This window comes from Tropicibacter sp. S64 (assembly GCF_049803835.1).
Lineage (GTDB): Bacteria > Pseudomonadota > Alphaproteobacteria > Rhodobacterales > Rhodobacteraceae > Pacificoceanicola.
Genome location: NZ_JBNAGK010000003.1, coordinates 167,924 through 380,140 on the forward strand (window position 1 = coordinate 167,924; position 212,217 = coordinate 380,140).

Annotated in this window: 199 protein-coding genes, 4 tRNA genes, 2 pseudogenes and 1 riboswitch; of the genes and pseudogenes, 107 read left to right on the forward strand and 98 right to left on the reverse strand. The window is 65.5% G+C overall.

Annotated elements, in window-relative coordinates:
• Positions 1–132: 132 nt before the first annotated feature.
• The gene (gene hisA, locus ACP159_RS06490) at positions 133–855 is read right to left on the reverse strand and encodes a 1-(5-phosphoribosyl)-5-[(5-phosphoribosylamino)methylideneamino]imidazole-4-carboxamide isomerase (RefSeq protein WP_425098841.1); all 723 of its coding nucleotides are present in this window, start codon (positions 853–855) and stop codon (positions 133–135) included.
• A 174-nt stretch (positions 856–1,029) separates the two neighbouring features.
• Here hisA and ACP159_RS06495 point away from each other — a divergent pair, with 174 nt between their 5' ends.
• Positions 1,030–1,413 (forward strand): DUF2147 domain-containing protein, encoded by a 384-nt coding sequence (locus ACP159_RS06495; protein WP_425098842.1) that lies wholly within the window; start codon positions 1,030–1,032, stop codon positions 1,411–1,413.
• Positions 1,414–1,453: 40 nt separating this feature from the next.
• Here the strand turns inward: ACP159_RS06495 and hisH are convergent, their stop codons facing one another.
• From hisH to ACP159_RS06525, 6 genes are all read right to left on the reverse strand, one after another.
• Complete coding sequence (gene hisH, locus ACP159_RS06500) at positions 1,454–2,089, reverse strand: imidazole glycerol phosphate synthase subunit HisH (RefSeq protein ID WP_425098843.1); 636 nt, start codon at positions 2,087–2,089, stop codon at positions 1,454–1,456.
• Between the two features lie 80 nt (positions 2,090–2,169).
• On the reverse strand, positions 2,170–2,757 hold the full coding sequence (hisB, locus tag ACP159_RS06505) for an imidazoleglycerol-phosphate dehydratase HisB (protein WP_425098844.1): 588 nt from the start codon (positions 2,755–2,757) through the stop codon (positions 2,170–2,172).
• A gap of 113 nt (positions 2,758–2,870) precedes the next feature.
• A tRNA-Gly gene (locus tag ACP159_RS06510) sits at positions 2,871–2,945 on the reverse strand.
• A 69-nt stretch (positions 2,946–3,014) separates the two neighbouring features.
• Positions 3,015–3,089 (reverse strand) — tRNA-Gly (locus ACP159_RS06515).
• Between the two features lie 390 nt (positions 3,090–3,479).
• On the reverse strand, positions 3,480–3,929 hold the full coding sequence (locus ACP159_RS06520) for a phasin, PhaP (protein WP_425098845.1): 450 nt from the start codon (positions 3,927–3,929) through the stop codon (positions 3,480–3,482).
• 131 nt (positions 3,930–4,060) lie between these two features.
• A complete protein-coding gene (locus tag ACP159_RS06525) occupies positions 4,061–5,863 on the reverse strand; it encodes a PHA/PHB synthase family protein (RefSeq protein WP_425098846.1) in 1,803 nt (600 codons plus the stop codon).
• A gap of 121 nt (positions 5,864–5,984) precedes the next feature.
• Here ACP159_RS06525 and phaZ point away from each other — a divergent pair, with 121 nt between their 5' ends.
• Positions 5,985–7,253: a polyhydroxyalkanoate depolymerase gene (phaZ, locus tag ACP159_RS06530; RefSeq protein ID WP_425098847.1), complete on the forward strand. Its 1,269-nt coding sequence runs from the start codon at positions 5,985–5,987 to the stop codon at positions 7,251–7,253.
• Between the two features lie 384 nt (positions 7,254–7,637).
• Here the strand turns inward: phaZ and ACP159_RS06535 are convergent, their stop codons facing one another.
• Together ACP159_RS06535 and ACP159_RS06540 are read right to left on the reverse strand one after the other, a co-directional pair.
• Complete coding sequence (locus ACP159_RS06535; RefSeq protein WP_425098848.1) at positions 7,638–8,225, reverse strand: VPLPA-CTERM sorting domain-containing protein; 588 nt, start codon at positions 8,223–8,225, stop codon at positions 7,638–7,640.
• Positions 8,226–8,489: 264 nt separating this feature from the next.
• A complete protein-coding gene (locus tag ACP159_RS06540; RefSeq protein WP_425098850.1) occupies positions 8,490–11,933 on the reverse strand; it encodes a pyruvate carboxylase in 3,444 nt (1,147 codons plus the stop codon).
• Between the two features lie 220 nt (positions 11,934–12,153).
• On the opposite strand from ACP159_RS06540, the gene ACP159_RS06545 reads away from it, so the two are divergent.
• The gene (locus ACP159_RS06545) at positions 12,154–12,672 is read left to right on the forward strand and encodes a BLUF domain-containing protein (RefSeq protein ID WP_425098851.1); all 519 of its coding nucleotides are present in this window, start codon (positions 12,154–12,156) and stop codon (positions 12,670–12,672) included.
• On the opposite strand, the gene ACP159_RS06550 is transcribed toward ACP159_RS06545, so the two are convergent.
• Complete coding sequence (locus ACP159_RS06550) at positions 12,637–13,779, reverse strand: alpha-hydroxy acid oxidase (RefSeq protein WP_425098852.1); 1,143 nt, start codon at positions 13,777–13,779, stop codon at positions 12,637–12,639. The genes ACP159_RS06545 and ACP159_RS06550 overlap by 36 nt on opposite strands.
• 122 nt (positions 13,780–13,901) lie before the next feature.
• Here ACP159_RS06550 and ACP159_RS06555 point away from each other — a divergent pair, with 122 nt between their 5' ends.
• The 3 genes from ACP159_RS06555 to ACP159_RS06565 all read left to right on the forward strand — a co-directional run bounded on the left by ACP159_RS06555 (position 13,902) and on the right by ACP159_RS06565 (position 17,720).
• Positions 13,902–14,504 carry a PEP-CTERM sorting domain-containing protein gene (locus tag ACP159_RS06555; RefSeq protein ID WP_425098853.1) on the forward strand — a complete coding sequence of 201 codons (603 nt, stop codon included), beginning with the start codon at positions 13,902–13,904 and terminating at the stop codon, positions 14,502–14,504.
• Between the two features lie 28 nt (positions 14,505–14,532).
• Positions 14,533–15,120: a YdeI/OmpD-associated family protein gene (locus ACP159_RS06560; protein ID WP_425098854.1), complete on the forward strand. Its 588-nt coding sequence runs from the start codon at positions 14,533–14,535 to the stop codon at positions 15,118–15,120.
• 182 nt (positions 15,121–15,302) lie between these two features.
• Positions 15,303–17,720: an ATP-dependent helicase gene (locus tag ACP159_RS06565; protein WP_425098855.1), complete on the forward strand. Its 2,418-nt coding sequence runs from the start codon at positions 15,303–15,305 to the stop codon at positions 17,718–17,720.
• Positions 17,721–17,807: 87 nt separating this feature from the next.
• On the opposite strand, the gene ACP159_RS06570 is transcribed toward ACP159_RS06565, so the two are convergent.
• The 20 genes from ACP159_RS06570 to ACP159_RS06665 all read right to left on the reverse strand — a co-directional run bounded on the left by ACP159_RS06570 (position 17,808) and on the right by ACP159_RS06665 (position 36,772).
• Positions 17,808–19,013, reverse strand: a complete 1,206-nt coding sequence (locus ACP159_RS06570) for a DegT/DnrJ/EryC1/StrS family aminotransferase (protein ID WP_425098856.1) — start codon at positions 19,011–19,013, stop codon at positions 17,808–17,810.
• Between the two features lie 129 nt (positions 19,014–19,142).
• Positions 19,143–20,444: an NAD(P)/FAD-dependent oxidoreductase gene (locus tag ACP159_RS06575; protein WP_425098857.1), complete on the reverse strand. Its 1,302-nt coding sequence runs from the start codon at positions 20,442–20,444 to the stop codon at positions 19,143–19,145.
• Between the two features lie 92 nt (positions 20,445–20,536).
• Positions 20,537–21,901: a glutamine synthetase family protein gene (locus tag ACP159_RS06580; RefSeq protein ID WP_425098858.1), complete on the reverse strand. Its 1,365-nt coding sequence runs from the start codon at positions 21,899–21,901 to the stop codon at positions 20,537–20,539.
• Positions 21,898–22,581 (reverse strand): type 1 glutamine amidotransferase, encoded by a 684-nt coding sequence (locus ACP159_RS06585; protein WP_425098859.1) that lies wholly within the window; start codon positions 22,579–22,581, stop codon positions 21,898–21,900. The genes ACP159_RS06580 and ACP159_RS06585 overlap by 4 nt, the downstream gene beginning before the upstream one ends.
• Positions 22,582–22,618: 37 nt before the next feature.
• Positions 22,619–23,962 (reverse strand): glutamine synthetase family protein, encoded by a 1,344-nt coding sequence (locus tag ACP159_RS06590; RefSeq protein ID WP_425098860.1) that lies wholly within the window; start codon positions 23,960–23,962, stop codon positions 22,619–22,621.
• A 300-nt stretch (positions 23,963–24,262) separates the two neighbouring features.
• Positions 24,263–24,832 carry a VPLPA-CTERM sorting domain-containing protein gene (locus ACP159_RS06595; protein WP_425098861.1) on the reverse strand — a complete coding sequence of 190 codons (570 nt, stop codon included), beginning with the start codon at positions 24,830–24,832 and terminating at the stop codon, positions 24,263–24,265.
• A gap of 101 nt (positions 24,833–24,933) precedes the next feature.
• Positions 24,934–25,740: an ABC transporter permease gene (locus tag ACP159_RS06600; protein ID WP_425099045.1), complete on the reverse strand. Its 807-nt coding sequence runs from the start codon at positions 25,738–25,740 to the stop codon at positions 24,934–24,936.
• 129 nt (positions 25,741–25,869) lie between these two features.
• Positions 25,870–26,751, reverse strand: coding sequence for an ABC transporter permease (locus tag ACP159_RS06605; protein WP_425098862.1), 882 nt, complete (start codon positions 26,749–26,751; stop codon positions 25,870–25,872).
• An 86-nt stretch (positions 26,752–26,837) separates the two neighbouring features.
• A complete protein-coding gene (locus tag ACP159_RS06610) occupies positions 26,838–27,497 on the reverse strand; it encodes a VPLPA-CTERM sorting domain-containing protein (protein WP_425098863.1) in 660 nt (219 codons plus the stop codon).
• Between the two features lie 120 nt (positions 27,498–27,617).
• Positions 27,618–28,343: a transporter substrate-binding domain-containing protein gene (locus ACP159_RS06615; RefSeq protein ID WP_425098864.1), complete on the reverse strand. Its 726-nt coding sequence runs from the start codon at positions 28,341–28,343 to the stop codon at positions 27,618–27,620.
• Between the two features lie 125 nt (positions 28,344–28,468).
• On the reverse strand, positions 28,469–29,242 hold the full coding sequence (locus ACP159_RS06620) for an ABC transporter ATP-binding protein (protein WP_425098865.1): 774 nt from the start codon (positions 29,240–29,242) through the stop codon (positions 28,469–28,471).
• Positions 29,243–29,333: 91 nt separating this feature from the next.
• The gene (locus ACP159_RS06625) at positions 29,334–30,059 is read right to left on the reverse strand and encodes a phosphate/phosphite/phosphonate ABC transporter substrate-binding protein (RefSeq protein WP_425098866.1); all 726 of its coding nucleotides are present in this window, start codon (positions 30,057–30,059) and stop codon (positions 29,334–29,336) included.
• 14 nt (positions 30,060–30,073) lie between these two features.
• Positions 30,074–30,511 (reverse strand): TerB family tellurite resistance protein, encoded by a 438-nt coding sequence (locus ACP159_RS06630; protein WP_425098867.1) that lies wholly within the window; start codon positions 30,509–30,511, stop codon positions 30,074–30,076.
• Positions 30,512–30,587: 76 nt separating this feature from the next.
• A complete protein-coding gene (locus ACP159_RS06635; RefSeq protein ID WP_425098868.1) occupies positions 30,588–31,037 on the reverse strand; it encodes a TerB family tellurite resistance protein in 450 nt (149 codons plus the stop codon).
• A 13-nt stretch (positions 31,038–31,050) separates the two neighbouring features.
• Positions 31,051–31,830: a 23S rRNA (adenine(2030)-N(6))-methyltransferase RlmJ gene (locus ACP159_RS06640; RefSeq protein WP_425098869.1), complete on the reverse strand. Its 780-nt coding sequence runs from the start codon at positions 31,828–31,830 to the stop codon at positions 31,051–31,053.
• Positions 31,831–32,123: 293 nt separating this feature from the next.
• A complete protein-coding gene (locus ACP159_RS06645) occupies positions 32,124–33,179 on the reverse strand; it encodes a hypothetical protein (protein ID WP_425098870.1) in 1,056 nt (351 codons plus the stop codon).
• 12 nt (positions 33,180–33,191) lie between these two features.
• Positions 33,192–34,835, reverse strand: coding sequence for a CTP synthase (locus ACP159_RS06650; RefSeq protein ID WP_425098871.1), 1,644 nt, complete (start codon positions 34,833–34,835; stop codon positions 33,192–33,194).
• Between the two features lie 210 nt (positions 34,836–35,045).
• A complete protein-coding gene (gene secG, locus ACP159_RS06655) occupies positions 35,046–35,429 on the reverse strand; it encodes a preprotein translocase subunit SecG (protein ID WP_425098872.1) in 384 nt (127 codons plus the stop codon).
• Positions 35,430–35,867: 438 nt separating this feature from the next.
• Complete coding sequence (locus tag ACP159_RS06660) at positions 35,868–36,266, reverse strand: DUF6524 family protein (RefSeq protein ID WP_425098873.1); 399 nt, start codon at positions 36,264–36,266, stop codon at positions 35,868–35,870.
• The gene (locus tag ACP159_RS06665) at positions 36,263–36,772 is read right to left on the reverse strand and encodes a GNAT family N-acetyltransferase (protein WP_425098874.1); all 510 of its coding nucleotides are present in this window, start codon (positions 36,770–36,772) and stop codon (positions 36,263–36,265) included. Before ACP159_RS06665 ends, ACP159_RS06660 begins: the two co-directional genes overlap by 4 nt.
• Positions 36,773–36,878: 106 nt before the next feature.
• Here ACP159_RS06665 and ACP159_RS06670 point away from each other — a divergent pair, with 106 nt between their 5' ends.
• Complete coding sequence (locus ACP159_RS06670) at positions 36,879–38,174, forward strand: adenylosuccinate synthase (RefSeq protein ID WP_425098875.1); 1,296 nt, start codon at positions 36,879–36,881, stop codon at positions 38,172–38,174.
• A gap of 79 nt (positions 38,175–38,253) precedes the next feature.
• Entirely contained in the window at positions 38,254–38,496 is a 243-nt protein-coding gene (locus ACP159_RS06675) for a DUF2842 domain-containing protein (RefSeq protein ID WP_425098876.1), read from the forward strand.
• 115 nt (positions 38,497–38,611) lie between these two features.
• Here ACP159_RS06675 and ACP159_RS06680 read toward each other — a convergent pair whose 3' ends face one another.
• Both ACP159_RS06680 and ACP159_RS06685 read right to left on the reverse strand, forming a co-directional pair.
• Positions 38,612–39,229 carry a hypothetical protein gene (locus ACP159_RS06680; protein WP_425098877.1) on the reverse strand — a complete coding sequence of 206 codons (618 nt, stop codon included), beginning with the start codon at positions 39,227–39,229 and terminating at the stop codon, positions 38,612–38,614.
• A 160-nt stretch (positions 39,230–39,389) separates the two neighbouring features.
• On the reverse strand, positions 39,390–42,230 hold the full coding sequence (locus ACP159_RS06685) for a hypothetical protein (RefSeq protein WP_425098878.1): 2,841 nt from the start codon (positions 42,228–42,230) through the stop codon (positions 39,390–39,392).
• Positions 42,231–42,357: 127 nt separating this feature from the next.
• On the opposite strand from ACP159_RS06685, the gene ACP159_RS06690 reads away from it, so the two are divergent.
• A complete protein-coding gene (locus ACP159_RS06690; protein WP_425098879.1) occupies positions 42,358–43,044 on the forward strand; it encodes a thiamine diphosphokinase in 687 nt (228 codons plus the stop codon).
• Here ACP159_RS06690 and ACP159_RS06695 read toward each other — a convergent pair.
• The 6 genes from ACP159_RS06695 to ACP159_RS06720 form a co-directional block, all read right to left on the reverse strand.
• The gene (locus tag ACP159_RS06695) at positions 42,965–43,894 is read right to left on the reverse strand and encodes a DMT family transporter (RefSeq protein WP_425098880.1); all 930 of its coding nucleotides are present in this window, start codon (positions 43,892–43,894) and stop codon (positions 42,965–42,967) included. The genes ACP159_RS06690 and ACP159_RS06695 overlap by 80 nt on opposite strands.
• Before the next feature lie 96 nt (positions 43,895–43,990).
• Complete coding sequence (locus ACP159_RS06700) at positions 43,991–44,920, reverse strand: DMT family transporter (protein WP_425098881.1); 930 nt, start codon at positions 44,918–44,920, stop codon at positions 43,991–43,993.
• Between the two features lie 254 nt (positions 44,921–45,174).
• Positions 45,175–46,110, reverse strand: coding sequence for an AEC family transporter (locus ACP159_RS06705; RefSeq protein WP_425098882.1), 936 nt, complete (start codon positions 46,108–46,110; stop codon positions 45,175–45,177).
• A gap of 123 nt (positions 46,111–46,233) precedes the next feature.
• Positions 46,234–47,031 (reverse strand): MBL fold metallo-hydrolase, encoded by a 798-nt coding sequence (locus ACP159_RS06710; RefSeq protein ID WP_425098883.1) that lies wholly within the window; start codon positions 47,029–47,031, stop codon positions 46,234–46,236.
• The gene (locus ACP159_RS06715; protein ID WP_425098884.1) at positions 47,028–47,834 is read right to left on the reverse strand and encodes a TatD family hydrolase; all 807 of its coding nucleotides are present in this window, start codon (positions 47,832–47,834) and stop codon (positions 47,028–47,030) included. Before ACP159_RS06715 ends, ACP159_RS06710 begins: the two co-directional genes overlap by 4 nt.
• Positions 47,835–48,034: 200 nt before the next feature.
• A tRNA-Tyr gene (locus ACP159_RS06720) sits at positions 48,035–48,118 on the reverse strand.
• Between the two features lie 129 nt (positions 48,119–48,247).
• Here ACP159_RS06720 and rlmB point away from each other — a divergent pair.
• The 6 genes from rlmB (at position 48,248) to nusB (ending at position 51,952) form a co-directional block, all read left to right on the forward strand.
• On the forward strand, positions 48,248–49,027 hold the full coding sequence (gene rlmB, locus ACP159_RS06725; protein WP_425098885.1) for a 23S rRNA (guanosine(2251)-2'-O)-methyltransferase RlmB: 780 nt from the start codon (positions 48,248–48,250) through the stop codon (positions 49,025–49,027).
• 56 nt (positions 49,028–49,083) lie between these two features.
• A complete protein-coding gene (locus tag ACP159_RS06730; RefSeq protein WP_425098886.1) occupies positions 49,084–49,389 on the forward strand; it encodes a hypothetical protein in 306 nt (101 codons plus the stop codon).
• 42 nt (positions 49,390–49,431) lie between these two features.
• Complete coding sequence (locus ACP159_RS06735; RefSeq protein ID WP_425098887.1) at positions 49,432–49,713, forward strand: hypothetical protein; 282 nt, start codon at positions 49,432–49,434, stop codon at positions 49,711–49,713.
• A gap of 96 nt (positions 49,714–49,809) precedes the next feature.
• Entirely contained in the window at positions 49,810–50,937 is a 1,128-nt protein-coding gene (gene ribB, locus ACP159_RS06740) for a 3,4-dihydroxy-2-butanone-4-phosphate synthase (protein ID WP_425098888.1), read from the forward strand.
• Positions 50,937–51,485: a 6,7-dimethyl-8-ribityllumazine synthase gene (locus ACP159_RS06745; protein ID WP_425098889.1), complete on the forward strand. Its 549-nt coding sequence runs from the start codon at positions 50,937–50,939 to the stop codon at positions 51,483–51,485. The genes ribB and ACP159_RS06745 overlap by 1 nt, the downstream gene beginning before the upstream one ends.
• A 26-nt stretch (positions 51,486–51,511) precedes the next feature.
• Positions 51,512–51,952, forward strand: coding sequence for a transcription antitermination factor NusB (gene nusB / locus ACP159_RS06750; protein ID WP_425098890.1), 441 nt, complete (start codon positions 51,512–51,514; stop codon positions 51,950–51,952).
• Between the two features lie 258 nt (positions 51,953–52,210).
• Here the strand turns inward: nusB and ACP159_RS06755 are convergent, their stop codons facing one another.
• Positions 52,211–53,701, reverse strand: coding sequence for a tetratricopeptide repeat protein (locus ACP159_RS06755; RefSeq protein ID WP_425099046.1), 1,491 nt, complete (start codon positions 53,699–53,701; stop codon positions 52,211–52,213).
• A gap of 39 nt (positions 53,702–53,740) precedes the next feature.
• Positions 53,741–53,950, reverse strand: a pseudogene (locus ACP159_RS06760) (helix-turn-helix domain-containing protein); the annotation flags it as partial.
• Positions 53,951–54,205: 255 nt separating this feature from the next.
• Here ACP159_RS06760 and ACP159_RS06765 point away from each other — a divergent pair.
• Positions 54,206–54,526 carry a hypothetical protein gene (locus ACP159_RS06765; RefSeq protein WP_425098891.1) on the forward strand — a complete coding sequence of 107 codons (321 nt, stop codon included), beginning with the start codon at positions 54,206–54,208 and terminating at the stop codon, positions 54,524–54,526.
• A gap of 351 nt (positions 54,527–54,877) precedes the next feature.
• On the opposite strand, the gene ACP159_RS06770 is transcribed toward ACP159_RS06765, so the two are convergent.
• Together ACP159_RS06770 and ACP159_RS06775 are read right to left on the reverse strand one after the other, a co-directional pair.
• A complete protein-coding gene (locus tag ACP159_RS06770; protein WP_425098892.1) occupies positions 54,878–55,624 on the reverse strand; it encodes a hypothetical protein in 747 nt (248 codons plus the stop codon).
• Positions 55,621–56,964 carry a hypothetical protein gene (locus tag ACP159_RS06775; protein ID WP_425098893.1) on the reverse strand — a complete coding sequence of 448 codons (1,344 nt, stop codon included), beginning with the start codon at positions 56,962–56,964 and terminating at the stop codon, positions 55,621–55,623. Before ACP159_RS06775 ends, ACP159_RS06770 begins: the two co-directional genes overlap by 4 nt.
• Before the next feature lie 126 nt (positions 56,965–57,090).
• On the opposite strand from ACP159_RS06775, the gene ACP159_RS06780 reads away from it, so the two are divergent.
• The 5 genes from ACP159_RS06780 (at position 57,091) to ACP159_RS06800 (ending at position 62,247) form a co-directional block, all read left to right on the forward strand.
• Positions 57,091–57,540 carry an MmcB family DNA repair protein gene (locus tag ACP159_RS06780; protein ID WP_425098894.1) on the forward strand — a complete coding sequence of 150 codons (450 nt, stop codon included), beginning with the start codon at positions 57,091–57,093 and terminating at the stop codon, positions 57,538–57,540.
• Between the two features lie 440 nt (positions 57,541–57,980).
• Positions 57,981–59,015, forward strand: a complete 1,035-nt coding sequence (locus ACP159_RS06785) for a fatty acid desaturase (protein ID WP_425098895.1) — start codon at positions 57,981–57,983, stop codon at positions 59,013–59,015.
• 273 nt (positions 59,016–59,288) lie between these two features.
• Positions 59,289–60,296, forward strand: coding sequence for a TRAP transporter substrate-binding protein DctP (gene dctP / locus ACP159_RS06790; RefSeq protein WP_425098896.1), 1,008 nt, complete (start codon positions 59,289–59,291; stop codon positions 60,294–60,296).
• A gap of 86 nt (positions 60,297–60,382) precedes the next feature.
• Positions 60,383–60,955 (forward strand): TRAP transporter small permease, encoded by a 573-nt coding sequence (locus ACP159_RS06795; protein WP_425098897.1) that lies wholly within the window; start codon positions 60,383–60,385, stop codon positions 60,953–60,955.
• Positions 60,952–62,247 carry a TRAP transporter large permease gene (locus tag ACP159_RS06800; protein WP_425098898.1) on the forward strand — a complete coding sequence of 432 codons (1,296 nt, stop codon included), beginning with the start codon at positions 60,952–60,954 and terminating at the stop codon, positions 62,245–62,247. Before ACP159_RS06795 ends, ACP159_RS06800 begins: the two co-directional genes overlap by 4 nt.
• Positions 62,248–62,337: 90 nt before the next feature.
• Here ACP159_RS06800 and ACP159_RS06805 read toward each other — a convergent pair whose 3' ends face one another.
• Positions 62,338–62,652, reverse strand: a complete 315-nt coding sequence (locus ACP159_RS06805) for a DUF6476 family protein (protein WP_425098899.1) — start codon at positions 62,650–62,652, stop codon at positions 62,338–62,340.
• Between ACP159_RS06805 and ACP159_RS06810 the strand changes: the two genes are divergently transcribed.
• Positions 62,651–63,676 carry a pseudouridine synthase gene (locus ACP159_RS06810; protein WP_425098900.1) on the forward strand — a complete coding sequence of 342 codons (1,026 nt, stop codon included), beginning with the start codon at positions 62,651–62,653 and terminating at the stop codon, positions 63,674–63,676. The two genes, ACP159_RS06805 and ACP159_RS06810, sit on opposite strands and share 2 nt — an antisense overlap.
• Here the strand turns inward: ACP159_RS06810 and ACP159_RS06815 are convergent.
• On the reverse strand, positions 63,663–64,316 hold the full coding sequence (locus ACP159_RS06815; protein WP_425098901.1) for a DUF4386 domain-containing protein: 654 nt from the start codon (positions 64,314–64,316) through the stop codon (positions 63,663–63,665). The genes ACP159_RS06810 and ACP159_RS06815 overlap by 14 nt on opposite strands.
• 375 nt (positions 64,317–64,691) lie before the next feature.
• Between ACP159_RS06815 and rpoH the strand changes: the two genes are divergently transcribed.
• Both rpoH and ACP159_RS06825 read left to right on the forward strand, forming a co-directional pair.
• Complete coding sequence (gene rpoH / locus ACP159_RS06820; protein WP_425098902.1) at positions 64,692–65,588, forward strand: RNA polymerase sigma factor RpoH; 897 nt, start codon at positions 64,692–64,694, stop codon at positions 65,586–65,588.
• Positions 65,589–65,731: 143 nt separating this feature from the next.
• Positions 65,732–66,715, forward strand: a complete 984-nt coding sequence (locus tag ACP159_RS06825) for a Gfo/Idh/MocA family protein (RefSeq protein WP_425098903.1) — start codon at positions 65,732–65,734, stop codon at positions 66,713–66,715.
• Between the two features lie 73 nt (positions 66,716–66,788).
• On the opposite strand, the gene ACP159_RS06830 is transcribed toward ACP159_RS06825, so the two are convergent.
• Positions 66,789–67,748, reverse strand: a complete 960-nt coding sequence (locus ACP159_RS06830; protein WP_425098904.1) for an NADPH:quinone oxidoreductase family protein — start codon at positions 67,746–67,748, stop codon at positions 66,789–66,791.
• Positions 67,749–68,030: 282 nt separating this feature from the next.
• Between ACP159_RS06830 and ACP159_RS06835 the strand changes: the two genes are divergently transcribed.
• The 4 genes from ACP159_RS06835 (at position 68,031) to ACP159_RS06850 (ending at position 71,124) form a co-directional block, all read left to right on the forward strand.
• Positions 68,031–68,402: a helix-turn-helix domain-containing protein gene (locus ACP159_RS06835; protein WP_425098905.1), complete on the forward strand. Its 372-nt coding sequence runs from the start codon at positions 68,031–68,033 to the stop codon at positions 68,400–68,402.
• 53 nt (positions 68,403–68,455) lie between these two features.
• Positions 68,456–69,262 carry a histidinol-phosphatase gene (gene hisN / locus ACP159_RS06840; RefSeq protein ID WP_425098906.1) on the forward strand — a complete coding sequence of 269 codons (807 nt, stop codon included), beginning with the start codon at positions 68,456–68,458 and terminating at the stop codon, positions 69,260–69,262.
• A gap of 80 nt (positions 69,263–69,342) precedes the next feature.
• Entirely contained in the window at positions 69,343–70,683 is a 1,341-nt protein-coding gene (locus tag ACP159_RS06845; protein ID WP_425098907.1) for an 8-oxoguanine deaminase, read from the forward strand.
• Between the two features lie 9 nt (positions 70,684–70,692).
• The gene (locus ACP159_RS06850) at positions 70,693–71,124 is read left to right on the forward strand and encodes a CAP domain-containing protein (protein WP_425098908.1); all 432 of its coding nucleotides are present in this window, start codon (positions 70,693–70,695) and stop codon (positions 71,122–71,124) included.
• 73 nt (positions 71,125–71,197) lie between these two features.
• On the opposite strand, the gene guaD is transcribed toward ACP159_RS06850, so the two are convergent.
• Positions 71,198–72,496: a guanine deaminase gene (guaD, locus tag ACP159_RS06855; RefSeq protein ID WP_425098909.1), complete on the reverse strand. Its 1,299-nt coding sequence runs from the start codon at positions 72,494–72,496 to the stop codon at positions 71,198–71,200.
• Positions 72,497–72,656: 160 nt separating this feature from the next.
• Between guaD and mgtE the strand changes: the two genes are divergently transcribed.
• Entirely contained in the window at positions 72,657–74,054 is a 1,398-nt protein-coding gene (gene mgtE, locus ACP159_RS06860; RefSeq protein WP_425098910.1) for a magnesium transporter, read from the forward strand.
• Between the two features lie 11 nt (positions 74,055–74,065).
• Positions 74,066–74,620, forward strand: coding sequence for a 5-formyltetrahydrofolate cyclo-ligase (locus tag ACP159_RS06865; RefSeq protein WP_425098911.1), 555 nt, complete (start codon positions 74,066–74,068; stop codon positions 74,618–74,620).
• A gap of 4 nt (positions 74,621–74,624) precedes the next feature.
• Here ACP159_RS06865 and ACP159_RS06870 read toward each other — a convergent pair whose 3' ends face one another.
• The gene (locus tag ACP159_RS06870; RefSeq protein WP_425098912.1) at positions 74,625–75,518 is read right to left on the reverse strand and encodes a bestrophin family protein; all 894 of its coding nucleotides are present in this window, start codon (positions 75,516–75,518) and stop codon (positions 74,625–74,627) included.
• A gap of 333 nt (positions 75,519–75,851) precedes the next feature.
• Here ACP159_RS06870 and ACP159_RS06875 point away from each other — a divergent pair, with 333 nt between their 5' ends.
• Positions 75,852–76,289, forward strand: coding sequence for a hypothetical protein (locus ACP159_RS06875; protein WP_425098913.1), 438 nt, complete (start codon positions 75,852–75,854; stop codon positions 76,287–76,289).
• Positions 76,290–76,345: 56 nt separating this feature from the next.
• Here the strand turns inward: ACP159_RS06875 and purD are convergent, their stop codons facing one another.
• A complete protein-coding gene (purD, locus tag ACP159_RS06880) occupies positions 76,346–77,611 on the reverse strand; it encodes a phosphoribosylamine--glycine ligase (protein WP_425098914.1) in 1,266 nt (421 codons plus the stop codon).
• Between the two features lie 155 nt (positions 77,612–77,766).
• Between purD and xseA the strand changes: the two genes are divergently transcribed.
• Both xseA and phaR read left to right on the forward strand, forming a co-directional pair.
• The gene (gene xseA / locus ACP159_RS06885; RefSeq protein ID WP_425098915.1) at positions 77,767–79,329 is read left to right on the forward strand and encodes an exodeoxyribonuclease VII large subunit; all 1,563 of its coding nucleotides are present in this window, start codon (positions 77,767–77,769) and stop codon (positions 79,327–79,329) included.
• 100 nt (positions 79,330–79,429) lie between these two features.
• The gene (gene phaR, locus ACP159_RS06890) at positions 79,430–79,981 is read left to right on the forward strand and encodes a polyhydroxyalkanoate synthesis repressor PhaR (RefSeq protein ID WP_425098916.1); all 552 of its coding nucleotides are present in this window, start codon (positions 79,430–79,432) and stop codon (positions 79,979–79,981) included.
• A gap of 77 nt (positions 79,982–80,058) precedes the next feature.
• Here the strand turns inward: phaR and ACP159_RS06895 are convergent, their stop codons facing one another.
• Complete coding sequence (locus tag ACP159_RS06895) at positions 80,059–80,535, reverse strand: Lrp/AsnC family transcriptional regulator (protein WP_425098917.1); 477 nt, start codon at positions 80,533–80,535, stop codon at positions 80,059–80,061.
• A gap of 116 nt (positions 80,536–80,651) precedes the next feature.
• Between ACP159_RS06895 and hppD the strand changes: the two genes are divergently transcribed.
• The 5 genes from hppD (at position 80,652) to ACP159_RS06920 (ending at position 84,774) form a co-directional block, all read left to right on the forward strand.
• Entirely contained in the window at positions 80,652–81,749 is a 1,098-nt protein-coding gene (gene hppD / locus ACP159_RS06900) for a 4-hydroxyphenylpyruvate dioxygenase (protein ID WP_425098918.1), read from the forward strand.
• A gap of 190 nt (positions 81,750–81,939) precedes the next feature.
• Complete coding sequence (locus ACP159_RS06905; protein ID WP_425099047.1) at positions 81,940–82,551, forward strand: VOC family protein; 612 nt, start codon at positions 81,940–81,942, stop codon at positions 82,549–82,551.
• Positions 82,548–83,033, forward strand: a complete 486-nt coding sequence (locus tag ACP159_RS06910; RefSeq protein ID WP_425098919.1) for an N-acetyltransferase family protein — start codon at positions 82,548–82,550, stop codon at positions 83,031–83,033. Before ACP159_RS06905 ends, ACP159_RS06910 begins: the two co-directional genes overlap by 4 nt.
• 43 nt (positions 83,034–83,076) lie before the next feature.
• Positions 83,077–83,760: a TerB family tellurite resistance protein gene (locus ACP159_RS06915; RefSeq protein WP_425098920.1), complete on the forward strand. Its 684-nt coding sequence runs from the start codon at positions 83,077–83,079 to the stop codon at positions 83,758–83,760.
• Between the two features lie 6 nt (positions 83,761–83,766).
• Positions 83,767–84,774 carry an endonuclease/exonuclease/phosphatase family protein gene (locus tag ACP159_RS06920; RefSeq protein WP_425098921.1) on the forward strand — a complete coding sequence of 336 codons (1,008 nt, stop codon included), beginning with the start codon at positions 83,767–83,769 and terminating at the stop codon, positions 84,772–84,774.
• Positions 84,775–84,837: 63 nt separating this feature from the next.
• On the opposite strand, the gene ACP159_RS06925 is transcribed toward ACP159_RS06920, so the two are convergent.
• The 4 genes from ACP159_RS06925 to ACP159_RS06940 all read right to left on the reverse strand — a co-directional run bounded on the left by ACP159_RS06925 (position 84,838) and on the right by ACP159_RS06940 (position 90,370).
• Positions 84,838–86,136 carry a flagellin gene (locus ACP159_RS06925; RefSeq protein WP_425098922.1) on the reverse strand — a complete coding sequence of 433 codons (1,299 nt, stop codon included), beginning with the start codon at positions 86,134–86,136 and terminating at the stop codon, positions 84,838–84,840.
• Positions 86,137–86,386: 250 nt separating this feature from the next.
• On the reverse strand, positions 86,387–88,561 hold the full coding sequence (locus ACP159_RS06930) for an RNA degradosome polyphosphate kinase (RefSeq protein ID WP_425098923.1): 2,175 nt from the start codon (positions 88,559–88,561) through the stop codon (positions 86,387–86,389).
• Between the two features lie 31 nt (positions 88,562–88,592).
• Complete coding sequence (locus ACP159_RS06935) at positions 88,593–89,306, reverse strand: chromosomal replication initiator DnaA (protein WP_425098924.1); 714 nt, start codon at positions 89,304–89,306, stop codon at positions 88,593–88,595.
• On the reverse strand, positions 89,303–90,370 hold the full coding sequence (locus ACP159_RS06940; protein ID WP_425098925.1) for an AI-2E family transporter: 1,068 nt from the start codon (positions 90,368–90,370) through the stop codon (positions 89,303–89,305). The genes ACP159_RS06935 and ACP159_RS06940 overlap by 4 nt, the downstream gene beginning before the upstream one ends.
• Before the next feature lie 214 nt (positions 90,371–90,584).
• On the opposite strand from ACP159_RS06940, the gene ACP159_RS06945 reads away from it, so the two are divergent.
• Complete coding sequence (locus ACP159_RS06945) at positions 90,585–91,961, forward strand: mechanosensitive ion channel domain-containing protein (protein WP_425098926.1); 1,377 nt, start codon at positions 90,585–90,587, stop codon at positions 91,959–91,961.
• A 69-nt stretch (positions 91,962–92,030) separates the two neighbouring features.
• On the opposite strand, the gene ACP159_RS06950 is transcribed toward ACP159_RS06945, so the two are convergent.
• The 3 genes from ACP159_RS06950 to ACP159_RS06960 form a co-directional block, all read right to left on the reverse strand.
• Positions 92,031–93,221: a UbiH/UbiF family hydroxylase gene (locus tag ACP159_RS06950; RefSeq protein WP_425098927.1), complete on the reverse strand. Its 1,191-nt coding sequence runs from the start codon at positions 93,219–93,221 to the stop codon at positions 92,031–92,033.
• A gap of 63 nt (positions 93,222–93,284) precedes the next feature.
• Positions 93,285–93,500 carry a hypothetical protein gene (locus ACP159_RS06955; protein WP_425098928.1) on the reverse strand — a complete coding sequence of 72 codons (216 nt, stop codon included), beginning with the start codon at positions 93,498–93,500 and terminating at the stop codon, positions 93,285–93,287.
• Positions 93,501–93,629: 129 nt separating this feature from the next.
• Entirely contained in the window at positions 93,630–94,280 is a 651-nt protein-coding gene (locus ACP159_RS06960; RefSeq protein ID WP_425098930.1) for a pyrimidine 5'-nucleotidase, read from the reverse strand.
• 102 nt (positions 94,281–94,382) lie between these two features.
• Here ACP159_RS06960 and ACP159_RS06965 point away from each other — a divergent pair, with 102 nt between their 5' ends.
• Positions 94,383–95,027 carry a GntR family transcriptional regulator gene (locus ACP159_RS06965; RefSeq protein ID WP_425098931.1) on the forward strand — a complete coding sequence of 215 codons (645 nt, stop codon included), beginning with the start codon at positions 94,383–94,385 and terminating at the stop codon, positions 95,025–95,027.
• A gap of 2 nt (positions 95,028–95,029) precedes the next feature.
• Here ACP159_RS06965 and ACP159_RS06970 read toward each other — a convergent pair whose 3' ends face one another.
• Both ACP159_RS06970 and carA read right to left on the reverse strand, forming a co-directional pair.
• Positions 95,030–96,916: a glycosyltransferase family 2 protein gene (locus tag ACP159_RS06970; protein ID WP_425098932.1), complete on the reverse strand. Its 1,887-nt coding sequence runs from the start codon at positions 96,914–96,916 to the stop codon at positions 95,030–95,032.
• Positions 96,917–96,982: 66 nt separating this feature from the next.
• Positions 96,983–98,131 (reverse strand): glutamine-hydrolyzing carbamoyl-phosphate synthase small subunit, encoded by a 1,149-nt coding sequence (carA, locus tag ACP159_RS06975; RefSeq protein ID WP_425098933.1) that lies wholly within the window; start codon positions 98,129–98,131, stop codon positions 96,983–96,985.
• A gap of 188 nt (positions 98,132–98,319) precedes the next feature.
• Between carA and ACP159_RS06980 the strand changes: the two genes are divergently transcribed.
• On the forward strand, positions 98,320–98,781 hold the full coding sequence (locus ACP159_RS06980) for a GatB/YqeY domain-containing protein (RefSeq protein ID WP_425098934.1): 462 nt from the start codon (positions 98,320–98,322) through the stop codon (positions 98,779–98,781).
• A gap of 246 nt (positions 98,782–99,027) precedes the next feature.
• Here the strand turns inward: ACP159_RS06980 and ACP159_RS06985 are convergent, their stop codons facing one another.
• The 3 genes from ACP159_RS06985 to ctaD are packed head-to-tail and all read right to left on the reverse strand — an operon-like array spanning position 99,028 to position 102,218.
• A complete protein-coding gene (locus ACP159_RS06985; RefSeq protein ID WP_425098935.1) occupies positions 99,028–99,930 on the reverse strand; it encodes a hypothetical protein in 903 nt (300 codons plus the stop codon).
• 26 nt (positions 99,931–99,956) lie between these two features.
• On the reverse strand, positions 99,957–100,487 hold the full coding sequence (locus ACP159_RS06990; RefSeq protein WP_425098937.1) for a DUF2244 domain-containing protein: 531 nt from the start codon (positions 100,485–100,487) through the stop codon (positions 99,957–99,959).
• A gap of 57 nt (positions 100,488–100,544) precedes the next feature.
• Positions 100,545–102,218, reverse strand: coding sequence for a cytochrome c oxidase subunit I (gene ctaD / locus ACP159_RS06995; protein WP_425098938.1), 1,674 nt, complete (start codon positions 102,216–102,218; stop codon positions 100,545–100,547).
• Between the two features lie 321 nt (positions 102,219–102,539).
• On the opposite strand from ctaD, the gene ACP159_RS07000 reads away from it, so the two are divergent.
• Positions 102,540–102,749, forward strand: coding sequence for a hypothetical protein (locus ACP159_RS07000; protein ID WP_425098939.1), 210 nt, complete (start codon positions 102,540–102,542; stop codon positions 102,747–102,749).
• 62 nt (positions 102,750–102,811) lie between these two features.
• Positions 102,812–102,984: riboswitch (cobalamin riboswitch) on the forward strand.
• A 145-nt stretch (positions 102,985–103,129) separates the two neighbouring features.
• Positions 103,130–103,432, forward strand: coding sequence for a hypothetical protein (locus ACP159_RS07005; RefSeq protein ID WP_425098940.1), 303 nt, complete (start codon positions 103,130–103,132; stop codon positions 103,430–103,432).
• A 118-nt stretch (positions 103,433–103,550) separates the two neighbouring features.
• On the opposite strand, the gene lipB is transcribed toward ACP159_RS07005, so the two are convergent.
• Positions 103,551–104,228, reverse strand: a complete 678-nt coding sequence (lipB, locus tag ACP159_RS07010) for a lipoyl(octanoyl) transferase LipB (RefSeq protein ID WP_425098941.1) — start codon at positions 104,226–104,228, stop codon at positions 103,551–103,553.
• 4 nt (positions 104,229–104,232) lie between these two features.
• Positions 104,233–105,003 (reverse strand): LytTR family DNA-binding domain-containing protein, encoded by a 771-nt coding sequence (locus ACP159_RS07015; RefSeq protein WP_425098942.1) that lies wholly within the window; start codon positions 105,001–105,003, stop codon positions 104,233–104,235.
• Between the two features lie 93 nt (positions 105,004–105,096).
• Here ACP159_RS07015 and ACP159_RS07020 point away from each other — a divergent pair, with 93 nt between their 5' ends.
• Both ACP159_RS07020 and ACP159_RS07025 read left to right on the forward strand, forming a co-directional pair.
• The gene (locus ACP159_RS07020) at positions 105,097–105,666 is read left to right on the forward strand and encodes a DUF2306 domain-containing protein (protein ID WP_425098943.1); all 570 of its coding nucleotides are present in this window, start codon (positions 105,097–105,099) and stop codon (positions 105,664–105,666) included.
• 25 nt (positions 105,667–105,691) lie between these two features.
• Positions 105,692–105,778, forward strand: a tRNA-Leu gene (locus ACP159_RS07025).
• Positions 105,779–106,075: 297 nt separating this feature from the next.
• Here ACP159_RS07025 and ACP159_RS07030 read toward each other — a convergent pair.
• The 8 genes from ACP159_RS07030 to ACP159_RS07065 form a co-directional block, all read right to left on the reverse strand.
• Positions 106,076–107,599, reverse strand: coding sequence for a UxaA family hydrolase (locus ACP159_RS07030; RefSeq protein WP_425098944.1), 1,524 nt, complete (start codon positions 107,597–107,599; stop codon positions 106,076–106,078).
• Entirely contained in the window at positions 107,596–109,233 is a 1,638-nt protein-coding gene (locus ACP159_RS07035) for a tannase/feruloyl esterase family alpha/beta hydrolase (protein WP_425098946.1), read from the reverse strand. Before ACP159_RS07035 ends, ACP159_RS07030 begins: the two co-directional genes overlap by 4 nt.
• Positions 109,234–109,274: 41 nt before the next feature.
• Positions 109,275–109,994: a ribonuclease activity regulator RraA gene (locus ACP159_RS07040; protein ID WP_425098947.1), complete on the reverse strand. Its 720-nt coding sequence runs from the start codon at positions 109,992–109,994 to the stop codon at positions 109,275–109,277.
• A 123-nt stretch (positions 109,995–110,117) separates the two neighbouring features.
• Positions 110,118–111,014, reverse strand: coding sequence for a dihydrodipicolinate synthase family protein (locus ACP159_RS07045; protein ID WP_425098949.1), 897 nt, complete (start codon positions 111,012–111,014; stop codon positions 110,118–110,120).
• Positions 111,014–112,747 (reverse strand): L-arabinonate dehydratase, encoded by a 1,734-nt coding sequence (araD, locus tag ACP159_RS07050; protein WP_425098950.1) that lies wholly within the window; start codon positions 112,745–112,747, stop codon positions 111,014–111,016. Before araD ends, ACP159_RS07045 begins: the two co-directional genes overlap by 1 nt.
• Before the next feature lie 10 nt (positions 112,748–112,757).
• Positions 112,758–112,880: a dihydroxy-acid dehydratase gene (locus ACP159_RS07055; protein WP_425098951.1), complete on the reverse strand. Its 123-nt coding sequence runs from the start codon at positions 112,878–112,880 to the stop codon at positions 112,758–112,760.
• A gap of 12 nt (positions 112,881–112,892) precedes the next feature.
• Positions 112,893–114,968 carry a TRAP transporter large permease subunit gene (locus ACP159_RS07060; protein ID WP_425098952.1) on the reverse strand — a complete coding sequence of 692 codons (2,076 nt, stop codon included), beginning with the start codon at positions 114,966–114,968 and terminating at the stop codon, positions 112,893–112,895.
• 155 nt (positions 114,969–115,123) lie between these two features.
• Entirely contained in the window at positions 115,124–116,167 is a 1,044-nt protein-coding gene (locus ACP159_RS07065) for a TRAP transporter substrate-binding protein (RefSeq protein WP_425098953.1), read from the reverse strand.
• A 200-nt stretch (positions 116,168–116,367) separates the two neighbouring features.
• Here ACP159_RS07065 and ACP159_RS07070 point away from each other — a divergent pair, with 200 nt between their 5' ends.
• From ACP159_RS07070 to ACP159_RS07135, 14 genes are all read left to right on the forward strand, one after another.
• Positions 116,368–117,096 carry a GntR family transcriptional regulator gene (locus ACP159_RS07070; protein WP_425098954.1) on the forward strand — a complete coding sequence of 243 codons (729 nt, stop codon included), beginning with the start codon at positions 116,368–116,370 and terminating at the stop codon, positions 117,094–117,096.
• 60 nt (positions 117,097–117,156) lie between these two features.
• Entirely contained in the window at positions 117,157–118,431 is a 1,275-nt protein-coding gene (locus ACP159_RS07075; RefSeq protein ID WP_425098955.1) for an NAD(P)/FAD-dependent oxidoreductase, read from the forward strand.
• Between the two features lie 243 nt (positions 118,432–118,674).
• Positions 118,675–119,247 carry a helix-turn-helix domain-containing protein gene (locus ACP159_RS07080; RefSeq protein ID WP_425098956.1) on the forward strand — a complete coding sequence of 191 codons (573 nt, stop codon included), beginning with the start codon at positions 118,675–118,677 and terminating at the stop codon, positions 119,245–119,247.
• Between the two features lie 145 nt (positions 119,248–119,392).
• A complete protein-coding gene (gene ftsW, locus ACP159_RS07085) occupies positions 119,393–120,559 on the forward strand; it encodes a putative lipid II flippase FtsW (protein WP_425098957.1) in 1,167 nt (388 codons plus the stop codon).
• Between the two features lie 157 nt (positions 120,560–120,716).
• Positions 120,717–121,850: a UDP-N-acetylglucosamine--N-acetylmuramyl-(pentapeptide) pyrophosphoryl-undecaprenol N-acetylglucosamine transferase gene (locus tag ACP159_RS07090; RefSeq protein WP_425098958.1), complete on the forward strand. Its 1,134-nt coding sequence runs from the start codon at positions 120,717–120,719 to the stop codon at positions 121,848–121,850.
• 13 nt (positions 121,851–121,863) lie between these two features.
• A complete protein-coding gene (gene murC / locus ACP159_RS07095; protein WP_425099048.1) occupies positions 121,864–123,261 on the forward strand; it encodes a UDP-N-acetylmuramate--L-alanine ligase in 1,398 nt (465 codons plus the stop codon).
• A 460-nt stretch (positions 123,262–123,721) separates the two neighbouring features.
• Positions 123,722–124,588, forward strand: a complete 867-nt coding sequence (locus tag ACP159_RS07100; RefSeq protein WP_425098959.1) for a hypothetical protein — start codon at positions 123,722–123,724, stop codon at positions 124,586–124,588.
• Positions 124,589–124,777: 189 nt separating this feature from the next.
• The gene (locus ACP159_RS07105; protein WP_425098960.1) at positions 124,778–125,029 is read left to right on the forward strand and encodes a DUF2484 family protein; all 252 of its coding nucleotides are present in this window, start codon (positions 124,778–124,780) and stop codon (positions 125,027–125,029) included.
• Positions 125,030–125,104: 75 nt separating this feature from the next.
• Positions 125,105–125,374, forward strand: a complete 270-nt coding sequence (locus tag ACP159_RS07110) for a hypothetical protein (protein ID WP_425098961.1) — start codon at positions 125,105–125,107, stop codon at positions 125,372–125,374.
• A gap of 41 nt (positions 125,375–125,415) precedes the next feature.
• Entirely contained in the window at positions 125,416–126,366 is a 951-nt protein-coding gene (gene murB / locus ACP159_RS07115) for a UDP-N-acetylmuramate dehydrogenase (RefSeq protein ID WP_425098962.1), read from the forward strand.
• Positions 126,367–126,523: 157 nt separating this feature from the next.
• Positions 126,524–127,438, forward strand: a complete 915-nt coding sequence (locus ACP159_RS07120; protein ID WP_425098963.1) for a D-alanine--D-alanine ligase — start codon at positions 126,524–126,526, stop codon at positions 127,436–127,438.
• Positions 127,426–128,337 carry a cell division protein FtsQ/DivIB gene (locus ACP159_RS07125; protein ID WP_425098964.1) on the forward strand — a complete coding sequence of 304 codons (912 nt, stop codon included), beginning with the start codon at positions 127,426–127,428 and terminating at the stop codon, positions 128,335–128,337. Before ACP159_RS07120 ends, ACP159_RS07125 begins: the two co-directional genes overlap by 13 nt.
• On the forward strand, positions 128,334–129,662 hold the full coding sequence (gene ftsA / locus ACP159_RS07130) for a cell division protein FtsA (RefSeq protein WP_425098965.1): 1,329 nt from the start codon (positions 128,334–128,336) through the stop codon (positions 129,660–129,662). Before ACP159_RS07125 ends, ftsA begins: the two co-directional genes overlap by 4 nt.
• A 134-nt stretch (positions 129,663–129,796) precedes the next feature.
• On the forward strand, positions 129,797–130,525 hold the full coding sequence (locus tag ACP159_RS07135) for a VPLPA-CTERM sorting domain-containing protein (RefSeq protein WP_425098966.1): 729 nt from the start codon (positions 129,797–129,799) through the stop codon (positions 130,523–130,525).
• A gap of 134 nt (positions 130,526–130,659) precedes the next feature.
• Here the strand turns inward: ACP159_RS07135 and ACP159_RS07140 are convergent, their stop codons facing one another.
• Complete coding sequence (locus tag ACP159_RS07140) at positions 130,660–130,971, reverse strand: hypothetical protein (protein WP_425098967.1); 312 nt, start codon at positions 130,969–130,971, stop codon at positions 130,660–130,662.
• Positions 130,972–131,256: 285 nt separating this feature from the next.
• Between ACP159_RS07140 and ACP159_RS07145 the strand changes: the two are divergent.
• From ACP159_RS07145 to recN, 6 genes and pseudogenes are all read left to right on the forward strand, one after another.
• Positions 131,257–131,415 (forward strand): annotated as a pseudogene (locus ACP159_RS07145) (helix-turn-helix domain-containing protein); the annotation flags it as partial.
• A gap of 27 nt (positions 131,416–131,442) precedes the next feature.
• Entirely contained in the window at positions 131,443–132,018 is a 576-nt protein-coding gene (locus tag ACP159_RS07150; RefSeq protein WP_425099049.1) for an XRE family transcriptional regulator, read from the forward strand.
• 425 nt (positions 132,019–132,443) lie between these two features.
• A complete protein-coding gene (gene ftsZ, locus ACP159_RS07155) occupies positions 132,444–134,075 on the forward strand; it encodes a cell division protein FtsZ (protein ID WP_425098968.1) in 1,632 nt (543 codons plus the stop codon).
• Between the two features lie 277 nt (positions 134,076–134,352).
• Positions 134,353–135,279, forward strand: a complete 927-nt coding sequence (gene lpxC, locus ACP159_RS07160) for a UDP-3-O-acyl-N-acetylglucosamine deacetylase (protein ID WP_425098969.1) — start codon at positions 134,353–134,355, stop codon at positions 135,277–135,279.
• A gap of 218 nt (positions 135,280–135,497) precedes the next feature.
• Positions 135,498–136,352, forward strand: a complete 855-nt coding sequence (locus ACP159_RS07165; RefSeq protein ID WP_425098970.1) for an outer membrane protein assembly factor BamD — start codon at positions 135,498–135,500, stop codon at positions 136,350–136,352.
• A gap of 38 nt (positions 136,353–136,390) precedes the next feature.
• On the forward strand, positions 136,391–138,043 hold the full coding sequence (gene recN / locus ACP159_RS07170) for a DNA repair protein RecN (RefSeq protein ID WP_425098971.1): 1,653 nt from the start codon (positions 136,391–136,393) through the stop codon (positions 138,041–138,043).
• Positions 138,044–138,259: 216 nt separating this feature from the next.
• Here recN and ACP159_RS07175 read toward each other — a convergent pair whose 3' ends face one another.
• Entirely contained in the window at positions 138,260–139,633 is a 1,374-nt protein-coding gene (locus ACP159_RS07175; RefSeq protein ID WP_425098972.1) for an FAD-binding oxidoreductase, read from the reverse strand.
• Positions 139,634–139,705: 72 nt separating this feature from the next.
• Here ACP159_RS07175 and ACP159_RS07180 point away from each other — a divergent pair, with 72 nt between their 5' ends.
• Positions 139,706–141,385 (forward strand): chloride channel protein, encoded by a 1,680-nt coding sequence (locus tag ACP159_RS07180; RefSeq protein WP_425098973.1) that lies wholly within the window; start codon positions 139,706–139,708, stop codon positions 141,383–141,385.
• Between the two features lie 161 nt (positions 141,386–141,546).
• Positions 141,547–141,894 (forward strand): hypothetical protein, encoded by a 348-nt coding sequence (locus ACP159_RS07185; RefSeq protein WP_425098974.1) that lies wholly within the window; start codon positions 141,547–141,549, stop codon positions 141,892–141,894.
• A 57-nt stretch (positions 141,895–141,951) separates the two neighbouring features.
• On the opposite strand, the gene ACP159_RS07190 is transcribed toward ACP159_RS07185, so the two are convergent.
• Positions 141,952–143,007 carry an ETX/MTX2 family pore-forming toxin gene (locus tag ACP159_RS07190; RefSeq protein WP_425098975.1) on the reverse strand — a complete coding sequence of 352 codons (1,056 nt, stop codon included), beginning with the start codon at positions 143,005–143,007 and terminating at the stop codon, positions 141,952–141,954.
• 302 nt (positions 143,008–143,309) lie between these two features.
• On the opposite strand from ACP159_RS07190, the gene ACP159_RS07195 reads away from it, so the two are divergent.
• The gene (locus ACP159_RS07195) at positions 143,310–143,813 is read left to right on the forward strand and encodes a CHAP domain-containing protein (RefSeq protein ID WP_425098976.1); all 504 of its coding nucleotides are present in this window, start codon (positions 143,310–143,312) and stop codon (positions 143,811–143,813) included.
• 9 nt (positions 143,814–143,822) lie between these two features.
• The gene (locus tag ACP159_RS07200) at positions 143,823–144,416 is read left to right on the forward strand and encodes a hypothetical protein (RefSeq protein ID WP_425098977.1); all 594 of its coding nucleotides are present in this window, start codon (positions 143,823–143,825) and stop codon (positions 144,414–144,416) included.
• On the opposite strand, the gene ACP159_RS07205 is transcribed toward ACP159_RS07200, so the two are convergent.
• Positions 144,413–145,663, reverse strand: a complete 1,251-nt coding sequence (locus ACP159_RS07205; RefSeq protein WP_425098978.1) for an MFS transporter — start codon at positions 145,661–145,663, stop codon at positions 144,413–144,415. The two genes, ACP159_RS07200 and ACP159_RS07205, sit on opposite strands and share 4 nt — an antisense overlap.
• Positions 145,664–145,765: 102 nt before the next feature.
• Here ACP159_RS07205 and ACP159_RS07210 point away from each other — a divergent pair, with 102 nt between their 5' ends.
• Genes ACP159_RS07210 through ACP159_RS07225 form a run of 4 tightly spaced genes read left to right on the forward strand, consistent with a single transcriptional unit; the run spans position 145,766 to position 148,181 of the window.
• The gene (locus ACP159_RS07210) at positions 145,766–146,461 is read left to right on the forward strand and encodes a precorrin-6A/cobalt-precorrin-6A reductase (protein ID WP_425098979.1); all 696 of its coding nucleotides are present in this window, start codon (positions 145,766–145,768) and stop codon (positions 146,459–146,461) included.
• Positions 146,443–147,087, forward strand: a complete 645-nt coding sequence (locus tag ACP159_RS07215; RefSeq protein WP_425098980.1) for a DNA-3-methyladenine glycosylase family protein — start codon at positions 146,443–146,445, stop codon at positions 147,085–147,087. Before ACP159_RS07210 ends, ACP159_RS07215 begins: the two co-directional genes overlap by 19 nt.
• Positions 147,084–147,512 carry a hypothetical protein gene (locus tag ACP159_RS07220; RefSeq protein ID WP_425098981.1) on the forward strand — a complete coding sequence of 143 codons (429 nt, stop codon included), beginning with the start codon at positions 147,084–147,086 and terminating at the stop codon, positions 147,510–147,512. The genes ACP159_RS07215 and ACP159_RS07220 overlap by 4 nt, the downstream gene beginning before the upstream one ends.
• Before the next feature lie 3 nt (positions 147,513–147,515).
• A complete protein-coding gene (locus tag ACP159_RS07225) occupies positions 147,516–148,181 on the forward strand; it encodes an alpha/beta hydrolase (RefSeq protein WP_425098982.1) in 666 nt (221 codons plus the stop codon).
• Between the two features lie 93 nt (positions 148,182–148,274).
• Here ACP159_RS07225 and ACP159_RS07230 read toward each other — a convergent pair whose 3' ends face one another.
• The 5 genes from ACP159_RS07230 to ACP159_RS07250 form a co-directional block, all read right to left on the reverse strand.
• On the reverse strand, positions 148,275–149,123 hold the full coding sequence (locus ACP159_RS07230) for a DUF1963 domain-containing protein (RefSeq protein ID WP_425098983.1): 849 nt from the start codon (positions 149,121–149,123) through the stop codon (positions 148,275–148,277).
• A 74-nt stretch (positions 149,124–149,197) separates the two neighbouring features.
• Positions 149,198–149,707 carry a bactofilin family protein gene (locus ACP159_RS07235; protein ID WP_425098984.1) on the reverse strand — a complete coding sequence of 170 codons (510 nt, stop codon included), beginning with the start codon at positions 149,705–149,707 and terminating at the stop codon, positions 149,198–149,200.
• The gene (locus tag ACP159_RS07240) at positions 149,697–151,010 is read right to left on the reverse strand and encodes a DUF5930 domain-containing protein (RefSeq protein WP_425098985.1); all 1,314 of its coding nucleotides are present in this window, start codon (positions 151,008–151,010) and stop codon (positions 149,697–149,699) included. The genes ACP159_RS07235 and ACP159_RS07240 overlap by 11 nt, the downstream gene beginning before the upstream one ends.
• 201 nt (positions 151,011–151,211) lie before the next feature.
• On the reverse strand, positions 151,212–152,024 hold the full coding sequence (locus tag ACP159_RS07245; RefSeq protein ID WP_425098986.1) for a ferritin-like domain-containing protein: 813 nt from the start codon (positions 152,022–152,024) through the stop codon (positions 151,212–151,214).
• A gap of 148 nt (positions 152,025–152,172) precedes the next feature.
• Positions 152,173–152,622, reverse strand: coding sequence for a peroxiredoxin (locus tag ACP159_RS07250; RefSeq protein WP_425098987.1), 450 nt, complete (start codon positions 152,620–152,622; stop codon positions 152,173–152,175).
• A gap of 82 nt (positions 152,623–152,704) precedes the next feature.
• On the opposite strand from ACP159_RS07250, the gene ACP159_RS07255 reads away from it, so the two are divergent.
• The 5 genes from ACP159_RS07255 (at position 152,705) to lpdA (ending at position 160,745) form a co-directional block, all read left to right on the forward strand.
• Positions 152,705–155,977, forward strand: a complete 3,273-nt coding sequence (locus ACP159_RS07255; protein ID WP_425098988.1) for an AsmA-like C-terminal region-containing protein — start codon at positions 152,705–152,707, stop codon at positions 155,975–155,977.
• A 46-nt stretch (positions 155,978–156,023) separates the two neighbouring features.
• On the forward strand, positions 156,024–157,070 hold the full coding sequence (gene queA, locus ACP159_RS07260; protein WP_425098989.1) for a tRNA preQ1(34) S-adenosylmethionine ribosyltransferase-isomerase QueA: 1,047 nt from the start codon (positions 156,024–156,026) through the stop codon (positions 157,068–157,070).
• 198 nt (positions 157,071–157,268) lie between these two features.
• Positions 157,269–158,537: an MFS transporter gene (locus tag ACP159_RS07265; protein WP_425098990.1), complete on the forward strand. Its 1,269-nt coding sequence runs from the start codon at positions 157,269–157,271 to the stop codon at positions 158,535–158,537.
• A gap of 116 nt (positions 158,538–158,653) precedes the next feature.
• Positions 158,654–159,232, forward strand: a complete 579-nt coding sequence (locus ACP159_RS07270) for a DUF924 family protein (protein WP_425098991.1) — start codon at positions 158,654–158,656, stop codon at positions 159,230–159,232.
• A 118-nt stretch (positions 159,233–159,350) separates the two neighbouring features.
• Positions 159,351–160,745, forward strand: a complete 1,395-nt coding sequence (gene lpdA / locus ACP159_RS07275) for a dihydrolipoyl dehydrogenase (RefSeq protein ID WP_425098992.1) — start codon at positions 159,351–159,353, stop codon at positions 160,743–160,745.
• A gap of 58 nt (positions 160,746–160,803) precedes the next feature.
• Here lpdA and ACP159_RS07280 read toward each other — a convergent pair whose 3' ends face one another.
• From ACP159_RS07280 to ACP159_RS07290, 3 genes are all read right to left on the reverse strand, one after another.
• Entirely contained in the window at positions 160,804–161,433 is a 630-nt protein-coding gene (locus ACP159_RS07280) for a VPLPA-CTERM sorting domain-containing protein (protein WP_425098993.1), read from the reverse strand.
• Positions 161,434–161,654: 221 nt separating this feature from the next.
• Positions 161,655–161,891 carry a hypothetical protein gene (locus tag ACP159_RS07285; RefSeq protein WP_425098994.1) on the reverse strand — a complete coding sequence of 79 codons (237 nt, stop codon included), beginning with the start codon at positions 161,889–161,891 and terminating at the stop codon, positions 161,655–161,657.
• Positions 161,892–162,076: 185 nt separating this feature from the next.
• Complete coding sequence (locus ACP159_RS07290; protein ID WP_425098995.1) at positions 162,077–162,673, reverse strand: HD domain-containing protein; 597 nt, start codon at positions 162,671–162,673, stop codon at positions 162,077–162,079.
• 84 nt (positions 162,674–162,757) lie between these two features.
• Here ACP159_RS07290 and ACP159_RS07295 point away from each other — a divergent pair, with 84 nt between their 5' ends.
• Positions 162,758–163,213 carry a DUF1801 domain-containing protein gene (locus ACP159_RS07295; RefSeq protein WP_425098996.1) on the forward strand — a complete coding sequence of 152 codons (456 nt, stop codon included), beginning with the start codon at positions 162,758–162,760 and terminating at the stop codon, positions 163,211–163,213.
• Between the two features lie 20 nt (positions 163,214–163,233).
• Here the strand turns inward: ACP159_RS07295 and glpK are convergent, their stop codons facing one another.
• Positions 163,234–164,724, reverse strand: a complete 1,491-nt coding sequence (glpK, locus tag ACP159_RS07300) for a glycerol kinase GlpK (RefSeq protein ID WP_425098997.1) — start codon at positions 164,722–164,724, stop codon at positions 163,234–163,236.
• Between the two features lie 214 nt (positions 164,725–164,938).
• Between glpK and ACP159_RS07305 the strand changes: the two genes are divergently transcribed.
• Both ACP159_RS07305 and preA read left to right on the forward strand, forming a co-directional pair.
• The gene (locus ACP159_RS07305; protein WP_425098998.1) at positions 164,939–166,279 is read left to right on the forward strand and encodes an NAD(P)-dependent oxidoreductase; all 1,341 of its coding nucleotides are present in this window, start codon (positions 164,939–164,941) and stop codon (positions 166,277–166,279) included.
• Positions 166,280–166,306: 27 nt separating this feature from the next.
• Positions 166,307–167,611, forward strand: coding sequence for an NAD-dependent dihydropyrimidine dehydrogenase subunit PreA (preA, locus tag ACP159_RS07310; RefSeq protein ID WP_425098999.1), 1,305 nt, complete (start codon positions 166,307–166,309; stop codon positions 167,609–167,611).
• 74 nt (positions 167,612–167,685) lie between these two features.
• Here preA and ACP159_RS07315 read toward each other — a convergent pair whose 3' ends face one another.
• Together ACP159_RS07315 and ACP159_RS07320 are read right to left on the reverse strand one after the other, a co-directional pair.
• Positions 167,686–169,587, reverse strand: a complete 1,902-nt coding sequence (locus ACP159_RS07315; protein ID WP_425099000.1) for a tetratricopeptide repeat protein — start codon at positions 169,585–169,587, stop codon at positions 167,686–167,688.
• A 60-nt stretch (positions 169,588–169,647) separates the two neighbouring features.
• Positions 169,648–170,280 (reverse strand): TetR family transcriptional regulator C-terminal domain-containing protein, encoded by a 633-nt coding sequence (locus ACP159_RS07320; RefSeq protein WP_425099001.1) that lies wholly within the window; start codon positions 170,278–170,280, stop codon positions 169,648–169,650.
• A 207-nt stretch (positions 170,281–170,487) separates the two neighbouring features.
• Between ACP159_RS07320 and ACP159_RS07325 the strand changes: the two genes are divergently transcribed.
• The 4 genes from ACP159_RS07325 (at position 170,488) to hydA (ending at position 174,172) form a co-directional block, all read left to right on the forward strand.
• The gene (locus tag ACP159_RS07325; RefSeq protein ID WP_425099002.1) at positions 170,488–171,735 is read left to right on the forward strand and encodes a Zn-dependent hydrolase; all 1,248 of its coding nucleotides are present in this window, start codon (positions 170,488–170,490) and stop codon (positions 171,733–171,735) included.
• A gap of 102 nt (positions 171,736–171,837) precedes the next feature.
• The gene (locus ACP159_RS07330; RefSeq protein ID WP_425099003.1) at positions 171,838–172,119 is read left to right on the forward strand and encodes a GIY-YIG nuclease family protein; all 282 of its coding nucleotides are present in this window, start codon (positions 171,838–171,840) and stop codon (positions 172,117–172,119) included.
• A 174-nt stretch (positions 172,120–172,293) separates the two neighbouring features.
• Complete coding sequence (locus ACP159_RS07335) at positions 172,294–172,599, forward strand: hypothetical protein (RefSeq protein ID WP_425099004.1); 306 nt, start codon at positions 172,294–172,296, stop codon at positions 172,597–172,599.
• A gap of 118 nt (positions 172,600–172,717) precedes the next feature.
• A complete protein-coding gene (hydA, locus tag ACP159_RS07340; protein WP_425099005.1) occupies positions 172,718–174,172 on the forward strand; it encodes a dihydropyrimidinase in 1,455 nt (484 codons plus the stop codon).
• A gap of 290 nt (positions 174,173–174,462) precedes the next feature.
• Here hydA and ACP159_RS07345 read toward each other — a convergent pair whose 3' ends face one another.
• Positions 174,463–174,858 carry a cupin domain-containing protein gene (locus tag ACP159_RS07345; RefSeq protein WP_425099006.1) on the reverse strand — a complete coding sequence of 132 codons (396 nt, stop codon included), beginning with the start codon at positions 174,856–174,858 and terminating at the stop codon, positions 174,463–174,465.
• A 71-nt stretch (positions 174,859–174,929) separates the two neighbouring features.
• Here ACP159_RS07345 and ACP159_RS07350 point away from each other — a divergent pair, with 71 nt between their 5' ends.
• From ACP159_RS07350 to ACP159_RS07370, 5 genes are all read left to right on the forward strand, one after another.
• A complete protein-coding gene (locus ACP159_RS07350; RefSeq protein WP_425099007.1) occupies positions 174,930–175,346 on the forward strand; it encodes a VOC family protein in 417 nt (138 codons plus the stop codon).
• On the forward strand, positions 175,343–176,119 hold the full coding sequence (locus ACP159_RS07355) for an ABC transporter ATP-binding protein (protein WP_425099008.1): 777 nt from the start codon (positions 175,343–175,345) through the stop codon (positions 176,117–176,119). Before ACP159_RS07350 ends, ACP159_RS07355 begins: the two co-directional genes overlap by 4 nt.
• A gap of 69 nt (positions 176,120–176,188) precedes the next feature.
• The gene (locus ACP159_RS07360; RefSeq protein ID WP_425099009.1) at positions 176,189–177,052 is read left to right on the forward strand and encodes an ABC transporter permease; all 864 of its coding nucleotides are present in this window, start codon (positions 176,189–176,191) and stop codon (positions 177,050–177,052) included.
• Positions 177,049–177,885, forward strand: a complete 837-nt coding sequence (locus ACP159_RS07365; RefSeq protein ID WP_425099010.1) for an ABC transporter permease — start codon at positions 177,049–177,051, stop codon at positions 177,883–177,885. Before ACP159_RS07360 ends, ACP159_RS07365 begins: the two co-directional genes overlap by 4 nt.
• A gap of 28 nt (positions 177,886–177,913) precedes the next feature.
• Complete coding sequence (locus ACP159_RS07370; RefSeq protein ID WP_425099011.1) at positions 177,914–178,903, forward strand: ABC transporter substrate-binding protein; 990 nt, start codon at positions 177,914–177,916, stop codon at positions 178,901–178,903.
• A 329-nt stretch (positions 178,904–179,232) separates the two neighbouring features.
• Here ACP159_RS07370 and ACP159_RS07375 read toward each other — a convergent pair whose 3' ends face one another.
• Genes ACP159_RS07375 through ACP159_RS07390 form a run of 4 tightly spaced genes read right to left on the reverse strand, consistent with a single transcriptional unit; the run spans position 179,233 to position 183,172 of the window.
• A complete protein-coding gene (locus ACP159_RS07375; RefSeq protein ID WP_425099012.1) occupies positions 179,233–179,973 on the reverse strand; it encodes a peptidase in 741 nt (246 codons plus the stop codon).
• A gap of 18 nt (positions 179,974–179,991) precedes the next feature.
• On the reverse strand, positions 179,992–180,789 hold the full coding sequence (locus tag ACP159_RS07380) for a transglutaminase family protein (protein WP_425099013.1): 798 nt from the start codon (positions 180,787–180,789) through the stop codon (positions 179,992–179,994).
• A 10-nt stretch (positions 180,790–180,799) separates the two neighbouring features.
• Positions 180,800–181,741, reverse strand: a complete 942-nt coding sequence (locus ACP159_RS07385) for an alpha-E domain-containing protein (protein WP_425099014.1) — start codon at positions 181,739–181,741, stop codon at positions 180,800–180,802.
• A 6-nt stretch (positions 181,742–181,747) separates the two neighbouring features.
• Positions 181,748–183,172 carry a circularly permuted type 2 ATP-grasp protein gene (locus ACP159_RS07390; RefSeq protein ID WP_425099015.1) on the reverse strand — a complete coding sequence of 475 codons (1,425 nt, stop codon included), beginning with the start codon at positions 183,170–183,172 and terminating at the stop codon, positions 181,748–181,750.
• A gap of 438 nt (positions 183,173–183,610) precedes the next feature.
• Here ACP159_RS07390 and ACP159_RS07395 point away from each other — a divergent pair, with 438 nt between their 5' ends.
• The 17 genes from ACP159_RS07395 to ACP159_RS07475 all read left to right on the forward strand — a co-directional run bounded on the left by ACP159_RS07395 (position 183,611) and on the right by ACP159_RS07475 (position 203,588).
• Entirely contained in the window at positions 183,611–184,777 is a 1,167-nt protein-coding gene (locus tag ACP159_RS07395) for an amidohydrolase (RefSeq protein WP_425099016.1), read from the forward strand.
• 181 nt (positions 184,778–184,958) lie between these two features.
• On the forward strand, positions 184,959–185,999 hold the full coding sequence (locus tag ACP159_RS07400) for a TRAP transporter substrate-binding protein (protein ID WP_425099017.1): 1,041 nt from the start codon (positions 184,959–184,961) through the stop codon (positions 185,997–185,999).
• A gap of 37 nt (positions 186,000–186,036) precedes the next feature.
• On the forward strand, positions 186,037–187,095 hold the full coding sequence (locus ACP159_RS07405) for a TRAP transporter substrate-binding protein (RefSeq protein WP_425099018.1): 1,059 nt from the start codon (positions 186,037–186,039) through the stop codon (positions 187,093–187,095).
• A gap of 64 nt (positions 187,096–187,159) precedes the next feature.
• The gene (locus ACP159_RS07410; protein WP_425099019.1) at positions 187,160–187,753 is read left to right on the forward strand and encodes a TRAP transporter small permease; all 594 of its coding nucleotides are present in this window, start codon (positions 187,160–187,162) and stop codon (positions 187,751–187,753) included.
• Complete coding sequence (locus ACP159_RS07415) at positions 187,750–189,063, forward strand: TRAP transporter large permease (RefSeq protein ID WP_425099020.1); 1,314 nt, start codon at positions 187,750–187,752, stop codon at positions 189,061–189,063. The genes ACP159_RS07410 and ACP159_RS07415 overlap by 4 nt, the downstream gene beginning before the upstream one ends.
• A gap of 164 nt (positions 189,064–189,227) precedes the next feature.
• A complete protein-coding gene (locus ACP159_RS07420; RefSeq protein ID WP_425099021.1) occupies positions 189,228–189,989 on the forward strand; it encodes an SDR family NAD(P)-dependent oxidoreductase in 762 nt (253 codons plus the stop codon).
• A gap of 21 nt (positions 189,990–190,010) precedes the next feature.
• Positions 190,011–191,816, forward strand: coding sequence for a feruloyl-CoA synthase (locus ACP159_RS07425; protein ID WP_425099022.1), 1,806 nt, complete (start codon positions 190,011–190,013; stop codon positions 191,814–191,816).
• A gap of 352 nt (positions 191,817–192,168) precedes the next feature.
• The gene (locus ACP159_RS07430) at positions 192,169–193,716 is read left to right on the forward strand and encodes a benzoate-CoA ligase family protein (protein ID WP_425099023.1); all 1,548 of its coding nucleotides are present in this window, start codon (positions 192,169–192,171) and stop codon (positions 193,714–193,716) included.
• On the forward strand, positions 193,716–194,537 hold the full coding sequence (locus tag ACP159_RS07435; RefSeq protein WP_425099024.1) for an alpha/beta fold hydrolase: 822 nt from the start codon (positions 193,716–193,718) through the stop codon (positions 194,535–194,537). The genes ACP159_RS07430 and ACP159_RS07435 overlap by 1 nt, the downstream gene beginning before the upstream one ends.
• Positions 194,538–194,957, forward strand: coding sequence for a DUF309 domain-containing protein (locus ACP159_RS07440; RefSeq protein WP_425099025.1), 420 nt, complete (start codon positions 194,538–194,540; stop codon positions 194,955–194,957).
• 143 nt (positions 194,958–195,100) lie between these two features.
• Complete coding sequence (gene boxC / locus ACP159_RS07445; protein ID WP_425099026.1) at positions 195,101–196,762, forward strand: 2,3-epoxybenzoyl-CoA dihydrolase; 1,662 nt, start codon at positions 195,101–195,103, stop codon at positions 196,760–196,762.
• A 111-nt stretch (positions 196,763–196,873) separates the two neighbouring features.
• Positions 196,874–198,325: a benzoyl-CoA 2,3-epoxidase subunit BoxB gene (gene boxB, locus ACP159_RS07450; protein WP_425099027.1), complete on the forward strand. Its 1,452-nt coding sequence runs from the start codon at positions 196,874–196,876 to the stop codon at positions 198,323–198,325.
• 151 nt (positions 198,326–198,476) lie between these two features.
• A complete protein-coding gene (locus ACP159_RS07455; RefSeq protein ID WP_425099028.1) occupies positions 198,477–198,644 on the forward strand; it encodes a hypothetical protein in 168 nt (55 codons plus the stop codon).
• A 76-nt stretch (positions 198,645–198,720) separates the two neighbouring features.
• The gene (boxA, locus tag ACP159_RS07460; RefSeq protein ID WP_425099029.1) at positions 198,721–199,902 is read left to right on the forward strand and encodes a benzoyl-CoA 2,3-epoxidase subunit BoxA; all 1,182 of its coding nucleotides are present in this window, start codon (positions 198,721–198,723) and stop codon (positions 199,900–199,902) included.
• A 159-nt stretch (positions 199,903–200,061) separates the two neighbouring features.
• The gene (locus tag ACP159_RS07465) at positions 200,062–200,493 is read left to right on the forward strand and encodes an acyl-CoA thioesterase (protein WP_425099030.1); all 432 of its coding nucleotides are present in this window, start codon (positions 200,062–200,064) and stop codon (positions 200,491–200,493) included.
• An 85-nt stretch (positions 200,494–200,578) separates the two neighbouring features.
• On the forward strand, positions 200,579–201,496 hold the full coding sequence (locus ACP159_RS07470; RefSeq protein WP_425099031.1) for a helix-turn-helix transcriptional regulator: 918 nt from the start codon (positions 200,579–200,581) through the stop codon (positions 201,494–201,496).
• Between the two features lie 16 nt (positions 201,497–201,512).
• On the forward strand, positions 201,513–203,588 hold the full coding sequence (locus ACP159_RS07475) for a 3-hydroxyacyl-CoA dehydrogenase NAD-binding domain-containing protein (RefSeq protein ID WP_425099033.1): 2,076 nt from the start codon (positions 201,513–201,515) through the stop codon (positions 203,586–203,588).
• Positions 203,589–203,675: 87 nt separating this feature from the next.
• On the opposite strand, the gene ACP159_RS07480 is transcribed toward ACP159_RS07475, so the two are convergent.
• The 7 genes from ACP159_RS07480 to acs all read right to left on the reverse strand — a co-directional run.
• Positions 203,676–205,070 carry a 3'-5' exonuclease gene (locus ACP159_RS07480; protein WP_425099034.1) on the reverse strand — a complete coding sequence of 465 codons (1,395 nt, stop codon included), beginning with the start codon at positions 205,068–205,070 and terminating at the stop codon, positions 203,676–203,678.
• A 3-nt stretch (positions 205,071–205,073) separates the two neighbouring features.
• Complete coding sequence (locus tag ACP159_RS07485) at positions 205,074–205,565, reverse strand: hypothetical protein (RefSeq protein ID WP_425099035.1); 492 nt, start codon at positions 205,563–205,565, stop codon at positions 205,074–205,076.
• A 27-nt stretch (positions 205,566–205,592) separates the two neighbouring features.
• A complete protein-coding gene (locus ACP159_RS07490) occupies positions 205,593–207,416 on the reverse strand; it encodes a putative nucleotidyltransferase substrate binding domain-containing protein (RefSeq protein WP_425099036.1) in 1,824 nt (607 codons plus the stop codon).
• A gap of 96 nt (positions 207,417–207,512) precedes the next feature.
• Entirely contained in the window at positions 207,513–209,261 is a 1,749-nt protein-coding gene (locus ACP159_RS07495; RefSeq protein WP_425099037.1) for a sodium:solute symporter family protein, read from the reverse strand.
• A gap of 5 nt (positions 209,262–209,266) precedes the next feature.
• Entirely contained in the window at positions 209,267–209,551 is a 285-nt protein-coding gene (locus tag ACP159_RS07500) for a DUF4212 domain-containing protein (protein WP_425099038.1), read from the reverse strand.
• 66 nt (positions 209,552–209,617) lie between these two features.
• Positions 209,618–210,304, reverse strand: a complete 687-nt coding sequence (locus tag ACP159_RS07505; protein ID WP_425099039.1) for an adenylate kinase — start codon at positions 210,302–210,304, stop codon at positions 209,618–209,620.
• A gap of 5 nt (positions 210,305–210,309) precedes the next feature.
• Positions 210,310–212,217, reverse strand: a 1,908-nt coding sequence (gene acs / locus ACP159_RS07510; protein ID WP_425099040.1) for an acetate--CoA ligase, incomplete at its 5' end; no start/stop codon positions are given.

A 212,217-nucleotide genomic window follows, 5' to 3' on the forward strand; every position in this document is an offset into this window, starting at 1 on the left:
GGGGGGTGTGGGGGCGGGGGTGGGGGGGGGGGGGGGGGGGGCGCGCCCGGCCCCCCCCCCCCCCCCCCCCCCCCCCCCCCCCCCCCCCCGGGCGACGGGCCGAAGGCCCGGCGCAATGCCTGCCGGATCTTGTCAGCCGCGCAGCAGCTTGACCGCCTCTTTCAGGTCCAGCGCCCCGTCATAGAGCGCGCGCCCCGAAATCGCGCCGTTGAGCGAGGCGCCGCAATCGCGCAGCGCCTTGAGATCCTTCAGCGACGACACCCCGCCGGAGGCGATCACCGGGATCGTCACAGCCCGCGCCAGCGCCGCCGTTGCCTCGACATTCGGGCCCTGCATTGCGCCATCGCGGTTGATGTCGGTGTAGATGATCGCGGCAACGCCCGCATCCTCGTAGCTCTTGGCAAGCTCCACCGCGTCCACGTCCGTGACCTCGGCCCAGCCCTTGGTCGCGACACGTCCGCCCTTCGCGTCGATGCCCACGGCGATCTGCCCCGGGAAGGCCGCTGCCGCCTCGCGCACCAGTGCCGGGTTCTCTACTGCCACGGTGCCCAGGATCACACGGGCGAGTCCCTTTTCCAGCCACGCCTCGATGGTCTTCATGTCACGGATGCCGCCGCCGAGTTGCGCCGGGGTGTTGGTCTGTGCCAGGATCGCCTCGACCGCCGCGCCGTTCACCGGCTCGCCCGCGAAAGCCCCGTTCAGGTCGACGAGGTGCAACCATTCGCAGCCCGCCGCCACGAACTCCAGCGCCTGCGCGGCGGGGTCGTCGTTGAATACGGTGGCCTTGTCCATGTCGCCGCGCAGCAGGCGCACGGCCTTGCCATCCTTGAGGTCGATCGCGGGATAAAGGATCATGTCTCTTGTCCTTTTTACGGGGCTTTTCCTGCCCCTTATTCTGACGTTGCGGCAGGTGCAACCTCGGATGCTGCGCTGCGTCGTCACGTCATGACGCACCCCGTCGTTACGTCAGGCTTGATTGCGCCCGCGCCGCCGCGTCAAGCTGCCGCAACAGTCGAGGAGGAGAGACTCATGACACGTGTACTGATGGCCGCAGCGCTGGCCCTGCTGGCAGGCGCCGCCGCCGCCGATCCGGCGGAAGGCGTCTGGAAGACCGAAGTGGATGACGGCAGCTATGCCCACATCACCATTGCCCCCTGCGGTCCCAATTTCTGCGGCGTGATCAGCCGCACCTTCAACGCCTCCGGCGAATACGCCTCGCCGAACAAGGGCAAGCAGCTGGTGCGCGACATGGCTCCGCAGGGCGGCGGCGCCTACGCGGGCAGCGTCTGGCGTCCGTCGAACAACAAGGTCTACATCGGCAAGATGCAGGTCAACGGCAATTCGTTGAAGCTCAAGGGCTGCGTGGCCGGCGGGTTGCTCTGCTCCAGCCAGACCTGGACTCGCGTGCAGTGATCGCGTCGGTCGGCCGGGCAGGGCGCCCGGCCTTCCGCGTTCAGGGCCGCCACTGCAGGAAGTTGGCGATCATCCGCAGGCCGGTGGCCGCGCTTTTCTCCGGGTGAAACTGCAGGCCGATGACATTGTCCCGCCCGACGATGCCGGTGACGTCGCCGCCGTAATCCACGAAGGCGATGCGCTGCGACAGATCGGCCATGCGCATCTGGTAGGAATGCACGAAATAGGCGTGATCGCCGGTCTCCAGACCGGCGAGAACCGGGTGCGGACGCACGATCTGCAGATCGTTCCAGCCCATGTGCGGCACCTTCAACGCCGGATCGTTCGGGGTGATGTGCATCACCTCGCCGTCGATCCACCCGAGCCCCTCGGTCTCCTCGTACTCGTGCCCCTTGCGGGCCATCAGCTGCATGCCGACGCAGATCCCGAGAAAGGGCCGCCCGCGGCCCTCCACGGCCTCGACCATGGCGTCGAAACAGCCCGATGCCCGCAGCGCTTTCGCGCAGGCCGGGAAAGCCCCGTCTCCGGGCAGCACGATGTGATCGGCTTTGGAGACCACATCGGGGTCGGTGGTCACCACGACCTCCGAGCCGCCGCCCTCGCGGGCCATCTTCTGGAACGCCTTCTCGGCGGAATGCAGGTTGCCGCTCTCATAGTCGATGATCGCCGTCAGCATGGCACGACCGCTCCGTTTCCAATTGCTTCAAATATCCCGGGGAGTCCGAGGGGCGGCGCCCCTCGGTCCCGCAGGATGTCTCAGAGCGCGCCCTTGGTGGAGGGCAGCTTGTCCGCCACACGCGGATCCGGCTCCACCGCCATGCGCAGCGCCCGGGCGACGGCCTTGAACGCCGCTTCGGCGATGTGGTGGCTGTTGATGCCATGCAGGCGGTCGATGTGCAGCGTGATGCCGCCGTGGGTGCTCAGCGCCTGGAAAAACTCGCGCACCAGTTCGGTGTCGAAGGTGCCGATCTTCTGGGTCGGGAAATCGACAGCCCAGACCAGGAACGGCCGGTTCGACAGGTCGAGCGCGGCGCGGACCTGCGTGTCATCCATCGGCAGGTGGCATTCGCCGTAGCGGCGGATGCCGGTCTTGTCGCCAAGCGCCTTGACCAGGGCCTGCCCGATGGCGATGCCGGTATCTTCCACCGTGTGGTGATCGTCGATGTGCAGATCGCCCTGCGCCCGGATCGTCATGTCGATGAGCGAGTGGCGCGAGAGCTGGTCGAGCATATGATCGAAGAACCCGACGCCGGTCTTGTTGTCATAGACCCCGGTGCCGTCGAGATCGAGGGTCACCTCGATGGACGTCTCGGTGGTCTTGCGGCTGACGGTGGCGGTGCGCATCGGCGATCTCCCTGGCTTTCGCGGGCCTTATAGGCGCGCAGGACCAGGGGGGGAAGAGGGCGCGAACCGGAGTGTCGCGTCCTGTTGCCGTGTCGTCGTGGGTGGGAGGAAAATGGAGCGGGCGAGGCGATTCGAACGCCCGACCCTAACCTTGGCAAGGTTATGCTCTACCCCTGAGCTACGCCCGCAAACCATTTTCATCGGATCGTTTCGGCGTTTCCGCTGGGTGGCGGCGCATCCCGAAACCGATCCCTAACTGGAGCGGGCGAGGCGATTCGAACGCCCGACCCTAACCTTGGCAAGGTTATGCTCTACCCCTGAGCTACGCCCGCGTACCAGTTGGTGACGGCGGATTTAGCCTTGGGGACGGATGGGTGCAAGAGGGAATTTCGGGTTTTGGCGGAAATTTTCCGGGCCGGGCGGGCGCCGAAGTCCTTGAAGGACTTCGGTCCGATTTCCTGCGAGGAAATCGGGGTTGCGCCAGGGGGAGGGGTATTGCAAACGCCGCGGGCTTCAGGGGCAAGAGCCCCACGGGGACGGGCGTCGACAGTTTTGCGGGCGAAATTGTGACTCCGCTCTGTGTTCGAAAAAGTCGGGGCTTTTTCGACGGAAAAAAGGGCGGATACCTTGCGGTACCCGCCCTAGGATATTGCGCCAAAAATGGGAGGAGAAGGCGCAAATCCTGGTATCGCTCCCGGGGAGGAGAGGGAGCGATGTCTTGTTTACTTCGCTGCTGCGGTGGCCTTCTTGGCGGTCGCGGTCAGCTCGTCGGTGGCTTTCTTGACAGCGGCGGTGGCGTCTTCGGAGAAGTCCTTGCCTGCGGCCATCATCAGCTCGACGGTGTCCATCTGGACCTTCTTCGCAATCTCGGCGAAGGCGGCCATGTTCTCGGCGGCCACTTCAGCCTGTGCGGAGGCGAAGTCGGTCATCGACTTGGCGTAGTCTGCCGGCTCTGCCTTGGCTTTGGACATCTCGGCCATCTTGGCGAGGGTGTCCTTGGTCCACTTGGCGGAAATCTCGGTCGACTTCTCGGCGGCTTCCAGAGCCACGGCGGAGAGCTTCTCGCTCATCGTCGCGGTGGTCTTGAAGGCGTCTTCCATCGCTTTGGTGTCAACCGGGAAGGAGCCCATCATGTCCTTGAACATGCCGGTGAAATCTTGTGCTTTGGCCATTGTATTCATCCTCTAGTCTACAGCGAGGGCCCACCCCTCTGTTCTGCTGTTGAAGAGAATATGCATTCTGCGGTGCGGCATTTCAAGGGTTTTTTGCTGCACCGCAGAAAAATCTGCCAAGCACTTGATATTCAGCGGTTTTGGTCGCGCGCCTTGATCGCCACATAGGTGCCGGGTGCCGGGCACAGGCTCTTATAAGGCGAATCGCCGGGGGTTCGGGCGGGCACTTTCTTGCCCGAGCGCTTGCGCAGCCAGCCCTCCCAATGCGGCCACCAGGAGCCTTCGTGCTTGTCCGCCCCGGCCTTCCAGTCGTCGAAGGACAGCGACAGGTCGTCGTTCAGGTAATGGCCGTATTTCACCCGCGACGGCGGGTTCACGATGCCCGCAATATGACCCGACTCGCCGAGCACGAAGGCTTTCGACTTCGAGCCCATCATCTGCACGCCCCGATAGACATCGCGAGCGGCGGCGATGTGGTCGGTCTCGGTCGCGATGGACATCAGCGGCACGTCGACATCCTTGACCGACAGGGTTTCGCCGAACAGCGAGAAGGTGCCTTCCGCGAACTCGTTGCGCTGGCACAGGCCGCGCAGGTACTGCTTGAACATCTTGCCCGGCAAGTTGGCGCCGTCGCCGTTCCAGTACAGCAGGTCGAAGGCCGGCGGGGTCTCGCCCATCATGTAATGCCGGATCGCCGGCCCGTAGATCAGGTCGTTAGAGCGCAGGTACGAAAAGGTGCGGGCCATGATGAAGGACGGCAGGATGCCTTCCTGGTCGATCTCCTGTTCGATCCCGGCGGCGAAGTCCTCCTGCAGAAAGGGCGTGAACTCGCCCTGATCGGAGAAGTCGGTCAGGGCAGTGAAGAATGTGGCGGATTTCACCGACTTGTCGCCGCGCTTCTTCAGCAGCGACAGCACGAGCGACAGGGTCGTGCCGGCGATGCAGTAGCCCACGGCGTTGATCCGGTCGGTCTCGCAGACGTCCTTTACCACCTCCATCGCCTTGAGGTAGCCTTCCTCGATGTATTCCTCGAGCCCGATGTCGGCGTAGGTCGCATCGGGGTTGATCCAGCTGACAACGAAAAGGGTGTACCCCTGATCGACGACCCAGCGGATCAGGCTGTTCTGTGGTTTCAGGTCGAGGATATAGAACTTGTTGATCCAGGGCGGGAAGAGCACCACCGGGGTCTCGTGCACCTGATCCGTGGTGGGGCTGTACTGGATCAACTCCATCATGCGGTTGCGGTAGATCACCTCGCCCTGCGCCGTGGCGATGTTCTCGCCGACGGAAAAGGCGCTCTCGTCCGCAAGCCGCACCAGCATCTCGCCATTGTTGGCTTCCAGATCGGCGACAAGGTTCTCCAGCCCGCGCACCAGGCTCTCGCCCTCGGTCTCCACCGCCTTCATCAGGGCGTCCGGGTTGGTGGCCAGGAAATTCGTGGGGGCGAACATGTCGGTGATCTGCTGCGCGAAATAGGCCAGGCGGCGCTTCTCCTTCGGGTCCATGCCGTCAAGGTCGGCAATGCCCTCGCGGATCGCCTCGGCATTGATCAGGTACTGCTGCTTGACGAAGTTGAAGTAGGGGTGGCTGTCCCACAGCGGATTCTTGAAACGGTTGTCCTTCGGGCCGGGATCGTCGGGCGCCTTGAGCTGCCCCTTGGCCAGCGTCTGTTGCGCTTCGACAAAATGCGTGAGCGTCTTGCCCCAATACTGCACCTGGTTCTCCAGAACCTTCGCCGGGTTCTGCAGCCACTCCTGCCAATAGGCCTGCGCAGCCTTGGCATACAGCTCGTTTTCCGGTCCGTTCAGCGCCTGGGGAGTCGGCTTCCGGCGGGAGATCGCGGCCAGGAGGCGCTGCTGCAGCTCCTCGACCCGGGCGAGATTGGCCTCGAGCCGCTCACGATTTTCGCCTGCGACTTCTGTGTTCGTTGCCATGTTAACGATTCCCCCCTATGGTCCGGGTTCAGGATAACGTCGCCTTTGACGGGAGGCAAAGCGGCGAAATGGCCCTATGCGACAGTGCGTTGCCAAAGGTCGGACAAACAGGAGTACCTCCATGCGTTACATGGCCGCCTACGACATGATGGAAACCTTCCGCAACACCAGCCAATGGCTCGGTGCAACGGCCAAGACCATGGCCTCCTACCCCGCCTTCGCCGCGGTACCGAATCCGGGCCTGGCCTGGATGGCGGCCTGGGGCCAGGTGGCGGAGCGCGCCTTCGAGCGGATGGTGGTCAAGCCGGACTGGGGCATCCATTCCTTCACCTGCGACGACGGCAAGGACCACCTGGTCAGCGTCGAAACGGTTGTGGAGAAGCCTTTCGGCAACCTGATCCACTTCAACGTGACCGGCCGCGAGGAGCAGCCGCGCAAGATCCTGCTGGTCGCGCCGATGTCCGGTCACTACGCCACGCTGCTGCGCTCGACGGTGAAATCGCTGATCACCAATTGCGAGGTTTACATCACCGACTGGCACAACGCGCGCGACATCCCGGTGTCGGCGGGCAAGTTCGACATCGAGGATTACACCCTCTACCTCGTCGACTTCATGCGCCACCTGGGCCCGGACACCAACGTGGTTGCCGTCTGCCAGCCCGCGCCGCTGACGCTTGCCGCCACGGCCTATCTCGCGGAGATGGACGCGGATGCGCAGCCGCGCACGCTGACGCTGATCGGCGGACCGATCAACCCGGACGCGGTGCCGACCGATGTGACCGACTTCGGCGCGCGCGTGACCATGGGCCAGCTCGAGGAAACGATGATCCAGCGCGTCGGCTTCAAGTTCAAGGGCGTCGGGCGGCTGGTCTACCCGGGCCTGCTGCAGCTCACCTCCTTCATGAGCATGAACGCCGACCGCCATTCCAAGGCCTTCCAGGACCAGATCCTGCGGGTCATCCGCGGTGAGGCCTCCGACCATGACGCGCACAACCGCTTCTACGACGAATACCTCGCCGTGATGGACATGCCGGCGGAGTTCTACCTCTCCACGGTCGAGCGCATCTTCAAGAAGTGCGAGATCGCAAAGAACGAATTCGTCGTGGACGGCCACAAGGTCGACATGGGCAAGATCACCAATGTCGCGGTAAAGACCGTCGAGGGCGACAAGGACGACATCACCGCGCCGGGTCAGTGCATCGCCGCGCTGGATCTCTGCACCGGCCTGCCCGCCTCGAAGAAGGCGAGCCATGTGGAGCCCGGTGCCGGCCACTATGGCATCTTCGCCGGCAAGAGCTGGCGGGACAATATCCGCCCGCTGGTGCTCGACTTCATCGACTCCAACGCCGCAAAGCCCGGCGAGAAGGCCGCGAACATCAACGCCGCCTGACGCGGCCAACGGCCCCGGCCGGACATCGAGACAACCGCCCCGGATGAAACAGGCCGAGGCGGTTTTTCTCTGCGCGGACCGCTTTGATGCCGGATGTCCCACGCCCGAGGTCCCGCGCGCCGCTGTCTTCTTTGGTCCGAAAATACCTCGGGGGTCCGGGGGCAGGGCCCCCGCATGCGCCGAAGGCGCATTGGTCGCCCTGCGTCAAAGCGTTTCCGGTCATTGATGGATCACCAATACTTTGCCGCGCTTCGCGCTTTCACGACATTGGTGATGCTCTTTGTGCCAGTTTAGACTGCAAACGCTCTAGCATGGCGAAACCCCGGCAAGGAAAAAGGCCGGAGGGGGTCCCTCCGGCCTTTCGAATTCAACGGGATCGGAGACTCAGGCGTCCGATTTGGCCTTGCGGCGACGCACCAGCGCCAGGCCACCCAGCGCACCGACCAGCAGCGGCAGCCCGGCGGGCAGCGGCACTTCCGGGGTGAAGTTTTCCGGCGGCGTCTGAATGAAGATGCTGTAGCCGATGCCATCGACGTTAGTGCCGGCCAGCGAGAAGCTCGCAGTGCTGGAGACCAGCGGACCGGTGGACGCAACATTGAGGTAACCGGCGAGATTCCAGCCGGGCGCCGTGGTGCCCGCGTTTGTGTTGATCGAGGCAACGACGGTGTCGGTCACCGTGAACGTAAGGGTATTGATGCCATTGCCAGCGGTGATCGTTTGGCCGTTGTTCACCGTGCCGGTACCGAAGATCAGGCTGTCGAGACCGGAGAAGGTATAGCCTGCGTACTCACCGCTCGTGCCGCCCATCAGGAAGGACCCGGAGAAGTTCAGGGTCGAGCCAGCCTGCACCTGCGTCGAATCGGCACGATTGCCCGTCGCATCCATGACACCGTTAACGGTGGATGCTTCGGCGGTGAAGGATGTCGCTGCAAAGGACACCGCAAGGGTCGCAGAAAGAACGAAATGTTTCATAAACTCGGAGTTCCCAAGGGTTGCCTGTTAATCCTTCATTTACCGGCTCTTTTGCTGCGTCGCAACGAAAAGCTGGCAGAAAGACGACGATTTATGGCCCTGGATGTGACGCTCGTCACTTTTTTGAGCCCCTGTGCAACCCATGCGTGTGAGCGTTGGTTTGCAAGAGTTTAAGGGTTGTTCACGTCTTCCGTATCGGCATGCGAAGGCCCGCGCCGGACTGGCGCGGGCCTTCGGGTTTGCCGGAATGCGCCTTGCGCCGGCTCACTCCAGTTCGATCAGCAGGTCCTTGGCGTCGATCTGCCCGCCGGGCAGGACATGCACGGCCTTCACCGTGGCATCGCGCTCGGCGTGCAGGCCGGTCTCCATCTTCATCGCCTCGATGGTCAGCAGCAGGTCGCCGGTCTTGACCGCCACGCCGGGCTGTACCGCGACGGAGGCCACGACCCCGGGCATCGGCGCCCCGATGTGGTTCGGGTTTCCCAGTTCCGCCTTGGGCCGCGCGGCGCTGCTCGCCGCGGCCTTGCGGTTGGGCACGCGGATGGTGCGCGGCTGGCCGTTGAGTTCGAAGAACACCTTCACATTGCCGTCTTCCTGGGTATCGCCGACCGCTTGCAGCAGGATTTCAAGCGTCTTGCCCGGGTCGATTTCGGCGCTGATCTCCTCGCCCGGCTCCATGCCGTAGAAGAAGGTCCGCGTCGGCAGGGTGCGCACCGGGCCGTACATCTCGTGCCGGGCGCGGTAATCGGTGAAGACCTTGGGATACATGAGATATCCGTTCAGATCCTCATCGTCGATCTCTGCCCCGTCGAGCTGCTCCGAGAGCGTCTTGCGGGTTTCCTCGATGTCCACCGGCGCGGCCTTGAGGCCGGGACGCTCGGTGAAGGGTTTCTCGTCCTTGAGGATCTTCTTCTGGATCGCCTTCGGCCAGCCGCCCGGGGGCTGCCCGAGGCTGCCCTTCATCATGTCGATGACCGAATCCGGGAAGGACAGCTCGACCTTCGGGTCCTCGACCTGCGCCCGCGTCAGGCCTTGGCTCACCATCATCAGCGCCATGTCCCCGACGACCTTCGACGAGGGGGTGACCTTCACGATGTCACCGAACATCTGGTTCACGTCGGCATAGGTTTGCGCCACCTCATGCCAGCGCTCTTCGAGGCCCATGGAGCGGGCCTGGGCCTTGAGGTTGGTGAACTGGCCGCCGGGCATCTCATGCAGGTAGACCTCGGAGGCGGGGGCCTGAAGCGAGGATTCAAACGCCGCGTATTGTCCGCGGACCGCCTCGAAATAATTGGAGATTTCCCGGATCGCGGCGATGTCGAGCCCGGTGTCGCGTTCGGTGAAGCGCAGGGCCTCGACGACCGATCCGAGGGTCGGCTGAGAGGTGTTGCCGGAGAAGCTGTCCATGGCTGCGTCCACCGCGTCCACGCCCGCCGCCTGTGCCGCCATGATCGTCGAGATCGCCGCGCCGGAGGTGTCGTGGGTGTGGAAGTGGATCGGCAGGCCGACCTCTTCCTTGAGCGCCTTGACCAGCGTCCCTGCGGCGGAGGCCTTGAGCAGGCCGGCCATGTCCTTGAGGCCCAGCACATGGGCGCCCGCGTCGCGCAGTTCCTTGCCCATGGCGACGTAGTATTTCAGGTCATACTTCGCGCGGTCGGGATCGAGGATGTCGCCGGTGTAGCAGATCGTGCCTTCGAGAACCTTGCCGGTATCGAGCACCGCATCCATGGCGACGCGCATGTTCTCCACCCAGTTCAGCGAGTCGAAGACGCGGAAAACGTCGACGCCGGTCTCCGCCGCCTGTTTGACGAAGAACTGCACCACGTTGTCGGGGTAGTTGGTGTAGCCGACGCCATTCGCCCCGCGCAGGAGCATCTGCGTCATGATGTTGGGCATGCGGGCGCGCAGATCGCGCAGGCGCTGCCAGGGGCATTCCTGCAAGAAGCGATAGGCCACGTCAAAGGTCGCGCCGCCCCAGCATTCGACGGAGAAGAGCTGCGGCAGGTTGTGGGCATAGGCCGGGGCCGCGCCGATCATGTCGATGGAGCGCATCCGGGTCGCCAGCAAGGACTGGTGCCCGTCGCGCATTGTCGTGTCGGTGATCAGCAGCTGCTTCTGCGCGAGCATCCAGTCCGCCACGGCCTGCGGGCCCTTTTCCTCCAGCAGGGTCTTTGTCCCGGGGGCGGGGGTTTCCGTGCGCAGTTGTGGCGCACGGGCGGGCTTGAGGTCGGCGGCGGGCTTGGGGCGTCCGGCGGTCTCCGGATGGCCGTTGACCGTGATGTCGGCAATATAGGTCAGGACCTTGGTGCCACGGTCGCGGCGTTGTTTGAAATCAAACAGTTCCGGCGTCGTGTCGATGAACTTCGTGGTGTACTGGTTCGACAGGAACGTGGGGTGTTTCAAGAGGTTGATGACGAAATCGATGTTGGTCGTCACCCCCCGGATGCGGAATTCGCGCAGAGCGCGGTCCATGCGGCGGATCGCCTGTTCCGGCGTCGGGGCCTTCGCCGTGACCTTGACCAGCAGAGAGTCGTAATAGCGCGTGATGACGCCGCCCGCGTAGGCCGTGCCGCCGTCGAGGCGAATGCCCATGCCGGTGGCGGAGCGATAGGCGGTCAGGCGGCCATAGTCGGGGATGAAATTGTTGGTCGGGTCCTCGGTGGTGATCCGCGTCTGCAGCGCATGGCCGGTCAGGCGGACGTCATACTGGGAGGCCTTGCCGGTGGCTTCTGCGAGCGATTTGCCCTCGGCGATGAGGATCTGCGCCTGCACGATGTCGATGCCGGTGACTTCCTCGGTGACGGTGTGCTCCACCTGCACGCGCGGGTTCACCTCGATGAAGTAGAAGGCGCCGGTGTCCATATCCATCAGGAATTCGACGGTCCCGGCGCATTCGTAATTCACATGGGCGCAGATCTTGCGGCCCAGCTCGCAGATTTCCTCGCGCTGCGCCTCGGATAGATACGGGGCAGGGGCGCGCTCCACGACCTTCTGGTTCCGGCGCTGAACAGAGCAGTCGCGTTCGTAGAGGTGATAGATGTTGCCCTCGCTGTCGCCGAGGATCTGCACCTCCACGTGGCGGGCGCGGAGGATCATCTTTTCGAGATACCCCTCGCCGTTGCCAAAGGCGGCCTCCGCCTCACGGCGGCCTTCCAGCACCTTTTCCTTCAACTCCTTGGCGTTGTTGATCGGGCGCATGCCGCGCCCGCCACCGCCCCAGGAGGCCTTGAGCATGAGCGGAAAGCCGATCTCCTCGGCCTCCTTCGTGATCGCGTCGAAATCGTCGCCCAGAACCTCCGTCGCCGGGATCACCGGCACGCCCGCCGCAATCGCCACCTTGCGGGCAGAGGCCTTGTCGCCTAGCGCGCGCATCGTCTCCGCCTTCGGACCGATGAAGGTGATGCCGGCCTTCACGCAGGCATCGACGAAATCGGGGTTTTCCGACAGCAGGCCATAGCCGGGATGGATCGCATCCGCGCCGCTCTCCTTCGCCACGCGGATGATTTCCGGGATCGACAGGTAGGCCGCGACGGGCCCGAGGCCCTCACCGATCCGGTAGGCTTCATCTGCCTTGAAACGGTGCAGCCCCAGCTTGTCCTCTTCGGCATAGACCGCGACGGTCTTTTTTCCCATCTCGTTTGCGGCGCGCATGATGCGGATGGCAATCTCGCCGCGGTTGGCAATGAGGATCTTCTTGAAGCTGGTCATTCGGGGGGTCCCTTGATCTGGCCGTTTCAGTGTCGCATAGGGCGTCTTTTCCCCGAGCGTAAGTTAGGGAAATTGGGTAGTCTATGCCGCATTGCGGCATGTTAGCGATAACAAGCGGACATGCAAGCCGCGTGTCGGGCGCATCGTGACCGCTTGGCGCTTAAGTCGACTGAAAGGTTTTCGGGTTACGACAATACGCGATTTTGCGATGGAGGCCCCGATGTCCGGGCAGACCCTGGTCAGGAAGATCTACATCAGCCATGCGCGGGCGCCCATGTCCGTTCCGGCCATCGACGTGCTGCTGGCGGCCGCGCGGGAGAACAATGCGCGGATCGGGGTGACGGGATTCCTCGCCTATCATCAACGCAGTTTCTTCCAGGTGATCGAGGGGGAGGCGGGTGCTGTCGCCGGGCTTTTCGCTGCGATCGAACGCGACCCACGCCACGACGGGATCATCGAGCTCGGGACGACGGTGGTGCAGGAGCGTCTGTTCGGCGACTGGACCATGGGGTATGCCGATCCCGCCCAGCTTGGGCCGGAGAACATGGCCATCGTCAGCGACCTGCGCCAGCTGGCGCATGAAAACGGTGCCCTGGGCCTTGGTGACCGCCGAGTCTCGGTTCTGCTCAACACCTTCCTCGCCAGCTTTCGCGACCTCGCCTTTTCCGCATGGCGTGTGCCGTCGGGGCGGGACGTGGACGCCTCAGTCCCGGATCAATCGGCGGGGCAGGTCGCCTAGGGCGTGGGTGCCCATCTGCGCCATGTTCAGCTTCATGTCATCCGTCAGGATATGGGTCAGATGCGCCGGGCCCTGTCTGCCAAGCGCCGCAACCGCGTAATGCCAGGCGCGGCCCAGCATGACGAAATTCGCGCCGAGCGCCAGCGCCCGCAGCACGTCCATGCCGGAGGCCACGCCGCTGTCGAAGATCAGCGGATAGTCCGGCCCTACGGCGGCGCGCACCTTCGGCAGTTCCGTGATGCTGGCCGGGCCCGGCTCGAACTGGCGGGCCGAATGGTTCGAGACCCAGATCGCGTCCACGCCTTCCGTCACCAGCCGCGTCGCTGCGTCCGGGCACATGACGCCCTTGACGATCAGATCGCCCGTCCACTCCTCGCGCAGCGCCCTCAGCGTGTCCCAGTCCGGCGTGCCGCGAATGATGTGCCCTGCGTGCGCGAGGCTGGACCGCGGATCGTCCGAATCCACGTAACTCTCTGGCAGCACTATGCGAGGCGCGCCGGTCTTCAGCGTCTTCAGCGACCACTCCGGATGCGTCAGCACCTCCCAGACCACCCGCGGCGTGATCTTCGGCGGCATGGTCAGCTTGGCCCGACGCTGCCTCTCCCGCCGCGAATCGTCCGGCACGTCGACGGTCAGGATGAGCTTCTGAAACCCGCTTTCCTTCGCCCTCCGCAGCATGTCGCGGCGGATGTCGGGATCGGCCGGACAATACATCTGATACCAGCCCATATCCCCGGCAATCGGCCCGATCTCCTCCGGCAGACGGGTGGCGACGGTTGACAGCCCGTAGGGGATCCGCTGCGCCCGGGCGTGCCCCGCCAGCATCCGCTCCGCCCCGGGCCACATCAGCCCCGACATGCCCACCGGCGCGATGCCGAAGGGACGGCTGTAGTCGGTGCCCATAAAGCGGGTGGTGAAATCGGGGTCGACCTTTCCGGGCAGGATGTCCGGCATGAAAAGCACCGCATCGAGCGCATCGCGATTGCGTCTGAACTGCAATTCCGCCCCGGTCGAACTGTCGAGATACTCGAAGGCAAAATGCGGAATGCGCCTGCGGGCCTTGCGGCGGAGGTCGGAGACGGCGGGATAGGAGAGGTCGAGATCCATGGCGGCATTTGGCTGTGATGCAACGGTTTTGTCCAGTGGCTTGCCGGGGGAAACCGTGTGATTGGCAGGATGGCACTATCTGGTATGCTGACCTCAATGGGACAACAACCAATGGGACAGGCATGACACTCAAGGCAACTCTCGCGGCGGCGACACTCTGCGCCGCCTGTGCATCGGCCTCTTCGGCGGCGGTGCTGGTCAACATCTGGGAGGACGGCACCGATGTGCTCGCCTATGCCGCGGGATCGCTCGATCTGACCGGCGCCGCGTCGCAGTACCTGGCCGGCGGCGCGCCTTTTATCAGCCCGGACAGCTTTCTCCTCGGCGAGGATGGCGTCGGCCCGTCGATGGACGCCTATCAGTTCACCGGAAGCGGCAACCCGACGAGCTTCGGCACCGGCAGCACCATGACCTCCGCCACTTCCGGCACAGTAACCGAGTTCGGCATGACGTTCGGTACGGCGGCCGGTGGCAATACCGTGGTGTACATCGAGCAGGGCTATACCTTCGGAACGATCTTCACCAGCAACGCGTTCTTCCAGAACCGCACATTGACCGACATGGACCTGATCGCGGGAAGCTATGTCTTCTCGCTGCCGTTCGATACGATCACCGTGGAAGTCGGGACCGCACCGCCCGCCGGTGTGCCGCTTCCCGCCACGGCGCTTCTTAGCCTTCTCGGGCTCGGGGCTCTGGGCTGGGCCGGACGGCGGCGCAAAGGCTGACGGGGCGCTGAAAGCGAAGGGGGCATGCATGACCGACATCAAGGCGAAACTGGATGCCCATTTCGAGAAACCCGGACCCTGGCAGGCGGAACGCCGCGCCCTCCGTGCGATCATGGAAAGCTGCCCGGTCCGCGAAGAGATGAAGTGGCATCAGCCGGTCTACACGGCCCACGGCGGCAACGTCGCGATCATCGGCGCGTTCAAGGATTTCTGCACGCTGTCCTTCTTCAAGGGCGCTCTGCTGGAGGACCCGGAGGGCATTCTCGAACCCCCGGGCGCCAACAGCCGAGCCGCCCGCCTCTTCAAGGTCACCGACCTCGCGCAGGTCAGGGCACGGGCCGGCGTGCTCAAAGGTTACGTGTTGGAAGCCGTCGAACTCGAACGAACCGGCGCGAAGGTCGACTTGCCGCCGGATGATTTCGACCTGCCCGAGGAACTGGGCGAGGCCCTGGAAGCCGATCCGGCGCTGGCAGAGGCGTGGGATTCCCTCACACCGGGGCGCCGCCGCAGCTGGGCGCTGCGGATCGGCGAGGCGAAGAAAACCGAAACGCGTGCGGCGCGGGTGGAAAAGGCTACACCGTTGATCCTGCAAGGCAAGGGAATCCACGACCGCTGACGCAATGGCGCGGGTCCATCTTTCTTCTCTTTCCAAATACCTCCGGGGAGTCGCCGAAGGCGGCGGGGCAGCGCCCCGGACAAAATTTTGCACCGACAAAATTTTCCCTGCACCCGGGAAACCGGCGGAACAATCTGTGAACGTCTCTTCCCCTCATCCCGCCGCCACGCTAGTATCGCACCATGAGCAGTTACGATGATTTCGACGCCTTCGAGGGTGCCACCCTCTCGCAACGGGCCATGGCCGTGCGGCCCGCGCCCTATCTCGATGGACTCAATCCGGCGCAGCGGGAGGCGGTGGAGGCCATGGATGGCCCGGTCCTGATGCTGGCCGGGGCAGGGACGGGCAAGACCAAGGCGCTGACCGCCCGCATCGTGCATCTATTGAGCACCGGCCGTGCCCGGCCGAACGAGATCCTCGCCGTGACCTTCACGAACAAGGCCGCGCGTGAGATGAAGAACCGGGTTTCGGGTATGCTCGGGCAGGTGGTCGAGGGTATGCCCTGGCTCGGCACCTTCCACTCCATCTGCGTCAAGCTGCTGCGGCGGCACGCGGAACTGGTGGGCCTGAAGTCGAATTTCACCATTCTCGACACCGACGACCAGCTGCGCCTGCTCAAGCAGTTGGTGCAGGCGGCGGGCATCGACGACAAGCGCTGGCCCGCCCGGCAGCTGGCGGGGGTGATCGACGACTGGAAAAACCGCGCCCTGACGCCGGACCGGGTTCCGGCAGCGGATGCCAATGCCTACAACCAGAAGGGGCCGGCACTCTACGCGCAGTATCAGGAGCGCCTGCGCGAGCTGAACGCGGTCGATTTCGGCGACCTGCTGTTGCACATGGTCACGATCTTCCAGCAGCACGGTGACGTGCTCGACCAGTACCAGCGCTGGTTCCGCTACATCCTCGTCGACGAGTATCAGGACACCAACGTCGCCCAGTACCTCTGGCTGCGGCTGCTGGCGCAGGGGCACCGGAACATCTGCTGCGTCGGGGATGACGACCAGTCGATCTACGGCTGGCGCGGCGCGGAGGTCGGCAACATCCTGCGCTTCGAAAAGGATTTTCCCGGCGCCCATGTGGTCCGGCTCGAACAGAACTACCGCTCGACCCCGCATATCCTCGCCGCCGCCTCCTCCGTCATTCGCGGCAATGCCAACCGTCTGGGCAAGGAACTCTGGACCGAAGCCGAGGACGGCGAGAAAGTCCGGCTGATCGGCCATTGGGATGGCGACGAGGAGGCCCGCTGGGTCGGCGAGGAGATCGAGGCGATGCAGCGCGGCACGCGCGGCTTGCGTCCTTTCAGCCTCGATGACATGGCGATTCTCGTCCGCGCATCGCACCAGATGCGGGCATTTGAAGATCGGTTTCTGACGATTGGTCTGCCTTACCGGGTGATCGGCGGCCCGCGCTTCTACGAGCGGATGGAGATCCGTGACGCCATGGCCTACTTCCGGCTGGTGGTCTCGCCCGCCGATGATCTGGCCTTCGAGCGGGTGGTCAACACGCCCAAACGCGGTCTTGGCGACAAGGCGCAACAGGCGATCCAGCAGCTGGCCCGGCAGAACGGCGTGTCGCTGCTCGATGGCGCTGCGATGGCGGTGGAACAGGGAATCATCAAGGGCAAGGGCGCCAAGGCGCTCTCGGAGTTTGTCGTCGGCATCGCCCGCTGGGGCCGCCTGATGCGCGCCACCGTGGCTGCGGGCGGCGAGGACGACGTGATCGAGGAGCTTGGACCCGAGCGGCGCGAGGCGGAGGTCTCCCACGTCGAACTGGCGCAGATCATCCTCGACGAGAGCGGCTACACCGCGATGTGGCAGAACGACAAGACGCCGGAGGCGCCGGGGCGGCTGGAGAACCTCAAGGAACTGGTCAAGGCGCTGGAATCCTTCGAGAATATTCAGGGCTTCCTTGAGCACGTCAGCCTGGTCATGGACAATGACAGCGACGATGGCGGGGCCAAGGTCTCGATCATGACGCTGCACGCGGCCAAGGGTCTGGAATTTCCCGCGGTCTTCCTGCCGGGCTGGGAGGACGGACTGTTTCCGTCGCAGCGGTCGATGGACGAAAGCGGCCTCAAGGGATTGGAAGAAGAGCGGCGTCTGGCCTATGTCGGCATCACCCGGGCGGAGGAAGTCTGCACGATTTCCTTCGCGGGCAACCGCCGCGTCTTCGGTCAGTGGCAGTCGCAAATGCCGTCGCGTTTCGTCGATGAACTACCCGAAGAGCATGTGGAGGTTCTGACCCCGCCGGGTCTCTACGGCGGCGGCTACGGCGCGGCGGCCTCCAGCGGCATGGGCATGTCTTCGGGCATGGAGAGTCGCGTCGCCTCGGCGGATGTCTACAATTCGCCCGGCTGGAAGCGGTTGCAATCCCGGCAAGGTGAGCGCCCGGTCAGCCAGCCGAAGGAGAGCCGCAACACGGTGATCGACCTGACGGCGGTGAGCGCTTACACGGTCGGAGAACGGGTGTTTCACCAGAAGTTCGGCTACGGGTCCATCGTCGGCATCGAGGGGGACAAGCTCGAAGTGGGTTTCGACAAGGCAGGCACGAAGAAGGTGGTCTCGCGCTACGTCTGCGCGGCGGACGACGTGCCCTTTTAGGAAATTCGGACTGAGTGTCCGGCAGTGCCGATTTCTTGAAAAGAAATCGGTCCGGACTCTTTCAAAGAGTCCGGATCCCGCCCGCCGTCACGTCCCGTAGGCCCTGAGCGGTCCCATCACCGTCTCCGCAGCCTCGACCAGAACCGCCGAGACCCAGTCGCAGTCGGCCTCGGTCAGCCGTGCGGGCAGACGCGTGTCACAGGCCCGCATCAGCATCGCCCTTGTGCGCGGCAACTCCGGCATCTCCGGCATGAATTGCCAGTTCCAGAAGGCCCGCGCGTTGTCGGTGTTCATCCCGAACACCTGCACCTTGACGCCATTCTCCCCGGCCAGGCGGGCGAAGGCGCGGGCCTCGTCGTCGCTCATGCCTTCGAGGTTGAACTGCAGCGAATCCGGTGCGCGCTCCTCCGGGTCGAGCTTGGGCGGGACGCACAGCCATGGGCTGCGGTCCAGCGCCGCCGCCACGCGGTCGTGATTGCGCCGCCCGTCCCGCACCCGGCGCGGGATCTCGGCGATCTGCGGACGGATCACGGCGGCGGAGAGGTTGCCAAGGCGAAGGTTGTACAGTGGCAGCTTGTTCTGCCAGCGTGCCAGGGCCTCTTCAAGCGCCGCCGAGTTGTCGCCATGGGTCAGGTGCTTCTGCCACATGTGCTCGTAGGCCCCGGACATGATGACAGCACGGGCGACCAGGTCCGCGTCATCGGTAATCAGGATGCCGCCTTCGCCCGCGTTCAGCAGCTTGTAGCTCTGGAAGCTGAAGCACCCGATTTTCCCGATGGTCCCGATCTTGCGCCCGTCCCAGAGCGTGCCGAGCGAATGCGCCGCGTCCTCGATTACCGGGATGCCCCGCGCGTCGCAGAGCGCCATGATGGCGTCCATGTCGGAGGTATGGCCGCGCATGTGGCTGACGATCACCGCCTGAACGCTGTCAAGTTTGTCCTCGAAGTCGCTGATATCAATGCGGTAATTTTCGCCGACCTCGCAGAGAACCGGCACGCAGTCCGCATGCACCACCGCCGAAGGGACCGCGGCGAAGGTGAACCCGGGGATGAGGACGCGGGCTCCGCGGGGCAGATCCAGTGCCTTGAGCGAGAGGAACAGCGCGGCGGAGCAGCTGCTGACCGCCAGCGCGTATTTCACGCCCATCTCCGCCGCGAACTCCCGCTCCAGCAGGGCGACCGGCGCGTCCTGCGGAGCGGTGTAGCGAAACAGGTCGCCGGAAGCGAGAAGCCGGTCGATCTCGGCGCGGGCGGCCTCGGGGATGCTCTCGGCATCATGCATGTTCGGCGTCATGATTTTCAATTTCCCGAATAGTCGTTTTCGAAAATGTAAAATACCCGCAGGCGCAGGCCAAGTGTTTTCGCGCACCGGACGAGGCGTCACGAGGCCGCGTGGCGAATGGGAAACGCTTTTACCAGACCGTTACAGGCCGAGCCGGTCGCGCAGCGCGAACCAGCTCATGGCAAGGGCGAGCAGCGGCGTACGGAAGCCCGGTCCACCGGGAAAGCGCGGGCAGGGCAGGGCGGAGAAGGCGTCGAACCCGGCGCTCTGGCCCTTGACCGCCTCGGCCATCAGTTTGCCGGCCTGCACGGCGTTGCCGACGCCGTGCCCGGAATAGCCGGAGGCGGTCAGCACGTTGGGCGCGAGCCGTGCGAGATGCGGCAGGCGCTTCATGGTGATGGCCAGCGTGCCGCCCCAGGCATAATCGAGCCTGACGTCCGCCAGCTGCGGAAAGATCTGCAGAAGCGGCTTGCGGACAACCGCCCGGATGTCCTTCGGGAACTTGTAGCCGTAACTTTCGCCGCCACCGAACAGCAGCCGCCCGTCGTGGCTGAGACGGAAGTAGTTCACCACGAAGAGATCGTCCGCAACGGCCACATCGCGGGTCAGCACCTCGCTGGCCCGCGCCCCGAGGGGCTCGGTGGCGACGACGAAATTGTTGATCGGCATGACACGGGAGGCCACCCGTGGCGCGAGTCCCCCGAGATAGCCGTTGCAGGCGAGGATCAGGTGGTCGGCTTGAACATGGCCGCCGTTTGTCGCGATCCGGACGGGGGTGCCGTGCTGGATGTCATGCACTTCGGAGCGCTCGTGGATACGCACCCCGGCAGCCCGCGCGGCCTTGGCGAGGCCGAGCGCAAGGGCCAGCGGATGCAGGTGCGCCGCGCCCATGTCCAGGATGCCGCCCTTGTAGGCGGGCGAGGGGCACAGCGCGTGGAACGCCTCTGCGTCCAGTACCTCCATGTCGTAGCCGTACTGGCGGGCCATGTGATCCGCGTAGCCATGCAGGTCACGGACCGAGGCTGCCGACGTGCCGGACCAGGCGACGCCATCCTTCAGGTGACAGTCGATCTCGTGGCGTGCCACGAGTGCCTTGACGAGGGCCTTGGCCTCCTCGCCGAGATCCCAGAATTGCCGGGCCCGGTCCCGGCCCACGAGTGTTTCCAGCTTCTGCTGATCCAGCCGCTGCCCGGACCCAAGCTGCCCGCCGTTGCGCCCCGACGCGCCGAACCCCACGCGCTGCGCTTCCAGCAACACCACGTCCAGCCCGGCTTCGGCCAGGTGCAAGGCCGCCGACAGCCCGGTATAGCCGCCACCGACCACGCAGACATCTGCCCGCGCCGCACCTTTGAGCGGCGCGAACCGCTCCGGCGCCGGTGCGGTCTCGGCGTACCAGCTTGCGGGGTACGCGCCCCTGACATCATTGGCATGGAGCAGGTTCACTACGGATGTCCCCCGTCTTTCGTCTCTATGCAAGCACTCCCCGGGGAGGCGCCCCGGGCACCCGTTGGCGGAGCCCCGATGGAGAGCATGGGTCACACGTTCAGCAGCAGATGCTCGCGCTCCCAGGGGCTGATCACCTGGAGGAACTCGTCGTATTCGGAATGCTTCACCCCGATGTAGACCTGCGCGAATTCCTTGCCGAGGACCTCGTGCAGCGCCGTCGCTTCTTCGAACTGCTCCAGCGCCTGTCCCAGCACCCGCGGGATATCGCCCTCGCCTTCATAAGCATCGCCCTTGAGCTGCTTGGACGGCCAGCGCTCCTCCATCAGCCCGAGATAGCCGCAGGCCAGCGAGGCCGCGATGCCGAGATAGGGGTTGCAGTCCATCCCCGCCAGCCGGTTCTCCACCCGCCGCGATTTCGGGTCGGAAATCGGGATGCGGATGCCCGTGGTGCGGTTGTCCCGCCCCCACTCGAGGTTGATCGGCGCGGCGTGGTCTTTCACATACCGACGATACGAATTCACATAAGGCGCGAGCACCGCGATCGCGGAGGGCAGATGCGTCTGCAGCCCGCCGATGAAGTGGAAGAACGCATCCGTCTCGCCCCCTTGCGGGCCGGCGAAGATATTCTCCCCGGTTTTCTTGTCGAGGATCGAGTGGTGGATGTGCATGGCACTGCCCGGTTCGTCCGCGATGGGTTTGGCCATGAAGGTGGCAAAGCAATCGTGCCGCAGCGCCGCCTCGCGGATCAGCCGCTTGAAGTAGAAGATCTCGTCTGCCAGCCGGACGGGATCGCCATGGATCAGGTTGATCTCCAGCTGACCCGCGCCGCCTTCCTGCGTGATGCCGTCGATCTCGAAGCCCTGCGCCTCGGCAAAATCGTAGATGTCGTCGATCACCGGGCCGAACTCGTCCACGGCGGTCATGGAATAAGCCTGCCGCGCCGCCGCCGGGCGCCCGGACCGGCCCATCATCGGCAGGATTTCCTTGGCCGGGTCGAGGTTGCGGGCGACGAGGTAGAATTCCATCTCCGGCGCCACGATGGGCGTCCAGCCCTGCGCCTCGTACAGCCCGACCACCCGCCGCAGCACGTTGCGCGGGCTGAACGGCACCGGCTTTCCCTTGCGGTCAAAGGCGTCGTGGATCACCTGCAGCGTCCAGTCGCCGGTCCAGGGCGCGGCGGTGGCCGTGCTCATGTCGGGCCGCAGGATCATGTCCCGTTCGAGAAACCCGACATCCTCCGCCGCCTCTTCGGACCAGTCGCCGGTGATGGTCTGGAAGAAGATCGAGTCGGGCAGGTGAAAGTGCTTCTGCCGCGCGAATTTCGTCGCGGGCACGGCCTTTCCCCGGGCGATTCCGGGGAAGTCGGAGATCACGCATTCCACCTCGTCGAGCCGCCGCCCTTCGAGATAGGCGCGGGCGGCCTCGGGGAGTTGGTCGAGAAAGTCGTCGCTCATGAGAGGCTCCTTGTCTGGAAGAACCGCGCGAACTGGTCGGCGAGGGCACCGCGGTCGAGCGGCGTGCCCATCCGGGCGCGGGCCTGCGCCAGCAGCGGGTCGGGGACAACACCCTTGCCGCGAGTCTCGATGAGACCTTCGATGAAACCGTCGCCGTATTCGGGGTGGGGCTGCACGGTGTAGGCCTTGCCGGGGTAGAGCAGGGCGGCGTGTTTGCAGAAGTCGGACGAGGCCACGGTCTCGGCCCCCTCCGGCGCCACCGTCACCTGGTCCTGATGCCAGGCCTGGATGGTCTTCGGTCCGTCCGGGAAGGCATAGGTCGTCGGCCCGACAGACCAGCCGCCCTTGAACTTCTCCACCGTGCCGCCAAGCGCCTGCGCGATGATCTGATGTCCGAAACACACACCGACAAGCGGCTTGTCCGCCGCCACGATGGCGCGGATCAGGTCCTCCAATGGCGGTATCCAGGGATGGTCCTCATAGGCGCCGTGCCGTGAGCCGGTGATCAGCCAGCCGTCCGCGTCGTCCGGACCGGCGGGGAAGTCGCCCTCCACCACCGACCAGTTCTGGAAGTCAAAGCCGCGCCCGGCCAGCAGGGTTTCGAACATGCCGGGGTAGCTGCCGAAGTCCTTCTTGAGGTCTTCGGGCGGCAGGCCGGTCTGCAAGATGCCGATTTTCATGGTTCACCCAAGGTTCGGGATTGTTGCCGGGGGCAGGTCACACCGTATCGAGGTAGATTTCAACCTGCTCCGCGCCAGTCAGTTCCGCCATATAATGGAGTTCCTGCTTCTTCGTCAAAAGCAGGTTGCGGATGAGGTTCTCCGGAAAGATGCGCGGCATGATCTGCGACGCTTCGAAGGCCTCGATCGCGGTGCCCCAGTCGGACGGAATATGCGGCAGATCCTGCGCATAGGAATTGCCGGTGATCGGTTGCGGCGGTTCCGCCTCGTCGTCCATGCCGTTCATCGCCGCGCCAAGGATGGCCGCGAGCGCCAGATATGGGTTCACGTCGCCGCCCGCCACCCGATGTTCGATCCGCCGTGCGGCGGGCGCGCCGGAGGGGATGCGGATGGCCGCAGTGCGGTTTTCATAGGCCCAGCAGATGCCGGACGGCGCATGCGCCTCGGGCACGAGCCGGTCATAGCTGTTCTGGTGCGGTGCAAAGATCAGCGTGCTGTCGTACAGCGCATCGACGCAGCCCGCCACCGCATGCCGGAGCCTGTCGGTGCCTTTCTCCGTGCCGTCATCGAAGATGTTCCTGCCCTGGGCGTCCAGCACGGAGAAATGCGCATGCATGCCGCTGCCCGCGTAATCCTCGTAGGGCTTGGCCATGAAGGATGCGGCAAAGCCATGCCGGCGCGCCAACCCCTTGACCAGCATCTTGAACAGCCAGGCATCGTCAGCGGCGGCGAGCGCGTCGGACTGGTGCATCAGGTTGATCTCGAACTGACCGAGACCGGCCTCCGAGATCGCGGTATCGGCCGGGATGTCCATGGCCTCACAGGCCTCGTAGAGGTCGGTGAAGAAGGCGTCGAAGGCGTCAAGCGCCCGGATCGACAGGATTTCCGCCGCCTTGCGCCGCTTGCCCGTACGCGGCGAGGCCGGCACCTGCAGGTTACGGGTGCTGTCGTCGATCAGGAAGAATTCGAGCTCGACCGCCGCCACCGGGGTCAGCCCTTTGTCCTTGTATCGCTTGACGACGCGGGCCAGCGCATGGCGCGGATCGCCGTCGAACGGTCGGCCGTCCTCGTGGAACATCCAGATCGGCAGCAAGGCGGAGGGCGAGTCGAGCCAGGGCATGGGCACGAAGCCCCGTTCCGTCGGCCAGAGCACCCCGTCGCGGTCGCCGGTTTCGAACACCAGCGGGCTGTCGTCGATGTCCTCGCCCCAGATATCGAGGTTCAGCGCCGACATCGGAAACCGTGTGCCCCCCTGGACTGCCTTGTCCGCGAACCGTGCGGGAATGCGCTTGCCGCGCGGCACGCCGTTGAGATCACAGGCGGCAACACGGATGGTGCGCACCGAGGGATTCTTGCGCAGCCAGTCTGAGGGGGCAGTCATGGGAACCTTCTTTCAAGGGAGCGGATAATTTGATCAAATTTGTAGCGCCCGCTTTTGCGGCTGGCAAGGGCGGTGTTCAAGGCACTCGGACAAAACCCGTCGCGGCGCATTCCGGCGTTGAAAATTGCAGCGAGCGCGCTTTGTAGATCGGTCCCGCAGTTGCCGTGAGGCCGTCGCGAAGGGACGGAAGAAAAGCTCTCGGGCAAGACATTGCAGTTGCGAAAACTTGTTGCGCCCAAAAAGATGTCCCGCGACAGCCAAGGCGCGGGACCGATGCTGCTGAAGACAGCTTTCCGGATATCAGGCCCGGCGCCGCCTCAGCGCCGTGAGGAAGCCGAGCCCGGCGACCATCAGCCAACCGGCTGCGGGCAGCGGCACGGTGGAGGTCTCCTCCACCGCTTGGGCAAAGGTCAGATTGGCGTTGGTGTAGGCGTTCGGAGAGGTGTTGCTCGGCACGTCGGCAAAGATGCTGGACGCCGGCCTGCCGTAAGGGGTGTTGTCGTTTGTCATGGCGAGCCCGTAAGCCGGGCTGACGGACGGGGTCGCGTCGGTCTGGTTCGAGATGAACCGGGCCGTCAGCACGGTGCCGAGGGCGTCCAGTGTCCAGTAGTTCATCCGGACCGCGCCGGGCAGGACGTACTCACCAAGCCCGAAGGCGCTCGGTGTGCCGGACACGTCATAGCCGGTGATCTGCACGCTGCTTGCCTGGACGCCGGTGACGCCGAGCGTCAGGCCACGCGCAATGCCGGTCACTTGCGCTTCGCCGCTAAGACCGGGGCGGTTGGCAAAACTGAAGGTTACGCTGTAGGTGGCCGCCTCTGCGGCAGCGGAAAAGCCGATGAGTGCACCGATCGCGAGCAGAGTCTTCATGAAATTTGGCCCTTTAAATCAGTGTCGTAGGTGCGACTTTAAGAAAAGGGCCGAGGGTCGGCAACCATCTTGCGCTGGTGACCCAACGTAACCTTCGGATGTCAGCGCAGCAGGTTGGGACGCAGCTTCAGCTTGCGCCGCACATCCTGCGGCAGATGCCGGTTCAGACGCCGGTTCACGAGGCCGAAACTGCCGATGACCGTCAGGGTCAAAAGGATGAAGAATCCGGCCAGGATCGGGTAAGGGATGAACGGGTTGAAAGTCTTGTCGGCAAAGTAGTTGGCATAATAGAGCGCATCGCCGCGTTGCTGGAATGCCGGGAAGCCGGAGAAATAGACGAGCGTCGTGGCATGGAACAGGAAGATCGCCTCGTTGGTATAGGCAGGCCATGCGAGCCGCAGCATCGTCGGCCAGGTGATCCGCCGGAACTTGGTCCAGCCGCTGAAACCATAGGCGTCGGCGGCTTCGAGGTCGCCCCGGGGAATCGACAGCAGCGCCCCGTGGAAGATCTCGGCGCTGTAGGCCGCGGTGTTCAGGAACAGGACGATCAGCGCCCCGAGCCAGGCCGAAGTGAACGGATCGAAAAAGGACGAAACGCCCTTCAGGCTGAGGAACAGGAAGTAGGCAAAGAAAAACTGGATGAACAGCGGGCTGCCGCGGAAGACGAAGATGAACCATTCCGCGGGTTTGCGCAGAGCCGGGTTGGCGGAGGCCTTGCCGAGCGCCGCCGCCGTGGCGAGGAAGAAGCCGGAGACCAGCGCCAGCAGACCGAAGTAGATGTTCCAGATCATCCCGGAGCCGATCAGCGTGATCTGCTGGCAGAGCGTATAGCCCTCGCGCGGCAGAAGCCTCTCGCCGATCCCCAGCGAGCGCAGGCCATAGTCGGCGATGGTCTCAAGGCAACTCACGTCAGCCATGTTCACGCAGCCCCCCGTGTTTCTTCTCTTCCCAAATACCTCCAGGGGAGTCCGCAGGACGGGGGCAGAGCCCCCAACCAAAATTTTGTCCCGGCAAAATTTTCACGCGCTCGGACAACGTCATGCCGCCTTCCTCTGCGCTTCGCCGCCCGCCGTCGCCTGCCCGTGCGTCAGGCGTTTCATGATCCGGCCCAGCACGACCTCGGAGACCCGCGTGAAGGCGAGGTAGAAAATCAGCAGCGCAAGGAAATACCACATTCGCCAATCGCCGTGTGGATAGTCCGTGAACCGCGCCGTCTTTGACCCGCCCAACTCCCGCGCCCAATAGACGATGTCTTCAACCCCCAGCAGGAATAGCAGCGGTGTCGCCTTGATCAGCACCATCCACAGGTTCGAGAGTCCCGGCAGGGCATAGACCCACATCTGCGGCACCATGATCCGCCAGAACGCCTGCCGGTGGCTCATGCCATAGGCCTCCGCCGTCTCCATTTGCGCCCGGGGCACCGCCTTCATCGCGCCGAACAGCACGTTGGCGGCGAAGGCTCCGAAGACGATGGCGAAGGTCAGCACGGCCAGCAGGAAGCCGTAGGTCTCATGCACCGATTGCGCCGCATTGCCCAGCGGCAGCTTGGCCTCCGGGCAGACGACAAAATCGTTGCCCTGCCGGATTGGCATGTCCCAGTCGGGGCATTTCACCTTGTGCCGTATCCATTCGAAGAACTGGTCGAGGGCGATGACGAAGAACAGGAAGAACGCGATGTCCGGCACGCCGCGCACCACCGCGATATAGGCCTTGCCGAGCCAGCGCAGCGGGGCGATATGCGAGCGCGCGGCCGCGGCCCCGCCGAAGCCGAAAAGCAGCGCCACCGGGGCAGTGATGGCGAGCAGAAGCAGCACCGTACCCACGGACCAGTAGATCGACAGGTGCTTGCCCGTGGTCAGGTAGCACGACAGCCAGGCAAGTCCGTCAAGGCTGGCGGGATCGGTGCAATGGGAGAACAAGGGGTGTCCGGCTTCGCTCTTGTGTCTGGATCAGGCGACTGTGCGCGAAAAATCGCCTTTCACGCAAGACCCTTGCCGGATTTTCCTCACGTCCTGCGCCGCCGTGCCAGGCCCGCGCCGCCCAGTGCCGCGAGAAGCAGCAAGCCGGATGCGGGCAACGGGACCGGGGAGAGCGCCGTCGCGCCCGCGATTGCCGTATCCGAGATCAGCACCTCCGCAAGCCCGGTGTAAGGGGTAAACGGGTTTTGCGTCTCCACCACCGTAAACGTCACAAACCTGACGCCGGAGATCGGGGTGGTCAGTGAGAAAGCCTGGCTGAGGTTGGTGTCTGGTGCCAGGCTCAGACCGCTCCAGCTGGCCAGTGTCGTGGTGTCGTCCGAAACCGACAGATCGAAGGTGATCGGCTCGTAACCGCCGTTGTCTGCAAGCCCTGGAAAGGTGGACTGATGGTTCCAGATATAGAGGCCGCCGAAGTCGACGAGGCTGGAAAACCCCCACCGGATCCAGGCGCTGGCCACATCGCCGTTGGCGGTGGTCCAATGATTGCCATTTGTGGTGCTGGAATAGGGCGCGTGCGTCGCGGCCGGATCGCCGACCGTAGACAGGCCGGAACCGTTGATGGTGTTGGCTCCGCGGTAGGTGAAGCTGAAATTGGTGCTGGTGGTGGCGGTTGTCGGGGTCACGATGGCGGCGGAAGCCGGGACCGCGAAGGCCGCAAAAAGGGCGGCAGCGACGAAACGTAACATGGCTATTCCTTTCGGTTGAAAACGAATGACGACAGCGTGCCAATCCATGTGACACAACGTCAATGAAAAAGCTGCGCAGCACCGCCGCGCAGCTTTTCCTGGTTCACAGGCGAGCAAGCCTCAGAAGGTCTCGCCGATCTCCCATTTGGTGATCATCGCGTTCAGCGTGCCGTCGTCCTTCATGGACTGGATGGCCGCGTCGAACTTGTCCTTCAACTCGGTGTCGGACTTGCGCAGGCCCATGCCCACGCCGCCGCCGATCAGAACGTTCTCACCCGTGAACTCGAGGTCGTCGTTCTCCGCCGCGATCGGATCGAGGTAGGCCTTGTCCGCCAGCACCGCGTCGGCTTCGCCGTTGCGTACCGCCGCGATGGTTTCGTCCGGCGTGGCGAATTCGAGCAGCGTCGCGCCGCTCTCCGCCACGTAGGACGCCTGGATCGTGCCGGTCTGCGCCGCGATCACGCCGCCCATGAGGTCAGGCGAGCCGCCGGCCAGCGCGAGGAAGGCGGAGGGGTCCGGCTGGGTGTAGTTCTGGGTGAAGTCGATCTGCTCCTTGCGCTCGTCGGTGATCGACATGCCTGCGATGATGGTGTCGTAGTTGCCCGACACGAGGTTCGGGATGATCGAGTCCCAATCGTTGGTGACCCACTCGCAGGTCAGGCTGGCACGGGCGCAAAGCTCGTCGCCGAGTTCGCGTTCGAAGCCGTCGACCTCGCCCTTGTCATTGATGAAGTTATACGGAGGGTAGGCGCCTTCGGTGCCCATGCGGACGACGGAATGGCTTTCGGCAAAGGCCGCACCGGCACCGAGCGCCAGAACGGCGGTGCAAAGCAGAAGGTTCTTCATCGGTAGTCTCCCTGTTGGATCCATCCGCGCGTTACCCGGCGGATTTGATGCCGGCAGGGTTATGCGAAAAAGCGTCGAATACAAGAGGGGCGTCGGGTCACGCTGCTGGACAAACAGGCGTTTGATCAAATGTGCGACGTTGCCGAGAGAAAGCCCTTGAGCCGTTCGGACTGCGGATTGCCGAAAAGCCGATCCGGCGGGCCTTCCTCCTCGATCAGCCCCTGGTGCAGGAAGACGACGTGATCGGAGACGTCGGCGGCCATCTTCATGTCGTGGGTCACGATCAGCATGGTTCGCCCTTCCTCGGCCAGCGACTGGATGACCCGGATGACTTCCTGTTCCAGTTCCGGGTCCAGCGCACTGGTCGGCTCGTCGAAGAGCAGCGCTTCCGGCTCCATGCACAGGCCCCGCGCGATGGCGGCACGCTGCTGCTGCCCGCCGGACAGCTGCGCCGGGTAGTTGTCGCACTTGTCGCCAATGCCGACCTTGTCGAGATACTTGCGCGCGGCGGCCTCCACCTCGGCCCGATCCCGTCCCAGCACCGTGACTGGCGCCTCCATGACATTCTGCAGGATCGTCATGTGCGCCCAAAGATTGAACTGCTGGAACACCATGGACAAATTCGTCCGGATACGGAGAACCTGCTTGGGATCGGCAGGGCGGCGGCCATGCCCGGACCCGTGCCAGAGCACCGGCTCGCCCTTGAACAGGATGTCGCCCTGCTGGCTGTCCTCGAGCAGGTTGCAGCACCGAAGTAACGTCGACTTGCCGGACCCGGACGAGCCGATCAGCGAGACCACGTCGCCTTTTCTTGCTGTGATATCAACGCCTTTGAGGACTTCCAGACTGCCGTAGGCCTTGTGCAGATTGCGGATCTCGATGACGGGGCTGTCGGTCACGGGCGGGCCTTTCGCGGTGCTGGGTTGCCCGGCAGCTTGGCGCAAAGCAGGCCCGCGATGCAATCGGGAAATCGGCTTTTCCGACGCTGCGTCAGGCGGTTGCCATCAGATGCGGCGGATGCGGCAGGGCCATCATCTCCGACACGGGCCGCTGCACCACGCCCTTCAGATTCAGCGCAATGCGATGGACGAGGGGCAGCGCGGCGATGGCATGGGCCAGGGCTTCGCGGATACGGACCGGATCGTGGCTCAGGCTACAGATGTAAGGCGTCGCCGGCGTCGGGCGTGTGCGGACGATCTCGCGCAGCGTGCTGCTGTGCGGGTCGTAGCGACGGATTACCCTCCACGTGTGTGCGTCGATGGCGGCAATGTCGCCATCCCCGTCGGCGATCATCCGGACGGAGGCGACGTGCCCGCCGCTTTCCGCAGTTATGTTGGGCTTTATTCCGAGAGGGTCCGCATGATCCCAAAGGCTCAGGTGGCCGGATTGGCTGTGATCCTGGTTGATGACCACCCGGGCACGCAACAGCTCTTCGAGCGATCGGGGATCGTCCTGCCGTGCAATCAGAACGGAATTGTAGGTGCCCGGCGGACAATGCGGCAGGTCGAAATCCGGATGGCCGACGACATGGACTTTGCCGTGCAGACGCGTGCGGTACGGCAGGTTGCAGGTCTGTCCAAGCACCAGATCGGGATGCTCCCAGCCTTCCCAGAGGCCGATCTCGCGGTCAAGCGTCTCGGGACCGAAGCCAAGGTGCTCCCGAACCAGCGACCAAAGCGCGTCATTGGCGGGTTGCAATTCCGCGCGGTCATACATGGGAAGCGAAGATATCATCTCTTTTCAACCCTTTGCCGTGCGAGAGCGCTGTCGAGATCGGGAATGCCCAGCAGGTTCGAGACCAGCCGCAGCAGCGCGTCCTCCTCCGCCTCGCGATGGCCGTCGGCGAGGACGACCTGCCAGAGCGCTTCGATCACGGCAATACGTTCGTCGTAGGGCACGGCGTCCTTGATGGCGCGGGTGAAGCGGACGGTGTCGGGGGCCTCTGCCTCAAGGCTTTCTGAACGGGTCCTCAGATCGGCCGTCTCGAACGGCGACAGGTCGTAGCGGGCCGCTATGATACGGTCTATTTTGTCTTTCTCCTCAGCATCATAGCTGCCATCGGAGCGGGCCACGCGGACAAGGAGCGCTGTCAGGGCGAGCCGGGCGTCGGCCCGATCGAGCGGGGCGGGGTCCGGTGTCGTGAGACGTCTGAGAAAATCGGCAAACATGTGCCTGCGTTACACATAAATCCCGATTTTTCCAACGTGTTTTCGCAGGCTTGCCGGGTTTCGGCAAGTTTCGGCCTTACGGGATGCTGGCCTCGGCGCGGGCGGCCTCGCTGTCGGAGCGGTCGATGCCGAGCGTGTCTTCAATCAGCTCCACAAGTGCTTGTTCCCGCTCATCATTTACGCCGTCGGCCATGACCACGGACCAAAGCGCGGCCACCTTGGTGAGGCGATGTTCGTAGTCTACGGCGGCGCGGACACGTTCAGCCATGGCGCGGTCGTCCTTGATATGCAGGGCGAGTTGTTCACAGGTCGCGCGCATCTTCGCGGCTTCAAGCGGCTTCAAACCGTAAGCCTGACTGAGGATCAGGTCTATTTCCTCAACCTCTTCAAAGAGATAAGCGCCGTCCGCCATGGCGACGCGCACGAGAAGCGTGCCGAGGGCGAGGCGGGCGTCCGGCTCGGGCAGCGGTTTCTTCGGCGGGGTCTTGGCCGAGAAGAAGGTTTTGAGGTGCTCGAACATGGTCATTATTTCCCTTTTTTTACAGGGATTTGAAGCGTTTCGTCAGGGCTTGCGCGTGGTCGGCGAGCCCCCAGGGAGGGTTGAGCACAACCATTCCGGAACCGACCATGCGGTGGCCTTTCCGTGCCGGCGGGAAGGTCACTTCATGGATCAGGGCCTCGCTTTGGCTCTGCCGTATCGCCGCAATCATCGGCTTATGTTGGGGTTCGGTCAAGATGGGATACCAGATCATGACGATTCCGACGTTCCACTTCTTCGCAAGCGTGTCCACGAATCGCGGCATCCTGGCGTAGTCTTCCTTCAGCTCCCAACTGGGGTCGATGAGAATCAGTCCGCGGCGCGGGTCGGGGGGGCAGAGGCTTTGGGCAAGGGCAAAGCCATCTTGTTGATAAACCTTGGCATTTCCTGCCGCGCTCATGGTGAACTCAAGCGCGGCGTGCTCCTGCGGGTGCAACTCCGCCAGATGCAGGCGGTCGCTCTCGCGCAAAAGCGTTTGCGCAATGAGCGGGGAGCCGGGGTAGGCGTTCGGGCCACGCTTTTCGCGGATCGCGTGCAGCGCCCGCGTGTAGGGGTGATCCTTGCCAAACCATTGGCTCACAAATGAAATCCCCTGCGCCGCCTCGCCGGTCTTCTGCGCCTCCGCGCTGGTCAGATCATAAAGCCCGCGCCCGGCGTGGGTCTCCAGATAGGTCAGCGGCTTGTTCTTTTGGGTGAGATAATCCAGCGCCTGCGCCAAGAGCGCATGCTTGTGGACATCGGCCAGGTTCCCGGCGTGGTAGGCGTGTTGATAAGAAAGCATGAAGGCTGCGTAAGGGGGGGCGCAACGGCTTGCAAGAGCGTGTTTTGCTCGGAGTTTGGTACAAAAGATACCGATTTTCGTACAGATTACCCCCCTTTGGATTTGGGCCTTCCGGGGGCGCTTTGGGGGTTTGGTACAAAAAGGGTCGAGTTTCGTACGGATTTGGGGGGAGGGGAGGTGGCCGGTTCGGGTGCGGTTCGGAAAAATGCAGGGTTCGGGGAAAATTTTGTTAGGGGTTTGATAACCCGGGGCTTCCGTTACTGGGTAAGGCGGGCGCTTGGCGCCCGAAAAGTTCAATCATCAATTTGGCTAATATTGCCAAGAAGCCGGATTTCCTCTCGAAGTTCCCTCAACTCAGCTATCTCGGAGTTTAGATCGCTAATTTCGATAGGTACGCTTGCACTATCTGATGCCTGAGCATCCGTGTCCGAGAAATTTGAGATCAACTCAACTTCGCCACCGGCGGTATAAAAGGCTGAAAATTTTGTGACAGCCTTTTTCAAGACGGCTTCTTGTTCCGGTTTCAACTGGTCGCCTAGAAGCTTCTTCGCTTCTTCGAACACGTTCGAAACGCCTTCTTTCTCAATTTTCTCGCGCTGTTTATCCAAGTCATCTCGGATTGTTTGAGTCAGCAAGCGTTGCCTGTCGAGACTATCTCTAGCCAGTTGCACCTGGATAATTTCCTTGGCGATCGAGGCCAAGTGTTTTGTCATTCGCGCCAGAAGGCTGGTCGCCAACACCCCCATTGAAAGGTACAGAATTATCGAACCGTTCTGTGCACCTTCAACGCGGATATCCTCCGGCCTGTCGCCCGAGCAGACTGCTAAGCCTCTGCCAATCTCGTACCAGTCGTTCGCCCATTTTTTGAAGTCGGCTATGTTGGAGATTGATGCTTGGTCCTTGAAGACCACAAGGGCAAAGCCCTTGCCGACTTGAGACGTAACGGATTGAAAATCAAGATCGATCTCCTTAAGCGCAGACGCCGCTTGTCTTAACTTGTTCTCCACTTCTCGCAAAGCTTGCTCGTCTGCTTGAGAATCTGAAGCGGCGGACGCAGGATCAAAGTCGCTGGACGTGAGGACGCTTTTGACGTGACGTGCTCCCGACGCTCCGAGAAGGTGAAGCGCGTCAAGCTGTTCCAATAGTCGTGTTTGGTTGATCGTCAGTTCAGCCATTGGCAAGTCTGTAAGACTTTCCACCAGTGCATTTAGTGGTTCTCGAACCGGTTGTTTGTTGGCTTGCTGGGAGTTGTGTTGAAGCACCGTATTCAGAGCATTGTAGTGCTTCAATGCTGGAACGACGTTAGTTCTAAACCAGTCGCTTAAAGCAACAATTTCGCGAGCATCCAAGGCAATCCCTTTCTAAACCAACCGCGACACCTCTTTCGCCGCCCTTACAAAATCCCTGAAAAGCGGGTGCGGGTCAAAGGGTTTCGATTTCAGTTCCGGGTGGAATTGTACGCCGATGAACCACGGGTGGTCCGGCCATTCGACGATTTCCGGCAGGGAGCCGTCCGGGGACATGCCGGAGAAACGCATGCCGGCCTCTTCGAGTTGGTCGCGGTACTTGATGTCGACCTCGTAGCGGTGACGGTGGCGCTCGTCGATGGCGCAGGAGCCGTAGACCTCGGCGACCTTCGAGCCTTCCTTGAGCACCGCGTCATAGGCGCCGAGGCGCATGGTGCCACCCTTCGCGTCCGTGACCTTACGCGAGACCTTCTGGTTGCCCTGCACCCATTCCTTGAGGTGATAGACCACCGGCTCGAAGCGCTTTTCGCCGGCCTCGTGGTCGAACTCCTCGGAGCCGGCACGGGCGACGCCGGCGACGTTGCGCGCGGCCTCGATGACGGCCATCTGCATGCCGAGGCAGATGCCGAGATAGGGAATCTTGTGCTCGCGGGCGTATTGCGCCGCCTTGATCTTGCCTTCCGTGCCGCGCTCGCCGAAGCCGCCGGGGACGAGGATGGCGTCGAACTTCTCGAGATGCGGCGCCGGGTCCTCGCGCTCGAAGATCTCGGCGTCGACCCACTCGACGTTGACCTTGACGCGGTTCGCCATGCCGCCGTGGGTCAGGGCCTCTGCGATGGACTTGTAGGCGTCTTCGAGCTGGACGTACTTGCCGACGATGGCGACGGTGATCTCGCCCTCGGGGTTGTGGATGCGGTCGGAGACGTCCTCCCACTTCGACAGGTTCGGCTTGGGTGCCGGGGTGATGCCGAAGGCGTCGAGCACGGCCTGGTCCATGCCCTCGCGGTGGTAGGCGAGGGGGGCGTCGTAGATCGTGCTCAGGTCCTGCGCGGCGATGACCGCGTCGGGGCGGACGTTGCAGAAGAGGGCGAGCTTCTCGCGCTCCTTGGCGGGAATCGGCCCTTCGGAGCGGCAGACGAGGATGTCCGGGGCGAGACCGATGGAGCGCAGCTCCTTGACGGAGTGCTGCGTCGGCTTGGTCTTCAGCTCGCCGGAGGCCTTGATGTAGGGCAGCAGCGTCAGGTGCATGAAGATGCACTGGCCGCGGGGCTTGTCCTGGGAGAACTGGCGGATGGCCTCGAAGAAGGGCAGGCCCTCGATGTCGCCGACGGTGCCGCCGATCTCGCAGAGCATGAAGTCGACCTCATCCTCGCCGATGCGAATGAAGTCCTTTATCTCGTTGGTGACGTGCGGAATGACCTGAATGGTCTTGCCGAGGTAGTCGCCGCGGCGCTCCTTCTCCAGCACGTTGGTGTAGATGCGGCCCGAGGAGATGGAATCGGTCATGCGCGCGGGCACGCCGGTGAAACGCTCGTAATGGCCGAGGTCGAGGTCGGTCTCGGCGCCGTCATCGGTGACGAAGACCTCACCATGTTCGAAGGGCGACATGGTGCCGGGATCGACGTTCAGATAGGGATCGAGCTTGCGCAGGCGCACGGAGAAGCCCCGCGCCTGGAGAAGTGCACCGAGCGCGGCCGAGGCGAGGCCCTTGCCAAGCGAAGAAACCACACCGCCGGTGATGAAAATGAAACGTGCCATGCGCGGAGCCCCGTGAGTTTTTTGTCGTGTCGTGCGTCTGGTGAGTCCGAAGAAACGCCAAATTCTGGACATCTGCGGAGCCTTGCGGCGCGCAGTATCACGGGATTTGACCTTTACAGGATTCGAACGGATTTGTCCAGCGGACCGCAAGATGCTGTTGCGGTCCGAAGGGTGTGTTCAAGGTGTTGTTGCGGCCCCGTCGGGACGGGGTCAGTCTGCGCGCGGCGTCAGCGGCGCGGTCTCGTCTGTGCCGGCATCGCCCGCGGAGGGCGGCGGCAACAGTTCGTTGGTGTCGACCGGCGCGGACGTCCCATCGGTTGTCTCCGCGCTGGCGGGCGCGTTGCCGAGGCGATCGAGGATCGAGCTCCCGGCGGCGTTCTGGGCAGAGAAGATCGTCAGCGTCAGCGAGGTGACAATGAAACCGGCCGCCAGAATCCACGTCAGCTTGCCCATGGCCGTTGCTGCTGACCGTTGGCTCATGGCACCGCCACCGCCACCCATGCCAAGGCCGCCGCCTTCGGAGCGCTGGAGCAGCACGACGCCGATGAGGCCGAGTGCAAGAAGCAGGTGGACGATCAGAATGACGTTTTCCATGGGGCGCGTGCCTTCGGTTCGAGGATTGGCGGGTATGTAGGGGAAGCCGCGAGAGGGCGCAACCCGGCAATGGCGGCGGGACGCCTGTTCGGCGCTCTTTGCGCCTCAGGCGGCAAAATCGCCCCGCCCGCCGTCCCACCGGCGTCGGTTTTCAAGCTTTGACCGCGGGTGCGATTGAAGCCTTGCATTGGAGTATTTGAGAAGAGAAGAAACGGGGGACGCGGCTTCTGACAAACGCAGGTCGCGCCACCCCGGTCGCCCGTGTGAGCTATGGAGCGCCACGTCGTCCCTTTCTTCTCTTCTCAAATACTCAAAAAATGACGCATGTCGCCAACGGGCGCGATGCTTGAGAGGGGGCACGGCGGGCGCGGCCGTCAGGACGCGCCCGCCTCCGGGCGACGCGCACAGCGCGGCGCAATCCCTCCGGTCCGTGCAGCCTCAGTTGTCCTCGACATCGTCCATGTCGACCTGGCCGGACAAGGCCCTGCGGATGATCGACCACGACAGCCCGACGCCGAGCACAAGCGAGAGCGCCAGGATGCCGATCCAGGTCACCAGTTTCGGGTCGGACAGGTCGAAGAGACCATAGTCGAACAACACCCACAGTAGTGCGCCCACCAGCGCCAAGACCAATGCCACGCCAAAGGCGCCGATGGAGCGCAGGGTGGCGCGCAGGTAGATCACGTAGCCGACGAACAGCACCAGTCCCAGCAGCACCGCGAGCGGCATCTGGTCCTGCCCATGGCGGGAGGCCCAGCGGACATAGTTCCACGGAGTCGGGTTGTAGGTGGCGGTCAGCAAAAGCAGGGCGAACAGCCAGCGCAGAAAGAAGCTCATGTGTGTTCCGGACGTTGGGCCTCGGCCTGGGGCAGCAGGGCAGCGGGGAGCGGACCAAGGGTCTTGCGCATGTGGGCCCGGCTCAGGGACTGGCCATCGCGCGAGACCGTCTCGTGCCGGATGACCTCGAATCCCATCGACAGGAACGGTCCTTGCGCGGCGAGGCTGGCATGGGTGGTGAGTTCCGGCATCTTCTGGCGCCGCGCGTCCTCGATCAGCATGGTCATCAGCCTGCGGAAATGGCCCTGATTGCGCAACTGCGGCGCGAGGAAGATCATGTCCACGTAGCCGTCCGCGCGCAGCGTTGCGAACCCCTGTGGACGGCCTGTGTCCAGTACAGCAACCCGCTGCGCCGCGAGCCGGGCGGCCCAGCGGCTTCCGGCATGGGCTTCCGACAGCCAGGCGCGGCGTTGGGCGGGGGTGTACGGGCTCGGGGTGGCGTGGATGGCATCGAACATCAGACGGCCGAGCACGTCATAGTCTCCGGTTTTGGCCCATCTCAGCATGCAACCCCGCGCGGCCTTTCTGCCGTGACATTTTTTCGGTTTCGATCCGTTTCGACCACCTATATAGGGAGCCGGGTTTGAGGTCATCACCTGAAAGGCTTGAAAAATGGCAAATGTGGTTGTCGTGGGCGCCCAGTGGGGCGACGAGGGCAAGGGCAAGATCGTGGACTGGCTGTCGAGCCGTGCCGATGTGATCTGCCGCTTCCAGGGCGGCCACAACGCGGGCCATACGCTGGTGGTGGATGGCACCGTGTACAAGCTGCATGCGCTGCCGTCGGGTGTCGTGCGTCCGGGCAAGCTGTCGGTGATCGGCAACGGTGTGGTCCTCGACCCCTGGCACCTGGTGAAGGAGATCGAGACGATCCGTGCGCAGGGTGTCGAGATCAGCCCGGAGACGCTGATGATCGCGGAAAACACGCCGCTGATCCTTCCTATTCACGGCGAACTGGACCGCGCCCGCGAGGAAGCCGCCTCCAAGGACACGAAGATCGGCACCACCGGCCGCGGGATCGGGCCGTGTTACGAGGACAAGGTCGGGCGGCGGGCCATCCGGGTGGCGGATCTCGCTGACGCCGCGACGCTGGAGGCACGCGTGGACCGGGCGCTGCAGCACCACGACCCGTTGCGCAAGGGACTCGGGATCGCGCCGGTGGACCGGGCGGCGTTGATGGCGGCGCTCAAGGAAATCGCGCCCAAGGTGCTGGAATACGCCGCGCCGGTCTGGAAGGTGCTGAGCGAGAAGCGCAAGGCGGGCACGCGCATCCTGTTCGAGGGCGCGCAGGGGGCCTTGCTGGACATCGACTTCGGCACCTATCCCTTCGTGACGTCCTCGAATGTGATCGCCGGGCAGGCGGCGGCGGGCACCGGTATGGGGCCGGGAGCGATCGACTACGTGCTCGGCATCGTGAAGGCCTATACCACGCGGGTGGGCGAGGGGCCGTTCCCGTCGGAGCTCTTCGATGCGGATGGCGACCGGCTGGGCGAGCGCGGCCATGAGTTTGGCACCACCACGGGCCGCAAGCGGCGCTGCGGCTGGTTCGATGCGGCGCTGGTGCGCCAGACCTGCGCGACCTCCGGGGTGCACGGAATCTCGCTGACCAAGCTCGACGTGCTCGACGGGTTCGAGACGCTGAAGATCTGCGTCGGTTATGAACTCGACGGCAAGCGGCTGGATTACCTGCCGTTCGCCTCGGAGCAGCAGGCGCGCTGTGTGCCGGTCTACGAGGAGCTGGAGGGCTGGAGCGAGTCGACGGAAGGCGCGCGCAGCTGGGCGGACCTGCCCGGCGCGGCGGTCAAATACGTGCGGCGGATCGAGGAGTTGATCGGCTGCCCGGTGGCGCTGCTCTCGACCTCGCCGGAACGCGACGATACGATCCTGGTGACCGATCCGTTTGCGGACTGATGGCCTGGTGTCCGCCCTTACGTCGGGGCGGAGCCTGATGTAGGCCGGGGCTGTGCCCCGGCACCCTGCGGAGGACGTGATGGCACTGAGTTACAAGGCACGCAAGCGCTGGTCGTTGGTGATCCTGCTGATCGGACTGCCGCTCTACATCATCGTGGCGGTGACGGTTGCGGACTGGCTGCGGCGGATCACCGGCGGGCCGCCGATGGTGGTGGAACTGGTCACCTTCGTGGTGCTGGGCTTTTTGTGGATGCTGCCGTTTCGGTCGGTGTTCCTTGGCGTCGGCCAGCCCGATCCGGAGGAAGACGACAAGACCCGCTGACGGCCTGCGCCGCTGTTCCGGGCCTTGCCCGGAAGGCGCCCCGCCCGCCGTCCCGTCGTTTGCGCAACAAAACGGCGTCCCGCTCCGGGGCGCCGTTTCGCGTTTTGGTCCATCGTCAGACGCGTTTGCGGCGCAGTCCGCTCAGGGCCGCTGCGGCACCAAGCAGCAGGAGGCCGGTCGCGGGCAGAGGCACCTGGGAGGCGGGAATGGCGCTATAGGTGTAGTTGTCCGCCAGGACTCGGGTAAAGGCGAGGCCGAACTCCTGCACGTTGACGGTGAGGGAGGTGAACGGCGTGTCCGAGAGGATGCCGAAGAAGGACTTGCTGAAGCTCGGGATGGCGGAGAAGATCTGGTCGCCGATCTCCAGGGTCATCTCGTAGGGTGAATTGTTGCCGAAATCCATGCCGAAGCCGGTGATCGCGCTGGCGAATGTAAAGGTGTGGGCCGTGTATTGCCACAGGTACCCCGGATACTCGAAGCCGATGCCGCCCGATCCGGCGCTGTTGTCACCGCAATCGGACACTGTCACGCAGCGGTAGAAATCGCCGGTGAGCGTGTAGTCGGTCCGGGACAGGGACGTGCCCGGACCGGAGGTCAGGTCCCCGAGCGTGTCAATCGTGTAGGCCCCGAGGGCGGCCTCAAAACCGGGACGGCTGGTGTAGCCGGTGGTCGCGGACTGGGCCGCGCTGGCGGCGAGAAGGGCGGCGGTGCCGAGAAGAACAGCGGAACGCATCAACGGGTCCTTTCGAAATAGGGTCCTGAACCGTTCCAAGTTTTCATCCGCAGGTCAAGAAAAAGGCGGTTTGCCCAGAATTTGCGTCAAAGACCGTCTTGAAACCTGAAAGGGCGGCCGTTGCGGGCCGCCCTTTCGCTTTTGCTCTGATGAAAGCGGATCAGCCCGCGACGCGCTTCGGCTTGAAGCTGATGCGGTCGGAGGCGGTGAAGCGCCCGCCGGAAGTCTTCTCGATCTTGCCCTCGCGCAGCAGCTGGCCGAAGCTGCGCAGGCGATCCTCGCGGCTGCTCTCGGTGTCCTCGGCCAGGCGCACGGTGGACATCAGCTGCGGGCGCGAGAACTGGTCTCGGCCTTCGACGAAGGACATGTAGGCCGCCGCCGCCTCGAGCAGCTCCGACAGGTCCCGCGCGCCGACCTGGTCGGCATAGGCGGCGAAGTCGCTGTCTGAAACCGGGGCTTCCGGCGTGTGGGTCACCGTCTGGCGCGAGGTCTGCGACACCGGGCGGTCCTCCGCACTGATGCGGCGCGGCCGGACCGGCGCGGCGGGGACGTCTTCGACCCGCTGTTCGGCCACCAGCTTGAGCGGCGCGGGGCGCTGCGTGGCCGGGGCCTCTGCGTTCTTCGGACGCTCCGAACGGATCGCGGTCGATTGCGGACGGCGCGGGCGCACGGCATTGGCGAGATCGTCGCGGTAGTTTTCCATCTCCTCCTCGGCCTGCTGCGCGGGCTTGCGGCCCAGCAGCTTGTCGGCCTTCGTGGCGGCGACGGCGGCGCGCAGGTGGGCAATCGCGCTGCGGCGGCGGTTGCCTTCCGGCTCCTCCAGTTCCTCGTTGGTCTGGTCGAGGATGCGCGAGGTGTCGTTGTCCTCCACGGCCTTCTCGGTCAGCATCACGCGGCCCGGGCTCGACATCTTGACGGCCTTGCGCACGTCCTCGATGGCGGAGCGGATGTTGCTGCCCATGGTCGCTTCGTCCGGCAGGTTCGCCGAGGTCCCGCCCAGCGGGTTGTCGAGGCGCAGCGGGGCGGGGCTGGTGGCGGCGGTCTTCGGCGCGTCCCAGTCGTCCTCGTCATCCCAGTCATCCTCGTCGTCCCAGCTGTCGGCGGCAGGCGGCGGAGGCGGGGTCATGGACGCGGCGGGGCGCAGCGGGGCGGGTGCCTCGGCTTCGTCATCCGTGTCGTCCCAGTCGAGATCGTCGTCCTCGTCGTCCCAATCGTCGGCGGCCTGCGGTTTGGTGGCGGCGGCGGCGGCCGGGGCGATTTCTTCCTCGTCTTCGTCGTCGCCTGCGTAGGCCGCGGGACGGGTGTCTTCGATTGCGTGGTCGTCCTCGTCGCCCCAGTCGTCCTCGTCGAAGTCTCCGGCAAGTTCGGCCTTCACGGCGGCGAGTTCGCGGGCGAGTTCATCCTCCTCGTCCTGGCTCAGCGTGCTTGTCGAGGCCATCGGCAGCGGCGCGGGGGCCTCCGCGTCGTCCTCGTCGGTGACCTCCTCCAGCCGGCCGGCGGAAACGGCCTTTTCGAACGCGGCGCGCTTCACCTTGACGACTCGCGCACGCAGCGGTGCGGGACGGGTTGCGGCGGGCGGCGGAGGCGGCGGAGCAATGGCCTCGGGGGCGGAGAAATCCTCGTCGTCCTCGTCGTCCTCGTCGTCCTCCTGGGCGGCGTTGGCGATTGCGATGGCCTCGTCCTCATCCGCATCGTCCCAATCCCAGTCGTCCGCCTTGGCGCTGTCGCTGCCGGCGTCCTCGTCCCAGGCGTCGACGGTGCTGCCTTTCGGGGCGCTCCCGGTCGGCGCGGACTGCGTTGGTGTGACCAGCGCGGCAAGCGGGTCTTCGTCCTCGTCGTCCTCCTGTCCGGCCATCAGCGCGGAGAGGTCGAAATCGTCTTCGTCGTCGCCTTCCTCGGCCAGATCGGAGAGGTCGAAATCGTCGGAATCGGTCTCCGCCCCGGCCACCAGGTCGAGGTCGTCCTCTTCGTCCTGCTGCACTTCGGCGGTCAGTGCGGAGAGGTCGAATTCTGCGTCCGTGGCGGTGTCACGGTCGGTACGGGCTTCCGGGAAGGCCGCGTCTTCGTGATCGGCGGTATCGAGGTCGAGCGCGCCAAGGATGTCGTCGAGCGCGGCATCGCCGGTTTCACCGTCGGTGGCCGCGATGTCCTCATACTCGTCTTCGTCGACGTCGTCGCTGGTGTCCTGCGGCAGGTCGGCGACCACGGCGCGGATGCGGTCCAGCTTCGCGGCGATGCTGCCCGGGTCCGAGAACCGGCGGGCGGGCATGACCGGCGTGGCGGCGCTGTCCGGCATGAAGCCGTTGAAGGCAAAGGTGCCATGTCCGCTGGCCGGCTCCACCTCGGCGGTGTCCTCGGCGATGGCGGCGATGCTGTCAGCGGCCATTCCGGCGAGGAAGGCGGTGTCGATGTCGGGGGCCGCAGCGGGGGCAGCCTCGTCATATTCGGTGCTGTCCGTCCCGGCGATGACGTCGACATTGTCCGCGGCAACGGGCGCGTCCGCCTCGGCCAGATCGTCGGCCTGCATGATCCGGTCGGTCTCGGCCTCTGTTTCGGGCTGGCTCCCGGTATCGTCGTGCGCGTCGAGAGCTTCGGCCTGCGCCTCGGTCTCGGCGGCATAGCGCGCTTCCATTTCGGCGGCTGCGGCTTCGATGGTGTCATCGTCGGGCAGCTGTGGCTCGGCGGCCTGTGCCCGGGCGGGGCCAGCGCTCAGTGCGGCGGCCATGGCCCCGGAGGAGGCGGCGGTCAGCGCCGGGCGAAGCAGCAGCTTGCCGTCCTTCTCCTCGGCGGCGATCTGGGCCCGCATCAGCTCGGTGGCCAGTTCGGCGTCGAATTGCGGTGGCTCGGCGCCAAAGAACCGGTCCTCGCCCACGACGCCGCGGAAGAAATGCGTGGTTTCCTTCACGACGGCCAATGGATCCTCGAATCCTTCTGCCGTACAGGAGAAGGTGCCGTAGGAGACCGTCAGAATCTTGCTCGAACTCACCATTGTGCTGCTCACTTTCATTCGTTCTGCAACAGAGTGTTTACCACGCTGTAAAGGACGAAAGCTGACCGAATCTGTGCCCTGCAGGGTATCATTTCATGACCGGATTGTGGTCTGTTTCGCAAACTGCCATTAATTTGACATGAATTCCGAAATTGTTCACGCATCCGGCCCTGTGCTGCTCGTTGGCGGCGGCGAGGCGAAACAAAGCGCGCTGGCCGCGGCGATTGGTGACGTCTGCGCCGTCGTGGCGGCGGACGGCGGGGCGGCGGCGCTGCTGGACATGGGCATCATGCCCGACGCGGTGATTGGCGACATGGATTCCCTGTCGCCGGACCGCCAGGCGGGGCTGCCCCCGGGAGTCTTGCACAGGATCGCAGAGCAGGACAGCACCGATTTCGATAAGGCTTTACGCAACATTTCGGCGCCCCTGGTGCTGGCGCACGGGTTCCTGGGCGGGCGGCTGGACCACCAGATGGCGGTTCTGACGGTGCTCTGCCGCCATCCGGAGCGGCGCTGCGTGCTGGTCGGGGCGGAGGATGTGGTCACGCTGGTGCCGCCTTGTCTGACGGTCGCGGTGCCCGAGGGCGAGCGGGTGTCGCTCTATCCGATGGGGCCGGTGACAGGGCGGTCTGAGGGGCTGCGCTGGCCGATCGACGGGATCGCGATGACGCCCGCGGGGCGTGTCGGCACGTCGAACGAGGCGGTCGGCCCCGTCCGGCTGTGGGTCGATGCGCCGCGCATGCTGCTCATGCTGCCGGTGGCGTGCCTCGGGGTGCTGGTGGACGGGCTGGCGCACGCGGATGGATGGCCCGCTCGCGCAGGATGACGTAGAGGCCCGCGCCGATGGTGATGGCGATGCCCAGCGTCGCCAGCGGCCCCGGCAGATCGCCGAAGATCGCCCAGCCGATTGCGGTGGCGATGGGGATTTCCAGGTATTGCATCGGGGCGAGGGTGGCGGAGGGCGCGTAGCGCAGCGCCCAGGTCATCAGCAGATGCGCGAAAGTCCCGGCGAGGCCCATGGCGAGGACCAGTCCCCAGCCGCGTGCGCTGGGCGGCGTCCAGGTCAGCGCGGTCGTGTCGGACAGGAGCATGGCCGGGCCGATCAGGGCAATGGCCATGAGCGCGGAGACTGCCTGCATGCCGATGGGATCGGTGCGCGGCGCGATCTGGCGGGTGACCAGCATGAAGGCGGCAAAGGTGAAGGCCACGCCGAGCGGCAGCAGCGCGGGCCAGCCGACCTCGGCAAAGGCGGGCTGGATGACGAGGAGCGTTCCGGCGAAGCCGACGGTGCAGGCGAGGAGCCGTCGCAGGCCGACCTCTTCATGCAGGATGTAATGGCCCATGAGGAGCGAGAGGAACGGCATGACGTAGGCGATGGCGATGGCATCGGCGAGCGGCAGGTAGAGCAGCGAGGTGAAGACAAGGGCGATGCCGGCAATGTGCAGGAGCGTGCGGACGAGGACGAGCAAGGCGGTCCGTCGGTCCATGCGCAGGGGGCGTCGGGTGAGCGTGGCGAGCGGCAGCAGGATAAGCGCCTGAAGCGCGAAGCGCAGGAGCACGAGCTGACCGACGGCCATCTCCGGACCGAGCAGCTTTGCGAGCGCGTCGCCGAACGGGGCCAGAGCGCAGAAACCGAGCATGAGGCCGAGGCCGAGGAGGGGGCGGTCGATGTGCATGGGCGTGACGGTAGCGTGCGGGCGTGCGGGGTGAAACCCCGCCCTACGATCTGGCGCTATGGCGGGTAGGGCGGGGCTGCGTTCCGCGTGCGCTGCTCAGACCGGGGGCAGGGGGCGGCGGGCGGCGCGCTCCAGCGCCCGCTCGCGGTGGATGATGTAGAGACCCGAGGCGACGATGATGCCGATGCCGACGAAGGTCAGCGGTGTGGGGAAATCCCCGAAGGCGAAGTAACCGATGACGGCGGCCCCGACGATCTCCAGATATTGCAGCGGCGCGACCAGACCGGCGGGGGCAAGACGCAGCGCCTTGGTCAGCATCAGGTGCGACAGCGTCGCGACGATACCAAGGCCGGCGAGCGTCCAGACCGCCTTGCCCTCGGGCCAGACCGGGTCCATCAGCGCCACCCCGCTGCCATCCATGATCCAGAGCGGCGGAACAATCATGATCGACGCCGCGAGGGCGGTGTGGGCCTGCAGGACGATGGGATTGAGACGCTGGCTCATGGCGCGGGTCAGCAGCATGTAGATGGCGAAGAGGAAGGCGGTGCCGAGCGGCAGGAAGGCGACGGCGCCCAGATCGGAGAAGCTCGGCCGGATCACCAGCAGCGCACCGGAGAAACCGACAGCCGAGGCGGCCACCCGGCGCCAGCCCACCGGCTCGCCGAGGAACAGCGCGCCGAGAAGTGTCAGGATGAACGGCTCGACGAAGAAGATCGCAATGGCATCGGCGATGGGCATGGCCCGGATGGCCGTGAAGAAGCAGGCGGTGGAGGCCAGCAGCGCCGCTGCCCGGGCCAGGTGCAGCCCGCTGTCCCGGAGTGTCACGCCCATGGCGAGCCCGGCAATGAGCGCCACGGGATAGAGCAGGACCACCTGGATTGTGAAGCGCGCGGCGAGGATCTGCGAGACAGGCACCTCGTGCGGCGTTGCCTTGGCAAAGGAATCCATCATCGGCGCAAGAATGCAGAAGGCCAGCATGAACAGAATGCCGAGCGTGGTCTGGGCGGGCGCCTGGCTTTGCGTCATCGGGAGGTCTCCTGCGGTGCGGGACAGCAGTACGGGCATGCGCCGGAAGAGGAAACCCCTCTTGTGCGGGGCGCGGGGCAAAGCCCCGCCCTACGAGACCGCGGGGCCGCTGGGCGAGGATGCGCCCCGGATCGGCAAAGCGCGTCCCCGATTCTTCTCTTTCCAAATACTCGCCTGGACCGACCTTTACCCGATCCGGGCGCCGACGGACAAACGCTAGGGATCGTAGGGCGGGGTTCCGCCCCGCACCCCGCTCAGGGCAGGATCGACAGCCAGACCCAGACTGTCAGCACCGACAGCGCTGTCGCGATCAGCACGCTGGACGCCGCGACGCGCTGGGCGCGGCCATACATGCTGGCAAAGACATAGGTATTGATCCCCGGCGCCATCGCCGCAGTGATCACGGCAGAGCGGAAAGCCGACGTCGACAGGCCCGTCAGCGTTCCCAGCGTCCAGGTGATCGCCGGGTGCAGCACCAGCGAGACGGCGCAGATGAATCCGATCACCCGGAAGTCGCCCTGCGGCTTGTAGCGGCAGAGGACCCCGCCCATGCCGAACAGGGCGGCGGGCAGGGCGGCGCGGATCACGAGGTCGAGTGCGCCGGTGACCGGCGTGGGCAGGCTCAGGTCCGTGAGATTGGCGATCACCCCGAGGCCGATGCCGATGACCAGCGCATTGCGGAACATTGCCGTCAACACGGTGCGCGGCAGGGTCCGGGCCGGCGAGCCGCTGGCGCGTGCGCGGGCGATCTCCATCGCGGTGATGCCGATGGCGTAGCAAAAGGGCGAATGCACCGCGACGATGACGTAATTGGCCTCGAGCGCCCCGGCACCATAGGCGCGCTCGGTCACCGCGAGGCCGATCATCAGGGAGTTGGCGAAGAGGCAGCAAAACCCGATGGCGATGCTGTCTTCCCAGTCCCGCTTGAAGACATGCCGCGCGCCCAGCAGGCCGGTGACAAAGCCGGTGAGCGAGCCGGTATAGAAGGAGACCAGCAGCCAGGGGTTGAAATCCGGCCCGAGGTCGAGCGTCCAGATGGCGCGGAAGAGCAGGCACGGGAAGGCGAAGCTCTGGGTGAATTTCATCAGCCCGTCGACGCCGCTGTCCGAAAAGCCGCCTTTCCAGACCGCGAGATACCCCGCGCCGATAACCAGGAAGACGGGAAGGACAACGTCGAGCAGGGCTTGCATGGGCTTGGCTTTCGCATGGCGCCCGTGTCCGGAGCGGCGGCGCCTTGGGCAGAGGTCCGATGCCTCCGGCGGGGATATTTGTCGGCAAGAGGAAACAGGGGCGGTGTCGATGGCCCCGGGCGGTCAGAGGCGGTGGGTCAGGATCATCCCGTCATAGGCGGGCTCGATATGGGTGGGGGTCTCGGCGCGGACGGTGTCGTAATCGAGGTCGATGTGCATGTTGGTGAGCACCGCGGTTTTCGGCCTGGCCCGGTCGATCCATTCCAGCGCCAGGGCAAGGTGGGCATGGGTCGGGTGCGGTGTGCGGCGCAGGGCGTCCACGATCCAGCAGTCGAGATCTTCCAGCACGGGCCAGACCGCGTCGGGGATGTGGATCACGTCCGGCAGGTAGGCGAGGCGGCCGATGCGGAAGCCGAGGGCGTCGATGCTGCCGTGGTTCACGCGGAAAGGGATCAGCGGGATCGGGCCGCCGGGGCCGTCGATCTGGAAGGGGCCCTCAATCGTGTGCAGGTTCAAGATCGGCGGGTAGGGCGAGCCTTCGGGTTGCACAAAGGCATAGCCGAAGCGGGAGATCAGCTCGTTCTGTGTGTCGCCGTCGGCCCAGACGTTCAGCCGCCCGCGCATGTTGAAGACCACCTGCCGCAGGTCGTCGAGGCCGTGCAGATGGTCGGCGTGGCTGTGGGTCCAGGCGACCCCGTCAAGGGTGCCTACGCCCGCTGAGAGCAGCTGGTCGCGCATGTCGGGACCGGTGTCGATCAGCAGGCGCGTGGTGCCATCGGGACTTTCCCGTTCCACCAGCAGGGAGCAGCGCCGGCGGCGGTTCTTCGGATTGTTCGGGTCGCAGTCGCCCCAATGGCCGCCGAGGCGCGGCACGCCACCGGATGATCCGCAACCGAGGATAGTGAAGCGCAGGTCGGTCATCCGGCGACGCTCGCGGCGGACCAGGCGGCGGCCTTGGCGAAGAGGCGGTCGAAGTTGGCTTCGGTGGCTTTCGCGAAGTCCTCGTAGGACAGGCCGAACACCTGCGCACCGACCTTTGCCGTATGCACGACATAGGACGGCTCGTTGTCGCGGCCCCGGTGCGGCGGCGGCGCGAGATAGGGGCTGTCGGTTTCCACAAGAATACGGTCGAGCGGTGCGGCGGCGAAGATGTCGCGCAGGTCTTGCGATTTGGGGAAGGCGGCGATGCCGGACATGGAGAGATAGAAGTTCAGGTCCAGCGCGGCCCGGGCCAGTTCGGCGGAGGAGGAGAAGCAGTGCATGACGCAGCTGTAGGGCTTTGCGCGATAGCCCTCCGTCAGGATGCGGGCCATGTCTTCGTCCGCGGCGCGGGCGTGGATGATCAGCGGCAGGCCGGTTTCCTGCGCCGCCTCGATGTGGATGCGCAGGGAGGTCTTTTGCAACGCGGCGCTGTCGGCGGTGTAGTGGTAATCGAGGCCGGTCTCACCGATGCCGACCATCTTGGGATGGCGGGACACCTCGACAAGGTGCTCGACCGAGACCAGCGGCTGTTTCGTCACGCTCATCGGATGGATGCCGTAGGCGTAGAAGATCGGATCGTGCTGTTCGGCAATTGCCCGCACGGTCGGTTCGCTCGGCGGTTTGGTGCAGATCGTCACCATGCGGTGGACGCCGGCGTCGAGCGCCCTCTGGATGACCGCCTCGCGGTTTTCGTCGAAGGCGGGAAAATCGAGGTGGCAGTGGCTGTCGGTGATCGTCGTCATGGCACGTCCTTTGATGCCATCGGGGTATCGGCGGGCGCGGGGAGGGTCAAGACAGGGCGGCGCGAATGGCGGCCCGGCAGGGAGGGTGAGAAGATTTTTAGGCTAAAAATCTGCTCACCGTCCGGCACGACGCGGCGAGACACGCCGCCTTCTGGCGGCGCGCGTGCGCGTCGTCTCTACGGTCAGTCTGAGAGAAAGAATGGTGGGCGACCCTGGAATCGAACCAGGCGTGAGTCGCCTCGAGGGAGTTACAGTCCCCTGCCACACCTTGCGGCCTGTCGCCCACCGGGCACCGGATCGCTCCGGCGTGAGGGGGCGTTTAATGGCCTCGCCAACCGCCGTCAACAGGAAAAATCCTTGCCCCTGCGCCGCGCTCCGTGCGAACAGGCGCGGACAGGAAAAGGGTGCGCATCATGGCGAAGAAACCGAAGTGGGTGGTGGAGAAAGAGCAGGCAAAGAAGGCCAGCGCGGCCGAGACGGTCTGGCTTTTCGGCCTGCACGCGGTGCGCGATGCGCTGCTGAACCCGCGGCGCGAAAAGCTGAGGCTGATTCTGACGCCGAACGCGGCAGCGAAGCTGGAGGATGCCGTCAAGGAGGCGGGGGTCGAGCCCGAAATCCATGACCCCCGCGCCTTCAAGGCGCCGATCGACCCGCAGTCCGTGCATCAGGGCGCGGCGCTGGAGGTGAAGCCCTTGCACTGGGGAACTCTGGAGGATGTGGCGCTGGGCGAGGGGCCGGCGCGGATGATTCTCCTCGACCGGGTGAGCGATCCGCATAACGTCGGCGCGATCCTGCGCTCGGCGGAGGTGTTCGGCGCGCGGGCCGTGGTCGGCATGCGCCATCACGCGGCGCCGGAGACGGGGGCCCTGGCCAAGACGGCGTCCGGGGCGCTGGAGCGGCAGCCCTACCTGCGGGAGAAGAACCTCGCGGACAGCATCGTGGCCCTGCAGAAGATGGGTTACCTCGTGCTCGGCCTCGATGGCGAGGCGGAGGAGACCATCGACCAGGCGGTGGAGGGTTTGCGGGACCGGGCGATTGCGCTTGTGCTCGGAGCCGAGGGGCCGGGATTGCGCGAGAAGACCCGGGAGACCGTCGACAAGCTGGTGCGGATCGAGGCGGCCGGGGCCTTCGGCTCGCTGAACGTGTCGAACGCGGCGGCGGTGGCGCTTTATGCGGTGCGCGAGACGGTCTGACCCTTTTCTTGCCATGATCACCTGCTAGCGGGGGCATGACCGTGGCAGGGGAAACGATGAACAGGCGAAGAGCGGTTTGCAATGGTTGCGGCGGGCGGCTCGCCTTCGGCGAGATCGGCACCGGGCGGAAGGCGCTGACCTGCCTTGCCTGCGGTGCCATCGCGGCGGACATGATCGCGGAGCCGAGGCCGGATCTGCGCCCGCGCAAGGTGCGCAAACCTTGGCACGAGACGTGGTATCGCAAGAGCCGGGTGCTGACCTTCCTGATCGAGGAGGTCCTTCCGGCTTTCGAGCGATCCGATGAGCTGGACCTGCCTTGGTACAGGCGAAGCAACCGGCGGGATTGGGGTGAGTGGGATTGACTGCGGGTTGAAAACGTTGCCCGGGCTGCCCAAGTCCCTCGCATGACCGTGAAAATCGCCACTTGCAGCTACTGCGGCACCCGCGCCGCGCTTGTCCTCGATCGTGAGCGCCATGAACTGGCCTGTTCGAGTTGCGGTGCCCCGTTGCACGAGATGAAGGCCCTGAAGACGGACACGCCGAAGCCGGTGCATCCGGCGCGGCCCGGACAGGCGCCCTGGGGGGCTGTGCCCAAAAAGGCAAGGAAGCCGCGCAAGAAGAAAAAGAGCCTCGGGCGGTCGCTGTTCGAGGAGGCCTTCGACCTGATCGAGGACATCTTCGACTGACGCATGTCGCCTGTGCGCCATGGCAGGGCGCATCCGCTCTGGCCTTTGCACGGGCCTTGGCGTATCTGGCAGGCAGACTTGGATGTTGGAGGTCCCATGGCGGATTACGAGACCCCGGGCGCGGTGGAGGATTCCCTGCGCGACGCGATTTCTTCCATCGAGGAGATCATCGAGGATGCCCGCAACGGGCGGATGTTCATCCTCGTCGACCATGAGGACCGCGAGAACGAGGGCGATCTCGTCATTCCCGCGCAATGGGCGACGCCGGATGTCATCAACTTCATGGCGCTGTACGGCCGGGGACTGATCTGCCTGTCGATGACCTCGAAGCGGATCGACGAGCTTGGTTTGCAGCTCATGTCCACCAACAATTCCTCGCGGCATGAGACCGCTTTCACCACCTCCATCGAGGCGCGGGAAGGGGTCTCCACCGGCATTTCCGCGGCGGACCGTGCGTTGACCATTTCCGTGGCCGTCGATGCCTCAAAGGGCGCGGCAGATATCGCGACGCCGGGGCATGTCTTCCCGCTGCGTGCGCGGGACGGCGGGGTGCTTGTGCGGGCTGGACACACGGAAGCGGCGGTCGATGTCTCGCGTCTGGCAGGGCTGAACCCGGCGGGGGTGATCTGCGAGATCATGAACGACGACGGCAGCATGGCCCGTCTGCCGGAGCTCGTCGCCTTCGCTCAGAAACACGGGCTGAAGATCGGCACGATCTCCGACCTCATCAAGTACCGCCGCCGCCATGACAACCTCGTGCGCGTGCGCAAGGAAGAGACCATCACCAGCGAGTTCGGCGGTGAGTGGGCGATGAAGATCTATGTTGATGAAACCCATGGCGACGAACATATCGCCTTGATCAAGGGCGATATTTCGACGTCGGAGCCGGTGCTGGTGCGGATGCACGCGCTGGACCCGATGCTCGACGTGGTCGGCACCGGACAAAAGGGCCGCGCGGCGGAGTTTTCCCATGCCATGCGGGCGATTGCGGAGGAGGGGCGCGGCGTGGTCGTGCTCTTGCGTGACACTGCGATGAAGCTCGATGCCCATGACGACGTCTCGCCGAAGACACTGCGGCAATACGGGCTTGGGGCGCAGATTCTGTCCTCGCTGGGGCTGTCGAAGCTGGTGTTGCTGACCAATTCGCAGAAGCCAAAGATCGTCGGCCTTGAGGCCTACGGGCTGGAAATCGTCGATACGCGCAAGATTTCGGAGCTTGGATGATGGCGGCAAACGTAACCCACCACACGCTCGAGCGGCCGAAATTCGACAAGCCTGTCAAGGTGTTGATCGTCGTCTCCCCGTATTACAAGGAAATCGCAGACCAGCTTCTCCAAGGGGCGATTGCCGAGATCGAGGCGGCGGGGGGCTTCCATGAAACCGTGGAAGTGCCGGGCGCGCTGGAGATCCCGACGGCGATCGGGATTGCGGAGCGGATGAGCAACTTTGACGGCTATGTCGCGCTGGGCTGTGTGGTGCGGGGCGAGACGACGCATTACGAGACCGTCTGCAATGATTCGTCGCGTGGCCTGACGCTACTCGGACTGCAGGGGCTGTGCATCGGCAACGGCATCTTGACCGTTGAAAACATTGAACAAGCTGTCGTCCGCGCCGAGGCCGCGGGGCAGAACAAAGGCGGGGGGGCGGCGGCGGCGGCCTTGCATCTGATTGCGCTTGGCCGTAGGTGGGGCGCTTCGCGGAAGGGCGTAGGATTCGTGCCGCACCGCGAGGAGTACCAGGTGGCAGGCGGCAAGGGGTCCGACATCGCATGAAGCCCTCCGGCAATGACAAACGCAGGATGAAGAGCGCCTCGCGCCTCTACGCCGTGCAGGCGCTGTTCCAGATGGAGCAGGGCGACGCGGGCCTCGACCGGGTGCGGGACGAGTTCCTCGACCACCGCTTCGGCGTCGAGCAGATCGAGGGCGAGGAAATGCTCGAGGGCGATGTTTCCTTGTTTTCCAAGGTCTTGGAAGAGGCTGTCAGCTATCAGGCGAAGATCGACCAGATGACCGACCGGGCCCTCGTGGCCAAATGGCCCATCGCCCGGATCGACCCGGTTCTGCGGGCCTTGTTCCGCGCGGCGGGGGCCGAGATGGTCGCGCTGGAGACGCCGCCGAAGGTGGTGATCGTGGAATATCTCGACGTGGCGCAGGCGTTTTTCCCGGACGGGAAAGAGGCGAAATTCGTCAACGCGGTGCTCGACCACATGGCCCGCGAAGCCCGTCCCGAGGCGTTTTAACGGACCGTCCGCTGGGGGTTGACGGGGCGCCCGGTGCCCCGTTGCATCCGGGATTTGCACAAAGTCGGTGCAAAACGCCGGTTTTTTCGTACAGATTAGGGTGCGCGATCGGGGCCTCTGCGGGGGCCTTTTTTGCTGTTTGGTACAAAAAGAGCCGAGTTTCGTACGGATTGCCCTCCGGGACCGCCCCGGCGGAGGCCGAAAACGGAAATCTGCGGATTATTTGGTTAATTTTGGGGGATGAGATGGAAACCCACCCTACTCGGCTCCGGCCATCGCAGCCTTCATGTTGGCCAGGCTTTCCCGGGTTTGTTGAAGGTCGGGATGCGCGGCAGGAAGAGCGGCCTCGCGAATGCGCAACGCCTCCTCAATAAGCGGGATCGCCGCATCGAAACGCGCCATGTTGGCATAAAGCACCGCGAGGTTGTTCAGGTCGGTGGCGTAGTCCGGATGGCTCTCGCCCAGCGTGGCCTTGTCGATGGCGATGGCTTGGCGGCAGAGCGGCTCCGCCTCGTCATAGCGGCCCATGTCGCGGAGCAGGTCCGCGAGGTTGTTCAGGTCTCTGGCATAGTCCGGATGGCTCTCGCCCAGCGTGGCCTTGTCGATGGCGATGGCTTGGCGGCAGAGCGGCTCCGCCTCGTCATAGCGGCCCATGGCGCGGAGCAGGTCCGCGAGGTTGTTCAGGTCTCTGGCATAGTCCGGATGGCTCTCGCCCAGCGTGGCCTTGTCGATGGCGATGGCTTGGCGGCAGAGCGGCTCCGCCTCGTCATAGCGGCCCATGGCGCGGAGCAGGTCCGCGAGGTTGTTCAGGTCTCTGGCATAGTCCGGATGGCTCTCGCCCAGCGTGGCCTTGTCGATGGCGATGGCTTGGCGGCAGAGCGGCTCCGCCTCGTCATAGCGGCCCATGGCGCGGAGCAGGTCCGCGAGGTTGTTCAGGTCTCTGGCATAGTCCGGATGGCTCTCGCCCAGCGTGGCCTTGTCGATGGCGATGGCTTGGCGGCAGAGCGGCTCCGCCTCGTCATAGCGGCCCATGTCGCGGAGCAGACCCGCGAGGTTGTTCAGGTCTCTGGCATAGTCCGGATGGCTCTCGCCCAGCGTGGCCTTGTCGATGGCGATGGCTTGGCGGCAGAGCGGCTCCGCCTCGTCATAGCGGCCCATGGACGCTAGCAAGTTGGCGTGATCGTTGAGGGCGGATGCAAAGTGTTCCTTCGTATCCGTTTGGGCTCGCTTCAGAGCGAGTTCTGAAAACGGCAAGGCAAGTGCGTATTCGCCAGCATGCCATGTGAACTCAACAGCTTTGGCAAGCGTCTCAAAGCTTGTATCCAGCTCCGCCGCGCGGCGGTAATGCTCTGCGGCTTTGGCCCAGTCGACGCGGGCTTCGGCGATCTCTCCAAGGCCAAATTCGGCGCGCGCGGCAGCTTGGATAGCGATCCCTGCGTCGGCGCTGACCTGCGCGAAAAGCTCTTCGGCCTTGGAATAGTCGAGGTCCGCAAGGGCGGCTCTGGCCTCTTCGATGCGCTCCGGGTCGAAGCGGTAGGCTTCGCGGGAAAGGCGGTCCTGCAGGTCTTTAATGCGTATGTTGGCGGCAATGAGGGCCTTTTGCGGCTCGGCGAGGCGGGCGTTGACTTCGTCAAGCTGGGCTTGGAGTTTGGCCCGGTCCTCGGCGTGGGCCTGTTCGAGTTGGGCGGTGATCTCGTCGCGGAGGTCGCGTTGTTTGGCCTCGAATTGGGCGAGGGTGAGCGTGAGCAACGGCTCAGTGCTTGCTTCAAGTGTAACTGTTGGCGAAATTTCGAAAGCTTTGGCGTATGCGATACGTGTTTCCCTAGTCGGGTTTTCGACTTTGGAATTTTCAATGCGAGAAACCATCTCCTTTCGAGATTTGTTGCCGTACACGCGATCAGCGAGGTCACTCAGAGTCCAGCCGCGTTCGCGGCGCAATTTCCTGACTAGTTGGCCAAAGGAAAGGCCAGCAGTTTGTTCAGAACTCAGTTCTGTCAAGTTTTATAGCCATCCGTAGAAGTAAAGAAGCGCCAGTGCGCTAGCAATAAACACTGCGCCAGAGCCAATCAAGTTCATCCATAGTATCACCGTCATTTTAGGAATCTCTCCGAGAAGGGGCGTTGACTCAACTTTCTCATGATGCACTGGTTGAGTCAACAAAGTTGAGTCAACTAGCCTGCGGCAACAGGCGGTCTTGCTTTCCTGCTGCGGTGGATTATTATTCGAGTATCGGAATGTGTTGGAGGCACTGCCATGCCGGAACTGATCAAGCTGTATATTCGTCAGGTGATTGCCGGCTTCGGGCTGTCGGCGCTTTTCGTGGGCGCGCTGCTCTGGCTCGATGTGGCGGGGTTGTGGCATCTGGTGACGCATAGCCCGGGCGGAATGGTCGCGGTTGTGATGCTCTGGGTGTTCAACGGGATCGTCTTTGCGGGTGTGCAGTTCGGCATTGCGGTGATGCGCATGGGTGAGGGCGAGCCGCCCGCCGGGGGAAGGCGCGATGTGGTGCGGCAGGCGGTGCCCGTGGCGGTGCCGGCCCGGCCGAAGCGGGATGTGTTGCGGCGGAAGGGGTGAGGAGATTTTTGGACCAAAAGTCTGCTCACGGTCAGGGCGCGGTTTCCGGGAGGGAGCCGCGTTTTTTGTTGGGCTGGCGGGTGATGTAAGCGATATGGCGGCGTGTGGAAAGGGATGCACGCGCACGGTCAGACTTTGCCTGCGCAAACTCTGACGGGAACCACCGCAAACGTGGAGATCGTGCATTCCCGAGGACCTGTATATACAGGTGGGCGCCAGGTAACGAGACCACGGTCTCGCCAGAGCCAGCTCCCTCGGATTTGCTTAAGGCCACCGGAATGGATCGGTTCACAGGAAGGGCAGAACCCGCCAGTGCCAGAGGTAGGCGCGGGGCGCGGCTCTGGCAAGGGGTTACTGCGTGGAATTTTGCGTGAAGCCGTAGCGGGTGAGTTCCTCGGGCAGCAGGATGTAGATCTCGTCGGCGGGCGTGGCGAGGGCGTGGCGCATGACGCGGGGGTCGATGCCCATGGCGTCGAGGTAGTCCATGACCTCCGCCTGCCCGCGCTGGATGTCCTCGACGGCGAGGAAGGCGGGCAGGAGGGTGTTTTCGCCGAAGGAATGTTGGTGGACGCCGACGGCGGCGTCGTCGGGGATGTCGCGGGTGATGCCCCCCGCCAGCAGGTAGGGGCAGGCGGAGAAGCAGTACTCGCCGGGAAGCATGCGCGTGGCGATGCCGGCGCTGCGCAGGTGGCGACCGATGTCGAGCGCGTCGCGGACCGAGCCACCTGGGGATTGCACGACGAGGGTGTCGACGGGCGGATCGGCTTTCTCCAGCTGTGCGATGATGCGGGGGGCGTCGTCCGGCGCGATGCCGCCTTCGAGGCGGTATGCGCGGTTCTCGAAGGTGAGGGTCAGGCGCTCCGGCAACTCGCCCGGATCGCGCGCGGGGCGGACGGCCGGGCGGTCGCGGCCCGGGTTGAAGCGGCGGGTCTGGTCGCCGGGGCGCACGGGTTCGGTGAGGCGCGGGGCGGTCGGACTGGTGAGGCCGGGGAGGCGGAAGCCGCCGGATTGCATGTCCGAAATCACCAGGAAGGCCCCGATGCCAAGCTGAAAGACCAGCACGGCGGAAAGGGTGCGGGCGACGGTGGAAGCCTTCATGTCGGCGTGCTCTTGAGCGGTGAGACGTTGTCCTTCGGGTCCTTCGGCGCGGTCTCGGGACGGGGCGTGGCGACGGTCTCGGGGGCCGGTGGCTCCGGGAGGTGGGCCTCGGGCCGCTCGTCCAGCGCCCCTTCGACATCGCGCAGCGCGGTGACGGCGGCGCGCAGTTCGGCAAGGGTCAGGGTGTCCTCGATCGCGGCGCCCTCACGGCCTTCGCGGATGGCACCATGGGTGATGGCGAGGATCAGGACGAGGACGCCGGGCAAGAGGTCGATGGCAATGGCCCCGGCCCAGGAGGGAACGAAGTTGCGGGCGTAGAGGATGACCGCGTCGGCAGAGGAGATAGGCGTGTAGGTGACTTCCGCCGGGGGCGTCAGGGAGCCGACCGCCTGCGCCGCCTGGGCAAGGGTCGTGGCGCGGGCGGCGAGCACGTCGAGGACGGAGTTGATGGTGGAGGTCTGATCGGCGCGGTTCGCGTCGGTGCGGCCGTCGAGTTCCGGCAGGACAACGGAGGCGGAGAGGTCCTGCGCGGCGCGTTCGACCAGCTGCGCGACGGAGAGTTGGCGGAGCTGGGTGATGAGGCCCTGCAGGCGCACGGCGGCTTCGGAGAATTCGACGGAGCGGGCCTCGACCGGGCCTTGTTCGACGGTGAGGGCGCGCATGCGGCTGAGGATGGTGTTGCCTTCGGTAAAGGCGCTTTCGACGAGCGGGGTCTGGGCGGCGATCTGGGTTTCGAGCGCGGAAAGCTCGGCGGATTTCTGGCGCAGGACCCGGAACACCGCGCCACGCCCGGCAAGACCGGAAAGGCTGCCCGCGGCCTCCTGCTCGGAGAGATCCTCGAAGGATTGGCGCACGCGGGCGACGTCGCGTTCGAGCGCCTGCCCGGAGAGGGCGATCTCATGGGCGCGTTCGAGCGAGGCCTGGTAGTCCTGCACGGTCTCGGCGAGGTGCTGCTCGACGGCGGCGGAGCCGGCGAGGGCGGCGGCGTTGAGCCAGCTCGACATGGCGATGATGGCGAGGGAGCCGAGGCCCATGGCGCCGAGAAGGCCCATGCGGGAGCGGGTGGTGCGCACGGCGGGGAAGAGCCGCATGAGGTAGGACCAGAAGACGAAGATGCCGACGGAGACAGCGACCGAATAGGCGATGGCGGCAAAGACCGACATGGCCCCGTTCTGGTCGAGCAGCGAGGAGACGCCGAGGTAGGTGTAGATGCCCGAGGCGACGGAGAGCACGCCGAGCGCGGTGCCGGAGAAGCTGTCGAGCCAGGTCAGATGGCCTTCGAGTTCGCGGGCATGGCGCACGCCGCGCGCCTCGCTGCGGGTCAGATGGGGTTTGGCCATGGGGTCCTCTTCGCTGTCTGCGGGGGAAGGTAAGGGAAATTCAGGGGTTTGAAAGGTGCTTGCGCGCAGGGCTTGCGTTTGTTCACGGAATGTTCATAAGATTTGGGCATGGTTTCGCCTGTGTCCATGCCCCCGTCCCTGATGCCCGGCCAGCTTCTGGCGCGGGGTGTGTGCCGTCATCTTGCCAGTCTCGGCTTTGCGGTGATCGAGGAGTTCGTTCCGGAGCGCGGTCTCCGGGTTGACGTCATGGCGCTTGGCCCGAAGGGAGAATTGTGGGTCGTCGAGTGCAAATCGTGCCGGGCCGATTACATGGGCGACGGCAAGTGGCAGGGATATCTGCCCTATTGCGACCGCTTTTTCTGGGCGGTGGATGGCGATTTTCCGGTGGAGCTCTTGCCGGAGGAGACCGGGTTGATCCTTGCGGACGGATACGGCGCGGAAGTGGTGCGGATGGCACCGGAGGCGAAGCTGGCGGCGGCGCGACGCACGAAGATGGTGCGCAAGTTCGCGCATCACGCGGCGCGTCGGCTGCACGGGCTGCGCGATCCCGATGGCGCGGGTGGCTGGGGCGCGTGAGGCGGGGCAAGGCGCGGGATCGAGGTGTTTCGCCCTGCTGGCGCAGGGCGACCAGCGCGGGCCTGCGGCCCGCGGAACGGGCCAGGAGGCCCGTTATTTTTGAGTATTTTCAAAGAGAAGAAAGCGGGGTGCGGGATCGTGTTCGGGCCGGAAGCTCCACCTGCGGCGGTGTATCGGAGCGGCCAGCAGAGGCTTCGGACGGGTTTTCGGAGGCTCGGGACCGGGTCGCACGGAGCTGGGATCGCGCGGGTTTCCGGCGGAGGGAAAGGCATCCTTAAAGGTTTTGCTCCAGACTCGGCGGCGAGCCGGTGCGGCGCCGGAGCGGGCACCTGCGGCATATCCGCCGATTGGACATTTCGTTTGCGCTTATCCAAATGGATCGTTTGCGGAACGGGGTTCCTGGGCTATGAGGACCGCTGACAACGACTAAAAGCAGGCAGATGCTCGATACAACTGAGACAACGCGCCCGGTGCCGCAGCTCCGCTCGGCAAAGGACTGGGTCAAGATCCTCGCGGCCTATCGCGATCCGAAACCGGGCCGGAGCGCCTTCGAACTGGCGGTGACGCTCGTGCCGTTCCTCGGACTCTGGGCGCTCGCCTGGGCCGCTCTGGCGGTGAGTCCGGTGCTCAGCGTCCTGCTTTCGGTGCCGATTTCGGGATTCCTGCTGCGGTTGTTCATCATTCAGCACGATTGCGGACACGGCGCGTTCTTCAGCAGCCGGGCGCTTGGCGACTGGCTCGGGCGGGTGCTCGGCGTGGTGACGCTGACGCCCTACGATGTCTGGCGGCGGTCGCATTCGATCCACCACAGCGGCGCGGGCAACCTCGGGCGGCGCGGGCTCGGCGACATTCACACGCTGACCGTGGCGGAATACCGGGCGCTCTCGCCGATGGCGCGGCTGATGTACCGGGTCTACCGCAGCCCGCTGGTGCTGTTCTGCCTGGGGCCGGGTTACATCTTTTTCGTGCAGAACCGGGTGCCCTACGGGCTGATGGACGGGCGGCGGTACTGGATCAGCGCGATGCTGACCAACGCGGCGCTGCTGACCTTGCTGGCGGCGATCTGGTGGGTCGGCGGCTGGGCTCCGATCCTGTACATCTTCGTGCCCTCGACGCTGCTCGCGGCGACGGTCGGGGTCTGGCTGTTCTACGTGCAGCACCAGTTCGAGACGACGCATTGGGAGCAGGAGCACGACTGGCAATTGCACGAAGCGGCGCTGGAAGGATCGTCCCATTACGTCCTGCCGAAGGCGCTGCAGTGGCTGAGCGGCAATATCGGCATTCACCATGTACACCACCTGTACAGCCGGATTCCGTTCTATCGGCTGACCGAGGTGCTGCGGGACCACAAGGTGCTGGAAGACAGCAACCGGATGACGGTCGCCGAGAGTTTCGCCAATGCGCGGCTGCACCTGTGGGACGAAGAGAGCCGGCGGCTGTTGTCGTTCCGGCAGGCCCGGGCGCTGCTGGGCTGAGTCTGCGCCTGCCTGCGGGGGATTTGACGGGAAAACATCGGCAAGCCTACGGGCCGCGGCGTCCGCGCGGGTTGCCAAGACGCGGGTCGACGCATAATGGTATACCAGATTTCGCACGGCCCGTGGCGCGACGCTGACCGGGGAGGCCGGGTTGGCGGGCAGACGCTCCCGAGCGCCGTTGCGTCCCTGGATTTCGCTTGCTAGCCTGCGGGTCGGCATACCCAAACCGCCGACGACAAGATCGGCAAAACCTGCTCTCTGGGAGGAGACATCATGACGACCATCACCCGCCGCCTCGCGCTGGCCTCGCTCAGCGCGCTCGCGCTCTCCGCTTCGCTGACGGGCGGCGCCTTTGCGCAGGAGAAGATCACCCTGCGCATGTCCACCCCGGCCTCCGAGACCGACCAGCGTTCCGTCGCGCTCGCCGAGGTCTTCGGCCCCGCCGTGGCCGAGTTCGCCACCTACGAGCCGCATTACAACGGATCGCTGATCGCGCAGGGTTCCGAGCTGGAGGCGATTGCCTCCGGGGACCTCGAAATGTCCATCGCCTCGGCGCAGGAACTGGCGACGTTCTTCCCGGAGTTCTCCATCTTCGCAACGGGTTATGTGCATCAGGACGCGGCGCACCAGGTCCGTGTGTTCAATGATCCGCTGATGGACCCGTTCAAGCAGAAGGTCGAGGACGAGCTGGGCGTGAAGCTGCTGTCGGTGATGTACCTCGGCCGCCGTCACGTGAACCTGCGCCAGTCCAAGGAGGAGCTGACGGTGATGACCCCGGCGGATCTGGCCGGTGTGAACCTGCGGATGCCGGGTTCGGATGCGTGGCAGTTCCTCGGCAAGGCGCTTGGCGCGAACCCGACGCCGATGTCCTTCACCGAGGTCTACACGGCGCTGTCGACGGGCTCCGTCGATGGTCAGGACAACCCGCTGCCGACGGTGGTGGACGCGAAGTTCTACGAGGTGACCAAGCAGATCGCGTTGACCTCGCACCTCGTCGACCTGAACTACATCGCCTTCTCGAAGGAGGTCTGGGACAAGCTGACCGCCGAGCAGCAGGCCGCGGTGCAGAAGGCTGCGGATGATGCCGCGCAGTCCGGGCGGGAGAAGCAGCTGGCCAAGGAAGAAGATCTGGTCTCCTTCCTCAAGGAGCAGGGTCTGGAGATCTACGAGCCGGACCTGAAGGCGTTCCGCGAGCATGTGCAGAACGAATATGTCGGTTCCGAATTCGCGGCCAGCTGGCCTGAAGGTGTGCTCGAGAAGATCAACGCGCTCGGCAACTGACGGAACGCTGTCCCGGGCCTGACCCGGGACCTCATCGACCGCTGAAGGCCCCGGTCCCGGGGCCTTCTTCGCAATCGGAGGCGGGCATGCAAAAGGCGATACACGGGGCAAAGGCGGTGGCCGAAGGGTTCGCCGCGCTGATGATGGCGCTGATGTTCGGCACGTTCATCCTCCAGGTGGCGGTGCGCTATACCGCGCGGCTGGAGTGGATCGCGGAGGCGGTGCCGCTGTTCGATCCCTCGCGCTATGGCTGGACGCTGGAATTCTGCCTCTTGCTTTGGGTCTGGATCGTGTTCTGGGGCAATGCGACCATCGTGCGCGAGCGCGATCACGTGACCTTCGATCTGCTTTACCTGTCGGTGAATCCAGCCCTGCGCAAGGGGTTCGCGGTGGTGGCCGGGGTGCTGATCTGCGCCGGGCTGCTGTGGTCGCTGGGGCCGACCTGGGAGAAGTTCTACGTGCTGCGGCTAAAGAAGACGGCCACGCTCTCGGCGGTTTTCGGAGACTGGATCCGGATGCGCGACATCTATTCGGTCTACGCCTTCTTCCTCGTCGCGGTGTCGCTGCGCTATGCGTATCGCGCCTTTCATGCGGCGCGGTTCGGTGCCGAAACTGACCTGCACGATTTCGACCAGCCGGGCGAGGGGACGGAGAAATGAGCCTCGAATTCACCCTCTGCCTGATCGCGCTGGTCGGCCTTGCGGCCATCGGCACGCCGATCGCCTATTCGATCCTGCTGTCGTCCTTCGTCTACCTGTTCATGGCGGGCCAGAGCATCGGCCTCGCGGGCAAGGTGCTGATGGACGGGCTCTACCAGAGCTTCATCCTGCTCGCCGTGCCGCTGTTCATCGTCGCGGCGAATATCATGAACGCCGGGACGATTTCCGACCGGCTCTTGCGCTTCTGCATCGGTCTGGTGGGCCGGTTCAAGGGCGGGCTGGGCCACGTCAACGTGGTCGCCTCGCTGATCTTCTCGGGGATGAGTGGTTCGGCGGTGGCGGATGCGGCGGGCATCGGCAAGATCATCATCGAGATGATGGTCAAGTCCGGCCATTACACGCGCGGCTATGCCGCCGCGATCACCGCCGCCTCCGCGACCATCGGCCCGATCATCCCGCCGTCGATCCCGATGGTGCTTTATGCCCTCGTGTCCAACACCTCCATCGGCTACCTCTTCCTCGGTGGCATCATGCCGGGGCTGTTCATGGGCGTGGTGCTCATGGGGATGAACTGGTGGCTCTCGCATATCCGGCAATTCGGCACCGAGGACCCGGTGCCGCTGACGGAACTGCCGCAGCTCACTGTCCGCGCCTTCCCGGCGCTGCTCATGCCGGCGATCCTGCTCTACGGCATCTATGGCGGCGTCACGACCCCAACCGAAGCCGCCGCCGTCGCCGCCTTCTATGCGCTGCTGCTGGCGGCTTTCTTCTACCGCGCTCTCTCGCTCCGGGCTTTCTACGAAATTCTGGTTGAGAGCGCCCGCTCCTCGGCGGCGGTCGGCCTCGTCATCGGCGGCGCGCTGATCCTCAATTACATCGTGGCGTCGGAGAACATCCCGAACCTGATGGCGGGCTATCTCGTTGGCCTCGACGTCTCGCCGCTGATGTTCCTGCTGGCGGTCAACCTGCTGCTGCTGCTGCTTGGCTGCGTGCTCGATGCGACAACGATCATCCTCGTCATCATCCCGCTGTTCCTGCCCGCCTGCCGCGAGCTTGGCATCGACCTGGTGCATTTCGGCGTCGTGGCGGTGGTCAACTGCATGATCGGCCTGATCACGCCGCCCTACGGCATCCTGCTCTTCGTCATCAACGCCGTGACCCGGATCCCGCTGGCCGAGATCATCCGCGAAGTCCTGCCCTTTCTCGCGGTCCTGCTCTTCGCCCTTCTGGCGCTGATCCTCGTGCCGGACATCGTCCTCTGGCTGCCCAGACAATTCGGCTACATCGGATAAAGGCGCAGCGCCCAGACTTCTTTGGTCCAAAAATACCTGGGGGTTCCGGGGGCAAAGCCCCCGTAGCAAAATTTTGCCCCGACAAAATTTTCACTCCGCCGGAGCAATCTCCAAAGTCTGCCTGAGTTTCCCCGTGGCCCTGTCGAAGATCAGGATCTGATTGCCTTCCGTCACGACCGCGTACCAGTCCGACCCTTGCGTATAGGCCGTGGCCACGGCGCCGGACGGCAGGGTGATCACCTCTGGCAGCGGGGCGCGGGCGTTGCTATAGCGGGACCAGATCAGGACAAGGATCAGCACGATCCCGGCGATCATCACCGCCGTGAGCACCGTCACGAGCAGCCGCAGGAAGCGCAGCTGCGGCGGTTCCGGCAAGGTGTCCTCGGGGTCGACAGGAGCAGGCATGGCACAGATTTCCGTCACGATCGCGGCCAACCCGCCGCCGCGTCTTGATAAGGCGCTTGCCCGGGATGTGCCAGAGGAAGCGTCGCTGTCGCGCACCCGGCTGGCCCGGCTGATCGCCGAGGGGGCGGTGACGCGCGACGGCGTGGTGCTGGACAACCCCAAGGCCGCCGTGGCGGAGGGCGATGTGATCGACATCGACGTGCCTCAGGCGCAGGAGTATGACGTCACGCCGCAGGCGATCCCGCTCGACATCGTCCATGATGATGATGCGCTGATCGTGGTGAACAAGCCGGCGGGCATGGTGGTGCATCCCGCGCCGGGCACGCCCGACGGCACGTTGGTCAATGCTTTGCTGCACCATTTCGATGGTGATCTATCCGGCGTCGGTGGGGAGAAGCGTCCGGGCATCGTGCACCGGATCGACAAGGACACCAGCGGGCTGCTGGTGGTGGCGAAGTCGGACAAGGCGCATCACGGTCTGGCGAAACAGTTCGAGAAACACACCGCGCAGCGGGCCTATCTGGCGCTGGTGCATGGGGTGCCAGACCGGGGCGATCCGCGTCTGCTCGGGACGCGCGGCGTCTCGGCGGGGGCGGGTGGCGAGATCACCATCACAAGCGGCCTCGCCCGGCACAAGACCGACCGGCAGAAGCAGGCGGTGTATTTCGACGGGCAGGGGCGGCATGCGATCACCCATGCCCGGGTGCTGGAGGTCTTCGGCACCCCGCCGACGCTCAGCCTCGTCGAATGCCGTCTGGAGACTGGCCGGACGCATCAGATCCGCGTGCACATGGCCCATGCCGGGCACGGTCTGATCGGCGATCCGGTCTACGGCGGGCGGCGCAAGCTCTCGGCGAAGGCCCTGAGCGAGGCGGCCATGGCGGCGGCGAGCGGCTTCGACCGGCAGGCGCTGCACGCGGCGGAACTGGGTTTCGTGCATCCGGTGAGCGGCGAGGCGATGCTGTTCCAGGCGCCTCTGCCGGAGGATATGGCCGACCTTCTGGCCGTGCTCAGGGGCGCGTGATCCGTCCGGCGATCAGCAGCCAGAGTGCGAGCGCGCTCTCTGACAGCATCGGGATGACATAGGCGATCTGCATCGGTTCGGTGAGCGCCGGTGCGGCGAGGCGGGTCAGGCCGCCCGCGATGTAGACGAGGCCCGAAAGGCCGATCCCGGCGAGGATGACCTGCGGCACGCCCGCCGCCTTGCACAAAAGCCAGGCCATGATGAGGCTGTTCAGCCCGAAGAAGATCAGGCCGATGTCATAGCCGATCCCGTGCATCCGGGTGAGGAGCATGGCGGTGTCCGGCTGTGTCTCCAGCGCCAGAGGCACCCCGGCCAGCAGCACGAGGCCCATGGCGATCAGCGCCGCCTGCATCAGGCGCAGCACCATCGCGGCACGGGCGAGGGGTTCGGAGACAGGCCGGAGCAGGGTGAAGAAGATCAGCGCCAACGCAACGTCGGCAAGGATCATCGCGAGGTCGGCGAGCAGCGACAGGCGGAAGGTCGGCAGATGCGCGGCGAGGGTCTCGGCGGAGCCGAGGATCGGACCGCGCAGCAGCAGTTCGGCACTCAGCCCGCACAGGATGATGAGGACATAGAGTGCCCCGGCGGTGCGGGGCAGGGCGAAAGCGGGACTGTGCGGCAGGGCGGTGGTCGTGTGCATCTTTGAGACCTTTCGGCGGCTGTGTCGGTATGGTTGACTTTAGGTCATGCGAGGATGTATGGTAATTGGCCAATTTGGCATGGTGCGCATACGGGTATGCATGGATTTCAAGGATGCAAAGCTCCGTGAAAACGATGAAACATGGGATCAATCGACGGAGTTTTCGCGTAACCCCGTTGTAACGACTGCGCAGGTAGGGAAACGTCACCGTTTTTCGGCCCGGATCGGGCACCAGCGCAGAGGACTTGCCCCGGCCGATACGGGCCGGCGTGACAAATGTTAACGGAAACACCGGGAAGGGTTGAAACCCCGCACCGGGCTTCCCATCTGGATGTTAAGCGCCGTAACATTCGGCGGCCCATGAGGGAGAGTAACATGAGCAACTATGCCAATCTGCCGGCCCCGTCGCCGGAAGCGGGTCTGAGCCGGTACTTGCAGGAAATCCGCAAGTTCCCGCTGCTCGAACCGGAAGAGGAATACATGCTGGCCAAGCGCTGGGTCGAGAACGAGGACACCGAGGCGGCGCACCGGATGGTCACGTCGCACCTGCGGCTCGCGGCGAAGATCGCCATGGGCTATCGTGGCTACGGCCTGCCGCAGGCGGAGGTGATCTCGGAGGCGAACGTCGGCCTGATGCAGGCGGTCAAGCGCTTCGACCCGGAAAAGGGTTTCCGGCTGGCCACTTATGCCATGTGGTGGATCCGGGCGTCGATCCAGGAATATATCCTGCGATCGTGGTCCCTGGTGAAGCTCGGCACGACCTCGGCGCAGAAGAAGCTGTTCTTCAACCTGCGCAAGGCGAAGGCGCGGATCGGTGCGCTGGAGGAGGGTGACCTTCGTCCGGAACACGTCGCGCGCATCGCCACCGACCTCGGCGTGACCGAGGACGAGGTCATCAGCATGAACCGCCGCATGTCCGGCGGCGACGCCTCGCTCAATGCCACCGTCGGCAGCGAGGGCGAGGGCACCATGCAATGGCAGGACTGGCTGGAAGACGAGGATGCCGACCAGGCGGGCGATTATGCCGAGCGCGACGAGCTGGACGCGCGGCGGGCGCTGCTGGTGCAAGCGATGGAAGTGCTGAACGAGCGAGAGAAGGACATCCTGACCCAGCGCCGTCTGGCGGATCAGCCGGTGACGTTGGAGGACCTGTCGAGCGTCTACGACGTGAGCCGCGAGCGTATCCGGCAGATCGAGGTCCGAGCCTTCGAGAAGTTGCAGAACCGGATGCGCGAGCTTGCCTCCAAGCAGGGCCTGTTGACCGAAGCGTGACGGGCGCTGCCTCGAACTGGTAACGAGTTTTCCCTCCCGACCCCCGGGCCAGCGATGGCGCGGGGGTTTTTCGTGTCTCGGGGCTTGCAGGCCCCGGCCCGGGGCGGCAGGGTGCGAGCGGTAACATCCGGGGAGGCAAGGCAATGGCAGATCACGTGCGTTGGGGCATCATGGGGGCGGCGAAGTTCGCCCGCGAGCACATGGGTCCGGCGATCCACATGGCGCGGCGCGGGGAACTGGTGGCGCTGGCGACGTCCAGTGCGGAGAAGGCGGCGCCCTTCGTCGAGCGGGTGCCGGGGCTGCGGGTGCTGCCCTCCGACGACGACTACGCGGCGCTGATCTCCGATCCGGACGTGGATGCGATCTACATCCCGCTGCCCAATCACCTGCATGTGCCGTTTGCGCTGAAGGCGGTGGCGGCGGGCAAGCACGTGTTGGTGGAGAAGCCGCTGGCGATGACGGCGGAAGGCTTCGATCCGCTGATCGCGGCCCGCGATGCACAGCGCGTGCTGGCCGCCGAGGCCTACATGATCGTGCACCATCCCCAGTGGCACAAGGCGCGGGAGCTGGTGCAGGGCGGCGAGATCGGCAAGCTGGTGCGGGTGTCGGGAGCGTTCTCCTATGACAACAGGGCGGAAACCGGCAACATCCGCAACAGGCCGGAGACCGGCGGCGGCGCGATCCCGGACATCGGGGTGTATATCTACGGCGCGACCCGCTTTGTCACGGGCGAGGAACCGGAAGCGATCCTGAGTACGCAGATCGAGCGCGAGAACGGCGTGGACGTGTGGAGCCACATCACCGCGCGGTTCCCGTCGTTCCATTACACCGGCGTGGTGTCGATGCGGATGATGCCCTGGCAGGATGTGACCTTCCACGGCGAGAAGGGGCTGATCCGGCTCACCGCGCCATTCAATGCGCAGGTCTACGGCGAGGCGCGGATCGAGCTGTACCGGATGGGTTTCGAGACTGTCGAATGGCGCTTCCCGGCGGACAATCACTATGTCCACCAGGTCGAGGCGTTCAACGCGAGCGTTCTGGACGGCGTGGACTATCCCTGTCCGCTGGAGTTCTCGCGCGGCACGCAGGCGATGATCGACATGGTCTGGGCGAAGGACAAGGCGTAGGACCGGGCCAGGACCCGTCGGCGGGTCTCGCAATGTCCTTCGAAGGACACTGCGCCCGGCCTCACGGGTGCGTTCAGAGGGTGATGACGATCTTGCCGGTGGACTTGCGGCTGCGCATCAACTCCATGCCGTCGAGTGCCTGATCGAGCGGCAGGACGTGGCTGACGTGCGGATGCAGGCGGCCCTCGGCATGCCATTTGAGCAATTGCGCGAGGGAGTCCGTCAGGACCTTGGGTTTGAAGGCGAGGTAGCCGCCCCAGTAGAGGCCCATGACCGAGAGGTTCTTCACCAGCAGGTGGTTCGCCTTGATCTGCGGCACCTCGCCAGAGGCGAAGCCGATGGTCAGGATGCGACCCTCGGGTTTGCAGGAGCGGAAGGCTGCGGTGAACTGCTCGCCGCCGACAGCGTCATAGACCACGTCACAGCCGCCGAGCGCCTTCATCTCCGCACGGATGTCCTGTGTGGCGGCGTCGATCAGGTGGTCGGCGCCGGCTTGGCGGGCGACCTGGAGCTTGTCGGCGCCACGGGCACAGGCGACGACCCGCGCCCTCATCAGCTTGCCGATCTCCACCGCCGTCAGGCCGACACCGCCGGCAGCGCCAAGCACCAGAAGGGTCTCCCCGGGTTGCAGGCGGGCCCGGTGGTCAAGCGCAAGGTGACTCGTGCCATAGGCGATCTGAAATGCCGCTGCGGTTGTGAAATCCATCGAGTCCGGCAGGTGAACCGCCCGGTCCGCGGAAAAACAACCTGTTTCCGCAAGGCCCCCTTGACCGCCATAGACGGCAACCCGGTCACCGGGGGCGAATCCGCTCACGCCGTCCCCCAGCGCATCGACCGTCCCGGCGACCTCCATGCCCATGATGAAGGGCAGCGGCGGCGTGTCCTGGTAGGTGCCCTTCAGCATCAATAAATCCGCAAAATTCAAACCACATGAAGCGATTCTCAGGCGGATCTCGCCACGCCCCGGAACGGGTTCCGGACGCTCCGTCAGGGTGGGGGGGGAATCGTGTGACGTGAGGTAAAGTGCGCGCATGAGGTCTCCGTTTCTTTCGGGGGAGTTTCCGCATACAGGGCATATATTCAAGTGGGTATACCTGTTTTCAAAAGGTATATATGACGGCGGTTCATGCAACTTAACAGCGAATTGAGCGCAAGTTTACCATCATCGCAGGTTCTTCCTTCTTGATTTGTTATAGTTGTATGATGTACTGAAATGCGGATAATTCCGTGTAAGGCGCGATTGGACCAGCCCTCGGGCTAACTGTCTTGCCGTGCCGGTGGGTTGGTCGGGCGAAAATAGAATAGGACTTGAAAAATGGCGCATCCGGTAGACGTTCATGTGGGCAAGCGCATCCGCCACCGTCGGTGGCTGGTCGGTATGACACAGCAACAGCTCGCTGAACATGTTGGGATCAAGTTCCAGCAAATCCAGAAGTACGAAACCGGGGCGAACCGCGTCAGCGCATCCCGCCTTTGGGACATCGCCGATGCCCTCGTGGTGCCGGTCAGCTTCTTCTTCGAGGGGATCGAGGCGGAAGAGGGCGAAGCCGCCAAGTCCGAGAGCGTCCCGGCGGACATCCTCGGCGACAAGGAAGCTCTGGACCTTGTGCGCTCCTACTACGCGATCCCCGAGAACCAGCGCCGCCGCCTGTTCGAACTGGCGCGTGTCCTGTCCGACGTGGCTTGAGCCGCGTCGCCCCCTGCGGTAGCTCTGGGTGAAATCCGAGCACCGGAGGGAGCATGATGGCCCTGAACGAGATCTTGGCGCGTGAGTTGGTAGAAACCGCTCATGCACTTGCCGATGCGGCCGGGATGGAAATCCTGCCGCATTTTCGCATTCCGGGTCTGACATCCGAAAACAAGCTCGAAGGCGGGTTCGATCCCGTGACCGTAGCCGATCGCGCCGCCGAGGAGGCGATGCGCGCGGTGCTGTCCGAACGCCGTCCGATGGACGCGATCCTCGGCGAGGAATTCGGCTTTTCCGATGGGGCCTCCGGGCTGACCTGGGTGCTCGACCCCATCGACGGCACGCGCGGCTTTATCTCCGGCACGCCGACATGGGGTGTGCTGATCGCCGTCTCCGACGCCCATGGCCCGGTTCTTGGCGTGATCGACCAGCCCTACACCGGCGAGCGGTTCACCGGCGGGCTGGGCCAAGCGGTCTGGACCGGGCCGCGAGGCACCGGACCCTTGCGGGCGCGCCAGACGCAAGCCATTGAAGATGCAATCCTTTTCACCACCTTCCCGGAGGTCGGTACGGCGGAGGACGCCGCCGCGTTCCGGCGCGTGTCGGCGCGCGCAAAGCTGACGCGCTATGGCATGGACTGCTACGCCTACGCGCTGCTCGCGGCCGGGCAGATTGATCTCGTGATCGAGGCCGGGTTGAACGCCTACGACATCCAGGCCCCCATCGCGGTGATCGAGGCGGCGGGCGGTCTCGTGACCGACTGGCAGGGCGGTCCGGCGCATGGCGGCGGGCGGGCCCTGGCGGCGGCGAATCCGGCGGTGCATGCCGCGGCGCTGGAATTGCTGAACGCATCGGGATAAACTGGCCCCGGGGTGCGTACTTCCCTTTTCCGGCGCCCCGGAGGTCTCTCTCTCTCGAAAAGGGTCAGGAGAGAGATTATATGTCTGAAATCCTTGTCAAGAACGCACAGACTGTGCTGACCATGAACGACGCGGGACAGGAGTTGTCCGGCGTCGATATCCGGGTGAAGGACGGCAAGATCGCCGAAATCGGACGCGGGCTCGAAAGCAGCGGCGCGGTGATCGAAGCCTCCGAATGCGTTGTCACGCCGGGCCTCGTGAACACCCATCACCATCTCTACCAGACCCTGACGCGCGCTGTCCCGGGGGGGCAGGACGCGCTGCTGTTCGGCTGGCTGAAGACGCTTTATCCGATCTGGGCGCGGTTTGGCCCGGAAGAGATGTATGTCTCGGCACAGATAGGGCTGGCGGAACTGGCGCTGTCGGGCTGCTCCATGAGTTCCGATCATTTGTATCTTTACCCGGGGGGCGCGAGTCTCGATGACACGATCCATGCCGCTCACGAGGTCGGTCTGCGCTTCCATCCGACGCGCGGCGCGATGAGCATCGGGGAGTCGGACGGGGGCCTGCCGCCGGATTCTTTGGTGGAAAAGGAGGCGGCGATCCTCGAGGACTGTATCCGCGTGATCGACCGCTTCCACGATGCGCGGGAGGGCGCGATGGTGCGGGTCGGCGTCGCCCCCTGTTCGCCGTTTTCGGTCAGCCGGGAGTTGATGCGGGACGCGGCTTTGCTGGCGCGGGACAAGGGCGTGATGCTGCACACGCACCTTGCCGAGAATGACGAGGACATCGCCTATTCGGAGGCGCAGTTCGGCTGCCGCCCGGGGCAATACGCCGAGGACCTGGGCTGGACCGGGGACGATGTCTGGCACGCCCATTGCGTGAAACTCGACGCGCAAGAGATTGATCTGTTTTCGAAAAGCGGAACCGGCGTGGCGCACTGCCCCTGCTCCAACTGCCGGCTTGGCAGCGGCATAGCGCCGGTGCGGCAGATGCGTGATGCGGGGGTCAAGGTGGGCCTCGGCGTCGACGGATCGGCCTCCAACGACGCCGGTTTGCTGATCGACGAGGCCCGGCAGGCGATGCTGCTGCAAAGGGTGTCGCGCGGGGCCGATGCCATGAGTGCGCGCGAGGCGCTTTGGATCGCGACGCGGGGCGGCGCCGAGGTGCTTGGGCGGCCCGATTGCGGGCAGATCACAGTGGGGAAACGTGCGGATCTCGCGCTCTGGGATGTCAGCGGCATCGAGGCCGCCGGAAGCTGGGACAAGGCCGCGATTCTGCTTGCCGGCCCGCGCCGCGTGCGGCACCTTCTGGTTGAGGGGCGTCCGGTGGTTCGCGATTTTCAGATCGCGACGTTCGACCTTTCTGAGGCAATTGTTAAGCAGAATCGCCTAGCCTTGCGGCTGGCCGAGACGATCTAGAGGACAAGAATGCGCGCAGGACCTGCATTGACGCTGTGCCTGATGCTGGTGTTGCTGCCATTGGACGTGGCGGCTCAGCAGGTGCGGCAGTTGCTGAACGGTATCCGGTCGGAAAACGGGCTGGGTCCGGTTGTTCCGTCCACGGCATTGGAACAGGCGGCCATGGCGCATGCGGTGGACATGGCGCAGCAGGGCTTCCTTGGCCATGTCGGCAGCGACGGGTCCGAAACCATGGCCCGCGTCAGGCGCGAGGGTTACGAGGCTTGCCATGTTGCGGAAAACATCGCGCAGGGCGGGACAAGCGTGACGGAAGTGCTCGGCGGCTGGGCGCGTTCCCCGGGCGAGCGTGAAAACCTGCTCTCACCGGAGGTTCAGGAGTACGGGCTCGTCCGTGCAACCGGGGATATCTGGGTGCTGCTGCTGGGCCGGTCGAACTGCTGAACCGCCAGGCCAGCCCCGCGTGCGCCGCAGACGTGCACTCCCCGTCGGGGCGCACCAGCGCCCCCGAAACTCCTCAGCCCTGAACCATTCGCCCCGCGACGACGGTTGCCGCAATGGCGCGGTCGTCGCCCATCATGATCGTCGGAAAGAGCGCTTCCCACAGGTCCTGCGCCACGGCGCTGCGTTGGGCGATGGCGGGGGTGGAGGCGAGGTCGAGCACGGTCAGGTCGGCTTCCATGCCGACAGCGAGGTCGCCGATCCGGTCGGCCGCGTGCAAGGCCTGCGCCGAGCCTTGTGTCGCCAGCCAGATCAGCTGCGACGGGTGCAGGGGCGTGCCCCGGAGTTGCCCGATCTCGTAGGCTGCTGCCATGGTGCGCAGCATGGAGAAGGACGAGCCTCCCCCGGTGTCCGTGGCGAGGCCGACGCTCAGGCCCGTGGCTTTCAGGCCGGCCATGTCAAACAGGCCCGAGCCGATGAAGGTGTTGGACGTTGGACAGTGGATCAGTGCCGCGCCCACCTCGCGCAGCCGGTCCTTTTCGCGCGGCTCGAGGTGGATGGCGTGGCCGTAGAGGCCGCGCTCGCCCAGCAGCCCATAAACCTCGTAGGTGTCGAGATAATCCCGCGCCTGCGGGTAGAGCGACTTGACCCATGCGATTTCGTCGGTCTGCTCCGACAGGTGCGTTTGCATCAGGCAGTCCGGGTGTTCGGCCCAGAGTGCTCCCAGCACTTCCAGTTGCTCCGGGGTCGAGGTGGGGGAGAAGCGCGGTGTGATCACATAAGACGCCCGCCCGCGCCGGTGCCAGCGCGTCAGCAGCGTCTTGCTGTCGTCATAGGCCGACTGCGCCGTGTCGCGCAGACCGTCCGGAGTGGTCCCGGGGCGGTCCATGCAGGTCTTGCCCGCGAAGACCCGCATGCCCCGCGCTTCGGCGGCGGTAAACAGTGCCTCGACGGAGCCAGGATGGATGGTGCAGTAGGAACAGACGGAGGTGGTGCCGTTCGCCAGCAGGATGTCGAGGTATCGCCCCGAAATTTCAGCGGCATAGGCCGGATCGGCAAAACGCATTTCCTCCGGAAAGGTGTAGCTGTTCAGCCAGTCGATCAGCCGTTTGCCCCAGCTCGCAATCATCGCGGTCTGCGGGTAATGCGCGTGCGCGTCGATGAAGCCGGGCAGGATCAGCCCCGCGCCATGGTCCACCCGCGCCGCCTGCGGGTGGCGCGCAGTCAGCGCCTCGGCGGTGCCGACATCGGCGATCCGCCCGTCCGCAACCAGAACCGCTCCTCTTTGCTCGTGCACCGCCGCCTCGGGTCCGAGAACGAAGGGATCGCCTTCGAAACGCAGGGTCTGGCCAAGGTGCAGGGTGGGCGATGACATGAGCGGCCTCCGGTTTGGGCGACGGGCAGAGTAGGGCTGGAAAACCCAAAGGTAAATTGCCGCTTTGCCCTGTTTCTCCCCGAAACCTTGCCCTAGTTTAGAGCCAAATCACCGGGCGGGCCGTCGCCGGTCCCAAGAACAAGATCAACAGGAGGCCGGGATGCTGGACGAGACCGAAGCCCACACCCCTGAAGCCGAAACCGATGACGACGATGCTTATGCGCTGGACCGCAAGGCCGTCGCGCAGATCCTCTATGCCGTCGACATAGACGACCGCGACAAGCTGGTCGAACTGCTCGAACCGCTGCATCAGGCCGACATCGCCGACATGCTCGAGCAGATCAACGCCTTCGACCGGATGCGGCTGATCAAGCTCTACGGCAAGGAATTCGACGGCGAGATCCTGACCGAACTCGACGAATCGATCCGCGAGGAAGTCATTCGCATCCTCAATCCCGAGGTTCTGGCGGACGCGGTCCGGGAGCTGGATTCCGACGATGTGGTCGACCTGCTGGAGGATCTGGACGATCCGCAGAAGGAAGCGATCCTCGAGGTTCTGGAGGACAGCGACCGGGTAGCGGTGCAGCAATCGCTGACCTACCCGGAGTTCTCCGCCGGTCGCCTGATGCAGCGCGAGGTGGTGATGGCCCCCGAGCACTGGAACGTGGGCGAAGCCATTGATTACATGCGCAACTCCGACGACCTGCCGGAGCAGTTCTACCACATCATCCTGGTCGATCCAAAGCTGCGCCCGGTGGGCAATGTCGCGCTTGGCAAAGTCATGGCGGCGCGGCGCGAGGTGATGCTGCAATCGCTGATCTCGGAGACCTTCCATGTCATTCCGGTGACCCGTTACGAGGGTGAGGTCGCCTATGCCTTCAACCAGTATCACCTGATTTCCGCCCCGGTGGTGGACGAGAACGAGCGGCTGGTGGGGGTCATCACCATCGACGACGCGATGGCGGTGCTCGACGAGGAGCACGAGGAGGACATCCTGCGCCTCGCCGGTGTGGGCGAGGAAAGCTCACTCTCCGACAACTTCATCGACACCACCAAGCGGCGCTTTCCCTGGCTGGCGGTGAACCTCGTGACGGCGGTGCTCGCCAGCGGCGTGATCGCGCAGTTCGAGGCAGCCATCGCGCAGGTGGTGGCGCTGGCGGTGCTGATGCCGATCGTCGCCTCCATGGGCGGCAACGCCGGGACGCAGTCCCTGACGGTGGCGGTGCGGGCGCTGGCGACGAAGGACCTCACGACGTCGAACCTCTGGCGGGTGATCCGGCGGGAGGTCATGGTGGGCCTCGTCAACGGGGTGATTTTCGCGGTGGTCATGGGGATCGTCGGGATCGTCTGGTTCGCCTCTCCGGCGCTTGGCGGGGTTATCGCTGCCGCAATGGTGATCAATCTGGTCGTGGCCGGGCTCGCGGGGATCGTGATTCCCGTGGTTCTTGAAAAGGCCGGGGTGGACCCGGCGCTGGCCTCGGGGGCCTTCGTGACGACGGTGACCGACGTGGTGGGCTTCTTCGCCTTCCTTGGCCTCGCGGTTGTCGTGCTGCTTTAAGGAACGGACGGATGGCGTTGGAAGAGCAGAAGAAAGCGGCGCGGGCCGCGGCCTTTGCGCGGCGCAAGCAGGCATTCCTGACGGCGCGGCCCGGGCAGGCGGGCAAGCTGAGCGAAGTGCTGGCCGGGTATCGCGGCGTGCCGCTCTCGGGCTACATGGCGATCCGCACGGAGATCGACCCGAAGGCGGCGATGGAGGAAGCGGCGGCGCACGGCCCGGTGGGCGTGCCGGTGATCCTCGGCGCGGGTCAGCCGCTCAAGTTCGCCCGCTGGGAGCCGGATTGCGAGCTGGTGGACGGCGTGTTCGGAGCCCGGGTGCCGGCAACGCCGGAGTATTTAGAACCAGAGGTGCTGATCGTACCGCTGGTGGCGTTTTCGCGCGGCGGCGGGCGTCTGGGGTATGGCGGCGGCTTCTATGACCGGACGCTGGAGATGCTGCGGGCGAAGCGCCCGACGCTGGCCATCGGCTTTGCCTTCGCGGCGCAGGAGGCAGTCGACCTGCCGCTTGAGCCCACGGACCAGCCGCTCGACCTGATCGTGACCGAGGACGCGGTGATCCAGCCCTAAGCCGTCAGGACAGGTAGCTGTCGACCGGCTGCAACGGGTCCGGCGCGGGCAGGCCGAGCTTCGGCATCAGGCCGATTTCCACCACCCGGCAGAGCGCGTCGAGGGGCAGGCCGTTGACGGTCTGGCCGAAGGGGTTCTCCAACTCCTCCGTGACCTCCGACAGACCGAAGAAGATATAGGCGATGATGCCGACGATCAGCGGTGTCAGCCAGCCGGAGGCCTCGACCAGCCCGAGCGGCACCAGCAGGCAGTAGAGCACCGAGGTGCGGTAGACGAGCAGCGAGTAAACGAAGGGCAGCGGCGTCGTGGCGATGCGCTCACACCCGGCCTGCGCGAGGGCGAGGGAGGAGAGGCGCTCGTCCAGTGCCTTGGCCCCGAAACCGTCGAGCCGATCGGCCTGCCGCTCGGTCCGCAGGACCTCTGCCATGGCGTCGAGCGCCGCGCAGGGCGGGTGCGCCGAGGTGGGCAGCGCGTCGGTGATCCAAGGGCGGGCGGCATCGTCGGGCGGCAGCTTGCGCAGGTTCAGCCGGTGCAGGTGCAGGAAGGCGAGGGTGTGTCGCAGGACCTGCTGCCGGGCGTCCGGATCGTCCAGGAACAGCGCCGACTCCCGGGCCAGCGACCGGCTGTCGGCGACCAGCTGGCCCCAGAGCCGCCGCGCCTCCCACCAGCGTTCGTAGGCGGCGTTGTTGCGAAAGCCGAGGAACAGCGAGAGCGCCACGCCGAAGACGGCGAAGGTGCCGGTGGCGGTGTGCTGCAGCCCGCCGAGGTGCAGGTCGATGGCGACAAGCAGCGCGGCGAAGGCCATCACCACGAGGATACGCGGATAGATGTGCGGCAACACGGAGCCGCGCAGGGAAAAGAGCAGGGCGAAGGTGCTCTTGCGTTTGCCGACGATCATGGCGGGCCTTTCCGGCTAGGACTGCCCCAGCTTTAGCGTCCCGGGGCGGGCAGGGAAGGCGGCAAGCGACCGATTGCGGCGCCCCGGCGAAATCCGGCGGGCAACGTGGGAACGCGGTGGTGCGTATCGGCACGGATGCCTCCGATCGGCGGCACCCGGGGGCACGGCGGGAAACGCGGCAAAAGGGCCACATCGAAGGGAAAGACGGACCGCGATCTTGCGACTCCATCCGCGCTCGGCGAGGGTCCAGCGCAGGTATAACGCATTGGAATTTCGGTGTGTTGTTTGGTCTGGTTCGGGGCGCGGTCCCGGGTGATCGGGAAAGGGTGACAGATGACAGGAAACGGAAACCGCCGGATTGGCATGGGGCTGGCGATGCTTTCCCTGGTGGCGGGATGCGCCAGCGTGCCGGGTCCGTCGGTGCCGGTGCAGCCGGGCAAGAGCCTCGCCTCGGCGCGTGTCGCCCTGGACCATTGCCGCCGGGAGGCCCCCGCGGGGGCGCAGAGCGCGCTGACCGCGAGCTATGTCTCCGGCATCCTGTTCGGCGGCATTCTGCTCGGGCCGATTGTCGTGGCATCCAACGCTGACAACATCCGCTACGGGGGCGAGGTCAACGCGGTGGACCGGTGTCTGAACCGGCAGGGGTTCAAGCGGCGGGACCTGACGGTTGACGAGGTGCAGGCACTGAACGGGATGGACCGCACCGGGCGGGCGCAACTGCTGGACCACCTCGTGGGTGGCGGCACGCTCGCGTCATTCCACAGGCCGTGACGGCGCGGAGGGTGAGGAAAATTTCAGACTGAAAGTTTCCTCACCGGGCCGCTCGTTTACTGCAAGGCACGCCAGCCGATATCGCGGCGACAGAAACCCTCCGGCCAGTTGGTTGCGTCCACCATGGCATAGGCCCGGTCGCGGGCCTCTTGCAGGCTCGCCCCGCGCGCCGTGGCGTTGAGCACCCGGCCGCCGGAGGCGATGATCTGCCGGTCCCGCTCCGTGGTCCCGGCGTGGAACATCATGTGGAAGCTGTCCTCCGGCAGGGTGTCGAGCCCCTTGATGACCGAGCCTTTTGCGTAGTCGCCCGGATACCCGTTCGCAGCCAGCACCACCGTCATCGCGTGATCGTCGGCCCAGGTCACCTGCGCCTCCGCCAGCCGCCCCTCGGCGCAGGCCTGCATCAGGTCGAGCGCCTGCGCACCGAGCCGCAGCATCAGCACCTGGCATTCGGGATCGCCGAAGCGGACGTTGTATTCCACGAGGCGCGGCTGTCCGTTCTCGATCATCAACCCGACATACAGAACACCCTGGTAGGGCATCCCGCGCCGGGCCATTTCCGCCATGGTCGGTCGGACGATTTCTTCGAGCGCCTTCTGCGTGACGGCCTCGTCCATGATCGGGGCGGGGCTGTAGGCGCCCATGCCGCCGGTGTTCGGGCCGGTGTCGCCGTCGCCGACACGCTTGTGGTCCTGCGCGGTGCCGACGGGCAGGCAGGTCTCTCCGTCGACCAGCACGAAGAAGGACGCCTCCTCGCCGGTCATGAACTCCTCGATGACCACTTCCGCCCCGGCGCTGCCGAAACTGCCGCCGAACATGTCGTCGATGGCCGCCTCGGCCTCTGCCACGGTTTCGGCAATGATCACACCCTTGCCCGCCGCAAGCCCGTCCGCCTTGACTACGATGGGCGCACCATTGGCGCGGACGTGCGCCTTGGCTGTTTCGGCATCGGTGAAATGGCCATAGGCGGCGGTCGGCGCCTTGGCGGCGTCGCAGATTTCCTTGGTAAAGGATTTCGACGCTTCCAGCCGCGCGGCGGCGGCGGAGGGGCCGAAGACCGCGAACCCGGCGCTGCGCAGCGTGTCGGCCACGCCCGCGGCGAGCGGGGCTTCGGGGCCGATGATCACCAGGTCGATGGCGTTTTCGAACGCGAATTCCGCCACCGCGCCGCCGTCCAGGATGTCCAGCGCCGCGCATTCCGCGATCATTGCGATCCCGGCGTTGCCGGGCGCGACGATGAGCTTGTCGCATTTCGGGTTCTGCAGCGTGGCCCAGGCCAGCGCGTGTTCCCGGCCGCCGCTGCCGAGGATGAGGATGTTCATGGGCGGGCTCCTGTGTTTGACATGCGCTGCGCGCCGGGGGTTCCACCCCCGCACCCCGGAGGTATTTGGGGACCAAAGAAGCACGAGGGGCGCTTTTGTCTTCTTCGCTGCTCCTTTAAGGTCGGGGGGCTTTGGAGGCAAGGGAGCGCTGGCGAATGGATCTTCTGGACGACGAACCGGCGGGGAACACACCGGAGTATTCGGTTTCCGAGCTGTCCGGCGCGGTCAAGCGGATGATCGAGGGCGAGTTCGGCTTCGTGCGGGTGCGCGGCGAGGTCGGGCGGGTGACGCGGCCGCGCTCCGGGCATGTCTATCTCGATCTGAAGGACGACCGCGCGGTGATCTCGGGGATCCTGTGGAAGGGCGTGGCCGACCGGCTGCAGACCCTGCCGGAGGAAGGCATGGAGGTGATCGCCACCGGGCGGATGACCACCTTTCCGGGGCAGTCCAAGTACCAGATCGTCATCGACGACATCCGGCCCGCGGGCATGGGTGCGCTCATGGCCATGCTGGAGAAGCGCAAGGCGCAGATGCAGGCGGAAGGGCTGTTCGATCCGGCGCGGAAGCGGGCCTTGCCGTACCTGCCGGAGATCATCGGAGTGGTAACCTCTCCCACCGGGGCGGTGATCCGGGACATCCTGCATCGCTTGCGGGAGCGGTTTCCGCGCAAGGTGCTGATCTGGCCGGTGGCGGTGCAGGGCGCGGCCTGTGCGCCGGAGGTGGCGCGGGCCATCGAAGGGTTCAACCGGCTGACACCGGGCGGGGCCCTGCCGCGGCCGGATCTGCTGATCGTGGCGCGGGGCGGCGGCTCGGTCGAGGATCTCTGGGGCTTCAACGAGGAGATCGTGGTGCGGGCGGCGGCGGCGTCGCAGATCCCGCTGATCTCCGCGGTCGGGCATGAGACAGATACCACGCTGATCGACTACGCCTCGGACAAGCGCGCGCCGACGCCGACGGCGGCGGCGGAGATGGCCGTGCCGGTCAGGCTCGACCTGATGGGCTGGGTGAGCGACGCGGGCACCCGGATGACGCGGGCCATGGGGCAGCGCATCGAGGTGCGCGGCCAGCGGCTGCGCGACCTGGCGCGGGCGCTGCCGCGGCCGGAGGAACTGGTCGAAGGGCCACGGCAACGGCTCGACGTCTTGGGCGACCGGCTGCCGGGGGCGCTGCAGCGGCTGGTGGACCGGCGGCGGCTGCGCCTGAGCGAGCAGGCCGGGAGCCTGCGCCCCTCCGTGCTGAGCCGCGCCATCGCGGTGGAGCGAAGCAAGCTGGCCGACCGCGGCGCCCGGCTGTCCCCGGCGCTGGAGCGGCTTGTCCTGCAGCGGCGCGAGGCGCTGGCGCGGCGGGCGGACCGGCTCAGCCTCACGCCCATCCGCCGCGAGATCGCTGCGCAAGGCGAACGGCTGGACGCCCTGACCCGGCGCATGGAGCAGGCGCACACCGGGCGCATCGCGCAGGCGCGGCAAAAGCTGGAGGCCGTGGACCGGCTGCGCGAGACGCTGGGCTATCGCGAGACGCTGCGGCGCGGCTACGCCGTGGTGCGTGGCGATGGCGCGCTGGTGACGACCCGCGAGGCGGCGGCTCGGGCCTCGGTCTTCGAGATCGAGTTCGCCGATGGCACGCTGACGGTTGGCGGCGGTGCCGACCCGGAGCGGCCGAAACCGAAGCCCGCTGCGAAACCGAAGACCCCGCCGCCGGAGCAGGGAAGCCTGTTCTGAGGAACGTCGCGCAACCCATTGTGTAAACGGCAGGCTTTACTTTGTGTTCTGCACTCGCATAGACTTTTTCTGCAATGCTGCATGACAGGGAGAGCCACTAATGGCGGAGTCCGAAAAGCCACTGCTGATCAAGCGCTATGCCAGCCGTCGGCTCTACAACACCGAAACTTCGGACTACGTGACGCTCGAGGACATCTCCGGCTTCATCCGCGACGGGCGCGAGGTGCAGATCATCGACCTCAAATCCGGCGACGACCTGACCCGGCAATACCTGCTGCAGATCGTGGCCGAGCATGAGAGCAAGGGCGAGAACGTCCTGCCGATTGCCGTGCTGACCGACCTCGTGCGCAGCTACACCACGCAGGCGGGGACCATGGTGCCGCAGTTCCTCGCCGCCAGTTTCGAGGCCTTCCAGAAGAGCCAGTCGAAATGGGTGGAGAACATGAACTCGATCAACCCGATGGCGAAGCTCCCCGGGTTCGAGGCGATGCAGGCGCAGCAGGAGGCCTTCCTGAAGGCGATGACCGGCGGCGTCGGCAAGTCCTGGTCGGGACCGTCCGAGGATGACAGCCCGAAGGAGGGCGAGGACCTCGACGCGATCCGCAAGCAACTGGCGGACCTGCAAAGCAAGCTGTCGAAGCTCGACAAGTAGGCCTGATCAAACCGATTTTCCGCATGTCGGCCCGGATTCGCTGGACGAGTCCGGGCCGATGTCCATTTTCGGGGCTCTCAGCCGACCGGCAGCGGCGCATCGCCCTTCGGCTGGTTCATCACGATCTGCGAATGCACGCGGGAGACGCTGCGATGGGCCAGCAGGACCTCGTGGATCAGCCGGTTCAGCGCCGGCAGGTCGGGGCAGAACACGCGCAGGAGGTAGTCCGCCTCGCCGGTCATGGTCCAGGCGCTGACGATCTCCGGGCGGGTGCCGATCAGCCGGGTGAAACTGCTGCCTTCGTCCGAGCCGTGCCGGGCGAGTTGCACCTGCACGAAGGCCTGCACGTCCAGGCCGAGCCGCGCCGGGTCGAGCCGGGCGCGATACCCGACGATGAGACCTGCCTCTTCCAGCCGCTGACGGCGGCGGCCGATCTGGCTGGCGGAGAGGTTGAGCCGCTCCGACAACTCCTGCGCGGTGGCGTGGGCGTCCCTTTGCAGTTCTGTCAGAAGGGCGCGGTCGGTTGAGTCGAGGCTGATGCGGGGATCTTGCATGATCTGAGCGTATCACGCGAGTTCTGCGCGGACAATCGTCTGAGAAAGGCGAGAATGCGCACTTCTTGCGCTGATTGCGGCCTATCATGGCCCCAACGCGCAAACAGGAGGACTTCATGGGACCTTTCCCGCACGACGCCCCGCAGGCCACCATCACCAAGGAAAACCCCGCCGGAACCGACGGGTTCGAATTCGTCGAATTCGCCCATCCGAACCCCCAGGAGTTGCGCGACCTCTTCGCGCGGATGGGCTATGTCCATGTCGCCAACCACAAGACCAAGGCGGTCGAGCTTTGGCAGCAGGGTGACATCACATACGTGCTGAACGCCGATCCGGACAGCTTTGCCGCCCGCTTCGTGGAGGAGCACGGCCCCTGTGCGCCCGCGATGGCGTGGCGCGTCGTGGATGCGCAGCATGCCTTCACCCATGCGGTGAAGAACGGCGCGGAACCCTATGACGGCGAAGACAAAACTGTCAATTGGCCGGCCATCAAGGGGATCGGCGGAAGCCTGATCTACTTCACCGATCAATACTACGACACCTCGCCCTACAACACCGAGTTCGACTGGATCGAGCAGTCGAAGCCGCGCGGCGTGGGGTTCTATTACCTCGATCACCTGACGCACAACGTGTTCAAGGGCAACATGGACACCTGGTTCGACTTCTACGGCAAACTGTTCAATTTCCGCGAGATCCGGTTCTTTGACATTCAGGGCAAGTACACCGGCCTGTTCAGCCGTGCGCTGACCTCGCCCTGCGGCCGCATCCGCATTCCGATCAACGAGGACCGGGGCGAGACCGGGCAGATCGTCGCCTATCTCAAGAAGTACAAGGGCGAGGGCATCCAGCACATCGCCGTGGGTGCGCGCAACATCTATGACGCGACGGATGCCATCGCGGACAAGGGCGTGCAGTTCATGCCCGGGCCGCCCGACAGCTATTATGCGCTTTCCTTCGACCGGGTCACCGGCCACGAGGAGCCGGTCGAGCGGATGAAGAAACACGGCATCCTGATCGACGGCGAAGGCGTTGTCGACGGAGGCGAGACCCGTATCCTGTTGCAGATCTTCTCGAAGACCGTGATCGGTCCGATTTTTTTCGAGTTCATCGAGCGCAAGGGCGACGACGGGTTTGGCGAAGGCAACTTCAAGGCGCTGTTCGAGTCGATCGAGCGCGAGCAGATCGAGAACGGCGAGTTGAAGGAAGCCGGCTGAGGCGCGATCCGAAAAGCCAAGCGCCCGTCCGGCAGGGAGGAGAAGGCGTCCGCATCCGGCGGACGCCTTTTTCACGCCGGGATGCGGGTGCGGCGCAACTTTGCTGCGCTGCGCAGATATTTGCTATAGGCATGTTTGAAAACCTCGCCTATCCTCCGCATCGGACTGGATTTTTCAGAGGTGGCGGGTGCTGGAACTCGACCATATCGCGGTGGCGGGCGAGACGCTCGAAGAGGCTGTGGACCATATCGAGGCGCGGCTTGGCCGGGTCATGCGGCCCGGGGGGCATCATGCCCGGTTTGCCACGCATAACGCCCTGCTCGGGATCGACCCGCTGCTTTATGTCGAGGCCATCGCGATCGACCCGCAGGCGCCGCCGCCATCCGATGCGCGCTGGTTTGGGCTGGACGACTTTTGCGGTCCGGCGCGGCTGGCCACGTGGATCTGCCGGGTGCCCGACCTCGACGCCGCGCTGGCGGCGCTGCCGATGGCGGGGCGGCGGGTGGAACTGGCGCGGGGCAGCCTGCGGTGGGCGATGGCCGTACCGGAGGACGGAAGGTTGCCCTTCGACGGGCTGTTTCCGGCTCTGATCCAGTGGTATCCGGGCGCACCGACGCCGGGGCACGTGCTGGCTTCCGACGGCATGACCCTGACGCGGCTGAGCGTGTGCCACCCGGAGGCGGCGGCGCTGAATGCCCTGCTGGCGCCGCATCTCGACGCGCCGCAGGTGGCGTTCGAAACCGCCGCGACGCCGGGCCTGCGGGCCGATTTCATCTGTGGCACCGAGGAGACGGCGCTGTGAGCGTAACCATCCGGACCGCCACGTCCGACGATGCGGTGGCCATCGCCGCGCTGTGGAACGAGGCCATCGACACCACGTCGATCACCTTCACGACGGAGCGCAAGACGTTGGAAGGTCTGCGAAAAGACATCGCGCAGCGCGGCCCGCTGTTCCTTGTCGCGGATCTCGACGGACAGTTCGGCGGCTTTGCCACGGCCTTCGCCTTTCGGGGCGGGCCGGGGTATCGCTTTACTTTCGAACACTCCGTGCAACTGGTGCCGCAGGCGCGCGGGCACGGTGTCGGGCGGGCGCTGATGGCGGCGCTGGAGGCAAACCTGCGGCAGCAGGGCGCGCATTCGCTGTTTGCCGGGGTCAGCGGCGAGAACCCGGACGGCGTGGCGTTTCATGCCGCCATCGGGTTTCGCGAGGTCGCGAGACTGCCCGAAGTCGGGCACAAGTTCGGCAGATGGATGGATCTTGTGCTGATGCAGAAAATTCTGTGAAACCTGACCTGACAGAACGCGCGTAAAGGCTTAGGATCGGGCCATGTCGATCTGGAGCCGCATCACCCAAGCCCTTGCTTCCCTCGCCGCCGGCGAAGGGCTGGCCGCCGTTTTCGAAAAGCTGCGCACCCCGCCGGAGCGGACGGTTGGCTTTACCATCGCGGTGATTGCCCTCTCGGCGAAGATGGCGAAGGCGGACGGGCTGGTCACGCGGGACGAGGTCAGCGCCTTCCGCGAGGTCTTTGCCATCGCGCCCGAGGACGAGGCCGGTGCGGCGCGGGTGTTCAACCTCGCGCGGCAGGACGTTGCGGGGTTCGAGGAATACGCGCGGCGCATCGCCCGCCTGTTCGGTGACGGGAGTGCGGCGCTGTACGACCTTATGGAAGGGTTGTTCCACATCGCCATGGCGGACGGCAGTTATCACCCGAAGGAGGACGATTTCCTGCGCCGGGTGGCGGAGATCTTCGGTCTGAAGGTGGCGCAATTCGAGGACATGCGGGCGCGTTTCGTGCCGGAAGCCCGGTGCAGCCCTTACCGGGTGCTGGGCGTGACGCCGGAGACGCCGCTGGACGAGATCCGCACGGCCTATCGCCGTCTCGTGCGTGACAGCCATCCCGACATCATGATCGCGCGGGGCGTGCCGGAGGAGGCGGTGAAGCTGTCGCAGAAGCGGCTGGCGGAGATCAACCGCGCCTGGGAAGAGATTTCGGCCCGCGAGACCGCGTGAGCGCCGGTGCGGATCGCCACCTACAACATCGAATGGTTCGACGCCCTGTTCGACAACGCGGGGCAGGTGCTCGCGGATGACGACTGGTCGGCGCGGTACAACGTGACGCGCCGGCAGCAGGCGGAGGCGATTGCCATCGTGCTGACGGCGCTGAACGCGGACGCGGTGATGGTGATCGAGGCGCCGGACACCTCACGCAGGCGCAGCACGTCGCGCGCGCTGTCGCAGTTCGTCGAGGCCTATGGGCTCAGGACCACCGGCGTGGTCACCGGCTTCGTCAACGACACGCAGCAGGAAATCGCGCTGCTGTACGATCCGGCGGTGATGACCGCGCGGCATGATCCGCAAGGCAGTCCGGACAGCATGCCGCCGCGCTTCGACGGGGCGTTCGACATCGATTTGGACGTTGACGCGGCGCTCGATCATGTCACCTTTTCCAAGCCGCCGCTGGAACTTGCCGTGACGCTGGCGGGCGGGCGCGGCCTGCGGATGATCGGGGCGCATCTGAAATCCAAGGCACCGCATGGGGCGCAGGGGCGGGACGCGGTCATGCGGCTGTCGATTGCCAACCGGCGCAAGCAACTGGCGCAGGCAATCTGGCTGCGGCAACGCATCGCGGCGCATCTCGAGGCCGGGGACGACCTGATCGTGATGGGCGATCTGAACGACGGGCCGGGGCTGGACGAGTACGAGAACCTGTTCGGCCGCTCCTCGGTGGAGATCATTCTCGGCGACGGCGGTCCGCGCCTGTTCGACCCGCACGCGGAGCAGGCGCTGGTCAGCCGGATCAGTGCGCAGCCGACCACGGCGCGGTTCTACCTCACGGGTGAGGACCGCTACCTGCAGGCGCTGCTCGACTACGTGATGATTTCCGGCGGCTTGCGCAACCTGCAGCCACGCTGGCGGATCTGGCACCCGTTCGACGATCCGGTCTGCTGGAAAACGCCGGAACTGCGCGAGGCGCTGCTGGCCGCGTCCGACCATTTCCCGGTGAGCCTCGACATCGACCTGTGAGGGGGAGCCTTGCGGTAGGGTGGGTTTCAAACCCACCCTACGGATCGTGTCCCGGCCCGCGCCTCAGCGGAACAGGCTGAGCAGTTGTTGCGGTGCGCTGTTGGCGATCGAGAGGGCTTGCACGGCCAGCTGTTGCTGTACCTGAAGGGCCTGGAGCCGGGCGGAGGTGTCCTCCATGTCGGCGTCCTCCAGCTGGCCGAGGCCGTCCTTCAGCACCGCCGACATCATCCCGACGAACTTCGACTGGGTGTCGATCCGGCCCTGGTCCGAGCCGAAGGCGGCGGCGGCGTCGATGGCGTAGCCGAGCAGGCCCTCGATCTGGCTCAGAGCCTTGCCCGCGCCCGCGTTGGTCGTAACGTCGATCTCGCCCAGCGTTTCGAGCCCGCCGCCAATGGTGTTCCCGGCCGCCGCCGTCAGCGTGTTGACATTGGCGGTGATGGTGTCGGTGCCGTCGGTGACACCGGAGGAGATCACCAGCGACTGGCCGGAGACGCGGACGTCGAAGACATCCTTGTTCAGGTCGTTCTCCTTGGCGTAGTCGTCCCAGGCGCGTTTCAGCGCTTTCGCCACGTCCCCGGCGGTGTCGCCGTCATGGGCCACGTAGCTCAGCGCGCTCGCCGCCATCTCTGTTTGCGTTTCGTTCGCCACAGCACTTGTCCGGTAGTCGGCCTGGGTGAAGCTGCTATTGTTGGCGTCGGTGCCGAAGAGCGAGAGCGAGAAGGCGTCCCCGGCGGCGACGCTCAGGCTGGAGAGGTCGATGGTCACTTCGCGCGTGGCGTTCAGCGTGCCGGTGGCGGCGGCGGCGGTGAAGGTGCCGCCGGTGGCGGAGACGCTCGACGCGCCGGTGCCCATGTCACGCCGGGTGAAGGCCATGTCCGAGCTGCTGACCGAGCTGCCGCTGCGGTCGATGGAGGCCAGCACGTTGATCTGGCCGCTGCCCGCCGTGGAATCGGTGTTCTGCAGCATGTTCTGGCCGTTGAACGAGGCGGTGGAGGTGATGCCGTCGATCTGTTCGCGCAGGGCGTCGATGCCGGCCTGGATCTTGGCGCGGTCGACGTTGCCTTCCTGGGCGGAGACGATCTTGCCCTTGATGTCGGTCAGCAACTCGGTGATCGTCTCGGCCCCCTGGCGGGCGACGGACATGGTGGCCTGTCCCAGCGCAAGGCTGTTCGAGACGTTCTGGAAACCGGCAATGTCGGCCCGCATGGTCCGGGAGATGGCCCAGACGGCGGAGTTGTCCGTGGGATCGGCCACGCGCTTGCCGGTGGAAATCTGGTTCTGGGTTTCTGCGATCTGCGCGTTGATGTTTCGCAGCGTTGCGAGGGCCGTGGAGGCCCCTCTGTTGGTAAGAATACTCGACATGGTGCTCGCCTTTGTCATGGAACAAGGCGTTTCTACGCCAAAGACACCGGGTATCCGGCACCTCGCGCATCATTCAGACACTGCAGGCCATTTTTTGACGGACTGCGCCACTTGGTTCAGTGCGCAGTCACAATGCCGCACCAGCGTTAACCACCGCTTAACACTTCGCGGCAGCCTGGGGGCGATATTAAGGCTTTGTTGTGATTCTCTTCCAAACCGGAAACAACACCGCCTTCATAGCGTCAATGTCTTAATCATCCGTGTGCGTCAGCTTGGGAACATCCGCCGCCCCGGCGGAGCCTCGTCCGGAGAGGGACGGGTATTCCATGAAGAATCGGTGGCAGGAGAAGGCGAAGGTGCCTTCGGGCGGCACGTCGCGCTCGAAATGCCCGTCGGGCCGCATCACCCAGCTTTGCGCCGTGTCCGCGAGATTCGCCGCCATGATCTGGCTGACGATCTGGGATTTCACGGTGGGGTTGTTGATCTCCACCCCGGTTTCGACCCGGCGGTTGAGGTTGCGGCCCATCCAGTCGGCGGAGGAGATGAACACCCGCGCCTTCTTGTGCGGCAGCCCGTAGCCGTTGCCGAAACAGGCGATGCGCGAATGCTCCAGGAACCGTCCGATGATGGACTTCACCCGGATGTTTTCGCTCAGGCCCTTGATACCCGGCCGCAGTCCGCAGATGCCGCGGATCACGCAATCGACCTTCACCCCGGCCTGGCTGGCACGGTAAAGCGCGTCGATCATGTCGGGCTCGATCAGCGAGTTCATCTTGAGCCAGATCTGCGCCGGCTTGCCCGCCTTCGCGTGTTCGATCTCGGCGTCGATGCGCTCGATCATGCCGGATTTCAGCGTGTGCGGCGAGAAGTGCAGGTTCTCCAGCCCGGCGGGCATGGCGTAGCCGCTGAGGTAGTTGAACAGCTTGGCCGCATCACGCCCGAGCGCCGCATCGCAGGTGAAGAAGCTGAGGTCGGTGTAGATCTTGGCGGTGATCGGGTGGTAGTTGCCGGTGCCCCAGTGCGTATAGGTCACCAGCCGGTCGCCCTCGCGCCGCACGACCTGGCTGATCTTGGCGTGGGTCTTCCAGCCGAGGAAGCCATAGACCACATGCGCCCCGGCGCGTTCGAGACGGCGCGACTGGCGGATGTTGGCGGCCTCGTCGAAGCGGGCCTTGAGTTCGACCAGCGCGGTCACCGACTTGCCGTCCTCGGCGGCGGCGCAGAGTGCCTCGACGATGGGGGACTGGCGTGAGGTGCGGTAGAGCGTCTGCTTGATGGCGACGACATCGGGGTCGGCGGCGGCCTGGTTGAGGAAGCGCACCACCATGTCGAAGGTCTCGTAGGGGTGATGCAGCAGCATGTCCTTCTGCGCGATGGCGGCGAACATGTTGCCCTCGTGGTCCTGCACCCGTTCCGGCACGCGCGGGGTGAAGGAGGGCCAGAGCAGATCCGGGCGGCTGTCGAGCACCAGCTCCTTGAGGTCGGCGATGCCGATGATGCCGTCGAGTTCGATCACTTCGCTCTCGTCCACGTGCAGCTCGCGCATCACGATCCGGCGCAAGGCGGCAGGGGCATTGGCGGAGGTGGTCAGGCGCACGACCTCGCCGCGACGACGGCGCTTCAGCGCCACCTCGAACTCGCGCACCAGGTCCTCGGCCTCTTCCTCGACTTCGAGATCGCTGTCCCGCAGCACCCGGAACCCGAAGTGATCCTTGACCGCATAGCCCGGGAACAGGCTGTCGATATGCAGCAGCAGCACGTCTTCGAGCAGGATGAAGCGGGATTGCCCGGGCTCGCGTGGCAGCGCCATGAACCGGTTGACCTGCGCCGGGATCGGCAGCAGCGCCTGCAACGGGCGTTTGTCCTTCCGGCGGTCGAGTTGCAACGCCAGGCAGTAGCCCATGTTGGCGATGAACGGGAAAGGGTGCGCCGGGTCGATGGCCAGAGGCGAGAGCACCGGGAAGACCTGTTCGAGGAAAGCGGTCTCCAGCGCCTTGCGGTCGTCCTCGGTCAAATCGTCGCGGGAGACGATGGTGATGGATTCCGCTTCCATCTCCTTGCGCAGGGCGCTGAGCATGTCCTGCTGCGCGGCCATCAGCCTGCGGGCGTTCTCGTCGATCAGCACCAGCTGTTCCGCCGGGGTCAGCCCGTCGTCGGCGGGGGTGGTGTTGCCGGCATGAGCCAGCTCGCGCAGACCCGCAACGCGGACGGTGTAGAACTCGTCGAGGTTCGTGGCGGAGATCGACAGGAACCGCAGCCGCTCCAGCAGCGGCACGCGCGGGTTGCCCGCCTCTTCCAGCACCCGCCAGTTGAAGCCAAGCCAGCTGAGCTCGCGGTTGAAGAACCGCCCCGGTCCGGTGAGGTCCAGGTCGGGCATTTCGGTGGCGGGCGGGATCGGGGACTTGAGGAAATCGGCTTGGGTCATGGCGGGCTTATCCGGACGGGTTGAAACGATTTTATGACGTTTCCCCGTCCCCTGGCAAAAGTTTCGGGGCGAACAGGCTCTCGAAAACCGTGGAGGCCAGCGGGCGGTTGACGCCCTTCGGACGCCCGAGCGCCTCGCGGTCGAGGATCTCCACCATCAGCTGCGCCGCCGCATAACTGCGCGGGATGCGCCGGGCGAGGAAGGGGATGACATCGGCGGCGGGCACGATCTGGCGGTCGGCAAACAGCTTGGCCATGACGGCGGAGAGCAGATCGTCATCCGGTTCCGACAGTTGCGCCCCCTGCGCCCCCTCGGCGCGGCTTTGCAGGTCGGGCAGGGACAGGCCCCATTGCAGGGGCGGCGTGCGGGCGGTCATCAGGAGCGCGTGGCCCTCGGCCAGCACGAGGTTGTGCAGGTGAAACAGCGCCTCCTCGGCGGCGCGGTTGCCGGCGATGGTCTCGATGTCCTCGACGCAGACCGGCCCCTGCGCCGTGGCGGCGATGTCCGCATGCGGCAGCGCTTCGGCGGGCAGGATCAGGGCCCCGGTCATGCGTGCCCAGACATGTGCAAGGTGCGTCTTGCCCGAGCCGGGCGGGCCGGAGAGCACGAACTTGCCCGAGGGCCAGGTCTTCCAGCCGTCGATCTGGGCCACCGCCAGCGCGTTGGCGTCGGTGACATAGAAGTCCGACCGCCCCAGTGCCGGACGGCTCGGCAGGGGCAGGGCGAGTTGCCTGGGCGTGCTCATGTATCGTTTTGTCCCGTGAGGCCGAGATAGAGACGGCTTGTCTTGTACTGATGCGTCGCAAAGCGCGTCAGCACGCCGATGGCGGCGGCCAGCGGCACCGCCACCAGCATCCCGACAAAGCCGAAGAGGGAGCCGAAGACCGACAGAGCCAGCAAGAGCCAGACCGGGTGCAGCCCGACCGACTGGCCGACCATGCGCGGGGTCAGGATGTTGCCCTCGATGAACTGGCCGGACTGGAAGATGGCCCAGACCGCCGCGATCCACCACCAGTCGCCCCAGAACTGGAACAGCGCAAGGCCGATGGCCAGAACGCCGCCGACGATGGCGCCGACGTAGGGGATGAAGGTCAGAAGACCCGCGATGACGCCGACGACGAGGCCGAACTGCAGCCCGACGAGCCATAGCGCGGCGGCGTAATAGACGCCGAGGATGATACAGACGGAGCCCATGCCGCGGACGAAGCCCGCCAGAACCTTGTCCACGTCCCGAGCCAGCATGCGCACGGTCTCGCGGTGGTCGAGCGGCACCAGCTCGTCGACCCGCGCCACCATGCGGTCCCAGTCGAGCAGCAGGTAGACCGCCACCACCGGCACGATGACGAAGAGCACCGCCATGTTCAGCAGCGAGGCGGCGCTGCTGAGCGCGGTGTTCAAGAGCTCGCCGCCCTTGGACTGGATGGTCTCGCCGATGGTCGCCAGCGTCTTGCGCACCGGGCTGTCCTCGACGATCAGGCTGGGGAAATTCTCGGTCAGGAAGGTCTGCAGGTCGCGGAACAGCTTCGGCGCGAAGTCGAAGAGCGCCACCGCCTGCTGCACCAGTGTCGGGATCACCGCCAGCGCCAATATGACGAAGATGACGAGCGAGGTCACGGTGATGATCGCGGTCGCGGCGGCGCGGCTGAAGCCCATTCGCTCGAGGCGGTCCGCCACCGGATCGAGGAAATAGGCAATCGCGCCGCCGAGCACGAAAGGCAGCAGCACGTCGCCGAGGAACCACAGAACCACGGCGAAGGCAGCCGTGGCGATGGCCCAGTATTTGAATTGTTCCCGGACTGGCAGGGCCATGGGGCCTCCCGTTTGCGCTTTCACCCTACATCGCCCGCCGGGGCCGCGGTTTCAAGCGCGAAGCGGGGTTTGCCGGCCGACGCCTTGGCCTGTGCCGGTTTGCCGGGCGCGCCGGGAAGAGGCGTTTGACAAGGGCGACAGGCCGCGTAGGGTCTGGAGCGGCGGAATTATTGCCGCCCCCCGGACAGTTGACCGATTTCCAGAGACCCGCCCCATGATCCGACGCCTTTTCGCCTGCCTGAGCTTGTTCTTGCTGCTCGCCGCACCGCTCCATGCCCAGACCGAGGAGGCCGTGCCGGAAGACGCCGCGCCGGAAGAGGTGGTCGACACCAACCAGACCGTCTCGGTCGAAGGCGGCGTGCGGGACGAACAGATCCAGCGGCGGCTGAAGAACATCGTGGAAAGCTCCGGCTGGTACAGCGATGTGGAAGTGCGGGTGGAGGATGGCATCGTCTTTCTCGACGGCAGCACAGACAGCGTGAAGCGGCAGGAATGGGTGCGCGATCTGGCGGCCAAGACCGACGGCGTAGTCGCCGTGGTCAACCGCATCCGCCTGAACCAGAAGGTGAAATTCACCCTCGCTCCCGCCATGACCGAATTGCGCAACCTGCGCGACCAGGCGGTGGCGGCGGCGCCGTCCGTGCTGGTGGCCGTGCTGATCCTGCCGCTGGCCTTCTTCCTGTCGAGCGTGGTGGCACGGCTCGCCGGATGGGCGCTCTCGGATCGCATCAAGACACCGATCCTGCGTGACATCACGGTGCGGATGATCGCGCTGCCGGTGTTCCTGATCGGCCTCTACATCGTGCTGCAGGTGGCGGGGCTGACGAAACTCGCGGTCTCGCTGATCGGCGGCGCGGGCATCTTCGGCATCGTGATCGGTTTTGCCTTCCGCGACATCGCCGAGAACTTCCTCGCCTCGCTTCTGCTCTCCCTGCGCCAGCCGTTCCGCCGCGGCGATTTCGTGGCGGTGGCGGGCTACCAGGGCGTGGTGCACTCGATGAACACCCGCTCGACCGTGCTCGTCTCGCCCGAGGGCAACCACATCCAGATTCCCAACGCCTCGGTCTTCAAGTCGACCATCGAGAACTTCACAGCCAGCGCAACGCGGCGGGGCAGTTTTCAGGTGGGCATCGGCTACGACGGCGCGATCTCCGAGGCGCAGGACATCATCCTCGCTGTGCTGATCGGGCACGAGGCCGTGCTGACCGACCCGGAACCGATGGTGCTGGCGGACGGGCTGGGGGATTCGACGGTGAACATCTGCGTCTACTACTGGTTCGACGGCACGAAGGTGTCGTCGCTCAAGCTGCGCTCGTCGCTGATCCGGCGCGTCAAGAAGGCGCTGATGGAGGCGGGGGTTTCCATGCCGGACCCGGCGCGGGAGATCATCTTCCCCCAGGGCCTGCCCTGGCCCGTGGGCGCCGAGGTCAACGCCGGGCCCGCACCCCGCGCCGCGCCGGTCCCGGAGGCGGTGCCGGAGGCGGAGGTCTCACACGCGGAGGACGATCTGTCGAACGAGGTCGAGGCGCTGGACGACCAGATGACCACCGAGGTCGAAGGGCACAAGGAAGACGACCTGTTGGACGGGTGAGGCCGGGAGCCGGATTCCTTAAAGGAATCCGGTCCGATTTCCTTGCAGGAAATCGGCGCACGTCGCGGCTTACCCGGCGCCCAGCCCCAGTTGCATCAGGGTCTTGCGGACCGGCTTCAAGGTGTAGAGCGCATCGAGCGCCTTCGCCCGGGCATCGCGCAGCGCCGGCGCGGAAATCATCGACGTCCGGTTCAGCAGCGTGATCCCCGCCACCCGCGCCCGGATGTCGGGCAGGCGTTTGCGGGCGTAGGCGTCCAGCATTGCCGCATCGCCAAGCCGGTCCGGAGCAGCCCCGGCCAGCTCCAGCAGGGCCGCCATGTCCTTGAGCGACATGTTCAATCCCTGCGCACCGATGGGCGGCACCACATGCGCCGCCTCTGCCACCAGGGCCAGCCGCTGGCCGGTCAGCCGCTCCGCCTCCTGCGCGATGATCGGCCAGAGGGTGCGGCGGGAGGCGAGGGTCAGCGGGCCGAACAGGTGGCAGGAGCGTTCCGACATTTCCGCCTCGAAGGTCTCGGGCGGCAGGGCCAGCAGCCGTTCCGCCTTCGGCCCTTCCTCCATCCAGACGATGGCCGAGCAGGGCCGCCCGTCGCGATCCGGCAGCGGCACCAGCGTGAACGGCCCGCCGGTGCGGTGGATCTCGGTCGAGACATTGCCGTGCGGGATCGGGTGGGTGACCGCAAAGGCCAGCGCCTTCTGGCCGAAGCGTGTCGTCTTCACCCCGATCCCTGCTGCCGTCCGCATCGGCGAGGCGCGGCCATCCGCCGCGATGACAAATCGGCAGCGCACGCGGGTGCCGTCCGACAGGCCGACACGTGCCTCGCCCTCGCGGGTGAACAGCGTGGTGGTGGCCGTGCCGGGGCGGAAGCTGACGCGGGGCATGTTCCTCAGGCGGGCCACCATCTCCCGGCGCAGCAGCCAGTTCGGCAGGTTCCAGCCAAACGGCTCGTCGGAAATGTCAGCGCTTTCGAAATCCTTGATGACCCGCGGCTCCGGCGTCTCGCCGCCCGCGTCGACGATGCGCATCACCTCCAGCGGTGTCGCAAAGGGCTCCAGCTGTTCCCATAGTCCGGCCTCGCGCAGGAAATCCCGCGCCGGTTGCAGGAAGGCGGTGGTGCGCAGGTCGGCGCCCTCCGCCGCGCCGTCCATGATCGGCGGCATGGGATCGACGCACAGCACGTCGAACCCGTGAGAGGCGAAAGCGGCCGTCGCGGTCAGACCCGCAATGCCGCCGCCCGAAATGACGATGTCATGATCCATGGCCTTCACTCCTTGCCCCCGATGTAGGGCGCAGGCGCGGAAAAGACCATGCGGCAGGGCGCCTTACTTGCCGACCGTGATCAGGATCAGGACAGCGAAGACAACCGGCACCATGGCCAGCGCCGACATCGCCAGTCCCTGCAGACCGAAGGTCGCGGTGATCGCCGCGACCAGCGCCACGAACAGGACGAGGCAGAGCAGGACGCCCGTGTCGCCGGCCAGGGTGGCCCGGGCCTTGGCGGTGTCCGGTGCGGAGGTCAGGGTTTCGGTCGCCGACATGGGAAGTCTCCTGCAAAGATGAATTCGGGAGACATATATGGAGCGCTGAGGCCGGGACCACGTGCGGAATGTCGCAGGCGCGGTATGCGCCAGGCCGATGGTCGCGGCGTGCCCGGATGTCCCGGAGCCCTATCGCTCAAGAAGCCGCCTGAGGAAGGCGGTCAGGTCGTCCGTGTGGTGATGAATGTGTGGCTGCGGGTCCGGGTCGGGGGCGACATGGACGGTCTGCATGCCCATTGCATGCGGTGCCGCGAGATTGCGCGGGTCATCCTCGAACATCGCAGAGGTCTGCGAATCGAGACCGTCGAGCGAAAAGACGGTTTCGAAGGCCGCGCGGTCCGGTTTCGGCAGGTATCCCGCGTGCTCGACACCGTAGATGGCATCGAAGGCGGCATCGAGGCCCCGGCTGCGGAGCACCTGCGCCGCATAGGGCGCGCTGCCATTGGTGTAGACGATCTTGCGGCCGGGGAGGGCGGCGATCAGCTCGGCCAGATGCGGGTCCGCCTCCAGAGCGCCGAAGTCGATGTCGTGAACCTCTTCGAGATAGGCGTCCGGGTCCACCTTGTGCTCGCGCATCAACCCGGCGAGCGTGGTGCCGTGGGTCTGCCAGTACTGGTGGCGGAGGGCATTGGCCTCCGCCTGATCCGCGCCCGTGGCCCGCATGACGAATTGCGTCATCTTCACCTCGATCTGATCGAAGAGGCGGGCCGCGGGCGGGTACAGCGTGTTGTCGAGGTCGAAGACCCAGCCGCGCACGTGGGAGAAGAAGGATTTGGTCATGGCATGGACGCTACGCCGGGTCCCGGCCTGTGGCAATGGGGGCGCTTGCCTGCCGCTGACAGGCAGGGCTAGAGTGCCGGGACGTTTGGAGGGAGGACACCCATGGCGCAGGCGCGTGTGACGCAGAAGGATGCCTATACGCTCATTCTGGAAGCGATCGACGCGGGTATCTACCGGCCTGGCGACCGGCTGGTCGAGTCAGAGCTGGCGGACCGCTTCGGGGTCTCCCGGACGCCGATTCGAGAGGCATTGCAACGGCTTGAGACACAAAGCCTGCTGGCCCGGGATGGCCGATCGCTGATCGTCGCCTCGCTCGATCACAACCAGATGGCGGAACTCTACGCCGTGCGCTGCGAGCTCGAAGGGCTGGCGGCGCGGCTGGCGGCGCGGCATGCGACGGAAGAGGAAATCCAGGTGCTGGCGGAGATGATCGAGGAGGACCGGGCATTGCTTGGCGATCCGACCGCCTTGAGCCGCGCCAACCGGCGCTTCCACAAGATGATCCACCTGGCCTCGCACAACCGGTTCCTCGTGCAACAGCTCGACCTCGTCCACCGGTCGATGGCGCTGATGGCGACCACGTCTCTGGCCGCCGATGGCCGGGGCGAGAAGGCGCTGGAGGAGCATGGTGCGATTGTCGATGCAATCTCCCGGCGGGACGAGGACGCGGCCTATCAGGCGCTGAAGAACCACATTTCCGTGGCTTTCGTCACGCGGCTCAAGCTGGACGCCAAGGCGCACGCATAGGCTCAGCGGTCTGACGGAATGTCCGAGGCGGGCGTGTCCGGTGCGGAGTGGCCATGCTGGGTCTTGTCCCAGTAGAATGGCCGGAACAAGGTCTCGTAGAGGGCCTTGTAGAGGGCGACGGTACCCAGCGGGAAATAGGCGAAGAGTGTCGGAACCCAAGGCGTCAGCCCGCGGTGCGGGCTGCGCGCCACGGCGGCAAGGCCGATGACGATGGAGATGGCTTCGGCACTGAGGAAGAGCGTCGTCAGCCCGACGATGGCCTCCCGGGTCAGGTAGGGGTCGAGCGGATGCGGCAGGCCGAAGAGCACCAGCCAGAAGGACCAGAGCACCGGCGCGAGGGCGAACTGGATCAGCGTGCCGAGGAGCAGAACCTGCATCCCGGCAAAGCGTTTCGGCCCCAGCTCGCGCCAGAGCCGCCGGGGCCGTCGGCTGTGCACCCACCAGGTGATGCCGTAGCCCTTGAGCCAGCGCGAGCGCTGCTTGATCCAGGGCCAGAAGCGATTGTTGGCCTCCTCGCGCGTGGCGGTGGGGATCAGTTCGGTGACGAACCCCATGCGGGCTAGGCGGAACCCGAGGTCCGCATCCTCCGTCACGTTGTGTGCGTCCCAGCCCTGCACCGCTTCCAGCGCCGCGCGACGGAAGAAGATCGTCGTGCCGCCCAGAGGGACGGCAAGGCCGAGCCTTGCGAGGCCGGGCAGCAGGACCCGGAACCAGCTGGCGTATTCCACGGCGAAGCACCGTGACAGCCAGTTTGCGCGGGGGTTGTAGAAGTCAAGGATGCCTTGCAGGCAGGCGACCTCCGGCGCCGCTGTGCTGAAATGCTCGGCCACGCGGGTCAGCTGATCCGGTGCGGGCGCGTCCTCCGCGTCGTAGACACCGATGATGTCGCCGCGGGTAAACTGCAGCGCGTAGTTCATGGCACGTGGCTTGGTGGTCACCGTGCCGGGCGGCACTTCCACCACGCGGCACCACGGCGGCAGAACGGTGCGGGCGAGCGCGCGGCGCGTCTGCTCATCCTCCGCCTCCAGAACCAGCACGATGTCGAGCAGCGCCTTCGGGTAGGTCAGGCGGGTCAGCCGGGCGACCAGCGACGAGGCGATCTCCTCTTCCTTGAAGAGCGGCACGAGGACCGAGATCGACGGCGGGTTGCGCGGCAGAACCGGCGGCTTCGGGGCGGAAGGACGGCGCGGCAAGGCGAGTAGTGCAAGGAGTTTCATGCCCTGCGTCGCGATCAGGGAGCCGAGCGCGAGGAAAAGCGCCGCGCCGAAGAATGCCGCCGGGTAGAAGGCGAGGCTCAGCAGGCAGAGCGTGGCAGCGGCGGCGGCCAGAGCAATCGCGCCGGGTCCGGCACGGTTCATGTCGCGGCAACTGTCCTCCGGCGCGCGCCAGGTCTCCGCACGCTCGGCCAGCGCACCGCCGTATCGGTCCGCAATCTCGGCATAGATGTCCGATTCCAGCGCCAGCCCCATCATGACCGGGCCGATGTCGCCCGGCAGCTCCGGGAGCAGGGCGTCGTATTCCTCCGGCCGGGCAGTGGCCAGCAGCAGCGTGCCGCCGACGCGCATCCAGGGCAGAACCCCATGAGCAAGACAGAAGTCAGCAGGCAGGATTGTTGTCAGCGCCGGGTCCGGCGGCGTGTCCGCGCGGCGCACCACCATGGCCGCATAATGGCGCGACTGCGCGGCAAGGATGTCCTCCCGGCTCGCCAAAGCCTCCGCTTCGAGAACATGCGAGATCGGACGACCAACACGCGAAGATTCCGCCAACGCGCCAAGCATGGTGCGCGGCGCCACATGCCCGCTTTCGATCATCAGGCGCGCCAGGGGCTTGCCACGGCTGCTGTCGGCCTGCGCCAGGTGTCCGTCGATCAGGTGGCTCTGCGTGTTCATGGCCCACATCTCATGCGATGCGGACACTGAACACCCAAAGCCTTAAAACTTAGTTAAATTAACCTTTTAGGCGGCTGCCATCGAGGCGGCGAAACGCTCGAAAAGGTAGAAGCTGTCCTGCGGCCCCGGACTCGCCTCAGGGTGGTGCTGCACGCTGAACACCGGACGATTTTCCATGCGAATTCCGCAGTTGGATCCATCAAAGAGCGAGACATGGGTTTCGAGAACACCGTTCGGAAGGGTCTGGCTGTCGACCGCGAAACCGTGGTTCATGGAAGTAATCTCAACTTTTCCGGTCGAAATTTCCTTTACCGGGTGGTTGGCACCGTGGTGGCCGTGATTCATCTTGATGGTCTTTGCACCAAGCGCCAGCGCCAGCATCTGGTGGCCGAGACAGATGCCGAAGACCGGCAGTTCGGTCTTTTCCAGCAGGCCCTGGATCATCGGCACGGCGTAGGTGCCGGTGGCCGCGGGATCGCCGGGGCCATTGGAGAGGAAGACGCCATCGGGGTTGTGCGCCATGACGTCGTCATAGGTCGCCGTGGCGGGCAGGACGGTCACGTCGCAGCCGGCGGAGGCGAGGCAGCGCAGGATGTTGCGCTTGGCTCCGTAGTCGATGGCAACGACCTTGTGTTTCGCTTCGGTCTGCGGCTTGTAACCTTCCGGCCAGGCCCACCGCATCTCGTTCCAGCGGTAGCTCTGGGCGCAGGTGACGTCCTTGGCGAGGTCCAGCCCGGTCAGGCCGGAGAAGCCCCGGGCCGCGGCGACCAGCGCCTCGATGTCGAAATTGCCTTCGGGATCATGGGCCATGGCGACATGCGGCGCACCCTGCGCCCGGATCGCGCGGGTCAGGCGCCGGGTGTCGATGCCGCCGACGGCGATGCGGCCCCGGGCGGCGAGCCAGTCGGAGAGCTCCTGCACGGCACGCCAGTTGGAACTTTGCGTCGGCATCCACTTGACGACCATGCCCTCGGCCACCGGATCGCCGGTCTCGTCATCCTCCGGCGTGACGCCGGTATTGCCGATGTGCGGGAAGGTGAAGGTGACGATCTGCCCGGCATAGGACGGATCGGTCATGATCTCCTGGTAGCCGGTCATGGCGGTGTTGAAGCAGAGCTCGGCGGTGCATTGGCCGGTGGCGCCGAAGCCCTGGCCGTAGAAGAGGGTTCCGTCTGCGAGCGCAAGGCATGCGGTTGGTTTGTGCGCGGATGGCATGGCAGCGACTCCGGGGATGTGGGGCAAATTGCGCGGAACCTAATGCGGGCGGGGCCTAGGGTCAAGGCCCGGTCGGAATTGTGTTCTTTCGTATAATCAAGGGGTTGACGAGGTTCGCGCGAGGTTGCGCGGGAAGGCGGCTTTGGGTAGTGTTCGAACTTGTGCCGAAAAGAGGGGATGGCAGGCTGATGGATTTGCGCGCCAGAGTGAACGAGGCGGTCAAGCAGGCGATGCGGGAGAAGGCCATGGGCCGGCTTTCGACGCTGCGTTTGATCAATGCGGCAATCAAGGACCGGGACATTGCCGCGCGGGGCGAGGGTAACGAGCAGGGGGTCGGCGAGGCCGACGTGCTGGCGATCCTCGGCAAGATGGTCAAGCAACGCCGCGAAAGCGCGAAGATCTACGAGGAGAGCGGGCGGCTGGACCTGGCCGAGCAGGAACTGGGCGAGATCGGGGTGATCGAGGAGTTCCTTCCAAAGGCGCTGTCGGAGGCCGAGGTGGACGCCGCCGTAGATGCGGCCATTGCCGAGGTCGGCGCGGAGTCGATCCGTGACATGGGCAAGGTGATGGGTGCGCTGAAGGCGAAGTACACCGGGCAGATGGACTTCGGTGCGGCGGGCGGCATCGTCAAGGCCAAGCTGTCGGCCTGAGTGGTTTCGCCCTGCTGACGCAGGGCGACCGACGCGGCGCCGGCGGCGGCGCGGCAAAATATTGTGGAGGATTTTTGAAGGGGGGGACGCCCTCCCCCCTGTGGGGGGGTGGTCTGGGGTGCCCCCGGCCGGCGGCGGGCCCCCCGACGCGCCGCCTGCGGCGGCGCGGAAAATTCTTTGGAAGAATTTTGCAAGGGGGCTACGCCCCCTTTTTCAGGTATTTAGGGACCAGAGAAGCCCAGGGCGTCAGTGTTTCGGAAAATCGGTGTCGAGGGTTTCGAGCGTTGCCGGATCGGTGATGCGGAAGCGGTCCACGAAGCGGGTCTTGAAACCGACCCGGCCGCGCCGGGCGCCGAAATTCTCGCCGTGGTTCAGGATGTAGAGGACCGAGGGGCGGCGGAGCGGGGTCAGTGTCCGGCCAGCCAGTGCAGCGAGATACGGGAACATGCGGTGTTCGTGCGCCGTCATGCTTTTCAGGAAGGCGGCGCTTTCCCTTTGCGCCGGGTCGTGGGACAACGCGGCGCAGGAGCCGCAGAGTTTCCAGAACGGCTTTCGCAGCGGCATCGTGGCGGTTGGCGGACCGGCGAGGGCGTAGGTGCCGCGGGCGTGGTCCATCACGAAGCCGGTTTCCACCAGGTAGCCGCCGGGAGCCTGCCGGTCCAGCATCTCGCGCACCGTGCCCTGGCGCAGCAGGTCGTCCGCATCGAAGCTCATGACGTAGCCCGTGGGCAGGTCCATCGCGGCGAGGTGGTCGCAGAGGGCGGCGAGTTTGCGCCACTTGTCGTTGCCCGGCGTGCTATCCGTGAAGGGCAGGTGGGTAATGCGTGGATCGTCCGGCAGCGGCGGGCGCTCCTGGCAGCAGATCACGGCACGCCAGTTGGGATCGTCCTGGTCGAGGAGGCTTTGCAGGGTGGTTTGCAGCCGGTCCGTTACCGCCGTCCAGTCCTTGACCGGGCCGGGGCCGACCAGCGGGATGAGGAAGGCGACGCAGTCGCGCCGGGTTTCGGGCAGTGGCAGCCGGCGCAGGGCGAGCGCGGCCGTCTCGCTCTCCGCCCTTGCAAAGCGCGTCGCCGCCTGCGGTCCAAACAGGGCGGCGCGCAGGCGCAGGAGCCTGCGGTGCGCCTTCGGTGTCGCGGGGGCCTGCGCCATGGGATGTCCTTGCCGGTGCGATTCAATCAGGGGCGGGCGATGCGCCGCAGCATGTCGTGAAGCTCGCCGTACAGCGCCTTGCGTTCGTCTTCGCTCAGAAAGGCGCCGACCTCAACCTCTCTCCCGCCCCCTTTGAGCGTCACGTAGTTCGGAACCGGCCCGCCGGTCGGGTGCATCTTCGGTTCGACCCAATAGCTGTTGCACTGCCACTCCTGCAGATCGCCTTTCGGGTTGGTGCGGGTGAGCCGTGTGCTGTCCTGGGTGATGGTCAGCACTTCGAGGATATCGCGGTCCTTCGCATTGCGGCGCAGCGCGTAGTAGAGCGCGGCGGTGGCAGCGAGCATGAACGGCAGCAGTCCCCAGAGCAGGACCGTTCCGAGAAGCCCGTAGAGCGGGATCGACGCGAAGAGGAAGAAGCTCAGGATCATCGCGGAGAAGCCCTCGGGCGAGAGGGAGTTGTGCGGCCAGGCGCGCAGCTCGGCGCTTTGAGAAGAGGTTTCGGTCCAGGTGTGGGGCATGGTCTTGACGGTGTGGCGCGGGCGATCGGGTCGTCTCATGGAAAAGGCCCCGCTGATCCAGCGGGGCCTTTCGGGTTTTTCAGAAGGTCCCGGGGTTTAGTGCGCGTGGCCCTTGTCCCAGTCTTCCTGCTTCGGCAGCTGCTCGAAGGTGTGCTCCGGCGGCGGCGAGGGCAGGGTCCACTCGAGGGTGTCGGCCCATTCGTTCCAGGGGTTGTTCGCCGTGACGCGCGCACCGCGGGTCAGGGCATGGAACATGATTCCGAAGAACAGCAGGAAGGAGGCGAAGGACAGGAACGCACCCCAGCTCGACACGTAGTTCCAGGTCGCGAAGGCGTCCGGGTAGTCGATGTAGCGGCGCGGCATGCCCTGACGGCCCAGGAAGTGCTGCGGGAAGAAGGTCAGGTTCGCACCGATGAACATCATCCAGAAGTGCAGTTTCGCGAGCGGCTCGGAATACATCCGGCCCGACATCTTCGGGAAGTAGAAGTAGACCCCTGCGAAGATCGCGAAGACGGCACCGAGCGACATCACGTAGTGGAAGTGTGCAACCACGTAGTAGGTGTCGTGGTAGGCCCGGTCGACGCCCGCCTGGCTCAGCACCACGCCGGTCACGCCGCCGACGGTGAAGAGGAACAGGAAGCCGAAAGCCCAGAGCATCGGTGCCTTGAGGTCGATGGAGCCGCCCCACATGGTGGCGATCCAGCTGAACACCTTCACGCCGGTGGGCACCGCGATGACCATGGTGGCCAGCATGAAGTAGGACTGCTGGGTCAGGGACATGCCGACGGTGTACATGTGGTGTGCCCACACGACGAAGCCGAGCGCGCCGATCGCAATGATCGCCCAGACCATCGGCAGGTAGCCGAAGACCGGCTTTCGGCTGAAGGTGGCGATCACGTGGGAGATGATGCCGAAGCCCGGCAGGATCACGATGTACACTTCCGGGTGGCCGAAGAACCACAGGATGTGCTGGTAGAGGATCGGGTCACCGCCGCCGCCGGGCTGGAAGAAGGTGGTGCCGAAGTTGCGGTCGGTCAGCAGCATGGTGATCGCGCCTGCCAGGACCGGCAGCGAGAGCAGGATCAGCCAGGAGGTCACGAAGATCGACCAGGAGAACAGCGGGACCTTGAACAGGGTCATGCCCGGGGTGCGCATGTTCAGGAAGGTGGTGATCATGTTGATCGCGCCGAGGATCGAGGAGGCACCCGAGACGTGCACCGCGAAGATCGCGAGGTCCATGGAGTAGCCGCCCTCGGAGGTCGACAGCGGCGGGTAGAGCACCCAGCCGACGCCCGAACCGAGCTGGTTGTTGCCACCCGGCGAGAAGACCGAGAGGATCGCCAGCGAGGTGCCGGCGACATAGAGCCAGAACGACAGGTTGTTCATCCGCGGGAAGGCCATGTCCGGCGCACCGATCTGCAGCGGCATGAAGTAGTTGCCGAAGCCGCCGAAGAGCGCGGGAATGACGACGAAGAACATCATCAGGATGCCGTGGCCCGTGATCATCACGTTCCACAGGTGGCCGTTGGGGGTACATTCGCCCGCCGCGGCGGCCGTCAGGCGCCAGCCTTCAAGGCACATGTATTGAACGCCCGGCTCCATGAGCTCGAGTCGCATGTAAACGGTGAAGATGACGGACACGAGACCTGCGAACGCCGAGACGATCAGGTACAGAATCCCGATGTCCTTGTGGTTCGTCGACATGAACCAGCGGGTGAAGAACCCGCGGTCGTCGTGGTGGTCGTGGCCGTGAATGGCGGCGTCTGCCATTGTGTGCCTCCTGATAATCTCTCGATAAACGCAGCCCGCCGGGGGGAATCCCCCGTCGCATGCGTCTCCCTTTCGCGTTTTAGAATGTGAGGCAGGGGCGGGCAATGGAGGAATTTGACGCAGATCAAATAACATTGTCGCACCCCCTTGAAGCGATGTCGCAGGGGCATTCCGTCGGCAAAACGGGGCGAATCCGCGCGCCGGTCGGGTATTCCGGACCCTCGAACCGGGCTTTGGTCAGGCTTTCCGGACTGCCCCGGCGGGACAGGATCCGGCACAGTCCCGGCATCTGCCCGAAACGCCTGAACCGGAACCCTGACCATGGCCCTGCTCGACACCAGCCTCACCCCGCGTCCGACGCTTTCCGCCCGTCTCGCGCGGCTGTTCGAAACCCCGTTCGATCGCCGCAGCCGGGCGCTCTCGGACGAGGTCGCGCGGCTCAAAGCGCTGTCCGACCAAGAGCTTGCGGCGCATGGCCTGTCCCGCGAGACGATCCTCTTCCATGTGTTCGGTGCCCGCGCCCGGCGCTGAACCGACCACCGGCGACGCCTAGCACCTTGCGGCGGTCGCGCAGCTCTGGCACACTCCCTCCAGACAGTGACCGCGCTTCGGCGTGGTCTGAAAAGGGAACTCCGGTGCGGACCAGAAGGTCCAAGGCCGGGACTGCCCCCGCAACTGTAAGCGGCAAGCGATGCGTCGAAACCACTGGCTCTCGGGCCGGGAAGGGACGCACCGCGCAGAGCCGCGAGTCAGGAAACCTGCTGTCGCCCCGCCATCCGGCGGGACACGCTCCGCAAGGGGCGGCAACGCAACCCGGGCGGGGTGCCTCGGGCAGGAGGTAACCGGCGCGGCCAACCCGTGTGCGACACCCTGTCCCAGCTCTCCGTCCAAGACATCGCGCGGAGGGCGCAATGCTGATCGCAAGAACTCTCAACGGGCTCATGGCCCAGGGCATCTCCACGGACCGGGCCCGCGAACTGGGTCAGATGGGCTACATGCAATGGCTCGGGGCGCTCCCGGCCGAGGCCGACTACGAATACGAGGCGGTGCGCGCCTATCTTGCCGCCCTGGATTTCATCGAATCCGACCCGGCCATCGCCGTCTTCTGCCGGCTGCTCCGCGACTCGCTGAAGTATCCGCTGAAACCTCTGACCCTCGCCCTGCCCAAGGCGAAACGACGCGGCGGCGCCCGCACGCGCCGGATGTCCATCTAGGCCGGCATCCAAGGCCGAAACAGGCCGCGCCCGGGGCTGCTTCGGTCCTCGAATACCCGGGGACTCGCCCAATGGGCGATGGGGCGAAGCCCCGGCCGAAACTTTCACCGGAATGTTTTCACCCGGCGCGCCCGCACGCGGCGGCCCGGGTTTCCATGACCAGATCGAACTGCCGCCTGAGCGCCACGTCGAGATCATCCATGCCGACCGGCAGCCCGAGATCGACCAGCGAGGTCACGCCGTACTCGGTGATCCCGCAGGGCACGATTCCGTCGAAATGCGTCAGGTCCGGTTCCACGTTGATCGAAATCCCGTGAAAGCTCACCCAGCGGCGCAGGCGGATGCCGATGGCGGCGATCTTGTCCTCGGCTTGCAGGCCGGACGGCGTCAGGGGCCGGTCCGGCCGTTCGATCCAAACGCCGACACGCCCGTCGCGGATATGCCCCGTCAGGCCAAACTCGCCCAGGGTCGCGATCACCCAGGCTTCGAGATCGCGCACGAAGCAGCGCACGTCCCGCCCGCGCCGGTTCAGGTCGAGCATGACATAGACGACGCGCTGGCCGGGGCCGTGGTAAGTATACTGTCCGCCGCGCCGGGTCTCATGGACCGGAAAGCGGTCCGGCTCGCGCAGGTCTTCACGCTTCGCGCTGGTCCCGGCGGTGTAGAGGGGCGGATGCTCCAGCAGCCAGACGCATTCCTCCGCCTCGCCCTTCGCAATTGCCTCGGCGCGCGCTTCCATGAAGGCCAGCGCCGTGTCGTAATCCGTCAGCCCGTCGCTGATCTTCCAGTCCACCATCGGCCTATCGGGGCAGCAGCCCCGCCTCCCTGATCTTCGCCACATTGGCCCGGCTCACCGGGATCTCGCCGCCCCATGTCATCGACAGGATCGCCCGATCCCCCTCGCGCCGCGCCGCGGTCACCTGTCCCCAGGCGACCCAATGCGAGCGATGCACCTGCCCGCCGGCCACGTCGCCGGTCTCGCGCATGGCGTCGGACAGGCGCATGAGCAGCAACACCTCGGCCTTGACCGTCCGCACCCGGACATAATGGTCTTCCACCGAAAGCGCCACCAGCGGCCCGCGTTTGTCCAGCGGCAGACGCTCCAGGATGGCGGGTGGTGTCTGGGGCGGTGGGTCGTCCTTGGGGCGTTGCGACGCGAGATGGTGCAGCCCGGCGTTGACGATGATCGTGATGACAAGGAGCGTGGCGAGGAACTCCGGCAGCTCCGCCCCGGTTGGAATCCAGCCAAAAACAAGGGCGTTGCTGGCCAGCACCAGAAGCGCGATCACGAGGCCGGAGGCGATGCCCTCCGCCAACACGCTCCGCCAGACCGGCCAGGCGGCAAGCCGCGCCCGCAAGACGGCGCTCACCAGCGCCCCCGCGCCATAGGTCGCCGCCACGATCCACAGCCAGTAGGCCGTGCGGGGCAGCAGGTCCAGCAGCCGCTCCGTGCCGAATGGCCCCGCCAGCCCGAGCACGACTCCCACCGCCGCAAGCGCCGCCAGCGTCACGGGCTGCCCCATGTGCGCCCGCCATTCGCGAAGCGTGGATTGCGGTTGCCTGTCACTCACGCGAAATGCCCTCGGTTTCACGCAATCCGAATGGCATGGGGCGGGGGGCCTTGTCTAGGCAGGGGCAAATCCGCCCAGACAAGGAAACACGCCATGTCCCTCGACCCGCTTCTTGCCGCCCCGCTTGCGACCCAGATCCATGCGCTGGCCGCCGTCGTCGCGCTGACCGTCGGTCCTGTCGCGCTCTACCGCAGGCGACGCGACCGCCTGCACCGCACGCTCGGGTACATCTGGGTGCTGGCCATGGCCATCCTGGCTCTGTCGTCCTTCGCGATTCAGGGTTTTCGCGTGATCGGACCGTTCAGCCCGATTCACCTCCTTTCGATCCTGGTGCTGGTGTCGCTCTGGACGGGCGTACGCCATGCCGTGCAGGGCCGCGCCGAGGCTCATCGGCAGACCATGATCGCGCTGTTCTGGCGGGCGCTGTGCGCTGCGGGTCTGCTGACCTTTCTGCCGGGGCGGCTGGTCAACCGGATCGTTTTCGGCGAGCACGAGACGCTGGGTTACTGGGCCATCGGGCTGGGCCTCGGACTGCTGATCGCGCAATGGCTTGTGGCCCGGTTCGGCCGGGTTTTCCGCCGCCCGGACGCCCGCGGGCGCAATCTCGCAGAAACCGCGAAAACCCGCATTTTTGCTCTTGGCATCACGTGGGGCTTTCGGTAGAGAGCCTCCACCAAGTCAAGACAGTGCGGTCGTGGCGGAATTGGTAGACGCGCAGCGTTGAGGTCGCTGTGGGGTAACTCCCGTGGAAGTTCGAGTCTTCTCGACCGCACCATTATCCCTTCGGGGTATGGACTGATCGAAAAAGCCGATGCATCCGCATCGGCTTTTTCGTTTGGAAACCGAGGTGTACGGCCTTTGGTTGATGTATTGCATCAAGCGTATTTGTGTGCCCTTCGCCGTTGACGCACCGGGGCGGGGCCTGGCTTGGCACGTGGCTGCATCGGTAAAGATACGGTCGCCTCGAAGGGCCGCGTGATCTTCCTCCGATCGCGCAGTGACGGATGCCTGGCAGCGGCTCGCACGGGGTCAACACCGGGAGCAGTCCAAAGCAAAGACCAGCCAGCGGCTGTCAGCCGGTCACGCCGATCATCCAAGGCGCGAACTCTTCCTCACCCACGCCCAGCGACTCGCTCTTGGTCTTCCGACCGGAGGCCACGGCGAGGATGGTTTCGAAAATTTCCTGCCCCATGTCGTCCAGCGTCTTGTCGCCATCGACCACCGGGCCGCAGTTGATGTCCATGTCACCTTCCATGCGGCCATACATGGTCGAGTTGGACGCGAGCTTGATCGTCGGGGCGGGGAAGGAGCCGAAGCAGGACCCGCGCCCCGTGGTGAAGCAGATCAGGTTCGCGCCTCCCGCGATCTGCCCCGTCGCCGCCACCGGGTCATATCCCGGCGTGTCCATGATGACGAGGCCACGGCTGGTCACGGGTTCCGCGTATCTGTAGACCGCCTCGATCCCGGTGGAGCCGCCCTTTTTCGCGCCGCCGAGCGACTTCTCGATGATGTTGGCCAGTCCGCCCTGCTGGTTGCCGGGGCCGACGACGCCCTGCATCTGCACGTCCTTGCCATCGGTGTAGTCGAGCCACCACTGGATGCGGTCGAGAAACGCCCGCCCGGTGGCCTCGTCCTTCGCCCGCGCGGTCAGCAGATGCTCGATGCCGTAGAGCTCCGGCGTTTCCGACAGGATCGCGGTGCCGCCGTTTTTCACCAGAAGGTCCACGGCGCGGCCAAGCGACGGGTTGGCGGAGAGGCCGGAAAACCCGTCCGAGCCGCCGCATTGCAGGCCGATGCGGATGTGTTCTGCCGAAACCGGGCCGCGTTCGATGGCGTTGGCCTCCGGGAGCATCTCGCGGATGAGGGCCTTGCCAGCGTCAATGGTTGCCTTGGTGCCGCCGAGCGATTGCATCCTCAGCGTTTTCAGCATCTTGCCCGCCGCCAGCGCGGTGCCTTCGAAGAAGCGGTCGAGGGTGTTGCGCTCGCAGCCCAGGGAGCAGACCACCGCGCCCGCGATGTTGGGATGGGTGATGTACCCGGCGAGCGTTCGGTGCAGCAGGTCCATGGCCTCGCCCGTGCCCTCCATGCCGCAGCCCTGCTGATGGATGAAGGCCACGACGCCGTCGACGTTCGGATAGTCCGCAAGCCGTTCCTCGTCGAAATGATCGGCGATCTTGCGGGCCACCGTCGCGGCACAGTTCACGGTGATGAAGACGCCAAGGTAATTGCGCGTGCCGATGCGCCCGTCGCCGCGGGTGTAGCCCATGAAGGTGGCACGCTCATCGGGCGGGAGCACCTCAGCCGGGACATAATCCTGTCCGAAGCGGTAGTCCTTCTGCACCTCGTCCATCAGCACGTTGTGCGCGTGCATGTAGGTGCCGGGGGTGATGTCCTCTCCGGCGTAGCCGATGACCGTGTTGTACTTGAGGACCGGCGCACCTTTGGCAATCACCTGCGTCGCCAGTTTGTGACCAAGGGGCACGTCGCCAAGCGCGGTGATCCCCTCGGCGGGGATCACCGTACCTTTGGCAATCCCGACCCGGGCGACAACCACGTTGTCAGCCGGATCGAGACGGATCACGGGGGAGGGTGTCATTGACAGGTGAAGCTCTCGGCGCTGGCCGGATCGCTGCCGGTGTAGCGGGCCACGGTCGGGTAGGGGCAGAGTTTGCGCGTGACGTTGCCAAGCGCCGCCTGACCTTCGGCATTGCCCTCGGTCACGCCCGCGACGATGGCCCCCGGCGCTTCCCCGGACTCGACCCAGTTCACCAGCGGCGTCATCACGTCATAGTCGTCCGTCGACGGCCCACCGGCGCCATGCGGCATGCCCGGGTTGCGGTAGAACAGGGCGAAGGCCTCGGCGTTGCCGCCGTTGTTGGCGTCGAGCGTGTCGTACCAGGTCTGCGTGTCGCGTACGGAGAAGACCGGATCGGAGGTGCCGTGCAGGATCAGCATCTTGCCACCCGCGTCGCGGAAGGCCGCGAGGTCCGGGTTGTCGGCACCCGGCGGGGTCATGTAGTCCATGGCGCTTTCCGGGTACTCCGCCGTGGTGGCGTAGATCTTTTCCGCCTCCGCCGCGATGTCGAACTCCATCAGGTATTGTTCCAGTTCCGCCGGGCTGCCGCCCACCTCGGTCGGCGGTGTGGTGAAGAGCTGTGCCAGCGAGGCCGCACCCATGACCGCGATGATCGGCTTCTGCTCCCATGGCGGGATCGGGCTTTCCAGTTTCCAGAAACGCCAGTTTCCGGAGCCGATGCCGCTGTCCCAGTTCCAGTCGGAATAAAGCTGCTTGCCATCCGCGTCTTTGGGTCCGGCGTGGATCGTGACCAAGGCGGCGGTCTGGGCCTCGGTCAGGCAGCCGCTGTTCTGACCGGCGGTGCAGGTCAGGGACGCCGGATCGAAGGTGGTCTGGCAGGCGTCCGCATCCGCGATCACGCCGTCCTCCAGCCCGTCGAGCCCGTCACAGGCCGCCAGCACCTTGCCCGCGACCAGCGAGAGGTCCTCGCGGCTGAACGCGGTTGCGAGGGTGTCGGAGACAGAGCGGAAACTCTGCACGTCGAGCGCGTGCTGGAGCGCGGCTTTCGGCAGGTTGAAACCGGGATAGCCGATCAGCAGCCCGTCGAACATCTCCGGATAGCGGGCGGCCGCGACCATCGCGTGACGTCCGCCGTTGGAGCCGCCGACGCCGTAGCTGTAGGCGATCTCCTTGCCGTAATAGCCCTCGGTCAGAGCCTCGGCCACCGGGTTCAGGTCGCGCACGGCGGTGTAGCCGTAGGCGGCGCGGGCGGCGGGATCGAAACCGAACCGTGCCCCGCCAGCGAGGCCCGCATCGGTGACCGCCTTGCCGTCATGCCCGGCGTTGGACGAGACCACGGCATAGCCACGCGACAGCGCCGTATCCGCCTTGTTGCCGCCAAGCAGCGGGCCGACCGCCGGCTTGACCTCGCCGTCATTGCCGCCGTTCAGCTGGTGTACGAAACGGCCGTTCCACTCGTCCGGAAGGCGCAGCTCGAAATCGAGCGCATAGGCGCGGCCATCGGCCCCGGTGCGCTCATTGATCCGGCCCGTGACGCGGCAATGGGGCAGGGGGCTGTCGTCCCCTGCGGGCAGGGCCTCGGCGCCGGTGATGGAAACGCCGTCAATGGCGAAGGCCTCCTGCGTGCAGTCGGCCAAGGCCGGACTGGCCAGCGCGGCACCACCCAGAAGGGCAGCAGTCAGTGTCAGTTTCATGCGGGTCTCCTCCCTGACCTTTGGTTCACGGAAAGGGCGCTTCAGCGCCCGTTCACTTCGCGCCACTTCGCGAATGTTTCGAGGTTCGATTCATCGGTGGGCGGGTACAAGCCGATAATGGTCTTGCCAGCGCGGACCTGTTCGACCACGAAATCCTCATAGGCGGTCATTTCGTTCGCCTCGTCGGCGATCTCGTCCGCCAGATGCGCCGGAACGATGATCACGCTGTCATCGTCGCCGACCACGATGTCGCCCGGGAACACCGGCGCATCGCCGCAGCCGATCGGCACGTTGATGTCGATGGCTTCGTTGATCGTGAGGTTCGTCGGGCTGGAGGGGCGGGAGTGGTAGGCGGGCAGCTCCAATTCGGCAATGCGCATGGCATCGCGGAAGCCGCCGTCGGTCACCACGCCCTCGGCCCCGCGCATCATCAGCCGGGTGATGAGAATATCCCCGGCGGAGGCGGCGCGGGCGTCCTTGCGGCTGTCCATCACCAGCACCGCGCCGGGTGGGCAGGTCTCGACGGCGTGGCGCTGCGGGTGCTTGGGATTGCGGAACTCGGCCAGCGTGTTGCGGTCCTCGCGGGCAGGCATGTAGCGCAGGGTGAAGGCGGGACCGACCATATTGCGGCCCTTCTGCGAGAGCGGGCGCACGTCCTGGATGGTCTGGTTCCTCAGGCCGCGTTTGTAGAGGGCGGTGGCGAGGGTGGCCACGGAAACGTGGCGCAGTTTTTCGATGCTTTCGGGTTTTACGGTGGTCATCGTGTTGTTCCTTGAGGGAATGCCTTGAAGGTGTGCGGGGCCAAGCCCCGCGTATTCTGGCTTGCTTGCGCATCCAGTCCGAAAACCGGTTCCCACTTTTCGGGATGCGCTCGGGGTCCGGTTTCAGATCAAGCCGTTTGCGGCCATGAAGTTTTTCAGCCTTTGCTGTTGCGCGGCGGTCAGCGGCCAGGCCCCCGGCGGACGCACCGCGCCGCAGTCGATGCCTTGCAGCGCCAGCGCCGCTTTGACGCCGGTGACATTCGTGCCGCCCATTTCCTCGGCGCGGATGTCCTCGAAGACGCGCATGTCGGCGATGAGGCTGTTGGCCTGCGCATAGTCCCCGGCTGCCAGCGCATCGCGGATGGCGACGGAGCGCTCGGGCCAGATGTTGATCAGCCCGGAAGTGAACCCCTTCGCCCCCACCGCGCAAAGCGCCGGGGCCCAGACCTCGGCGAGGCCGCCGACCCAGATCACGTCCTCTGGACTGGCGGCGATGGCCTTGGCGAGGTTCATCGGGTTGGGTGTCGCCCATTTCACCCCCGCGACGCCCTCGATGGACGTCAGCCGGGCAATCGCCTCGGTGCCGATGGCGTCGTTGCGCAGGTAGAGCATGGCGGGCAACCCGTCGCCCGCGCCGACGACGCGCTTGACGTATTCCTCGTAGCCGCGTGGCGCGACGAAGGGGTCTGGAGTCTGGTGGATCATCAGCGCATCGGCGCCCGCCGCCTTGGCGTGGCGTGCCGCGCGTTCGGCTTCCATGATCCCGCGCCCGATGCCCGCGAACAGGGGCACCCGGCCCGCCACCTGCTCAACCACGCTTTCGCAGAACCGCCGCGCCTCGGCCTCGTCCAGCCCGTAGAATTCACCTGTGTTGCCGTTGGCGACAAGGATATCCACCCCCGCGCCGATGGCACGGTCGATGATCGGGGTCAACCGCTTCGGGGCGAGGGCCCCGTCCGCGTCGAAGGGGGCGGCCAGAATGCCGGAGATGCCCGAGAGCGCCTGTCTGATCCGCTCCATCAGTTGATCTCCGGTTCCGGCACCGAACCGCCGAAGTCCGTCCGCAGGAAGTCGAAGTCACAGCCCTTGTCCGCCTGCTCGACGTGCTGGCTGAACATCTTGCCATAGCCGCGCTCGTAGCGGGGCGCGGGCGGGGTCCAGCCTTTGCGGCGTTCGGCCAACTCCTCGTCCGTCAGATCGACGCGCAGCACCCGGTCCGGGACGTTCACCTCGATGATGTCGCCGGTCCGGATCAGCGCCAGCGGCCCGCCGATGAAGGCCTCCGGGGCGACGTGCAGGATGCAGGCGCCGTAGGACGTGCCGGACATCCGGGCATCGCTGAGGCGGACCATGTCGCGGTGGCCCTGTTTCAACAGTGCCTTCGGCATCGGGATCATGCCCCATTCCGGCATCCCCGGCCCGCCCTGCGGCCCGGCGTTTCGCAGAACCAGAATGTGGTCCGGGGTCATCGGGTAATTCTCGTCGTTGATGATGGTTTTCAGATCCGCATAGCTGTCCGCGACGATGGCAGGGCCTTTGTGGGTCTGGAACTTCGGGTCCATGGCGGCGGGCTTGATGACCGCGCCATCGGGGGCGAGGTTGCCTTTCAGCACGGCGAGCGAGCCCTCGTGGTAGAGCGGGTTCGACAGGGGGCGGATCACGTCGTCGTTGTAGTTGACGGCGTTGGCAATGTTCTCGCCCATGGTCTTGCCATTGACCGTCATCACCGAGAGGTCGAGCTTGTCTCCCAACTCCTTCATCAGCGCGGGCAGGCCGCCTGCATAGAAGAAGTCCTCCATCAGGTATTCCTTGCCGGACGGGCGGATGTTGGCCAGCACCGGCGTCGTGTGGCCGATCTCGTCGAGATGTTCGAGCGTCAGCGGCACCCCGGCGCGGCGGGCCATGGCGATCAGGTGAATGATGGCGTTGGTGGAACAGCCTGTGGCCATGGCGACGGTCACCGCGTTGCGCGTGCTCTCCCATGTCATGATCTTGTCGGGCGTCAGGTCCTCCCAGACCATGTCGACGATGCGCCGTCCGCAGTCCGCCGCCATGCGCTTGTGACCCGCATCGGGGGCCGGGATCGACGACGCGCCGGGCAGGGTGAGGCCCCAGCCGTCGGCAATCGACATCATGGTGGAGGCGGTGCCCATGGTCATGCAGGTGCCGTAGCTGCGGGCGATACCGCCCTGCACGCCCATCCATTCCTCCTTGCCGATGGTCCCGGCGCGGCGCTCGTCCCAGTATTTCCAGACATCGGTGCCGGAGCCCAATTTCTGCCCCGCATAGTTGCCCCGGAGCATGGCCCCGGCGGGCATGAAGATGAAGGGCAGGTTCATGGAAACCGCGCCCATGATGAGCGCGGGCGTGGACTTGTCACAGCCGCCGAGCAGCACCGCGCCGTCGATCGGATGCGAGCGCAGCGTCTCCTCGACCTCCAGCGCCCCCATGTTGCGGTAGAGCATGGAGGTGGGTTTGAGGAACTGCTCGGAGAAGGAATGCACCGGCATTTCCACCGGCGTTCCCCCCGCTTGAAGGATGCCGCGCTTCACCCATTCAGCACGGTCGCGCAGGTGGTGGTGGCAGGGAGAGAGGTCCGACCAGGTATTGATGATGGCGATGACCGGCTTGCCTTCCCAGTCGTCGGCGGTCCAGCCCATCTGCATGGCGCGGGAGCGGTGCCCCATGGAGCGCAGGTCGTCGGGCGCGAACCAACGGGCGGAGCGCAGGTCTTCGGGTTTCTTGTTGGTCATGATGCGCCTTTCAGGAAATGGGTTGTGCGAAGGCAAACATGACGAAAATCAGTGCCACCGCAAGCACGACACCGAGGATCCAGGGCCAGGAGCCGTAGCCGTTGATGTCGTCGTGTGAATCGCGTCCGATCATGGGTCAGGGTCCTCAGTTCAGGAGTTCGGGCAGGAAAAGGGCGATCTGCGGGAAGGCCATGACGAGGACCAGTCCGATGATCTGAAGCGCGATGTAGGGCAGGACCGCGAGAAAGATTTCCTGCAAGGATACGTCTTTCGGCGCCACGGATTTCAGCCAGAAGCAGGCCGGTCCGAAGGGCGGCGAGAGGAAATAGATCTGGATGTTCATCACGAAGAGGATGCCGAACCAGATCTTGGCCTGGTCCTCGGTCAGGCCCAGCTCCGGCGCGAGGGTCATCACCACGGGGGCGAACACCGGCACGGTGATGAGCACGATGGCGATCCACTCCATGAAGGTGCCGAGCACCATCAGGATGAGCATCATGACGATCACCGTGCCCATGGCCGAAAGCCCGGCGTTGAGGAACAGCGAGCGGATGAAATCGCCGCCGCCCACGAGGTTGAAGATACCGACGAAGGACACCGCGCCGAGGATCAGCCAGATGATGGTGCCGACGGTGGTCATGGTGCCCAGAAGCGACGCGGAGATCACCTCCCAGGTAAAGCGTTTGCGGACGGCGGCGATGATCAGCGCCCCGATGCAGCCGACAGCGGCGCTTTCGGTGACCGAAGCGATGCCGCCGTAGATCGACCCCATCACCATGGCGATGAGGATGATGCAGAGGATCACGGCGGTCATGCGCTCGCGCGACAGCTTCTGCTGCTGGCCGGTGATCCTTGCCACTTCGGCGGCGGTCGGGGCCATGGAGGGGTTCAGGTTCACCCGGATCAGCACGTACCCGGCATAAAACGTCGCCAGCATGATGCCGGGGATCGCCCCTGCCATGAACAGATCCCCGATGCCGACCTCGGCGGAGACGCCGTAGACGATGGTGATGATCGAGGGCGGGATCAGCGTCGCCAGAGCGCCGGCCGCGCAAATGAGGCCGATGGAGAGTTTGCGGTCATAGCCGAGGCGGAACATCTGGGGCAGGGCGACGAGGCCCAGCATGACGATCTCGCCGCCCATCACGCCGGACATGGCGGCGAGGATCACCGCGACGATGGTGGTCTGCACCGCTACGCCGCCGCGCAGGTTCCCGGCAAAGATCGACATGGCGTCGAACAGGTCCTCGGCGATACCCGCGCGTTCGAGGATGGAGGCCATCAGCACGAAGAAGGGCACGGCGACGAGGCTGTAATGCTCCAGCAGCCCGGCAGCGTTGGAGGAGACGAGGAACAGGCCCTTGGGACCGAAGAAGCCGATGGCCATGATGACAGAGACGAAGAGCGTCACGATGCCAAGCGGCATGCCGGTCATCATCAACGCGATCAGCATCACCACCATGATCAGGGAGATCGTGCCGAGATCCATGCTGCGCAACTTCAACGCCTTGGACGGGTCCAGCGCCTTGCCGATGTCCGTGATCGTACCGGAGATCGCGTCGAAGACCTGGATGTCGAAGGCGTGGGCGAGAAGGGCGGAGACAAAGTAGAAGACGAAATAGGCGCCGACCGCCTTGACGATCAGTTTCGCCCAGCCAGACGACAGATGCCGGTGCAGGTTCAGCGTCAGCTGCGCGAGGTAGAGCATCGCGCCCGCCGCCATCAGCGTCTTCATCACCATCGGCGTCGGCGCGTTGAACGGTGAGCCGGAGGTCTCGCCCCGGCCCATGCTGATGTAGGCGCGGATCGTGGCGTCGGTCAGCAGCATGTAGAGCGCGAAGACACCGACGATCATGGCGAAGAGGTCGAGCCACCAGCGCGCCTTCGGGCCGGCGATGTTGTGGATCACCGTGATCGCGATGTGCCGCTTCTTCATGGTGATGTAGCCGGAGGAGAGCATCCAGGCGGCGGCGACGGTGACCATGACGGTCTCGAAGGCCCAGAGCGTCGGCTGGTGCAGGACGTAGCGCGAGAACACCTCGATCAGCGTCGCCACGGCGGCGAACATGTAGAAGGTCGAGACGGCGATGCCGATGATGTGGCTCTTGTGGTCGATGATCGTGTAATCGGCTCTGGCGAGGTCCGGCTCGTCATGGCCAGGGTCCTGTGCGCCGATCTCGATCTCGGTCTCGTCCAGGGCGGTGTCATACTGCCGTGACATGGGGTCCCCTCCCTCGGGCTGTCCGGTCCGATGCCGGACCCGTCGTGTCAACTGTCGTGGATGCCGGCGCCCTCCCGCGCCGGGCTTCCCGGCGGGCGGACCGCCGGGAAGGGAAGGTCATGAGGTCCCGGGGCAGGCCCGGGACCGCGGCGCGCTTACAGCAGGCCGGCCTCTTTCATGAACTTGACATGCGCGTCGTAGACTTCCTGCGCCAGCGGGCTTTGCGCCGCAAAATCGGCCCAGGCCTCCTGCGCGATCTTGCGGAAGGCATCGCGTTCGGACTGCGGCCAGTCGATGATCTCGAGCTCGCCCGCCGCCTTGTCCCGCGCCACCAGCTGGCGGTCGAGGCGGTCGAAATACTGGCGCAACCCGTTGTAGGCGGCCAGATACCAGACCTCCAGAGCGGTCTGTTCCGCCTCGGTCAGCTCGTCATAGACGGCCTGGCCGATGGTGAACTGCAGAATCGGGGTGGAGTGGATGCCCGGGAAGATCGGGTACTTGGCGACCTTGTGCATGCCGTTGGCGTCGTTGTTGGCATAGGCGGAGTTGTCCGCCGCGTCGATCACGCCCTTCTCCAGAGCACCGTAGGTCTCGGAGCCGGACATCGACACGGGCGCGGCGCCCGCGCGCTTGAACACGTCCGCGGCCAGGCCCTCGGGCGAGCGCACCTTGATGCCCTTGAAGTCCGCGACGCCGCGGATCGGCACCTTGGAGACGAAGGCTTCGCGGGCGTAGGCGCCGCATCCGATGACATGCACGCCCTCGTAATGCGCATCGAACAGCTTTTGCAGCATCTCCTTGCCGCCGCCCTGGGCGCAGAAGGCCTGGATCTGGTCGGCACTGTCGTAACCGGCGATCAGGTCGCCCATCAGCGCAAAGGCCGGGTCGATGCCGGAGAAATAGTTGATCGACGTCAGGTCGCCGTCGAGGATGCCGACGCTGATCGCCTCGGCGGTCTCGCGGCGCGGCACAACGGCGTCGACCGGCAGCAATTCGACGGTGAGCGAACCGCCGGTCATCGCTTCCAGCTTGGGCACCCACTCCTCGTTCAGGTAGGCGAGCGACGCGTGGCTGGCGTTCGACGAGGTCTGGATCTTCAGGACCCGGTCCGCCGCATCCGCCGCCGTTGCCGCGAATCCCGTCACGGACATCAGCAGCATTGCCTTGATGCCGCCTTTCAGCATGTTGAATTTCATCATCTATCCTCCCTTGGTGTCGTCAAAACTGCGGGTATCGCCTCCTCTTGCGTCACCGCTTGACGTCTCAACTGATATATTAGTACCTTATAGGCGTCAACGCCGAGCTTGCGGTGTTTCCGGAACTGGGCCATCACCTTCGGGTCGGGCAGGCGGGTGGCAGGCTGGTCCGGCACGGCTCCGGGGGCGGAAAAGGGGGAGGAATGCAAGACTTTCAGGTATCGGACCTCATGCCCGCCACCGCCGCGCTGGACAATGCCTCGCCGCTGTCCGCCTCGCAGGGCGCTTACGAGGCGCTGCGCCGCCAGATCATCACGCTTGACCTGCCGCCGGGCGCGGTGCTGTCGCGGGTCGACCTTGCCGCGCAACTGGGCGTCAGCCAGACGCCGGTGCGCGAAGCGCTGCAGAAGCTCGAACAGGACGGGCTGATCCGCATCGTCCCGCAGTCCCGCACAACCGTGCGCCGCATCGACGTCAAGCAACTGGAAGAAACGCAATTCCTGCGCGTCGCCGTCGAGAGTGAAGTGGTCCGCCGGCTCGCGCAGGGCGGCTACGAGGCCGGCGTCAAACGCGCCCGCGCGCTGGTGCAGATGCAGGCGACCCTGGGCGACGATGTGGGCCAGATGGAACTGTTCGACACGCTCGACCGGGGCTTTCACCTGTCGCTGTTCGAGGCGGTCGGCATGGGCCGGCTGCACGCCATGCTGGCCCGGCAGCTGGGTCACCTGGCCCGCTGCCAGCGCCTGACTCTGCCGCGCGCGGGCAAGATGGCCGACATCGTGGCGGCGCACAGCGCCATTCTCGACGGGATCGAGGCGCAGGACCAGGAAGCGGCGCTGACGGCTGTGCGCGATCACCTCTCCGGAACGATCCGTCAGGTGCCTGATCTGAAAAAGGAATTCCCGGACTATTTCGTTTCCGGCAGCGATTGACGGCGCCGCTCAAGGCTGGCACCGTCGCGGCTGTTTCCCGTCCTTGCCGGAGCCCGGACAGTGATCGACAGGCCTTCTCTCTGGACCCGCAGCGCCGATGAACCCGCCCCGAACGCGGCGCTGTTGTCACCCGCAGAGGGCGCGGCAGATGCCGTGATCGTCGGCGGCGGCTACACCGGCCTTGCAACGGCGCTCTTTGCCGCAGAGGCGGGGCTGTCCGTGCATGTTCTCGAAGCGCGGGAGATCGGCGCGGGCGGCTCCGGGCGCAACGTCGGGCTGGTCAATGCCGGGCTCTGGGTGCCGCCGGACGATCTTGTCCGGACCTTGGGGCCGAAAGTGGGTCCGGCGTTTCTCGACCTGTTCGGGCGCGGGCCGGAGGTGGTCTTCGACCTCATCGAAAGGCACCAGATCCGCTGCGAGCCGCGCCGCAACGGCACCATCCACGCGGCGCACGCCCCGCGCGGACTGCGCGATCTTCGGGGGCGGCACGCGGCCTGGCAGCGGCTCGGTGCGCCGGTCGAGTTGCTGGACGCGGCAGAGATTTCGCGGCTGAGCGGCACGGGGATCTATCACGGCGGCCTTCTGGATCGCCGGGCGGGGAAGATCAATCCGATGGGATTCGCCCGCGGTCTGGCGCGCGCGGCGCTGGGCGCGGGTGCACGGATCACGACGGGAACGCCGGTCAAGGCGTTGACGCGGGACAGGGGCGGTTGGCGGATCGAGACGGCGACGGGCACGCTTTCCGCGCCGCAGGTGGTGCTGGCGACAAATGCCTACGGGGGTGACCTCTGGCCGGGGCTGGCGAAGGCGGTGACCCATATTCATTTCTTTCAGGTGGCGAGCGAGCCGCTGGGCGAGGCCAGCGGCCATATCCTGCCGGAGGGACAGGGTCTGTGGGATACCGCGCCGGTGATGACCTCGGTGACGCGCGACGCCGCCGGGCGGGTGATCCTCGGCTCCATGGGGCGGATGATCGGCACCCCGGAGGCTGGCGTCAGCGCCCGCTGGGCCAGACGGCGGTTCGGGCGGCTGTTCCCGGGCATGCCGGTGCCGCGCTTCACCGACGGCTGGCACGGCCGCATCGCGATGACGCCGGATCACATGCCGCGCCTGTGCCGTCTGGATGCGGGGCTCTGGGCGCCAATGGGCTACAATGGCCGGGGCATCACCACGGGCACGCTGTTCGGGCGGGCGATGGCGGCAGTGCTGGCCGGTGCGCCGGAGCAGGATCTGCCTCTGCCGGTCACACCGCTGGAGCGATTGCCCGCGCCGGGCCTGCAATCGCGCTTTTTTGACCTGGCCTTTACCGGCAACCAGGTATTGCGCGGCCTGTGACGCACGCGGTGGGGGGCGACGAGTCGGGCCGACGCGGTGACGGATTGCGGCGCTTTGACGATATTCCCGCTGTCCCGACGCCCATGAGGCCGCTCCCGTTCCCGCAATCCCCGTCAAGGGGCGCGACTGTTACCGCGATGAAAGCATGTCGGCAAATTCCTTTGCCTCCAAAGGCTTCCGCAGGTTAGTTTCGGATACGGGAGGGATTCCCGGCTGCTGACCCCGTGACGATCTGTGAGTACCATGGCGACCGAGTTGACCGAACGGCTATCCGAGCGCCTGTCCGCACTGCGCTCGGCCCGCGGATGGACACTGGACAAGCTGGCCGCCCAGAGCGGCGTCAGCCGGGCGGCGCTGTCACGGTTGGAGAACGCCGAGGTCAGCCCCTCCGCCGACGTGCTGGCCCGGCTTGCCGCGGCTTACGGGATGACGCCGTCGCGGCTGCTCGGCATGGTGGAGGACGGGTTTGCCGCCCATGTGCGCCGAGACGACCAGCCGATTTCACGGGACGGTGTGAACGGCGTCACCCGCCGTACCGTCTCGCCCCCGGCGCAGGCGTTGGCCGGTGAGGTGCAGGAATGCCGCCTCGCGCCCGGCGCGCAGGTTCTGCAGGAGACGCCGCCGGTGCCGGGACAGGAGCATCACCTGATCCTGCTCACCGGCGCCCTGCAGGCGGAGGTGGACGGGCGGACCTACAGTCTCGCGCAGGGCGATGCCCTCCGGTTCCGGCCCTACCACGCGGTGCGTTTCGTGACCGAGCCGGGCCAGGGCGCGAAATACCTGCTGTGCCGGGTGTCAGGCGGCGGCCCGGGGTGAGCAGAGTTTCAGACTAGATTTCTTGTCACCGTCCGCGCGTGGCGCCAGAGGCCACGAAACACTGGCGGCAGAGCCGTTTATGCGCTACGCTGACAGGCAGACCCGGAAAACCGGGCGATCCTGAGGCAGTTGAAGCGGTGTTCCCATGACGGAAATGGTCTATGGCACGGTGCCGGTGCGCGATGGCGAACCGGTGTTCCCGAAATGGTGGCGGACGGTGGACAAGTGGACCCTGTCCTGCATCCTGATGCTCTTTGGCGTGGGCATCCTGCTGGGGCTCGCCGCCTCGCCGCCCTTGGCGGAGCGCAACAATTTCGCGCCGTTCCATTACGTGCAACGGCAGGCCGCCTTCGGCGGCATGGCGATGCTGGCGATGATCCTGACCTCGATGATGTCGCCCACCGTGGTGCGCCGCCTTGCGGTGCTCGGCTTTCTCGGAGCCTTCGTGGCGCTGGTCTTCCTGCCGTTCTTCGGCACCGACTTCGGCAAGGGCGCGGTGCGCTGGTACTCGCTCGGCTTCGCCTCCGTCCAGCCGTCGGAATTCCTCAAACCGACCTTCGTCATCGTCGCGGCCTGGCTGATGGCGGCGGCGCAGGACCTGGGTGGACCTCCGGGACGGATGTACTCCTTCGTGCTGATGGTCGCCATCGTGCTTATGCTGGCGATGCAGCCGGACTTCGGGCAGGCCTCCCTCGTCCTGTTCGGCTGGGGCGTGATGTGGTTCGTCGGCGGCGCGCCGATGATGCTGCTTATCGGGCTGGCGGGGCTCGTGGTGCTTGGCGGCACCTTTGCCTACAACAACTCCGAACACTTCGCCCGCCGCATCGACGGCTTCCTCTCGCCCGAAGTGGACCCGACGACCCAGCTCGGCTATGCCACCGACGCCATCCGCGAAGGCGGCTTCTTCGGCGTCGGCGTCGGCGAGGGGCAGGTGAAATGGTCGCTGCCGGATGCCCATACCGACTTCATCATCGCCGTCGCGGCGGAGGAATACGGCCTCGTTCTGGTGCTCTGCATCATCGCGCTCTACACCACCATCGTCGTGCGGTCGATGATCCGCCTGATGCGCGAGCGCGATCCTTTCATCCGTCTTGCCGGCACCGGCCTCGCCTGCATGTTCGGCGTGCAGGCGATGATCAACATGGGCGTGGCCGTGCGGCTGCTTCCGGCCAAGGGCATGACCCTGCCGTTCGTCAGCTACGGCGGCTCTTCACTGATTGCAGGCGGCATTGCCGTTGGCATGCTGCTGGCCTTCACCCGCACGCGTCCGCAGGGCGAGATCGGGGATATCCTGCGGGGCCGGTTGCGCTGAGGTTTCCCCGGTTCGGTGCCGGTTTTACGGGGGTTTTGGGGTATTTGGACCAAGAAGAAGCACGGGATGCGCGAAAACCTGCCAATGTCGGGCTCAGGATGGACGGCGAGACGCCCGTGTTGTACTGGCCTCCGTCAGGCGGTGAGGGATTGATCGGATGAGTGGACAGCAGCCCCTGTTGGTGATGGCGGCCGGTGGCACCGGCGGGCACATGTTTCCGGCGCAGGCGCTGGCGGAAGTCATGCTGAGCCGGGGCTGGCGGGTGAAGCTGTCGACCGACGCGCGGGGCGCACGGTACACCGGTGCGTTTCCTGACGGGGTCGAGATCGAACAGGTCTCCTCCGCGACCTTCGCCCGGGGCGGCCTCCTTGCCAAGGCGCTGGTGCCTTTCCGCATCGCGGGTGGCGTCGTCTCCATGGCGCTGCGCATGCTGCGCGACCGGCCCGACGTGGTGATCGGCTTTGGCGGTTATCCGTCCATTCCGGCCCTCTCGGCGGCGACGCTGCTGCGTCTGCCACGGCTGATCCATGAACAGAACGGCGTGTTGGGCCGGGTGAACCAGATCTTTTCGAAGCGGGTGACCATGGTCGCCTGCGGCACCTGGCCGACCGAACTGCCCGAGGGTGTCGAGGGCATCCACGTCGGCAACCCAGTGCGCGGCGCGGTGATGGAGCGGGCCGGGGCGCCCTATATCCCGCCGGGTTATTACCCGATGTCGATCCTCGTGATCGGCGGCAGCCAGGGGGCGCGTATCCTGTCGGATGTGGTGCCGCCCGCGATTGCGGCGCTGCCGATGGAGGCGATCAACCTGCTGCGCATCAGCCATCAGGCACGGGGCGAGGACGAGGAGCGGGTTTCGCAATTCTACCTCGAGCACGCGATCAACGCCGATGTGCAGCCTTTCTTCGACGACGTGCCGGAGCGCATGGCCGAAGCGCAGGTCGTCATCTCGCGCTCCGGCGCCTCATCCGTCGCGGACATCAGCGTGATCGGCCGGCCCGCGATCCTGATCCCGTACAAGCATGCGACAGGCGATCACCAGCATGTCAACGCGCAGGCGCTGACCGAGGCGGGCGCGGCGATCCGCATCCCCGAAAGCCGCCTGACGGTGGAGAGCATGTCGGACGCGATCCTCTCGATCCTCGACAACCCGCAGGGGGCGGAGCAGATGAGCCGGGCGGCGCTGAGCGTCGCGCGGCCGGATGCGGCGACCGATCTGGCGAACATCATAGAAAATCTGGCGGCAGACCAACACAGGAAAGGGGCAGGCGATGAAGGATCTGGAACGTGAACGGGGCATGGCATTGAGCGGCGCGACGAAACTTCCGGGCGACGTGGGGCCGATCCACTTCGTCGGGATCGGCGGCATCGGCATGTCCGGCATTGCCGAGGTGCTCCTGAACCACGGCTATGTGGTACAGGGCTCGGACCTGAAGGCCTCGAAGATTACCCAGCGGTTGCAGGAGCTAGGCGCGCATGTCTTCGAGGGCCAGCGGGCAGAGAACCTCGAAGGCGCGGAGGTCGTGGTGATCTCCTCCGCCATCAAGAAGGGCAACGCGGAACTGGACGAGGCGCGGCGGCGCGGGCTGCCGGTGGTGCGGCGAGCGGAGATGCTGGCGGAGCTGATGCGGCTCAAATCCAACGTCGCCATCGCGGGCACCCATGGCAAGACCACCACCACCACGATGGTGGCGACGCTGCTCGATGCGGGCAAGTTCGATCCGACCGTGGTGAACGGCGGCATCATCCACGCCTATGGTTCGAACGCCCGTATGGGGCAGGGCGAGTGGATGGTCGTGGAGGCGGACGAGAGCGACGGCACCTTCAACCGCCTGCCCGCGACCATTGCCATCGTCACCAATATCGACCCCGAGCATATGGAGCACTGGGGCACCATCGAGAACCTGCGGCAGGGGTTCTATGACTTCGTCTCGAACATTCCCTTTTATGGGCTGGCGGTGTGCTGCACCGATCACCCGGAGGTGCAGGCGCTTGTCGGCCGTGTCACCGACCGGCGTGTCGTAACCTACGGGTTCAACGCGCAGGCGGACGTGCGGGCGGTGAACCTCCGGTACGTCAAAGGCGTGGCGCATTTCGATGTGCTGTTCCAGACGGAGGGGACGTCCCTTGAGGGGTGTACCCTGCCGATGCCGGGGGATCACAACGTGTCCAACGCCTTGAGCGCGATTGCGGTGGCCAGGCACCTGGGCATGACGGGCGAGGAAATCCGCGCGGCGCTGGCGTCCTTCGGCGGTGTCAACCGGCGGTTCACCAAGGTTGGCGAAGTTGGCGGTGTGACCATCATCGACGACTACGGCCACCATCCGGTGGAGATCGCCGCCGTGCTGAAAGCGGCGCGGCAGGCGACGGAGGGCCGGGTGATCGCGGTGCATCAGCCGCATCGCTATACCCGCCTGCACCACCATTTCGAGGATTTCTGCACCTGCTTCAACGAGGCGGATGTGGTGGCCATCGCGGAGGTTTATGCCGCGGGCGAGGAGCCCATCGAGGGCGCGACGCGGGATGATCTGGTGGCCGGACTGGTGCGGCACGGGCATCGCCATGCGCGGGCTCTGGTGAGCGAGGATGACCTCGAACGGCTAGTCCGCGAACAGGCGCAGCCGGGGGATATGGTCGTGTGCCTCGGGGCCGGGACGATTTCCGCCTGGGCGAACGGACTTCCGGCGCGGCTTTCCAGGTAAGCGCTTGGGTTTCGTATGGATTTAGGCCCGCTGCCTGTCTTGGGTGGCGGGCTTTTCCTTTGGGTATTTGGGCCAAGAAGAAACGCAGGGCCGGGACAGGGGCTTTGCTGTTGCGCTTTGGCGTCTTGTTGGGAAGAGTGAGGGGATGAGGGCCGAGGACATCCATAATCGGGATGCGTTGTGGGCGTGGCTGCGGGAGCGGCCACGGGAGGATGCTTTGGCGATTGCGCATCGGGCAGCTCTACGGGTGCTGCCGGTTTGGGGCGCAGCGATGGGGGAGGATTGGGCGAGGGAAAGCGGTTTGACAGCTTTACCGTATTTGCGTTGCCTGCTGATTTCAGCAGTAGCTACAGTTAGGCCTGATCACGACTTAATGGATACCGCCCGCAGCGCATTAGACTCTGCAGTCGCCCCGCACGGACCTTATCGCGGAGATTCTAGTGTCCAGATAGCCGCCAACGTGGCGATCACAGCTATTGGAGCCGTTGTCGCAGGCAGTGGGTTTGTGGATGCAGTGGAGGCTGCATTTGTGGATGCCGCACACGTTGCCGGGACAGCCGCCATTCCCGAAACAATCGGCGCCGATGTTGCCGCCTTTGATGCGGCCATTTCGGTTGACATGGAACACGGCGGGAACTTGTTCGGTTTGCCGCTTTGGACGGACGATTGCCCCGGATGGTTTTTGCGGCATGATGCCTTAACGGTCACCCATTGGAATACGGAGTCTTCGATCCGCTGGGCGTTCTGGAAACGCTGGTGGGAGGGGGCGAAGACCGGCAATCCCGTCGACCCGGCGCTTCAGCTTGCCATCGTGCAGGGCATCGACGACGAGACCTGGAAAGACCCGGACGCGGTGGCGGCGCGGATTGTGGAGATCGAGCGGCAGTTCGATCTTCTGCAAGACGTGCGACGGGTCAAGCGGGACCTTGAAGACGCGCGGCGGCAGGTTGCGACGGTCAAGCATCGGTCACACAATCAGCCGCCGGAATTGGTTGATGATGCGATTGCGCTCAAGCGCGACACGAAGAAGCTGGAGACGGTTCTGGCTGAGTTGATCGCGCCACTGGAGGAGATTGAGGCCGAGCTTGAAACGCCGAGAGCGGACCTGGCGCGGATCAAGGCACTGGCTTCGAAACTTGTGAAAATCGCAGGCGAGGCTTTGAAGTATTGCGGCGAGGTTGGCGACGTATTCGTAAAGAAGGCAGCGGAGACCTTGGGGGACGAAGGGGTCAAATGGGCGGTGCGCGGTGGCGCTGCGACGCTGTTCGAGACGTCGACCGGATTGGGGCATCGATTGCTGGACTTCGTGCAAGTGTTGTTGCGGTAGTTTTGCGACGGCAAAGGTGGGTTGGAAACCCACCTTACGGCGGGTCTAACGCGAGGCGGGATGCGTGATCCGTGGGTGCAATCCTGAGATGTGCCGCAATTTCCCTCCAATGCCCTGCAAACCCTTGCCGCAGACGCGTTTTTGCGGCACACTTGGCTTGCGCCACCGGGGGATGCGGAGGGCAGGACGATGACGACTTCCTTGATACTGGCCTGTGCCTGGGCGGTGTTGGCGAATGTTTTGGGCATGTTGCCCTCGAAGGACAATCACTGGACTCGGGCCTATGTGCTGATCGCGCTGGGAATCCCGCTCGTTGGGTATGTCACCTATCAGAACGGGCCGTGGATCGGGCTGATCGTGCTGATGGCGGGCATGAGCGTCCTCCGCTGGCCGATGCGCTATCTCGCCGCCTGGGTGCGGCGGACGGTGGGACGGGCCTGAAGGACAGGCATACCGGACTGATGGAACGCCCGCGGCGCGGGTAGGATCATGGGCATTCCAATCGGAGGAGTGCCCATGTTTTTCGTGTATCTGATGATATCGGCGTCAGTGGGCGGCGCGATTGGCTTCGGGGGCTGCCGGAGCAGGCGGGGCGGGATCGTCGTGGGGCTGGGGCTGCTGCTGACGGTCGGATTCTTCGGCTGCCTCGCGGTTGGCTCGGCGCTGCCGGGGTACGACGGGCTGTTGTACTACGCCTTTGCCATCCTGATCGCCGCGCCGGGGCTGGTGGGTCTCGGACTTGGGGCCTTTCTGGCGCGGCTCGGGTCTGGCGTCGCGGAGGTCTGAGAGCTCTTGCGTCCGGGAGTCCGGGACCGTAGCTAGGCGGTATGCGTGATTATCCCGAGACCCGTGGGCGGCTGACGCCGGACCGCCCGTTGAGCGATCTGACCTGGCTGCGCGTCGGCGGGCCGGCGGATGCGCTGTTCCAGCCGGCGGATGTGGACGACCTGGCGGCCTTCCTGAAGGCGCTGGACCCGGCGGTAGCGGTCTTCCCGATGGGGGTCGGCAGCAACCTGATCGTGCGCGATGGCGGCATCCGGGCCGTGGTGATCCGCATGGGGCGGGGGTTCAACGGGATTGCCGTCGAGGGCACGCGGGTGCGGGCCGGGGTGGCGGCGCTCGATGCCCATGTGGCGAGACGTGCGGCGGAGGCGGGGATCGACCTTACCTTTTTGCGCACCATTCCGGGTGCGATCGGCGGGGCGGTGCGGATGAACGCCGGATGTTATGGCTCCTACGTGGCGGATCATTTCGTCGCGGCGACGGCCGTGACGCGCGCGGGCGAGGTGGTGACGCTGACAGCGCAGGACCTGAATTTCCGCTATCGGCAGAGCGATCTTCCCGAAGGCTGGGTTCTTGTCGAGGCGGTGTTCGAAGGGGAGCGAGGCGATCCGGAGGCGCTGGCCGCGCGGATGGAGGAGCAACTCAGGAAGCGCGACGAAACGCAGCCGACGAAGGACCGGACGGCGGGCAGCACCTTCCGCAATCCGGCGGGGTTTTCCTCCACCGGGAGGGCCGACGACACACACGAGCTCAAGGCCTGGAAGGTGATCGACGAGGCCGGAATGCGCGGCGCGACGATCGGCGGGGCGCAGATGAGTGAAATGCATTCCAATTTTCTCGTGAACACCGGGACGGCAACGGCCCGCGATCTGGAGGCTTTGGGCGAGGACGTCAGAAAAAAGGTTTTCCAACACAGTGGAATACAGTTACACTGGGAAATCATGCGGGTGGGTGAATTCTTGCCGGGCGAAACCGTCGCTGGCGGGCTTGATTAACCCCCCGTTAAGGTTAAAGAAGTTATAAGAGGTCAGGTCCCGGACAACAGGGGCCGGCCAGACGATCCGGAGCCAATCCGGGCGGTGAATGGGGCGCACTGGCCCCGAGGCAGAAGGCGGGGCAGCAGACCCCGTGACAGGTAAGGCGGTTTTGGGAATGTCGAGCAGGACGCTCCCGAAAGTGGTGGTATTACTGGGCGGACCCTCGGCTGAACGCGAGGTCTCGCTGAGTTCCGGCAAGGAATGTGCCGCCGCTTTACGGGCAGAAGGGTACGAAGTCACCGAGGTGGACGCAGGGCAGGACCTTGCCGAGCGGCTTGCCGAGATCCGGCCGGACGTGGTGTTCAACGCGCTGCATGGCCGCTGGGGCGAGGATGGCTGCGTTCAGGGTGTCCTCGAATGGGCAGGCATTCCCTATACGCATTCCGGTGTGCTGGCCTCGGCGCTGGCCATGGACAAGGAACGCACCAAGGTTGTCTATCGCGCCGCCGGGCTGCCGGTGGCGGAGAGCCTGCTGGCAGACAAGACGGATGTGATGGCAGCGCATGTGATGGCGCCGCCCTACGTGGTGAAGCCCTACAACGAAGGCTCGTCGGTTGGCGTCTACCTCGTCAATGCCGCCGCCAACACGCCACCGCAGCTTTCGGACGACATGCCGCAGACCGTGATGGTCGAGCAGTTCATTCCCGGGAGGGAACTCACCACCTCCGTGATGGGGGACCGGGCGCTTGGCGTGACGGAAATTCTCACCGATGGCTGGTACGATTACGACGCCAAGTACAAGCCCGGCGGCTCGCGGCACGTCTGCCCGGCGGAGCTGCCGCAGGAGATCACCGAGGCCTGTCTCGACTATGCCTTGAGGGCGCACAAGGCGCTGGGATGCCGGGGCGTCAGCCGTACGGATTTCCGCTGGGATGACAGCAAGGGGCTCGAAGGGCTGATCCTTCTGGAGACCAACACCCAGCCGGGCATGACGCCGACCTCGCTGTCGCCGGAGCACGCCGGGCTGATCGGGCTGAGCTTTGGCCAGTTCTGCAAGTGGATGGTGGAGGACGCCTCGTGCAACAGGTAGACCCGCATCTGGATGGAGACGACGCGCCGCAGATGGCGCGGCTGGACCCCACGGCCTCCCGGCTGAAGTACCGGATCGAGCGGCTGATGCTGACGCCGCTGTTCCGGTTCGCGCTGCGGGTGGTGCTGCCGTTCGGGATTTGCTTCGGCGCCGGTAGCCTCTGGTTCTCGGTGGAGGAAAACCGCGACGCCTTCCTGACGATGATCGCCGATGTCCGCGCGACGGTTGAAAACCGCCCGGAGTTCCAGGTCAAGCTGATGGCCATCGACGGCGCGAGCGAGGGCGTGGCGGAGGACATCCGCGAGATCGTGCCCATCGACTTCCCGGTGAGCAGCTTCGACCTCGATCTCGACGCGATGCAGGAGACGATCACCGGGCTCGACGCGGTGCGCAAAGTGAAGATCCGGATCAAGCAGGGCGGAACCTTGCAGATCGACGTGACGGAGCGGGAACCGGCGGTGCTCTGGCGCGGGCCGCAGGGGCTGGAAATGCTGGACCGAAAAGGCATCCTCGTCGGCCCGCTGGCCTCGCGCTTCGACAAGCCGGAGCTGCCGGTGATCGCGGGCGAGGGAGCCGAGCAGGCGGTGCCCGAAGCGCTGGAGCTGATGGCGGTGGCAGGGCCGCTCAAGGCGCGGATGCGCGGGCTGGAACGCATGGGCGGGCGGCGCTGGGACGTGGTCCTGGATCGCGACCAGCGCATCATGCTGCCCGAGAGCGGCGCCGTGGTGGCGCTGGAGCGCACGATCGCGATGGACGAAGCGGTGGACATGCTGGCGCGGGACATCGCGGCGGTCGACCTGCGCCTCCCGCGCAGACCAACGATAAGAATGAAGGAAAACGCCGTGCAGGAGCTGCTGCGCATCAAGGCGTTCGAGGCAGGCGGAGACAGGCTGGAATGATCGAGCTTTATGAATCACAGAGAGCCATGCGCAACATGCGCAAGGCCGCGATGCAACGGGGCGTCATCGCGATCCTGGACGTGGGGAGTTCCAAGATTGCCTGCCTCGTGCTGCGTTTCGACGGCACGGACCCCTCCGACGACGGCATCGGGTCGCTTGCGGGTCAGTCCGGGTTCCGGGTGATCGGGGCCGCGACGACGCGCTCGCGCGGGGTGCGCTTCGGCGAGATCCACGCCATGGGCGAGACGGAGCGTGCGATCCGCACGGCGGTGCAGGCGGCGCAGAAGATGGCGGGCATCCGGGTGGATCACGTCATCGCCTGTTTCTCCGGGGCCGATCCGCGCAGCTACGGGCTTGCGGGCAAGGTCGACGTGATGGGCGTCAACGTGGACGAGCAGGACGTGGCGCGGGTGCTGTCGTCCTGCGACGTTCCGGATTTCGGACACGGGCGTGAAGTGATGCACGCGCAGCCAGTGAACTTTGCCCTCGACCACCGCAGCGGCCTGATCGACCCGCGCGGCCAGATCGGCAACGAGCTCAGCTGTGACATGCACATGCTGACCGTCGATGCGCAGGCGATCCAGAACCTCGCGCATTGCGTCAAGCGTTGCGATCTCGAACTCGCCGGAATTGCGTCTTCCGCTTATGTGAGTGGGCAGGCGGCGCTGGTCGAGGACGAGCAGGAGCTGGGCGCGGCCTGCATCGACATGGGCGGCGGCGCGACGGGCGTGTCGATCTTCATCAAGAAACACATGATCTACGCCGATGCGGTGCGCATGGGCGGCGATCACGTCACTTCCGACATTTCCATGGGCCTTCAGGTGCCGATGGCGACGGCGGAGCGGATCAAGACCTTCTACGGCGGCGTGGTGGCCACCGGCATGGATGACCGCGAGATGATCGAATGCGGTGGCGAGACCGGCGACTGGCATCACGACCGGCGCACCGTGTCGCGGGCGGAGCTGATCGGCATCATGCGGCCACGGGTGGAGGAGATCCTGGAAGAGGTGCGCGTCAGGCTCGATGCGGCGGGCTTCGATCACCTGCCGTCGCAGCAGATCGTGCTGACCGGCGGCGCGAGCCAGATCCCGGGCCTCGACGGGCTGGCGTCGAAAATCCTCGGCCAGCAGGTGCGGCTGGGCCGCCCCCTGCGCGTGCACGGTCTGCCGCAGGCGGCGACCGGCCCGGGCTTTGCCTCCGCCGTGGGCCTGTGCCTTTTCGCTGCGCATCCGCAGGACGAATGGTGGGATTTCGAGATCCCGGTGGACCGCTACCCGGCGCGCAGTCTGAAGCGCGCGGTGCAGTGGTTCCGCGACAACTGGTAAGCCGTTCCGTCTGGTTCGACGAGGGGCCCGGTGCGCTGCGCCGGGCCCTTTTCCATGGTCGTGACACGAATAGGAGTTGCTTTGCCGGCGCTTGTGTTTGTAGCGTGCTGAATGTTTTCAGACAGGATGCTTTCATGAAGCCGATTGCCTTGGCCGCGCTCTGTGCGCTGGCGACTCCGATGGCGCAAGCCGCCACCGTCTATACCGATGCGGCAGCCTTTGCCGCGAAGTTTTCAGCCCTGGCCGACCCGACGGGCGGCATAAACACGGCGGCGGACGAAGCGGCGGCGGGGCCGTTGTTCGTTGGTGGCGTGCCCTACCAGACCGCGCCGGGCGGGGGCGTGGTGCCGCCGGTCGAGTTCCTGACCGGCATGAGCATCAACAGCTACAACTATGCCTTCGGCCCGCAATCCAACGGGTTCTTCGACAGTTTCAACATGTCGGACGTGTTCGAAGGGCCGCTTGGCTTCACCATGCACAACCCGAGCAGCGAGTCGCACTACTATACCTTCGCATCCGGACTAGGCAGCTTCGGCTTCTCGGTCTTCGATCCGTCCGATGGGCGCTGCGCGGTTTCCTGCGTCCAGTCGACCTGGTCGATCACGGCTTATGACGCGGGCAACGCGGTGCTCGGATCGGCAACCATCACGCCGGGGCTCGGCAATGTCGGCTTCTTCGGAATCGACGGGCAGGGGGCGCTGATCGACAGGGTGACGGTCATCGAGACAGCTGGCAGCTACGAGAACGATTACTTCGGCAATTACGTGACCGGGATCGTGTCAGCGGTTCCGTTGCCCGCCGGTGCGCCGCTGCTGCTGCTTGGCCTCGGCGGGCTTGCAATGCTGCGTCGCCGCCGACGCTGATCCGGATCAGACAGTCTGACATGCGAAAGCCCCGTCTCCTGAGGGTGAGACGGGGCTTCTGGCCTTTTCCTTGCCGCCCCAAGGGGGAGTGAACGGTCAGGTCCGCGCTGCGTGCCGGTTGGCTGGATCGGGATTCAGCAGGCGTGGGCCCGGGGAAAGGCCACGACATTTCCGGGTCGACCAATACCACCGGACCGTCGCAATTTCTCGGGAAGGTCGGGAGCATATCCCGAATCCACCCGGCGCAGATTGCGCGCCCGGCGGAAATCCCGCTCTTCTCGGATTTCGAATTGGATCAGGTCCCCGGCATCCAGGTCCATGCCCTGATGCGCACTGGGTTCCGGCCCCGAATAGAAGGCCAGGTTCCCGTGATCCTCACACCAGATCACTGCCTTGCGGTCTGTTGCGTCTGCCCAGAGGACAACACCGTACATGCGCTCTTCCATGACAAGCCTTTTAGATTTCGTGTCACAAGCGTGGCTCAATTGACGCGCTTTCGACACGGTTTTTCGCGCGTCGGCGTCTTGATTTTTGTGTCGCAAGATTGCAGGGTTGTCGCTATTGAGCGACGCGGTTGACGCTCTTTAGCACCACAGTTGACGCATGTTGGCGTCAAACTTTATCATAGAGAGTTGAAGGGTAGTTGTATACACTCTTAGCGCGAGGTTCAAATGCCAGGTGGTCACTCAAAATCACCCTCAAGACGACCAACTCCCGCCGAGCTGCGCAGCATGCTCGGTGCCAATTTGCGTCAATTGTCCGAAAGAGCGGTCTCGATCTCGGCCCTGTGCCGCGAGCTGGGGATAAACCGCACCCAGTATAATCGGTATCTCGCGGGTGAGAGCTTTCCGCGGCCGGATGTGCTTCACCGGATATGCAGCTATTTCAATGTCGATGCGCGCATATTGCTCGAACCTGTGGAAAACATCGCGTCGGTTTCCACGGGACTGTTCGAGCATCCCGAGGTGTCGAGTTTCATCGGCCGGTCTGCCGAGACCGTGGATGAGGAGGACTTCCCCTCCGGTTTCTACCGTTTCGCCCGGCGCAGCTTCCTGCATGACGATATGTTCGTGCAGGGGCTGACCTACGTTTACCGCAAGGACGATCACACCTTCCTGCGTGGCTTCGAGGCCAAGCAGGCGATGGCAGAGCAGGGGCTGCCCACCGCCCCGGCTCAGCGCGAGTTCCGCGGTGTCGTGATGCCGCAGGAGGATGGTGTCGCGCTGATGATCAGCCGTCACGGGGCGCAGACCGCCTCGTTCAATTACCTCGCCCGCGTGCCCTCCTTCGAGAACAACTTCTGGGTCGGCTATGTCACACGGACGGTGCGCGAGGACGTGGCGGGACGGCGGGTGGAGCGGCAGGTGGTGGAGTACCTGGGGCGCAACACGCGCAAGGTTTTGGCGGCGGCGCGCAGCGTCGGCTTCTGCAACAAGGAGGCGGTGTTGCCTTACCTGCGGCAGATGCTGAAGATCGGCGAACCCTTCGTCTGAGCGAGGGGTCACCGGCGTCTCCGGGCTGCGACCGGGCGCGGGAGCAAACCGCCGCCTGGCGCGCAAAAACCGCGTGACGCCGCCCGGCGATCCCGGTAAGGTTTCCTGCAGGCACCCCGGTCAAGAGGGGCCACAGGATATACGAGGCAAACACGGGTCGAGCAGACCCCGAACACTGTAGACCCTAGCGCCCCGAGTCGGTTGATTCTCGGAGCCCGTGCTTACGCTTGTGCGTCGCGTGTCGGTAACCACCGCATTTGGTGAAATCGGCAAAATCCCGCGAATCCCGCCCCGAAAAAGCCTAGATTTGGTAGGTGACGCGTGTTTTTCGCGTGACGTTGAGCCCGTGTGTGGTTAGGATCACACAGAATAGGCGTATGTTAACCCCCGGGACAGGGGCAGAAAAAAGACAGGCGGACAGATCGATGACATTGAACCTTTCCATGCCCGGACAGGACGACCTCAAGCCCCGCATCACCGTGTTCGGTGTTGGCGGCGCTGGCGGCAACGCGGTGAACAACATGATCGAAAAGGCGCTGGAAGGCGTCGATTTCGTCGTGGCGAACACCGACGCGCAGGCGCTTCAGCAAAGCCGCGCGGCGAGCCGCGTGCAGCTTGGCGTGAAGGTGACGGAGGGTCTCGGGGCAGGCGCCCGGGCGTCGGTCGGCGCGGCCGCCGCCGAAGAGAGCATCGAACAGATCGTCGATCACCTGGCGGGGGCGCACATGTGCTTCATCACCGCCGGCATGGGTGGCGGCACCGGCACCGGCGCGGCCCCGATCATCGCGCAGGCGGCGCGGGAGCTGGGCGTTCTGACCGTCGGCGTGGTGACCAAGCCGTTCCAGTTCGAAGGCGGCAAGCGGATGAAGCAGGCCGAAGCCGGCGTCGAGGCGCTGCAGAAGGTCGTCGACACGCTGATCATCATTCCGAACCAGAACCTGTTCCGGCTGGCCAACGAAAAGACCACCTTCACCGAGGCCTTCTCGCTCGCCGACGACGTTCTCTACCAGGGTGTGAAGGGCGTGACCGACCTGATGGTGCGTCCGGGCCTGATCAACCTCGACTTCGCAGACGTGCGCGCGGTGATGGACGAGATGGGCAAGGCAATGATGGGCACCGGCGAGGCCGAGGGCGAAGATCGCGCCATCCAGGCCGCTGAGAAGGCCATCGCCAACCCGCTGCTGGACGAAATCAGCCTCAAGGGCGCGAAGGGCGTGCTGATCAACATCACCGGCGGCTCCGACCTGACGCTGTTCGAACTCGATGAGGCGGCCAACCGCATCCGCGAGGAAGTGGACGCCGACGCCAACATCATCGTGGGCTCGACGCTGGATGACGCCATGGAAGGCATGATGCGCGTCTCCGTCGTGGCGACCGGCATCGACGCCGCCGCCGACGTGAACCCGGACATCCCGCTGCCGCGCCGCAGCCTCGCCCAGCCGCTGCCGACGCAGCGCATGGCGGAGCCCGAGGCCGCCCCGGCCCCGGCGGCGCGTCCGGTGGCCGCACAGACCGCCGCGCCGCAGCCGGTGGCCCAGCAGCCGGCGCAGGAGGAATACGAGGCCGAGGAGCCGTCGCTGTTCTCCGACATGCCCCCGGCGCGTCACGAGCCGCAGTACGAAGAGGTGGCCGAGGACGACCTGCCGCCGCCGGCCTACCAGCCGCGCGTCGCCGCATTCCAGCCGTCGCAGGACACCATCGAGGCCGATCCGGAAGAATACGTCGCGCCCCGCGCTCCCGCGCCGGGCACACCGAGCCCCGAGGCGCTGGCCCGTCTGCGCCACGTGGCGGCGCAGCGCAACGCCGAGCACGGTCGCGCCGCCGCTCCGGCTCCCGCGCCGCAGCCCGCTCCGGAAGCCGAGAAGCCGCGCTTCTCCGTCAATTCGCTCATTGGCCGCATGACCGGCCATGGTCATGGCAACGAGGCGCCGGCCCAGCCCGCCCGTCGCCAGCCCCCGGTCCAGACCCAGCGTCCGGCCCCTGTGCATGACGTGGAACCCGATCCCGAGCAGGAAAAGATCGAGATCCCGGCCTTCCTGCGCCGCCAGGCAAACTGACATAAATGCGTGATCGCGGGGGCCGATTGGCCCCCGGACCAAGGCGAGAGCGATCAATTGATAGCGGAAACGCCCCCGGAAGAGGGGGCGTTTTTTCGTTTATGGACAATGGGTTCCGAGAAGTTTTCCACAGGACGGCGAGGTTCCGCGCAGAGTGTGACAGTCATGTTTCACTTGGTTGCAATACTTGATTTGAGGAAACGCCCCGACCTGCGTATCTCACTCACAACGCCGGATCCGTGGGGGGTCCGCGCCTTGAGACAACAGGGGCCATCCCGTGCAGACAACCATTCGCAGTGCAGTCAGCTTTGACGGCGTCGGACTTCATTCCGGCGAACCGGCACGCCTGACCATCCGCCCGGCGTCCGCAAACCATGGCATCTGGTTCAAGCGCACCGACATCGCCCTTGGCAACACGCTGATCCCCGCCCGTTTCGATGCCGTGGAAACCTCGCCGCTCTGCACGCTGATCCGCAACGAGGCGGGCGTGTCCGTCTCGACCATCGAACACGTGATGGCCGCGCTGGCGGGCTGCGGCGTGCACAACGCGCTGGTGGAGATCGACGGGCCGGAATGCCCGATCCTCGACGGCTCCTCGCGGCCCTTCGTCATGGGCATCATGCAGCGCGGCGTGCGCCGCCTGCGCGAGGCGGTCACCGCCATCGAGATCCTGAAGCCGGTGATGGTGGAGACGGCGGCGGGCTGGGCCCGGCTGTCGCCCGCCGAGGGCAGCTTCATGCATTTCCACATCGACTTCGTCGACGCAGCGATCGGCGTGCAGGACAAGCGTCTGAACATGGCGAACGGCACTTTCGTGCGCGAACTCTGCGACAGCCGCACCTTCTGCCGCGCCTCCGACGTGGACGCGATGCACAAGGCGGGCAAGGCCCTTGGCGGCACGTATGAGAACGCCGTGGTGGTGGACGGGGACAAGGTCCTCTCGCCGGGTGGCCTGCGCCACAAGGACGAGGCGGTGCGCCACAAGATGCTGGACGCACTTGGCGACATCTCCCTCGCGGGGGCGCCGATCATTGGTCTCTACGAGGGCCACAAGGCCGGCCACGCCCTGACCAACGCGCTGCTGCGCGCGGTTTTCGCCGATCCGGCGGCCTTCCGCATGGTCACCTGTAACGCGACCATGGCCGCCCGTCTGCCGGGCGCCGGGGTGGAAATGGACGAGGTCATCACCACCGCCGTGGCCTGACCCGGCTCTCAAGGCTGCGGAATGACCGGATTTTCCCTGCAGACGGCACCTTCGGGTGCCGTTTCGCGTTGTCGCGCCGTGCATGTCGAACACGTCTTGGCAACTCCCTGCCACAAAACGCGCTTAAGACATTTTGCACCGGAATTTTCTGTGCTAAGCCCAATCGAAAGGCGGCCCGGAAACGGGTGGTCTCGATTGGGTTCGGGAGACGGTCAAGCATGACGGCAGCGAGCAGGGCACGGACGTTTGTGATCCTTGGAATGGCGGCTTTGGCCATGGCGGGCTGTGACCAGCTCCAGCGCAAAGGCGTGGCACCGGGCGGCGGATCGCTCGAAGGCTATACCGCCAAGCAGATCTACGAGCGCGGCGAATACGAGATCGAGAAGAAGGACAACGAGGAAGCGGCGTTGTTCTTTGCCGAGGTCGAGCGCCTCTATCCCTATTCGGAATGGGCCAAGCGTGCCCTGATCATGCAGGCCTTTGCCTATCACTCCGACAAGGATTACGAGAACAGCCGGGCCGCCGCGCAGCGATTCATCGACTTCTACCCGGCGGATGACGACGCCGCCTATGCCCAGTACCTGCTGGCGCTGTCCTACTACGACCAGATCGAGGAAGTGGGCCGTGACCAGGGGCTGACCTTCCAGGCACTGCAGGCGCTGCGCGTGGTGATCGAACGCTACCCCGACAGCGAATACGCCCGTTCCGCCATTCTCAAGTTCGACCTGGCCTTCGACCACCTTGCGGCGAAGGAGATGGAAGTTGGCCGCTACTATCTCAAGCGCGACCATTTCGGCGCGGCGATCAATCGCTTCCGGGTGGTGGTGGAGGATTTCCAGACCACCTCGCATACGCCGGAAGCGCTGCACCGTCTGGTCGAAGCCTATCTCTCGCTCGGCCTCGTCGAAGAGGCGCAGACGGCTGGCGCGATCCTCGGCTACAACTACCAGTCGACCGAATGGTACGAGGACAGCTACAAGTTGCTGACCGGGCAGGGGCTGGAGATGAAGATGTTCGGCAACAGCTGGCTGAGCCAGATCTATCGCCAGATGATCAAGGGCCAGTGGCTTTAAGGATGGTGGGTTGAAAACCCACCCTACGGACAGTTCCGATGCTGCGCGCCCTTGAAATCCGCGACATGCTGATCATCGACCGGCTGGACCTCGGCTTCCAGCCCGGTCTCAACGTGCTGACCGGGGAGACCGGAGCAGGCAAGTCCATCCTGCTGGATTCGCTCGGCTTCGTCCTCGGCTGGCGCGGCCGCGCGGACCTGGTCCGGCGGGGTGCGGAGCAGGGCGAGGTGACGGCGGTCTTCGACCTGCCGGAGGGACACGCCGCGCGGGCGGTGCTGGAAGAGGCCGGACTGCCGGTCTCGGACGAGCTGATCCTGCGGCGGGTGAACACCGTCGATGGCCGCAAGACCGGCTGGATCAATGATCGCCGGACCTCGGGCGAGGTGCTTCGGCGGCTGTCCGAGACCCTGGTGGAACTGCACGGACAGCACGACGACCGCGGCCTGCTCGATCCGAAGGGACACCGGGACATCCTCGACCTGTATGGCGATCTGGAAGCGGTGCAGGCCCCGGTGCGCGCGGCGTGGAGGGCGCGGAGCGAGGCCCGGCGGGCGCTGGACAAGGCTCGGGCGGCACTGGCCGAGGTCCAGGCCGAGGAGGACTTCCTGCGCCATGCGGTGGCGGAGCTGACCAAGCTGGACCCGCAGCCGGGAGAGGAAGCGGAGCTGGACACCAGGCGGCGGACCATGCAGTCGGCGGAGAAGATCCGCGACGACATCGCGCAGGCGTCGAATGCGCTGGGATATGACGGGGCGGAAGGGGCCATGGCAAGCGCGTTGCGCTGGCTGGACGGCGCGGCCGAGAAGGCGGACGGGCGGCTGGACGCGCCGCTGGCCGCGCTGGCCCGGGCCATGGCGGAGCTGGACGAGGCCGCCCGGGGCGTCGCCGATTGCCTCGATGCGCTGGAGTTCAACCCGGCGGACCTCGAGGATTGCGAGGAGCGGCTGTTCGCCCTGCGCGGACTGGCCCGCAAGCACCAGGTGATGCCGGACGAACTGCCGGGGCTGAGTGCGCGCCTGTCTGCGCGGCTGGAAGCGCTGGACGCCGGGGAAGCGCGGATCGCCGATCTGGCGCGGGCGGTGCAGGAGGCGGATGCGGCATACGACGTGGCGGCCGCGGCCCTGACCGGAGCGCGGCGGGCGGCGGCGGAGCGGCTCGATGCGGCGGTGGCAAGGGAACTGGCCCCGCTGAAGATGGAGCGGGCGGTCTTCGTGACCGAGGTGTCAGAGGCGCCGGCAGGCGCAGATGGCCGCGATGCGGTGCAGTTCACCGTGGCCACCAACCCCGGCGCGCCGTCCGGACCGCTGAACAAGATCGCCTCGGGAGGGGAATTGTCCCGGTTCCTGCTGGCGCTGAAGGTCTGCCTGCGCCTGGCGCAGGGCGGCGGCGCGACGATGATCTTCGACGAGATCGACCGTGGCGTCGGCGGCGCGACGGCGGATGCGGTGGGGCGGCGGCTCAAGGCGCTGGCCGAGGGGGGGCAAGTGCTTGTGGTCACGCACAGCCCGCAGGTCGCGGCGCTTGGCGGGCATCACTGGCGGGTGGAAAAGCGGGTCAGCGACGAGGTGACCACCTCGGTGGTGACGCCGCTCGGAAAAGCGGACCGCGAAGCGGAGATCGCGCGGATGCTGGCGGGCGATACGGTGACCAGAGAAGCGCGGGCGGCGGCGCGTGCCCTGCTCGAGGGCTGATCCCGTCCGACCCGGGTGAAGATCTTGCCGGAACAAAATCTTGTTCGGGGCTCTGCCCCGGCCTGCGGCCTCCCCGAGGGTATTTGTGGACCAAAGAAGCCCGGGGTCCGCTTCACGCCCTCCCATGTCACCCGGGAATGACTGGGATGTCTGTCTCTGGTCCTGAAAAAAACTTCAGGGAGGCGCCGAAGGCGACGGGCGAAACCCCTGCCGACGTCACGCGCCCCGCACGACTTTCCCCGGGTTCATCAGACCCTTCGGATCAAGCGCCCGCTTGATGTCGCCCATAACGTCCCAGCCGTCGCCGTGTTCCGCTTCCATCAGATCCGTCTTGCCCATGCCGATGCCGTGTTCGCCGGTGCAGGTGCCGCCGAGCATGATCGCGCGTTCGCCCATGCGATGGGACAGCGCCTTGGCGGTGTCGAACTGTTCGGGGCGGGCGGGGTCGATCAGCAGGATCGCGTGGAAGTTGCCGTCGCCGACATGCCCGAGGATCGGGCCGCGCAGGGAGGAGGCGGCGATGTCGTTCTGGGTCTCTTCGACCGCCTGGGCCAGGCGCGAGATAGGCACGCAGATATCCGTCACCACCGCCCGAGCGCCGGTCTGGGAGGCGAGGATCGCGTAGTACCCGTTATGCCGCATGGCCCAGAGCGCACGGCGTTCCTCTTCCCGCGTGGACCAGCGGAAGCGCGAGCCGCCGTGGTCGGCAACGATCTCGGCGAAGCGTTCGGCATCCTGCCGCACGCTTTCGGCCGAGCCGTGGAACTCCACCATCAGGTGCGGCGCCGTTTCCATGTCGCTGCCGGCGTAGGCGTTGAAGGCACGGGCGGTGTCCGCGCAGGCAAATTCGATGCGGGCCATCGGGATGCCCATCTGGATGGTCTCCTGCACCGCCTCGACGGCGCTGCCCATGTCGGGGAAGGCGCAGATTCCCGCGCTGGTGGCTTCCGGCACGCCGTGCAGGCGCAGCGTCAGTTCGGTGACGAGTCCCAGCGTTCCTTCCGAGCCGACGAATAGCGCCGTCAGGTCATAGCCCGCCGCCGATTTCCGCGCCCGCGTGCCGGTGTGGATCACCCGCCCGTCTGCCAGCACCGCGCGCAGGCCAAGAACATTGTCCCGCATCGTGCCGTAGCGCACCGCCGTCGTTCCGGATGCCCGGGTCATCGCCATGCCGCCGAGCGTCGCGTTCGCGCCGGGATCGACCGGAAAGAACAGCCCCGTAGCCCGCAGTTCCTCGTTCAGGGCTTCGCGGGTCACGCCGGGCTGCACGGTCACGTCCATATCCGCCTGGCGGATTTCCAGCACCTTGTTCATGCGGGTGAAATCGACGACGACGCCACCCTTCACCGCCAGACCGTGACCCTCCAGCGAGGTTCCGGCACCCCAGCCGATCACCGGCACGCCATGCCGGGCGCAGATCTGCACGATCCTCCGGACCTCCGACTCGGATTCCGGGTAGGCGACGGCATCGGGCAGGGTCTCCGGAAAATAGCTTTCGGAATGGCCATGTTGCGTCAGATCGGACTTGGAACGGCTCAGGCGTTCGCCTAGGACATGGGAAAGGTCTTCCAACGCCGCCGTAATCTGCATGACTCTCTCCCGAATGTGTTAACGCACTTTAGCGTCGGGACGCGGCGGTTGGAAGTCGCGGGATAAGGGGACGTGCATTTGTGGAGCTTTCTGGGCAAGCAGGTCCGACTTGGCGCTGTAAGCTTCTCGCGCGGCTGGGTTCTGCTGCGGCACAAGGGCCCCTCGCAGATCCAGTTCTGGTTCATCGCGCTTGGTCTCGGGATCGCCTCCGGCCTCGCGGCCATCGGTTTCCGCTGGGCCGTCGAGGCGCTGCAGGCGCTGGTCTATGGCACGCGGGACGTCAACGCGCTGCACAGCTTTGCCGAGCATCTTCCATGGATCTGGGTGCTGCTGATCCCGGCGTTCGGCGGCGTGGTGGTGGGGATTATCCTGCAGCATTTCACCCCGGATGGCCGGGTGCGCTCGGTTGCCGATGTCATCGAGGGCGCGGCGCTCGGCGATGGCCGGGTGGAGAAGAAGGCGGGCATCGCCTCCGCGCTCTGCTCGATGGTGACGCTGTCGACCGGGGGCAGCACGGGGCGCGAGGGGCCGGTGGTGCATATCGCCGCGATGTTCGCCAGCTGGATCGCCAATACCCTGCGGGTGGATGGCGTGACCGGACGCGATCTTCTCGGCTGTGCCGTCGCGGCGGCGGTCTCGGCCAGTTTCAACGCGCCGATTGCCGGGGCGCTGTTCGCACTGGAGGTGGTGCTGCGGCACTTCGCCCTGCACGCCTTCGCGCCCATCGTGGTGGCCAGTGCGGCGGGCACCGTGATCAACCGGCTGGTGTACGGCGACGTGACCGAGTTCGTCCTGCCGGGCACAACCACCGTGGAATTCTACCTCGAACTTCCGGCGTTCTTCCTGCTTGGGCTGATCTGCGGATTGGTGGCGGTGATCACCATGCGGGCGATCTTCTTCGCCGATGACGTGGAAACCGCCTTGCAGAACCGGCTCGGTCTGCCGCGCTGGTTCCGGCCGGCGGTGGCGGGGCTGCTGCTCGGGGCCATCGCCATCTGGTTCCCGCATATCATTGGAGTCGGCTATGAGACAACGAGCCGGGCGTTGTCGGGCGGGCTTTTGCTGCACGAGGCCTTCGTCTTCGCGGTGGTGAAGGTGGCGGCGGTGGCGATCACCATGGGCGGGCGCATGGGCGGCGGCGTATTCTCGCCCTCGCTGATGATCGGGGCGCTGACCGGGCTGGTATTTGGCCATATCGCCACGGGCCTCTTCCCGGAGGCGTCCTCGGCCTTCACGCTCTATGCGCTGGCGGGCATGGGGGCGGTGGCGGCTTCGGTGCTGGGGGCGCCGATCTCGACCACGCTGATCGTCTTCGAGCTGACCGGAGACTGGCAGACCGGCCTTGCGGTGATGGTCAGCGTGTCGATGTCCACGGCGCTGGCCTCGCGGCTGGTGGACCGCTCGTTCTTTCTCAGCCAGCTGGAGCGGCGCAACGTGCACCTGGCCGCCGGGCCGCAGGCTTACCTGCTGGCGATGTTCCGGGTGCAGGGGGTCATGCGCAAGGTGGATGACGAGAAGGCGGCGGACGAGCAGACCTGTCACGAGATGATCGGGCAGGGGCTTTACGTGCTGTCCTCCGCCACGCTGGAGACGGCGCTGCCCCGGTTCGACAAGAGCGGCGTGGCCTTCCTGCCGGTGGTGACGCTGGAGGAGGACGGCACGCCTATCCTGCAGGGAGCGCTGTTCCACCTGGACGCGCTGAAGGCCTACAACCGCGCCCTCGCGGCAACGGCGGCGGAAGAGCATTCCTGACAGTCGGGCGCAGTGCAGGCGGTCTGCCAGTGGCGGGCGTGAGCCAATTTCCTATCCTTACGGTTGTATAATTTTGCAATCTATGGTAGAGTACACTCTATCACCCAAACCATTGTCTTCCTTTATTCATGGAGAGTGTCATGCCCGCTCGCTATTCCCGAATGCTATCCAAATTCCGTATCTGCCTCGTTTTGATCGTGGGACTCACGGTTTGCCCGATGTCCGCTCTGGCGCAGGAGACATCGTCCGGCGACGGCGGTTATGACGGCAAGCGACCGGCGCCGTTGCGTGGGGTCGCGATCATCGGCCAGAACTTCACCGCCATTCCCACGGTCGACACCAGCGTCACCTTCTGCTGTGACGGCTGCGGCAGCAGTCCCGATGCGCCAAGCGGATCGGGCGGTGTGCTCTGCACCGGCTGTACAGGCGGCGGAGGCCCGGTATCCTGCCCCAGCAACACCATCCGCGTGACCTGCGCCGACGACATGCAGGGATGCCCGGTGGAATGACCGGATGCGCCCGGGGGGCTATCCCCGGGCGCCTCTTAGCGGCTCAAGGCATGGCCGTCAGGCCGGGAACAGGGCGACCTTGACCGGCTGGACAACCGTAACCGGCACGGTCTCCGCCTCGATGCCGAGCAATTCGCCGGGCACGTGGCAGGTCACCGGAATGTTGAGCTTGGTCACGCCTTCGATCCCCGCCAGCGGCAGTTTCATGGACGCCTTGCCGACCACCGTGTCGAAACCCGGCACGTCCGGGATCATGGCGACACTCACGATCAGCGGCCGCTCCGGGTTCTCCTCGAAACCGAAGGGCTCGTCGAGCCGTGCGCCCTGCACGCCGCTCAAGGCCACCTTTGACCGGAAGTCCAATCCCAGACCCGCGGCGGAGGCCAGCGCCACCCGGGGCCGCCCGGTCTGGAGCCGTGCCGCATTGGCGGTCTGCACCCGGCAGGGCGGGTTGCAGCCCATGGCGGGGCTGGCCTGATAGCCGCCCCGGATCGCGTGCCCCATGACCCCCGAGAAGGTGCCGGTGATCGGCACGTCGAAGTCGAGATCCATGTCGTACTCGGGATCCGGCCACATCGGGATGTTGACGCTGTAACTGACGTTGCCCTTGATGTTCACCATGGCGACGACCTGTCCGGAGACCTCGGTCATCCAGATCTCCCGCGTCGCCCGCACCCGCTGGCAGGGGGGGATCACCACCGGACTGCCGGCTTGCGAGACGGTCTTCGTGTTGCTGACGCTGTGGGTCGCGCTCGCGGTCAGGTCGACCCCGAGGCTGCGCGTGGCTCCCACGGTCAGCCCGCCGGGGATCGCCAGCGACCCGGTCACCACATTGCCCCAGCTGACCTTGCTGCCGAAGGTGACGGAAAAGCTCTCGGTGTGCTGCTCGCTGTAGGCCGGAAAATTCTCGGTCTGCTGCACGCCGGTGCAGTTGGTCTTGTCGATCGTGTCGACGACCTTCAGGCGCACCGGGCGGATGCTCGGCTGTCCGACGAGGCGAAAGCTCTTGATGGTGACGGTGACCCCGGAGAGGTCGAAGTCGTACATGTCCTGATCGAACCCGAACTGCCGTTCGGCCTCGAACTCGATTTCATAGTCAACGTCCAGATCCATGGAACCAATCCCTTCCTGAAGAAATGTTTTGAAAAAAGAGAAACGCTCAACTTTCGCGAGTATAGCGGAAAACGGCCCTTTCTTGAAGCGCGCATGTCCGAGGGGCGTGGTCCGGGGCGGCTGCGCATCTTCTGCACGAAAGAGGCGGATTTTTGCCTATTGTTTCCCAAGACACTTTGAATAAACCAATTTCACGGTAAACACGCTGTTAAGTTACACAACGTGACAGGCGCGTGATGACCTCTCAGACCTCTTCCCGGACCCTTCGCAGGACCCTTGGCCTCGGACTTCTCGTTGTTGGCATGGCGCTGACCTCGGCCTGTTCGAAGCCGGTGCGGCACAAGGCGGACATCGTCGTGGGTATCCCGGACGGGCTGGATCTGGAAAAGCGGGCCTTTGCGCTGAGCGAGGTGCGGGCGCTGCAGAACGCGGGTCGCCGCGTCTGGTGTGTGCCCTTCGCGCGCAATGCCTCCGGCATCGCGATCCGTGGTGACGCGCACACCTGGTGGGCCTCGGCCAAGGGTCTGTACGAACGCAGCTCGCAGCCGCTGGTCGGCGCGGTCATGTCCTTCCGTTCGACCAGTGGGATGGCGCTCGGTCATGTCGCCGTCGTCTCCAAGGTGGTCTCGGACCGCGAGGTGCTGATCGACCACGCCAACTGGTCGCGCAACAAGGTCTCGCTCGGGATGTCGGTGATCGACGTGTCCGACAACAACGACTGGACCCGCGTGCGCGTGGAATCCACCCCCGGTGCCTATGGCAAGACCTATCCGGTCAACGGCTTCATCTACCCCGATCACAGCTGATCCGGGCGCGTGCTCGCTGCCGTCTGGGACCTTCTGGGATCGCGCCTGTCGGAGGTGACGGTCTCGCCCGGGCGGCTTGAGATCTTCTCCACATCCATCGGCTTCGTGCGATTCTGGCTCATCCTGGGACTGCCGCTGCTTGGCCTGATCCTGGTCGACGGGGTGCGCAAAGGCACCGTGTCGCGCAATCTGCCGGTGGCCGGTGTTCTCGGCGTCTGCCTCGCGGTGGTCTGCGGCTTCGGCTACAGCGCGATGAGGTTGGACGGCACGCGGGAGAGCGACAGCCTCATGCTGACGCGCTGGACAGTCCTCGGCGCCCGGCAGGAGCTGGTGCCGCTGGCCGGGCTGCGGTCCGTCGATCTCGCCTCGGGCACGATCAAGGCCGCGACCCGGAACGGCACGCCCGTCGGATCGGACAGGACCGGATATTTCGTGCGCCTCGTGACCGACGCGCGGCACTCGGTCGAGGCCACGCCGATGTCGGCGCGGCATGGCAGGGAGCGGTCCGTGGTGGTGATCCGGGAGTTGCTGGCTTTTCTCGACGAGCACCCGGCGCTGCAGGGCCGGGCGCTGAAGACCAATCTCGACCGGCTGGGACTTTAGACCGTCGTCGGCTCGTCCTTCGGACGAAGCACCAGCCAGATCAACGCGCCGCCGGCTAGCACCAGGAACGGCGCCATGGCGAGGTTCACGGCGGTCCAGCCCTCCTGTGCCGTGCCGCCGGAGCAGTTCATCAGCCCGCCGGAAGACAGCGAGGCAAAGGTCACGCCGCCGAACACCAGAAGGTCGTTCAGGCCCTGCATCCGGCCGCGCTCATGCGCCTCGTGGGCGCCCGCGAGCATGGTCGTCGCGCCGATGAAGCCGAAGTTCCAGCCGATCCCCAGCAGTACGAGGGCGATGAAGAAGTTCTCCAGCGCCACCCCGGAAAGCGCCACCGCGCCCGCCCCGGCGAGGATGACGAGGCCGGTGGCCATGATCTTTTCGACGCCGAATTTCGCGATCATCTGTCCGGTGAAGAAGCTCGGCAGGAACATGGCGACCACATGGGCCGAGACCACGTCGGCGGCGGTGTTCTGCTCGAAGCCGCAGCCGACCACGGCCAGCGGCGTCGAGGTCATCACGAGGTTCATCAGCGCGTAGCTGACCATGGCGCAGATGACTGCCACGGCGATGCGCGGGGTTTTCAGGAGTTCGAGACGCGTCCGGCCCCGGGGTGCGTCCAGCGACGGCACCGGCGGCTTGGGGATGTCGAGCAGCAGAAACAGCCCGGAGCCGAGGACGTTGAGCAGGATGACAAAGAGGTAGATGCCCGCGAAGGAGCTGACCACTGCGGAGGGGCTGTCGATCAGCCCGTTGCCGAGCTTGCCCAGCTGCGGGCCGAGGAAGGCGGAGATGAGGCCGCCCGCCATGACGTAGGAGATCGCCTTCGGCCGGAAGTCGTCGGAGGCGGTGTCGGCGGCGGCGAAGCGGTAGAAGCCCTGCGCGGACATGTACATGCCGGTGCAAAGCGAGCCGATCAGGAATATCGGGAAAGAGCCGAGGTAGAGCCCGGTGAAGCAGATGATCCCGCCAAGCGCCCCGCCCGTGGCCCCGGCCCAGAACCCGGCACGGCGGCCATGCTTTTGCATCAGCGCCGAGAGCGGCGTCGCGGAGAGCATCGAGCCCAGCACGATCAGCGAGATCGGCAGGGTGGCAAAGCACGGGTTCGTGGTCAACGCCTGACCGGCCAGCCCGCCCACCGTGAAGATCATCGGCATCTGCGCGCCGAGGATGGCCTGTGCGAGCACCAGAACGGCGACGTTGCGTTTGGCCTTGGCGTTGTCAGCGGGGGAGGCGGTCATATCGGTCATGCGGAATGCGTATTGTCTGCGCCGCTTCCGGGCAAGCCCCTGCCGTGCCGCTTGGTACAATATAATTGTGCCTCGCAGCGGCGCCGGGTAGGGCTGGGCGCGATGAAGGATGTTCTGATCATCGGTGGCTCGGCGGAAGCGCGGGCCCTGGCGTTCGCTCTGCCGGGGGCGGCGGTGCTGTTGCCACAGGGCGAGCGCGTTGTAGGGCGCTGGCCGGGGGCGGTGTCGCGCGGTCCGCTGACCGCGGAGCGGCTGGCGGGTGTGCGGGCTGTCATCGAGGCGGCGCATCCCTGCGACGACGAGACGGCTTTCGCGGTGGCGCGGGCCTGCACAGCGGCTGGGGTGCCAAACTTGCAGCTGGTCCGGCCCGCGTGGCGTGCCGGGGCGCGGGACCGCTGGGTGCCGGTGCGGTCGGTGGCCGGGGCGCGGCGGGTGATCCCGGTTGGCGCTAGGGTGCTGGTGACCACGGGGCGCGACCTGCTGCCGGGGCTGCGCGGGATCCGGGCGCATTGCCTCGTGCGCCGGATCGGCGCTGGCCCGGAGCGGTTCCCGCTCAGCTTTGGCCGGTATCTTTGCGATGAGGGGCCGTTCTCCGTGGCGCATGAAATCGGACTTTTGCGCAGGGAACGGGTCGACTGGTTGCTGATGCGCAATGCAGGCGGGCCGGGGGGCTGGCCCAAGCTGGCGGCGGCGCGGTCGCTTGGCGTGCCGGTGGCCATGGTGGATCGCCCGACGCGTCCAGGCGGGCCGCGTGTGACAACGGTAGAGGAGGCGCTGGCATGGCTGGAACGGGTTTGAACGAGCGGGTGATCGTGTCGGACGGCTGCATCCGCGAGGGCGCGGACTGGCTCGCGGTCCGGCATCCGCGCTTTGCCCATGCGCTGGAGCGGACCGGCCCCTTGCCGCTGCGCCTGCGGCCCGACGGCTTCGGGCAACTGCTGTCGGCCATCGTCAGCCAGCAGGTCAGCGTCGCGTCGGCCCGGGCGATCTGGGGCAAGCTCGAAGCGGCAGGCATGGTCACGCCGGAGGCGATCCTCTCGGTGACGGAGGACGACCTGCGCGGGCTTGGCCTGTCCCGGCAGAAGGCTGCCTATGCACGGGCGCTGGCGGCGGCGGGGATCGACTATGACGCCCTGCGGGATGCCGCCTCCGGCGAGGTGGTGAAGACCCTGACGGCGGTGAAGGGCATCGGCATCTGGACGGCGGAGATCTACGCGATGTTCAGCCTCGGCCGCGCCGATGTCTTTGCCCCCGGCGATCTGGCCTTGCAGGAGGGTGCGCGGGTGCTGTTCGACCTGCCGGAGCGCCCGAAGGAAAAGGCTCTGCGGGCAATGGCCGGGGATTGGTCGCCGTGGAGATCGGTTGCGGCCCGCATCCTCTGGGCCTACTACCATGTGGAGAAGAACCGGGAGGGTCTGGCGTGAGACCGGGTGCATGTGTCGTCATTCTTGTGCCCCTGCTGGCGGGGCATGCTGCCCTCGCCGGGTTCGAGACGCCGATGCGCTGCTCCGGGCCGCTGCTGTTCTACAACGACGATGGCAGTTTCGAGACCTACGCGCTGGAACTCGACCTCGGACCGCAAAGCTACTCCATCCGGTCGAAGAACATCCGCGAGTCGGAGATCATCACCGATGCGGGTGCGTGCGGCGACTATCTCACGGCGGATGGCTGCCGCCATGCCTGGACCAATGCGGACAGCGGGTCGCATGAATATTACGATTTCCGGATGGAATCCCGGGACGACGGCGGGTACGCCTACAGGGAGACTTGGTGGGACGGGTACTCGGGTGAGACGGTCCTGCATTGCGTGGCCCTCGACGCGGCCGCGCCGGAACCGACAGGAGAGTGACGCATGACACGAGTGTTGAACACGGGGCGCAAGGCGCCGGTATCGGGAGACCTGCGCTCTTGCGTGGTGTTCCTGCATGGCTACGGCGCAAACGGCGCGGACCTGCTCGGTCTCGCCGATCCGCTGGGCGAGCATCTGTCCGACACGCTCTTCGTCGCGCCGGATGCGCCCGAGCGCTGCGCCGGATCGCCCATGGGTTTCCAGTGGTTCCCGATCCCCTGGATCGACGGCTCCTCCGAGGAAGAAGCGCGATCGGGCATGGCGCGGGCAGTCGATGACCTCAACGCCTTCCTCGACGCTCTGATGGTGGACGAGGACCTGATGCCGGAGCAGGTGGCTTTGGTGGGGTTCAGCCAGGGCACCATGATGAGCCTGCACGTCGCGCCGCGCCGGGAGGATGAGCTTGCCGGGGTGGTGGGCTTCTCCGGGCGGCTGCTGGAGCCGGAACTTCTGACGGACGAGGTCGTCTCGCGGCCTCCGATCCTGCTGGTGCATGGCGATCAGGATGACGTCGTTCCGCCGCAATCCCTGCCGCAGGCAGCGGAAGCGCTGCAGGAGGCGGGCTGGAAGGAAGTCTATGCCCACGTCATGAAAGGCACCGCGCATGGCATCTCGCCCGACGGGCTTGGCGTGGCGCTGGCCTTCCTGCGGGACAAGTGCAAGTTCTGAAAGGGATTTGTTTGTTGCGAGGTTGGAGGCCGCCCGTACCGGGCGGCTTTGGGGTATTTTGACCAAGAAGAAGCCGGGGGCGCGGTGCCCCGCTCAGTCGGTGTCCGCGATCAGGATGCTGCGCTCGAAGCGGCGGGCCCTGAGGTCTCCGCTGCCGATCAGGATGGCGAAGTTCATGTCCGGGACATCGAAGCCCTCGAATGCCGTCAGGTTCAGCACGCAGCGATCATAGGCGCGAGCGTCTTCGAAAACGCTGCGCTGGTCCATTTGCAGCGGCGAGGCGTAGCCGCCGATCTGGAGCCCGGCGGGGTCGGAGTCGGCGAAGACGTGCATCGTGAGCTCATACATGTCGATGCCACCATCGCCGTGGGTTTGTACGAGGGAATGGAGCTTTGTGGCGATGTCTTGCGCGTGCCAATTGGTGTCCGGCGGGATCATGGCCTCCTCGCTATAGAGAGTGAGGGCGGTGGCGGTGGTCTCATAGCCTTCGGCGGTGATCGGGTAGTCCGCCTTCGGTCTCTCCCAGGCGGTTTCCACCAGCGGCGTTCCTTCCGGATGGTAGACAAGGGCGAAGCCGTCACCCTGCACGATGGGAAAGCGGTCCTCGCGCGGAAAGCGACCGTCCCTGAAGATGATGGCGTGTTCGTTGACCATGTTCGACAGGAAGACCTGCAACAGCCCGTCCGCCGGGAAGTCCGGCAGCGCCGGGAACTCGGCAAGGTTCAGTTGCAGGAGGAAATGCATCGCTTTGCCATGGCGATCCAACGGCAGCGTCCGGCCCACCGGCCAGGCGACGGAGCCTCCGGCGCGGCTGGTCATCAGGCCGGTCTCGCCGCCTTCGATAAGGTCGAAACCGAGGGCAGGGCGGGCGCGGCTGGTGAGTTCCGCCTTCAGGGCGTTCAGCGCCTGGGCATTTGCTTCAAGAAAGTCTTCGAGCGTCATGACATGGTCCAAGGCAAGAAAAAAGCCGCCCCGGATGCCGGGACGGCCTGAATTCCTTCACGCGGGATGCGCGGTTAGCCCTGCGGGGCCTGCGGCGCGGCGGGCGCTGCCGGAGCGGGCTTCTTGCCGCCGGAGAGCGGATCGTCCTGACGCTGCACGGAGCCTTCGAAATGCGCACCGCTCTCGATCGCGATGGTCTTGTGGATGATGTCACCCTCGACCCGCGCAGTCGCGGTCAGGCGGACCTTCAGGCCACGCACGCGGCCCACGATGCGGCCGTTGACCACGACGTCATCGGCGATCACCTCACCCTTGATCGTGGCGCTCTCGCCGATGGTCAGCAGGTGTGCGCGGATGTCGCCCTCCACGGTGCCCTCGACCTGAATGTCGCCGGTGGTGCGGATGTTGCCGGTGATGTGCAGATCGCTCGACAGCACGGAGGCCGGCGGTTTGGCCTTGGGGGTGGCCGGCTTGGCGAAGTCGCCCATCGGCGCCCGGGGAGTCTCGGAGGGGGCTGCGGGCTTCGCCGCGCTCGACTCGTCGGCCTTGTTGCCAGGTTCGTTGATTTTGCTTTTAGAAAACATCGTTCGCAGCCTTGATGTAGATCATCGGATTGACAGGTTTGCCGCCGACGCGGACCTCGTAGTGAAGATGGGTCCCGGTCGACCGTCCAGTGTTCCCCATATCACCAACACGCTGCCCGCGCGAGACCCTTTGGCCAACCTTCACGCGAATTTTCGACATGTGGGCATAGCGGGTCTCGATACCGAACTCGTGCTGGATCTTGACCAGGCGGCCATAGCCCGAGGACCAGTCTGCGTGGGTGACGACGCCGTCGGCGGTGGCATAGATCGGTGTGCCATGCGGCGCGGCGAAGTCCGTGCCCGCGTGCAGGCGGCCCCAGCGGTAGCCGAAACCGGAGGTGAAGCGGAAGGCATCCTTGAGCGGCGTGGCGAACGGCGCCTTCTGCGCCGCGATGCGGTAGAGGTTCAGCCGGTCCATCTCGCCGAGGATGCGGTTGGCCCGGGTGGTGTCGGCGGAGGGTTCTTCGCCCCGGGTCGAGAACGACAGCGGTGTCAGCGGCCCGCCTTGGCCGGAGTAGCCCTTGCGCACCTGGCTCAGGATGGCGTCCGGGTCCATGCCGGCCTTCTCGAACATCTTGTCGAGCGGCTTGACCGACACGGTCATCGCCTCTTCGAGCTGGCGGAAGATGCGGTCGTTCTTCTCTTCCATCTGCTCGATCTCGGCCTGCATCTCGGCGGCGCGGATCAGGGCGGCCTGGGCATCCGCGACCACCTTGTCACGTTCGGCGGCGGTCTGCGCGAGGGCTTCCGAGAGGAAATCCATGGTGCTGTCGCCCTCGGCGGCGGCGCTGGCTACGGCGGTTCCGCCGTTCTGCAGGTCCTCCTCCAGCGCGGCAAGGCGCTTGGCGACGGTTTCCCGCTCCTTCATGGTGTCGCGCAGGGTGGTCTGGATCACGTCGATCCCGGTCGCAAGTTCGCGGCCCCGGGTCTCGCTGTCGAGCAGCTCGCTCTGCATCACGGAGATCTGGCGCAGCGCGGCATTGAAGCGCTCCTGCGCGGCGAGCGCTTCGGCGGCGCGCTTGTCGCGCTCCTCGGAGAGGGCGTTGAGGCGCTGCTGGTAGGTGATCTGCTCGCGCCGGGCCTGTTCGCGGAAGTTGCCGGAGCCTATGGAGTCCATCAGCAGGATCGCGGTTGCCACGATGGTCCAGGAGACGACGACGGCGGAGCCGGCAAAGGCGAAGGCCTGGGTTTCGGGGCGCAGGCGGATGAAGCGGGTGTCGGTATCGGAGCGGAGAAAAAGTCGGCGTTCCGGAAAGAAGCGCTCGAGAAGCGCGTGGGTCTTGATGGCCAGACGTGTTCTCACCGATGCGTTCCTTGTGTGTCCCATCCCACAAATGGACACGCAACCCTCCCCCGAGGCCCGGCACATCCACCGGATCGGGCTTAGCCAGCGAATGCCCGTTCCGCAAGCATTTTGCCCGGATTGATTCGGTTCCGGCGGCGGTGTGTTGCCCAAATGGCAAAAATCCGCCGATATCCAACGGCTTCGCACCTGTCCTTAAGGTCAGGTTTCGGCGGCAAGAGGCCAGTAGAAGTCCGGCGGCAGACCGGCCTCGGCGCGCTTCTCCTCGTTGAACGGCGGTTTCAAGGGGCCGTGGAAATATTTCCGCACCAGTGCATGAAAGACAACAACGGGGTCGAGCTCGTGCCGCCCGCAGAGGAAATGGAACCACTTGGAGCCGTAGGCGACATGGCTGACCTCCTCGGAATAGATGGTTTCGAGCGCGGCTACGGCACTGCCTGCGCCCGCCTTGCGGAACAGCGCGATCATCCCGGGCGTCACGTCCAGCCCCCGTGCCTCCAGCACCATGGGCACCACCGCGAGCCGGCCTTGAAGATCGTCCACCGTATCCTCCGCCGCCCGCCACATCCCTGCATGGGCGGGCAGGGCACCGTAGAAGCTGCCCAGTTCTTCGAGGCAATCGCACATCAGGTTGAAATGCTTGCTCTCCTCGTCGGCGGCCCGGACCCAGTCATCGTAATACCCCATGGGCATCGGCACATGGGCAAACCGCGGGATGATGTCCCAATGCAGGTCCACCGCGTTCAGTTCGATATGCGCCACGGCGTGCAGAAGCGCGATGCGGCCCTGCGGGCTGCCGGGCTTGCGCTTCGGCACGTCGCGCGGATCGAGCAGCGCGGGCCTGTCCGGGCGCGACGGCCGCAAGGGCGGCTCCGCCGCGCCGACCTCCAGCCGCGTCCCGGCCTCCCGCGCCGCGAACCACCGCGCCGCATACGCCCGCGACTTCGCCGTCTTCTCGCGCCCGTCTGCCGTGGTCAGCACATCCACCGCCATCTCGCAAAGCGTCATCGCCATGGCGCACCACCCTTGTCTTCTTTGGTCCTGAAATACCGCGGGGGAGCCCCGCAGGGGCGTGGGGGCAGAGCCCCCGCAGCGCGCAAAGCGCGCTTCGCGCGTGCCGCAGGCACGCGCCGGTCGCCGCGCGTCAGCGCGGCGAAACCCCTCACAGCGCCGTCGCCGCCTCCAGCACCTCTTCCGCGTGGCCCGGCACCTTGACCTTGCGCCACGCCTTGAGCACCGCGCCATCGGCCCCGATCAGGAAGGTCGAGCGCTCGATCCCCATGAATTTCTTGCCGTACATGGACTTCTCCGCCCAGACACCGAAATCCTCGCAAAGCGTCCCGCCCTCGTCGGAGATCAGCGGCACGGTCAGCGCCTTCTTCTTCATGAACTTCTCGTGGCTCGCGATGCTGTCCTTCGACACACCGAAGACCTTCACGCCGAGGGCGTCGAAATCGCCCTGCAGCCCGGTGAAAGCCTCGTTTTCCAGGGTACACCCGGAGGTATCGTCCCGGGGGTAGAAGAACAGCACGAAGGGGGTTCCCTTCAGCGCGGCGAGCGAAACATCGCCGCTGGTCGAGGGCAGGTCGAAGTCGGGACAGGTTTCGGTCATCTTCGGGTGTCTCCTTGCATCACATGCGTTAAGGTAAGATCAAAATTGAGCACAAGAATAAACCCCCGAGGCGGCCGTTCCAGTGAGTGAGGTCCAACCTGCAAGAAAAAAGCGTCGCAGCCTGCGCAGGCGGCTGGGGTTCGTCGCCGTGCCGCTCGCGGTGCTGGCGCTGCTGCTGCTCGGGGCCTACGTGGCGCTGGCCAATCCGGTTGCCGCGCCGGACTGGCTGCGTGCGCGGATCGAGGCGCGCATCGACGAGGCGGTGCCGGGCGCGCGCATCAACTTCGGGCGCATGAGCGTTGCGCTGTCCCGGCAGGGGCAGCCGCGGGTCATCCTCTGGGACGTCGACCTGCGCAACGCCCTCGGCGAGCCCATCGCCGCGCTGTCGGACATCGAGGCAGGTTTCGCGCCTCTGGGCTTGCTCAAGGGCGAGCTGCAGCTGCAGAGCGCCCGCGTCTCCGGCGCCTTCCTGACCATGCAGCGGGACGCGAACGGCACCTTCGGCCTTGCGCTCGGGGATGTTTTCGCCGCCGGCACGCAGGCCCCGGACATCCCGCAGATCCTGACCCGGATCGACGCGGTCATGGCCGACCCGCGCCTCGCCGCGCTGGACGAGTTCGAGGCGGACGCGCTCACCGTACGCTACGAGGACATCCGGGCGCGGCGGGGATGGACGGCCGACGGCGGGCGGATCCGGCTGGCGCGGGAGGCGGGCAGGCTACAGATCTCCGGCGACGTGGCAGTGCTCGGTGGCGGCAACCGGGTTTCCACCATTCAGGTCAGCGCCGAGAGCCCCATCGGCGCGCCGACGCTGGAATTCGGTCTGCGCCTGACCGACCTGTGGTCGCGGGACATTGCCACGCAGTCGCCCGCGATGGCCTGGATGGACCTGCTGGACGCGCCGATCTCGGGGGCGGTGCGCTCCGGGCTGAATGCCGAGGGGCGGCTGCTGCCGCTCAACGCGACCCTGCAAATCGGTGCGGGCGCGTTGCAACCGAACCGCAACGTCACGCCGATTCCCTTCGACGGGGCGCGGACCTATTTCACCTATGACCCGGACAGCGCGACCCTGCGCTTCGACGAGGTCTCCGTTACGTCTGACGAACTGGACGTCAGCGTCGAGGGCAAGGCCGTGCTGGAGGGCTGGGAGAATGGCTGGCCCACCGGGCTGACGGCGCAGGTGAGCTTGCCGAAGATCGCTCTGGCGCAGACGCCGTTGCTGGACCGACCCTTGACCCTCGACGGGGCGGAGGCCGCGTTCCGGCTGGATTTCGCGCCTTTCGCGCTCACGCTGGGCGAGTTGCGGCTCAAAGGCGCGGACCTGCCGCTGCGGGCGTCGGGGCGGCTTGGGGCCTATTCCGACGGCTGGCAGGTGGCGCTCGATGCGCGGCTGCCGCAGACCAGCAAGGCGCAGGTGCTGAGTTTCTGGCCGGAGGCGCTCATCCCGAACACCCGCGACTGGGTCTCGCGCAACATCCTTGGCGGCCGCATCCACGACGCCCGCTTTGCCCTGCGCATGGAGCCGGGCGGGAAGCCGGTGCCCTATCTCGATCTGCAATTCTCGGATGGCTCCGTGCGCTACACGCCGTTCCTGCCGGAAATCACCGGCGGTGTCGGGCGCATGACCATCAATGGCAAACGCCTCGCGCTTTACCTCGATCAGGGGCACAGCGATGCCGGGCAGGGTGGCCCGATCGACCTCGGCGGCTCGCAGTTCATCATACCGGACGTCAACGCCCGCCCGGCTGTCGGCGTGGTGGATCTGAAGGCGGCGGGGAGTATCACCGCCGGGCTGGCCTTCATCGACAACGAGCGCTGGCAGGTGCTGACCAAGGCCGGGCGCGATGTTTCGGTGGCCACGGGCCGCGCCGAGGTGACCGGCGAAATTGCCGTGCCGTTCCAGAAGGGCCTGACGCTGGACGACATTTCCCTGCGGCTGGAGGGTGTGCTGCGCGACGTCAAGAGCGAGAGCCTTGTCCCCGGGCGGGTGCTGAGCGGCGCGCGGCTGGACATGGCGCTCGACAAGGAGGCCGTTGTACTGCGCGGGCCGGTGGAGCTGTCGGGTGTGCCCGCCACCGGCACCTGGCGGCAGCCGCTCGACGGCGGAGCCGGACGGGTAACGGCGGATGTGACGGTGACGGACAGGACTCTCCGCGCCGCCGGGATCACGCTGCCCGAGGGCATGGTCGGCGGTCAGGGCACGGGCAAGCTCGACCTGACACTGGCAAAGGGCGCGGCGCCGTCCTTCACCGTGACCTCCGATCTGGCCGGGCTGGCGCTGCGTATCCCGCAACTGGGCTGGGGGTTGTCCCAGGGCCAGACCGGCCGGTTCCAGATCGCCGGGAGCCTGGGCAAGCCGGTGAAGATCGACGGGCTTTCACTCAGCGGGGCGGGGCTCGAAGGCGACGGCACGCTGGACCTCAGCGACAATGGGACCTTCTCCGCGCTGCGCCTGACGCGGCTCAAGGTGGCGAACTGGCTCGACGTGGCGGCGGTGCTGCGCGGGCGCGGGCCGGGACGCGTGCCCGCGATCGAGGTCAGCGGCGGCCGGGCCGACATGCGCACCGCGCCGTTCGGCGATGGCGGGACCGGGTCCGGCGGCGCGGGGGCGGGCGGTCCGCTGGCGCTCTCGCTCGACCGGCTGCAGGTGACCGACAGCATCTGGCTGTCCAACTTCCGGGGCAATTTCGACACAAGCGGCGGTCTCAATGGCCGGTTCGACGGGCGACTGGGCGGCAATCCCCCGGTGCAGGGCGAGGTGATCCCGCAGGGCGGGCGCAGCGCCTTCCGGATCACCGGGGAGGACGCGGGCGACATTCTCAAGGCGGCGGGCATCCTCAAGACGGTGGAAAACGGCACCTTCTCGCTCGACATGAAGCCTGTCGCGGGGCAGGTGGGCACCTATGACGGGCGCATGACAAGCAAGGGCCCGCGCCTGCGCAATGCGCCCGCCATCGGCGCGTTGCTCGACGCCATCTCCATCGTCGGCCTGTTGGACCAGGCGAATGGGCCTGGCATCTTCTTCTCCGAAGTGGACGCGCGTTTCCGCCTGACGCCCTCCACCGTGATCCTGACGGAATCGAGCGCTGTCGGTCCGTCCATGGGCATTTCCATGGATGGCTATTACGACATGAAGAGCGGGACCATGGACATGCAGGGCGTGCTCTCGCCGATCTACATCCTGAATGGCATCGGACGGCTGATCTCGCGCAAGGGCGAAGGGCTGATCGGCTTCAACTTCAACCTCAAGGGTCCGGTGAGCGGCCCGCGTGTCAGCGTCAACCCGCTCTCCGTCTTCACTCCGGGCATGTTCCGCGACATCTTCCGCCGCCCGCCGCCGAAGGTGGCGCAATAGCGCGGGCTGGGGTAGAGGATCGGTCAACAGACCCCCGCGAGGCCCCATGCAGCTGTCCGACTTCGACTTCGACCTCCCCGATCACCTGATAGCCACACGGCCTGCCAAGCCACGGTCCTCGGCGCGGCTCTTGGTGGCGACGCCGGAGACAATCACCGACGCGCGGGTTTTCAACCTTGTCGACTGGCTGCGGGAGGGCGACCTGCTGGTGCTGAACGACACGAAGGTCATCCCGGCGCGGCTGTCCGGTGTGCGGCGGCGGATGGGCGCCGAGGGCGAGACCGAGGCGAAAATCGAAGTGACCCTTCTGGAGCCGCGTGCGGATGGCTGCTGGTCGGCGCTGGTGAAGCCATTGAAGAAGGTGAAGGACGGCGAGAAAATATTTTTTTCCAAGGATTTGTCCGCCATTGTTGAGGCAAGGGATGAAGGGCAGGGCTTGCTGCGTTTCAACCTCACAGGCGATGATTTCGACGCCGCGTTGAACGCCGCCGGGGCCATGCCGCTACCGCCCTACATCGCCGCCAAGCGCCCCGCCGATGCGCAGGACCGCGAGGATTACCAGACCGTCTGGGCCGAGAAGTCCGGCGCGGTGGCGGCGCCGACGGCGTCGCTGCACTTCGACGAACCGCTGTTGGAAGCGCTCCGCGCCAAGGGCGTGCGGTTCACCCATGTGACGCTGCACGTCGGCGCGGGCACCTTCCTGCCGGTGAAGGTGGAGGACGTCACGCAACACAGGATGCACGGCGAATGGGGCGAGGTGTCGGAGGCGGCGGCGCAGGCGATTGCGCAGACCAGGACCAATGGCAGACGGGTGATCCCGGTGGGCACGACGGCTTTGCGCCTGATCGAGACGGCGGCGCGGAGCGGGACCATCCGGCCCTATCGGGACGTGACCGACATCTTCATCTATCCCGGCTTCGAGTTTCACGTCGCCGATGCGCTGATGACCAACTTCCACCTGCCGAAGAGCACGCTGATGATGCTGGTTTCCGCCCTGATGGGACAAGAGCGCATCCGGCAGATCTATGACCACGCCGTGCGGGAGGAATACCGTTTCTTTTCCTACGGCGACGCGTCCCTGCTGCTGCCCTGACTCGGCCGGTCGCCATGGCCCATCGGGCCATCACGGAAAATTATCGGATTTTCCCTTATGCTGGCGCCGTGCATTTGGTAGGCCACGGTAAATCGACTGTCCCGCGCGCGACACAGGATGTCCGAAACAGTCGCTGATGACAAAGGTTCGCGCAGCGGGGCGCGGTAGGCCTGACAGACAAGACCGGCGAGGGTGCGAATGATCGGGGTACTCAGACAATCCTGGGCGTTGCTGCTGGGCATGCTGCTGCTGATGGTCGGCAACGGCCTGCAAGGCTCGCTCCTCGGTGTGCGCGGCTCGGCGGCGGGATTCAGCGCGGGCACCATGTCCGTGGTCATGTCCGCCTATTTCGCCGGCTTCCTCGTCGCCTCCCGCGTGGTGCCGGGGATGATCCGGCGCGTCGGACATGTGCGGGTCTTCGCCGCGCTCGGCTCTTTCATCTCCGCCGCGCTGATCCTGTTTCCGGCGATCCAGGACCCGTTCGTCTGGACCGCAGGGCGCGTGGTGCTCGGCTTCTGCTTCTGCGGTGTCTACGTGACGGCGGAAAGCTGGCTCAACAATGCCACCACGAACGAGACACGCGGCCAGACGCTCTCGGCCTACATGATCGTGCAGATGATCGGCATCATCGCCTCGCAGGCGCTGCTGATCATTCCGGATGTGAGCGGCTTCCTGCTCTTCGTGATCCCCTCGGTGCTGGTTTCGATCTCCTTCGCGCCCATCCTGCTGTCGATCTCGCCGACACCGGCCTTCGACTCGACCAAACCGATGACCCTGAAGGAACTTTACCGTGTCTCGCCGCTCGGCATGGTCGGCATGTTTCTCATGGGCGGCGTCTTTGCGGCGCAGTTCGGCATGGCGGCAGTCTACGGCACGCAAGCCGGGCTGACCCTCGGACAGATCTCCATCTTCGTCGCGGCCTTCTATGTTGGCGCACTGGTCATGCAGTATCCGCTCGGCTGGCTGTCTGACCGCATGGACCGGCGCAAACTCATCATGCTCGTGGCACTGGTGGGCGGCCTCGCGTCACTGGTCGCGCTGCTTTCGGGGGGCGTGTTCTGGGCCATCGTGGCGGCGGCGGCCGTCATCGGCGGGTGCTCCAACCCCTTGTATTCGCTGCTGATTGCCTACACCACCGACTTCCTCCAGCCGGAAGACATGGCCAGCGCCTCGGCGGGGCTGCTGTTCATCAACGGGCTTGGCGCGGTGGCTGGCCCGCTGATCATCGGTTACGTGATGGAGGTCGTCGGCCCGCAGGGCTTCTTCGGCCTGATCGCGGGGCTCATGGGTCTGGTGACGCTCTATGCGCTCTACCGCATGACACGCCGCCCGGCGGTGCCGGTGGCGGAAACCTCAAGCTACGCGCCCATCAGTCCGAGCGCCACGCCGGTCTTCATGGAAGCGGCGCAGGAATACGCCATCGAAGCGGCGGAAGACGCCGGCACCTCCGGCAAGCCGGATCCATAAGGAAAACCTGACTTTCCAATCGTGTCACCTGTGACAGAATTCGTGATTGTTCCTGCAGGGATGCAGGGGTTAACACTTTTGTAACAGGTGTGAGCGCAAGCGGCGGAGGAGAGGTCATGGCGACGCCCGAGGAAATCCTGGCATTCTGGCTCGACGAGGTCGGCCCGGATGGCTGGTACAAGCAGGAGGAGGCGTTGGACAATGACATTCGCGACCGCTTTCTGGACGATTGGACCGCCGCGATGGAGGGGCGTTTCGGCCTCTGGCTGACCTATCCGAGCGGCACGCTTGCCTACATCATCCTGCTCGACCAGTTCCCGCGCAACATGTTCCGCGGCGATCGCAAATCCTTTGCGTCCGACGCGGTGGCGCTGGCGGCGGCGAAGCAGGCTATCCATCGGGGCTGGGACCTCAAGATCGACGAACCGGCCCGGCAATTCTTCTACCTGCCGCTGATGCATTCGGAGAACGCCTGCGATCAGGACCGCTGCGTGCGCCTGATGATGGAGCGGATGCCGCAAAGTCCGGGCAACCTGCTCCACGCCCGCGTGCATCGCGAGGTGATCCGCCGTTTCGGGCGTTTCCCATATCGCAACGTCGCGCTGGGGCGGACGAACACCGCCGCGGAGCAGCGATTCCTCGATGAGGGTGGCTACGGGGCGATTCTGCGGGAGCTTGAGAAGGTGGCAGCCTGATCCACTCCGAACCGGCAATCTGGCGCCCCGGTCCGCACCGGGGCGTTTTCTTTTGTGGTTTGCGGTGCTTGGGGTCCTGCGCTAGCGTTCATGGGGACATGAAGGCGGGGAGGGCCGGATGAGCGCATCGAGCTTTGACATGATCGTGATCGGCGCCGGGCCGGGCGGCTACGTGGCCGCGATCCGGGGGGCGCAGCTGGGTCTGAAGGTCTGCGTTGTGGAGCGCGAGCACCTTGGCGGCATCTGCCTCAACTGGGGATGCATCCCGACGAAGGCGCTGCTGCGCTCGTCGGAAATTTTCCATTACATGAAGCGGGCCGGGGAATACGGGCTGAAAGCGGACAGTATCGGCTTCGACCTCGACGCCGTGGTGAAACGCTCGCGCGGCGTGGCGAAGCAGCTCAACTCCGGAGTCGGCCATCTGCTTAAGAAGAACAAGGTCACGGTGGTGATGGGCGAGGCCACGCTGCCCGGCAAGGGACGTGTTTCGGTGAAGACCGACAAAGGTGAGCAGGTGCTCGAAGCGCCCGCCATCATCCTCGCCACGGGAGCACGGGCGCGGGAGTTGCCGGGGCTGGAGGCGGACGGCGATCTGGTCTGGACCTACAAGCACGCGCTGCAACCGCCCCGCATGCCGAAGCGGCTTCTGGTCATCGGGTCGGGGGCCATCGGTATCGAATTCGCGAGCTTTTACAGCACGCTGGGGGCCGAGGTTACGGTGGTCGAGGTGATGGAGCGCATCCTGCCGGTGGAGGACGCGGAGATCAGCGCCTTTGCGAAGAAGCAATTCCAGAAACAGGGCATGGACATCCGTGAGGGCTGTTCCGTCACGTCGTTGGAGCGGGGCAAGGGGCAGGTGGTCGCTCATCTGGAGAAAGGTGGCAAAACATCAACCGAGACGTATGATACGGTCATTTCGGCCGTCGGAATTGTCGGAAATGTCGAAGGTCTTGGACTTGACGAACTGGGCGTGCGGGTCGAGCGGACCCATGTGGTGACCGATCCCATGTGCCGCACCGGGATTGACGGGCTTTATGCCATCGGCGACGTCGCGGGGGCGCCCTGGCTCGCCCACAAGGCCAGCCACGAAGGTGTCATGGTGGCGGAACTGGTCGCCGGGGGCCACCCGCATCCGGTCGATCCGGGGAGCATCGCGGGCTGCACCTATTGTCACCCGCAGGTGGCCAGCGTCGGATTGACCGAAGCGAAGGCCAAGGCGCTCGGGCATGACATCAAGGTCGGCCGCTTTCCCTTTGTCGGCAATGGAAAAGCCATCGCTCTGGGCGAGCCGGAGGGGCTGATCAAGACGATCTTCGACGCGAAGACCGGGGCGCTTCTGGGGGCGCATATGGTCGGCGCGGAGGTGACGGAACTGATCCAGGGCTATGTCGTCGGGCGACAGTTGGAGACCACGGAGGAGGACCTGATGAACACGGTCTTCCCGCATCCGACCCTGTCGGAGATGATGCACGAAAGCGTTCTCGACGCCTTTGGCCGGGCGATCCACTTCTGAATCGGATGAAACGGAAAAGGCCGCCCGGTGAGGCGGCCCTGGCAAGCTGTGGCGTCGCTCAGGCCGCCTTGCGCCGTCGCAGCGCCAGTGCACCCAGACCGCCGAACAAGAACAGGCCGGAGGCAGGAAGCGGGACCGAGGACACGGGCGAGCCGCTCACGGAGTAGGCGAAGTTCTGGACGCCGACGTCCCAGGCATCATCACCCCATTGGAAAATGATCCCGCCCACGGACGACACGCCGGCCGTGACGGACAGGTGGCTTCCTGAGTTCGGCGCAATACCGCTGCCACTGCCGAGCAGGTTCCAAGCGAGATCGAAGAACGCCCAGCTGGCGTTCTCGTCGAAGTTCCAGCCGCCCATCTCGAAGCTGTCGATGGTGACGGTTTCGAGCGGGTTCTGCGCCTCGATCCGGATCTCTCCAAGAGAGCCGTCATTGAACGCCCAGATCGCGCCATTCAGATCGCCGTATCCCAGTGTCCAGCCATAGAGATCGCCGTTCGAGGCCACATTGCCGAATGGTCCCGGCGCAAGGGCGCGATAGCTGAGGTCCGCATAGCCATTGTCACCAAAACTGTTGGTGACCTGGCTGTTTGTCGGATCGGTGAAGTCCAGCACGAAGGACGCTGCGCTGGCTGTGACGGTCGAAGCCAGAAGGGCAGGCGCCGCAACGGAGAGTAACATTTTCATGGCAAACCTCGCGAGAAACAATGTCTGCAGCTTACGCTTTTTTTTCGGTTTACGCTACGACAACGTTATGAGTCGTTTCGACGTGATCCCACGCGGGACGTGCCCCGCGCAGGTGGATCCGCCTTTGCTCCATGTGCGCAACGCCAATGCCGCGAGACCGCCGACATATCGGGAGGGGCACAGACGTCGCGCCGCGGAGCATGCGGAGGGCCGTCGTCGGTTCAGTCGGACGTGGCTGCTGCCTGGTTCGCCTTGTTGTCGCTGTGCCGCTGGCGGTCGTCCCAGCCGACATCGTTATACACCGTTTGGGTCGCGGGCTCCCTGTCGGACTTGTCGGATGCGTCGGAGGTGATCACCCTCCTTGCGGGGCTGGTGCCGTCGGATCCAACGGTTTCGGCGTTGGCGGTGAGAACCCCTGCCATCAGGGCAACAACGGTCAGTGAGAGTGTCTTGTACATGGTAACCTCGCAGCGGAATTTACGGAAATGTCTCATTGCCGCCATAATTGCGCCCAAATCTCCCTACGTCAGCAGGAGAGTCGGAAACAGTGCGTTGCATCGGTTCGTGAGGAAACGGTTAACAGCCGCAAGCTTTTGAAGGGGCGTTGTTTTTCACGCCAGACTGGCTGGGGCAGGTGCCCTTTCTACAGCCCCAGAGACCGGAACGCCGCCGCCGCGCGTGGCTTGATCCAGGCCCAGAGCGCCGGCGCACCGCGCTTGATCTTCGATCCGACGCGGGATTCGAAGGTGCTGAAATCCACCTTGTAGTCCACCCAGGAGCCACCGCCGTTCGCCATGTTGAGGTTCGGCGGCACGAAGCGGTCGAGCGACTTGGCGAAGCGGGCCTCGGGGCTCTCGTTGGCCTCGAACTCGTCCCAGAGCGCGCGGAAGCGGGCGGCCTGATCCGGCGGCAGCAGGCCAAAGAGCCGGTCCGCCGCGGCCTTTTCCTGCGCCTCGATCGCCCCGGAATCGTGGCTGCCATAAACCGGCGCGTCCCCCGCGTCGATCTCGACGATGTCGTGCAGAAGCAGCATCGCGACAACCTTGGCGGTGTCGATGCGCTCCGGCGCGTGCTCGGCGAGTGTCAGGGCAAAGAGCGCCGCCTGCCAACTGTGCTCCGCGGTGTTCTCATGACGTGAGCCATCCGCCAGCTTTGTCGCCCGGACAACGGATTTGAGCCGGTCGCATTCCATGAGAAAGGCCATCTGGGCGTCGAGACGGGAGGGGGCGGGCGTGGTCATGCCCGAGACATGACGGTGTTTTCCGCCGACGGCAAGGGGGGCATTCCGTGCGGGACTTCTTCGGAGCCGCTGTCCGCGCTATGCTTGGCAGGCAGGGGTGGACGCGCCATCGCCGAGAACAAGACGCGGGCAACCGGGGCGGATGTCGCCGGGTTTCTCGACGCGGTCGAACCGGCGGGACGGCGGGCGGATGCCCTGCTGCTCGACGGCGTGTTTCGCAAAGTGACGGGTTTCAAGCCGCATCTGTGGGGCGAGAGCATCGTCGGGTACGGGGCTTACCACTACGTCTACGACAGCGGGCGCGCGGGGGATTTCCTCGCAACGGGGTTCGCTCCGCGCAAGGCGAAGATGGTGGTCTACATCCTGCCCGGCTATGCGGACTTCTCCGGGCTCCTGTCGCGCCTCGGTCCGCACAAGCTGGGCAAATCCTGCCTCTACCTCGGGCGGCTTACGCAGATCGACATGGATGTTCTGGCGCAGCTGATCCGCGCCGGACTCGACGATCTTGGAAATCGGTGGCCGGTCCGGGCGGAGCCGTAGAGCCCCAGCCCGTCACGCCCTTACCCGGCAAAGTCGATGGTGGCCTGCACGGCCCGTTTCCACGCGCCGTACTTCCGCGCCCGGGTCTCCTCGTCCATCGCCGGGGTGAAGCCCTTTTCCGCACTCCAGTCCTTCGCGAAATCGGCCATCGGGGGCAGGATGCCTGCCTGTTGTCCGGCGAGCCAGGCCGCGCCCATGGCGGTGGTCTCCAGCACGGGCGGGCGCTCGACCCTTGCGCCGATGATGTCGGAGAGGAACTGCATGGCGAAATCGGACGCGCTCATGCCACCGTCGACCCGCAGCGCGGTCTCCCGCGCCTCCGGCCAGTCGGCGGTCATGGCCTCGAGCAGGTCGCGCGTCTGATAGCCGACCGATTGCAGCGCGGCGCGGGCGAATTCCTCCGGGCCGGAGCCGCGCGTGAGGCCGAACATCGCCCCCCGGCACTCGGCGTTCCAGTAGGGTGCACCAAGGCCGGTGAAGGCGGGCACGCAAATCACGTCCTGCGCGTCGTCGGCCTTCTCCGCCAGAGGCTGGGTCTCGGAGGCGGATCGGATGATCTTCAGCCCGTCGCGCAGCCATTGCACCACGGCCCCGGCGATGAAGATGGAGCCTTCGAGCGCATAGGTCGGCTTGCCGTCCAGCTGGTAGGCGATGGTGGTCAGAAGGCGGTTCTTCGAGGTCACAGGCTCTGCGCCGGTATTCAGAAGGGCAAAGCAGCCGGTGCCATAGGTGGATTTGAGCATACCCGGCTCGAAACAGGCCTGCCCGATGGTGGCCGCCTGCTGGTCCCCGGCCACGCCGAGAATCGGGATTTCCGCGCCGAACAGGTCCGCCCGCGCCATGCCGAACTCGGCGGCGCAGTCCTTGACCTCCGGCAGCAGGCTCATGGGCACGTTCAGCAGGTCGCACATGGTTTGCGACCAGCGGCCCTTGCGGATGTCGTAGAGCATGGTGCGGGCGGCGTTGGTCGCGTCGGTGACGTGCTGTGCGCCGCCGGTCAGCTTCCAGATCAGCCAGGTGTCCACCGTGCCGAAGGCGAGTTCGCCCGCCTCGGCCCGCGCCCGGGCGCCTTCGACGTTGTCGAGCAGCCAGGCGACCTTGGTGCCGGAGAAATACGGGTCGAGCAGCAGCCCGGTGCGGTCGGTCACGGTCTGCTCATGCCCGTCGGCCTTCAGCGCCCGGCAGAAATCGGAGGTGCGGCGGTCCTGCCAGACAATGGCGTTGTGGATCGGCTCACCGGTGGCGCGGTCCCAGATCAGCGTGGTCTCGCGCTGGTTGGTGATGCCGATCCCGGCGATGTCGGCGGCCTTCACCCCGGCCTTTTCCATCACCGCGCGGCAGGTGGCTGCGGTGGTCGTCCAGAGGTCCGAGCAATCGTGCTCGACCCAGCCAGACGCGGGGTAATGCTGTTCGAACTCTTCCTGCGCGGTGGCGACGATCTTCAGAGCCGTGTCGAAGAGGATCGCGCGGCTCGACGTGGTGCCCTGGTCGATGGCGAGAATGTGGGTCATGGCGTCTCCTCCCTGCCTCAGTCCGGTATTCGCGGCAACTTTCGATGAATTCGTTCGGAAAGGAAACCCCGGGGCGGGCCGGAGCGTGCTGCACATTTTTCATGCGACCGGGCCGGGGCGCCGCGTTTTCGGCGGCTCCTGAAAATTTTACCATTTGATAAAAAAATTGAATCGTGCCAGCGTTCGATGGAGAGTTAACGACCGGAGAGCACGGATGACCTCCAAGCTGACCAACGGCGTCACCGCCGGGCGCCTGTCCAGCGCGGCGCTGAATGCGAATTTCACCGATCTGCATGCGCCTTATGACGGGCACGAGGCACGAGTGGCGGCGGATCGCTGCTACTTCTGCCATGACGCGCCCTGCATGACGGCCTGTCCGACCAGCATCGACATCCCGCTGTTCATCCGCCAGATCGCCACCGGCACGCCGGAGGCGGCGGCGCGGACGATCCTGGAGCAGAACATTCTTGGCGGCATGTGTGCCCGGGTCTGCCCGACGGAGACGCTCTGCGAGGAGGTCTGCGTGCGCGAGGTCGCCGAGGGCAAGCCGGTGGAGATCGGCCGGTTGCAGCGCTATGCGACCGATACGCTGATGCAGAAGAACGCGCATCCGTTTGTCCGGGCCGCATCGACCGGCAAGACCGTGGCTGTCGTGGGCGCCGGGCCGGCGGGTCTGGCCTGTGCGCATCGGCTGGCGATGCTGGGCCATGACGTGGTGATCTTCGAGGCGCGGGCAAAGTCCGGCGGCCTCAACGAGTTCGGAATTGCGGCGTACAAGAGCACCGAGGATTTCGCGCAGCGCGAGGTCGACTGGCTGCTCAGGATCGGCGGCATCGAGGTGCGCCATGGCCAGAGGCTCGGGCAGGAGATCACGCTGCAGGGGCTGCGCGAGGATTTCGACGCGGTGTTCCTTGGCATGGGTCTGGCCGGGGTGAATGCCCTGCGTCTGGACGGCGCTGACAAGGACGGCATCCGCCCGGCGGTGGAGTTCATCGCGGATTTGCGGCAGGCGGACGACCTGGCCAAACTGCCCATCGGGCGGCGCGTGGTGGTGGTCGGCGGCGGCATGACGGCGATCGACGCCGGGGTACAGGCCAAGCTGCTTGGCGCGGAGGAGGTGACGATCGTGTACCGCCGCGGCAAGGACGCCATGGCGGCCTCGGAGTTCGAACAGGATCTCGCGGCACAGAAGGGCGTGCGGATCATCCACAACGCCGCGCCCGTCGGGGTGGAGGGCAACGGCAGCCTGACTGCCGTGCGCTTTGCCTATACGGAGACGGTGGACCGCAAGCTGGTGACGCTCGACGAGGGCTTTACGCTGGCGGCGGACCAGCTGTTCGAGGCGATTGGCCAGAGCCTTGCGGGCGTGCCCGAGGACCTCGACGTGCTCGGCGGCAAGATCCTCGTGTCCGAAACCGGGCTCACGTCGGTCAAGGGTGTCTGGGCCGGCGGCGATTGTGCCACCGGGGGCGACGATCTGACGGTGACCGCCGTGGCCGAAGGGCGCGACGCGGCAATGGACATTCACGCCACCCTTATGGGGGCTGCGGGGTAAAACCCCGCCCTACGAGAGGTATCGACAATGGCTGATCTCACATCCGATTTCCTGGGCATCAAGAGCCCGAACCCGTTCTGGCTGGCCTCCGCGCCGCCCACCGACAAGGAGTACAACGTCCGCCGCGCCTTCGACGCGGGTTGGGGCGGGGTGGTCTGGAAGACGCTGGGCATGGAAGGGCCTCCGGTGGTCAACGTCAACGGGCCACGCTACGGCGCGATCTGGGGCGCGGACCGGCGGCTGCTGGGGCTGAACAACATCGAATTGATCACAGACCGGCCGCTCGAGGTGAACCTCGAAGAGATGGCGCGGGTGAAGGCGGATTACCCGGACCGGGCGCTGATCGCCTCCATCATGGTGCCGTGCGAGGAGGAGGCCTGGAAAGCCATCCTGCCGCGCGTGGCGGAGACGAACGCCGACGGCATCGAGCTGAACTTCGGCTGTCCGCACGGCATGTCCGAGCGCGGCATGGGCAGCGCCGTGGGGCAGGTGCCCGAGTACATCGAGATGGTCACGCGCTGGTGCAAGCAATATTATGACCGTCCGGTCATCGTGAAGCTCACCCCGAACATCACCGACATCCGCAAACCGGCGGCGGCGGCGAAGCGGGGCGGGGCGGATGCGGTCTCGCTCATCAACACCATCAACTCGATCACCCATGTGGATCTCGACCAGATGTGCCCGCAGCCGACGATTGACGGCAAGGGCAGTCATGGCGGCTACTGCGGCCCTGCGGTGAAGCCCATCGCGCTCAGCATGGTCTCCGAAATTGCCCGCAACCCCGAGACCCACGGCTTGCCGATCTCCGGCATCGGCGGCGTGACCACTTGGCGTGACGCGGCGGAATTCATGGCGCTGGGCTGCGGTAACGTGCAGGTCTGTACCGCCGTGATGACCTATGGTTTCAAGGTGGTGCAGGAGATGATCTCCGGCCTTTCGCAGTGGATGGACGAGAAGGGTCATAAGAAGACCTCCGATTTCGTTGGCATGGCGGTGCCGAACGTCACAGACTGGCAGTATCTCAACCTCAACCACATCACCAAGGCGCGCATCGACCAGGACGCCTGCATCAAGTGCGGCCGCTGCTACATTGCCTGCGAGGACACGTCGCACCAGGCGATCACCATGTCGCCGGAGCGGGTCTTCGAGGTCCAGGACGACGAATGCGTGGCCTGCAACCTCTGCGTGAACGTCTGCCCGGTGGAGAACTGCATCACCATGGAAACGTTGCCGCCCGGCGCCATCGACAAGCGCACCGGCAAGGTGGTCGAGAAGGACTATGCCAACTGGACGACCCATCCGAACAACCCGATGTCCACGGCAGCGGAGTAAAGCGTTTCTGGTTGAACCAGAAACGCCTCAGGCATCCCCGAGCGCCGGTCTCCTCCCGGCGGTCCCGTGCCCGATCAGGGCAAGGCGTGGCGCGCGGCCTCCCCCGCGCGCCCGTTTTCATTCATGAGACGGATCATGGGCTCACGGGTGTCCGGGGCGGTCGGGTTGATGGCGAGGGTTTCGAGGTAGACTTCGATGGCCTCGGCGCTGGCCCCTTCGGCGCTTTCGATCTGGGCCAGCAGACGCCAGGCCGGCCAGTGGTTCTCGCGCAGGCGGGTGATCTCCCGGGCCAGCGCCCTCGCGTCCGCATACTGCCCGTCGCGGGCGAGCATCACCGCCTTGTTGTACATCAGCTTGACGTTGCCGGGCGATGCCGCCAGCGCCGCGTCCATGGCGGTCAGGGCCGGCTCTAGCAGGCCGAGCCGCTGGTAGGCGACGCCGCGCATGTTCAGCGCTTCGGGATTCCCGGGATCGCGCGCCAGCACCCGCTTGACCGTGGCCAGCGCGTCCGGAAAGCGTTCGAGCGCAAGTTGACCGGAGGCCAACTCCAGCCAGGCGTCCGCATGCGGCCAGTCGGTGTCCTTCAGCGCCTTTTCGAGATCATCCACCGCGTAGTCCGCCGTCCCGCCGGTGGTCGACAGGATGGCGAGCCGGTTCTGGATCACGGTCTCCGTTTCGCTCAGTGTGCCGGGGCGCAAGAGCCGCACCGCCGAGACCTCCGCCGGAACCTTGGGGATCATCGCCGTCAACGCCGAAAGATCGCCGGGATCGCGGGTGATGCGGTGGTCGGTCATGGTGACGTGGATGACATCCTGCGTGCGCCGTTCGGGCATATGGCAGGTGGTGCAATCGGCGTCCGCGTCGATCTGCGGATGGACGCCGGAAGCCATGACCGGGAGGGCGTTTTCGCCCGTTTCGTGGCAGGTCAGGCAGGCCGCGCGGTAATGCGCGGCGCGTTCCGCCGGTTTGATCTTCACATGCGGGTCGTGGCAGGTCAGGCAGCCGAGTTCCCCCTGCGATTGCTGGAAACAGGCACTTTGTTCAAGGCGGTAGGGGTGGAAGTTGATCTCGAACCGGTCTCCCCGGTCACGTCCGGCGTCGGTGATGTCGATATGGGTGAGGTAGTCGTTTATGTCCTGTCCGGGCCGGAAGGAATAGATCCCGCGCCCGCCCCGGAGCGGCGGGTTTACCGCCACGGTGGGCTGCATGTGACAGCCGTAGCAGATCGAGTAGAGCCGTTCCTTCGGCAGTTTGCCCGGCTCCACGATCTCGCTGCGCACCGTCTCGACTTCCGCACCGGACAGCGCCGCGCGGACATGCGCCGCACCCGGACCGTGGCAGCGCTGGCAGCCCAGACCTTCGGGCAGCTCGTGCGGAAAGACCTCCGGACGCCCCGCCGCATCGCTGTCCTCTGGCACCTGCGGCAAGGCGTTGTGGCACGCCATGCAGCGGCGGGTGATCTCGCGGTTGATGCCCTGATGATCGGCGAATTCGAAGCCAGGGTTCATCTGCCAGTAGGCGCCTTGCGTGTACCAGGCCAGCGGAATCTCGAAGAGGGCGCCGTCGTCGGTCTGGTACAGGAAGGTCCGCACATGGTGGCCTGACCCGACGATCCAGTCGGCCTTGCGCTCCCAGACGTCCACCTCCGAGCCATCGGGCGCCACGCGCCAGCGGCGGAAGATATAGTCGCCGTCCTCGCGCCGAACGTCGTACCAGCGGTCCGAGGGTTCGTGATGGAAGGGCAATCCGTCGAAGGTCTCGATCTGCGGCGCGTCATGGGCGGCGCGGAAGCTTTTGGCCATGCCCATCTCGGCATAGCTTTCGGCCTTGTCCGCGTGGCATTCCGCGCAAGCCGCGTCCTCGATGTAGCCCGCCGCCGCGCCGGTGCTCTCGGTCCAGCCCCATTCGATCAGCGGATCGTCCTGCGACAGGGCGGGGGTGGCCAGAAGGGTGAGGACGGCAAGCAGGCGCAGCATGAAGGATCCGGGACAATGGCTCTTTCGGGCAGGCTAGGCCCCGGGGCCACACCACGCAAGTCAGGGTGTCAGCATCCTCGTATAAAGCGTGGTCAGGAAGGCGTCGGCTTCGGCGAACCGCTGCCCCTCGCGCTCCGGCCCGAGCACCCCGCGCACCTGCACGTCGAAGTCGGCGTAATGCTGTGTCGTGGCCCAGATCGAGAAGATCAGGTGCCGCGCATCCACCGGCGCGATGCGGCCATCGCGCACCCAGCCCTCGATCAGCGCGGCCTTCTCGTCCACCAGCGCCTTCAGGTCGCCCTGCAGCACGTCCGAAATGCGTGGCGCGTTCTGGATCATCTCCGTCGCGAAAAGGCGGCTCTCGCGCGGCATCTCCTGCGACATGGCGAGCTTGCGGTGGACATAGGCGATGATCTCCGCCACCGGATCGCCCTCCGCCCGGATCTGCCGCAGCGGGTCGATCCAGATGCCCAGCAGCGCCTCAAGGAGGTCGCGGTAGATCGCCTCCTTGGAGTCGAAGTAATAGACCACGTTCGGCTTCGACAGCCCGGCGCGGGTGGCGATCTGATCCAGCGTCGCCCCGCGCAGCCCGGCTTCGGAGAAGATATCCAGCGCCGCATCGAAGATCGCCCGCCGTTTTTCGCGTTGAATCCGGGTGGTGCCGCCCGGTTTCAGGCGGGTTCTGCTGGACATGCTCACCGATCAAACCCTTTCTGGCACAAGACCCTTTTCGCCGTCCGCCTGTTTTTCGGGCGTGTGGCACAGGGCTTGCACGCCCCCGAATTAATTCCTTGACCCCGGCGGCACCCCGCCTTGATATTTGACCATATGGTCAGGATTCTGCCGTGGCAAGCCGCAGGGCAGGTCCCGGCGGGCAAGGACACCGGAACGGGGAAAATCATGGCAGAGCTGAGCAACATCCGCATCAATGGCGACCGTCTTTGGGACAGCCTCATGGAGATGGCAAAGATCGGCCCCGGGGTGGCGGGTGGCAACAATCGCCAGACCTTGACCGACGCCGACGGCGAGGGGCGGGCCTTGTTCCAGAAATGGTGCGAGGCGGTGGGCTGCTCCATGGGCCTCGACCAGATGGGCAACATGTTCGCCCGCTACGAGGGCACGGACCCGGAGGCCTTGCCGGTCTATGTCGGCTCGCACCTCGACACGCAGCCGACCGGCGGGAAATATGATGGGGTTCTGGGAGTTCTCGGCGGGCTGGAGGTTCTGCGCACGCTGCATGAACACGGCATCCGCACGAAACACCCGATTGTCGTCGTGAACTGGACCAACGAGGAGGGCTCCCGCTTCGCCCCCGCCATGCTCGCCTCCGGCGTCTTCGCGGGCAAGCACACGCAGGACTGGGCCTATGACCGGGTCGACGCCAAGGGTCTGCGCTTCGGCGACGAGCTGGAGCGGATCGGCTGGAAAGGCGACGAGGAGGTCGGCGCGCGCAAGATGCATGCCATGTTCGAGCTGCACATCGAGCAGGGGCCCATTCTGGAAGCCGAGGGCAAGGACATCGGCGTGGTCACCCACGGGCAGGGCTTGCGCTGGATCGAATGCACCGTGACCGGCAAGGAGAGCCACACCGGCTCGACTCCGATGCCCATGCGGCTGAACGCGGGGCGCGGATTGGCGCAGATCACCGAACTGGTCCACGAGATCGCGATGAAGCATCAGCCGAACGCCGTGGGCGCCATCGGCCATATCGACATCTACCCCAACTCGCGCAACATCATCCCGGGCAAGGCGGTGTTCACCATCGACTTCCGCTCGCACCTGCAAGAGGTGATCGACGCGATGCTGGAAGAGTTCTACGCCCGCGCGCCGGGTTTGTGCGAGGCTTTGGGGGTGGGTTTGGAGACGCAGATCGTCGGCCAGTTCAACCCGCCGGCGTTTGACGAAGGCTGCGTCGCGGCGGTGCGGGCGGCGGCGGAGCGGCTAGGGTATTCCCACATGGGTATCGTCTCGGGCGCAGGCCATGACGCCTGCTGGATCAACGACGTGGCGCCGACGGCGATGATCATGTGCCCCTGCGTCGACGGTCTGTCGCACAACGAGGCCGAGGAGATTTCCAAGAACTGGGCAGCGGCTGGGGCCGACGTGCTCTTCCACGCGGTTGTGGAGACGGCGGGGGTGGAAGAGTGAGAGGCAAGGTGACACCCGTCCCGGGCTTGACCCGGGACCTCATGGCTTCAGTTCATGACAGCGGTTTACTTGCCGTTAACCTAGGCGCCGCATTCTCGGGTCATGGCGCATTTCGTCTACATCCTGGCCTCGCGTCCCGGTGGGGCGATCTACATAGGGCGCAGTCACGATCTGCGCGCCCGCGTGGAAGCGCATCGGGCCGGATTGTCCGTGCATACGTCGAAGTACAACATCAGAACGCTGGTCTGGTTCGAGGAACATCCCGACTTCGAGAGCTCTCTCAGGCGGGAACGGTCCATGAAGGGCTGGAGGCGCGCCTGGAAGATCCAGCTGATCACACAATTCAACCCGAACTGGATGGACATGACACACGCCATTCCCTGATGGCGGGGGCAGAGGCCCCGGCTCAGGGCCGGGGCGGGTGTCACCTAGGAGATACCCAATGACCACAGTCATCAAGAACGGAACCATCGTCACCCATGACCGTACCTACAAGGTGGATGAGTCGTTTCACGCTACGGCTGAGAAAGGGGAGGAGTTGTTTTGAGAAGGCTAGAGTTGTTCAAGCCCGAAGTTCGGCGTGTCGTGATCCATACTTCATTGCTATTAGTTTCATTGACGACGCCAATGATTGCGAGTGCCGAAGATATCACAGTGCGTTTCGGAGGTAGGCAGATTGTGCTGTCAGAAGAGGCTTTTGCTCAACGCCCGAAATGGGCGACTCCCGAAGCTTTAGTTCAGTTGGAAACGAATGGCCACCCGGTTCAGGGCTTTTGGATTGATAATCGGGGCTGCGCCCACGTCATAATAAACGAAAAATTGCATGCTGCTTTGGACGATGATGGAAAGCAGTTTTGTGACTGAAATGTAAGCAGATATTTGCCATCTTGAGAGAAGTCTTTGGACGAATGTCTTCAGTCAATATTCGAAATAAACACGGCCAGTGGCAGCAAGAACCGCTGGAATCAACAGGAGGTCTGACATGACCACAGTCATCAAGAACGGCACCATCGTCACCCATGACCGCACCTACAAGGCGGATGTGCTGATCGAAGGCGGGCAGATCATCGAGATCGGGATGGATCTGAAAGGCGACGAACAACTCGACGCCACCGGATGTTATGTCATGCCGGGCGGGATCGACCCGCATACGCATCTCGAGATGCCCTTCATGGGCACCTATTCCTCCGACGATTTCGATTCAGGCACCCGCGCGGCGCTTTCGGGCGGGACGACCATGGTCGTCGACTTCGCGCTGCCGTCGCCGGGGCAGGGGCTGCTCGATGCGCTGAAGTTGTGGGACAACAAGTCCACCCGCGCCCATTGCGATTATTCCTTCCACATGGCGGTCACATGGTGGGGTGAGCAGGTGTTCAACGAGATGGAAACCGTCGTCAAGGACCGCGGCATCAACACCTTCAAGCACTTCATGGCCTACAAGGGCGCCTTGATGGTCAATGATGATGAGATGTACGCCAGCTTCCAGCGCCTCGCGGAACTCGGCGGCATCGCCATGGTCCATGCGGAGAACGGGGATGTCGTGGCGGAACTCAGCGCCAAGCTGCTGGCTCAGGGCAACACCGGGCCGGAGGCGCATGCCTACTCCCGCCCGCCGCAGGTCGAGGGCGAGGCAACCAACCGCGCCATCATGATTGCCGACATGGCCGGGGTGCCGCTCTATGTGGTCCATACGTCCTGCGAGGACAGCCACGAGGCCATCCGCCGCGCCCGCCAGCAGGGCAAGCGGGTCTGGGGCGAGCCGCTGATCCAGCACCTGACCTTGGATGAAAGCGAATATTTCAACCCCGATTGGGACCACGCCGCCCGCCGAGTCATGTCGCCGCCGTTCCGGAACAAGCAACATCAGGATTCGCTCTGGGCGGGCCTGCAAAGCGGTTCGCTTTCGGTCGTGGCCACGGACCACTGTGCCTTCACCACCGAGCAGAAGCGCTACGGCGTCGGCGATTTCACCAAGATCCCGAACGGCACCGGCGGTCTGGAAGACCGCATGCCGATGCTCTGGACCTACGGCGTGGGCACCGGGCGGCTGACGCCGGAGGAATTCGTCGCCGTGACCTCGACCAATATCGCCAAGATCCTGAACTGCTACCCGAAGAAAGGTGCGATCCTTGTGGGGGCGGATGCGGATATCGTGGTCTGGGACCCGGAGAAGACCAAGACGATCACCGCGTCGAAACAGGTTTCGGCGATTGATTACAACGTCTTCGAAGGCAAGGAGGTCAAAGGCCTGCCGCGCTTCACCCTGACACGCGGGCATGTGGCGGTGCATGACGGCGAATTGCGCTCGCGCGAAGGCCATGGCGAATTCGTCAAACGCCAGCCGAACACTGCGACGAACAAGGCGCTCTCGACCTGGAAGGAACTCACCGCCCCGCGCCCGGTGCAGCGCACGGGCATTCCGGCGACGGGGGTGTGAGGTGCCGGTTTGCGAATGCGGTTGTGGGGATCTGACCAAGGGCGGCAGCTTCATGCCGGGCCATGATCAACGGCTCAGGGCAGAAATAGAACGCGCGGCGGGCGGACTGCTGGAAGTGAGGAGGCTGGTGGAGCGGGCCATCGGGAAGGAGATCGCTTGTGATCCAGTTGGAAAGAACTGACGGCCATAGGAATGTCTCGCCCGGCGGCACCGCCGGGCAGCCCCCGACCGCCCCCCCGGGCGGGGGCTTCACCCCCACCCGCGGTCGCGGGCTGCCCTTAGCATTTTCCTCACGGCACCAACCCCTCCAGCTCCGGCAGGAGCACAACCGACTCCTGCTCATGCGGGTCGGTCCGGGCGATCACCGCTACCGCAGGCTCGGTCCCGTCGTTGAACGGCAGGTGCGGCACGTCGGCAGGGATGTAGATCATGTCGCCGGCCCTGGTCTCCATCACATGCTCCAGCCGCTCGCCCCAATACATCTTCGCCGAGCCGGAAATCACATAGATCGCGGTTTCATGCGTCTCGTGCTTGTGCGCCTTCGCCCGGCCGCCCGGGGGTACGGTCAACAGATGCATGCACACGCCCGAGGCACCCACGGTTTCCTTCGCGATGCCTTCGAAATAGTTGAACCCCTGTTTGCCCGCGTAGGTCCCTTCCGGGCGCAGTTTCACGCAATCCGCCATGGCTTGTCCTCCTTGCTGTCACAGCCGAGCATGGCACAGCGAAACGCCCGCGTCACCGGGGAGTGCCTGCAATGAAACCGCTGACCGGCGTTCTCGAAGCGGCGCTTTACGTCGATGACCTCGATGCGGCCCACGCGTTCTACGGCGGGCTCCTGAACCTGCCGCTCATCACCCGGGTGGACGGCCGTCACGCCTTTTACCGCGCCGGGGAGACCGTTGTCCTGCTGTTCCTGCCCGAGGCCACGGCGGTGCCGCCGGGGGAGGGTGCACTGCCGGTGCCGACCCATGGGGCGCATGGTCCGGGACATTTGTGTTTCGCCTGCCCGGGCGAGGACCTGGGCACCATGCGCCACCATCTCGAAAGCCACGGCATTGCAATCGAGTCCGACTTCCACTGGCCGCACGGCCCCCGATCCCTCTACGTCCGCGATCCCGCCGGAAACAGCATCGAATTCGCCGACCCAACGCTCTGGAGCCCGACTACATGACTTCCCCCACAGTGATCGAGGCCAAACATCTCGACCTGACTTTCCAGACGAACGACGGCCCCGTGCACGCGCTCAAGAACGTCTCTCTCGACATCCCGAAAGGCAGCTTCGTCAGCTTCATCGGCCCTTCGGGATGTGGCAAGACCACCTTCCTGCGCTGCATCGCGGGGCTGGAGACGCCGACCGGCGGGACGCTGACGGTCAACGGCATGACCCCGGACGAGGCGCGGCGGGCGCGGGCCTATGGCTATGTGTTTCAAGCGGCGGGGCTGTATCCCTGGCGGACCATCGGCAAGAACGTGGCGCTGCCGCTGGAGATCATGGGGTATTCGAAGGCGGAGCAGAAGGAGCGCATTGCGCGGGTGCTGGAGCTGGTGGAGCTGTCCGGCTTCGAGAAGAAATTCCCCTGGCAGCTGTCAGGCGGCATGCAGCAGCGGGCGAGCATAGCCCGGGCGCTGGCCTTTGACGCGGATATCCTGCTGATGGACGAGCCGTTTGGCGCTCTGGACGAGATCGTGCGGGACCGGCTCAACGAGGAACTGCTGAGCCTCTGGGACAAGACGGAGAAGACCATCGGTTTCGTCACCCACTCGATCCCGGAAGCGGTCTATCTCTCCACCCACATCGTCGTCATGTCTCCGCGCCCGGGGCGTATCACCGACGTGATCGAAAGCCCGCTGCCGCGCCAGCGCCCGCTGGACATTCGCGACACGCCGGAGTTCATCGCCGTCGCCCACCGCGTGCGCGAGGGTCTTCGGGAGGGCCACGCATGACCGGCTCGCACCCAAAGGTCCGTCGAAGGACCTTGCAAAAGCCGTCGACAGTATTTGCGGGAGGCGTGCATGCGTAACCTCCTGCCCATCCTCACCGTCGTCGCCGTCATCGTCGCGATCTGGTACGCGCTCGCGGTCGTGCTCAATGCCAACTGGGCCTACGCCCAGGCCAAGCGGGCGGACGTGACGCTTTCCTTCACCGAGATGGTCAAGGACACCATGGCACAGGACAAGCCGCGCCTGCCCGCGCCGCATCAGGTTGCCTCCGAGATCTGGGACACCACTGCCCTCAAGAAGGTCACCTCCAAACGCTCGCTCATCTACCACGGCTGGATCACCCTGCAGGCGACGCTCCTCGGGTTCGCCTTCGGGATTGCGCTGGGCATCGGCCTCGCGGTGCTCATCGTCTATTTCAAGGTCATCGACATGAGCGTCATGCCCTGGATCATCGCCAGCCAGACCGTGCCGATCCTTGCCATCGCACCGATGATCGTCGTGGTCCTCGCGGCGCTCCAGGTCGACGACATCGTCGCGAAGGGCGTCATATCGATGTATCTCTCCTTCTTCCCCATTGTCGTCGGCATGGTGAAGGGTCTGCGAAGCCCGGACGCCATGCTGCTCGACCAGATGAAGACCTACAGCGCCAGCGCGTCCCAGACCTTCTGGAAGCTGCGCCTGCCAAATTCCGTGCCCTATCTCTTCACCTCGCTGAAGGTCGGCGCGGCGGCCTCGCTCATCGGGGCGGTGGTGGCGGAGCTGTCGCTGAGCCAGAACGGCGGCCTCGGCGCGCGGCTCCTCGCCGGGAGCTACTACGGCCAGACCATCCAGATCTGGTCCGCGCTCCTGTCAGCGGCCACCCTCGCGGCGCTGCTGGTTATCTCGCTCGGCGCTATCGAAAAGCTGACCCTGAAACGCATGGGGATGGCGCAATGAGCTGGATCCTCTTCGCCCTCGCGGTCTGGGCCGCCGCCTTCGCGCTCAATGTCTGGCTGGTGCGCATCAAGGCCCCCGGTCACGGCTATCTCGTGCCGGTCATCTTCGGCCTGACGATCCTCGTCCTGTGGGAAAGCTTCGTGCGCGGCTTCACCATCTCGCCGGTCCTGTTGCCACCCCCCAGCGCCATCGTCACGGCATTTCTGTCGAAAACGGATGTGCTCTGGGGCGATCTCGTCCAGACATTCTTCAAGGGCGCTCTCTCCGGATACGTCATCGGCTGCGGCTCGGCGTTCCTCATCGCCCTGCTGATCGACCGCTCGCCGTTCCTGCAAAGGGGCCTGCTGCCCGTCGGCAACTTCATCGCTGCGCTGCCCATCGTCGGCCTCGCGCCGATCATGGTGATGTGGTTCGGCTTCGACTGGCAGTCCAAGGCGGCAGTCGTTGTTGCCATGGTCTTCTTCCCGATGCTGGTGAACACGGTGCAGGGGTTGCAAGCGACCGACAGCATGCAGCGCGACCTGATGCGCACCTACGCGGCCAGCTACACGCAGACGCTGGTGAACCTGCGCTTGCCCGCCGCAATGCCTTTCATCTTCAACGGCCTGAAGATCGCCACGACGCTGGCACTCATCGGGGCCATCGTCGCCGAATTTTTCGGCTCGCCCATCCGCGGCATGGGCTTTCGCATTTCCACGGAAGTGGGCAAGCTTGCGCTCGACATGGTCTGGGCGGAGATTGCCGTGGCGGCGGTGCTCGGCTCGGCCTTCTACGGGACCGTGGCACTCTTCGAGAAACGGGCGACCTTCTGGCACCCGTCCCAACGCAAATAACCAAACTGACCAACAGGGAGCAAAGACAATGAAAACCATCCTGAACACGGCGCTCGCCGGTGTCCTCGCGCTCGGCGCGGGCATGGCGCAGGCGGCGGACGAGGTGACGCTGCAGCTCAAATGGGTGACGCAGGCGCAGTTCGCGGGCTACTACGTGGCGCTCGACAAGGGCTTCTACGAGGAAGAAGGCCTAGACGTGACGATCAAGCCGGGTGGCCCGGACATCGCCCCGGCGCAGGTCATCGCCGGCGGCGGCGCGGACGTGGTGCTCGACTGGATGCCCTCGGCGCTGGCCTCCCGCGAAAAGGGCCTGCCGCTGGTCAACATCGCTCAGCCGTTCAAGTCCTCCGGCATGATGCTCACCTGCCGCAAGGACACCGGCATCACTGGCCCGGATGACTTCAAGGGCAAGACGCTGGGTGTCTGGTTCTTCGGCAACGAATACCCCTTCCTGTCCTGGATGAGCAAGCTCGGCATCCCGACCGACGGGTCCGAGGGCGGCGTGACCGTGCTCAAGCAGGGCTTCAACGTCGACCCGCTGCTGCAGGAACAGGCGGCCTGCATCTCGACCATGACCTACAACGAATACTGGCAGGTGATCGATGCGGGGCTCACCGCGGATGACCTCGTGACCTTCAAGTACGAGGACATGGGCGTCGCGACCCTTGAGGACGGTATGTACGTGCTGGAAGACAACCTCGCCGACCCGGCCTTCAAGGACAAGATGGTCCGCTTCGTGCGCGCCTCGATGAAGGGCTGGAAATACGCCGAGGAGAACCCGGACGAGGCGGCGGAGATCGTGCTCGAGAACGACGCGACGGGGGCCCAGACCGAGGAGCACCAGAAGCGCATGATGGGTGAAGTGGCCAAACTGACGGCAGGCTCCAACGGGGCGCTGGACGTGGCGGATTACGAGCGCACGGTGCAGACCCTGCTCGAAGGCGGCTCCGACCCGGTCATCACCAAGACCCCGGAAGGCGCGTATACCCTGGAGATCACCGACGCGGCGCTGAACTGACACAGCGTCAAACCAGAACGACAGGCGGGCGTCCACAGGGGCGCCCGTTTTCGTTGAAAGGGGGGCGGCAAGCGCCCTGTTTCCCGTCCAGGGAAAAGCGCCCGCCCGCCGACCCGGGACGCGCCCCTGTCTTCTTTGGTCCGAAAATACCGCGGGGGAGGCTCGCTCGAGCCGTGGGGGCAGAGCCCCCGCACGCGCAGTAGGCGTGTTCCGCGCGCCAACGGCGCGCGTCGGTCGTCGCGCGTCAGCGCGGCGAAACACCTCGAACGCAGGCGATGCCGCTGCCGGGGCAGGGGTATTTCAGCCAAGAAGAAGCCCGGGGCGCAGAACTACTCTGCCGGGCGCACGAACTCCGGCAGGCTGTCGAGCGCGTCCTTGAGGGCGTTGCCCCAGCCCTGCGAGATGTGCTGGAAATACGGGTCGTCCTGTTCGATCCGGCCGTGCATGCCTTTTCTCAGGCTGCCCGCCTCGTAACAATGGTAGTCCATCGGTGCGCCGACGGTCAGGTTGGCCTTCAGCGTCGAATCGAAACTCACCAGAAGCAGTTTTATCGCAGCCTCGAAACTCATCTCGCGGTCGAAGGCGCGGACGAGGATCGGGCGGCCGTACTTGATCTCGCCGATCTGGAAGAACGGTGTGTCCTGGCCCGCCTCGATGAAGTTGCCTTCCGGGTAGATCAGGAACAGCCGCGGCTCACTGCCTGCGATCTGGCCACCGAGGATCAGCGTCGCGTTGAAGGTGCTGTCCGCCCGCTGGCCCGCATCAGCCTGACGGTCGATGACTTCGCGCAGGGTGTCCGCCACCATGCGGGCGGCCTGGAACATGGACGGTGCTCCCAGCAGGGACGGGATGCGGTGCTCGGGCGATTTGCTGCGCTCGTCCAGCAGGCTCACGACCGCCTGCGTGGTAGCGAGGTTGCCCGCCGCCATCAGCGTGATCACCCGGTCCCCCGGCGCCTCCCAGACCGTCATCTTGCGGAAGGTGGAAATGTTGTCGAGGCCCGCGTTGGTGCGGGTGTCCGACATGAAAACCAGGCCTCTGTCGAGGACCATCCCCACGCAATACGTCATGCGCTCGCCCTTGGTGTCTTATTGTTGCGCGACGTCGATCTGGATCTCGAGACTCTCGCCTTCACCGCCGACTCGGCTTCCCGATACCGGAGAAGCCTCGTCGTAGTCCAGTCCCGTTGCGACCCGGACGTACCGCGCGTCGGGCGAAATGCCATTGGAGACGTCGAAAGCGACCCATCCCAGCCCCTCGATATGGGCTTCGGCCCAGGCGTGCATGGCATCCTGCGCCGTGGTGTGGTCCAGCATCAGGTAGCCCGACACGTACCGGCCCGGCAGACCGAGCGACCGGACGCAGGCCAGAAAGACATGTGCATGATCCTGGCAAACGCCTTTCCCGGCCTCCAGGGCGTCCTCTGCGGTCCAGGTCGGCTTCGACGATCCGACCTCGTAGGCGATCGCCTCGCCGATGCCGAGCATAAGCCGGTGCATCCCGTCGAGCGTGGCATCGGCGCCGACATCCTTGAGCAGGTGCCGCACGCCGCTTTTCGCGCGGGTGCGCGGCGTGTCGCGCTGGTAGAGCCAGAGCGGGGCGGGGCCGCGGTGCTGGCCGATGACGCCTTGCGTGTCGGTGATCTCCACCTCCCCGGCACAGGTCACCGTCAGTTCCGTGACCTCGTCGCCGTAGCTGATCATCTCGACGAGGTTGTTGTGGTGGTCATGGTAGCTGACCTCCTTCACCCCGCCCTCGATCCGCGTCTCCCACAGCGCGATATGCTGCTGGGCGTTGGTTTTCGGCGTCTTGCGGATCTGCTGGAGGCCGTAGTCCACCGGCGTCTCGAAGCGGTAGTGCGTGCTGTGTTCGATCTTCAGTCGCATGGGCGTGCCGTCACTTGTAGAAGCGGAAGTCGATTTCGATCTGCCGGGCAATGCTGCCGAGCTCGACCAGGATCTTCTGGATGAACTCGTGCAGGCCGTAATCGAAGACCGCGTGGATGTCGTGGCTGAGGTAGGTGCGCTGAAGGTGGTCGACCTTCTGCAGGGTCGGCACCAGCGTCAGGCTGCCGCCGTTCAGATACCGCAGGTTGTCGCGCATCTTGCTGACGCAGAAGGCGAGGCTGCGCGGCATGCGCTTGTCCAGCACCAGGAACTCGGCAATCTCCATCGGGCCGCTGACCGCGCCGTATTCCATGCGGAAGCCGCCACGCGCGGAGACGGAGCGCAGGATGTTCTCCCATTGCACGTTGTCGAGCGAGGAGCCGACGGCACGCGCGGAGGGCAGCAGCACGTAATACTTCACGTCGAGGATGCGCGCCGTGTTGTCGGCCCGTTCGAGGAAAGTGCCGAGACGGGCGAAGTCGTAGTGCTCGTTGCGCAGCATGGTGCCGTGGGTCATGCCGCGCACCAGAGATGTGTGCTGGCGGATGCGGCGCAGGGTCTGCGGCAGGTCACGCTCCGATACCTTGCGGGTCAGCTCGTCGCGTGCGCCCATGTAGGCGGCATTCACCGCCTCCCAGACCTCGCCGGTGATCGCCGTGCGCACCAGCCGCGCGTTCTGCCGGGCGGCGGCGATGCAGGAGAGGACCGAGGAGGTGTTGTGCGGCGAGCGCAGCAGCCAGTCGATGGCGTCCTCCTTGGTCAGCGTTTCATGATGTGCCTCGAAGGCGCCATGCGATCCTGCCGATTGCAGCACCGAGGCCCATTCCTCGTCGCGGTTGTCCAGCCGGGTCAGGGCGATGCGCTGGCCGGCGTCGATCATCCGTGCGGTGTTTTCGGCCCGTTCGAGGTAACGGTACATCCAGAAGAGGCCGTTTGCAGTCTTGCCAAGCATGTCCGGTCAGTCCTCCAGAACCCAGGTGTCCTTGGTGCCGCCGCCCTGCGACGAGTTCACCACCAGCGAGCCTTTCTTCAGCGCCACGCGCGTCAGACCGCCCGGCGTGATGTTGATGCCCTCGGGGCTCACCAGAACGAAGGGGCGCAGGTCGACGTGGCGCGGGGTCAGGCCCGCCTTGGAGAAGATCGGAACGGTCGAGAGGCTGAGCGTCGGCTGGGCGATGTAGTTGCCCGGTCGGGCTTCGAGCTTCTTGCGGAACTCGGCGATTTCCTTCTTCGAGGCGGTCGGCCCGATCAGCATGCCGTAGCCGCCGGAGCCGTGCACCTCCTTGACGACGATGTCCTTGAGGTTGTCGAGCACATACTTGAGGTCCTGCGGATCGGAGCAACGCCAGGTCGGCACGTTCTGCAACAGGGGCCGCTCGCCGGTGTAGAATTCGACGATGTCCGGCATGTAGCTGTAGATCGCCTTGTCGTCGGCGATGCCGGTGCCCGGCGCGTTGGCGATGGTGATGTTGCCGGCGCGGTAGACGTCCATGATGCCCGGAATGCCGAGGGCGCTTTCGGGGTTGAAGTTGAGCGGATCCAGGAAGTCGTCGTCCACCCTCCGGTAAAGCACGTCGATGGGCTTGTATCCGCGGATCGTGCGCATCGCGACATGGCCGTCGACGATCTTCAGGTCGTTGCCTTCGACCAGTTCGACGCCCATCTGGTCGGCGAGGAAGGCGTGCTCGAAATAGGCGGAGTTGTAGATGCCTGGCGTGAGCACCGCCACCACCGGCTTGCGCCCGAGACCCGCCGGGGCGCATTTCGACAAGGAACTGTGCAGATGCGCCGGGTAGTCCTGCACCGGCTGCACCCGGTTGGTCGAGAACAGCTCCGGAAACATCTGCAGCATGGTCTCGCGGTTTTCCAGCATGTAGCTAACGCCCGAGGGGGTGCGGGCGTTGTCTTCGAGGACGAAAAACTCGCCGGGGCCGGTGCGCACCAGGTCGATGCCGACGATGTGGGTATAGACGCCACCGGGCGGCTCCACACCGATCATCTCCGGCAGGAAGGCCTCGTTCCGGCTGATCATCGCGGCAGGGATTCGTCCGGCCTTCACGATCTCCTGCTTGTGGTAGATGTCATAGAGAAAGGCATTGATCGCCCGCACCCGCTGCTCGATGCCCCGGCAGAGCTTGGTCCATTCGGGGCCGGAAATGATGCGGGGGATGATGTCGAAGGGGATCAGCCTCTCCTCCGCCTCGGCGCGTCCGTAGACGTTGAAGGTGATGCCGGTCAGCCGGAAGATCTCCTCCGCCTCGCGTTGCTTGGCGCGCAGCCGGGCCGGGTTTTCCTCGCTGAACCACGAGTGAAAACCCGCGTAGGGATCGCGCAGGGCCTCGTCGAGGCCCCACATCTCGTCGAAGTACTTTTTATCGCTCATGATTTCCCCTCATTTGAAGCCACTTTCAGGGCATCCCGGGCCGGGCTTCCATGCGGGAGAGCAAGACATGTGTAAACAAAGGACCTCCGCAGGCGCACCGTCTTTTTTTTAGGCGCTTGGCTCGATTTTTCGGCAGGAGGAAAACCTGCCGCCTGAGCCTCTTTCCGCATCTGACCTGAGCGGACCAGTGTCCGTCAAGGGCGCGTGCGCAGAAAGCGGTGCGGGGGAGGGCGGTCCGCGGTGACCGGCTCCGCCCGCGCCGCGCCGTGGCCTGTCCCGGGGCCTATGCTTTTGCCGGGGTTGAATTATGGCGGGTGGCGCGGGAATACTGGAGGGGGAGATGGGCGGATCAGGGGGCACTCGCGAAGACGACGGCGCTTCGCCCCGGTCCGAATGTGAACACGGGGCCCTTGGGTCCGGTGCGTGGGGTGTGGTGGCATGGCTTTGAGTCCGGACGATATCCGCGATCTGACCGCATGGCGGCAGGCGCTGCACCGGGTCCCGGAGTTGTCCGGCGCGGAAGTCCGGACCGCCACGAGCGTCGTGCGGATGCTGGAAGACCTCGGGGCGGACGCCATCCATGCCGGAATCGGAGGCCACGGTGTCATAGGCGTGTTCGAGAGTGGCACCGATGGCCCGCGCGTGATGCTGCGTTGCGAGCTTGACGCCTTGCCGATCGTCGAGGACTCGGACGCGGCCCATGCCAGCACGGTGCCCGGCACCGCGCATCTGTGCGGGCACGACGGGCACATGGCCATTCTTGCCGGGGTGGCGCGGACGTTGGCGCGGGTGCGGCCGGAGCGCGGTGCGGTGCTGCTGATGTTCCAGCCGGCGGAAGAGATCGGCGCGGGCGCGCGGGCGGTTGTTGCGGACCGCAGCTTTGCCGGGCTGAGGCCCGACTTCGTCTTTGCCCTTCACAACATGCCGGGCATGCCGCTGGGCCGGGTGGCGGTGCGTGAAGGCCCGGCCTCCTGCGCCTCGCGCGGGATGCGCATCGGCCTGCATGGCCGGACCTCCCACGCCGCGGAACCGGAAAAGGCCGTCAGCCCGATGCTGGCGCTTTCGCGCCTTATGCCGGGTCTGTCGGCGCTGGCGGAGGGCAGGCCGGGGCAGGCGGACTATGCGCTGGTCACCGTCACGCATGCGCGGCTCGGCGAGGCGGCTTTCGGGATCACGCCGGGCGAGGCGGAGCTTTTCATCACCCTGCGCACTCTGACCGACGCGCGCATGGCGCAGCTGGTTCAGGATGCCGAAGCGCTGGTGGCCCGGCTGGCGGCGGAGGATGGCCTCGGGGTGTCGGTGAACTACCACGACGTCTTCGACGCCACGGTCAACGCGCCGAAGGCGGTGCGGATCGTGCGCCGGGCGCTGGACCGGCTTGGCCTATCCCACGGCGAGGAACCGCTGCCGATGCGCGCCTCGGAGGATGTCGGCTGTTTCGGGGCGGTGGCGCCGCTGGCGTTCCTGCTGCTCGGCGCGGGCGAGGAGACCCCGCCGCTGCACGCGCCGACCTACGATTTCCCCGATCCCCTGATTGCAACCGGCGCGGCGGTCTTCAACGCCATCCTGGCGGAAATCCTTGGACCGGCGGCAGACGATACGTGAACTTTCTGTTTCCTTGGAAACAAAATCATGTTAGCACTGGACAAGCAGGAGATGCTTCGGCCCTATGCGAAAAAGTGACCGCAGGGTCGGGGAAAGAGTTTGCATTATAATGCGAGGTCTGCATGATCTTGCATATCGTGGTTCGCGTGGGGAGATGCGGACACGGACAGGGGAGGGAAAGATGGCACTTCGCAGGACATTTTTGTCGGGTGTGGCAGGGTTTGCACTGATGGCCCTTGGCGCGACGCAGGCCGCCGCGCAGGAGGTGACGCTGAAGCTGCACCAGTTCCTGCCCGCACAGGCCAACGTGCCGAAGCTCGTGCTCGATGTCTGGGCCGACAAGGTGGAGGCCGATTCGGAGGGGCGCATCAAGATCGAGCGCTTCCCCGCGATGCAGCTGGGCGGCACGCCGCCGGAACTGCTCGACCAGGCCATCGACGGTGTTGCGGACATCGTCTGGGCGGTGAACGGCTTCACGCCGGGCCGCTTCCCGCGCACCGAGGTCTTCGAGCTGCCGTTCATGACCACCGACGCCCGCGCCGCCTCCTATGCCTATTGGACCATGTTCAAGGAGCATATGGAGGACACGGATTTCGCCGATCTGAAGATCCTCGGCACCTGGGTGCATGGCCCCGGCATGCTGCACACTTCCAAGCCGGTCTCGGCGCCGGAGGACCTGCAGGGCATGAAGATCCGCGGCGGCTCGCGGATGGTGAACCAGCTGCTGGAGAGGGTCGGGGCGGAGCCCATCGGCCTGCCGGTGACGGCCATTCCGGAGGCGCTGTCCAAGGGTGTGATCGACGGGACCACTATCCCGTGGGAAGTGACCGCCTCGCTCAAGGTGCCGGAACTGGTGCACAACCACACGGAATTCGACGGTCCGGCGATCTATAACCTGACCTTCGTGCTGGCGATGAACAAGGAGCGGTACGAGGGCCTGCCGGATGATCTCCGCGCAGTCATCGACGCCAATTCCGGCCTTGATTTCAGCATCTTCGCGGGCGGCGTCATGGAAGACTCCGATGCCCCGGCGCGGCAGATCGCGCTCGACATGAACAACACGATCATCACCGTCTCCGAGGCCGACGCGGCCAAGTGGGAGGAGATGGCGCGCCCGGTCTATGATGCATGGATCGAGGACGTGAAAGGCAAGGGTATCGACGGACAGGCGCTCATCGACGAAGCGCGGACGTTGATGCAGGATTATCTGTCCAACCATTGAATGCCCCGAAGGGCATCCGGTCATCAGGGAGGAATACATGACCACACGCAGAAAACTTCTTGGCGTCGCGGGCGCGGCGCTGGCCGCATCGCTGATGTCCACCGCCGCCTTCGCGCAGGAGGTGACACTCAAGCTGCACCAGTTCCTGCCGGCGCAGGCGAATGTCCCGACCCAGGTTCTGGACGTCTGGGCGGACAATGTCGAAAAGGACAGCGGCGGCCGCATCAAGGTCGAGCGCTATCCCTCCATGCAGCTGGGCGGCGTGCCGCCGGAACTGATGGACCAGGCGATCGACGGCATTGCCGACGTGGTCTGGACCGTGGTCGGCTACACGCCGGGCCGCTTCCCGACCACCGAAGTGTTCGAACTGCCGTTCATGGTTTCGGACGCCCGCGCGGCCTCCTACGCCTATTGGAAAATGTTCGAGGAGCACATGAAGGACAGCGAATTCGCTGACGTGCACATCCTCGGCACCTGGGTGCACGGCCCGGGCATGTTCCACACCAACAAGCCGGTCACGGTTCCGGGTGACCTGCAGGGCATGAAGATCCGCGGCGGCTCGCGCCTCGTGAACGACCTGCTGACCCGCGTCGGCGCGGAGCCCATCGGCATGCCGGTTCCCGCCGTGTCCGAGGCCCTCTCCAAGGGCGTGCTCGATGGCACGACCATCCCGTGGGAAGTGACCACCTCGCTCAAGGTCCCGGAACTGGTGCACAACCACACCGAGTTCGACGGCCCGGCGCTCTACAATCTGACTTTCGTGCTGGCGATGAACAAGGATCGCTACGACGGGCTGCCCGATGACCTCAAGACGGTGATCGACGACAACTCCGGCCTGGCCTTCTCGATCTTCGCAGGCGGCACCCAGGCGGATGCCGATGGTCCGGCGCGCCAGATCGCCGTGGACATGGGCAACAACATCATCACCGTGTCCGAAGAGGACGCGAAACAGTGGGATGCGCTTGTCTCCCCGATCTACGAAACCTGGATCGAGGACATGAAGGGCCGCGGCAAGGACGGTCAGGCGCTGATCGACGAAGCCCGCCAGCTGATGTCCGAGTACAGCTCTGACATGGACACCTACACCGCCAAGTAAGGCATCGGCGCGGGGCCGTGGCCGATCGCCATGGCCCCCGCTTCTCCGATAGAGGACATTCCCCATGCAACGCCTTCATCGCACGGTGCTGGCACTGGCGAAGCTCATCGCCGTGCTGGGCGGCTCGGTTCTGACCGTGCTGATCCTGATCATCTGCATCTCGATCCTCGGACGGGCGACCAACTCCGTCCTGCATTCCGATCTCGTCATGGGCATCGCACCCGGCTTTGCACAGGGGCTGATCGACGCCGGGATCGGCGCGATCCGGGGTGACTTCGAGCTGGTCGAAGCCGGAATGGCCTTCTGCATCTTCGCCTTCCTGCCGTTCTGCCAGATCACTGGCGGGCACGCCTCCGTCGACATCGTGACCAATTTCCTGCCGCGCCCGACGCAGAAGGCGCTGATCTTCCTCGGCGAGGCGCTTTTTGCCGTGGCCCTGGTGATCATCGCGGTGCAGCTCGACAGCGGGATGGAGCGCAAAATCCGTTCCGGCGAGACCACGCTGCTGCTGCAGTTCCCGGTCTGGTGGTCCTATGCCGCAAGCCTCATCGGCGCGGTCGCCGCCGCCGCCGCGGGCGTCTACATGGCCCTCATCCGGGGTTACGAACTTCTGACCGGCCGCATGATCGTGCCGAATGCCGTGGGAGCGGACCATTGAGCAACCTTGAAATCGGCATCCTGTCCTTCCCGGCGCTGCTTGTCCTGATCTTCCTGCGCGTGCCCATCGGGCTGGCCATGTTCACCGCCGGGTTCGCCGGTCTGTGGATGGTCAACGGCAACGCCGTCATGGCGCTAGCCCGGCTGAAGTCCGAGGCCTACACGACCTTCTCCAGCTACTCCCTCTCCATCGTGCCGATGTTCCTGCTGATGGGGTATTTCGCAACCCTTGGCGGCATGTCCCAGGCGCTGTTCAAGGCCGCGGAGAGCTTCCTCGGCCATCGCAAGGGCGGGGTTGCCATGGCGGCCATCGGCGCCTGCGCGGGCTTCGGCGCGATCTGCGGCTCTTCGCTCGCGACGGCGGCGACCATGTCGCGCGTGGCGTTGCCGGAACTGAAAGCCTATGGCTACAAGGGCGGCTTCTCCACCGCGACCCTCGCGGCGGGCGGCACGCTCGGCATCCTGATCCCGCCTTCCGTGGTGCTGGTGATCTACGCCATCCTGACCGAGCAGAACATCGCCAAACTGTTCCTCGCCGCCTTCATTCCGGGCATCCTCGCCGCCATCGGCTACATGGTCGCCGTGTCGATCTACGTGCGCATGAACCCCGGCTCGGCGGGCGTGCGCGAGCCGGTGCCCTTTGCCGACCGCATGCGTGCGCTGATCGACGTCTGGCCGGTGCTGCTGGTCTTCCTTGCGGTGGTCGGCGGCATCTACGGCGGCATCTTCACCCCGACCGAAGGCGCGGCGGTCGGCGCACTCGGCACCGGCATCATCGCGCTGGTCAATGGCGGCCTGACCTTCCGGACGCTGATCGACAGCTTCACCGACACCGCCCGCTCCACCGCGATGATCTTCTTCATCGTGCTCGGCGCGGCCTTCTACAACGGTTTCCTCGCGCTGACGCAGGTGCCGCAGGAACTCAGCCGCATGGTGGTCGAGGCCGGCATGTCGCCAATGTTCGTTCTGCTGGCCATCCTCGCGCTCTACCTCGTCTTCGGCTGCTTCATGGACAGCCTGTCGATGATCTTGCTGACCATCCCGATCTTCTTCCCGGTGATCTCGGCGCTGGATTTCGGCCTGAGCCAGGAGCATGTGGCGATCTGGTTCGGCATCCTCGTGCTGATCGTGGTGGAGGTCGGCCTGATCACGCCTCCTGTGGGGATGAACCTGTTCGTCATCAACGCGATGGACCCGGAGACGCCGATGTTCGAAACCTACAAGGCGGTGATCTACTACGTGATTTCCGACCTCGTGAGGGTGGCGCTGCTGGTGGCCTTCCCGGCGATCACGTTGTTCCTTCTGCCTTGAACGGGTGCGGGGCAAAGCCCCGCCCTACGGACTGTGGGGTCCCGTTCGGGGGCCATCAATGAAACGGAACGGGGAGGGGCGCTGCCCCGCCGCAGCGAAGCTGCGACTCCCCGGGATATTGGGGGCAACTGGAAGCAGCGGCCCGGGATCTTTGGAGACACACGATGGATATTTCCGGACAGGTTGCAATCGTCACGGGCGGCGCGAGCGGTCTTGGGGCGGCGACGGCGCGGCGGCTGGCCGCGGATGGCGCGAAGGTTGGCATTCTCGACTTCGACGAGGCACGGGCCGCGGCGATGGCGGCGGAGATCGGCGGTCACGCGGTGAAGACCGATGTGGGCGACGAAGCGTCGGTGGCGGCGGCGATGGCCGAGATCAAGGACAGGCTGGGCGCTCCCCGGGTGGCGGTGAGCTGCGCCGGGATCGGCCTCGCGGCGCGGGTCGTCGGGCGCGAGGGAAAGCTCTCCTCGGACGTGTTCGAGCGGACCATCCGGGTCAACCTGATGGGCACCTACTACGTGATGTCCCACGCGGCCCGCGAAATGATGGCATTGGAGCCGATGGAGAACGGCGAGCGCGGGGTCGTGGTGAACACGGCGTCTGTCGCTTATCAGGACGGGCAGATCGGGCAGGCGGCCTATTCGGCATCCAAGGGCGCCATCGCCGCCATGTGCCTGCCGGTCGCGCGCGAGATGGCGAAAATGGGCGTGCGGGTCATGGCCATCGCGCCGGGGCTGTTCAACACGCCGATGATGGAAGGGCTGCCGGAAGAGACCACGGCGGGGATCGTGGCCAACGTGCCCTTCCCGCAACGGCTCGGCGATCCGGCGGAATATGGCCTGATGGTCAGCCAGATCGTCGCCAACCCGTATCTGAACGGCACCACGATCCGGCTCGACGCCGCCGTGCGCCTGCCGCAGCGCTGACCCGGTTGCGAGGAGGGGACGATGAGCAAGTACCTGGACCACAAGGTTGTACGCGAGGATCGGCCGGACGGGACGATCATCCTGCGCTCCGCCTATGACATGGGGCCGGTCGTGGCGAAGAGCGGCATCTGGCTGGACGACTGGGCCGCGCGCACACCGGATGCGGTCTTCATTGCGGAGAGGCAGGGGGACGGCTGGCGCGAGGTCACCTTTGCCCAGGCGCGGGCGCTGGTGCGGGGTATCGCGGCCAGCCTCCTGAAACGCGGCATGTGGCAGGGCACACCGATCCTCGTGATTTCCGGCAACGGCGTGGATCACGGGCTGCTGGCGCTGGCAGCGCAATATGTCGGGGTGCCGACGGTGCCGCTGGCCGAGCAATATGCGCTGATCCCCGCAGCCAACGGCCAGCTGCGCCATTGCGCCGAGGTGGTGAAGCCGGTGATGGTCTTCGCAGACGATGCCGCCCGGTACGGCAATGCGCTGGCGCTCGACTGTTTCGACGGGATGGAGAAGGTGGTGAGCGCCGGGGCCGGCGAGGGGATGACGAGCTTCGCCTCCCTGACTGAGGGCGCGGATCAGGCCGCCGTCGATGATGCCGCCGCGCAGGTTGGGCCGGACACAGTGGCCAAATACCTGATGACCAGCGGCTCCACGTCCAGCCCCAAGGCGGTGGTCACGACACAGCGCATGATGTGTGCCAACCAGACGCAGATCGCCGACGCGCTGCCCTTCCTGCGGCAGTATCCGCCGCGGATCGTGGACTGGCTGCCGTGGAACCACGTGTTTGGCGGCTCGCACAACTTCAACATCGCCCTGTCCAATGGCGGCACGCTATACATCGACAACGGCAAGCCGACCCCGGCGCTGATCGGCAGGACGTTCGAGAACAACCGGATGAAGAGCGGCACGATCGCCTTCAACGTTCCGGTCGGGTTTGCCCAGATGCGCGATGCCATGAAAGAGGACAAGGCGCTTCGCGAGAGCTACTTCAAGGACCTCGACATGCTGTTCTACGCCGGCGCCTCGCTGCCGCAGGATGTCTGGCGCGACCTCGAGGATATGGCGCGGGATGTGCGCGGCGACGTGCCGTTGATGAACTCCAGCTGGGGACTGACCGAGACCGCGCCCGCCTGCCTGATGCAGCACGAGCCGACGGACCGCTCGGGGATCGTCGGCGTGCCGCTGACGGGCGTGGAGGTCAAGCTGATCCCCGACGAGGACATGCGCTGTGAAGTGCGGGTGCGCGGGCCGAATATCATGCCGGGCTACCTGAACGCCCCGGAGAAGACGGCGGAGGCCTTCGACGAGGAGGGGTTCTTCATCACCGGGGACGCGATGAAGTTCGTCGATCCGGCGGACATGAACAAGGGACTGAAATTCGACGGGCGCATCTCGGAGGACTTCAAGCTGCTCTCCGGAACCTGGGTCCGCGCGGCGAACCTGCGGCTGGAGGTGCTGGCGGAACTGGGCGCACTGGCGCAGGACGTGGTGATCTGTGGCGCCGACAAGGCGGAGATCGGCGTGATGATCTTCCCGGGACCGAAAGCCCTGGCGCTGGCCGGGGAGGGCGCGGATCAGGGCGGAGCGCTGGTGAACGAGGCGTTGGCCGAGGCGGTGCACGGCGCGCTGGCACACAGGCATGACCATGGGTCGGCCTCCCGGATCGCGCGGGCCATGGTCCTGGCGGAACCGCCGTCGCTCAGTGATGGCGAGGCGACGGCCAAGGGCAACCTGAACTTCCGCAAGATCCTGACCCGCCGCGCGGCGCTCTATGAGCGACTCTTCGAGAACGGCGATCCCGCCGTTATCCGGGGCGAAGCTGGATAGGACCCTTGCCGCGACACCGTATCCGCAGCCGTGCGGTGTCGCGCCACGCCCTGTCTTCTCTGGTCCTGAAATACCTCGGGGAGTCCGCAGGACGGGGCAGAGCCCCGGGCCAAAAATTTCTCCCGGGAAATTTTTCTTCCCCGGACGGCTTCTTGTGCAGGAAAATGCAACATGCACGCCCGGTCCGTCTTGTCATATCCTTTGGTTGATGCATTATAAAGCATAAGCCGACTCATCCCGCTCGGGGTACACTCGGCCCCGGACCGGCGCTCAAAGGAGGGGGCGGCGGAGCCATCCGGGCCTGATGCGAACAGGATCCGGCCGGGCCGTGCCCGGTCACAGGGAGGACCACATGCACGACAACCAGAACGCGGCGCTGTATTTCGTCGACCGGCACGTCGCGGAGGGCCGCGCCGAGAAGGTTGCCTTCCGCGAAGCGGCCGGGGCAAAACGGAGCCAGACCTACGGCGCTCTGAAGGACCGAAGCGACCAGGTTGCCGGAGCCTTCGCGGGCGCGGACATTCGTCCCGAGGAGCGGGTCGCCTGCATCGTTCTCGACCAGATCGAATACCCGGAGATCTTCTGGGGCGCACTCAAGGCGCATGTGATCCCGATCGCGCTCAACACGCTTCTGGCCACGCCAGTCTATGACTTCATTCTCAAGGACAGCCGCGCCGCCTGTTTGATCGTCAGTCACGAGTTGCTCGACGTGGTCATGCCGGCCGCGCACAACGCACCGCACCTGCGCAAAATCGTCGTCATCGGCGGCGAGGCACCCGAAGGGACGATGTCCTACGACGAGTTCATGGCCGGGTCGACGCCGCGCGCCGTGGCGCATGTCTCGGAAGACGAATGCGCCTTCTGGCTGTATTCGTCCGGCTCGACGGGCCAGCCCAAGGGCGTGCGCCATGTTCATGGGGCGTTGAAGGCCACCTCCGACACCTACGGCGCGCAGGTGCTGGGCATCCGCGAGGAGGACACGGTCTTTTCGGTCGCAAAGATCTTCTTTGCCTACGGCCTCGGCAATGCCATGACCTTTCCGATGTCCGTGGGCGCCACGACGATCCTGTTCAATGGCCGCCCGACTCCGGACGTGGCGGTCAAGATCATCGAGGAGGAGAAGCCGACGATCTTCTGCGGCGTGCCGACGCTGTATGCCGCGACCGTGGCATATCTCGAGAAAAACGGCGTTCCCGCGTCCAGTCTGCGCAGCTGCATCAGCGCGGGCGAGGCGCTGCCGACCGAGATCGGCACCAAGTGGGAAAAGCTGTGGGGTGTGGAAATCCTCGACGGGGTCGGCAGCACGGAGATGCTGCACATCTTCCTGAGCAACGCGCCGGGTGATGTGGTCTATGGCACGTCGGGCCGTCCGGTTCCGGGCTACGAGTTGCGCTGCGTGGACGAGAATGGCGTCGAGATTACCCCCGGCGGGGTGGGGGAGTTGCTGGTGCGCGGGGCCTCCGCCGCCGAGGGCTACTGGAACAAGCGCAGCAAGTCCCGTGCCACCTTCGAGGGGGAATGGACCCGTACCGGCGACAAGTACGAGATCACCGAGGACGGGCGTTTCGTCTACTGCGGGCGCACGGACGACATGTTCAAGGTCTCCGGCATCTGGCTCTCGCCCTTCGAGGTGGAACAGGCGCTGATAGAGCATCCCGGGGTGCTGGAGGCGGCGGTGGTGCCGATGCGGGACAAGAACGATCTGGAGAAGCCCAAGGCTTTCGTGGTTCTCAAGGAGGGCGCGGACCGGGACGCCGTGCTCTCCGAACTGAAGGACTTCGTCAAGGCGAAGGTCGGCAAGTGGAAATACCCGCGCTGGATCGAGGTGGTCGAGGACCTGCCGAAGACCGCCACGGGCAAGATCCAGCGCTTCAAGCTGCGCCAGACGGAGCAGGCGTGATGGCCTTCGACTGGATGCAGCGCAGCGGTTTCGTCTCGGTTGGCGGGGTGTCGCTGGACTACGCCACCCATGGGCAGAAGCCGGGGGAGGCTCCGACGATTGTCCTGCTGCATGAGGGGCTTGGCTGTGTCGCGCTCTGGCGTGATTTCCCCGAGAAGCTGGCGGAGGCGACCGGCTGGGGAGTCTTTGTCTATTCGCGGCAGGGCTACGGTCAGTCCGACCCCGCCCCGCTGCCGCGCCCGCTCGACTACATGAAGCGCGAGGCGCAGGAGGCGCTGCCGAAGCTGCTGGATGCCATCGGCTTCGAGAACGGCATCCTCATGGGGCATTCCGACGGCGCGACGATCGCTACGGAATACGCCGGGGGTGTGGAGGATTTCCGCGTGCGCGGGCTGATCCTGATGGCGCCGCATTTCTTCACCGAAGCGATGGGTTTGAGGGAGATTGCAAAGGCGAAAGAGACGTACGACTCCGGCGACCTGCGCGCGAAGCTGGCGAAATACCACAAGGACGTCGACAGCGCCTTCCGGGGCTGGAACGACAGCTGGCTGCATCCGGATTTCGACGATGCCCTGACTTCCGATGCCATCGACTACCTGCGCATTCCCGCGCTTGTGATGCAGGGGCGGGAAGACCAATACGGCACGCTGGCGCAGATCCGCGAGATCGAGACGCGCTCCTACGCGCCGGTGGACGTGGTGGTGCTCGACGCCTGCCGCCATGCGCCGCAATTCGACCAGCCGGAGCAGGTTCTGAAGGCGGTGAGCGAGTTTACCGTGCGGCTGGGCCGGATCGAGGCCGCCGAGGTCGAGGTCGCCTGAATGGACAATTGGCTGCCTCCGCACGCCTATGTGCCGGGGCAGACGCCGCGGCATCCCGAAGGGCTGTTCGACGCGTCGAAGGGTCTGGCGGAGCCGCTGGAGGCCAGTCCGGCCTTCGCCCATGGACTGAGGTTCCTTGAGCAAGGCTTCTTCTGGGAGGCGCATGAATGCCTCGAGCCGGTCTGGATGGCGGCGCGGGAGAACTCCGGGGAGAAGCTGCTGCTTCAGGCGCTGATCCAGCTGGCGAATGCCAGGCTCAAAGCGCGGATGGGCAGGCCGAAGGCGGAAGCGCGTCTGAGGGCAGAGGCGGCACGGCTGGCGCAGGAGGCCTTCGGGCGGGGAGGAGCCCTGGTGCTGGGACTCGCGCAAAATGATGTGGCGGAGATGTTGGAAGAATCGGATACGGGATGTGCAAGATAATGCATATTTCGGCACTGCACTGAAAATGAATGAAAATTGCCAAAAGACATGGGCTTGATTGCTGGCAATATAGTGCTATTTTGGGACTTGCGAGAAGTTGATGTGCACTATAATGCTAGATCACGGAAACGAGGAGACCGCAGATGACCAAGCGTATCGACTTCCAGGTGGACCCCTCCGCCTACAAGCATTGGAAAGTCACCTATGACGGCCCCGTCGCGGAGCTTTTCATGGATGTGGACGAGAATGGCGGCCTCTTCGAGGGCTACCAGCTCAAGATGAACTCCTATGACCTCGGCGTCGACATCGAACTGGCGGACGTGGTGCAGCGCATGCGTTTCGAGCATCCGGAGGTGAAGGTCGTGGTTATGAAATCCGCCAAGGACCGCATCTTCTGTGCCGGGGCGAACATCCGCATGCTGGGCGGCGCGGCGCATTCGCACAAGGTCAACTTCTGCAAGTTCACCAACGAGACCCGCAACACCTTCGAGGCAGCAGAGGCCGACAGCGGCCAGAAGTACGTCGCCGCCGTGAAGGGTGCCTGCGCCGGGGGCGGGTATGAACTCGCGCTGGCCTGTAACCACATCTTCCTGACCGATGACAGCACCTCCGCCGTGTCCCTTCCCGAGGTGCCGCTGCTGGCGGTGCTGCCGGGCACCGGCGGCCTGACCCGCGTCACCGACAAGCGCAAGGTGCGCCGCGACCGCGCGGACATCTTCTGCTCGACCGAGGAGGGTGTGCGCGGCAAGCGGGCGCAGGAGTGGAACCTGGTCGACGAGGTGATCTCCAACGCGACGTTCGATGCGACCGTGGCGGAACGGGTGGCCCAGATGGCGGCGCAGTCCTCCAAGCCCGACGTCGAAAAGGGTATCACCCTGACCCCGCTGGACCGGACCTTCGGGGAGGACGGCTCGGTGACATATTCCTCCGTCGAAGCCACCGTCGACCGCGCCGCGCGCAAGGCGACCATCACCATTCACGGCCCGAAGGCGGATGCGCCCGCCGACATGGACGCCTTCACGGCGGAAGGTGCGCAGGCCTACATGCTGCGCCTCGCGCGGGAACTGGACGACGCGATCCTGCATCTGCGCCTGAACGAGATGGAACTGGGCCTCTGGGTCATCCGCACCCAGGGCGATCCGGAGGTGTTCGCCGCCCATGAGGCGCTGCTGCTGGAGAATGCCGATCACTGGCTGGCCAACGAGGTGTTGAAGTACTGGAAGCGCGTCCTGAAGCGCGTGGATGTGACCTCGCGCAGCCTCGTGGCGCTGGTCGAGCATGGCTCGTGCTTCACCGGCATCCTCGCCGAACTGCTCTTTGCCGTGGACCGCAGCTACATGATGGAAGACGAGTTCGAGGGCGACAACCGGCCCGTCGCCACCGTCACGCTCACCGATGCCAACTTCGGCCCGATGCCCATGGGCAACGATCTGACCCGTCTGGAAACCCGCTTCCTCGGCACGCCGGAGATGGTGGAGAAGGCCAAGGGCGCGAAGGGTCAGGCGCTCGAAGCCGAGGAGGCCGACGAACTGGGCCTCGTGACGATGATCCTCGACGACATCGACTGGGAGGACGAGATCCGCATCTTCATGGAAGAGCGTGCATCTTTCTCCCCCGACGCCATGACCGGCATGGAGGCCAACCTGCGCTTCGCCGGGCCGGAGACCATGGAGACGCGGATCTTCGGGCGGCTGACCGCCTGGCAGAACTGGATCTTCAACCGCCCGAACGCGGTCGGCAAGGATGGCGCATTGCAGCGCTACGGCACCGGCGTGCGTGGCGATTACAACATGGAGCGGGTCTGACCCGTTCGCGACGGTGGGTTGCAAACCCACCCTACGGGCCCCGGCGCGCGCCGGTCCCGACATCAGATGTAGGGTGGGTTTGGCACCCACCGCTCTTTGGAGGAATTCGACATGCTCGACCTGATCAACGTCGCCTACGACACCCAGATCCCCAACAACGTCGGCCTTTCCAGCGACCGCAAGGTTCTGAAGGCGCTGGAGAAGTGGCACCCCGGTTACATCAACTGGTGGAACAAGCTGATCCCGCAGAACTTTCAGGAGAGCATGGTCTACCTGCGCACCGCAGTCAGCGTCGATCCGAAGGGCTGGGCGAAGTTCGACTATGTGAAGATGCCGGAATACCGCTGGGGCGTCTTGCTTGCGCCGCAGGTGGAGGACCGCCGCATCCCGATGGGCGAGCACAAGGGCGAGCTCGCGTGGCAGGAAGTGCCGGGCGAGTATCGCAACATGCTCAAGCGGCTGATCGTCATCCAGGGCGACACCGAGCCGGGTTCCGTCGAGCAGCAGCGCTTCCTCGGCCTCACCGCGCCGTCGCTCTACGACATGCGCAATCTGTTCCAGGTCAACGTCGAGGAGGGCCGTCACCTTTGGGCGATGGTCTACCTGCTGCAGAAGTATTTCGGCAAGGATGGCCGCGAAGAGGCCGACGAGCTGCTGATCCGTTCCTCCGGTTCGGAGGAAGCGCCGCGCATGCTTGGCGCCTTCAACGAGGAGACGCCGGACTGGCTGTCCTTCTTCATGTTCACCTATTTCACCGACCGCGATGGCAAGATGCAGCTCGAGAGCCTTGCGCAGTCCGGCTTCGATCCGCTGTCGCGCACCTGCCGCTTTATGCTGACCGAGGAAGCGCACCACATGTTCGTGGGCGAGACCGGCGTGTCGCGCACCATCCAGGCGACGGTGGAGGCGATGAACAAGGCGGGCATCAGCGATCCGTATGACGTGGACAAGATCCGCGATCTCGGCGTCATCGACCTGCCGACGATCCAGAAGAAGCTCAATCTGCACTACACGCTCTCGCTCGACCTCTTCGGGCAGGAAGTCTCGACCAACGCGGCCAATGCCTTCAATGCCGGCATCAAGGGCCGCTACATGGAGAACCGCATCGACGACGACCACCAGCTCAAGTCCGACACCTACACGGTCTGGGACTTCGAGGATGGCAAGGCGGTTCAGAAGCAGGTGCCGGCGCTGACCGCGATCAACATGCGCCTGCGCGACGACTACACCCGCGACGCGGCGGGCGGCATCGGGCGCTGGAACAAGGTCATCGAGAAGGCTGGCATCGACTTCCAGCTCAAGCTGCCGCACGAGGCCTTCCACCGCCAGATCGGCGTCTTCTCCGGCAAGACCTTCGATCCGGAGGGCAACATGATCTCCGGCGCGGATTACGACGCCAAGGTCAACGACTGGCTGCCGACGCGGGCGGACGGCGACTTCATCCAGTCGCTGATGAAGCCGGTCTACGAGCCGGGCAAATACGCCAGCTGGATCGCCGCTCCCAAGGTCGGCATCGACAACAAGCCGGGCGACTTCGAATACGTCAAGCTGCACATGGCCTGACATGCAGGGACGAGGGTGAGGAGAATTTCAGACTGAAATTCTGATCACCCTTGATCCTGCGCAAATCGGCGGAAGGGCGGGGCGTGGTATCCTGCCCGCCGCGAACAGGACACGGGGAAGGTTTCCCGGCCCCATCAGGAGGAGACGCGCCATGCACAGCGAACGCAGGATCGGCCACGCGCCGCGCACCACCGCCATTGGCCAACAGATGATCGGCATCCAGGGGCCGTGCATCGGCTGCAAGGGCTGCCAGGGCCTCTGCGAGGCGCTGATCGAGGCGCTCTCGGTCCCGGATGTCGTCCTGAACCGCGCCGGCTGAGGCCAGCGCTTCTCCAGACATGACCAAATGCCGCGCCGCTTGCGTGGCCAACGCGACCCGTTCGAAAGGCCCTGCCATGAACAAGCCGCTCAAACAGCATCTGATCGACCCGGAAATCTGCATCCGCTGCTACACCTGCGAGATGACCTGCCCGGTCGAGGCGATCACCCATGACGACAACAACGTCGTGGTGAATGCGGACAAATGCAACTTCTGCATGGACTGCATTCCCGTCTGCCCGACGGGCAGCATCGACGAATGGCGCGTGGTGCAGGAGCCTTACACGCTCGAACAGCAATTCGCGTTCGACGAGCTGCCCGCGCAGGAAGACCTGCCCGAGGGAGAGCCGGGCGGGATCGAGGCGCTTGACGAGGCGATGGCGGCGCTGCTGGCCGAGGCCCATTCCGGCGCGGGCGGCAAATCGAAGGCGCCGCGCTCGGCGGCCAAGCCTTCGGTGAACCTCTACAATCTCGGCAAGCCGGTGACGGCGAAGGTGCAGGGCAATTTCCGCCTGACGAAGGACCCCGAGCACGACGTGCGCCATATCATCCTGGACTTCGGCGGCCATCCCATGCCGGTGCTCGAAGGGCAGTCCATCGGGATCATCCCGCCGGGCACGGATGCGGAGGGCAAGCCGCATCTGCCGCGTCTCTATTCGGTGTCCTCCCCGCGCGACGGCGAGCGGCCGGGGTATAACAACGTCTCCCTGACGGTGAAGCGCGAGGCGCAGGGGCTGTGCTCGAACTATGTCTGTGACCTCAAACCCGGCGACGAGGTGAAGGTGACGGGGCCGTTTGGTGCAACCTTCCTGATGCCGGACGACCCGGAGGCGCGGCTGCTGATGGTCTGCACCGGCACGGGCTCCGCGCCCATGCGGGCCTTCACCATGCGGCGGCAGCGCACGGTGGGCACGAAAAATGGCGGCATGACGATGTTCTTCGGCGCGCGCAGCGAGGGTGCGTTGCCGTATTTCGGGCCTTTGGGCAAGGTGCCGCAGGCGCTGCTCGACAAGCATCTGGTCTATTCGCGGGGCGAGGGGCCGAAGGAATACGTGCAGGACCGGATGCGGGCGGAAGAGGAGAAGGTGGCCGAGCTGATCGCCGACCCGCAAACGCACGTCTATATCTGCGGTCTGCGCGGCATGGAGGAGGGGGTCGAGAAGGCCCTGACCAACATCGCCGAGAGCATCGGCGTGCAGTGGCGGGCCTTGCGCGACACCATGCGCGAGGAGGGGCGGTATCATGTGGAGACCTACTGATCCCGGCGCGGGTGCGGGGCGAAGCCCCGCCCTACGGAGCGATGTGGTTCGCGCAAGGGGGCGCGTCGGTCCGGAGGTCGGAAAAGGGCTCCGCCCCGACGCAGCGCCGCTGCGTCTCCCGTGAGTATTTGCAAAGAGAAGAAACGGGGGATGCGGCGCATGAGCGGCAGGCCATCGGGCTGCTTTGCCCATGAGATCCGCATCACCTGGGGCGATTGCGATCCGGCGAAGATCGCCTACACCGGGCGCATTCCGTGGTTTGCGCTCGACGCGATCAATGCCTGGTGGGAGGACAAGGCGGGCGAAGGTTGGTTCCAGTTCGAGGTGGACCGCAACTTCGGCACGCCCTTCGTGCACATGAGCCTCGATTTTCGCGCCCCGATCACACCGCGCCATCGTCTTGTCTGTCACACATGGCCCGAAACGCTGGGCGAGACGTCGATCGCCTTTCGGGTGGAGGGCGAGCAGGATGGCGTCTTGTGCTTCGAGGGGCGTTTCGTCTGCGTCTTTGTCGTGGCCGACGCCTTCCGCAAGGTTCCGCCGCCGCAGGACATCCGGGACATCGTGCTGGCGCATCTGCCGAAGGCATAAGACGCGGGAAACCGGCAGTCTGCGATTGCGCGGCCCGGGAAACCGGGGTTAACTGTGCATTATAGTACATAACCGGCACGGGGCCATGGCAGAAATCACATCCTTCAGCGGCAAGGCGACGGCGGTGGACGGGCAGAGCCTGATCGACATCGCTGTGGCGGAGTTGATGGCGCGGGTCGGGGACCGGGTGCGCAAGGCGCGGGAGCAGAAAGGCATTCCGCGCCGGGTGCTGTCGGAGATGTCGGGCGTGTCACCGCGCTACCTCGCGCAACTGGAGAGCGGCGAGGGGAATATCTCCATCGGCCTCTTGAAGCGGGTCGCCGTGGCGCTGGACTATCGCATCGAGTGGCTGGTGGGGCAGGACGATCCCTTCGGCTCGGAGGTGCTTCAGGTGGCGGAGCGGTTCCGCAAGGCCGACCGGGCCGCCCAACAGGCGGTGCTCAAGGCCCTGAGCGCGGAGCCGGAGCAGAGCCAGCGGGCCGGACGCATCTGTCTCGTGGGCCTGCGCGGAGCGGGCAAGTCGACGCTCGGGCGGATGGCGGGAGAGGCGCTGGACCTGCCGTTCGTGGAACTGAACCGGGAAATCGCGCTGGCCGGGGGGATGCCGGTGGACGAGATCCTGGCGCTCTACGGACAGGAGGGCTATCGCAAGCTGGAGGCCGACGCCCTCGACCGGATCGTGGCCACGCATGACCGGATGATCCTCGCCGTGGCGGGGGGGATCGTGGCGGAGCCGGCGACCTACAACAGCCTGCTCGGCCGGTTTCACACCATCTGGCTCAAGGCGACGCCGTCCGAGCACATGGATCGCGTCCGGGCGCAGGGCGACACCCGCCCGATGGAAGGCAACCCGGAAGCCATGGCGCAGCTGCGCAGCATCCTGCACAGCCGCGAGGCTCTCTATGCGCGCGCCCACGCGCAGCTTGACACCTCCGGCGCCAGCGTGGAGGACACGTTGAAGCGCCTCGTCGCGCTCATCCGCGAGCGCGGCTTTCTCGATTGAACGCAGAGGATACCCAATGAGTGTCAGCTTTCGCCGCCTGGGTGCGGCTGCCGTCGTCGAACTGGACAATCCGCCGGTGAATGCCATCGGCCTGGCTGTCCGCGAAGGGTTGCAGGGGGTTCTTGACCGGATCGCTGCGGAAGACGGGCTGACCCGGGTGATCCTGACCGGCAAGGGCCGCGCCTTTGCGGCAGGCGGCGATGCGCGGGAGTTCGATGCACCGGCGGTGGCGCCGCATCTCAACGACATCGTGAACCAGATCGAAGCCTGCGAGGTGCCGTGGATTGCCGCGTTGAACGGGGTGACGCTGGGGGGCGGGGCAGAGCTGGCGCTGGCCTGCCGGTATCGCATCGCCGCACCCGGGGTGCAGATCGGGCTGCCGGAGGTGAACCTCGGGATCGTCCCCGGCTCCGGCGGCACGCAGCGGCTGCCGCGTCTGATCGGCATGAAGGCGGCGCTGGGCCTGATCCCGACGGGCAAGGCAGACTCGGCGGAAGAGGCGGAGCGGCTCGGGCTGATCGACGGCATCGCGGACGATCCGGTGGAGACGGCGCTGCATCTGGATGAAGGCTCGCTGGAACTTGCGCTTCAGGTGCGGGACCTGCCACGGCCGACCGCGGACCCGGAGGCGGTGGCGACGGCGCGGGACCTGGCGGCGACGAAGCTGAAACAGCAGATCGCGCCGCTAAGGGCCATCGACCTGATCGCGCAGACCGCAGAGCGGACGTTCGTGGAGGGGCTGAAGGACGAGCGGCAGACCTTCCTCGACCTGCGGGTGGGGGAGCAGGCGCGGGCGCTGCGGCATGTATTCTTTGCCGAACGGGCGGCCAAGGCGCCGGACTGGCTGACTGTCGCGCCGGTGGCGCTGGAGCGCGTGGCGGTGGTCGGCGGCGGCACCATGGGGGCGGGGATCGCCTATGCGCTCTTGAACGCCGGGCTGTCGGTGGTGCTGTTGGAGATGGACGCGGAGGGCGTGACCCGGGCGCGGGACAACGTCGAGAAGATCATCGGCCAGTCGCTGAAACGCGGCTTGATCGACGCTGCGGGCGCGGAGGCGCGGCGCGGGCGGTTCGTGGCGTCATTCGAGTATGCGGACGCGAAGGACTGCACGCTGGCCATCGAAGCGGCCTTCGAGAGCATGGACGTGAAGCGGGCGGTGTTCGGCAAGCTGGAGGCGGCGCTGCCGGAGGGGGCCGTTCTGGCGTCGAACACGTCTTACCTCGACCTTGACGAGATTGCGCGGAGCGTGGCGGACCCGTCGCGCGTCGTCGGTCTGCATTTCTTTGCCCCGGCGCATATCATGAAGCTGCTTGAGATCGTGCGGGGGGCGGCGACGTCGGATGTGGCGCTGGCCACCGGGTTCGCCCTCGGCAAGCGCCTGCGGAAGATCCCCGTGCTGGCCGGGGTCTGCGACGGCTTCATCGGCAACCGTATCCTGGCGCGCTACCGCGAAGCGGCGGACACGGTGTTCATGGACGGCTCGACCCCCTGGGAGGTGGACGAGGCCATGGTCGAGTTCGGCTATGCCATGGGACCTTACGAGGCGCAGGACCTCTCCGGTCTGGACATCGCGCATGCCAACCGACGTCGGCAGGATGCGACGCGGGACCCGAAGCGCCGGTATGTCCCGATTGCGGACCGGATGGTCGAACTGGGCAAGCTGGGACGCAAGACCGGGGCGGGCTGGTATCGCTATCCGGGCGGGGGCGGCAAGGTGGAGGACCCGATCGTGGCGGATCTGGCGCTGGAGGAGGCGCATTTCGCCGGGGTGATCCGGACCGACTATTCCGCCGACCAGATCCGCGAGCGACTGCTGCTGGCGATGATCAACGAGGCTTGCGACATCCTGCACGAGGGGATCGCCGCCTCGGCCCGGGATATCGACCTTGTGACGGTGTTCGGCTACGGCTTTCCGCGCTGGCGGGGCGGGTTGATGCATTATGCCGACACGCTGGGGGTGGCGACGATTGTCGACCGGCTCCGTGCGCTGGAGCAGGAGGATGCGCTGGTCTGGCGACCCTCCGGCTTGCTGCTGGCCTGTCTTGATAGCGGGACGCCTCTTGCAGAGGCGACGCCTGCGGCGGGCGGGTAAGGGGGCGCGCCGCGCCCCCTCTGCGCTGCGCGCATTCACCCCCCAGGGGATATTTGGAGCAATTGGAAACCGGGGGCGTCGGACCCGTCAATTCAGGTCTTCGAGCAGACGTCCGTGGCGGCGGGTCTCGGCGATGACGTCGCCGAAGGTTTTCAGGCCCCTGGCTTCCAGCATCGGGAGCATCTTCACCAGAACTTCCGCCGTGGCGTGCGCGTCTCCCAGCGCGGTGTGGCGCAGGTGGCCGGGGATGGTGACGTTCAGGCGGGTGCAGAGGGCGTCGAGCGTGTGCTGCTCCGTCGTGCCCCAGATCACCGCCGACAGCAGCACGGTATCGAGGATCGGGTGGTCCCAGTCGACGCCCATGCGGGCCTTGTGGCGGTGCAGGAAGGCCATGTCGAAGGGCGCGTTGTGGGCCACGATGACGCTGCCGCGCGCGAAGCGGTGGAAGCGGCGGCCCGCTTCGGCGATGTCCGGCTTCCCTGCGACCATCGCATCGGTGACGTGGTGGACCTTCGTCGATGCCGGGGGGATCGGGCAGCCGGGATCGACCAGCTGGTCGATGGTCTCGCCCGGGGTGATGCGGCCATTGAGGACGCGGACCGCGCCGATCTGGACGATCTCGTCCTTGTGCGGCAAGAGCCCCGTGGTTTCGGTGTCGAAGACTGTGAAGGTCAGTTTCGACAGGGGTTTGGCGTCGAAGGCGCTGTCGTCGCCGTGCAGCAGGTCGAAGTCATAGACGATGGGGCGGGCGGCTTCCGGGGGCATCTCCGCCTGTTCGGCGTCAATGATGAGGATGTAGCCGCCGCCGGCCATCGGTTTCATCCGCGCCTCGAACGACAAGGCCGCGTCGATGGCGCGCAGCGTGGCGGTCACCTCGCGTCCGGTCTTGTGCATCCTGCGCACGGCGGCCTTGAGCGCGGCCTCGTCGAAATACTCGGCAAGCTGCGCGTTCAGGCGGGGCGTGTGGATCTGGCTCAGCACCTCCGCCGCCTGGCCGTCATAGAGCACGATCTGCCCGGCAGCACCGACGAGAATCGTCGCCACCGGGATTTCCGTCAGCAGGGCGGTGAGCTGCGCCTTTTCCGCGTTCAGGCGCTCGGTCTCGGCGGCGATGCGGTCGGCCGTGGCGACGGCGCTTTCAGAGAGCGCGGCGCTGACCGCGCTGGCGGCGGGAGCGAGATCGCCGAGGTAACGGGCGTCGAGCGTCGTATCGACACCGGCGTGGGCCTTGGCGCGCAGGCTTGCGGCCAGTTTCTCGATGGGTTTGGCGACGTTCTCGTCGAAGAGCAGCCAGATGGCGGCGGAGAGGCCGACCAGCAGGAAGGCGGCGAGGATGCCGGTGAACACGAAGACGGCGGCAGGGTCGGTTGTGTCGAGCCGGGCATGACCCAGGTAGAGCGCGAGCAGCACCAACGCGGTGCCTCCGAGACCCTGCAGGCAGAAGAACAGGAAGATGCGCAGGCGCAGGCTGAGGCGCTCCATGGCTCAGCTCCCGGTGCAGAGGCTGGCGACGATGGGCAGGCCGGGACCGTCCGATTGCCATGTCGGGGTTTCGCTGTCGCCTTCGGCCCAGACCTTCTGGTTGCAATCGACGGCAACGACGCGGCCTTGCGGCTGCGCCCAGCGGCCATACCGCACGATCTGGGCAATGTGGCGTCCGGGGGCGTCCGGGTTGCTTAGCATGCTGGCGGGATCGACGGACCAGAACCTGTCGGTCAGCGGGAGAACGTAGGACCAGGGCCGCCAGGGCGCGCCGCCTGCCTCGCTCGACAGCACGATGGTGCCTTCGGGCAGGCCCGCGCGGGTGCGGTCGTACCACGAGTATTCCAGCGACATGGTCGCCACGATCATGGCTAGACCCGCGCCCACCGGCACCAGCCATTTCGGCATTCGTCCGCCGGTCAGTTTCGTCAGGGCCAGAGCGGCGCCCGCGCCGACGAACCCGGCGACAAAGACCGCGATCAATTCCAGAAACATGTGTCCTCCCAAGTCTCCCGTTCGGGCCTAGCCCAGCATTCCCTTGCCATGCCCCGCCGCCGATTGCAGCGATTTGACCACGACGAAGGCATCCCGCAAATGACTTCGCTCAAAATCCGACAGATCGGCGGGGGCGAGGTAGTTGTTGGGCGCTTCGCCCGCCTTGATCTGCGCCGCCTGATGCTCCAGCCGGGTTTCGGCGATGAGGTCGTAGGCGTCGATGAGGTCGCGCCCGCCCGAATTGCTCAGCACGCCCGCCGCCTGTGCCGCCTCCAGCCGGGCGCGGGTGTTGACGGCGGAAAGCTTCGCCTGCAGCGCGTAGACCCGGCCGAGGTCGACCACCGGCACCACGCCGTTGTGCTTCAGGTCCAGCGTATTCTTGTGCTCGCCGCTGCGGATCGTGGCGAAGCCGCGCAGCAGGCCCAGCGGCGGCTGGTGCTTGAGCGAATTCGAGATCATGTGCGCCACGAAGATGGAGTTCTTCGCCGCCAGCGCAAGAGTCTGCCGCTGCAGGTCCTCGAAGAGCGAGACCGTCCCGCCGATCGGGCGCAGGTCGAACATCACGCTGGCCAGCATTTGCGCCTCGGGCGAGGGCTTGGCGATCCAGCCTTTGAAGTAGGCCTTCCAGACGCCGACCGGCTGCCGCCAGCGCGGATTGGAGGCCATCATCTCGCCGGGGCAGTAGACGTAGCCGCAGATGTTCAGCCCGTCGCAGACGAAATCCGCCAGAGCCTTGAAATAGGCCTCGTGCTCGTCGGAGTAGCTGTCGTCCAGCATCAGGCAGTTGTCCTGATCCGAAACGCCGGTCTGCTCCTGTCGTCCCTGGGAGCCGCAGGCCAGCCAGAGGTAGGGCACCGGGGGCGGGCCGAGCCTGGCCTCGGCCAGGGTCAGGAGCCGCCGGGTGGCGGTGTCGGCGATATCGGTGATCAGCCGCGTGATGATGTCGTGACGGTTGCCGGTGCCGACCAGTTGCACCAGCAGTTGCGGGATGCGGGCCGTCACCCGGGCCATCTCCTGCGCGTCCTGCGCCCCGGCGATGCCCGCGACGAGTTCGGCTGAGCTGGTGGCCTGGAAGCGGGTCAGGTCGGTCTGGGTAACGATGCCGACGAGCCTCTGGCCCTGCGTTACCGGCACATGCCCGATGTGGCGCTCCATCATCATGTGCAGCACGTCGGAGCCGATGGCGGAGGGAGGCAGCGACAGCGGATCGGCGGTCATCACCGCGCTGATCGGGGTGTCGAAGGGCAGGGCGCCTGCCACGACCTTGCCGGAGAGGTCGCGGACGGTGGCGATGCCGCGCAGCAGCCCGTCCTCCGTGATGCAGATCGAGGAGACGCGGCGCTCCGCCATCGCCCGGGCCGCGGCTTGCACCGTCTCGCCCGGGGCACAGGTGAGCGGCTCCCGGGCCATCAGCGTCTCCACCGGGCTGGTGGCCAGCTCGGGGCGTTTCGGACGGGCAGCGCGGGAGCGGTCGAAGAATTTCGCGGCGGCGGGCTGGGTCTCGACCAGCCGCAGGAAGTCGGATTTCGGCAGCACCAGAAGCAGCGTGTCAGCGGTGGTCCGCGCGGAAGTCACGGCGATGCCGTCGCGCCCAAGACCGCGCTCGCCGAAGGAATTGCGCGGGCCAAGCTGGGAGATCTGCACGTTGTTCCTGTCCCGCACGGCAACGCCGCCTGAATGGATCAGGTACAGCCCGTCGAGCGGTTTGCCGTACTGGTAGATGTCCTGTCCTGCCGCCATGTGCAGCGTCCGGAAGGCGGGCAGCAGGGCGTTCAGGGCCTCCTCGGGCAGCGCATCATAGGGATGCACGCCGGACAGGAAACGCAGGAGGGCGTCGGGATCGAGGGGCATGGGCACTCGCAGTCAAAGAAAATCCCGCCCCGGATACACCGGGACGGGAGGAAAGCGAAAGGGCAGGGCCGGGATTTCGCCAGCCCTGCGCATGGCTCAGTGGCCGTCCACGGCAGCGCCGGCACCGCGCGGGATGCGAACGCTCTCGACCAGTTCCTCGATGTGGCGCGGGATCGGCTGGGTCATCTTCGACACGGTGAAGGCCACCGCGAAGTTGATTGCCGCACCGACGGCTCCGAAGGAGGTCGACTTGATGCCGAGCAGGAGCGGGTCCGCATCCGTGAAGGAATTGGTGTCCGGGATGAACATCCAGCCCTTGTGCAGGAAGATGTAGACCAGCGTGACCACGAGGCCGGTGATCATGCCCGCCACGGCGCCCTTGTTGTTCACCTTGGTGAAGATGCCCATCATCAGGACCGGGAAGATCGACGCGGCGGCCAGGCCGAAGGCCAGCGCCACGGTTTGCGCGGCGAAGCCCGGAGGGTTGAGGCCGAGGTAGGTTGCCACGGCGATGGACACGCCCATGGCGACCCGCGCCGACATCAGCTCGCTCTTCTCGGACATGTTCGGGGTCAGCTGACCCTTCAGCAGGTCGTGCGAGACGGCGGAGGAGATGGCGAGGAGCAGACCGGCGGCGGTGGAGAGCGCGGCGGCAAGGCCACCCGCAGCCACGAGACCGATCACCCAGCCCGGCAGGTTGGCGATTTCCGGGTTGGCGAGAACCAGGATGTCGTTGTTGAAGTTGGTCAGCTCGTTCTCCGGGTTGGAGGACGGGTAGTAGCTGATCTTGCCATCGCCGTTCTTGTCTTCCCAGCCGAGCATGTTGGTCTTCTGCCAGGTCGCCATCCAGGCGTACTCGGGGTCGTTCTCGATGGTCTCGACGGAGACCGGCTCGCCGGCTGCGCCGTTCGGCCAGAACTGCTGGGTGATGTTCAGACGCGCCATGGCACCCACGGCCGGAGCGGTCAGGTACAGCAGGGCGATGAAGACCAGCGCCCAGCCCGCGGACCAGCGTGCGTCGGACACCTTCGGCACGGTGAAGAACCGCATGATGACGTGCGGCAGACCGGCGGTGCCGATCATCAGCGACAGGGTGAAGAGCACCATGTTCAGGGTGTCACCGTTGTGCGTGGTGTACTCCTTGAAGCCGAGGTCGCGCAGCAGCGCGTCAAGGGTCTGGAGCAGCGGCTCGCCGGTGTTGACGTCGTTGCCGAAGAGACCGAGGCCCGGGATCGGGTTGCCGGTCAGCTGCAGCGAGATGAAGATCGCCGGGATGGTGTAGGCGAGGATCAGAACGACATACTGGGCCACCTGCGTGTAGGTCACGCCCTTCATGCCGCCGAACACCGCGTAGGCGAAGACGACGACGGCGCCGATCAGCAGGCCGGTGGTGTTGCTGACTTCGAGGAAGCGGCCGAAGGCCACGCCGACGCCGGTCATCTGGCCGATGACGTAGGTCACCGATGCGACGATCAGGCAGATCACGGCCACGAGGCGCGCGGTCGGGCTGTAGAAGCGGTCGCCGATGAACTCGGAGACGGTGAACTTGCCGAACTTGCGCAGGTAGGGCGCGAGCAGCAGCGCCAGCAGCACGTAGCCGCCGGTCCAGCCCATCAGGAAGGTGGAGTTGTCATAGCCGACGAAGGCGATGAGGCCCGCCATCGACAGGAAGGAAGCGGCGGACATCCAGTCCGCGGCGGTTGCCATGCCGTTGGTGACAGGGTGCACACCCCGGCCAGCCGCATAGAATTCGGACGTGGACCCGGCGCGGGCCCAGATCGCGATGCCGATGTAGAGCGCGAAGGATGCGCCCACGAACAGCAGGTTGATGGTAAACTGATCCATGGTCCTTATTCCTCGTCCACGCCGTATTCTTTATCGAGCTTGTTCATCCGCCAGGCGTAGAAGAAGATCAGCGCCAGGAAGACGATGATCGAGCCTTGCTGGGCGAACCAGAAGCCGAGATCGGTGCCGCCGACTTTGATGCCCGAAATCATCGGGCGCAGCAGGATGCCGAACCCGAAGGAAACCAGCGCCCAGATGATGAGGCTGACGATGATGATGCGCACGTTGGCAGCCCAGTAGCCCTTGTCGGCTTCGGCCTGCGCGGCGCTTTGTGATGTGTGGTCCGCCATGTCGCGGGTCCTCCTCTTTCCTCCGAAAGCCTCCCAGCCGGGGAAGCACGAAAACCACCGCGCGGGTTACGCGGTGGCCGTTTTCACGATCGCCTGGAGATCCCGGGCGATGGTCTCGATGTCGCCCATGGCGTCGATGCGGCTGAGCGCACCGGCCTTGGCGTAGTAGTCGATCAGGGGAGCGGTCTGTGCGTGGTAGGCCTCGAGGCGGCTCGCCACGGTTTCCGCGTTGTCATCGGCGCGGCGCTTGAACTCCGTGCCGCCGCAGCTGTCACAGGTGCCCGCGGTCTTCGGCTGCTTGAACAAGTCATGCCAGCCCTCGCCGCATCCGGCGCAGGTGTAGCGGCCCGCGATCCGCGCGACCATCGCCGCGTCTTCGACGTCGAGGCTGATGGCGGCGTTGATCCGCGCGCCGCTCTCGGCGAGCAGCGTGTCGAGCGCCTCTGCCTGCACGGTGGTGCGCGGGAAGCCGTCGAGGATGACGCCCTTCGCGCAGTCCGGCTCCCGCAGACGGTCGCGCAGGATGGCGATGACGATCTCGTCGGAGACCAGCCCGCCCGCTTCCATCACGGCCTTGGCCTGCCTGCCCGCTTCGGTGCCATTGGCAACCGCTGCGCGCAGGAGGTCGCCGGTGCTGAGTTGAACAAGGCCGAATTGCTCTTCGAGCATACGGGCTTGCGTGCCTTTCCCGGCCCCCGGAGGGCCGAGAAGGATCAGGACGGGGGCGGCGGTTGGAGTGCTGCTTCCATCCATGGCGCTTACCCCTTGTTCATCCGGTTATCGATGAGGTCATCGACGACGGATGGGTCGGCGAGGGTGGATGTGTCGCCGAGGGCGCCGTAGTCGTTTTCGGCGATCTTGCGCAGGATGCGGCGCATGATCTTGCCGGAGCGGGTCTTCGGCAGGCCGGGTGCCCACTGGATCAGGTCGGGGGAGGCGATCGGGCCGATCTCGGTGCGGACCCAGGCGCGGAGTTCCTTGCGCAGCTCCTCCGTCGGCTCGACGCCGTTCATCAGGGTCACGTAGCAGTAGATGCCCTGGCCCTTGATCTCGTGCGGGTAGCCGACGACCGCCGCCTCCGCGACCTTCTCATGCGCCACCAGCGCCGATTCCACCTCCGCGGTGCCCATGCGGTGACCCGAGACGTTGATCACGTCATCGACGCGGCCGGTGATCCAGTAGTCGCCGTCCGCATCGCGGCGGCAGCCGTCGCCGGAGAAGTAATAGCCTTTGTAATCCGAGAAGTAGGTCTTCTCGAACCGCTCGTGATCGCCCCAGACGGTGCGCATCTGACCCGGCCAGCTGTCCTTGATGCACAGGACACCCTCGGTCGGGCTTTCATGGATTTCCTCGCCGGACTGCGGATCGAGCACAACCGGCTGCACCCCGAAGAACGGCTTCATCGCCGCGCCGGGTTTCGTGGCATGGGCGCCGGGAAGCGGGGTCAGCAGGTGCCCGCCGGTTTCCGTCTGCCACCAGGTGTCGACGATCGGACAGCGACCGCCGCCGACGACATCATTGTACCAGTTCCACGCCTCCGGGTTGATGGGCTCCCCGACGGTGCCGAGGATTCGCAGCGAGGATAGATCGCATTTCGTTACGAAATCGTTGCCCTGGCCCATCAGCGCGCGAATCGCCGTCGGCGCGGTGTAGAACTGGTTGACGCGGTGCTTCTCGCAAACTTGCCAAAAACGCGACGCATCCGGCCAGGTCGGCACGCCCTCGAACATCAGCGTCGTCGCGCCGTTCGCCAAGGGCCCGTAAACAATGTAGGAATGCCCGGTGACCCAGCCCACGTCGGCGGTGCACCAATAGACGTCTCCGTCCTTGTAATCGAAGGTGACCTCGTGGGTCAGCCCGGCGTAAACCAAATATCCACCAGTGGTGTGTACAACGCCCTTCGGCTGGCCGGTGGAGCCGGAGGTGTAGAGGATGAACAGCGGATCCTCGGCATTCATCTCCACGGGGCGGCAGTAGTCATCGGCCTCCAGGGCCATCTCGTTGTAGTCGTAGTCGCGGCCGTCGACCCATGTCGTCTGCCCGCCGGTGCGCTTGACCACGAGGCATTTGACATCGTCCTTGCAGTGCAGCAGGGCCTTGTCGGCATTGGTCTTCAGCGGGGTCTTGCGGCCGCCGCGCGGCGCCTCGTCGGCGGTAATGACGACCTTCGCGTCACAGCCATTGACCCGGGCGGCGAGGGCATCGGGGGAGAAGCCGGCGAAGACGATGGAATGGATGGCGCCGATGCGGGCGCAGGCGAGCATGGCATAAGCCGCTTCGGGGATCATCGGCAGGTAGATGATGACCCGGTCGCCCTTGCGCACGCCGAGGCTCTCCAGCACGTTGGCCATGCGGCAGGTGCGGCGGTGCAGGTCGGCGTAGGAGATCGACTGGGCCTGCTCGGCGGGATCGTCGGGCTCGAAGATGATCGCGGTCTGGGTGCCGCGGGTCTCGAGATGACGGTCGATGCAGTTGGCGGAGACGTTGAGGGTGCCATCGCGGAACCACTCGATGCTGACCTTGCCGAGGGTGAAATCGACGTTCCTGATTTCCGTCGGTGCCTTGATCCAGTCGAGCCGCTGCGCCTGCTCGGCCCAGAAGGCCTCCGGATCGCTCACCGACTGCGCGTACATCGCGTCATACGCCGCAAGATCCACATTCGCAGA

Coding starts and splice junctions, on each gene's coding strand:
- hisA (WP_425098841.1), bottom strand. CDS start 855: ATGATCCTTTATCCCGCGATCGACCTCAAGGATGGCAAGGCCGTGCGC.
- ACP159_RS06495 (WP_425098842.1), top strand. CDS start 1,030: ATGACACGTGTACTGATGGCCGCAGCGCTGGCCCTGCTGGCAGGCGCC.
- hisH (WP_425098843.1), bottom strand. CDS start 2,089: ATGCTGACGGCGATCATCGACTATGAGAGCGGCAACCTGCATTCCGCC.
- hisB (WP_425098844.1), bottom strand. CDS start 2,757: ATGCGCACCGCCACCGTCAGCCGCAAGACCACCGAGACGTCCATCGAG.
- ACP159_RS06520 (WP_425098845.1), bottom strand. CDS start 3,929: ATGGCCAAAGCACAAGATTTCACCGGCATGTTCAAGGACATGATGGGC.
- ACP159_RS06525 (WP_425098846.1), bottom strand. CDS start 5,863: ATGGCAACGAACACAGAAGTCGCAGGCGAAAATCGTGAGCGGCTCGAG.
- phaZ (WP_425098847.1), top strand. CDS start 5,985: ATGCGTTACATGGCCGCCTACGACATGATGGAAACCTTCCGCAACACC.
- ACP159_RS06535 (WP_425098848.1), bottom strand. CDS start 8,225: ATGAAACATTTCGTTCTTTCTGCGACCCTTGCGGTGTCCTTTGCAGCG.
- ACP159_RS06540 (WP_425098850.1), bottom strand. CDS start 11,933: ATGACCAGCTTCAAGAAGATCCTCATTGCCAACCGCGGCGAGATTGCC.
- ACP159_RS06545 (WP_425098851.1), top strand. CDS start 12,154: ATGTCCGGGCAGACCCTGGTCAGGAAGATCTACATCAGCCATGCGCGG.
- ACP159_RS06550 (WP_425098852.1), bottom strand. CDS start 13,779: ATGGATCTCGACCTCTCCTATCCCGCCGTCTCCGACCTCCGCCGCAAG.
- ACP159_RS06555 (WP_425098853.1), top strand. CDS start 13,902: ATGACACTCAAGGCAACTCTCGCGGCGGCGACACTCTGCGCCGCCTGT.
- ACP159_RS06560 (WP_425098854.1), top strand. CDS start 14,533: ATGACCGACATCAAGGCGAAACTGGATGCCCATTTCGAGAAACCCGGA.
- ACP159_RS06565 (WP_425098855.1), top strand. CDS start 15,303: ATGAGCAGTTACGATGATTTCGACGCCTTCGAGGGTGCCACCCTCTCG.
- ACP159_RS06570 (WP_425098856.1), bottom strand. CDS start 19,013: ATGACGCCGAACATGCATGATGCCGAGAGCATCCCCGAGGCCGCCCGC.
- ACP159_RS06580 (WP_425098858.1), bottom strand. CDS start 21,901: ATGAGCGACGACTTTCTCGACCAACTCCCCGAGGCCGCCCGCGCCTAT.
- ACP159_RS06585 (WP_425098859.1), bottom strand. CDS start 22,581: ATGAAAATCGGCATCTTGCAGACCGGCCTGCCGCCCGAAGACCTCAAG.
- ACP159_RS06590 (WP_425098860.1), bottom strand. CDS start 23,962: ATGACTGCCCCCTCAGACTGGCTGCGCAAGAATCCCTCGGTGCGCACC.
- ACP159_RS06595 (WP_425098861.1), bottom strand. CDS start 24,832: ATGAAGACTCTGCTCGCGATCGGTGCACTCATCGGCTTTTCCGCTGCC.
- ACP159_RS06610 (WP_425098863.1), bottom strand. CDS start 27,497: ATGTTACGTTTCGTCGCTGCCGCCCTTTTTGCGGCCTTCGCGGTCCCG.
- ACP159_RS06615 (WP_425098864.1), bottom strand. CDS start 28,343: ATGAAGAACCTTCTGCTTTGCACCGCCGTTCTGGCGCTCGGTGCCGGT.
- ACP159_RS06625 (WP_425098866.1), bottom strand. CDS start 30,059: ATGTATGACCGCGCGGAATTGCAACCCGCCAATGACGCGCTTTGGTCG.
- ACP159_RS06630 (WP_425098867.1), bottom strand. CDS start 30,511: ATGTTTGCCGATTTTCTCAGACGTCTCACGACACCGGACCCCGCCCCG.
- ACP159_RS06635 (WP_425098868.1), bottom strand. CDS start 31,037: ATGACCATGTTCGAGCACCTCAAAACCTTCTTCTCGGCCAAGACCCCG.
- ACP159_RS06640 (WP_425098869.1), bottom strand. CDS start 31,830: ATGCTTTCTTATCAACACGCCTACCACGCCGGGAACCTGGCCGATGTC.
- ACP159_RS06650 (WP_425098871.1), bottom strand. CDS start 34,835: ATGGCACGTTTCATTTTCATCACCGGCGGTGTGGTTTCTTCGCTTGGC.
- secG (WP_425098872.1), bottom strand. CDS start 35,429: ATGGAAAACGTCATTCTGATCGTCCACCTGCTTCTTGCACTCGGCCTC.
- ACP159_RS06660 (WP_425098873.1), bottom strand. CDS start 36,266: ATGAGCTTCTTTCTGCGCTGGCTGTTCGCCCTGCTTTTGCTGACCGCC.
- ACP159_RS06665 (WP_425098874.1), bottom strand. CDS start 36,772: ATGCTGAGATGGGCCAAAACCGGAGACTATGACGTGCTCGGCCGTCTG.
- ACP159_RS06670 (WP_425098875.1), top strand. CDS start 36,879: ATGGCAAATGTGGTTGTCGTGGGCGCCCAGTGGGGCGACGAGGGCAAG.
- ACP159_RS06675 (WP_425098876.1), top strand. CDS start 38,254: ATGGCACTGAGTTACAAGGCACGCAAGCGCTGGTCGTTGGTGATCCTG.
- ACP159_RS06680 (WP_425098877.1), bottom strand. CDS start 39,229: ATGCGTTCCGCTGTTCTTCTCGGCACCGCCGCCCTTCTCGCCGCCAGC.
- ACP159_RS06690 (WP_425098879.1), top strand. CDS start 42,358: ATGAATTCCGAAATTGTTCACGCATCCGGCCCTGTGCTGCTCGTTGGC.
- ACP159_RS06695 (WP_425098880.1), bottom strand. CDS start 43,894: ATGCACATCGACCGCCCCCTCCTCGGCCTCGGCCTCATGCTCGGTTTC.
- ACP159_RS06700 (WP_425098881.1), bottom strand. CDS start 44,920: ATGACGCAAAGCCAGGCGCCCGCCCAGACCACGCTCGGCATTCTGTTC.
- ACP159_RS06705 (WP_425098882.1), bottom strand. CDS start 46,110: ATGCAAGCCCTGCTCGACGTTGTCCTTCCCGTCTTCCTGGTTATCGGC.
- ACP159_RS06710 (WP_425098883.1), bottom strand. CDS start 47,031: ATGACCGACCTGCGCTTCACTATCCTCGGTTGCGGATCATCCGGTGGC.
- ACP159_RS06715 (WP_425098884.1), bottom strand. CDS start 47,834: ATGACGACGATCACCGACAGCCACTGCCACCTCGATTTTCCCGCCTTC.
- rlmB (WP_425098885.1), top strand. CDS start 48,248: ATGGCGAAGAAACCGAAGTGGGTGGTGGAGAAAGAGCAGGCAAAGAAG.
- ACP159_RS06730 (WP_425098886.1), top strand. CDS start 49,084: ATGAACAGGCGAAGAGCGGTTTGCAATGGTTGCGGCGGGCGGCTCGCC.
- ACP159_RS06735 (WP_425098887.1), top strand. CDS start 49,432: ATGACCGTGAAAATCGCCACTTGCAGCTACTGCGGCACCCGCGCCGCG.
- ribB (WP_425098888.1), top strand. CDS start 49,810: ATGGCGGATTACGAGACCCCGGGCGCGGTGGAGGATTCCCTGCGCGAC.
- ACP159_RS06745 (WP_425098889.1), top strand. CDS start 50,937: ATGGCGGCAAACGTAACCCACCACACGCTCGAGCGGCCGAAATTCGAC.
- nusB (WP_425098890.1), top strand. CDS start 51,512: ATGAAGAGCGCCTCGCGCCTCTACGCCGTGCAGGCGCTGTTCCAGATG.
- ACP159_RS06765 (WP_425098891.1), top strand. CDS start 54,206: ATGCCGGAACTGATCAAGCTGTATATTCGTCAGGTGATTGCCGGCTTC.
- ACP159_RS06770 (WP_425098892.1), bottom strand. CDS start 55,624: ATGAAGGCTTCCACCGTCGCCCGCACCCTTTCCGCCGTGCTGGTCTTT.
- ACP159_RS06775 (WP_425098893.1), bottom strand. CDS start 56,964: ATGGCCAAACCCCATCTGACCCGCAGCGAGGCGCGCGGCGTGCGCCAT.
- ACP159_RS06780 (WP_425098894.1), top strand. CDS start 57,091: ATGCCCCCGTCCCTGATGCCCGGCCAGCTTCTGGCGCGGGGTGTGTGC.
- ACP159_RS06785 (WP_425098895.1), top strand. CDS start 57,981: ATGCTCGATACAACTGAGACAACGCGCCCGGTGCCGCAGCTCCGCTCG.
- dctP (WP_425098896.1), top strand. CDS start 59,289: ATGACGACCATCACCCGCCGCCTCGCGCTGGCCTCGCTCAGCGCGCTC.
- ACP159_RS06795 (WP_425098897.1), top strand. CDS start 60,383: ATGCAAAAGGCGATACACGGGGCAAAGGCGGTGGCCGAAGGGTTCGCC.
- ACP159_RS06800 (WP_425098898.1), top strand. CDS start 60,952: ATGAGCCTCGAATTCACCCTCTGCCTGATCGCGCTGGTCGGCCTTGCG.
- ACP159_RS06810 (WP_425098900.1), top strand. CDS start 62,651: ATGGCACAGATTTCCGTCACGATCGCGGCCAACCCGCCGCCGCGTCTT.
- ACP159_RS06805 (WP_425098899.1), bottom strand. CDS start 62,652: ATGCCTGCTCCTGTCGACCCCGAGGACACCTTGCCGGAACCGCCGCAG.
- ACP159_RS06815 (WP_425098901.1), bottom strand. CDS start 64,316: ATGCACACGACCACCGCCCTGCCGCACAGTCCCGCTTTCGCCCTGCCC.
- rpoH (WP_425098902.1), top strand. CDS start 64,692: ATGAGCAACTATGCCAATCTGCCGGCCCCGTCGCCGGAAGCGGGTCTG.
- ACP159_RS06825 (WP_425098903.1), top strand. CDS start 65,732: ATGGCAGATCACGTGCGTTGGGGCATCATGGGGGCGGCGAAGTTCGCC.
- ACP159_RS06830 (WP_425098904.1), bottom strand. CDS start 67,748: ATGCGCGCACTTTACCTCACGTCACACGATTCCCCCCCCACCCTGACG.
- ACP159_RS06835 (WP_425098905.1), top strand. CDS start 68,031: ATGGCGCATCCGGTAGACGTTCATGTGGGCAAGCGCATCCGCCACCGT.
- hisN (WP_425098906.1), top strand. CDS start 68,456: ATGATGGCCCTGAACGAGATCTTGGCGCGTGAGTTGGTAGAAACCGCT.
- ACP159_RS06845 (WP_425098907.1), top strand. CDS start 69,343: ATGTCTGAAATCCTTGTCAAGAACGCACAGACTGTGCTGACCATGAAC.
- ACP159_RS06850 (WP_425098908.1), top strand. CDS start 70,693: ATGCGCGCAGGACCTGCATTGACGCTGTGCCTGATGCTGGTGTTGCTG.
- guaD (WP_425098909.1), bottom strand. CDS start 72,496: ATGTCATCGCCCACCCTGCACCTTGGCCAGACCCTGCGTTTCGAAGGC.
- mgtE (WP_425098910.1), top strand. CDS start 72,657: ATGCTGGACGAGACCGAAGCCCACACCCCTGAAGCCGAAACCGATGAC.
- ACP159_RS06865 (WP_425098911.1), top strand. CDS start 74,066: ATGGCGTTGGAAGAGCAGAAGAAAGCGGCGCGGGCCGCGGCCTTTGCG.
- ACP159_RS06870 (WP_425098912.1), bottom strand. CDS start 75,518: ATGATCGTCGGCAAACGCAAGAGCACCTTCGCCCTGCTCTTTTCCCTG.
- ACP159_RS06875 (WP_425098913.1), top strand. CDS start 75,852: ATGACAGGAAACGGAAACCGCCGGATTGGCATGGGGCTGGCGATGCTT.
- purD (WP_425098914.1), bottom strand. CDS start 77,611: ATGAACATCCTCATCCTCGGCAGCGGCGGCCGGGAACACGCGCTGGCC.
- xseA (WP_425098915.1), top strand. CDS start 77,767: ATGGATCTTCTGGACGACGAACCGGCGGGGAACACACCGGAGTATTCG.
- phaR (WP_425098916.1), top strand. CDS start 79,430: ATGGCGGAGTCCGAAAAGCCACTGCTGATCAAGCGCTATGCCAGCCGT.
- ACP159_RS06895 (WP_425098917.1), bottom strand. CDS start 80,535: ATGCAAGATCCCCGCATCAGCCTCGACTCAACCGACCGCGCCCTTCTG.
- hppD (WP_425098918.1), top strand. CDS start 80,652: ATGGGACCTTTCCCGCACGACGCCCCGCAGGCCACCATCACCAAGGAA.
- ACP159_RS06915 (WP_425098920.1), top strand. CDS start 83,077: ATGTCGATCTGGAGCCGCATCACCCAAGCCCTTGCTTCCCTCGCCGCC.
- ACP159_RS06925 (WP_425098922.1), bottom strand. CDS start 86,136: ATGTCGAGTATTCTTACCAACAGAGGGGCCTCCACGGCCCTCGCAACG.
- ACP159_RS06930 (WP_425098923.1), bottom strand. CDS start 88,561: ATGACCCAAGCCGATTTCCTCAAGTCCCCGATCCCGCCCGCCACCGAA.
- ACP159_RS06935 (WP_425098924.1), bottom strand. CDS start 89,306: ATGAGCACGCCCAGGCAACTCGCCCTGCCCCTGCCGAGCCGTCCGGCA.
- ACP159_RS06940 (WP_425098925.1), bottom strand. CDS start 90,370: ATGGCCCTGCCAGTCCGGGAACAATTCAAATACTGGGCCATCGCCACG.
- ACP159_RS06945 (WP_425098926.1), top strand. CDS start 90,585: ATGATCCGACGCCTTTTCGCCTGCCTGAGCTTGTTCTTGCTGCTCGCC.
- ACP159_RS06950 (WP_425098927.1), bottom strand. CDS start 93,221: ATGGATCATGACATCGTCATTTCGGGCGGCGGCATTGCGGGTCTGACC.
- ACP159_RS06955 (WP_425098928.1), bottom strand. CDS start 93,500: ATGTCGGCGACCGAAACCCTGACCTCCGCACCGGACACCGCCAAGGCC.
- ACP159_RS06960 (WP_425098930.1), bottom strand. CDS start 94,280: ATGACCAAATCCTTCTTCTCCCACGTGCGCGGCTGGGTCTTCGACCTC.
- ACP159_RS06965 (WP_425098931.1), top strand. CDS start 94,383: ATGGCGCAGGCGCGTGTGACGCAGAAGGATGCCTATACGCTCATTCTG.
- ACP159_RS06970 (WP_425098932.1), bottom strand. CDS start 96,916: ATGAACACGCAGAGCCACCTGATCGACGGACACCTGGCGCAGGCCGAC.
- carA (WP_425098933.1), bottom strand. CDS start 98,131: ATGCCATCCGCGCACAAACCAACCGCATGCCTTGCGCTCGCAGACGGA.
- ACP159_RS06980 (WP_425098934.1), top strand. CDS start 98,320: ATGGATTTGCGCGCCAGAGTGAACGAGGCGGTCAAGCAGGCGATGCGG.
- ACP159_RS06985 (WP_425098935.1), bottom strand. CDS start 99,930: ATGGCGCAGGCCCCCGCGACACCGAAGGCGCACCGCAGGCTCCTGCGC.
- ACP159_RS06990 (WP_425098937.1), bottom strand. CDS start 100,487: ATGAGACGACCCGATCGCCCGCGCCACACCGTCAAGACCATGCCCCAC.
- ctaD (WP_425098938.1), bottom strand. CDS start 102,218: ATGGCAGACGCCGCCATTCACGGCCACGACCACCACGACGACCGCGGG.
- ACP159_RS07000 (WP_425098939.1), top strand. CDS start 102,540: ATGGCCCTGCTCGACACCAGCCTCACCCCGCGTCCGACGCTTTCCGCC.
- ACP159_RS07005 (WP_425098940.1), top strand. CDS start 103,130: ATGCTGATCGCAAGAACTCTCAACGGGCTCATGGCCCAGGGCATCTCC.
- lipB (WP_425098941.1), bottom strand. CDS start 104,228: ATGGTGGACTGGAAGATCAGCGACGGGCTGACGGATTACGACACGGCG.
- ACP159_RS07020 (WP_425098943.1), top strand. CDS start 105,097: ATGTCCCTCGACCCGCTTCTTGCCGCCCCGCTTGCGACCCAGATCCAT.
- ACP159_RS07030 (WP_425098944.1), bottom strand. CDS start 107,599: ATGACACCCTCCCCCGTGATCCGTCTCGATCCGGCTGACAACGTGGTT.
- ACP159_RS07035 (WP_425098946.1), bottom strand. CDS start 109,233: ATGAAACTGACACTGACTGCTGCCCTTCTGGGTGGTGCCGCGCTGGCC.
- ACP159_RS07040 (WP_425098947.1), bottom strand. CDS start 109,994: ATGACCACCGTAAAACCCGAAAGCATCGAAAAACTGCGCCACGTTTCC.
- ACP159_RS07045 (WP_425098949.1), bottom strand. CDS start 111,014: ATGGAGCGGATCAGACAGGCGCTCTCGGGCATCTCCGGCATTCTGGCC.
- araD (WP_425098950.1), bottom strand. CDS start 112,747: ATGACCAACAAGAAACCCGAAGACCTGCGCTCCGCCCGTTGGTTCGCG.
- ACP159_RS07055 (WP_425098951.1), bottom strand. CDS start 112,880: ATGATCGGACGCGATTCACACGACGACATCAACGGCTACGGCTCCTGG.
- ACP159_RS07060 (WP_425098952.1), bottom strand. CDS start 114,968: ATGTCACGGCAGTATGACACCGCCCTGGACGAGACCGAGATCGAGATC.
- ACP159_RS07065 (WP_425098953.1), bottom strand. CDS start 116,167: ATGATGAAATTCAACATGCTGAAAGGCGGCATCAAGGCAATGCTGCTG.
- ACP159_RS07070 (WP_425098954.1), top strand. CDS start 116,368: ATGCAAGACTTTCAGGTATCGGACCTCATGCCCGCCACCGCCGCGCTG.
- ACP159_RS07080 (WP_425098956.1), top strand. CDS start 118,675: ATGGCGACCGAGTTGACCGAACGGCTATCCGAGCGCCTGTCCGCACTG.
- ftsW (WP_425098957.1), top strand. CDS start 119,393: ATGACGGAAATGGTCTATGGCACGGTGCCGGTGCGCGATGGCGAACCG.
- ACP159_RS07090 (WP_425098958.1), top strand. CDS start 120,717: ATGAGTGGACAGCAGCCCCTGTTGGTGATGGCGGCCGGTGGCACCGGC.
- ACP159_RS07105 (WP_425098960.1), top strand. CDS start 124,778: ATGACGACTTCCTTGATACTGGCCTGTGCCTGGGCGGTGTTGGCGAAT.
- ACP159_RS07110 (WP_425098961.1), top strand. CDS start 125,105: ATGTTTTTCGTGTATCTGATGATATCGGCGTCAGTGGGCGGCGCGATT.
- murB (WP_425098962.1), top strand. CDS start 125,416: ATGCGTGATTATCCCGAGACCCGTGGGCGGCTGACGCCGGACCGCCCG.
- ACP159_RS07120 (WP_425098963.1), top strand. CDS start 126,524: ATGTCGAGCAGGACGCTCCCGAAAGTGGTGGTATTACTGGGCGGACCC.
- ftsA (WP_425098965.1), top strand. CDS start 128,334: ATGATCGAGCTTTATGAATCACAGAGAGCCATGCGCAACATGCGCAAG.
- ACP159_RS07135 (WP_425098966.1), top strand. CDS start 129,797: ATGAAGCCGATTGCCTTGGCCGCGCTCTGTGCGCTGGCGACTCCGATG.
- ACP159_RS07140 (WP_425098967.1), bottom strand. CDS start 130,971: ATGGAAGAGCGCATGTACGGTGTTGTCCTCTGGGCAGACGCAACAGAC.
- ftsZ (WP_425098968.1), top strand. CDS start 132,444: ATGACATTGAACCTTTCCATGCCCGGACAGGACGACCTCAAGCCCCGC.
- ACP159_RS07165 (WP_425098970.1), top strand. CDS start 135,498: ATGACGGCAGCGAGCAGGGCACGGACGTTTGTGATCCTTGGAATGGCG.
- recN (WP_425098971.1), top strand. CDS start 136,391: ATGCTGCGCGCCCTTGAAATCCGCGACATGCTGATCATCGACCGGCTG.
- ACP159_RS07175 (WP_425098972.1), bottom strand. CDS start 139,633: ATGCAGATTACGGCGGCGTTGGAAGACCTTTCCCATGTCCTAGGCGAA.
- ACP159_RS07185 (WP_425098974.1), top strand. CDS start 141,547: ATGCTATCCAAATTCCGTATCTGCCTCGTTTTGATCGTGGGACTCACG.
- ACP159_RS07190 (WP_425098975.1), bottom strand. CDS start 143,007: ATGGATCTGGACGTTGACTATGAAATCGAGTTCGAGGCCGAACGGCAG.
- ACP159_RS07195 (WP_425098976.1), top strand. CDS start 143,310: ATGGCGCTGACCTCGGCCTGTTCGAAGCCGGTGCGGCACAAGGCGGAC.
- ACP159_RS07205 (WP_425098978.1), bottom strand. CDS start 145,663: ATGACCGATATGACCGCCTCCCCCGCTGACAACGCCAAGGCCAAACGC.
- ACP159_RS07210 (WP_425098979.1), top strand. CDS start 145,766: ATGAAGGATGTTCTGATCATCGGTGGCTCGGCGGAAGCGCGGGCCCTG.
- ACP159_RS07215 (WP_425098980.1), top strand. CDS start 146,443: ATGGCTGGAACGGGTTTGAACGAGCGGGTGATCGTGTCGGACGGCTGC.
- ACP159_RS07225 (WP_425098982.1), top strand. CDS start 147,516: ATGACACGAGTGTTGAACACGGGGCGCAAGGCGCCGGTATCGGGAGAC.
- ACP159_RS07230 (WP_425098983.1), bottom strand. CDS start 149,123: ATGACGCTCGAAGACTTTCTTGAAGCAAATGCCCAGGCGCTGAACGCC.
- ACP159_RS07235 (WP_425098984.1), bottom strand. CDS start 149,707: ATGTTTTCTAAAAGCAAAATCAACGAACCTGGCAACAAGGCCGACGAG.
- ACP159_RS07245 (WP_425098986.1), bottom strand. CDS start 152,024: ATGGCGATGACGCTTTGCGAGATGGCGGTGGATGTGCTGACCACGGCA.
- ACP159_RS07250 (WP_425098987.1), bottom strand. CDS start 152,622: ATGACCGAAACCTGTCCCGACTTCGACCTGCCCTCGACCAGCGGCGAT.
- queA (WP_425098989.1), top strand. CDS start 156,024: ATGCAGCTGTCCGACTTCGACTTCGACCTCCCCGATCACCTGATAGCC.
- ACP159_RS07265 (WP_425098990.1), top strand. CDS start 157,269: ATGATCGGGGTACTCAGACAATCCTGGGCGTTGCTGCTGGGCATGCTG.
- ACP159_RS07270 (WP_425098991.1), top strand. CDS start 158,654: ATGGCGACGCCCGAGGAAATCCTGGCATTCTGGCTCGACGAGGTCGGC.
- lpdA (WP_425098992.1), top strand. CDS start 159,351: ATGAGCGCATCGAGCTTTGACATGATCGTGATCGGCGCCGGGCCGGGC.
- ACP159_RS07280 (WP_425098993.1), bottom strand. CDS start 161,433: ATGAAAATGTTACTCTCCGTTGCGGCGCCTGCCCTTCTGGCTTCGACC.
- ACP159_RS07285 (WP_425098994.1), bottom strand. CDS start 161,891: ATGTACAAGACACTCTCACTGACCGTTGTTGCCCTGATGGCAGGGGTT.
- ACP159_RS07290 (WP_425098995.1), bottom strand. CDS start 162,673: ATGACCACGCCCGCCCCCTCCCGTCTCGACGCCCAGATGGCCTTTCTC.
- glpK (WP_425098997.1), bottom strand. CDS start 164,724: ATGACCCACATTCTCGCCATCGACCAGGGCACCACGTCGAGCCGCGCG.
- ACP159_RS07305 (WP_425098998.1), top strand. CDS start 164,939: ATGACCTCCAAGCTGACCAACGGCGTCACCGCCGGGCGCCTGTCCAGC.
- preA (WP_425098999.1), top strand. CDS start 166,307: ATGGCTGATCTCACATCCGATTTCCTGGGCATCAAGAGCCCGAACCCG.
- ACP159_RS07315 (WP_425099000.1), bottom strand. CDS start 169,587: ATGCTGCGCCTGCTTGCCGTCCTCACCCTTCTGGCCACCCCCGCCCTG.
- ACP159_RS07320 (WP_425099001.1), bottom strand. CDS start 170,280: ATGTCCAGCAGAACCCGCCTGAAACCGGGCGGCACCACCCGGATTCAA.
- ACP159_RS07325 (WP_425099002.1), top strand. CDS start 170,488: ATGGCAGAGCTGAGCAACATCCGCATCAATGGCGACCGTCTTTGGGAC.
- ACP159_RS07330 (WP_425099003.1), top strand. CDS start 171,838: ATGGCGCATTTCGTCTACATCCTGGCCTCGCGTCCCGGTGGGGCGATC.
- hydA (WP_425099005.1), top strand. CDS start 172,718: ATGACCACAGTCATCAAGAACGGCACCATCGTCACCCATGACCGCACC.
- ACP159_RS07345 (WP_425099006.1), bottom strand. CDS start 174,858: ATGGCGGATTGCGTGAAACTGCGCCCGGAAGGGACCTACGCGGGCAAA.
- ACP159_RS07350 (WP_425099007.1), top strand. CDS start 174,930: ATGAAACCGCTGACCGGCGTTCTCGAAGCGGCGCTTTACGTCGATGAC.
- ACP159_RS07355 (WP_425099008.1), top strand. CDS start 175,343: ATGACTTCCCCCACAGTGATCGAGGCCAAACATCTCGACCTGACTTTC.
- ACP159_RS07360 (WP_425099009.1), top strand. CDS start 176,189: ATGCGTAACCTCCTGCCCATCCTCACCGTCGTCGCCGTCATCGTCGCG.
- ACP159_RS07365 (WP_425099010.1), top strand. CDS start 177,049: ATGAGCTGGATCCTCTTCGCCCTCGCGGTCTGGGCCGCCGCCTTCGCG.
- ACP159_RS07370 (WP_425099011.1), top strand. CDS start 177,914: ATGAAAACCATCCTGAACACGGCGCTCGCCGGTGTCCTCGCGCTCGGC.
- ACP159_RS07375 (WP_425099012.1), bottom strand. CDS start 179,973: ATGACGTATTGCGTGGGGATGGTCCTCGACAGAGGCCTGGTTTTCATG.
- ACP159_RS07380 (WP_425099013.1), bottom strand. CDS start 180,789: ATGCGACTGAAGATCGAACACAGCACGCACTACCGCTTCGAGACGCCG.
- ACP159_RS07385 (WP_425099014.1), bottom strand. CDS start 181,741: ATGCTTGGCAAGACTGCAAACGGCCTCTTCTGGATGTACCGTTACCTC.
- ACP159_RS07390 (WP_425099015.1), bottom strand. CDS start 183,172: ATGAGCGATAAAAAGTACTTCGACGAGATGTGGGGCCTCGACGAGGCC.
- ACP159_RS07395 (WP_425099016.1), top strand. CDS start 183,611: ATGGCTTTGAGTCCGGACGATATCCGCGATCTGACCGCATGGCGGCAG.
- ACP159_RS07400 (WP_425099017.1), top strand. CDS start 184,959: ATGGCACTTCGCAGGACATTTTTGTCGGGTGTGGCAGGGTTTGCACTG.
- ACP159_RS07405 (WP_425099018.1), top strand. CDS start 186,037: ATGACCACACGCAGAAAACTTCTTGGCGTCGCGGGCGCGGCGCTGGCC.
- ACP159_RS07410 (WP_425099019.1), top strand. CDS start 187,160: ATGCAACGCCTTCATCGCACGGTGCTGGCACTGGCGAAGCTCATCGCC.
- ACP159_RS07420 (WP_425099021.1), top strand. CDS start 189,228: ATGGATATTTCCGGACAGGTTGCAATCGTCACGGGCGGCGCGAGCGGT.
- ACP159_RS07425 (WP_425099022.1), top strand. CDS start 190,011: ATGAGCAAGTACCTGGACCACAAGGTTGTACGCGAGGATCGGCCGGAC.
- ACP159_RS07430 (WP_425099023.1), top strand. CDS start 192,169: ATGCACGACAACCAGAACGCGGCGCTGTATTTCGTCGACCGGCACGTC.
- ACP159_RS07435 (WP_425099024.1), top strand. CDS start 193,716: ATGGCCTTCGACTGGATGCAGCGCAGCGGTTTCGTCTCGGTTGGCGGG.
- ACP159_RS07440 (WP_425099025.1), top strand. CDS start 194,538: ATGGACAATTGGCTGCCTCCGCACGCCTATGTGCCGGGGCAGACGCCG.
- boxC (WP_425099026.1), top strand. CDS start 195,101: ATGACCAAGCGTATCGACTTCCAGGTGGACCCCTCCGCCTACAAGCAT.
- boxB (WP_425099027.1), top strand. CDS start 196,874: ATGCTCGACCTGATCAACGTCGCCTACGACACCCAGATCCCCAACAAC.
- ACP159_RS07455 (WP_425099028.1), top strand. CDS start 198,477: ATGCACAGCGAACGCAGGATCGGCCACGCGCCGCGCACCACCGCCATT.
- boxA (WP_425099029.1), top strand. CDS start 198,721: ATGAACAAGCCGCTCAAACAGCATCTGATCGACCCGGAAATCTGCATC.
- ACP159_RS07465 (WP_425099030.1), top strand. CDS start 200,062: ATGAGCGGCAGGCCATCGGGCTGCTTTGCCCATGAGATCCGCATCACC.
- ACP159_RS07470 (WP_425099031.1), top strand. CDS start 200,579: ATGGCAGAAATCACATCCTTCAGCGGCAAGGCGACGGCGGTGGACGGG.
- ACP159_RS07475 (WP_425099033.1), top strand. CDS start 201,513: ATGAGTGTCAGCTTTCGCCGCCTGGGTGCGGCTGCCGTCGTCGAACTG.
- ACP159_RS07480 (WP_425099034.1), bottom strand. CDS start 205,070: ATGGAGCGCCTCAGCCTGCGCCTGCGCATCTTCCTGTTCTTCTGCCTG.
- ACP159_RS07485 (WP_425099035.1), bottom strand. CDS start 205,565: ATGTTTCTGGAATTGATCGCGGTCTTTGTCGCCGGGTTCGTCGGCGCG.
- ACP159_RS07490 (WP_425099036.1), bottom strand. CDS start 207,416: ATGCCCCTCGATCCCGACGCCCTCCTGCGTTTCCTGTCCGGCGTGCAT.
- ACP159_RS07495 (WP_425099037.1), bottom strand. CDS start 209,261: ATGGATCAGTTTACCATCAACCTGCTGTTCGTGGGCGCATCCTTCGCG.
- ACP159_RS07500 (WP_425099038.1), bottom strand. CDS start 209,551: ATGGCGGACCACACATCACAAAGCGCCGCGCAGGCCGAAGCCGACAAG.
- ACP159_RS07505 (WP_425099039.1), bottom strand. CDS start 210,304: ATGGATGGAAGCAGCACTCCAACCGCCGCCCCCGTCCTGATCCTTCTC.